Origin of the sequence: Shewanella alkalitolerans (assembly GCF_019457575.1) — a bacterium.
Taxonomy (GTDB): Bacteria; Pseudomonadota; Gammaproteobacteria; order Enterobacterales; family Shewanellaceae; genus Shewanella; species Shewanella loihica.
Window position 1 is genome coordinate 1,780,584 of record NZ_CP080422.1, and the last position, 230,686, is coordinate 2,011,269.

A 230,686-nucleotide genomic window follows, 5' to 3' on the forward strand; every position below is an offset into this window, starting at 1 on the left:
GCGCTGAACGTCGCCTTGGATGAGTGGGTGGCTCAAGGCGCCGAAGGGCTTATGCTGCATCACCAGGCTGCACACTACCTGGCCGGGCGTAACGGTGATCTGGTAAAACTCAAACGCTATCAGGATGCGGAAGCCAAGGTTATCGCTTACTTCGAGGGGAAGGGCAAGTATAGAGGAATGATGGGCGCCCTAGAGGTCGAAACAAATGAAGGCATACGTTTTAAGTTAGGCACAGGCTTTAGCGATGAGCAGCGCCAGCATCCTCCGGCCATTGGCAGCACGGTTACCTACAAGTATTATGGCCTCACCCACAATGGGGTGCCCAGGTTTGCCAGCTTTATGCGGGTACGAGAGCCCTTGTAAGAAGAATGCTAATTAAGAAAGAAAGGAAGGCTATGTCTAAGGTTAACTCTGTCCTATTTGTCTGTCTCGGGAATATCTGCCGTTCACCGACGGCCGAGGCTGTGTTTAGGGGGCTGCTCAGCGAGCGCGGCTTGTCTATCAGCTGCGATTCGGCGGGCACCTCAGCCTACCATGAGGGGGAGGGCCCTGACAGACGGGCGCGCTTGGCAGGCGAGCGCCGCGGACTCGATTTCAGCGGCATTCGCGCCAGAGGCGTGATAGATGAAGATTTTGAGCATTTCGACCTTATCCTGGCGGCCGATAAGGCAAATCTGCGCGATCTGCGTGCGCGCTGCCCGGCTCACCATCAGCATAAGTTGGCGCTGATGCTCTCTTTTCTTGGGGAGGGGGAGCGGGAGGTGCCAGATCCTTACTATGGTGGCGATGATGGCTTCGAGCAGGTGCTGGACTTACTGCAACAGAGCTGTGAAGGGCTGCTGTCACAGATTGCTAAGTAATTAAAATTAGCAGGGTTAATGAGTAGAGTTAAATTAAGCAGAGTTAGCCAAGTGGGGCCTTATAAGGTAAGGCTATAGAAGATAAAACCGCTTGCAACTGACGCCTATTGGAATAGTCCCAAGCGCATCACCTTGCAAGCGGTGTAATGTCAGTATCAGAATCGGACAGCTTAGTCGTTATGACGAACGCCGGAACGTTTCAGGCGCTCGGCCTCGATTTTGGCCTGCTTCTCTGCCTCTTTCTCGGCCAGGATGCGAGCCACTTCCGCCTTCTCTGCCTCGGCCATCTCAGGAGTCTCCAGGGACAACTGACCTATCTTACCCGAGCGGAACTCATGCAGCAGAAGCTCAGAAGCTTTGTGCAGATCGATTCTGCCACCCGGTCTCAGCGCGCCGCGCTTACGGCCGATCGCTTCGAGCAGGCCGATATCGTCATTGGGTAATTCTTTAAGCTTATAACGCTCAAGCATGGCATCGGGATAGGCCTTGAGGAAGTATTCGGCGGCGAACATGGCCACATCTTCATATTCCATAGCCGTATCTTTGATGGCGCCGGTCACCGCCAGGCGATAGCCGCTGGCCTCGTTGTCTACTTTAGGCCAGAGAATGCCCGGGGTGTCTGACAGCACGATGCCATTTTTCAGATTGATACGCTGCTGGGTCTTGGTCACCGCAGGCTCATTACCCGTTTTGGCGATGACTCTTCCTGCCAAGGTATTGATAATGGTTGATTTACCTACGTTAGGGATCCCCATGATCATGGTGCGGATATCTTTCTCTATCTTGTCGCGACTAGGCACCAGCTTACGGCAGAGTTCGGGGACCTTACGCACCTGGGCAGCCTGCAAGGTGGTGATGGCCATCGCCTTTACCCCTTGCTCTTGCTCCAGATAGTCAATCCAGCGTTGGGTGATCTCGGGATCGGCCAGATCTGACTTGTTGAGCAGTTTGATACAGGGTCTGTTACCGCGCAAACTGGTGACCATAGGGTTTTCGCTGCTGTAAGGGATACGGGCGTCGAGTACCTCGATCACTAGATCGACCTGAGGCATCACCTCTGCTATCTCTTTGCGCGCCTTGTGCATATGGCCTGGAAACCACTGAATTGCCATCTCTGTACTCTGTCTCTGTGCAAATTTGGGGAGGGATTTTACCTTGATATGGCTTAAAAATCATAAATAAAAAGCGCCCTGAGGCGCTTTTTATCTTAGTCGAGGAGGTTAGATAACGCCTAATTCTCTCAGACGCTCCATCAGATAGCTGTCGGCGGTGTAACGCTCTGACAGGACCACCTCTGGCTTAGGATGTAGGAAGAGGGGCAGGGAGATGCGCGAGCGTGTTTTGTCGGCGCCTTCTGGGTTGACCACCCTGTGGGTCGTCGATGGGAAGTAGCCGCCCGATGCTTCTTGGAGCATGTCACCTATGTTGATGATCAGGTTACCGAAATCGCTCGGTACGTCTAACCATTCGCCCGATTTGGCCTTTACCTGCAGGCCTGGCTCGTTAGCGGCCGGCAACACGGTAAGCAGGTTGATATCTTCGTGAGCCGCGGCGCGAATGGCGCCTAGCTCTTCGTCACCCGACATCGGTGGATAGTGAAGGATACGCAGCAGCGTCTTGTGGCTGTTCTCGATCATCTTAGGCAGGGCGATAGAGTAATTGACCGCCACTTCTGCCGGTGTATGAGCTTCCACCCAACCTAACAGCTCTTCTGCCAATGCATTGGCTTCCTGGTAATAGCGCAGAATGTTTTCCCTGAGGGAATCGGGGATACGGCCCCAAGGGTAAACATGGTAATACTCTTTAATGTCTTTAACCGTATGACCCTTAGCGGTTTCAGAAACATCGGCCGGGAAGAAACCGTCGTGGGTTTCTGGCTTAAATAGGTAGTCATGTTTCTCATCGCTATTGAAGAAGGCTTGCCACTCTTCATAGATGGTATCTACTAAGGCCTTGTCGATTGGGTGATTTGAGAGTACGCCAAATCCAGTTTCACGCAAGGACTCAACGAAGCGCTGGGCGCTGTCCTGAGCACGGTAATCTATTGTTTCTAATTTCATATTTTGTTTTCTTGTTATTGAACCCCGCAGGCAGTGTACCCCTGGGATCGCCTTTGGGCAATTGGGTGTGATAAAAATCACGTTTTCATTGTTTGGCCATAAGAAGAGGCTAGATCACCACTAATATTTTCATCATTAAAATCATAGGCTAGCTAATAAACAGCCGATAATTGATATAATCATGTAATAACCTACCTATTTACTAGGTCTTTTATCTGCTATTGTGAGTAGTGTGATCTTATTGACCCTAAGGGTCGTATTAGCGGTACAGGAGTGCAAGAGTCTTTAACTATGCGTGAACTAACGGAATTTGAGCGGTATGTGATTGAGAGCAAGGGGACCGAGCGCCCCTTTAGTGGCGAGTATAACCAGCATGATGCGCCTGGTGTCTATCACTGTAAGCGCTGTGATGCGCCTCTCTATCTGTCCGAGCATAAGTTTAACGCCCATTGTGGCTGGCCTGCGTTCGATGATGAGATCCCGGGGGCGGTCAAACGCTTGCCTGATGCCGATGGGCATAGGGTGGAGATAGTGTGCGCTCAGTGCGGCGCGCATTTAGGCCATGTGTTTGAGGGAGAATACCTGACAGACAAAAATTTACGCCACTGCGTAAACTCTGTCTCCATGGTATTCAAAGGTGAAGCGACGCAGCAGAGCGATGACAGTCATATTCGCTGGGCGACCATTGGCGGTGGCTGTTTCTGGTGTCTCGAGGCGGTATTTAGTCAGCTCAGAGGCGTGATAGCGGTGAAGTCTGGCTATGCGGGGGGGGATGCTTCCAGCGCTAACTACCGCGCCGTCTGCGCCGGGGATACGGGCCATGCCGAGGTGGTACAGATAGAGTTCGACAGTCATATCATCAGCTTTGAAGAGCTGCTGGAGGTCTTCTGGCAGAGCCATGATCCCACTACGCTTAATCGGCAGGGTAATGACGTGGGTACTCAGTATCGCTCGGTGATCTTTGCCCATGACGATGAGCAGATTAGGGCCGCAAGTCAGATGATATCCAGGCTGACCGAGGCGAACATCTTCGATAACCCCATAGTCACAGAGCTGGTGGCGCTGGATAACTTCTATCCCGCCGAGTCTTATCACGATGCCTACTTCGAGCAGAATGGGCAACAGCCCTACTGTCAGATGGTGGTCAAGCCCAAGGTGGATAAGATAAAAGCCCTGTTTAAGGAGCGGCTCAAGTCGGGCGGTGGATAATAAAAAAAGGCGCATGATGCGCCTTTTTTGTTGCCAAGGTTTAGCCAGCTTATTTGGAGCTGGATGCCTTAAGAATCGAGTTTGTCGTCGGCCACCTTATAGTGGGGATCTTCTATCAGGTTGACCTCTACCAAGTCGCCCGCCTTATGCAACAGCTGTTTACAGTCATGGCTGAGGTGACGTAGATGCAGTCGTTTACCCGCACTCACATAGCGCTCGGCCAGGGTGTCTATGGCTTCGAGGGCTGAGTGATCGCACACGCGAGAGTTTTGGAAATCGACAATCACATCTTGTGGATCTGTCTTGGCGTGGAACAGCTCTAAGAACTCGGCAACTGAACCGAAGAATAGCGGACCGTTTAGCTTATAGACTTTCCAGCCGTTGGCATCTTCGCTCACATCGACGTTGATGTGTTTGGCATGCTCCCAGGCAAAGACCAGCGCTGAGACGATAACGCCGACAAATACCGCAAAGGCAAGATCGGTAAACACTGTCACCACTGTCACCAGCACTATAACGAAGGCATCATGCTTAGGCACCTTACGCATCACCTTGAAGCTTGCCCACTCGAACGTGCCCAGTACCACCATAAACATCACACCAACAAGCGCGGCCAGCGGAATCATCTCGATAAGCGCCGAGCCGAACAGGATAAAGGTGAGTAGGGCAATGGCCGCCGTGATGCCCGAGAGTCTGCCGCGTCCACCCGAGTTAATGTTGATCATCGACTGACCTATCATGGCACAGCCACCCATGGCGCCGAAGAAGCCACTGGTGATGTTACCTATGCCTTGGCCGACACATTCCTTGTTGCCTTTGCCTCGGGTGCTGGTCATCTCATCGATCACCGTCAGGGTCAGCAGTGATTCGATAAGACCAACGGCCGCCAAGATAAAGGAGTAGGGCAGGATGATCGACAGCGTCTCCAGGTTAAAGGGTACAGAGGGAATGGCGAAGCTCGGCAGGTTACCGGCTATAGTCGCATGCTCGTCACCAGACATGGATTTCAAGAAATCCAGTACGTTGCGGGTATCAAGTTCGAAGTAGACCACGATGGCGGTCACCGTCAGGATCGCCGCTAATGATGACGGAAACGCCGTGGTGAGCTTAGGCAGGAAGTGGATAATCGCCATGGTGAGAGCCACTAGACCCAGCATGAGGATCAATTGATCCTGTGGCAGCCAGGTTAACACACCGTTGGCGTCGGGGACCTTAAACTGGCCAAGTTGCGCCAGAAAGATCACTATGGCCAGACCGTTCACGAAGCCTATCATTACCGGATAGGGCACGATACGGATAAATTTTCCCAGCTTAAACAGGCCACAAGTCACCTGTATCAGGCCTGCCAGCACGACCGCCGCAAAGAGGTATTGCACCCCATGTTCGCTGACCAGTGCCACCATGACAACCGCCATGGCACCCGTGGCGCCAGAGATCATGCCGGGACGACCGCCGATAAGGGCGGTGACCAGTCCCATGATGAAGGCGGCGTATAGGCCGACCATAGGCTCGACACCGGCGACGAAAGCAAAAGCAACGGCTTCGGGGACCAATGCCAAGGCAACCGTGAGTCCCGACAACAGGTCGGCTCTGTGGCTGCTGGTTTTGTGACGAATAAGATCGAACATTTAGCCTCTGTTATTAATATGTTAGTTGAGTGATTTTCGGTCGCGCATACTAGCAAAATAGTGGCGCCAATAAAATAAAAAGCCATGCATTATTGCATGGCTTTTTTGACTTAAGGCTTAGTATACCTTAGGGACGTGCCATTTCCGAGTTTGCGCTGTTACCGCGTTTCGCTGGCTCGGCCGACGCTTCTTTTGCCGTGGCTTCATATTGACGTCCCGATGGGGTGTCGACGAGCGCCCTGGCTTCTACCTCAGGTTTGGTCATGGTAGAACTCACCATGGAACCAAAGCGGCTGGTGGCCTTAGGCGCAGGCTTCTCAGCCTCGTCGCTAGCCTTCTCTTCTGGCTTTTCCTCTGCTGGCGTTGCCTCAACTTTAGCCGCAGGTTTTACCTTAGCGGTTGGGGCTTGCACGGCTGCAGGCTTTGCCATAGGGGCAGAGGCGGCGCTGCTCTCTTTGGCTGCAGGCGCTTCAGTAACTGGCGCTTCAGTTTCAGCCTTAGCTTCAGCTTCGACTTCAGGCGTCTCGACTGGTGCAGTTTCTACTGCCACTGCCTCTTCGGCCTGCGCTGCGACGTCTTCCACTTGAGGAGCCGCTTCCTGGCTGGCCTTAACCTCTTCAGGTGTGCTGGTGAGATCCAGCTCCGCCTGAACTTCCTCTTTCAGACTGGCTTTCGCCTCGCCTGCCAGTGGTAGGCTCTGCTGAGTTTCTTCTACAGAGGTTTCCTCTTCAGAAGCGACTTTGGCCTTAGGTGCACGACGTCTTGACTTAGGCTTGCTCTCTTCTTGAGTAGCTTCTTCAGCGGGTGCTTCCTCGGTGACTGTGGTTTCGGTGACAGTCGTTTCGGCGACTGTAGCTGCTTCGTCAGCCTCTTGCTTAACCGCTTCTTGCTCAGTCGCAGGCGCCTGTACTTCGCTAACGGCTTCAACAACGCTGCCTTCTTGTTCTAGCTGCTCACCCAGCAGAGGCGCAGTTTCCACCTCGTTTGGAATGAAGGCGGGCTCGCCATTGTTAACTTCACCATTGCCTTCTTCATCGCGGCGACGACGTTGACCGGCGGCGCGCAGATGACGTGGGCTACGACGACTACGACGTTGGCCTTCTCTTGGCTCGCGTTTGCCTTCCGACTCACCCTCTTGCTGTTGAGCACTAGCCTCTTCAGCTTGAGCTTCGTCTGCATGCGCTTCGACTTGTGCTGTCACTTCGGTATCGACTGCTGCTTGAGGCTCGTTTGCGGCTTGAGTCTCGACAGCTGGCTGCTCGCTGGCTGTGTCTTCAGCGGCGACTTGCTCGGCTTGAGTCTCTTCCTCTAGCTTGTCGGCTTTATCCTGCTTAGGCTTACTCTTACGTGGCTGACGCTTCTGACGCTGCGGCTTATCGTCTGCAGTGGCTTCTGCGGCTGGCACTTGTACCTGCTCGTCGTTTGCCTTCTCGGCAACCTCGACGGCGAGTGCGGCCTCATCGGCGAGCTGCTGCTCAGACTGCACACGTACCTTGCGGCGCATGTTGCGGCGTTGACGACGCTCGCGAGCGGCTTCTTGCTTTGGCTGTTGCGCTTGGCTTTCTGTGTCTTTGCTCTGACTCTGCGGCTTGTCATCACGGTCACGCTTTTGGCGTTTCTCGTTACGGCTCTTCGCACTGCGGCTATCCGCGTCATCAGGCTTGGCACTACGGCTGCGCTTGTTGTCGGTCTCTTTGCCTTCGTCGCGGCTCTTACGTGTATCGTTGCGACGGTTGTTGCGACGAGTGTTACGGTTTTGCGCGTTGCGACGAGGCTGCTCTTTCTTGACCTCTTCCTTTGGCTGCTCTGGCTCACCACCAAACAGCTTGCCGATGGCGGCAAATAGCTTGGCGATCAAACCTGGCTCTTGAGCCTTTTCAGCTGGCTTGGCTGGTGCGGGAGCCGCCTGGGTTGGCGCATCCTTAACCGGCGTCGAGAAGCCTTTCAGTGCTGGCTCAGGTGATGCGGCGCGCTCTAGTTTGCGCGGCTCGTAGAGCTTAGACTCAGGCTGCTCGAGCAGCTTGTAGCTTGACTCGCTGATCTGATCGTCTTTGCGGTGACGGGTCACACGGTAGTCAGGTGTCGTCATGTTTGGATCAGGGATCACGTAGACTTCAACATCATGACGCTGCTCAGTGATACGAATGGCTTTACGCTTCTCGTTGAGCAGGAAGGCGGCAACATCGACAGGGACGATCGCTTCAATCTGAGAGGTGTTCTCTTTGATCGCTTCCTCTTCCATCAGACGCAGGATAGAGAGCGCCAGTGACTCGGTACCACGGATGGTGCCCTGACCATGACAGCGTGGACACAGGTGCGCTGCAGACTCTTCCAGTGACGGACGCAGACGCTGACGCGACATCTCCATCAGACCGAAGCGAGAGATGCGTCCTAGTTGCACACGGGCTCTGTCGTGATGCACGGCGTCGCGCATTCTGTTTTCGACTTCGCGTTGGTGTCTGACCGGTGTCATGTCGATGAAGTCGATAACGACCAGGCCGCCCAAGTCACGCAGACGCAGCTGACGGGCAATCTCGTCGGCCGCTTCAAGGTTGGTATTGAGCGCAGTTTCTTCGATATCGCCGCCCTTAGTGGCGCGGGCCGAGTTGATATCGATTGAGGTCAGTGCTTCGGTTGGATCGATAACGATAGAACCGCCAGAAGGAAGACGCACTTCACGCTGGAAGGCCGATTCGATCTGAGTTTCAATCTGGAAATGGGTAAACAGCGGTACTTCCGCCTCGTAGCGCTTGATACGATCGACAAAGTCTGGACGTACCAAAGCCACGTGTTGTTTGGCCTGTTCGTAGATACGCTGATGGTCGATCAGGACTTCGCCTACGTCGCGGCGCAGGTAGTCACGGATGGCGCGTACGATAACGTTACTTTCCTGATGGATCAGGAAAGGTGCAGGGCGGTTTTGCGCCGCTTCTTCGATGGCAGCCCAGTGGTGCTGAAGAACCTTAAGGTCCCATTTCAGCTCGGCTGCGTCTTTACCTACACCGGCGGTGCGCACGATAAGCCCCATGCCTTGTGGCACTTCTAGCTCTGACATGGCCGCTTTTAGCTCGGTACGCTCATCACCTTCGATTCGGCGAGAGATACCGCCGGCGCGAGGGTTGTTTGGCATAAGCACCAGGTAAGAGCCTGCTAGACTGATGAAGGTGGTCAGGGCCGCGCCCTTGTTGCCACGCTCTTCTTTGTCAATCTGTACTATGACTTCCTGACCTTCTTTAACCACCTCTTTGATGTTAGGACGGCCTTGGAAAGAGTAACCTTTAGGGAAGTATTCGCGTGCAATTTCTTTGAGGGGAAGGAAACCATGACGCTCGGCGCCATAGTCGACGAAAGCCGCTTCGAGAGAGGGTTCTACGCGGGTGATTTTACCCTTGTAGATGTTGGCTTTCTTCTGCTCGTGACCAGGACTCTCAATGTCGAGATCGTACAGTTGTTGCCCATCAACGAGGGCAACGCGCAACTCTTCAGATTGAGTCGCATTAATTAACATCCGTTTCATGATGACGTATTTCTTCTTAAAATAAGGTCATCAAACGTAGCTGTTGTCGATGCATTACGGGCCCAGAATGGTAAGTGGAGCCTCACGGCTTGGGTCTGGGCTAGGGTGCGCAATCTCTGTAAGACGCAATCGCTGCGTGTCGCACCCTATTTATGGCTTATTTTTTAAAATCGCTAAAAACAAGGAATTCGTTGTTAAACGTCAACCAACCCCATAAATTCTAATGTACTTTCCGGTAATGCCAAAATCGATAAGTGCTCGTCTGACGACAAGTTAATAGTAAACTTCGAAATTTGGGGGCGCTATTCTTAGAGAAACCACGTTGAAATGTGGCATTGATACTGTGTTTAGTCGTTTAAACTCGTTTTCTCGGTTTATTTTTATCCAACGACTTGTAAGTCAATCACTTACTACTCAGTAAAAATGGCTTTTAGTCTCCGCTCTTCGCGCCTGCATTGGGGGATTTGTGAACACTTTATTCACTATTTATCCCCATTGGCGTGGCAAATATAGCAACAATCCTGAAAATCAGCAAATGGAAAGGCACAAAACTTGTTATCTGATGTACAATGTGCAGCTTGAAAGAGACAAGGCGTAGCATGAACAATCAACAAGCGTTAAATAAAGTCGAACTGGTAACGATCGACGAGGATAACCTTGGCCAGCGAATCGATAATTTTCTGGTCACTAAACTGAAAGGCGTCCCCAAGAGCATGATCTACCGTATCGTGCGTAAGGGCGAGGTGCGCGTTAACAAGAAGCGGATCAAGCCCGAATATAAGCTGCAAGACGGTGATGTAGTGCGAATCCCGCCTGTTCGCGTCTCCGCCAGCGAGGACAAGCCAGGCCCAAGTGCCAAGTTGACTAAGGTGTCGCAGCTTGAGGGGCGCATCCTGTTTGAAGACAAGGCCATCATAGTGCTTAACAAGCCCGCAGGCATTGCTGTGCATGGTGGCAGTGGCGTGGATTTCGGTGTGATTGAGGCGATGCGCTCGCTTAGACCGCAGCAGAAGTTTCTTGAATTAGTCCACCGCTTAGATAAGGAAACTTCGGGCGTCTTGTTGATCGCCAAGAAGCGCAGCGCGCTTAAACACCTGCATGATCAGCTGCGTTACAAGAAGATGCAGAAGGACTACATGGCCTTGGTTCGTGGAGAGTGGCAAAATCATGACAAGGTGATCAATGCGCCGCTGTTGAAACTCACCCTTAAATCGGGCGAGCGTATCGTGCGGGTCAACCAGGAGGGTAAACCCTCGGAAACCCGTTTTAAGATAATGCAGCGTTATCAAGGTGCCACCCTGGTGCAGGCCAGTCCGGTTACCGGACGTACTCATCAGATCCGTGTGCATTGCCAGTATGCCGGACACCCCATCGCCTGTGACGAGAAATACAGCGAGCAGAAGTTCGATGATGCCATGCGCGAGTTGGGCCTTAATCGTCTCTTTCTCCATGCCGCCCAGCTTAAATTTACCCATCCAGTGACCGAAGAGGTGATGCAGGTGAAGGCGCCACTGGATAAGGCACTACAAGACTTGTTGAATAAATTGGATAAGGCATGAAACGTTACGATTTAGTGATATTCGACTGGGATGGCACTCTGATGGACTCGGTCAGCAAGATAGTGGCCTGCATGCAGCAGACCGCCAGGGAGCTGAGCATGATGGTGCCGAGCGAGCAAGCAATTCGCGACATTATAGGTCTGTCGATGAATGAAGCGCTAAATGTGCTGCATCCGAGCGCCTGCGAGCAGACCCGTCAGAATATGGTTAGCGTGTATCGCCAGCAGTATCTGCAGCTTAATCAAACCCCGAGCCCAGTGTTTGACGGCGCCGAGCAGCTACTCCTGTCCCTCAAGGCGTCCGGGCATCAACTGGCAGTGGCCACCGGCAAGGCCCGCGCCGGGTTAGACAGGGTGCTCAATGAGACAGGTTTTCATCAGCACTTTGTGGCCAGTCGCTGCGCCGATGAAGCAAAGAGTAAGCCTCACCCGCAGATGTTGCACGAGCTGCTCTCACTGCTCGATGTTGCTCCCGAGAAGGCGGTGATGATTGGCGATTCGGTGCACGATCTCAACATGGCCAGCAATGCGGGAATCGATGGCATAGGAGTGAGTTATGGCGCCCATTCGGCGTTGAAGCTGCAAGAAGCCAACCCTGTCGCCATCGCCGAGCATCCGCTGGCGCTGCTACCACTCATCACTGGCGAGCCTCATTAAGCCGCTTACGGCGCTTGTTGCGGTACATTGATTTGTCCGCCAGACAGATAAGCGCCGAGACATCTCTCTGATCCGGCTCGACCCAGTGACAGCCGATACTTGCAGCAAGCCTAAGATGATCTCCCTCATGCTTAATGCCTTCGTCAAGCATCTGATTAAGGCTTAGGCAGAGACCGGAGAGGGCGCGGCTTTTGTCGCTCTCATCCTGAGCATCGAAGCTATGTAAAATGATAAACTCGTCGCCGCCAATCCGCGCCACCATCTCAGCCTCGGGGCATACCTTTCTTAAGATCTCGGCAACCTTCTGCAGTACCTTGTCGCCAACCAGGTGGTTGTAGTTGTCGTTGATCAGCTTGAAATCATCCAGATCCAGATAGAGCACGGCCAAATCTGCTTGGCTTTGGGGCTGACTAGAGAGCAGCTCGGCGAAGTGATTAAACAACGCCAGACGATTAGGCAGCTGGGTCAGCGAGTCATGAAAGGCCAGATATTCACTTTGCTCTTTTGCCTTATGCAGCTCGGTAATGTTATGAGCCGAGACTATGACCCCGCTTATCTGGCCATTTTCATCCTGGTGCGGGTTGTGATGGACGTTGAGGTATTGCGGCTCGGACACTGAAGGGGGATGGATGCGGGTCTGGGTGTTGATCGATTCCCCGGCGAAGGATCTGTCTAGCAGTGGCTTGAGGTGAGTCTCGAATATCGCCTTGCCGTGGATCTCGCTGGCATGTTTACCGATGATCTCACTTGCATCACAGTTCAGCAGGTGCTCATAGCCTTTAGACACCACATGATAGCGATAGTCGAGGCCGACGAAGGACATCATGTGGTGGGTCGATGCGATCATCTCCTTGTGCATTGACAATTCCCTCGACATCAGCAGGCGCTTGTACTCGATACCGATTCGCTGGGCGAGTAGCCGGAAAAACTCCCGTGACTTAGTGTTTTCCCGCTGGGGGAGGGTATCCATGACTAAGATATGCCCAATCGGGCCGCCTTCGTCGTCCAGGATCAACTCGGCCTGGTAGCTGACTGCGCCGAGATCTTTGATGAGCTGAAAGTCGGGAAAGCGCTGCTGCAGATCATTTGCATACAAGAGATGGGTATTGGGATAGCGCATCTGATAGATGGCTTCACAGGGGGAACCCATAAGATCGAATTCAAATCCGGGAATGGTTTGTTTCACGTCGCAAAAAGCGACCACCTCTATTTTCCCGCGATGAATCGAGGGGCGGGCGAAGGCCGCCCAGCGACACTGAGTCACCAGCGCGAGTGCTTTTAGGGCTCGCTGAAAAAATCGCTCGTCGATACAGGGGGCGGCGAGCAAGGCAAGCGCTTCTTCGAGATCGGTCATAATAACTAACCACCCAAATGCAATTGACTTCCTTGTCGCTAAGTTATTGGCGTATGAAAATCTTAAACTTCAAAGTAGCTAGTTTTTATCCGTTTGTGAAGCCTGGATTTAGTGAATAAAACTAAACATGCTTGATTGTGTGGAGCGAATGCCTAACGGTGGGCTGCGGTAAGGCGTTGCGAAGGCCTTTGTCCTGGATTTGAATCTGCCAACCGTGGTGAAACCGGTTGGCACATACGTTCTGGTGAATACCTACTTGTGAACAAGTGCTGGTGAATAGTGCTAGTGATTAAGGTCTGACGATTCACTATCAGCTATTAGCGGACGAGCTTTATTTCGTCGCCGGCGCCAAGATGTCCACCCCTTGCTTAAGCAACATCTGGGTGAGGGCGATCAGAGGCAAGCCAACCAGAGTATTGGGGTCCCGTCCCTCGAGTCGCTCAAACAGGGCGATGCCCAGGCCTTCAGATTTGAAGCTGCCCGCGCAGTAGAGCGGCTGCTCGGTGTCGACATAGTATTTGATCTGTTCAGTCGTTAGCGCCCTGAAGTGTACGATGAAGGTTTCGCAGATCACCTCGCTCGTCTCATCGGCCACGTTAAACAGCGCAAGGCCGGTATAGAAGGTGATGGATTTACCTGAGACGCGCTCGAGCTGTGCAATGGCGTTGGCACGAGTCAGCGGCTTACCTATGATGTCGCCATCGACCACGGCGACTTGATCTGAGCCTATGATGAGCCCGCTCTGACGGCCCACTGCTCCCGCCTTGGCCTTGGCTAATGCCAGGCGTGTTACCAGTTGCTGAGCCGATTCGCCTGCAATCGGGGTCTCGTCGACCTCTGGGGCGCAGGTATCAAACTCGATAGCGAGTTTTTGAAGCAGAGACTGACGAAATACCGAGGTGGAGGCGAGTATGATAGGTGGGGTCATGGTTTAACCTTTTTATCTGTTATCTGTTATCTGCTATCTGTTATCTATTGCGGAGCAAAGCTTTATGTAAGTGGCGGCTATAATAAGCCATCTTGGGTAAAAATGCAGAATAGAGTCGTGTAGAAGACGAAATGGGCGAGTAAAGTTTTCACCAATAGGCACAAAAATGAATGCATGCTTAGACCGACAAGCAAGGTGCGGACTATATTTAGGCAAGGGTAATAAAAAGAGGCGACTAAGGCCGCGCGAATGCTTCTATTTTAAGCGTGCGGGGCTTGAGTATCCATTGGCCCTTGGGTAAAATTTTCACTCCAACAATTTTTGAATTATTGATGGGTTTTATCGCTTTCGTTAACGGGATCGATAAAGGAGATAAATTTTCCTTTGACTCAAGGTAATTCAAACTATAATATGCGCGCCTTATGCAAACAGTAAAGATACCGGTTTCAATTGATCCTATACGCGCAGCGGCCAGCAAGCTTTCTTATGAAGGCATTGTACCCGGTGTGCAGCTAAAGCGATTAAATGAGTTATGTGCCGGCGACTGTTCCGATGTGGCAGTGTCGCTTGAATGTGGTGTAGATATACAGGGGATAGTCTACCTGAAAGGGAAGGCTGTGACGGAGCTCACTCTGATATGTCAACGTTGCATGACGCTTTTTACCACTGAGGTTACGGTCGACTTTTGTTTTAGCCCTTGCGGGTCTGAGGCAGAAATCGATGAGCTCCCGGATGCGTATGACCCTATTGAGTGCAATGAGATAGGTGAGATTCGTCTGCATCAATTGATTGAAGATGAATTGATAGTAGCTATGCCTTTGATTCCGATGCATGCAGAAGAAAGCTGCAGCAAAGGCGATCAGGATGTAGTAGTAGGCGAGATTGAACCCGCTCAAGAGGAGCGTCCAAATCCGTTTGCAGTGTTAGAAAAACTGAAGAGCAAGTAATCTAGGAGACAGGTCAAATGGCTGTACAACAGAATAAAAAATCTCGTTCAAAGCGCGGTATGCGCCGTTCACACGACGCGTTGAGCACTGCTCAACTGTCAGTTGATGCAACGAGTGGTGAACTACACCGTCGTCACAACGTGACTGCAGACGGTTACTACCGTGGTCAAAAGGTTATCAACAAGTAATCTGTTGATTGCCGATGACTAATCTGACGCTTGCGTTAGATGCGATGGGGGGCGACTTTGGCCCCCGCATCACAGTGCCTGCAACCCTGCAGGCACTTCGCTTATACCCCTTCTTACACGTCATCATGGTGGGTGACAGGTCGCAAATCGAACCTCTACTAAGCCACCTTGAATCTGATTTACTCTCGCGTATTGAACTCGTGCACACCACAGAAGTGGTGAAGATGTGCGATAGACCCGTGCATGCGCTGCGCAACTGCAAGCAAAGTTCTATGCGTCTGGCGATCGAGCTGGTACGAGACAAGAAGGCGCAGGCCTGTTTAAGCGCGGGTAATACCGGGGCCCTGATGGCCATCTCCAAGGTGTTACTCAAGACGCTTCCCGGCATAGATAGACCCGCCCTAGTTAGCTGCTTACCGGCAGTCAATCATAAACCCGTGTATCTGCTCGATCTCGGTGCCAACGTATCCTGCTGCTCGGAAACCCTGTTTCAGTTTGCGGTGATGGGCTCTGTTCTGTGTGAGGCGGTGGATAAGAATCCAGCCCCAAAGGTGGCCCTGCTCAACGTGGGCATCGAAGAGATCAAGGGTAACGATCAGGTACAGCAGGCGGGGCAACTACTGCAACAGAGTCCGCAGCTCAATTACGCCGGATTTATTGAAGGCGATGACATCTATTCGGGTAATGTCGACGTCATCGTCTGTGACGGTTTCGTTGGCAACATTACCCTGAAAACCTCAGAGGGGATCGCAAGGCTCCTCGTCCATCAGTTGAAGAAAGGCTTAACTCAAGGCTTTTTTGTACGATTACTGGCCAAGTTAATCGCCCCGCGCATTAATAGTGTTTTAAATCAGATGAACCCCGACCACTATAACGGAGCAAGTCTGATAGGATTGCGCGGAATTGTAGTAAAAAGTCATGGAAGTGCGGATGAATCTGCCTATTTACAAGCAATTAGTTTGGCAGTGACCGAAGCACAACGTCGACTCCCCAAGATGATCGAAGAGCGTCTTGAGTCGATCCTTTTAGACATAAATAACTGATATCTCCTTATGCATACAAAAATTCTCGGAACTGGTAGTTATTTGCCAGCGCAAGTCCGTAGCAATCAAGATCTGGAAAAGATGGTGGATACCAGTGACCAGTGGATTGTTGAACGTACCGGTATTTCAGAGCGCAGAATAGCCGCCGAAGACGAATCAGTATCAACCATGGGCTACGCCGCTGCCGTGCGCGCCCTGGAAATGGCTGGGGTAGACCCTAGCGAGCTGGATATGATCGTATGTGGCACCACGAGCGCCAATAACGCCTTTCCTGCCGCGGCCTGTGAAATTCAGGCGATGCTGGGCGTGCATACCATTCCGGCCTTCGATGTCGCCGCCGCCTGCTCTGGCTTTGTCTACGCGTTATCGGTTGCCGATCAGTTTGTGAAGACGGGCGCCGCCAAGAAAGTCTTGGTGATTGGCGCCGATGTCCTGTCACGTCTGTGTGAGCCTGAAGATCGCACCACCATCATTTTGTTCGGTGATGGCGCCGGGGCCGCCGTTGTGGGCGCGTCAGAAGAGCCGGGTATCATCTCAACCCATATCTACGCCGATGGCCGTCAAGGCGATCTGCTCAAATGTTCCTTCCCGCCAAGAGCCAGTGAGTCTTCAGAGGCCGTCGGCTATATGACGATGAAGGGCAACGATGTCTTCAAGGTCGCCGTGACTCAGCTTTCCCATGTGGTCACAGAGACGCTACGCATCAACCAGATTGATAAATCTGAGATCGACTGGTTGGTGCCTCATCAGGCGAATTTCCGCATCATCAAGGCGACCGCCAAGAAGCTCGACATGAGCCTGGACAAGGTGGTATTGACCCTGGCCAAACATGGTAATACTTCGGCCGCCTCTGTGCCTATCGCCCTGGATGAGGCGGTGCGCGACGGACGTATTCAACGTGGTCAGCTTCTGCTTCTCGAAGCCTTCGGTGCCGGATTTGCCTGGGGCAGCGCGCTCGTTCGTTTTTAGTCGATTTTAGTACTAGAATACATTGATTTAGTAAAGGTATATAAAAATGGAAAAGATTGCTTATGTCTTCCCTGGGCAAGGTTCTCAGGCCGTAGGCATGTTGGCCGACCTGGCGGCGGAACATGAAGTCGTCGGTCAAACCTTCGCCGAAGCGAGCGAAGTGTTAGGCTATGATCTGTGGCAACTGGTACAAGAGGGACCTGCCGAGTCTCTGAATCAGACCGATAAGACCCAGCCTGCATTGCTTACCGCAAGCGTCGCCATCTGGCGAGCGATCCAAGCCACTTCTGCGTCTAAGCCAGCCCTGCTTGCCGGCCACAGCCTAGGTGAGTACTCGGCGCTGGTGTGCGCCGGTGTTATCGATTTTAAAGACGCTGTTAAATTGGTTGAGCTACGTGGTCAGCTGATGCAACAGGCTGTGCCTGCTGGCACTGGCGCCATGTTTGCGATTATCGGTCTGGATAACGACGGCATCGCTAAGGCCTGTGAAGAGGCGGCCCAGGGTGAGGTGGTTGCACCGGTTAACTTTAACAGCCCTGGTCAAGTGGTCATCGCTGGTGAGAAAGCGGCGGTTGAGCGTGCGGCAGATGCCTGTAAAGCGGTCGGTGCCAAGATGGCCGTTGCCTTGCCTGTGAGCGTGCCGTCTCACTGTCAATTGATGAAGCCTGCGGCGGATGAACTAGCCAAGGCCCTGGACGCGCTAAGCTTCAGTGCGCCTAGCATTCCTGTTGTCAACAACGTCGATGTCGCCACGCCTGAGTCAGTTGAAGCCATTAAAGATGCCCTAGTGCGTCAGCTTTACTGCCCGGTCAGATGGTCTGAGACCGTTGAGAAGATGGCCGCTGAGGGCGTCAGCCAGCTGGTTGAAGTGGGCCCTGGTAAGGTACTTACCGGGTTAGCGAAAAGAATTAATAAATCGCTGAGCGCGAAAGTGGCGAACGATCCCGCCTCTGTTGCCGCGCTGAGTGAATAAGGAGCAATAGATGAGTTTCAATCTAGATTTAACCGGCAAGGTTGCCTTGGTAACTGGTGCTAGCCGCGGTATTGGCCGTGCGGTTGCAGAAACATTGGTTGAGGCCGGTGCGCTGGTTATCGGCACTGCGACCAGCGAGCGCGGCGCAGCCGCTATCCAGGAATATCTGGGTGATAAAGGTCATGGATTAGTATTAAATGTCACCGACGGTGAGTCAATTGACCATTTATTTGCCTCGATCAAAGAAAAAGTCGGTGAAGTTGATATTCTGGTAAACAATGCGGGTATCACGCGCGACAATCTCTTGATGCGTATGAAGGAAGATGAGTGGACGGATATCATAGATACCAACCTGACCTCTCTCTATCGCACCTCTAAGCAGGTGTTACGTGCAATGATGAAGAAGCGCAGTGGCCGTATTATTAACATTGGCTCTGTTGTAGGCACAATGGGCAATGCAGGTCAGACAAACTATTGCGCAGCTAAGGCTGGTTTGATTGGATTTACAAAATCTCTTGCAAGAGAGGTTGCATCTCGTCAAATAACAGTGAATGCTATTGCTCCTGGGTTTATCCAGACCGATATGACGGATGAGCTGACGGAAGAGCAGCAAAAAGGTATTATGTCACAAGTTCCTATGGAAAGACTGGGACAGCCGCAAGAGATTGCAAATGCTGTACTGTTTTTAGCATCGGATTCAGCGGCTTACATTACAGGGGAAACTCTGCATGTAAACGGCGGCATGTACATGGTTTAAACGTCGGTTATAACAACTGACTGATTTTGATTGATTTTTGGCGTAGACTTACGTAGGTTTTGTGGTTAGACCACAAAAGTTAAGCTTGCATTGTGTGCCAAATTGAATAAACTACTCGCAATCTTACGCAAGTGCGTAATTTGAATAGGAAAGAAAACTAATGAGCAACATCGAAGAACGTGTAAAGAAAATCATTATCGAGCAACTGGGCGTTAAAGAAGAAGACGTAAAACCAGCAGCATCTTTCGTTGACGACCTAGGTGCAGATTCTCTGGACACCGTTGAGTTGGTAATGGCTCTAGAAGAAGAGTTTGACACTGAGATCCCTGATGAAGAAGCTGAAAAGATCACTACTGTTCAAGCAGCGATCGATTACGTTTCTAAGAATCAGTAATACTGAATTCTCTAAAACAGGCGGCAATTATGCCGCCTGTTTTTGTTTGAGGGCTAGCAGCAGGAGAGGGCAGATGCCCGCCTGAGTTTCCTGTGCTATAACCTAATAAGCCTTGTTTTTCCGGTCTCCTTTGAGGCCTCCCATCTCATTCTAGTGAAAGGTGAAAACGTGTCTAAACGTCGTGTAGTCGTCACAGGTATTGGTCTTGTTACCCCTGTGGGCAATACCGTAGAGGCGTCCTGGAAAGCCCTGCTTGCAGGACAGAGCGGTATCGCACCAATAACCAAATTTGATGCCAGCGAGTTCTCTACTCGTTTCAGCGGCTCGGTCAAAGATTTTGACGTAGAGCAGTACCTGCCGAAGAAAGAAGCCCGCAAGATGGATCTCTTCATCCAATACGGCATGGCCGCAGGTATTCAGGCGATCGAAGATGCCGGTTTGAATATGGAAGTGGAAGATCCCACCCGTGTCGGTACAGCTATCGGCGCCGGTATGGGCGGTATGCCGCTGATCGAGGCGGCTCACTCAGCCTTGTTGAAGGGCGGTCCTCGCAAGATCTCGCCATTTTTCGTGCCAAGCACCATCATCAACATGATTGCGGGTCACCTGTCGATCAAGTACGGCATGACAGGCCCTAACTTTGCGGTCACAACCGCCTGTACTACCGGCGTACATAACATCGGCTTTGCCGCACGCACCATAGCTTACGGCGATGCCGATGTGATGATTGCCGGTGGCGCAGAAGATGTGACCTGTCCGCTGGCCGTCGGCGGCTTCGGTTCGGCCAAGGCGCTGTCGACCCGTAACGAAGATCCTGTCGCCGCAAGTCGCCCTTGGGACAAAGACAGAGATGGTTTTGTCATCGGTGATGGCGCCGGCATCATGGTGATGGAAGAGTATGAGCACGCTAAGGCGCGCGGTGCGACCATCTATGGTGAGCTAGTTGGCTTTGGTATGAGCGGCGACGCCTTCCATATGACCTCGCCACCGGCCGATGGAGCTGGCGCTGCCCTGGCGATGGAAAACGCCATCAAAGATGCAGCTATCGACAAGCAGCTCGTGGGTTACATTAATGCCCACGGTACCTCAACACCTGCAGGCGACAAGGCCGAGGCCTCTGCGGTGAAGAGTGTGTTTGGCGACCATGCCTACAACCTGCTGGTCAGCTCGACCAAGTCGATGACAGGCCACCTGCTCGGCGCGGCCGGTGCAGTTGAGGCGATCATCACCTTGCTTGCTCTGCGCGATCAGATGATCCCGCCGACCATCAACCTGGATAACCCAGACGAAGGTTGCGATCTCGATTTCGTGCCCCACACGGCACGTAGTCACGCGTTCGATTACGCCCTGTGCAATTCGTTCGGCTTTGGCGGCACTAATGGCTCACTGCTGTTTAAACGTGGCGAGTAAGCCTCCGTTTTTAAGTAAAAAAGCACCTTAATGGTGCTTTTTTTATGTTTGAATTAAGGCGAAATGGCGCCGGGATGAAGCTTAATTCATCTCTCTTGGCAGCGACTATATCTGGGCGGATAATCTGGCTCTGTTAACTTCACTCTGATGGTGTCAAAGTGTTAAATCCTGTCGTTGTTCCGTTAATGCCCTTGGTTGGTCTACTCACCGCTAACCTCAATGAACTCATTCGTGGTGAGCATTCCTTTAGTCTGCCTGTAGGCCTCAAGACTTTCATCCTTGCCTCTGCGGCCTTTGCTACTGTGTGGTTTGCGCTGCTGGTCACCGCCATCTATAGCGGCGGAGAGACCAACCTAGCCGCCGGCGTCGAGGTACTTGTGCTGTTCCTGCTGGGGATCGGCCTGTATCGTTTCGTCAAGGTTTCAAGCATTTTTGGCGAGCAAGCCCTGCTTTGGCTGTTTCGCCTGAGCCTACCGCTGATCCTTGCGGCCTGTCTTGCGGTGATCAATTGGGGATAATTGCGCTAATCGCATGATTCTTAGTTACTATCGCCAAGGTATTTGCAGTACACTTTAGTTTTAATCAATGAGATAAGGTGGCTGTGATGGCGGGACAAGATAGAGAGATCACCCTGCGATTTTTGGCCGAGCCGGCCGATGTAAACTTCGGTGGCAAGGTCCACGGTGGCGCGGTCATGAAATGGATCGATTTAGCCGCCTATGCCTGCGCGGCGGGGTGGAGCGGTAAGTACTGCATCACCGCCTACGCCGGGGGGATACGTTTCGTCAAACCCATTCATGTGGGCAATATCGTCGAGGTGGGAGCCAAGGTGATCTATACAGGTCGCACCTCGATGCACCTGGGGATAGACGTGAAGGCGGGCGACCCCAAACATCCAGAGCGACATCTTACCACCCATTGTATCGTGATCATGGTGGCGGTGGACGATTCTGGTCAACCCTCTCCAGTACCCGAGTGGGTTCCGGTCACCGAGTCGGATAAGGTGATGCGCGACTCTGCCATCCGCCTGATGGAGATGCGTAAGAAGATCGGCGCCGAGATGGAGGCCCACCTCAAGCCTTAGGCTTTGGTCTTTTATTATTGTCTATGACCTTAACTTCAACTCCCGCTTCTTCTGCTAGCACGGGCGAGAATCCCTATTTTCTCGCCCTGGACTATGGCACCCAGAGCGTTAGGGCCTTAGTGTTCGACCGCCAGGGGCAGCTAGTGGCTAAACGGCAGCATGCCGTGCAGCCTTATCGTGACGGCGCACCTGGTGAGAGTGAGCAATCGGCCGACTATTGTTATCGCCAACTGGTGGATGTGATCCGCGGCCTGTTTGAGCACACTCAGGTGTTGCCAAGTCAGATCAAGGGGATGGCGCTGACCACCCAAAGGGCCTGCACTGTGCTGCTCGATGACGCGGGGCAGGCGATATCGCCTGTCTACATGTGGTCCGACAGACGCCTGGCGAGCGATAATCTGCCGCCCATGGCCTGGTACTATCGTCTGGGGTTTTTCTGTATCGGTCTCAGTCGGCGTATCGCCTATCTGCGGCGCGCGGCGAAGGTGAACTATCTTCTAGAGCATCAAAAAGACAGGCTAGCTGCTGCCGATAAGGTGGGGCTGCTTAGCGGCTACCTCATCGGACAGATCACCGGCAGGCTAGTTGATAGTCAGGCCTCACAGGTCGCCTATCTGCCCTTCGATTATCGCCGCAAAGCCTGGGCGCATCCGCGCAGCTGGCGTTGGCAGGCGCTTGCTTGCCGTCCATTGCAGATGGTGCCCTTGACCGCCCCGACAAAGAGCATGGGGCTGGTGAGTGAGCATTTCGCCAAGGATTCTGGTTTAACGCCGGGCCTTGCCGTCTATGGCGCCGGTGCCGACAAGGCCTGCGAAGTCTACGCCGCAGGCTGTGGTGAAGAGGAGATTGCCTGTATCAGCCTTGGCAGCGCGGCCATACTCGCCTGGGGCGGTGAGCGCTACCGCGAGGCCTATCGTTATCTTCCTGCTTTTCCCTCGATCGAAGCAAATGACTATATTACCGAGATCCAGCTAGAGAGAGGTTTCTGGCTGCTGAGCTGGCTCATCGAGCAGTTTGGCGCCCAGGATGTGGCCGAGGCCAGCAGGCTTGGCATCAGTCCTGAGCAGTATATCACCCAGGCTATTGCCAAGGTGCCTGTGGGCGCAGATGGTCTTTTGCTGAGCCCGCTTTGGGCCCAGGGTGTTATCTATCCAGGCCCTGAGGCGAGAGGCAGCATTGTCGGCTTTACCCCAGAGCATGGCAGGCTGCATCTTTACCGCGCCGCCATCGAAGGGATCCTGATGACCCTCAAACAGGGGCTGCTTCGCCTGGAAAGACTCAAGGGCTCGCCCTTCAAGGTGGTTCGCATCACGGGCGGCGGCGCCCAGAGCGACCTGGTGATGCAGATGTGCGCCGATATTTTTAATCGTCCCGTGGAGCGTTTATCGTTGCATGAAGCCTCAGGCCTTGGCGCCGCCATGTGCTGCGCCGTGGGCGCGGGGATCTATCCAGATCTCGCCAGTGCCAGAGGTCAGATGTGCCGCCTTGGCGAAAAATTCGAACCCGAGGCCGCGCATGTGGCACAATATGTCCGCGTATTTACAGCCTTCGAGGCCTTGTACCCCCAAATAAAACCTTTCTTCAAGAAGGTGAACAGGCAGTATTAAACAACAAAGAGATAGGACAGAAGATGGCAAAGGTAGCATTTTTAGGATTAGGCGTGATGGGATACCCTATGGCGGGGCATCTGGTGAAGCATGGTCATGAGGTAACTGTCTACAATCGTACTCAAGCCAAGGCGCAGGCCTGGTGTGATACCTATGGCGGTAACTGGTGTGCCACCCCAAATGAGGCCGCCAAGGGACAAGATTTTGTGTTTGTCTGTGTCGGTAACGATGACGATCTGCGCTCTGTGGTGCTGGGTGATACCGGCGCGCTGGCGGCCATGGCGCCGGGTAGCATACTGGTGGATCATACTACGGCATCGGCAGATGTGGCGCGCGAACTTGGCGCCGCGGCTAAGGCCAAAGGGGTTGGCTTTATCGATGCGCCAGTTTCTGGCGGACAGGCCGGCGCCGAGAACGGCGTGCTGACCGTCATGGTGGGCGGCGAAGCGGCCAACTTCGAGGCTGCCAAGCCGGTGATGCAGGCCTACGCTCGCTGCGCCGAGCTACTGGGTGAAGTGGGTAGCGGTCAGCTGACTAAGATGGTGAACCAGATCTGTATCGCCGGTGTGGTACAGGGGCTGGCCGAAGGCTTGCATTTTGCTCGCAGCGCCGGCCTAGATGGCGAGAAGGTGGTTGAGGTGATCAGCAAAGGCGCCGCACAATCTTGGCAGATGGAGAATCGCTATCAAACCATGTGGCAGGGTCAATATGACTTTGGTTTCGCCGTCGACTGGATGCGCAAAGACTTAGGCATCGCCCTGGGTGAGGCGCGCCGTAACGGCTCACACCTGCCGTTAACCGCACTGGTGGACCAATTCTACAGTGAGGTTCAGGCTCAGGGCGGACAGCGCTGGGATACCTCAAGCCTGTTAGCGCGCCTGGAGAAGAGCCGCGGCTAATGCCAGCATCCAGGTATCTATAACCTGCTTGTTAGATAATAAAAAGGACTGCCAAGCAGTCCTTTTTTGATCCTTAAGGTGTGGAATCAGACCTTAAACCGGATCGACCATGATGTGTTCAAGTTCTACGGCGGCAACCGCGTGCAGGGCATCCATGGTGGCGCCTACCAGGGAGATCTTGCCCTGGCTGGATTCGATCAACACGGCGCGATTGATCTCGCTGAAATCACGGTTATGTCTGGCCATGGCCGACAATGCCATCTGCATCGGCAGCATGGAAGGGTTGAAGGCGGCGTTTTCCGCATAGCGGCCGCAGAAGGTCGCGCCATCTCGGGTCTCTAACACCACGGCGGCATAGCTTTCACTATAGGGCGCGTAGCTCAGGCTCAGATGATCCAGCGCCTCGATGATCATGGGATCGGCGCTTTCCAGGGCAAACTCGTGTTGCTGTTTGGAGAGCAGTGGTGTCTTGATATTCAGATCGGCCGGACCGAAGGCATAGGGCAGATAGTGAGACAAGGGCTGAGTCGCCTGCTCCGGCAGGTGGATGCGGATGGCTTGGCCCTCGACCAACTCGTTCATAAATTGGCGACAGTGACCACAGGGAGAGGCGTTGACTATGATATCTTCGATGCCAGTCTCACCGCTTAACCAGGCGTGGCTGATGGCGCTCTGCTCGGCATGGACGCTATGGAACAGGGCTTCGCCGTCCAGTTCCAGGTTGGCCCCCATGTAGATGTCGCCGCTGGCACCCTTGGCGATGGCGCCCACATAAAACTCGCTAATGGGCGGCTTGGCAAGTGCGGCGGCGATGGGCAGCAGGGCTAACAGCAACTCATCCTGGCTCATCTGAGTGGCCGCGGCTAAGTCAGCTACCTGCTGGGCGTCCATATGCCCCACAAAGTCCTGGTTCAATAAAGGGACTAATTGATCTGCCAAAGGTTGAGGCAGTTGAGCTATGCAGTGAACAAATCTATCTTGCATGAGCTTGATCCTTAATTGTTAAGCTATTGGAAAATCATTTTAGTAACTAAGTTACCATGAAAACGGGATCTGACGCCCATTTTGATCGCCATTTCCCCAAATCACCGCAATTTCGGCTACAGGTTGCTAAGATAATGACACAAAGCCGTCAATAACTTCTGTTTTTCTTCGTCAGCCTCTGTGTCGTTGACCAAGGTTTCCAGCTTGATCATATAGTCAGGATCATTCAGGCGTGACTGACAGAAGCTGCGCCAACGTTGCTGCTCGGTATCATCCAGGGTTTCCGGATAGTTACGGGCGCGGTAGCGAAACAGCATCTCCGGCAGACGCTCGTCGTCAAAGTCGAGCTCCAGCGCGGCTAAGTGTTGCGGCGCCGTATGACGTATGATCTCCATCTTGCTCTTGTCGGCGTGACTGAAGAAGCCACCGCTGTAGAGCTGCAGATCCGGATCGCTTATCTCATTGCCATGCTCGGTATCGAAGACGGCCACCAGTTTCTCTCTGATCTCAGGATGTTGACGCAGGCGCTTGTATTGGGCGCGGGCAAATTCCTTGTCTATCTCTAAACGCTGGGCGTTGCCGTCTGTGAGTGTCTTGGCGGTTGCGATAAAGGGACACTTGTTGATGTGTAGCTGCTTCAGACCGATTGGCAGCTCGTCGCTGGCGAGATCGGCCCTTGGTGTATACATGCGCTCACGGATCTCATCGGCGCTCAGTTCAATCAGCGGCGTGACATCCATGGCCAGATTGACGCAGATGATCGCATTCTTATTGGTGCTATGGTGAGCCACGGGTGCAATCAGCGTGGTACAGCCGTGAAGGGCGCTGATTTTGGAGCTGACATGTACCAGAGGCTGCATGTTCAGCACGTCTATCTGCTTGCTCACTTCATTCTTCTTACGCAGATTGAAGTAGTAGTCGAATAGCTTAGGTTGACGCTCTTTGATCAACTTGGCCATGGCGATGGTAGCGTACACATCTGACATGGCGTCGTGAGCCTTGTCATGGCTTAAGTTGTTGGCTTGAGTGAGGTGCTCAAGCTTAAAACTCGGGCTGCCATCCTCTTTCTCGGGCCAGTTGATGCCTTCGGGCCTTAGCGCATAACAGGCGCGCACCAGATCTATGATGTCCCAGCGGCTGTTGCCGTTCTGCCACTCCCGCGCATAGGGATCAAAAAAGTTACGGTAGAAACCGTAGCGGGTCACCTCATCGTCGAATCGCAGCGAGTTATAGCCGGCCACACAGGTGTTGGGCTGGGAAAACTCGCTATTGATCCTGGCCATAAACTCCGCTTCCGGCATCCCCTTGAGATTGGCGAGCTGGGGCGTGATCCCGGTGATAAGGATCGCCTCAGGCGAGGGCAGGTAGTCGCTGGCCAGCTTACAGTAGAAGGTTATCGGCTCAGAGATGATGTTGAGATCCATATCGGTTCGAATACCGGCAAACTGAGACGGCCTGTCTTTGGCCGGGTTTGCGCCGAAGGTCTCGTAGTCGTGCCAGAAGATGCTGGGATGGTTATTTGCAGGCATAGCGTAAGGTAGCGTGTGAATAGTGGCACTTATCATAGCACCCTAGTTTGCGCCTGCACTAATTTAACGGTTTATTTTCCCTATTTGATTGAAATCGCGTCATTTTGAAGTTGGCAGCGGCTCAGTTGGCCAGTTACAATGGTCGGCTAACGAGGAATAACCCGATGTTTGAACCCTTACTGACTCAGCCACAATTTATCGAACTGACCCAGAGGCGTCAGTTGCATCTGCGTTTGCGTGAGTCGGTGAGCGATTTTAGCCTGCTGCAGACCATGGGGGGACACCTGCTCGAATGTGTGGTGACTCAGGCGTGTAGCGACAAGGGCTTGATCTTAAGATCCCATCCTTACCTCATCTGCGAGCTAGTGTCCGGGGAGGCGCCTGCGCTTGATGCAGCAATGCCTCAAGAGGAGAGCTTACACCGCTCCCACGGCCAGGGCTGGCGCCTGTTTAGTGCACTTGGGATCTCGCCCGTGATGTGCGCCGAAAGGCTACGTAAAGGTCTGGTGATAGCGGTTGAGACCCAGGGCGATAGCGTGTGCTTTAGGCCGCAGTTTGATCAGAAATGGTTGCTGGTGACCCTGGAGCGCGACCTGAGACTCTTCGGCGGTCCCCTGGAGCTGCGAAGAGCCAAGGCGGTACTTGCCCGGGCGGAAGATCTCAGCCAGAACGCCGAGGCGCTGCTGCTGGAGATAGGTGAGATAGAGCTGGTTCGTCAGGAACTGGCCCATTTTGCCAACCACGGCGATGTGAAGCAGCACGGGGTGATCTTAAGCGAGGTGACCAAGGTGGATGAACAGTTGCTACGCAAGAAGCAGTTGTTGTCCCATCATTATTACCAGAAGGTGCAGCGTCCTAACTGGCAACATGCCGCCAATCAGCATGAGGATCTCGAGGCGCTGCAGCGCAAGCTGGAGTCCTATCAGCTGCTGGCACCACCCGAACTTAACCTCATGGTTGAGCAGATGTTTTTAGACGACTAGTCGGTTTATGACCCGACTAGTCTTGGAATATTATAATGAATTACCTTTGTCCTATCTGTCAGCGCACGCTGTCACTCATAGATCGCACCTGGTGCTGTGAGGCAAATCATAGGTTCGACTGTGCCAAAGAGGGTTACGTCAACCTGCTGCCGGTGCAGAAGAAGCGCTCTAAAGATCCCGGCGACAACAAAGAGATGATGTTCGCCCGCCGGGAATTTCTCAACAAGGGCTACTATGAGGCGATGAGCGATAGGGTAAATGCCCTAGCGCAGGAATATGCCGGTGAGGCTCGTCATGGGCTGGACATAGGTTGCGGCGAGGGTTACTACAGCAACAGACTGCTGCTGGCTATGGGCAGCGCCGAGGCGTTTAGTCTCAGTGGCTTGGATATCTCTAAGTCGGCCCTTAAATATGCGGCCAAGCGTTATCCGGATATTCAGTTTTGTGTGGCCAGCAGTTTCGAGATGCCCTTTGCCGATCAGAGTTTTGACTTCATGTTGCGCATCTACGCGCCGTCACAAGATGACGAGCTTAGACGCGTCGCTAAGCCGGGCGCCATACTGATCACAGTCTCGGCGGCCCCGCAGCATCACTTTGCCCTTAAGCAGGTGATCTATGATCAGCCAAGGCCAAATCCCGAGGTGGACAGCCAAATAGCGGGGTTCGAGCGTCTGCATAGTGAGCGACTGACGCAATCTATGACCATCAGCGACAGTGCGGATATCGGCCATTTTCTAGCGATGACCCCATACAATTGGAAATTTACCGATGCGCAGCGCGCCTTGCTGACATCCAAGCCTTTGACCTGTGAGCTGGATTTTAAGCTTGAGGTCTTTCGGGCCTGCTAGCTGGTTAATCCTTGTTTAATTTGTGTTTTTTATCCGCTTAAAAAAACTTAGTGTTTTTACACGAAGTTTTAGAAGGTTTTTTTGTAACAACTGACAGATATGTAAGTAAAAAATAGGATTTGCGCCTTTTAATGTTTGTTGACATACGGTCAGAATGATTTATAGTGAACTCAGCTTGAAGGTTGGGCTTAACTTTATGTGTTCAATACGACCAGTTCGTCCTGTTAACATAAGTAATACCGGCATTTTCCAGCTCTACTGCCGTTTAAGGCTTTATTTTATTTAGTTACAGGATTTATATCATGTCTCAAGTTACTGGCGTTGTTAAGTGGTTCAACTCTGACAAAGGTTTTGGTTTTATCGAGCAAGAGTCTGGCCCAGACGTTTTCGTACACTTCCGTGCGATCAACTCTGACGGTTTCAAAACTCTAGACGAAGGTCAGAAAGTGCAGTTCACTGTGACTCAAGGTCAAAAAGGTCCACAAGCTGAGAACGTAACTGTTATCTAAGCTGACCTTTGGGTAACCCAAGGTTACCTAAAAACAGAATTCCAAGAGCTGTGATGAGTATCACAGCTCTTTTTTTGTCTGCAATTTCCTGCAAAGCCCATTCTTGAAGCCTAATCCACGGCTTATCTTTCATGCTTGATTTTCGCTTCCGCGAATTTACGATGCGAGTCGAGATTCGTTGCCAGTTTTCGTTGCCAGCCTCAAGTTTCAGTCTCAGGTTTCAGCCTCTGGTGCCAGCTTCCAGTTTCGGCCCCCGGCTCCAGCATTGGGAGGCTAGGGTAAAAGAGTGAGTGAGAGATGAAGAGAATAAAGAGTTAGAGAGTTTAGAGTTAGAGAGTTAAAGAGTTGAGGCGGTCACTCTATGCGCAGTAGTTAGTTGTGAGAGGGCACGGCATAGGCGCCGTGCCCTAAGTATTACGTAATTAAGTCTGTGAGAACAGCTTGTCTTCCAGGGTGCGGCCTCGTTGAATGGCCCGGTAGCGCCAGTCTTGGCGATTGAAGAGGGCGAACAGCTCGGTTTCCAACGCGAAGCCTGCCGTGACCTGGTAGTGGATCACAAACTCCTTGCTCTGACTGGATTTCACCGATATGACCTGAGGCAGCGACTCTAGCGCCGCCATCAGCGCCTCGTCATCACAGCTCTGCATAGTCAGGGTCAGATATTCGTCGGCCAGCTCGTCCTGAATCGAGATAGATTGATTCAGCACGCCTTTATCCAGATAGAGCACCTTGTCACACAGCTTCTCCAGCTCCGCCAGGTTGTGTGAACTGATGACGAAGGTGGTCTTGCCTACTTGAGCGCGTACCAACTCTCGTATCGCCTTGGCGTTGGCGGGATCTAGCCCAGCGGTCGGCTCATCGAGCAGTACCAACTCGGGAGAGCCTATGAGTGCCTGGGCAATCGATACCCGTTTGCTCATGCCATGGCTAAGAGAGGAGGGCTTTTGCGGAGCAACCTCTGCCAGATCAACCAAGGCCAACACTCGCTGGCACTCCTGGCGCGCCGATGCGGCGTCAAAGCCTTGTAACTGGGCAAACAGCTCCAGCTGCGCCGCTATGGTGAGGTTAGGGTCGAGCCTCGCATCCTGGGGCAGGGCGGCAACCTTACCCAGGAGCGCCGTGCTCCCGGGGGCGTGACCTAAGATTTCGACTGCCCCTTCTGTTGGGCGAATATAGCCACACAGCAACGAAAACAGGGTGGTTTTGCCCGCACCGTTGGGGCCGACCAGGGCGATTGGCTGGCCAGCGCTGAGTTCCAGATTGATGTCGTTGAGTGCGCGTTTACTGCCGAACTGCTTGCTCAGCGCGTTACAGGTGATTAGCTTCATAGTGCGATCCTCGCCATATAACTTCTTCCTAATAGCAGGAGTACACCGGCCTGAAGCAGGGGAATGGCTGCTATGGCAAGGCTGCTCAGGCCCTTGGTATTGATCATCATATCGAGCTGGGCACCGGGCACCAGCCATTGCAGTATGTTACTGAGTCCAGGCAGATAATAGGAGATGATGCCGTTGGCTATGGTGCTACCCGCCAAGAACAGCACTGCATATATGCTCGCCTGTCTCGCCGAGTTGGCGTGCAGTGACAAGATTGCCATCATGGCGGTAAAGGGGGCTAGGACGATCATGATATTGATAAACACCAATACCCCCGATCCCATGGCGGCCCATACCAAAGCCGTGTCGCGATAGGCCACCAGTAATAGTGTCGCCACCAGAGTGAGTATCAGCAGTATCGCCTGGATCAGCAGATAGCCAGTGACCCGACCGAAGAACAGGGTGTCGCGGCTGACTCTCAGGGTGAGGAAGCGAAAGCTGCCTCTGGCCTTGTCAGAGGCAAACTGATCGGCGCCCACAAACAGGCTGAAGATGGGGAAGAGGTAGAGCGCGGCGACCCATAAAATGGCCATCTCGGCCACGTCCCACGAGAGTAGTTCTCCCACATTGGCGGCGCCAAATACGCCCTCGAGTAGTTTCTTAAAGTCAGGCGAAAACAAGTAGATAGAAGCCTGTCTTATGGGGTACCAGAGGATGAGGCACCAGGTTAGCGCAAAGGTGGCCAGGCCTATCATGCCTCTTGTGCTAAAGAGGATTTTTTTCAGTTCGAACCTGGCCAACACCAAGGCTGCGTTCCATGAACTGCGCGGAGTAAGATTATCCAAAGATGATTCCTTTATCATGTTAATGAAGGCTCAGCCTAACATTCATCTGTTTGTCTAAATGTTTCAGATTGTTGTTAAATTTTGCCTAAGAGCTCGGCAACTTGCTGTTTCAGTTCGGCCACTTGCTGCTCGAGCAGCGCGACGCGCTCCACAAGCTCATCATTTGCCTGGTTACTCGCTTGTGCTGGCTGCGTTGCCAGTTGAGTATCGAGCTGCGCCTCAGCTTCGCTGATGAGTTCGACAAAACGCGATTCGCGCTTACCCGGCTCTCGAGGCTGCTGACGAACCAACGCCGGCTCCATTTGCGCTAGGCTGTTGAGGGCTTGCTCGACCTGGGCGACATCGTTAAAGCCATATAGGCGATTACTGCGGGTTCTTAGCTCTCCAGCGGTCTGTGGTCCTCTCAACAGCAAGAGACAGATGATGGCGACTTTGTCTTCGCTCAGCTGGAGATCGCTAAATTCTGTGTTGCAGAATCTGTGCTTGTACTTGACGACGCGCGAGCCGAAACCACTCTGTTCGGCCACCAGGCGTTTCTTCGCCAGAGAGTCCAGCGCGGCCTGGGTGTCAGCTTCCGACAGGTTCATCACAGGTTCACGGCTCGATTTCTGATTGCAGGCCAAAGTGAGGCCGTTGAGGGAGAGGGGATATTGCTCTGGCGTTGTCTTCTCTTTTTCCAGTAGACAACCTATCACACGCGCTTCATGGGAGGTGAGTTTCATGATTTTGGTACCCAGATAAAAAAAGCATAGCCCTGTTATAACAGAGCCATGCTTTTATGCAAAGACAATCAGAGGCTTGGCGCTTTCGCTGCCTAACTTCTATTCAGTCAGACGGATACCGTCAGCCTCGATGGCGATCTTCTGCTGCTTGTAGAGGCCGCCGATGCTTTTTTTGAAGGCCTTCTTACTCATGGCAAGCTCGGCGTAGATCACCTCGGCATCTGTCTTGTCGGTGAGGGGCAGGAAGCCGCCAGCCTGGTTGAGTTTCATCAGGATGGCGGTGGCGTGCTTGTCCAGCTCCTCTTTGGCGCCGCGCTGCAAGATCAGGTCTATCTTGTCATCACTCCTGACGCGCTTGATGAAGCCTTTGATGCGCTGGCCAAACTTGAGGGGCTGATACACCTCATTCTTATACAGTACACCCCAGTGGCCATTGTCGACGATGGCCTTGTAGCCAAGGTCTGTGGTGCCGGCGATGATCAGGCTCACCTCTTGGCCGTTGCGATAGGGTGGTGGCGTGCGGTCGAGGAACTTGTCTATCTTCGATGAGGCCACGATACGATCGTCGGCGCTGTTAACATAGACATAGACCAGATAGGAGCGTCCCACCTCGATCTCCCTGTGCTGCTCACCGAAGGGCAACATGAGATCTTTATCCAGGCCCCAATCCAAGAAGGCGCCGTAAGGACCGGTCGCGACTGCCTTAAGGTAGGCAAATTGGCCCACCTGCGCCTTGGGACGCTTGGTGGTGGCGATCACCATATCTTCTGAGTCCAGATAGAGGAAAACCTCGACGCTATCGCCTACTTCGCAGCCTTGAGGGGCAACTTTATTTGGCAGTAATACCTGGCCGAATTCATGGGCATTTAAGTACACCCCAAAATCGACGCGTTTGACGATCTCTAAGGTGCAGCGCTTTCCTATCTCTATCATGTGGTTCTCTATGGATTATGGCTTAGATGTTAAATGTGGCGATTATAGTGGAAATCTTGCCAAGATGCTTTAGCCTAAGCAGTTTATTCTGAAGTGAATGACATTAATTTCGGCTCAGGGGCGAGTGAGTCAGATAGACTCCAACGGCTGGCAACGTGGGAACCCGGTAAACGATAGGGCCGACTGTCTGCTTAATGCCTGGCTGTTGAGCGAATTTACTGTAAAAAACGCTGAACACCCGTAAGGGATAAAAGGCAGTCTGGGCGCGTGCTTGAGTGCAAAAAACCTTGTAATAAATTAATGTGATAATGATACTTGCATTTAGTTAAATTCAGGGGTTTAATTGCGCGCCTTTTTTTACTTTAGACAAGTATAAATTGAGTTAACTAATATGGCGGGGACTCGAAGGATAACTTCGATATCTGACACCCAAAAACGGTGTTGATGTTGCGGCTTATTTACCTGATAGGTGCGATAGTAAGTAACATTAATGTGTTGGCAGACAAAGCAGCTGCCGAATATGAATGTAAATAGACAGGTTGAGAGAATATGAGTAATTGGTCTATTAAAGATGCTTATGTTGGTTATAACGTTAATTACTGGAGCTCTGGGCTCTACGGCATAAGCGAGGCCGGTGAGGTGACGGTGTCCCCCGATCCTAATCATCCTGAGCACACTATAGGGTTAAATGAACTCGCTAAGGATATGGTGAAATCCGGCGTGGCCTTGCCTGTGTTGGTGCGCTTCCCGCAGATCTTGCATCACAGAGTCAACAGCCTGTGTAATGCCTTCAATCAGGCGATCACCCGTTATGACTATCAGTCAGACTATCTGCTTGTCTACCCTATCAAGGTGAATCAACAGCAAACTGTGGTCGAAGAGATCTTGGCGAGTCAGGTGTCTAAAGAGGTGCCACAGCTGGGTCTTGAGGCCGGCAGTAAGCCTGAGCTGATGGCGGTACTCGCCATGGCGCAGAAGGCCAGCTCGGTGATCATCTGTAACGGCTACAAAGATGTGGAATATATCCGCCTGGCGCTGATCGGCGAGAAGCTCGGCCATCAGGTCTATATCGTGCTCGAGAAGCTGTCTGAGCTGAAAGTCGTCCTCGAAGAAGCCAAGAAACTGGGCGTGACTCCACGCTTGGGTCTGCGCGTGCGTCTAGCCTTCCAGGGTAAGGGCAAGTGGCAAGCCAGCGGCGGCGAGAAGTCTAAGTTTGGTCTGTCTGCGGCGCAGGTGCTGAACGTGATCAATTCACTGAAAGACGAAGACATGCTCGACAGCCTGCAGCTGCTGCACTTCCACCTGGGATCGCAAATCGCCAACATCCGCGATATCCGTAGCGGCGTGAGCGAGGCGGGCCGTTTCTACTGTGAACTGCAGAAGATGGGCGCCAACGTTAAATGTTTCGACGTGGGTGGTGGCCTGGCAGTGGACTATGACGGTACCCGTAGCCAGAGCAGCAACTCAATGAACTATGGCCTGACCGAATACGCCAACAACATCGTCAGCGTGCTGAACGACATGTGCCGCGAGCACGATCAGCCTATGCCGCGTTTGATCTCTGAGTCTGGTCGTTACCTAACGGCTCACCACGCAGTGTTGATCACCGACGTGATTGGCACTGAGGCCTATAAGCCTGAAGATCTGCAAGCGCCGGATGAAGAAGCTCCTCAGCAGCTCAAAAACATGTGGGATTCATGGGGTGAGGTGAGTGGCCGCGCCGATCAACGCGCCCTTATCGAGATCTACCATGATGTGCAGAGCGATCTGGCCGAGGTGCACTCGCTGTTTGCCCTGGGACAGATGAGCCTGTCTGACAGAGCCTGGGCAGAGCAGATGAACCTGCGTGTCTGTTACGAGCTGAAGGGTGTGATGAGCGGTAAGTATCGTTTCCACCGCCCGGTGATCGATGAGCTTAACGAGAAGCTGGCGGACAAGTTCTTCGTGAACTTCTCGCTGTTCCAATCGCTGCCAGATGCCTGGGGTATCGATCAGGTGTTCCCTGTGATGCCGCTAAGTGGTCTGGATAAGAAACCTGAGCGCCGCGCCGTGATGCTGGACATTACCTGTGACTCTGACGGCACTGTGGATCAGTACGTAGATGGTCAGGGTATCGAAACCACACTGCCGGTACCTGCGTGGAGCGCTGAGAGCCCATATCTTATCGGTTTCTTCCTGGTGGGTGCCTACCAGGAGATCCTTGGGGATATGCATAACCTGTTCGGCGACACTAACTCTGCCGTGGTGCGTCTGGACGACGATGGCCTGGTGAATATCGAGTCGGTTCTGGCTGGTGATACGGTAGCGGACGTGCTGCGTTACGTTAACCTGGACGCCGTCTCTTTCATGCGTACCTATGAGGAGCTGGTGAACCTGCACATTCAGGAAGATGAGCGCGCCAATATTCTCGAAGAGTTGCAGATTGGACTGAAGGGCTACACCTATCTGGAAGATTTCTCCTGATTGGCAGGCTAGCCTGTTTCGCCTGGGATCTCGGCTAAGGCTGCCGGGATCCTGTTCTACCAATCACGGCAAGTAAGTGATCAGAAATAGCACAGGAAAAACGGCCGAGAATAAGGCGGAATTTTTCGATAAGTAGTTATTCTACAATCAAAAATAGTAACGCCGTTATCGGCGGTTTTAACAAGCTAGCATGACCAGTTATTTACTATGACCAGTTATTTACTAGGATTGGTATTAGACGATGAGGAGCGGGTCGATGTATTTTGAAGGGGCGGAGAAGCGCTTATCGCTGACGCTGGCGGCGGATTGTCCGTCGCTAAGGGCGTTGGGCGATGAGTACTGGCGCCGCGCCCTGGCCAAGAGCGATACAGAGATCCTTTCTAAGCTGAGCAGTGAGCAGTGCGATGCTTATCTGCTCAGCGAATCCAGCCTATTTGTCTGGCACGATAGCCTGGTGCTGATCACCTGTGGCAACACTCGGCTTATCGAGACCGTACTTTCCTTGGTGGAATCACTGGGTCGCGATCAGATTGACAGCCTGAGCTATCAGCGTAAGAGCGAGATCTTACCCGCCTTACAGACCAGTCGCTTCGAAGAAGATATCGCCCGGCTTGGCGCCACGCTAAGCGGCGCCGCCTACCGCATAGGCCATTTAGATGGTCATCACCATCACATTTTCTTCTCTGGCAGTAAGGTAGGGCTTAAACCCGCCCAGACGGTGCAGATGTACCATATTCGCGGTGAGCTGGCCGATTATCTGCTCAGCGATGGGCAAACGATAGCGGGGATAGCCAGCCGGCTTAATCTATCTCAGCTACTGAGCGGTTTTGATATCGATGCGCACCTGTTCTCGCCACTGGGTTATTCCCTCAATGCCCTTCGGGGAGAAGATTATTTTACCTTGCACATCACCCCGCAAGAGACGAGCTCCTATGTGAGTCTGGAAACTAATTTGTCGCTCGGCGCAGGGCTTAACGGTATAGTAGGTAAGTTGTTAAACCGCTTAAATCCGGTAAGCTGGGACCTGGCAGGATATGAAGCCGAGGCGCCAGCATACTGCGCCGAGCAGTATAGCCTAGAGGCCCGGGGCGAACTTGCCTTGGCAGAAGGCCAAGGCCTGTATATAAAACACTATAAACAGCGCGATTGTGAGCAATTGCTGCCCGTTGCGTTGTGATCTTTACTTCTATGATTTGGAGCAAATATGACCACTATTGCAGATAAGCCTGATTACTCGCTTTACTCAAATGCATTTGGTTATTTAAGACAGCCACTGGATTTTAAACCGCTCGAGAGCGATGCCGATGTGGTGGTAATTGGTTTGCCGTTTGATATGGCCACTACGGGCCGTTCTGGCGGCCGTATGGGCCCTGGCGCTATCCGTCAGGCGTCGGTCAATCTGGCCTGGGAAGAGTGCCGCTGGCCATGGGATTTTAAGTTGTCCGATCACCTAAAAATGGTCGATGCGGGCGATCTGGTGTTCGATTGCGGCGATGCAGCCGATTTCACCCAGCGTGTCGAAGACTTCGCGACGGCCGTGCTCGACTCTGGCAAGGCGCTAATGAGCTTTGGCGGCGACCACTTCGTGACCCTGCCGCTGCTACGTGCTCACTACAAGAAGCATGGCAAGATGGCGCTGCTGCATTTCGATGCGCACACAGACACCTATAGCCAGGGCAGCAAGTATGACCACGGCACTATGTTCTTCCACGCGCCAAATGAGGGGATCATCGATGCTTCTCACTCAGTGCAGGTGGGGATCCGTACCGAATATGACAAGCCAAGCCATCTGTTCAAGGTGATCGATGCGGCCGCCGCTAACGAGATGACTGCCGATGAGATCGTGGCTCAGATTAAAGATCGTGTCGGTGATATGCCATTGTATGTCACCTTCGACATCGACTGTCTGGACCCAGCCTTCGCACCTGGCACGGGCACACCTGTATGTGGCGGCCTGACTAGCGACAAGGCGATGAAGATCATTCGCGGCCTGCGTGGCATGAATGTTGTCGGTATGGATGTGGTCGAAGTGGCGCCAGCCTACGACAGCGCCGAGATCACCGCACTGGCCGGGGCTACCTTAGGCCTTGAGATGCTACACGTTTGGGCCTGCGCCCATAAGAAGTAAGCAATACGGGACAGGGTAAGGAAGCAGATGTCGAACTTAAGTGATATTAGACGAGAATACACCCTGGGCGGGCTGCACCGAGAGGAGCTGCCCGACAACCCCATGGTGCTGTTTGAGAAGTGGATAGAGCAGATTAGGGATTCGGAGATCCTGCCAGATCCCACGGCCATGTCGGTGGCAACCGTCGATGCCGAGGGGCAGCCGTTTCAGCGTATCGTGCTCTTAAAACGTTTCGATGACGACGGCTTTGTGTTTTTCACTAACTTGGCTAGTCGCAAGGCGGAGCAGATAGCCCACAACCACAAGGTAAGTCTGCTGTTTCCCTGGCACGCCCTGGAGCGTCAGGTGGCGGTGACGGGTGTGGCGGAGCAGCTTTCGACCACTGAGGTGCTTAAGTACTTCGTGACGCGGCCCAAAGAGAGTCAGATCGCCGCCTGGGTGTCGAAGCAATCGAGCAAGATCTCCGCGCGTCAGGCGCTGGAGAGCAAGTTTGCCGAGATGAAGGCCAAGTTCAGCCAGGGTGAGGTGCCGCTGCCTAAGTTTTGGGGTGGTTACCGGGTGCGTCCTAGTAGCATAGAGTTCTGGCAGGGCGGTGAATATCGCCTGCACGACCGCTTCCTCTACAGCCGTAAAGATTCAAGTCTTAAAGAAGGCGGCTGGGATATCGACCGTCTGGCACCTTAAGCGTTCCGATAATAGCGATAAAAAAACCACCGCAATGCGGTGGTTTTTTTGTCTTCGGCGGCCGTTACCATTTCTTCTTTGGCTGGAACAACACGTCGATATCATCCTCGTCGCTCTTCTGCTGCGGCGCGTTAGGCTGCGCCATCTTTTGGGCGCCCATAATCTCATCGAGTAGCAACTTGGCTTCATCTACCTTCTTGGCGATAAAGGGATCGTTAGGGGTTAGACCCTTGATAGTGTGCAGGGTTGCCAATGCCTTAGTGACCATCTGTTTGGCGGAGCCGTATTGCTTCATGAAGCAGGCACTGCGAGCGCGCGACAGCATAGAGTCCACATTGATTCTGAGTTGTAGGCTGTCCACGCGAGCCTCTTCTTGAGCAAAGATATTGGGGTCGACCTTGCCTTTGTTGTGCTCGGCGCGCAGGATAGCCTTGAGTTTTTTCAGTACCTTTACCAGATCCAGGATCTGCTTGTCGGTATCGGGCAGGCGAAAGCTTTCGATGGCGGGTGTCTGTTTCTGAGCGTTTTGTAGGTTTTCAACCTGGCCGGTCAGGTCGGTGAGACGACGCTGATAATCCGCCGTCTGTGGTCCACCAAGGCTGACAGATTGGCTTAAGGCTTCTTGCACTCTTCTGTAGAGGATCAATACCAGATTGGTCGAGCAGGGAAACATTCCGGTGCAGGAGAGCACGTTCTCGGTTTCGTCGATGATGGCTCTTTGTCTGGCTAATTCTGTTCTTCGCTCGGCCTCGGCACGTTCTTTTTGTTGTTGGATGACATTGATGCCAATAACCAATAGCAGCAATGCACCGATGAGGATCAGAACCAAAGTAAATATCATAGATCTACCAATTTTTATGCAATTCCATTAATGCTACTATAAATCAACACGCTAGCATAGTTATCTTAGACTAGCTTTCTCTTTATGTCGTGTGATTCATCTCACCTCTATGCTATATTCCCCTTTGATTTAATTTTCCGCCTGTACTATAACTAATTCTTATACTAACTCTTATGTTAGGGTACCGATTTCAGGCCGTGGCTCCCTTTGAGACACTGACCTTTGCAAAGGAAAGACGATGAAGCTGCAACAACTCAGATACATTGCCGAAGTGGTGAATCACAACCTTAATGTGTCGGCGACCGCTGAGAACCTTTACACCTCTCAGCCTGGGATCAGTAAACAGGTGCGTATGCTCGAAGATGAGCTGGGCATTCAGATCTTTGGCCGTAGCGGTAAGCATCTGACTCATGTGACGCCAGCCGGTCAGCAGGTGATCAATATCGCCAACGACATTTTGGGCAAGGTCGAGAGCATCAAGAAGGTTGCCGAGGAGTATACCAAGCCGGATCAGGGTGAGCTGAATATTGCCACCACAGATACCCAGGCGCGATATGCCTTGCCGGGGATCATCCGTGCCTTTATCGACCGCTACCCTAAGGTGAATCTACACATGCACCAGGGCACGCCTTCGCAGATCAGCGAGTTGGCGGCGAGGGGCGATGCGGACTTTGCCATCGCCACCGAGGGGATGCACCTCTATACGGACCTCATCATGCTGCCTTGTTACCACTGGAATCGCTCCATAGTGGTGACAAAAGATCATCCGTTGGCTTCGCGCACTCAGATCAGTATCGAAGACTTAGGCCGCTTCCCGCTGGTGACCTATGTGTTTGGTTTCGATAGGGAGTCAGAAATTGAGAAGGCCTTTAACCGCGCCGGTATCGACCCGAGAGTGGTGTTTACCGCGACTAGTGCCGATGTGCTCAAGACTTATGTCAGATTGGGTCTCGGGGTTGGGGTGATCGCCTCCATGGCGGTGGACCCTGTGATAGATAAAGACTTAGTGGCCATAGATGCCAGCCATCTGTTTGCCCACAGCACCACTAAGATAGGTTTTAGAAAAGGCAATTTTCTGCGCAATTATATGTATGAGTTTATTGAGCATTTTGCGCCGCACCTGACCAAAGATATCGTAGAGAAGGCGGTAGCACTGAGGGATCCTCAGCTGATTGAAAACCTGTTTGCGGATGTGGAGTTGCCGATCCGTTAAGGCGAGCGTTTGAGCTTAGCTAAGATAAGCTGATGTGTAGCCATAAAAAACTCGCCCTGGGGCGAGTTTTTTATGCTTTATTCATAGCCGATTAACATTCGACTATGTTAACCGCCAGGCCGCCCTTGGCGGTTTCCTTGTACTTGCTGCGCATATCCTTGCCGGTATCCATCATGGTCTTGATCACCTTATCCAGAGAGACCTTATGGTTACCGTCGCCGCGCATCGCCAGACGTGAGGCGTTGATCGCCTTGACCGCGCCCATGGCGTTACGCTCGATGCAAGGCACCTGCACCAGGCCACCGACTGGGTCGCAGGTCAGTCCCAGGTTGTGCTCCATGCCGATCTCGGCGGCGTTCTCCACATGTTCAACCGTGCCGCCCATGATCTCGGTGAGCGCGGCGGCAGCCATAGAGCAGGCCACGCCGACTTCACCCTGACAGCCCACCTCGGCGCCTGAGATTGAGGCATTCTTCTTGTAGAGAATGCCGATGGCAGCTGCGGTCAGCAGGTACTGACAGCAGATATCCAGATCCACCTCTTGAACGAAGGTGTCGTAGTAGCAGAGTACGGCAGGAATGATGCCGGCGGCGCCGTTAGTCGGCGCTGTCACCACGCGATCGCCCGCGGCATTTTGCTCGTTCACGGCGAGGGCAAACAGATCGACCCAGTCCATGGCGGTGAGTGGATCGACCACTGTCTTGCTCTCAGCCTTGAGGCGACGATAAAGCGCCGGGGCGCGGCGTCTGAGCTTCAGGCCGCCTGGGAGTATGCCTTCCTTCTGATAGCCACGCTCGACGCAGCTCTTCATGGTCTGCCATATGGTCCACAGACGCTCCTTTACCTCTTTCTCGCTGGCGATAGAGAGTTCGTTCTCCATCATTAGCGCAGAGATGCTCAGGCCGTTCTCGACACACATATCCAGCAGTTCGGCGGCGCTGTTAAAGTCATAGGGCGCGGCTTCGATAGGGGAGGCTGGCGAGGCATCCTGGGCCAGGATCTCATCTTCATCTAAGATGAAGCCGCCACCGACAGAGTAATAGGTACGCTGATAGATGCAGTTACCCTTGGCATAGGCGTAGAGGGTCATGGCATTGGCGTGGGCCGGCAGACTCTTGCGCCTGTGGTAGGTGATGCCATCTTCACGGCTGAAGCGAACCACCTTGTTATTTGGCATGGTTAAGCTTTGTGTGTCATGAACCTGTGCCAGGGTGGCATCGATCTTGTCGGTATCAACGGTTTCAGGGGCTTCGCCCATCAGGCCTAAGATCACTGCCTTACCCGTGCCGTGGCCCTTACCGGTTTGGCCGAGTGAGCCAAACAGCTCAGATCTCAGCTCATCTGTTTCTGCTAGATGACCATGTTTTTCTAAATCTTGAATGAAGATATTACCCGCTTTCATCGGGCCGACGGTATGGGAGCTTGAGGGCCCGATACCAATTTTAAACATGTCAAAAACGCTAATCATTATAAAACCCTGTTGTAATCATTATTTTCGTTATTCAATCTCAGTGATTTTAGGCCAATTTAATTATTCATGCCTGAAGGGGCGTTAATGTCGCCCCGTTGTGCTAACCTTGCGAGCACATTAAGATTGTCAATTATTAAGTATCCCATACTTTAGTCGCAGCTTTCGCATTAGTTTTTTTCAAGAGTGAGTTTCGCATTAGGCATACTATTGCTAATCGCAGAGGGCTGAGGAAAGCTGCCCAAAGGTTTGTGGTTTTATCAATTGTATACAAAAGCTTAGACAACATTGCCTTGCTAAGTATTTGTTAATTATCGGCGTCGATAAAACTGATTTAACAGTTTTTCTAGGGGGAGTTGTGAGTTATTTAATGATGGATTTGTTATCCACCGAGATGAATGCGCAGGAGCAAGCGCAGTTGATGCATCCCATGGTCGGCGGGCTGATATTGTTTTCCCGCAACTATCAAGATCGCGATCAGCTCTGCGCCTTGGTGGCCTCGGTGCGTGCCCTTAGACACGATCTGCTTATCGCCGTGGATCATGAAGGCGGGCGGGTACAAAGATTTATTGACGGTTTTAGTAAGATCCCCGCCATGGGCGACATATTGCCAGCGGCAAAGCAAGACCTTCAATTAGCCAAGGGCTGGGCGAGGGAGCTTGGTTTTCTGATGGCCGTTGAATTGCTGGCCTGTGATATCGACTTAAGTTTTGCCCCTGTGCTGGATCTGAACGGCATCAGTCAGGTGATTGGCTCCCGCGCCTTTAGCGATAAGCCCGATGAGGTGATAGCCCTGGCCGAAGCCTTTATTCAAGGGATGCAGGATGCGGGCATGGCCGCCGTGGGTAAGCATTTCCCAGGTCATGGCAGCGTGGCGGCGGACTCCCATATTGCCAAGCCGGTGGATGAGCGTAGCGAAGCCGAGATCCGCGCCCTAGACATGGTGCCCTTTGCGCATCTCATGGGGGCGAAGCGATTACAGGGGGTGATGCCGGCCCACGTTATCTATCCTAAGGTCGACCCCAATCCCGCGGGTTTCTCCCCCTATTGGCTTAAGCAGGTGCTGCGTGAAGAGCTTAAGTTCGATGGGGTTATCTTCTCCGACGATCTCGGCATGAAGGGGGCTGGCGTGGTAGGTGGCTACCCAGAGCGGGCCAGCGCCGCTATTAAGGCGGGCTGTGACATGATCTTGCTGTGTAATGACAGTCAGGGCGTCAGCGAGCTGTTAACCTCGTTTGAGTGGCCAGAGCAAGGTCCACAGGTGCCGGCGCGTAAACTGCTGGCCAACAGACCTCAGGTTGCCAAGGCGCTGGAGGATGAGTCTCGTTATCTGGCGGCAAGAAGGATAGCAGAGCAGATCTGTATGGGCTAAATTTGATGTAGCGCAACAACAGCCTATGATGAGTTAGCTAAAGTTAATATTCACATACAGTTAGCAGGTAACAGGATGATCCTCTATTTCCACGGTTTTGACGCCACCAGTCCAGGTAATCATGAAAAAATGCGCCAGCTGCAGTTTGTCGACCCCGACGTACGGCTGATCAGCTACAGCACGCTTCACCCCAAGTACGATATGCAGTATCTGCTTAACGAGGTGAGTCGTCAGTTAACCCAGAGTGACGATCCCGCGCCTCTGGCAATAGGTGTCGGTCTCGGCGGCTATTGGGCCGAGCGGATAGGTTTTCTCAATGGCCTTAAGACAGTGATGATCAATCCTAATCTGCATCCGGAAGACAATATGCTCGGCAAGATAGACAGACCGGAAGAGTATGCCGACATCGCCAGCAAGTGTGTCAGTCAGTTTAGGGAGAAACATAAGGGCCGGGGCATGTGTATCCTGTCTCGCCAGGACGAGGTGCATGACAACCAGGCGGTGGCCAGCACCTTAGCGCCTTTCTATCCCATCGTCTGGGACGAGGAGCAGCGCCATAAGTTTCCCTCGCTGGCCGCACATCTCGCCGAGATAAAGGCCTTTAAAGAGCAGCAGTAAGGTGATTCGAACCTAACAAGGAGCCAACTGGCTCCTTTTTTTATGTGCAGATGCTAGTGACGGCAGAGCGGTCTGATTTGGATTTCTGCACCAAAAAGATTGGCTGTGCGAGCGGCTTCGACTCGGGAATGACGTTAACGAAAAGCCTTGCAGCTTTGGATTGAAGCCTTGCTGGCCGAGAGGAGGCGATTAGGGCGTTTTTCTGCAGTGTATTGATCGCCATTTTTCAGGGGCTTATGGTGACTAAGCGATAAAAAGTGGTCGAATATCCTGAATTTAGCTCGAAGCTGAGCGTAAGTGGTTAACAATTTTTGTTATTCAAATCTAGCATAGCTTATCCCTTTTATGATACAAAGTGATACATATTGCTACATGATGGTCTTACAGACCTTTTCCCAGTTTGCGTATGTCGCCCGATGCAGCTAACCACTTTATTAGTTAGCTGTTTTTTTTGTCTGTTTTTTGCCCATCCCCCAAGTTTAGGTTATCTTCAAAGGGTTAGATCGATAAGAAGAACGAGGCGCAGATGAAGCGGGTATTATTGACAATATCGGGAAAGGTTCAGGGCGTGTGTTTCAGGCGATACAGTCAGCTGAAAGCCAATGAATTGGGGCTGACGGGGTATGCCAAAAACCTGGAAGACGGCAGGGTGCTGATTTTATTGCAGGGAGGCGGCTTAGCTGTCGATCGTTTCATCGCCTGGAGTGAGCAGGGTTCGCCTCAGGCTGTAGTGGATAATGTGCTGGTGGAGGAAGACGAGGCAGATGAGATCTACCTCGATTTTTCTGTCTATTAGCTATCTGTTTTCTAAATAGCTATTTAGCTTAGTTCTGCGGGACCACGTTTGGCTGGCTCACCTCGAGGGTGCGCTCGCCGGGTTGTTCCATCTTTCTGATCTGTAGGATCATCCCCATGTTAGGGTGATCGAAATAATGGATTTCGTCACTCTTCACTCGCTTATTCTGCGTCATATAGATGTTGTACAGATAAGGCATCTGGCTCAATACCGTCTCATCCTCAAGCTGTGGCTGCGCTTTACTGCCAGCCCTGTGCAGGGTTAACGCCGTTTCCACATAGAGGTAATGGTTCAGATAGATGTTGAGCGTACCATCAAGTGCCCAGATAGGGGCCGCCTGCTTTTCCTCGAAATTCAGATCGAAGTTAAACTGCGGAATGCCGCTGGTATCACTTTGCGGCGCCGCGTTCACCGCGTAGCCATCCTCATTGAAGCGATCTGAGAAATCTTCACCGCCGTAGAGACGCACGGGTTTCGCCTGATGACGGGGCAGCATAGATTGTTGCCAGGTCATATGCAGCAGGCTCTTGTGTCCGGCTTCGCGCTTTAAGGTGGTAATCATGTCGCCAAACTGCGACTGGGAGTCGGCCAATAAGACAGTGCCGGCCCCTAAGGTGGCATATTGGGGGGTTGGCGCGCCTATGGTGCTTGGGATCTGGCTAGGGTGAGTCACCTGCGCCTGTTGCAACTGCCTGTCGCAATCTTCTGGCATTTCCAGCCACTGCTGGGCGCTGCAGCCCTCGAGGCCAAGGCTGGCACCGGTAATATCCGTGGCAAACAGCGGCGAGATCATGTCTATCGGTTGACGCGTGTGACGATTGCCTGGGCTTGCCAAGGTTTCTTCCAATTGACTTCCCTGACGCTCAAACAGGTAAACTTCCACCTCAAACCAACGCTCGTTATCTGCCCAGACGGCGCCGGATAGTGAGGCAAGGGTGGTCACCAATAAAAGACTCTTTTTAAACACGCGGTTCTCCAAGGCGATGTTGCATGAGTTGAGAGATGATCAGGGATAACAGGGCTAACCTATCCTTGTCTGTCTCTGTCGGCATCAAGAATTTTAACTTACTTGGGCCGTCCATACGATAATTTTGTGGCTGACTCTGTAATAGTCCGATGATAAAGCCAGGATCTACACAGTGATCGTTATTAAATTCCAGACTGCCGCCCTTGGCGTGCATCTCTATCTTGGCGATGCCGAGCGCCGTTGCCTGATGTTTGAACAGCGAGACTTCCATCAGGTTCTTGGTGGCCTGAGGCAGGAGGCCGAAGCGGTCGATCAGCTCGACCTTTAATTCGTCCAGTGCCTGGGCGGTGGCGCAGTTGGCGATACGCTTATAGAGCGACAGGCGGATGTTGACATCGCCCACATAATCTTCCGGCAGTAGCGCTGGGATCCGCAGGTCAATCTCACACTGTCCCCTGAGCATCTGATCCAGCGAAGGTTCCTTGCCCTCCTTGAGGGACTTCACCGCATCTTCCAGCATCTCCATGTAGAGGGTAAAGCCTATTTTGGAGATATGACCGCTCTGCTCATCGCCCAGGAGTTCACCCGCGCCGCGGATCTCGAGATCTTGAGTCGCCAGCATGAAGCCTGCGCCGAGATCTTCCAGCGCGCCAATGGCCTCCAGACGCTTGATGGCATCCTTGGTCATGCGTTTAGGATGGGGCGTCATCAGATAGGCGTAGGCCTGATGATGTGAGCGCCCCACACGACCCCTGAGCTGATGCAGCTGCGCCAGGCCGAAGTTATCGGCTCTCTCTATGATGATGGTGTTGGCGCTGGGCACGTCGATGCCCGTCTCTATGATGGTGGTACACACCAGCACATTGTATTTCTGGTGATAGAAGTCAGACATCACCTTTTCAAGGTCACGCTCGCGCATCTGACCATGGGCGGTGACAACTCGCGCCTCGGGCAGTAGCGCCTCAATCTCCCGGGCGCGCTTCTCTATGGTCTCGACACTGTTGTGGAGAAAATAGACCTGGCCGCCCCTTAAGATCTCACGCAGCAGTGCCTCGCGCACCGTGGCATCATCATATTCGCGCACGAAGGTTTTAACCGCCAGGCGCTTGGCTGGCGGCGTAGCTATGATGGAGAGGTCGCGCATGCCTGACATCGCCATGTTGAGCGTACGCGGGATAGGGGTCGCCGTCAGGGTCAAAATATCGATGTTGGTGCGAAGCGCCTTGATCTTCTCCTTCTGACGCACGCCGAACCTGTGCTCCTCGTCGATGATAAGCAGGCCTAAGTTTTCAAACTTGGCCTCAGACTGGAGTAGCTTATGGGTACCGATAACGATATCCACCTGGCCAAGCTCCAGCTGCTTGAGCACCGCCTGTTGCTCTTTGGCGGTCTTAAAGCGTGACATCACCTCTATCTTGATGGGCCAGTCGGCAAACCTGTCTTTGAAGTTTTCATAGTGCTGCTGAGCCAGTAGCGTCGTGGGCACCAAGATAGCCACCTGCTTGCCGTCGTTGACCGCCACGAAGGCGGCGCGCATCGCCACCTCAGTCTTACCGAAGCCGACGTCGCCACACACCAGACGATCCATCGAGATGGGGCTACACATGTCGGTGAGCACGGCGTCGATGGCGGTTTCCTGATCCACCGTCTCTTCGAAGGGGAAGCTGCCGGCAAACTGAGCGTACTCTTCGCGATCTAATCGGCAGGCCTCGCCGGGGCGGGCCTGACGGCGGGCGTAGACATCTAACAGTTCGGCGGCCACGTCGCGGATCTTCTCGATCGCCTTGCGTTTGGCCTTGGTCCAACTCTCGTTGCCCAGCTTGTTGAGCTGCGGTGCATCATCGGCCCCGACACTGTACTGGCTGATGAGGTTGAGAGAGGCGACAGGCACATAGAGCTTGTCGCCACCGGCGTATTCCAGTTTCAGGTACTCGGCGACCAGGCCGCCCGTGTCCAGGGTTTCCAGTCCCTGGTAGAGGGCGACGCCGTGATCCAGATGCACTATGGGTTGACCGACTTTGAGTTCGGCCAGATCCTTGATGAGCGCATCCTGGCTTACCTGACGCTGTTTATCGCGCCTGCGTTGCTGGGCGATGCGCTGGCCAAACAGCTCGGTTTCACACACCAGTGCCCAGCTTGGGCCCTTTTTAGGGTGATAGATGGCGCCTTGAGACAGCGGCGCGACGATCAAGCCAAAGGGCTGAGGCTTATGGCTGAAGCTCTCCAGATGATCCAGCAGCGCAGGTTTAATCTCTATCTTGGCCAGCAGTTCCAGCAGCGCCTCGCGGCGGCCTTCCGATTCGACGCAGAATAAAATTGGCGTGCCGCCATCGGCAAATTCTTTAAGGCTGATAAGTGGCTGTTTCAGCTTATGGTTGGCGGCGATGTTAGGCAGTGCCTCGAGCTGCGCCGTAACACAGGTGCCTGTGGCATCATCGCCCTTGACCAGGAAGCGCGGCAGATGCTTAAAGGCCTCGAAGACCTGTTCGGTCAGCAGGTAGAGATCCTTTGGCGGCAGCAGTGGCCTCAGGGGATCGACCCGGCGGTTTTCATAGCGCTGGTTGATCTCCTGCAGGTGGTGTTTGGCAGCATTCTCTAGATCGCCCACCTGCACCAATTGGCACTCGCCGGGCAGATAGTCAAACAGGCTCGCCGTCTCGTCGAAGAAGAGGGGCAGGTAACTCTCGATCCCGGCGGGCATCACCTTGCGGCTCACCATCTGATAGATGGACTCCGGCTCCTTGACCACTACCTCAAACTGGCGGCGATAACGTTGGCGAAACCCTTCGATGGCGGCGTCATTGGTCGGGAACTCCTTGGCCGGCAGTAGGCGAATCGATTCGATCTCGCCGCTGGAGCGTTGGGTTTCCGGGTCAAATTCGCGGATCGATTCGACCTCATCATCGAACAGCTCGATGCGATAGGGGCTCTGGGCGCCCATGGGGAAGAGATCTATGATAGAGCCGCGCACGGCAAACTCGCCATGCTCATACACCTGCTCTACGTGATGATAGCCGGTATTGACCAGCTGGCTGCGCACTGCTTCCAGGGGATAGTGGTCGCCCTTGCTGAGCAGCAAGACGTTGCCGGTTAAGAATGATTGCGGCGGCAACTTCACCATCAGGGTGCTCATGGGCACGATCACCAGGCTATGGCCGGCGCTTGGGATCCGCGATAGGGTCTCAAGCCGTTGAGATACCAGATCCTGATGGGGCGAGAAGCTGTCGTAAGGCAAGGTCTCCCGGTCGGGGAACAGCATCACGGGGATCGATTTTGGCGCTAACAGGTAGCCTAGCTCTGCCTCTAGCCTGAGCGCGCTTGGCGTGTCTGGCGTCACCACTAAGGTCATGCCGCTATACTGCTCGGACAGCTTAGCCAGGCTTATCGCCTGGGCGGCACCGGTTAACTGGCTCAGGGTTTGGGGCGACTTAACCCCTTTGACTTTAGGTGGTGTGAGGATGGAAAAAGCATTCATGAAAACAGACTAAGGCCAACAATCAACAATGATGCGGCCATTGTAGAGACTTAGCCCCGTCAGTGCCAGTGAAAACTAACTCGGGTCTTGTTGCTGTTTTTTGCGTTGTTGTAATTGTTTTTGTTGAATATTCAGGCTGGCTTTGACCAGTTGCTCGACATCCTCATCGAGAATTTGAATAAAGCTGAGTTCGCAGTCGAAACCACCTTCAGAGGCTTCATCGTCACAGCGGGTGCACTCCCCTATGCAAAGGATGGCGATAAGCGCCTCCCTGATATGCAGTGTGATGCGGTAGCGCTCGCCGGGCACCAATTTTGTGGGGCTTAGGAGATGTATGCCGCTACCGCCAAAATGCAGGCCGCTGCAGCGCTCGCCCTCGTGGGGCTGCTGCTCGAGCACATGCTGCAGCACCAGGTCTATCTTGCGAGACTGTAGCTTAAGGTAATCGACTACGGTGCGGGCTTCATCATCAAGGTGCCTGAGCTGGAGTAGACAGTCGGCTTCCATCGCCTTGACTTGGCTGATAAGCTGAATGCCGAGCGGTAGCATACCTCTTAGCTCATAGTCGTTGGGCAGCGGCTGCTCCTTAGGCCAGGGCGATAGGTAAGCGGCGAACCCATGCGCGACGCTAAAATAGGAGTTTGATTGGCTGTTCAACGGATTGCCTCTTGTTTTTAAGGTGCTATTCCCCCTATTATCGTGCCCATCTTAATGATTTATCAAGGCTCTGACGCAAAGAGACCCTGCCAAACATGAATTTAGCGTTATCTTGGACCATAGGTTATCGGTATTGGCGAGCACGTAAGGCCAATCCATTTGCCTCATTTATTACCCTGTTTGCCGTGTCGGGGATCTTGCTCGGGGTGGCGGCCCTGATCATCGTCAGTTCTGTGATGAATGGTCTCGAGGGGCAGCTCAAGCAGCGCATTCTTGGCGCTGTGCCACAGCTGACGGTGCACAGCGAGCAACACCTTGGCAACTGGCAAGATGTCGCCAATACCTTAATCGATGGTAAGCAGATCCTGGCGATGAGCCCGAGCGTGGCCACCCAGGCCATGTTACAGGCGCCGAGCAACATCAGCGCAGTGCAGGTTTATGGCATCTATCCCGAGCTTGAAAAAGACAATCTGGCGCGTCTGAACCGACACTTCAACGGCTCCCTCGACAGCCTAGAGGCGGGCAAATACCGCATCATCATTGGCGCCGAGCTGGCGCGTCGTCTGGATGTTAAGCCCGGCGATAAGATACGTGTACTCAGTGGCGATGGGGTGGTTTATTCGCCGCTGGGGCCTGTGCCGAGTCAGCGTAAGTTTATCGTAGCAGGCGTGTTTGAGATGGGATCTCAGGTGGATGCGAGCCTGGCTTACGTGCATCACGAGGATGCACTGCGTCTGATGCGCAAGTTCCCCAATGAGATCAAGTCGCTGCGTCTCTATCTGGCCGATCCCTTCAAGGCGAGCAAGCTTGCACCTAAGGTAAAGGCGGCGTTTGAGGCGGCGGGCGACAGTGTGACCACCAGTGATTGGCGCGAAAACTATGGTCATCTTTTCTCTGCGGTGAAGATGGAGAAGAACATGATGTCGTTGATGCTCAGCCTTATCATCGCCGTGGCGGCCTTTAACATAGTATCAGCGCTGGTGATGATGGTGGTGGATAAGACCACAGACGTTGCCGTGCTCAAGACCCAAGGCTTGACCACGGGGAGCATCATGGGGATCTTCATGATCCAGGGATCGCTTAACGCCGTTTTAGGCTTGGTGGGCGGCCTGGCTATCGGCGTGCTGGCCACATTAAACATCAATACACTCTTCTCGGTTCTTGGCGTTCATGTGCTCGGCGCGGGTCAACGCCTGCCGGTGCAGCTTGAGTGGGGCCAGTTGTCCCTCATCGTCGTTGGCACCCTGACCATCACATTTTTAGCGACCGTTTATCCCGCACTACGGGCGGCTAGCGTGCAACCTGCCACAGCTTTAAGGTATGAATAATCTATGACCCAACAGGATAACTCTTTGTTACTTCAAGTCAGTGACGTCAGCAAACGCTACCACGAGGGGAGCATAGATACTCAGGTGCTGAGCGGCGTTAATCTCAGTATCGCCAAGGGCGAGCAGGTGGCTATCATCGGCAGTTCAGGTTCGGGTAAGAGTACCTTGTTGCACATCATGGGCACGCTGGACAAACCCAGCAGCGGTCAGGTGATGTTCGACGGAGAAGATCTCTACCAGCTTTCCTCCTCGCGTCAGGCGGCGATCCGCAACCAGGAGCTGGGATTTATCTATCAGTTCCATCATCTGTTGCCCGAGTTTACCGCCCTTGAAAATGTGGCCATGCCAGGACTCATTCAAAAGCGCCCGCGTCAGGAAGTCGAGCAGGAGGCCAAAGAGCTACTTAGTCGTGTGGGTCTTGGGCACAGGCTGCATCATACCCCGGCGGAGATGTCTGGCGGTGAGCGCCAGCGCACAGCGATAGCCAGGGCGCTGATCAATCGTCCTAAGTTGGTGTTGGCCGATGAGCCAACGGGCAACCTGGACGCCGCCAGCGGCGATACCGTTTATGAGCTTATCCGAGAGCTGGGTAGCCAGCTGGGTACGGCCTTTGTGGTGGTCACCCATGATCCTAAGCTTGCGGCGCGCATGGACAGACAGCTGAAGATGCAAGATGGTCAGTTAAGCGCCTGGGAGATGGCATGAGAGAGAGACTCGCCTTCTGGGTAGGCTGGCGCTTCTACATGGCGCGTCAGTCCAATCGTTTCATCAGCTTCATCTCCTTTGCCTCTACCGCAGGCATCGCCTTGGGGGTCGCCGTGTTGATCACTGTGCTGTCGGCCATGAACGGCTTCGAGAAGGAGCTTGAGCAGCGCCTGCTGGGCGTAGTGCCCCATGGTGAGCTGACCGGAGTGAATGAGCCGCTGCATGACTGGCCGAAAATTGCCGAGGATGCCAAGAAGATCCCCGGTATTATCGCCAGCGCGCCATTTGTGCGTATACAAGGTCTGATCCAGAAACCCGGTGGTTTTCAGGGGCTAACGGTTATCGGTATCACGCCGGAATTAGAAGCAAAAGTTTCCAACATCCGTGATTTCATGCCGGATACGGCCTGGCAGGCACTGGCCAGCAAAGAAAACAATATTGTCCTGGGTAAGGGACTGGCCGATGCGCTGGGGCTGTCGCTGGGTAACACCCTGAGCCTCTACACGCCAAACCTTGCCAGTCAGTCAACGGGACGTGGCCTTGGTTCGGCCAAGAGTCATCAGTTTAAGGTGGCGGGAATTTTTGCGCTCGGCGGCGAGCTGGATCTGACCACTGCCTACATCTCGCTGGATTATGGCGCCGAACTGTTGGGGCTGGGGGATGGCGTGAGTGGGATCCGCATCAAGGTAGATGATGTCTTTGCCGCGCCGCAGCTGATCCGCACCTTGGGCTATAGCCAGTCGCAATATATGTACCTTTCCGATTGGACCCGCACCCAAGGCCATCTTTATCAGGACATTCAGCTGGTACGCGCCGTGATGTATCTGGTGCTGGCGCTGGTGATCGCCGTGGCTTGTTTCAATATCGTCTCGACATTAGTGATGGCGGTACGTGACAAGCAGTCGGAGATCGCCATCTTGCTGACCATGGGGATGGCCAAGGCCACCATCATGGGGATCTTCGTGGTGCAGGGCGCGCTAAATGGTCTGTTGGGTTGCTTGATTGGTGCGGGACTGGGGATCACCCTTGCGCTGAATCTCAGTGCTATCGCCAGCGGGATTGAGCAGCTGTTTGGCGTGCAGCTCTTATCGGCCGATGTTTATTTTATCGACTTCTTACCCTCACAGCTAAATCTTCTGGATGTGGCGCTGGTGGTGTCTCTGGCCTTGGTCATGAGCCTATTGGCCACCCTCTATCCCGCCTGGAAGGCGAGTCGTATTCATCCCGCCGAGGCGTTGGCCGGGCGCTAAGACTTGGTCGTAAATTAGGAATAGTCTTTAGCGACTTTCCCGGTAGGCGCGTTTTTGTTGATACATCCGCTTGTCGGCATCTGAGAGTAACTCTTTGATGTCGGCATTCTGACCCTCATAGGTCGCATAGCCTATGCTGAGTGAGGGCGTCAGTTGTTGTGACTGCCAGCTAAAGGGCTGGGATTCTATCGCCTGGGTGATATGCGCCATGATCTCCTCGATTTCCTGCATGTTGGTGAGCTCATAGAGCAAGATCAGAAACTCATCGCCGCCAAATCGGGCGACCGATCCCTTAATACCAACCTCTGTCACAAGACGATTGGCGATATATTTTAGCAACTCATCGCCCGCCTCATGCCCCAGCTCGTCGTTAACCCCTTTAAAGTCGTTGAGATCTATGTTGAGCAGGGTAAAAGGGGGCTGATTTGGTTTGTTCATCAGGCGATCGAGTTCGTTGATGATGAAGCGCCGATTAGGTAGGTGGGTCAATTCATCGTGGAGCGCCGCCCTGTGGGTGTGCTGATAGTTGCGAAACAGCAGTAGCATCAGCATGTATAAGGTAAAGGCCGCAATCGTACCTATACCGCCTATGCCCAGACGCAGCTGGCCGATGCGTTCGAGATTCTCGATATGAAACCTAGCTGCCATATTCCAGGTGGCGCTGGGTAACTTGATGGGGTAGATCACATCGGCATTGTCGAAGATGCTGGCATCACCGTAGAAAACCTGTTCGGGTTCGTTGGCGGTGATCTGTTTCTTGATGGCGATATCGCCGCCCTGAAACTGGGTGATCCCTGTGTCATGGAGTAACTGGTTATAGTTCATCACCACGCTCACCCCGCCCCAGTATTGGGTGTTTTTGGGGTAGTCGGCGAAAATAGGGTAGCGTGCGATGAGGCCCAAACCACCCTGGACCAGATTTACCGGGCCGGCGATATACACCGACTGCTGCTCCTTGGCCAGAAGCACTGTCTTTAGCTGGTTTGGCTGGGTGCTAAAATCAAATCCAACAGCCGCTTCGTTGCCTTCTAGGGGATAGACTAGCGAGATAACATTGTTCGGCGCGATGGCGACATTGCGCACGTATTGCGCCTTGTCGAGTAACTTAGCGGCGATCACATGCCAGTTTTTCATGGCAAATTCGGGATCTATAGTCACCACAGTGGCCAGGCTATCGGCCAGATAGGTGTCTTTGTATATGGTGGCCTCGAAGTTAAAGCGGATCAGCGCCAAGTTCTTGCGCAGATTTTCCTCTTCTTGCTGGATCTCATTGTCGACAAAGTATTTTGTTAGCGCACTGATGGTGATCACTGAGGCGAGCAGAAACAAGCAGGAGAGCAGTGCGAAGATCGCAACATGTTTTCTATTTGAATTTAAGTGCATGGCCTTCCTGCATTTTTTTTGATTATTCTAACGAGCGACTTCATCCAAGGCATGTCATTCAGATAGATACAAAGCATCAACTTTGTGATCAATTTGTTTATTCTATCTTAAGTTTCTCTTAGATGCGAAGTGGCAATTGCAGCAGCTCATGCTGCAGCTAGGCTAATGTGCAGTGTTATCGGCGAAAATAGCGCGATGATTTGGTTAACAAAAGCTTATTGGTATCACAGCCCGGTGAAGTTTCATTGCCAGGATTAGCTCAATATTCGATAGCAAGATCCATTGGGGCTTGTGATCAGATCAAAGGCGGCATGCTGCAGGCGATGGGCAGAGTAGTTCGCTACTTGGTGCGATTCTTCCACTTGAACAGGATAGAGTACTTCCACAGGTTGTGGACGACAAAGTAACCCACGGCGGAAAAGATGATCCCAAACACCAGACAGCCGAGCAAGAAAGGCGGGCCTATGGTGAAGAGTGAGGCCTCGATCCATTGCCAGCTGGCTTCGAAGGCAAATTCTTGGGGAGGGTGATTGAGCAGTTTGGCGCCAAAGAGGTAGGCAGCATAGAACATAAAGGGCATGGTGACTGGATTGGTGACCCATACCAAGGCGACGGCGACAGGTAAGTTACAGTTGAACAGGATCGCCAGCGCCGCGGCTAACACCATCTGAAATGGCATGGGGATCCAGGCGACAAACAGGCCGACCGCAAAGGCGAGGGGAGCGGAGCGTCGATTCAGGGCCCAGAGGTTAGGCTTGTGAAGCAGCTTACCGAACATCTGCAGGTGCTTATGATTCTGCAGTGTTTCAGGCTTGGGCATATATCGTTGAATGAATTTTTTTGGCATAGCTTAGTGTTGCAGTCTTAAATTATTCATTATGAATCGATTCATGTTTGGCTATTGTGCCACGCTCATTTCCGCGTTGCTCTGGCCTGCCTTGCCAACCTTTTCCCTTGCATGTGCCGTCTTGGTAATTGCCGTCATCATGCTGAAATGGTCGAAATTATTGGCCGGTAGCCTTCTGGCTATAGCTTGGATGAGTCTATTTTGCCACCAACTTTTGGTTTTTACGTCCGATAAATCGAGCGAGCTGCCATCAGTAAGGGGCGAAATCATATCACTAGTTTATCGAAACGGCGACTGGATAAATGCCGATATTCGTATTTTAACGGACCATCCCTTTCATTTTCCTGACAAATATTTACGCTTACGTTGGCAAAGCGAACAAAAAGTCGCCATAGGTGAGGTGTGGCAATTCACCCTTGCCCCAAAGCCCATCACCAGTGTGCTTAACCAAGGGGGATTTAATCAGCAGGCCTATCTGCTCTCGAAGCACATCATAGGCAAGGGCAGAGTCATTGCGGCCAAACGCCTTTTACCACCACAGGGCATGCGGGCCAAGCTACTGACAAAGTTGCGCCAGGATCTGGCCTCACTGGCCAATGGCGATTTGATGCTGGCGCTCATGCTGGGCGATAAACAGCAGATAAGCGATGCGCATTGGCAGGGCCTGAGGCAAAGCGGAACAGGGCATCTGGTGACCATCTCTGGGCTGCATCTGTCTGTGCTGGCGCTCTGGGTGATGGGGCTGGGGGGCTATCTGTTAGGGCGGCTCACTCCTCGTCTGGGACTCGGTAATCGTCAGACCATCGCCCTGGTGGCGCTGATTTGCTGTGGTCTCTATGCCTTTCTCGCCGGACTAGGGCTGCCGACCCAGCGGGCGCTTATCATGTTGGTGATGGTGATCTTGCTTGGTCTAATCCGCCGTTACGCATCGCCCTTCGAGCGGCTGTTATGGGCACTTTTCATCGTACTGCTGCTGGACCCTTTAAGTATCCTCGGCGCCGGGCTTTGGCTCTCTTTTGGTGCGCTCGCCATCATTCTCTGGTTTACGCAATCATGGCCTGCGCCTGATGAGCGTCTATCAAGCTGGCAACGGCTGAAATGGCGTCTTAAGCAGATGTGGCAGATCCAGTGGCGCCTGAGTCTATCGCTTGGCTTGCTGCAGGGGCTCTTGTTCGGCGGCTTTGCGCCCTACGCTTTGATATTTAACCTTATCTTTGTGCCTTGGTTTAGTCTGGTGGTGATCCCCCTAAGTTTCATGGCGCTGATAAGCTGGATAATCGACACTTATCTCGGCGTATCCGTTAGCCTGCCGCTTTATCTGTTGGATCTTGCCATTTCACCCATGACTCTTGCGTTCGATTGGCTAGGGGAGCTACCGCTTCACTGGCTGCCAGCCTCGATGCAGCTGGTCTCAGCCCTAGTGTTTGGCCTGCTTGGGCTTATCCTTTGGCGACTCGCCTCAGGCAACTGGCGCTGGATGATCCCTGTGTTGTTCATGCCCCTGTGTCTCTGGTTTTTACCACAGAGATTGACGGACCCTAAAAGCTGGCAGGTGCACCTGCTTGATGTCGGGCAGGGGCTCAGCCTGGTGGTTGAGAAACAGGGGCGGGCATTGATCTATGACACAGGCGCGGCGTTTGGTGAGCATTTTAGTTATGCAGATAGGGTCATAGTGCCCTTCTTGCACTACCGTGGCATAGGTGAGCTGGATTATCTGGTGCTCAGCCATGGGGACAACGATCATGCCGGCGGCGCCGATTATCTGTTAGGTCGCTACCCTAAAGTGAAGCTGGTGACAGATCTCAGCTATCCCGGCGCTATCGACTGTCGTCCTAAAAGCCTGTACTGGCAGGGGTTAAGCCTTGAGCTTTTGGGGCCGCGCGAGCCGCAGCCCGGCAATAATGGCTCCTGTGTCATGCGGATAAGCGACGGCAGGCGAAGTGTACTCATCCCTGGGGATATCGAGACTGAGGGTGAGCAGTCACTCCTGACCCAGAGCGCCGAGGTTGGCAGCACTGTCTTAATCGCGGCCCATCATGGAAGTAACACCTCATCGAGCGAGGCCTTTATTCGGGCAAGCGCGCCCGGTATCGTGCTCTACGCCGCCGGTTTCAACAATCGCTACGGCTTTCCCAAGGCTGAGGTGGTGAGACGTTTTCGCGACCAAAAGGCGCTTCAGTACAGCACGGGGGATAACGGTCAGCTGAGTTTAAAACTGGACGAGCAGGGCATTACCGTACTGGGTTATCGCCGGGATCTGGCGCCATTTTGGTACAATCAACGCTTTGAATTTGGTGAGTTTGGCAATCCAGAGTAGAATACGCTTTTTTGCACCTACGATAGAATCCTGAATGACAAATTCTTCGAAAAGTGAAGTTGGCAGCGTTTTTCTCAGACTGCTCACTTATCTTGTCCCGCTCAAAGGGGTGTTATTTTTGTCTGTGTTTGGCCTAGTGCTTTACGGCTTGGTGGACGCAACCTTTATTTATTCAATTAAACCTTTTATTGATCAAGGTTTTGCCAGTAATGTGCCGACCACGCCAGGCTTGGTTGAAGGAGTCGACCTTGGCATGGGAGGCGGCTTTAACTCCGACAGCGACGTGCTCAAAACCGCGCCTTTCGTGGTGATTGGCCTGTTTACCCTGAGGGGCCTGGCTAACTTTCTCTCCACCTATGGCATCTCTTACATCAGTGCGCGCATGATCATGGATATGCGTCAGCAGGTGTTTGAGCATTACCTGAGACTGCCAGTGAGCTATATCGACGCCGAAAGCAGCGGTAACTTGATCTCCCGGGTGACCTTCGATACCGAGCAGATCGCCAGGGCATCGGGCAGTGCGCTGATCACCATAGTGCGTGACGGTATCACAGTGATCGGCATGCTGGGGGTGATGTTCTACAACTCCTGGAAACTCTCGCTCTGTATTTTGATTGTCGGGCCTCTTATCGGCGTGGTGATTGCCGTGGTCAGCCGTAAGTTCCGCAAAGTCTCTAAACAGATCCAGACCGCCATGGGCGGTGTGACCTCAGTTACCGAGCAGATGATCAAGGGTCACAAGAATGTGTTGGTCTTCGGTGGTCAGCAGGCCGAATCGCAACGTTTTGCCAAGGTGAATGACGATAACCGCTCGCGCACCATGAAACTGGCCCTGGCTCAGGCGATCAGTCAGCCCTTGGTAATGGTCATCGGCTCACTGGCGCTGGCCTTCGTGCTTTATGCATCGAGCCTTGAGAGCATGCGCGCCGACCTTACCGCGGGTACCTTCGCCACTATCTTGGCGGCCATGCTCGCCATGTTGCAGCCAATCAAGAGCCTGACCCGCGTTAACGCCGAGTTTCAGCGTGGTATCGCCGCCTGTAGCACCATCTTTGCCGTGTTAGATACCCCGGCCGAGGTGGATAACGGCACCTTTGAGACCAAAAGAGTCGAGGGCCGCCTGAGCTTCGATAAGGTCAACTTCCGCTACAACAATCAGGAAGGCTTGGCATTAAAAGAGGTGGATTTCCAGGTCAATCCGGGTGAAACCCTGGCCCTGGTGGGACGCAGTGGCTCGGGTAAGTCGACCATTGCCAGCCTGATCACCCGCTTCTATTCGGATCTCGACAGCGGTGATATTCGCTTGGATGATGTGAGCCTGAGAGATTACAAGTTGGCGGCGCTGCGCCGTCAGGTGGCATTGGTGTCACAGCAGGTGACGCTGATCAACGATACCATAGCGGCGAACATCGCCTATGCCTATCCGGGCGAGGTCACCGAGGAGCAAATCATCGATGCGGCTAAGCTCGCCAATGCCTGGGAGTTTATCTGCAACATGCCTGAGGGGATCTATACCCAGGTCGGTGAAAACGGTGTCATGCTCTCGGGTGGTCAGCGCCAGCGTATCGCCATTGCCAGGGCGATACTGCGCGATGCGCCGATCTTGATCCTCGACGAGGCGACCTCGGCGCTGGATACCGAATCGGAGAAGGCTATTCAGACGGGTCTGGATAACCTCAGACAGAACCGCACCTCTATCGTGATCGCTCACCGTCTGTCGACCGTTGAAAATGCCAATCAGATCTTGGTGGTGGATCAGGGCAAGGTGGTCGAGCGCGGCACCCATAGCGAGCTACTGGCCAAGCAGGGGATCTATTACAACCTGTACCAGATGCAGTTTGGTAGTTAAGCAGTATGCAGGCGTTGGTTAATCGTCTCTGGTATGACAGGCAGGCCGGTGTTCACTGGCTGCTTGTACTGCTGCTTCTGCCTCTAAGTGGCTTGTTTTATCTGCTGACGAGCCTCAGGCGACAGCTGTTTCGTTTGGGACTTAAGTCAAGCGCGCGGCTCGATGTGCCTGTGATTGTGGTGGGCAACATCACGGTCGGTGGCAGCGGCAAGACCCCCACGGTTATCTATCTCATCGAACTGCTTCGCCGTAATGGCTATCGCCCAGGGGTGATCAGCCGCGGCTACGGCGTCGAGTTTTCCGGCTGTAAGCGGGTTATCGCTGACATGCCAGCCAATGAAGTAGGTGATGAACCGGCCATGATAGTGGCGCGCACCCAGGTGCCTATGGTGATAGGTAGCGATCGCGTGGCGGCGGGTAAGGCCCTGATGGATTGGCAGGCGGTGGATGTGATCATCAGCGACGATGGTTTGCAGCACTATCGACTCGAACGGGATATTGAGATCTTAGTGCTCGATGGCAAACGCCGCTTCGGCAATGGTCTGCTGTTGCCTGCCGGACCATTGAGAGAAGGGCGCTGGCGTCAAGGCCGCGTCGACTTTACCTTAGTCAACGGCGAGCGTGGTGGGCCTGATGAGTTTGAGATGGCGCTGGCGCCCGGCAATTGGCGCAGCGTGGCTAATGGCGAGGTCGTTACAGCTAATGTGGACAAGAGTCATGAAAGTGTGGCTATCGCTGGAATAGGCAATCCGCAGCGATTCTTCGATACCCTTAGCGAGATTGGGGTTCATCCAATTGGTCAACATGCCTTTGACGATCATCAGGCCTATAGCCTTGAGGCTATCGAGACGGTTGCGGCGGGTCGGAGCGTGCTAATGACTGAGAAAGATGCGGTTAAATGTCGCGAATTTGCAAAGTCTAACTGGTGGTATTTGCCGGTAGATGCCAAGATAGCCCCAGAATTTGAACAGCAATTGTTAACGCTGCTAAAGTGGCGCGAAAACGTACAACAAGGAAATTAACATGGCGTTTGATAAGAAACTTTTAGAGATAGTTGCCTGCCCTGTGTGTAAGGGTAAGCTTGAATATGACAAAGCTAATCAGCAGCTTATCTGTAAGGCCGATCGTTTGGCCTATGCCATTAACGAAGGGATCCCTGTACTGCTTGAAAACAAGGCGACCCCTTGGAACGAAGAAGCGTAATTCGTTTTTCTATTACTTTTCGTATTAAATGTCGCGCTTTGCTTCAGTAGTAGCTTATCGCGCGACAAGCTAGAGACGTGCCAATCGGCACGTCTTCTGGTTTATCTTCACTTTTTAATCTTCATTTTTTTATCTTCAAGCCAAGTTGCTGTCGCTCATAGTTTCCCCGCTCAGGTCCTCGAAGATTGCATTTGTCTTAGCTTGCACACATAATCCCTTTTCACTTTTACCGGAGTACCTTGTGTGACTGTTTCTAGCCTTCAACATGTGATTGATAAACTACTTGTCGAAAATCAGGGCGAACGAATAGTCAGTTTCGAGCATCAAGGCCGCAAGTATTGGCTTAAACAGTCAGAACGCCTTACCGGCGCCATGCGTTGGCTAAAGTCGCAGCCCCAAGCGGCGTTGCAGCTCGAGATCTCAACCCTCACTCAACTCGCCAAGCGAGGTGCCCCTGTGCCCGAACTGGTTGCTAGTGGCGAAGGTTTTCTGGTGGTTGCCGATGTGGGCATGCCCGTCAATGGTTGGTTAAATGCCGACATCTCAGAGGCCGAGAAGCTTAAGATATTGCAAGATAGTGCGACTGGGTTAGCGCATCTGCATCTTAAAGGCTTGGCTCATGGCAGACCAGCGCTTAGGGATATCTGCTGGGAAGAGGGAGATGTTGCCTTTATCGATTTTGAGGCGAATCAGCAAGACAGTGACATGCATAGGCAACAGATCAGGGATCTCCTCGTCTATATCCACAGCCTGTACCGTTACATAGGGCCCCATCCTGAGATCGCCGAGCCTGTCATTGCAGCCTATCGCGCCGCGGGCGGGGAATCTCTCTGGCAGGCGTCCAAGCAAGAGATGGCTAAATGGCAATGGCTAAACTATCTAATCGCACCACTTAGATCTATCGGCGGTAAAGATCTGCGCCCCGTCTATTGGCTACTGCGCCACTTTAAACAAACCCTCTAATCTTCCATTTATCTCCTATTTGCCATATCTCATACAGTCATTTATGTGCCATTTCGACGCTATCGTTTGTACCTGATGGATAGAATTATATCTTTTTGGCGTTTTCATCTATTGAGTAATTAAATGGTAGTCAATTTGACTATTTGAGTGATCTCGCGTCGAGTTTTGCGCCAATAACAGCTGTTTTGGTAAATTTTATCCACTCATTGTGTATTGATTTCCATAGGGTTTTAAAAATTGGTTAAAAAATGATCAAACTTTCGGTTGAGCTTCGGTAAAAATAATTGCTAGAATGCCCGAATTCTCTGGGCTGAAGCCGCCTGGAGGTTAAGTTCGAAAGCACTCTCGAAACGGCAAGCATTAAGTAATTAATGTACGCAAAGCCACAGGCCCTAATTGCATAGCAAAAGGGTGGCTGGACTACCGAATGAGCGTTGATAGAGCCTAGTACTTGTACTTGGAGCTTTCGAAGTGATGTTGACTTTGAGAGGTCCAAGCTATGAGTTCAGTTCATTGCGCAGCTGCGCGTACAGATTCTACATTCCTAAAAACCTTTGGTTTGGGCCTATTGGGCGCAGGCCTGTTGTCGGCGTCGGCTATCATGCCAGTGCATGCAGGCACTCATGGTGAGCAAACCTCTGCGGCGGCTCAGGCTAAACGTGAAGCCAAGCAACAGGCACGTCTGACTCATAAGGCGGAACTTGAAACTCAGACGCTACAACTATCAGCAGTTGCGGCACAATTCCTGAACGCCACTAAGTCAAATAAAGGTGCATCTCATGCTTCTGACGCGGCGCTTTACCAGCAACTTGAAGCGCTGGTGGCGGCTAGACAAGTAGAACAGCAATCACTCATCGCACTCGATCCTTTCAGTGTCGTTTCTTCTGTATTGCCAATGGCGAAGCGTCGTGGCATACCCGCTGAGATCCAAGCCAAACTAGCTCAAAAAGCCGAATTAGTGGGTGAGGTGGAAGCAGTGTATGAAGATTTTGCGGATCCAAGCGAGAATCGCTTGCGTCATTTCATGGTGACTGACCAAGGCCGAGTTGAAATGCATCTACCTGCCGATACTCGGTCACAAAAGTTGCAAAGTGGTATGCAGGTCAAAGCTAAAGGTTGGCTATTTAATACAGAGAACACTGATAATAGCAGTTTAGCTATCGAGCAAGGTGAGGAAAACCTATTAATACTCGCGGCCGGCGGTGAGACAAGCTCAACGTCAACATCATATTATGAGGCTCCAACCAAATCGACCGGGGAACAAAAAGTATTGGTACTAATGCTTAATTTTCAGGACAATCCAGTTGAGCCTTGGACAACGGGAGAAGCCGAACAATTGATATTCGGTACTGTCAATGACTATTACCAAGAGGCATCCAATGGTAAGACCTGGCTTACTGGAAATGTCGAAGGCTACCTTACTCTGCCAATAGAAACGACTTGTTCTTCTACTGATATAGATCTGGCTGCGCGAGAAGTAGCGATAAACCAAGGGATCGATATTAGTCAATATCCGCGTTTTGTGTATATTATGCCAAAAAACGAAATATGCCCTAATTTACTTGGTCGAGGTACCATAGGCTTGGGAGTAAATCTTTCTACACCATCCAAGGCGTGGATTTTTGGTGAGTTTGACCTAAACACCATTGGGCATGAGCTGGGGCATAACCTAGGATTACAGCATGCTAAATACCTAGGTTGCTCAAGCGAACAAATTGACTCAAGCTGCATGTCATTGGAATACGGTGACAACCTGGATATGATGGGTAAATCAGAGGGGCATTTTAATGCTTTTAATAAAGAGCGCCTTGGCTGGATAACTGCTGATAAAGGTGAGGTCGTTACTGCTGACAGAGACGGTAGTTACCTGTTGGAGCCCTATGAGACGGGGTCGAATGGCAACGCCAAGAGCCTTAAGGTTCGTCGCGGTACGGACTCAGTGACCGGCGAGCCACTTTACTACTACCTCGAATACCGACAGCCTATTGGTTTCGATAGTTTTTTAAGCGGTAAAGCCGTTACGCAAGGGGTACTGGTTCACTTAAATCGAAATGAAGACAATATCGACAGTAGCCTGCTGCTGGATATGACGCCTGGCAGTTCAATTTATGATTTGGATGATGCAGCTCTACTACCGGGCAAAAGCTACACAGATAATCTTGCCGGTGTCACCATCACCACAGAGTGGTCAGATAGCTCGGGTGTGGGTGTGAATGTCAGCTACTCAGAACAGCAAATCTGTACTGCTGCGCAGCCAAGCATTGCGCTAGCGTCAAGCAGCAGCGTATGGGGCGAGGCTGGTGAAACCGTTTCTTATCGCGCCACGTTAACAAACAATGACAGTGCCGAGTGTGGCAGCAGCAACTATATTGTGTCAGCCCAAGTAGCATCGGGTTGGAATGCAACGCAGCAATCTGTGAGCCTAACGCCGGGTCAAAGTACGACGGTAAGCGTAAACGTTACCTCAAGCACGACCGCCACAGATGGTTTCTATGACGTGACCATCGAAGGTGTGAATGCGAGTGATAGTCGCTATCAGGCCAGCACTACTGCTACTTATGTGGTTGAAACGCCTGTGGCTGTCTGTGTATTGGCAAACCCGCAATGGACCTTGTTAAGCAATAGTTCAACCGAGGTAGCAGCAGGCACAGCGGTTACTTATCAAGGCACGCTAACTAATAAAGACTCCGATAGCTGCGCCGCTTCGACCTTTGATGTAAAGACAAGCCTGCCATCGGGTTGGCAAGCAACTAGCGCAAGTGCGAGTTTGTCGCCGGGTCAATCACAACCCCTGAGCATCACTGTTACCTCGGCAACTGATGCCAATGCCGGTGTGTATGACTTTAGCATGGTTGCACTAAACCGCAATAATGTCGGCTATCAGAGCTCTGCCAGCGCCACATATCAGGTGGCAGCACCGATCGCCAGTTGTCAATTAGCGGCACCAAAACTGAATGTAGTTGATGTATTAGGGGCCGATGTTGAAGCGGGCACAGTGCAATACTATGGCGTAGAAATCACCAACCAGAATCAGGATTGTGACGATGCCACCTATCACTTGAGCATTGCTACGCCAAGCGGTTGGAGTGCCAGCAATAATACAGTTACCTTGGCAAGCGGCGCTACGACTAGGGTAAGTGTGAGTGTAACCTCATCGACCAGCGCCAATGCCGGCAGCTATAACTTGACGTTAACAGTTAAGGATGTCGCCAATACCGCCTATAGCAGCACTAGTACCTTGGTCTATCGCGTAGCGGAGCAACAAAACAATGCCCCAGTTGCCTATAGTGACAGTGTGAGCATGACGTCTAAAGCGGCCATTTACATCAATGTGCTTGGTAACGACAAGGATATTGACGGAGATACGTTAGCGGTTACGAGCGCAACTCAAGGTGCCAAGGGCAGTGTGCAAGTACTTAGCGATGGCCGTATTAAGTATACGCCAGCAAAGAGCTTTAAAAATGGTGACAGCTTTAGCTATACCATCAGTGATGGGGAGTTACAGTCTACGGCAACGGTGAGTGTTACTTTGGCTAGCGATAGCGGCAACACTGGCGGAGGCAACAAAGGCAAAGGGAAGAATTAATGTCTTTGTGATTACTTTAACTATCAAAAAAAGAGCGATGTATTACATCGCTCTTTTTGCATGGAGTCCAACGAAAGGACTAACTGCCTATCAGTTAACCGTAACTGCTATTTTAGGGGTTCGGTTCATCAGTAATAACTTGGATAGCTACGGCGTTAGAGAGTGGCTCTCCTGGAACGTCTGGATCTGTAAATGTCGCTACAATGCCATTAACCAGTGCGGCTGCAAAGTTGATGTCATCATTATTTTCCAGCCCAGGCTTCAGTTCTATGGTAAAGGCACAGCTATATGTATGTGTACCCGAACCTAAATAACCTAGTACATGATTTGGTTCGCAGTATCCATAGGTAGCCTCGTTGTATACGCCTCCACTATTAAGTAGTTTAAACTCAGTGGTTTCGGCTTCGGCAAAGACGCTTTGTAACTTCACAGTCAGGCCTGTGAAATTGACATTATTGGCTTCGCTGCCATTTTCCATTTGCAATACAACCAGCATGCTGGTAGCAAAGTCCATGTCGACCTCAGTTCCATCGGGAGTAAACCCGACCTGAGCTACGGCCATAGCGGCAAGATCATCTGCTCCTTGTTCGTGATCGTCATCAAAACCATAGATAACGGCTTCATTGCGGTATACCTCACCGGTGTTACCCTGTATGTCTGTGATTGCCACAACACAGGACGCGGATGCCCCGGGAGCAAGTTCAATACCGGCGCTTAATGGAGTTCCATCGACAATACAATCAGCGGTAATATCTGCTAGGCTGCCGATATACACTTTTGTTCCTCCATCCATTTCATACTCTTGGTCTGTGAGTTTGAAGAAGGTCACATAGTCCGCAAGTGAAGTATTAGTAAATTCGAATGTATAGTTCACGGTGCGATATAGAGTAGGGTTATCACCCGTTTCTAGTACGCTATCTACATCAGGCGTTTTTGTCAGCTCAATCATGGCATCAACATCACTAAATAGTAGTGTTGCATCGCCTGGATCTGTGGCTGTTTGATTCTCCGTAGCATCTCTCGCAACGCCTGTCACCTTGTTGTAATGCTGATCGCCAAAGTTACCTGTTAACGTTTCTGTAAAGCTACAAGTGAAACTGCCGTTGAAGGCAATGCTTGTGGACATGGTGTCACAGTTACCTTCGGTTCGAGTTAAAAGGTCACCGAATACAGAATCGTTTAATATCTCCAGTGTCAGAGGTGAATCATGGGCACCGGATGTATTCTTGACTTCGATTCTGAATTCGACTGTACCGCCTGGTTCAGGTATTGAGGTCAACTCTTCGGGATCCGCACCAGTACTCCAGATAGATTTACTGACATCTATGCTTGGTAGGTCATTTGTGATCTTAACACCGACCACGGCAGAGCAGTTATCACCAGCTACAGGGTCGCTAGCAAATGAATCACATGCATCATTACCTACGTCTATGCCTCGATTTTCAGTGTCGGTGGCACTAAAGCTAACAAAATCATAGTAATCCTCATCCCAGGGATCAACATCCCGCAGGTTGACATCGTCGATTCTCACCCTAAAGGTACAAACCAGTGTCGGGCTTGAATTCGTCAGTGTTATTGGAGTGTTACTCAGGTCTAATCTCCAGCAGGCATTAGCTGCTGTGTAGCTACTCGAACCAAGTAAAGTCACATTACCCTGTTGATAATCGGATTCCGTATCATCTAGGTCAAAGTAATAAGGCCCTGGGTAGGCTGTGTCGGAAGATTTATAGGTGTCTTGAATATCTGTGATATTAATATCAGCACCGGTTGGGTTACCGTTCTCGTCCTTCGCTTTTTCGATTGTTACTGTGTAAGTAAAGAGGCCAAAAGGTTCTTCCGCTGACATTTTATCAACTGTTTTGGTCACAGTTGCGGGCTTGGGCTCAACGAATACGTCAATTGGGAAGTTGTCGCATTTACACTTGGATTTGTTGTTAGGCACCTGACCATCTGCAGCACTACAGTTGTCACGTTCAATATTGTCCCAGGCGGCACAATAATTGAAGTCAGCCATACCATCCGGTGTTAGGGGCCCATCACCATCAGGATCTTCATCCTCACAGATCATGGTAAACCTTGCACCTACCAAGGTGTACTCATCATTAGTGAGATCGGCTTTAGCAATATCACCGCAGGCGTCACCATCGAGCTGCTGCGCCACATATGAGTTGCCGTCTGTGCCATCTGGAATAGGTATCAATCTTGAACAGGCATCATCAACCTGTGATATTACGTCAGGATCCTGGTCTTCTTTCTGGGGAATATAAAAGGTCGTATCCCAGCGTTCGGCAGCATTGGCTCGGACATCTATATCAGCAATTAAGATAAAGGGGTCGCCGAGCGTACAGGTCAACTCGCTTGATAATACCTCATTGCCTTGATCGTCGTGTAATACAATGAACTTTGGATCGACTTTGGTGATTTCGACATCATTGGCGGTACAATTTAGTGCCTCGCCAATAACATCTTTCATTCCCGATCCACCTCTTTGAACATACTCATCCGCCATACAGAAGTCTGCCGTGTTGGCAGGAACGGGCCAAATTGGTGAGTCGGCTAGTGCCGGTGTCGTGCCAATGCCATATAGGCTGGCGCTGCTTATGAGGGCGATACCCAATGCCCTGACAAGCCGATTAGATTTAAATCGTTTCATAATATTGACCTTTATTAACAAGTTAATATGGATAAAACGTCTTGTTAGTTCATCACTTTACGTCGTTGAAATTGGGATCAATTTCGACTAAGTGCCTATTCGTTGTTGCTAGGTTATTACTACTATTTCGGCGTATGCCGCTTTTAGTGGCTGCATTGATGGCGAATAAAACTGTGCCTCATGGTGCAGCGTCCAAATAGATGGCCTAATAAGAGCAAGCATTGGGCCAGAAAGATAAGTTTTTGATAAATAGCGGATTACTTTGCTTTTGGGGCGATTGGATTAGGTGGGGTGTTACATATGTGTAACACTGTGCGTTGTCCAAATGAAACCTGGACATGACGCTTGCTAAAGATGAGATTTTAATGATTGGCCAAGCTTATGGTGTTTTTGAAAAAATGGTACTGGGTGAGGAAGGTAAAGCGCCGCCAAGTGATACTAGATAAGTGTCTTTATAAAGGGCGTTGCGGCGCCAGATTTGAGTTAGTTAAGTTAATTAAGGGTTAAGTTAGTTGAGTTAGTCGAGTAAGTTCCGTTAATTGGTCCGGGTCGGTTTTTCTAAGGCGTCGATCACCGCTTTAAAAGCATCATAGCTTTGTGCACCAACCACTAACTTGGGCTCTATGAGTCGATTGTTTTCCAGTTTACCTATGAGGAAGCTTGGCGTACCACGAACGCCTATCGATGAGCCATAGCCAATATCCTGCTCTATCTTACTCATGATGGTTTGATCTTCCAGGCAGGCGGTGAATTTTGTCATGTCTAGCGAGAGTTGGGTGGCGGTATCTTGGTAGAGCTTGTCCCCTAGTTGCTTCATATTTTTAAACAAAGCGTCACGCATGGGCCAATAAGCGTCCTGTTGCAGGCTACAGTTGGCGGCTATGGCAGCGCCTTTAGCCTTAGGATGAAAACCTAAGGGGAAGTCTCTGGCGATATACTTCACCTTACCGGTGTCTATGTAGTTGCTCTTGATCTTGGTGAAGGTGTTGTCCATGTATCGTTTGCAGTAGGGACATTGATAATCGGAAAACTCTATGATGGCGACCTGCGCCGTCGCCTCGCCTAAGGCTGGGAGCTTACCATCTTCGCCAGGGTTAATCTGGGTCGGCAGGCTTCTATGCTGCGGCTCCTGACTCTTCATGGCAATGGTGTGTATCTCTTTCACCTGGCTGCCCATGATGGCCACTTGCTGTTTTAATTGGCCCATCTCCTGTTTCAGATAGGCGAGCTCCTTCTCTAACTTGTCGTCATTTTTTTGCTGACAGGCAGCAGTAAAAAACAGCAAAGATAGGCAGACTATCACTGTCGAATGAGTAGATGGCATAAGTCGATCCTCGTTTGGTGCCACTGACCTTGTCTATAGCGTTATCTTGCACTTCTTGATGAGGCGATAGAAAGTCGTTCGTGAGATGTTGAGTTCACGGGCCGCCGCCGAGATATTGTGGTTATTGCGCTTAATGGCGGCCAATAGAAGTTCGGTATCAATTTCGGTTCTGTGCTGCGCCAGATCGACCACATCGGGATCATCATTTGCCGAACAAGCGAATTTAATGCCGAGGTCGGCTTCGGTGATGATGTCGCTTTCGGTCATGATGATGGCGCGTTGAATGCGGTTTTTAAGTTCGCGCACATTACCTGGCCACTGATAGTTGGTCATGGCATATAACGCGTCCTGGTGAAACTGAAATTGACGATTGGGTGGAGCGAGTTTGGTTAAGTAATCTTGAGCCAAGAGAGGGATATCTTGCTTATGTTCTCTTAAGCTGGGTAGCTCTATTTGTATGATATTGATTCGATAGAATAGATCTTCCCTGAATTTGCCCTCTTCGACGGCGTTTTCTAAATTGACATGGGTGGCGAAGATGATGCGACAATCCACCTCAGTGGACTTCTGGCCACCGATACGTTCGATATAATGCTCTTCAAGAAACTGCAGCAGATTGATCTGTAACTCGAGTGACAGATCGCCTATTTCATCTAAAAATAGGGTGCCCTTGTTAGCTCGCTCTATTCGACCTATGTATTGCCTGTCTGCGCCGGTGAAGGCGCCTTTCTCATGGCCGAACAACTCTGAATGAATGAGGGTTGGGGGCAGGGCGCCGCAATTCACCGTGATAAAGGGGCCATTTTTACGAGACGAGAGTGAGTGGATCAAGTTGGCGCACAGACCCTTACCCGTGCCGGTTTCGCCGCCTATCAGTACGGTTTCATCTGACTTGGCGATCTTATAGAGATTATCGCGCAGGGTCTGCATCACCTTCGATTCACCAAAGAAGAAGGATCTTGGTTGATGCGTGGTTTTCTCCTTACTCCATTGCTCATTTAATTGGGCCATGCCACAGAGGTGCCCCAAGGTGTGATCGAGGCGCTGCCAATCAATGGGAAGGTGATGAAAATCCAAGAAATAGTCTGTAAAGCAGAAGCAAAGGTTACCCAGGTTTTTAGGGCTGTCTAAGGAGATAGCCAGCCAGAGTAAACCGGGTTGACGCGCGGACAGTAGTTCGATGGCGCGTAGTACTACCTGCTGGTGGGGGAGATCTATAATGGCGATAGCGATCTGGCAGGGAGCGCTCTCTAAAACTTTGTAGGCCGCACTAAGGGTGCCTGCATGATTGAAATGCCATTGACATGAGTCGGTCTGTTTATCGGTAAGACACGCTTCATCCGTGAGGTTTAATACCAATATGTTACGTTCCTTGTGAGTTAAGTTCCTCTTACGGTTACTCACACTTGATCCTTAGCCGGGGCCCCAAGACAGCCAATGCATTTGCTAGACAGGATGCTTAAATTTTAGGAAAGCTTGCTATTAACGCAAGTTGATAGTGTATCTAATTGTGATTCTTTTTATGTGTGGTCATTATCACTGCAATTGCCCTTTGTGTGTGGGTTTTACCTATGTTGTTAAGTTGTGTTTTGGCCTGTTTGGTTATAGATCTTCTGTGTGCCTGTTTTAAGGTGCTTTTTTGGCAAAACTAGGGTCAGCTTGTCTTGGCTTATTGCCGTTTTGTCGAAGGATTATGCTGGGCACTCGCCTTAGCGATAAGTGAAATTAAGATTGAAAATGGTCAGTAGGTGAAGACGGCTTAGGAAGGAATAGGCGCAGTCCTTAAACCGCGCCTTATTCATCTATAGGTCAATATATTTTTAGATAGCCTTATCGCTGCTACTCGCTCTCTGTTAGCCGCATTGATATTTGGGATGATTATTGACTCTTAAGACCGTTATAGAGGGTTTCTATCCAGGTTTCCTGAGAGATAAATTTCCATCCCCAACCCTGCAAGTCGTCCGGTAAGCCTTGCTGCTTGATAGCCTCGAGCGACTTGCCCGATTTGAGCTGGGTGTTCATCCAGTCGATAGAGGTGTCTAACATCTGCTTGAACTTGATCAGATCTTGCTTGTTGGCCAGTTCGCCGTGTCCCGGAATGATTTTGGTGTTGTCATCGACCTTGGCCAAGATGGTGGCGACGCTGTCGCGATAGCCAAGCACCGAGCCACCTCCTTTAAGATCGATATAGGGAAATCTATCTTTAAAGAAGAGATCGCCCATATGTACCACAGGCGCATCACGCCAGAAGATCACACTATCACCATCTGTATGACCAGCGCCCAGGTGCACGAGTGAGAGCGTGTCGCCATTGAAGTGGATATTGATCCCCTGATCATAGGTGATGCTGGGCAAGGCCTGTTTAGTGAAGTCTTGATTACTGGCCAAGCGTTTGAGTACATTGTCGTGGGCGAAGATGGTGCCGGTTTGGCCAAAGATGCCGTTACCGCCGGTATGATCGCCATGGTAGTGGGTGTTGACGATATATTTAGGCTTGCCCGCCTGGATGTCGGCCAGCGCCGCGCTAATCTTGTCCGCCAGTGGGGCAAACTGATCGTCGATGATCAGCAGGCCATCTTCTCCCGCAGATACGCCTATGTTGCCGCCGGCGCCGGTCAGCATATAGACATGTTCTGAAAGTTTGGTGGCCGCTATTTCGACCTTGGCAAACTTATCTTCGTCGGCCAAGCTATTGATGCTGATGCCATAACTGCCGATGAGCAGGCTTGTCAGCGCAAAGCGTAAGATGTTGTTCATTGGAAGACCTTTTTCTCTCTTATCGAATCAATTTATATAGTTGCATAATAAAAAGGCTGCAAGAAGCAGCCTTTTTTAGTTTGTCTGATTTGTGCGCCTTTCCTATCGGCCTTAGTGAGCCCAGGGCATGATGCGGCGGGTGAACCTGTCGGCGTTACCCAGCTTGATGGCGGCCTGATGGCGCATGCGATACAGGGCTTGATAGCAGAGCGGTACCAGATAGAGGCTGGTCAGCGTCGAGAAGCTCAAGCCGCCGATGATGGCGATCGCCATGGGTGAATAGGGCGGTCCGCCGCCACCAATCTGGGTGTCGCCCATGGCCAGTGGTATCAGGCCTAGTACCGTTGTGCCTACTGTCATGAGTACCGGGCGCAGACGGGTGATGCACACTTCCTTGATGGTGGCAGAGAGACGGTCGAGCTCCGGCGTCTTCTGGTTAATCTGATCCACCAGTACTATGCCGTTATTCACCACAATACCCATCAAGATCAATATCCCAATCATGGCCATGATAGACATGCTGGTGCCGGTCAGTAGCAGCGCCCAGAACACCCCTGTGATGGAGAAGAGGATCGAGGTGATGATAGCCGTCGGCAGCAGTAGCGATTCGAACAGGGCGGCCATGACGATATAGATCATGGCGATGGCCAAGATCATATTGGTCGCCATGATGGCCTGATCTTCATCCTGACGCTGGAAACCACCTCGCAGCGAATAGCCGTAGCCCGCAGGAAATTGCACCGCATCCATCACCTGTTTGATGGCCTTTTGGGCCTCTTCCGTGGTCATTTCATCCAGGTTGGCACCGATTGAGAGCGCGGTTTGACGATCATAGTGGCGGATTGTATCGAATCGTGGACGAATCGAGATCTCGGCCAGGCTCTGCAAGGTGTAGACCCGATTACCCTGACGCACGATAGGCAGCTCTTTTAGCCTTTCGAGCGACTCGCGCCACTGTTTGTCGTAAGCCAGCTCGATGCGCAGCTCACCGCTTGGGTCGTGCCTGAAAGAGCGCAGCGGCGAACCCCTAAGAGCCATGGACACGCTGCGGGCAAGTTCGCTCAGGCTCAAGTCCAGTCTCGCGGCCATGGTGCGGTCGAGCTCGATGATCACCTCTTGCTGCGTGCTGTTAAGCTCCGAGCGCACATCGATGAGCCCGTCTATCTTGGCCAGCATAGGCACCACCTGTTCACTGATGGTGATCAGTTCGCTGGTGGAACGTCCGGTGAGGGTGACGCGAATGCCGTTGTTGTCGTTCCCCCAGCCAAATTGCGGCTTGGCGATGGAGAACTTCGGGAAGCCTTCACGTATCTTGCGCTTTAGTGCCTTGATATCTATGTCGGCATCTTCCTGTAGCAGCAGGGTCGACTGGCCTCTGTCGGCCGAGAAGTAGCTGTAGACAGAGTCGATATAGAAAGCCTCTTTGTTGGCGTAGAGGTAATCTTCCATGCGGTTGATCATCGCCTCGGTGACATCCAGGCTGTGGCGCCCCTCTACCTGGTAGTTGATGTAGAGGCGATTGTTGCCTTCTCCGTCGTTTTGATCCTGCTGCACCATGCTCAGCGGTAGTGCTGTCGAAGCAAGGATCACCACGGCAATCAGCCCTGAACGCTTGGGTCTGTGTAAGATCCACGCCAGGCTACGCTCGTAGAAAGACTCGAGCTTGCTCTGCTTAGGATTCGTCTCAATCTCGAAATGCAGCTTAGTTAACATCAATGGGATCAAAGTTTTAGCTACCAAGAGTGAGGCCGCAAGCGAGATACAGATGGCGATGGCCACATGCTCCAAGAAGATGGTCAGCTCTACCTTGACGCCGAAGATATTTGGCAAGAACACAATGGCTGTGGTCAGGGTGCCGGCCAGCACCGCCAGGGCAACCTTGTTGACCCCAGTGAGTACCGCCTGGGAGGTGGTTGCTGTGCCTTGATGCTGCTTCTCTTGCAGCACGCTCTCACTGACCACCACGGCGTTGTCGATCAGCATGCCGACCGCCAGTAATAGTCCCATCATTGAGAGGATATTCAGGCTATAGCCCAAGAAATACATGCCTGCCAGCGTCATACACAGAGAGATGGGCACAGAGGAGACCACCACCAGTGTCATCTTCAGGTTGCGCAGGAAGAGATAGAGCACGGCGAACGAGAGCAGGGCGCCTATCAGGCCGGCGGCAAGTAGATCAGACAGGGAGGATTTCACCCCGTAGGCCTGATCTTCCATGATAAACAGCTTGATACCGTTGAACTGCTGGTCCTGTTTAGCCGCCTCAATCACCTTGAGTACACGCTCAGACACGTCCACCAGGTTAGCGCCGGATTCTTTGAACACATCCAGACCGACCGCATATTTCTGATCCAGATGACGACCATCGAGGCGTTCGGGTAGGGCGTAGCGAATGCTGGCCACATCGCCCAAGGTGACGCCTGGGATCAATACCAGGGCGGCGATATCGTCGAGATCGCGAAACTCACCCTTTGGCGACACCTGATACACACGGGTGTTCGCCCTGAGAGTCCCAGCGCTGACGATAAAGTTCTCTTGCCCCAGTCGTTGTTGCAACATGGTGCTGTTGATGCCGGTGGCGCTGAGCTTGTCAGCATCGATTCGGATCTCGATCTGCTTCTGCTCGACACCATAGAGGCTCACCTGAGACACCCCTTCGACACGCTCCAGCGGCTTCTTCAGCTGCTTGTCCAGCAGATCGAAAGCGCCTGACAGCTCACGCTCGCTCGAGATACGTATGGTCAGCACAGGCATGTCGGCGGTGGAGAACTGGCGGATGAAGACCCGCTCCACATCTTTAGGTAGGAGGTGGCGCACCGCATCCACTTTTTCCCTGGCTTCCAGGCTCTTGGTGGAGACGTTTTCGCCCCACTTCATCCTGAGTTCAATTTCGGCGCCATTTTGCGATGAGCGCGATCTCAGCTCCTCAATCCCACCCATGGTGGCGAGAGACTCTTCCAATACATTGGTGATCTCACGCTCCACCTCGGCAGGGGTTGAACCCTTGTAGGGGACTTCAATCATTACCTGGGGCATCTCTATGCCAGGAAACATCTCCAGCGGCAGCAGGCGACTCGAGGCCAGACCAAAGAGGAGTATGGCCACGAAGAACATGCTGGTGGTAACGGGTCTCGTTAGGGCTAATCGAGTGATATTCATACTGATTCTCCCTCTTGGACAACTTCGGCTGGTGCGTCAAACGCCTTGCGATCGAACAGGGCGTAGAGCGCTGGGATCACCACAAGCGTCAGCAGAGTGGCTAGCGAAAGGCCGAATATAACAGTGATCGCCATGGGCGCACGTACCTCGCTGCCATCGCCTAAACCCAGTGCCATAGGCGCCAGACCCAGTGCTGTGGTCATTGTGGTCATGACGATGGGGCGCAGACGAGACTTGGCGGCTTCTTCGATGGCCGTCAGTTTAGCCATACCCTGCTCACGCAACTGGTTGATACGATCCACCAGGACGATGGCGTTGTTCACTACGATACCTGCCAGCATGATGAGGCCGATGAACACCACCACGCTCAGGTGAGTCTGGGTGATGAACAGACCGAAGATGCTACCACCCACTGCCATGGGCACGGCGATCAGAATAAGCAGTGGGTGTACCAGCGACTCGAACTGGCTGGCCATCACCAGATATACCAGGAAGACGGCCAATACCAGGGCGATCTGAAGCGACTGGAAGGAGTGTTCCATCTCTTCGTTCTGGCCGCCGAAGCGCACCTGAATCGAGCTAGGCAGATTTTGCTGATCTATGATGCTTCTCGCCTCGATCACGGCATCGTTGAGATCACCATAGGCGAGGTTTGCCGAGACGATGGCAACGCGCTGCTGGCTGATACGGTTGATGGCAGAAGGGCCCAGATTCAAGGAGACATCGGCAACGGCGCTCAGTGGAATAGGCTGATTGCTGTTGGGGTTGATGATCATCGAATCGATGTCGCTTATCTGATCGCGTTCCTCGAGTTCGCTGCGCACCAAGATGTCGATCTTTCTGTCACGCACTGTATATTGGCTGGCGACTGTGCCGCCGATGCGCTGGGCGATACGATTCGCCACGGTTGGCGCATCCATGCCAAGGGCGGCAAGGCGGGCGTGATCGAAACGGATGCTCAGCTCTGGCTGACCGTCACGTAGGCTGGTGTTGAGGTCTGCAAAGCGATTTGAATCAGACAGCGCGCTGATGAGGTTATCGGCGGTCTGCTTGAGCTGAGTTAAGTCATAGCCTATCACTTCTATCTCAAGCGGGGTCTTGAAGCTAAACAGCTCTGGGTGTTGGATCTTCGCCTCTAGTTCAGGGATACGCATGGCTGTGGTGCGCAGCACATGGGTGACTGCGTTAAAGGCCTGATGATCGGCCAGCACCACCTGCAGACGGCCCCAGTTTTCGCCGCCGCGCGAGGTATCTGAGGTCATCAGACCGCCGCTACCGGCTTGGCTGTAGGCATGTTTTACATCTTCCCTGTCTTTGATAGACAAGGCCAGCTTTTGTAACACTCTGTCTGTCTCACTGACTTCTGTGCCCGGCGGCAGCAGGACTTCTACATAGAACTCGCCCTGATTCATCGGCGGGATCAGCTCCATGCCGAGTCTTGGTATAAGGCTCATGGTGCCTAAGGTGAGGGTAAGGGAGATAGCCAGTGTCACCCAGGTAAACTTAAGCGCCTGACGCAGCAGCTTGTGATAGACACCTTCGAGCAGGTGATAGAACCAGTTAAATGCCAGGCTGATGGGGCGCATGATAAGGCCCGCAAGCCATGAAAACGCACGGCTCAGCATCAAGGCCAGGGTCAGTAGCAGTGACGGCAGATAGCTAAACAGTAGGACGAAGGGGAAGGAGCAGACGGTGGCACCGTAATGCTTCACCTTGGCCAGTTTAGTGTCGAGCACAGGCTTCTCACGTTTCTGCACCAGGTGCGGCAGGGCCTTGAAACCTTCGCGCGAGGCCAGCATAGGGATGGTGGTCAGCGCGACCAGCAGTGAGGCCAACAGGGCGAAGGTGACGGTCAGCGCCTGATCCGAAAACAGGGCACCGGCGACGCCATCGACAAACACCAGCGGCACGAATACCGCCAGGGTGGTCATGGTAGAGGCGAAGATAGCGCCGGCCACCTCTTTGGTGCCCGTCACGGCGGCGTCGAGTTTATTCATTCCCAGCTTGCGACAGCGGTCGATGTTTTCTAGCACCACGATGGCGTTATCCACCAGGAGGCCCACCGCCAGGGCGATACCGCCCAGTGACATGATGTTGAGGCTGATGTCGGCAAAATACATCATGTTGAAGGTGGCAATCACCGAAAACGGAATCGAGATGGAGATGATCAGGGTAGGCACTATGTCCCTGAGGAACAGGTAGATCACCAGCATGGAGAGCAAGCTACCAATAAGCGCTGCCGAGGTGACCTCGCTGACTGCGCTCTCGATAAACTCTGATTGATCGTAGATAACCTTAAGCTCTGCCTTCTCGTTCAGCTTCTTGAGATCGTTAAGTTTAGCGGTGACTTTACGGGCCACGGCAACAGTGTTGGCATCGCCTTCCTTGTAGATGGCCAGCTCGATAGACTCGGCAGAGCCGATGCGGGTGATGTCGTTACGTTCCTTATGGCTGTCGATGATGTCGGCCACCTCGAACAGACGCACCAGCGTCTGGTTGTCGCGATAAACGATGATCTGACCCAGCTCATCCAGGGAGTTGAACTGATTGAGGGTACGCACTAGATACTCTTTCTCGCCCTGTACCACCTTACCGGCAGAGAGGTTGATATTTTCGGCGGCGATACGCTCGCGGATCTTGTCGGCGTTCAGGTTAAGCTGAGTCAGCTTCTCCTGGTTCAGCTGAATATGCACCTCTTGCTCAAGACCACCGGAGAGCCTGACGGCCGCGACACCACTGAGGGATTCCAGCTGACGCTTAAGCTCCTCCTCGGCAAAGGTGCGCATCTGCTTAAGCGACTGAGCATCGGCGTCGGGCAGGGAAAGAGCGAGACGCACGATAGGATCTAAGTTAGGGTTAAAGCGCAGCAACAGCGGCTTCTTCACATCCAGGGGCAGCTCTATGGTGTCTAGCTTTTCTCTCACCTCCAGGCTTGCCATGTCCATGTCTGTGCCCCATTCAAATTCGAGCACTACATCTGACATGCCAGAGCGGGAGATGGAGCTTATCTTACGCAGCCCCTTAACGATACCGGCGGCTTCTTCGATGGGCTTAGAGACAAGCTGCTCCACCTCAACCGGCGCGGCGCCTTCATATTGGGTACGTATGGTGATGGTAGGGTAGCTGAGATCCGGCAGGAGTTTCACCGCCAGGCGAGAGAAACCCACCATGCCAAAGAGGATCACCGCCAGCATAAACATCCACACGGATACCGGCCGTTTAACGGAAGTATTAATTATCGACATAAGCTAAGTTCCCGTTATTGTTGTGCGCGAGCAACGTCTAGTTGGCTGATCACTTCAACTAAGGATTGATCTTTCAGGTTTTGTTGTCCGCGGATCACTATTTGTTCGCCGGGTTCTAGGCCTGAGACCACCTCTACGGTATCGGCCTCGCGATAGCCTAGCGCAACTTCGCGGCGCAGGGCATTATCTCCTTGGACGACATACAGGGCGTATTGATTGTCCTGATTGACCACGGCGTTATAGGGAACGGTTATCACATTGCTGTGGGTGTCGTATCTCAGCTCAACTCGGGTAAACATCCCCGCCTTTAGCTGGGCATTCTGGTTAGGCACCGAAAGTGTGACCTTAAAGGTACCACTTTGGGGATCGACGATGGGGCTGATACGCAGCACCTTGGCGTGAATAGTTTCTTTGGTGTGCTTGTTGGCGTAAAGCTCAGCCTCCTGACCTAGACGCAGGCTCTGTAGCTGAGCCTCGGGCAGATGGACTATGCCGTACAGTTCATCTTGATTAACCACATAGAAAAGCTGTTCAAACTCTTTGGCCATGTTACCGGCCTTCACATAACGCTTGGCAACTACGCCATCGATAGGGGAGCGAACCATGCTTTCTTGTACCTGCAGGGCGGCTAAGTCTCGCTTGGCGATGGCGGCCTGTAGGTTGTATTCGAGTTTGGCCATGGAATCGGCGCTGATGAACTCTTTATTGCTCATCTTCTTCAAACGGTTGAGCTCTTGCTCGATGATCTCCACTTCGGCCTGTGAGCGGGCCAGATCGTAGCGCTGGCGCTTAGCATCGATTACTGCCAGCAGCTGTCCCTTGGAGACGCGATCCCCTTCTTCAACCTTTATGGATTCGATAAGACCGGCGATGCGGCTAACAACGTCAGCTTCCTGAGGAGCTTCCAGGGTTGCGGTAGTGCTATAAAAAGAGGAGACATCACCTTGTATGACTGTCGTGGTTTCAACGGGAACGGCGTACTTTTCTTCTTCTTTCTTTGTTTCCTCATTACCACATGCACTGAGTACGGCAACAAATAGTAGGGGAAGTGCCAACTTAAACTTTGAAAAAGATTCCATGTGAAGATACCTATGTTATTTATCCAATTAGCCTTAGTAAGCACAAGGTGTGCCAAAATGTTAAACGACTATTTATCAGTTGCTTACGCTAAAATCAGTTAGTGCGTGGTGAGTTTGTTAACTGGTTTGTAGCGAAAATGTTTAACATGTGATGCTTTTGACTAATTAACAGTTAAGACCCATTGCCAAGGTCAGTGCAAATTGGATTTGATACAAAATGTATCTCTACTGCATGTGGGAGCTTAAGCTGGCTAGATGCCAGGTTGATTACTTAATGGGAAAGGGTTCAGATGTGAAGGGCTAAGAGAAAAAGGACTGAGAGAGCAGGACTGAGCGGGATGGGCAGAAAGGGAAGGGCTAAATAGAGGAGCGAAGTGGCAGGTAAAGGGAGTCAATTGTTTTAAAGTGTTTACCCATTGCGGTGAAGGCTCAGATACCAACATCCAGATATAAAAGCTCGTTTATAGCTACTCATGTAAAAGGTGCATGTAAAAGACGCATGTAAAAGGCTCATATAAAAGCTCAGGCATAACGCCTTGCCTAAAACTGAGGCATTAAAAGATAGCGACCAAAAGAGAGCTATTAATGAAAGAGCGATTAAAATTAGAGCTATTAAAGAAGAGCGATTAAAGCAAAGCTATTAGAAGATAGGCATAAAAAAGCACCCCATGGGGTGCTTTTTAAGATCAGGCTGCGATTAACGCTTGTCCAGTTTGACGAAGTCGCGTTCTGGTGAGCCTGTGTAGAGCTGGCGTGGACGGCTGATCTTGTGACCAGGCTGATCCAACATCTCTTTCCAGTGTGCAATCCAACCCACGGTACGCGCCAGGGCGAACAGTACGGTGAACATGCTTGTTGGAATGCCGATAGCCTTCATGATGATGCCTGAGTAGAAATCGACGTTTGGATAGAGTTTCTTCGATACGAAGTACTCATCTTCCAACGCGATACGCTCAAGTTCCATCGCCACGTCGAGCAGCGGGTCATTGACCTTAAGCTCGGCAAGGACTTCGTGACAGGTTTCGCGCATAACCTTGGCGCGAGGGTCGAAGTTCTTGTAAACACGGTGACCGAAGCCCATCAGACGGAATGGATCTTCTTTGTCTTTCGCACGAGCGATGAACTCAGGAATGCGATCGACAGTGCCAATCTCTTCTAGCATGTTCAGACAGGCTTCGTTTGCGCCGCCGTGTGCAGGACCCCAAAGTGAGGCGATACCCGCCGCGATACACGCAAATGGGTTAGCCCCCGATGAACCGGCTAGACGCACGGTAGAGGTAGAGGCGTTTTGCTCATGGTCTGCGTGCAGGATAAAGATACGGTCCATAGCGCGTTCGATGATTGGGTTAACCTTGTACTCTTCACAAGGAACGGCAAACATCATGCTTAGGAAGTTGCCCGCATAGCTGAGGTCGTTACGTGGGTAAACAAATGGTTGACCAATTGAATACTTGTAACACATAGCGGCGATAGTCGGCATCTTAGAGACTAAACGGAACGCCGCGATTTCGCGGTGGTGTTCGTCGTTGACATCGAGAGAGTCTTGGTAGAATGCAGACAGTGCACCAGTTACGCCACATAGCATGGCCATCGGGTGTGCGTCACGGCGGAAACCACGGAAGAACGAAGCCAGTTGCTCGTTAACCATAGTGTGGGTCTTAACCGTGTAAACGAATTTGTCGTATTGAGCCTTGTTAGGTAACTCACCGTAAAGCAGTAGATAACAAAGATCTAAATAGTCTGAGTCGACGGCAAGTTCGTCGATCGCGTAACCACGGTGTAAAAGTATACCTTGGGCGCCATCAATGTATGTGATAGCTGATTCGCAGGATGCTGTCGCTAGGAATCCTGGGTCAAATGTAAAATGACCTTTGCTACCGAGTTTGCTGATGTCGATAACATCAAATCCCGCCGTTCCTTTCTTAATAGGCAGGTCAATCGAATCGTTCCCTGGTAGTTCCAATTTGGCTATATTATCAGCCATACCCCGTTCTCCTTACTTCATTCTTATGTGAGTGCGGCTTTGTCAAACGCCAATACTTTACAGTGAATCTAGATCACATTTCAATTTAAATAAGTGTTTAAATTCGTTAGACCATGGTCTTAATTTGACGTAAGTGCCCGTCAATACAGCAACTTGGCAGATTTTTTTACCAAAAAAACAAAATTTGCATAATGTGATGTTTGTATTTGACATTTGTGGGGCGTATACTTGCTTCGGCTCGAAAGAGCTACAAACAAACCAATTCGTAGACCATTATTTACATACTTATTTAGTGATTTTTGAATTAGTTAACTGTTTGTTTCAACTTTCCTTTTGAGGCGAGAGGAGGTGGTAAGTTTGCTTGCTGGTCAAATTTCGTTCGAAAGAGGTTCAATAACAAAAATAATGCTCAATGGAGCAGAGTGAGCAGAACGTGAAAAAGCAAAGACCTGTCCATCTAGATCTGCAGACCATTCGCTTTCCTGCAACAGCGATTGCGTCAATCCTACACCGTGTCTCCGGTGTCATCATGCTGTTTGCCGTCGGCATTCTTATCTGGTTGTTGAGTGAGTCACTCGCATCTGCTGAGAGTTTCGCAGGCATTCAATCTCTATTTGATACCTTTATCGTTAAGTTTGTTGTCTGGGGAATTCTGACCGCGCTTGGTTATCACCTGATTGTTGGCGTACGCCACCTGATCATGGATACCGGTCGTTGGGAAGAGTTGGAATCGGGTAACGCTTCAGCGAAAGCCGCCTTCGTTATTGCAGCGGCATGGTCAATCATTGCGGGGATTTGGGTATGGTAACAAATGCAGCGAGTCTTGGACGCAGTGGCGTTCATGATTTTATTCTTCTTCGTGCTAGTGCCGTGATCCTTACTTGTTACACCATTTTTTTAGTAGGATTCATCGCCGCTAGTGCGCCTCTCACTTATGACGTATGGCACGGTTTGTTCAGTGCTTTGCCGATGAAAGTGTTTACGCTTCTTGCCCTGGTCGCCATCCTGGTTCACGCCTGGATCGGTATCTGGCAGGTGCTCACCGACTATGTTAAGCCGGTAGCCGTCCGTGGCGTACTCCAATTCGTCTTCGTCGTAGCAGCGCTTTCTTACCTGGCTGCTGGCATTGTTATTGTGTGGGGTGTTTAAGTGAGTATTCCAGTACGTGAGTTTGATGCAGTCGTAATTGGCGCCGGTGGCGCGGGTATGCGAGCTGCACTACAGATTTCTAAAGAAGGTAAGAGCTGCGCGCTGTTATCTAAAGTATTCCCAACGCGTTCTCATACCGTTTCTGCCCAGGGTGGTATTACCGTTGCCCTAGGTAATGCTCATGAAGACCATTGGGAACAGCACATGTACGATACCGTTAAGGGTTCCGATTTTATCGGTGACCAAGACGCTATCGAATTTATGTGTCAAACCGGTCCAGAAGCCATTATCGAACTCGAGCACATGGGTCTGCCATTCTCTCGTTTCGATAACGGTAAGATCTATCAGCGTCCTTTCGGCGGCCAATCGAAGAACTTCGGTGGTGAGCAGGCGGCACGTACCGCTGCGGCGGCCGACCGTACCGGTCACGCCCTGCTGCACTGTTTATACCAGCAGAACGTTAAGCATAAGACTGAAGTCTTCTCTGAGTGGTATGCACTTGACCTGGTTAAGAACGAAGACGGTGCCATCGTAGGTTGTACTGCAATCGAAATCGAAACCGGCGAGATCGTGTACTTCAAGTCTAAGGCCACCATTCTAGCTACCGGTGGTGCGGGTCGTATCTACGCCTCTACTACTAACGCTCACATCAACACCGGTGACGGTGTCGGCATGGCAATGCGCGCTGGCGTGCAGATGCAAGACATGGAGATGTGGCAGTTCCACCCAACCGGTATCGCCGGCGCGGGTGTACTGGTCACCGAAGGTTGTCGTGGTGAAGGCGGATACCTGCTGAACAAAGACGGCGAGCGCTTCATGGAGCGTTACGCACCAAACGCGAAAGACCTGGCATCTCGTGACGTGGTAGCACGTTCTATGATGACTGAGATCCGTGAAGGCCGTGGCCTTGATGGTCCACTAGGTCCTCACTGCCTACTGAAACTCGATCACTTAGGTAAAGAGACGCTTGAAGCACGCCTACCAGGCGTATGTGAACTGTCTCGTACCTTCGCGCATATCGATCCGGCCGATGGCCCAATCCCTGTACTGCCAACCTGTCACTACATGATGGGTGGTCTGCCTGCTAAGGTGAGCGGTCAGGTGATCCGTAAGAATGAAGATGGTAGCGAAAGCGATGTCGTTGGTCTGTTTGCCGTGGGTGAGATTGCCTGTGTATCGGTACACGGTGCGAACCGCCTGGGCGGTAACTCACTACTCGACCTCGTGGTCTTTGGACGCGCAGCGGGTCAGCACCTGGGTAAGGCGCTGGATGAGACTGCCGATCCTAAAGAAGCGAGCGCCGATGAGATTGCTAAGTCTCTTGAGCGTCTAAATCGTTGGGAAAGCAACAAAGACGGTGAAGATCCTGCGCAGATCCGTAAAGATCTTCAGCTTTGTATGCAGCTTAACTTCTCGGTATTCCGTACCGGTGAGGCGATGGCAGAAGGTCTTGAAGAGCTTAAGGCGATTCGTGAGCGTCTGGCTAATGCTAAGCTGTCTGACAATTCAAGAGAGTTCAACACTCAGCGTATCGAGTGTCTAGAGCTTGATAACCTGATGGCGACAGCGATTGCGACTGCTTATGCGGCGAACTTCCGTCAAGAGAGTCGTGGTGCGCATTCACGTGAAGACTTCCTCGAGCGTGATGATGAGAACTGGTTGTGTCATAGCTTGTTCGATCCTCAGACCGAACAGATGACCAAGCGTGCGGTAAACATGGAGCCTAAGCTTCGTGAAGCCTTCCCGCCGATCAAGCGTACCTACTAAGGAAGATAAGATGAATTTGAAGATTGGTATTTATCGCTATAATCCTGAAGTAGACACTAAGCCTTACATGAAGGATTACACGCTAGAAGTGGCTGACGGTACCGATATGATGGTGCTGGATGTCCTGATGCAGCTGAAGGTACAAGACCCAACGCTGGCGTTCCGTCGCTCATGCCGTGAAGGTGTTTGTGGTAGTGATGGCGTAAACATGAACGGCAAGAACGGTCTGGCCTGTATCACACCAATTTCTACCTTCAAGGGTAAGAAGTTGGAGATACGTCCACTGCCGGGTATGCCTGTGGTTCGTGACCTGATTGTTGACCTGACTCAGTTCTACAAGCAGTACGAGAAGATCAAGCCTTACCTGATCAACGACGACAAGACACCGGCCCGTGAACATCTGCAATCGCCAGAAGAGCGTGCGCACCTGGACGGTCTGTATGAGTGTATCATGTGTGCGTGTTGTTCAACGGCTTGTCCATCATTCTGGTGGAACCCAGACAAGTTCATCGGTCCAAGCGGCCTGTTGCACGCCTATCGTTTCCTTATCGATAGCCGCGACACTGCCACCGAAGAGCGTCTGTCTGAGCTCGACGATGCTTACAGCGTATTCCGTTGCCATGGCATCATGAACTGTGTTGACGTTTGTCCTAAAGGACTCAACCCGACTAAAGCAATTGGACACATCAAGTCTATGCTGCTTAAGCGAGCTGTCTAAATGCAACACACTGAGCTGATTTTAATAATTATATAGCTCTTTTGAGAGTCACTTCTTCTATGTGAGAAGTGGCTCTTTTATGTAATGGAACTACACATGCCGTGAAATCTGGACTCTAGGGGCGGCAGATATTTTGCAATTGCAGTACATTTGACTGGATTGCATTTTCAATACTTTGGCTAAAAACACGTGTATAAAGTTTGAAAGGAATAGAAATGCACCAAGGCATCATGAAAGCCTGGCTCGAATCGTCTCATTTAAACGGGGCTAATTCGACCTATGTAGAAGAGATGTATGAAGCCTATCAAGAGGACCCTCAGTCAGTATCAGACGACTGGCGAGCGGTGTTTGATAACCTCCCATATGCCAACGGTGCAACAGCAGATGTGCCCGAAGCTGCCCACTCTAAAGTACGTGAATATTTCCGTAGTTTGGCGCTAGACGGTCGTCACAAGAGCGCTGCTCGTGTGACAGATCCCGAAGTCGATGCCAAACAGGTTAAAGTTCTTCAGTTGATCAACGCCTACCGTTTCCGCGGCCACCAGAATGCGAATCTGGATCCCCTCGGGCTATGGAAGCGCGATACCGTCTCTGAATTGGACCCGGCCTTCCACGGCTTAACCGGCGAAGATATGGAGCGTGAATTCAACACTGGTTCATTTGCTCACGGTGGCGACACCATGAAGCTGGGTGATCTGGTTAAAGCACTGAAAGCAACCTATTGTGCTGCTATCGGCGCGGAATACATGCACATCACAGATACCGATGAGAAGCGTTGGATCCAACAACGCTTGGAGCCGTCATTAGGTAGAGCGAATTACGATAAAAACACCAAGACACGTATCCTCGAGGGCCTGAACGCCGCCGAAGGTATGGAGAAGTATCTCGGCGCCAAGTTCCCCGGCGCAAAACGTTTCTCACTGGAAGGTGGTGACGCGCTCGTCCCTATGATGCGTGAAATCATCTACCGTGGCGGTGAAGCGGGTACTAAAGAGATCGTCGTGGGCATGGCTCACCGTGGTCGTCTAAACCTGCTGGTTAACATCTTAGGTAAGAAGCCATCTGAGCTATTCGATGAGTTCGCCGGTAAGCACAGCGATGAGCTCAATGGCTCGGGTGACGTTAAGTATCACCAAGGTTTCTCATCAGATTTCGAAACACCGGGCGGCAACGTTCACCTGGCACTGGCGTTTAACCCATCACACCTTGAGATCGTTAACCCTGTGGTCATGGGCTCGGTAAGAGCACGTCTGGACCGCCGCGGTTGTAAGACGGGTCTTCAGGTAATGCCTATCACTATTCACGGCGACAGCGCGATTGCCGGTCAAGGTATTGTCCAAGAGACCTTTAACATGTCTCAGACCCGTGCCTTCAAGGTGGGCGGCAGTATCCGTATCGTGGTCAATAACCAGGTAGGTTTTACTACCAACCTGACTGAAGACACCCGTTCGACCGAGTACTGTACCGACATCGCCAAGATGGTACAGGCGCCTATCTTCCACGTGAACGCAGACGACCCAGAATCGGTCGCCTTCGTTGCTCAGCTAGCGGTTGATTATCGTAACGAGTTTAAGCGTGACGTAGTGATCGATCTGGTCTGTTACCGTCGTCACGGCCACAACGAGGCCGACGAGCCGAGTGCAACTCAGCCGTTGATGTATGCCAAGATCAAGAAACATCCAACGCCACGTAAGATCTATGCCGACCGTCTGATCGAAGAGCAGACCTTAGGCGCGGATGATGTGACCGCGATGATCAACGACTACCGCGACGCGCTGGATAAAGGCGATTGCGTAGTTAAAGAGTGGCGTCCAATGACGCTGCATACGGTTGACTGGACACCTTATCTTAACCGCGAGTGGGACGAGGCTTATCCTGCCGAGTTGCCGCTAGCCCGGGTTAAGGCGTTGGCTGATAAGATCAGCTACGTGCCAGAGAGCCACAAGCTACAGTCGCGTGTTGCTAAGATCTACAAAGACCGTGTGGCCATGGCCGCCGGTGACAAGCTGCTGGACTGGGGCTTTGCCGAAACACTCGCTTACGCCTCGATTTTGGATGACAACAAGCGCGTACGTATCACAGGTCAAGATTCTGGCCGTGGTACCTTCTTCCACCGTCACGCCGTGTTGCACAACCAAAATGATGCGACAGCTTATCTGCCACTGCGTCACCTGTCTGACATGCAAGGCCCTATCGATATCTCTGACTCGGTATTGTCTGAAGCCTCAGTACTGGCGTTCGAATATGGTTATGCTACGGCTGAGCCGGGCGGTCTGACGATTTGGGAAGCTCAGTTCGGTGACTTCGCTAACTGTGCCCAGGTGGTGATCGATCAGTTCCTCTCTTCTGGCGAGCAGAAGTGGGGCCGTCTGTGTGGTTTGACCATGCTGTTGCCACATGGCTACGAAGGTCAGGGTCCAGAGCACTCGAGTGCACGTCTGGAGCGTTTCCTGCAGCTGTGTGCTAACCACAATATGCAGGTGTGTGTCCCATCGACACCGGCACAGGTTTACCACATGCTACGCCGTCAGGTTGTGCGTCCTATGCGTCGTCCTCTGGTGGTGATGTCACCTAAGTCACTGCTGCGTCATCCGCTGGCGGTGTCTAGCCTGGAAGAGTTGGCCGAAGGCACCTTCCAGAATGTGATAGCCGAGATTGACGAGCTCGATAGCAGCAAGGTCGATCGCGTGGTCTTCTGTAGCGGTAAGGTTTACTTCGAACTGCTCGAGAAGCGTCGTAAAGAGAACCTGGACAACGTTGCTCTGATCCGTGTAGAACAACTGTACCCGTTCCCACACGAAGATATGGCACAGATCCTCGCCCAGTATCAGCACGTTAAAGATTTCGTTTGGTGTCAGGAAGAACCTCAGAACCAGGGCGCTTGGTATTGCAGCCAGCACCACTTCTGGGCAGCCATTCCTGCCGGTGCTCAATTAACCTATGCGGGTCGTGAAGCCTCGGCCGCGCCAGCATGTGGTTATCCGGCCCTGCACACCCAGCAGCAAGAATCTTTAATCAATAGCGCATTAAAACTGTAGTAATAGACAATTTATAAAAAGGATAGCTTTCCATGAGTATCGAAATTAAGGTACCCGTACTGCCAGAATCAGTTGCTGATGCAACCATCGCCACATGGCATGTTAAAGCTGGCGAGCAAGTGTCTCGTGATCAAAACCTGGTCGATATCGAAACCGACAAGGTGGTTCTAGAAGTGGTTGCGCCAGAAGATGGTTCAATCGTTGAGTTCCTGGCGGAAGAGGGCGACACAGTGTTGGCCGAAGCCGTCATCGCTAAGTTTGTTGCTGGTGCGGTTGCCGGTCAGGAAGTCTCTAAAGAGCAAGCCGAAGCGGCAGCACCGCAAGCGGAAGCGGCTAGCGAAGAGTCTAACGATGCCCTGAGCCCATCTGTACGTCGTCTGATTGCCGAGCACAACTTAGATGCCGCTAAGATCAAGGGCACTGGCGTTGGCGGTCGTATCACTAAAGAAGATGTGGAAGCCTTCATCAAGTCAGCACCTGCTGCTAAAGCAGCGGCGCCAGCCGTTGTTGCGCCGCTAGGTGAGCGTAGCCAGAAACGCGTACCTATGACGCGTCTACGTAAGACTATCGCTAACCGTCTGCTGGAAGCGAAGAACTCAACCGCTATGCTGACGACTTTCAACGAAGTGAACATGAAACCTATCATGGACATTCGTAAGCAGTATCAAGAGCTGTTCGAGAAGAAGCACGGCATCCGTCTTGGTTTCATGTCTTTCTACGTGAAAGCCGTGACCGAAGCACTGAAGCGTTTCCCAGAAGTGAACGCCTCTATCGACGGTGATGATATCGTTTACCACAACTACTTCGATGTGAGCATCGCGGTTTCTACGCCACGTGGCCTGGTAACACCAGTACTGCGCGACACAGACACCATGAGCCTGGCCGACATCGAGCGTAACGTGCGTGACCTGGCTATCAAGGGCCGCGACGGTAAGCTGACAGTTGACGACATGACTGGTGGTAACTTCACCGTGACTAACGGCGGTGTATTTGGCTCGCTAATGTCTACCCCAATCCTTAACCTGCCACAAAGCGCTATCTTGGGCATGCATGCCATCAAAGATCGCCCAATGGCGGTTAATGGTCAGGTAGAAATTCTACCTATGATGTACCTAGCACTCTCTTATGACCACCGTATCATCGATGGTCGTGAGTCTGTTGGCTTCCTGGTTGCCATTAAGGACTTCCTGGAAGACCCAACTCGTCTACTATTAGACCTGTAAGACGATGTTGTTTCGATGCCTGTCGGCAACGGTAGGCATCACCCCTCGCTACCGGCTCTATTGAGCCGGTTGGATTAGATTAGAAGTATACGGATAGATCATCATGAATTTGCATGAGTATCAGGCAAAAGCCCTATTTGCCGAATATGGTTTACCAGTGTCAGAAGGTTATGCTTGTGATACCCCTCAAGAGGCGGTAGAAGCGGCTGGCCATATTGGCGGAGATATGTGGGTTGTTAAGTGTCAAGTACACGCAGGCGGCCGTGGTAAAGCAGGTGGCGTTAAAGTTACCGGCGATAAAGAAGAGATCAGAGCATTTGCTGAGCATTGGTTAGGTAAGAACCTAGTAACTTATCAGACTGACGAAAAAGGTCAGCCAGTTGCTAAGATCCTAGTCGAAAGCTGCACTGATATCGCAAACGAGCTGTACCTAGGTGCCGTTGTTGACCGTGCGACCCGTCGCGTTGTCTTCATGGCGTCTACCGAAGGTGGCGTTGAGATTGAAACAGTTGCCGAAGAGACACCTGAGCTGATCCATAAGGCGATTATCGATCCTTTGACAGGTCCTCAGCCATACCAGGCACGCGATCTTGGCTTCAAGTTGGGTCTGAACCCAACTCAGATGAAGCAGTTCACTAAAGTCTTCATGGGTCTGGCGACTATGTTCACCGACCACGACTTCGCACTGCTTGAGATCAACCCTCTGGTTATCACTACCGAAGGTAACATCCACTGTCTAGACGGTAAGATTGGTATCGATGGCAACGCACTGTTCCGTCAACCAAAGATCCGTGACATGCACGATCCTTCACAGGATGACGCTCGTGAAGCACACGCGGCGAAATTCGAGCTGAACTATGTTGCCCTAGACGGTAATGTAGGTTGCATGGTAAACGGTGCCGGCCTAGCAATGGGTACTATGGACATCGTTAACCTGCACGGCGGCAAGCCAGCTAACTTCCTGGATGTTGGTGGCGGCGCGACTAAAGAGCGTGTTGCTGAAGCATTCAAGATCATCTTGTCTGACGCTAACGTGAAAGCGGTTCTGGTAAACATCTTCGGTGGTATCGTACGTTGTGACATGATCGCTGAAGGTATCATTGGTGCCGTTAAAGAAGTGGGTGTTGAAGTGCCAGTGGTTGTTCGTCTAGAAGGTACTAACGCAGATCTAGGTCGCGAAGTATTGGCTAACTCTGGTCTTGACATTATTGCAGCCGAGTCGCTAACCGACGCTGCTGTTAAAGTTGTTGCTGCTGCGGAGGGCAAATAATGTCCGTATTAATTAACAAAGATACCAAGGTTATCTGTCAGGGTTTCACTGGCGGTCAAGGTACTTTCCACTCTGAGCAAGCGATCGCTTACGGTACGCAAATGGTTGGCGGTGTTTCGCCAGGCAAGGGCGGTCAGGTTCACTTGGGTCTGCCAGTATTCAACACAGTAAAAGACGCTGTGGCTGAAACCGGTGCGACTGCTACCGTTATCTATGTACCTGCGCCTTTCTGTAAAGACGCTATCCTAGAAGCTATCGACGGCGGCATCGAGCTAATCGTTTGTATTACTGAAGGTATTCCTACTCTGGATATGCTGGAAGTTAAGGTTAAGCTGGAAGAGACTGGCGTTCGCATGATCGGTCCAAACTGCCCTGGTGTTATCACTCCAGGCGAATGTAAGATCGGTATCATGCCAGGTCACATCCACAAGCCAGGTAAAGTGGGCATCGTGTCTCGCTCTGGTACACTGACCTATGAAGCGGTTAAGCAAACGACTGACGAAGGTTTCGGCCAATCAACTTGTGTTGGTATCGGTGGTGACCCAATCCCAGGTACTAACTTCATCGACGTATTGGAAATGTTCCAAAACGATCCACAGACCGAAGCTATCGTTATGATCGGCGAGATCGGTGGTACTGCTGAAGAAGAAGCTGCTGCTTACATCAAGGCTAACGTGACTAAGCCTGTTGTTTCTTACATTGCCGGTGTTACTGCACCTGCTGGTAAGCGTATGGGCCACGCTGGCGCGATTATCGCTGGCGGTAAAGGTACGGCTGAAGACAAGTTTGCTGCACTAGAAGCGGCAGGCGTGACTACCGTACGTTCACTTGCCGACATCGGCAGTGCACTGCGTGCTAAGACTGGCTGGTAATATCCACCCAAGTCTGTAGCATGAAATAAAAAGGCGCCTTAGGGCGCCTTTTTTGTTACCTATCAACTCAGTTACCTTTTAAAGCTTAAGCATTTTTCCTGTGGCCGTTTTCCCTATGACGGGAGAGGCCAAATTCGGCCGGTGTCAGGATATAGGTATCCTCGCAGTAGAAGTCTTCGGCGGTGCATTGCTGCCACCAGGATGCCCAGGCGGTGCCTTGCAGCTTCTCTTCAATGATGGCGTTATGGGTGAGGGGGGCCACCAGGCTGCCGGTGGAGATCAGCAGGCCATAGGGAGAGCGGCGCTTGATCATTCGCGGCTTTAACTTGTTGGGGTTATCCAGTCCCATGCTGCCCACCAGTTCATAGAAGGCCTTTAGGGTGTTGTGATGGAAGTTCTTCACCCGCTCGCTCTTCACCTGTACATCCAGTGCCTTGGAGCGGGCGGGATCTTGAGTCGCGATACCCGTGGGACACATGTTGGTGTTACAGCTTCTCGACTGAATGCAGCCTAGCGACAGCATCATGGTGCGGGCGGCGTTGACTAAGTCGGCGCCCATGGCGATCTTGGTCAGTAGATCGAAGCTGGAGGCTGTCTTACCCGAGGCGATCAGGGTGATCTTGTGCCTCAGACCCACGCCCACCAGGGCGTTGTTGGCAAAGTAGACTCCTTCGAGACACATCATCCCCAGGCGGTTACTGAACTCGACCGGCGCCGCCCCCGTGCCGCCTTCGGCGCCATCTATGGTGATAAAATCGGGTGTGATGCCTGTCTTGAGCATTGCCTTACAGATGGCGAGAAACTCGGCCGGATTACCTATGCAGAGCTTAAAGCCCACCGGCTTGCCACCACTCAACTCCCGCAGGCGTTTGACGAAGTTGAGCAGGGCGATAGGCGTGGTACATTCAGGGTTGACCGCAGGGGAGACACAGTCTTTATCCATGGGAATATGGCGAATGAGGGCGATCTCCGGGGTGATCTTGGCCTTTGGCAGCACACCGCCGTGCCCCGGCTTGGCCCCTTGGCTGAGCTTTATCTCTATCATCTTGATCTGCGGGCGTTTGGCCATCTTCTCGAAGCTGTCGGGGTTAAAGTTGCCCTCATCGTCGCGGCAGCCAAACAGGCCGGAGCCTATCTGCCACACCAGATCGCCGCCATGCTTGAGGTGATAGGGACTGGCGCCGCCTTCCCCCGTGTTGTGATAGCAGCCCGCCTTCTTGGCGCCCAGGTTGAGTGCCTCGATGGCATTGGCGCTGAGGGAGCCGAAACTCATGGCCGAGATATTAAAGTAGGAGGCATCATAGGGCTGAGTGCAGTCTGGGCCGCCGATGCGCACTCGCTTGGCCTGCTCGTCGATATGTTTCGGCGACAGCGAGTGCCACAGGCTCAGATAGTTCTCCTCCAACAGATCGCGCTGGGTGCCGAAGGCTATGGTATCGCGCACATTCTTGGCCCTTTGGTAGACCAAGGAGCGCTGCTCGCGGTTAAAGGGGGCTTCCTCTGTGTCGCTGGCGATAAAGTACTGCTGTATCTCTACCCGGTAAGACTCGAGGAAGTAGCGTAGGTAGGCGACCACAGGGTAGAGGCGGTTAAGGGTGTGGGAGCTAAAGAGCAGATCGTAGGCGCCGACCAAGGTGTAGAGCAGGGTAAAGCCGAGAACGAAGGCGGCGCCGGTGCCGCCATAGGTGAGATATAAATAGAGTCCGGCCCCGTTACCTAGGGTGGCGATAAGCCAAAAGACCTTTTGCATGATTGTCATAACGCATTCCTGTATTGCAGACACTTATCATTATTTGTCTATTGAACGTCATTGCGGCGGCTTTGGCAATCGGCCATCTCTGTGGCGAGCGATGAATTTTGCTTATTTTAAGCGGGGTTAGTGTAAAGCTGAGTCGACAAATGCCTAGATTAATACTTTCTAATCTACTCTGTAGTGGGTATATTGATGGGCTGGATGGGGGAAAAGAAAGGAGTGACAGATGTTCATCGCAGAAACAGAGAGGCTGATTTTACGTCGATTCGAGGCCAAGGATGTGGAGAGTCTATTTCTGCTCAATAGCATTCCCGAGGTGCTGACCTATATTCCCGGCGCGCCCATGACCTGTCGCTCGCAGGCAGAGGATATTTTGGAAAATGTGCTGCTGAAAAACTATCGCGAGCGTGGCTTTGGCCGCTGGGCGGTAGAGCATAAGGCTGACAACAAGGTGATAGGCTTCTGCGGTCCCACTTACATCAAGGAGTTTGATGAGGTGGAGCTGGGCTATCGTTATCTGCCCGAGTATTGGGGCAAGGGGATTGGCAGCGAGGCAGGTCATGCGGCGCTGTCACGCTTTAAAGATCACGGCATAGATGAGGCGATAGCGCTCATACTGCTGGGCAACAAGGGCTCCGAAGGGGTGGCGCGTAAGCTGGGCATGGCTGAGCGTGAACGCAGTAAGTTCATGGGCCACAAGGTGAACGTATTTCACAAGGTGTTGTGATACGGTTTGGCTAAGGTGTTGTGATGAAGGCGTTAGTCCTCGCCAGAGATAAACCTTAGACACAAAAAAAAGATACAAAAAAACCAGCGTTATGCTGGTTTTTCTTTATCGGCTGTTTGCCTGCGAATTATTCGTCGCCGTGGTCGCACTCGTCGTTGGTGCAGACACCGTATAGATATAGGCTGTGGTTGGTCAGCTTGATGTTGTGCTTCATGGCGATCTCGTCCTGGCGTCTCTCGATCACTTCATCAGAGAACTCGATCACCTTGCCGCAAGAGAGACACACCAGATGATCATGATGGTGGGTCGAGGCCAGCTCAAATACAGCCTTGCCGCTTTCGAAATGGTGACGGGTGACGATACCCGCGTCATCGAACTGGTTCAGTACACGGTAAACCGTGGCCAGTCCAATCTCTTCGCCAATATCGAGCAATTTCTTATATAGTTCTTCTGCACTGATATGCTGGTTGTCGGGCTCCTGCATCAGCTCGAGGATCTTGACTCGTGGTAAGGTGACCTTTAATCCCGCTTTCTTTAGCGCTTGATTTCCATCTGTCATTATTAATCTCTGGATTGAAGAACCATTAGCAATGCCAATAGTGGTTCAGTAGTTGATGTTGAGAACCATTATAGGGGTTGAATTTGAAAACTTAAACCTTTGATCTTGCATATTGTTCGCATCGGCAGAAATTTGTTCTAAATTGGCCCTACCTGTGTGATTTAGGCTGAATTTAACGCGTACTTTTTGTAATGTTATTGAGACTAATGCCTAATAGCCTAACGGCGATAACTCTGGCAGGATGAAATCTGGTCAACCTGTATCCTGTGGGCGATAGCGACCCACATAAGCATAAAAATAAGGAAGAGGGATGTATCGGCAGATCGTAGTGTTAACTGGGGCGGGGATCTCAGCGGAATCTGGCTTGAGAACCTTTAGGGATCAAGATGGGCTTTGGGAAGAGCATAAAATCGAGGACGTGGCGACGCCCGAGGGTTATGCCCGCGACCCGGAAATGGTGGAGCGCTTCTATAACGAGCGTTGGCAACAGCTTCACAATGGCAAGATAGAACCCAATGCCGCCCACAAGGCGCTAGCGAGGCTCGAGCAGGAGTTCGATGGCCAGCTGTTGGTGGTAACGCAAAACATTGACGACCTGCATGAACGTGCTGGTTCCCGTCGCCTGCTGCATATGCATGGTGAGCTAACCAAGGGACGCTGTCCGCGCTCCCATCAGACCTTTCTGCTGACCGATCACTTTGGGGTCAATCATACCTGTACCTGCTGTATTCCCGCCCAGCGCCTGCGCCCCCACGTAGTCTGGTTCGGCGAGATGCCCATAGGCTTAGATCGCATACAGCATGCGCTGGATACCTGCGATCTCTTTATCGCCATCGGCACCTCGGGCACCGTCTATCCGGCGGCGGGCTTCGTCGACACCGCCAATCATCATGGTGCGCAGACGGTAGAGGTCAACCTGGTGCCAGCGGATCGCCACAGCCAGTTCCAGTATCACCTGCAAGGCAAGGCCAGCGAGATAGTGCCGCAACTGGTGGAGCAGATCCTCGCAGGCGAGGTGATTGGCGAGAAGCCTTTATCTGGCGCCGCTAATGTGTGAGTTAAGGCATGATTCAAGGCGTGAGTTTAAGGTTTGAGGTCAATGCGTGAGCCAATTTGAGTGTGACCTCGGTGACCTCGGTGACCTCGGTGACCTCGGGGAAGAAGCGTTGACACAAGACGCTGCAACTGCTGCGGACAGCCTCAACAGCCGACTGGCGATCATCATGCGCGGCCTGCCGGGGAGTGGTAAGAGTCACTGGGTCGATGGCTTCATTGCCGCTCGCCCCGACGGTGACGCGATTCGCCGCCGCGGCTACTTCTCCACCGACGATCGTTTCATCATCGCGGGCGAGTACCGCTTCGATGCCAGTAAGCTGTCTGAATATCATCAGTTTAACCTTACCGGTTTCATTCAGGCCTTGTCGCGCCAGGAGCCCGTGGTGATCTGCGATAACACCAACATGGCCCACTGGGAGTTTATGGCCTATGAGGCCGCTGCCAAGGCGATGGGCTATCAGGTGCGTATTATGCTGATTGGTGACCCGCAGGATGCGGCGCATCAGGCGCTGTGCGCCGAGCGTAACCAGCATGGCCTGGAGCTCAAGCAGATCCAGGCGATGGCGCGTCAATTCCAGCAGCTGTAAAGACCACAATCTTTCCGATTTATTCTCTTGAGGAAGCAAGATGTTTGCCGTGATTTTTCGGGCCAAGGTGGCCACTTTAGATGCCAGATATGCCGAGATGGCCGCCAAGATGCGGCAGTTGGCGATGGATAAGTATCACTGCCAGGACTTCGTTGCCGTCACCGAAGGCGATCAGGAGATCGCCATCTCCTATTGGCGCAGCGAGGCCGATATTCTGGCCTGGAAACAAGACAGCGAACATAGAATCGCCCAGCAACTCGGCCGCGAGGCCTGGTATGAGAGTTATAAGGTCGAGGTGGTGGAGATCAAGCGTCAGTATCAAGGCTAAGACAAATACTTAACTAGGCCTTTATTGAGAATTAAGCAGAACATTTGCCTCGGAAGGAAAGCCTCAGAAGGAGACGAAACAGTGACTATGGTGCTGATCAGCGATCTTAACAGCGCGGCAAGCCAGACGGCGATAACTTCTGTGCTTAGTCCCTCTGTTCTCAACCAAGGTGCTAATAAGAGCACTAGCCTGGGTTATCTGGCCTCGGGCCATGAGCCGGAGCAAAGCTACTACCTAGGGACTCAGCAGCAGTATGCCCGCTTAGGCATGGCGCTTAGCCATTATCTGGATCTCGAGCAGGGCTATACCCAGGCAGGGTTGGATAGATTACTCAATTGTCAGGCGATTCACCTTGCCGGCGGCGATACCTTTCAATTTCTGGCTCAGGTGCAGAGACGTGGCCTGATGGCGGAGTTTGACGAATATCTCAATCGCGGCGGGATCTTAATCGGGCTCAGCGCCGGCGCCATGCTGATGACGCCAAGCATCGCCTGTGCGCCCCTGTGCGGCGATGAGAATCATCTGGGGCTGAGCGATTTGAATGGTATGGGGCTGCTGCCCTATCAATTTCTGCCCCATAGCGATCTGAGCGATGGCGGAGTTTCGCTCAGTGTCAGGGCCGCTTGCCTGCTTGAGGCCGCTTCTCTGGCCGAGTATCCGCTGATCCTCTGTGGTGAAGAGGATGCCGTTATCGCCACCAAGGCAGGGCTGCGCGGTTTCGGTCAGCCACTTCTGTTCGATGGTGTAAGCCTAATGTCATTAGTTTAAAGGCAACGCCACTATTGCAGCTCCCATAACTCCCAGGTGTTGAGGCGATACTGCTCAGCCAGCGCCAGGGCTTTTTGTTGGTGCCGCAGTGCGTTTGCCTCATCGCCTTGAGATTGATAGTAGAGACTCATCTCCCTGTGCCAGTAGGGGGAGGTTTCGCCCTCTTTAGCAACGCTGTCCAGCAGGGCCTTGGCCCGCGCACCGTCGCCCTTAACGTTAAATCCCTTGGCCACCTGCACTGTCACTATGGTGAGCGAGTCGGGAAATTCCTGCTTTACCGCCGCTAAGATCGCATCGAGTTTATCGAGTTGATTTGACCAGAACAGATACTTGCCAAACTGATAGGCCTGCAGCCACTCGATGTGAAAGCCGGCCCAGTTTGCCTTGCGCTTGGCAAAATAATCCAGCACGGCGCGGTAGTCGCCAAGGGCCAGCATATCGCTGCCATCCAGGCCGTAATCGGGTGATAAAAACAGCAGGCCGTCATTGAGTGCGGGTAGGGCGGTGGTGAAGTGATTTTCGCTCGGGTACTGCTTAAACTGCCAGTGGATCTTTTGCTCGTCATAGTCTTTGAGTGCAGTTACCAGTTCATCGACTCCCATCTCCTGCTCATTAGCCAGGGTCAAGAACAGCGGCGCCTCGATGGGCGCCTTCTGCAAGCGCTGCTTGAGTAATTCGATATAGTGCATCTTGTCATACCAAACGCTCGGGCTCATGGCCAGATAGGCATCGAAGGGGCTGTTTACTTGTGTCATGGCATAGAGGGTAAAGAGGCCGCCCAGCGAGTAGCCGGCCAGCGCCTTGTGGGGATTGGTGCGAAACTGCTGGTCTATGGCGGGTATTAGCTCCCTGGTCAGATAGCGATAGAAGGTGTCTGCGCCGCCAAAGGCCTCGCCCTCGTCGCTCTTCCAGGTGGTGGTGTAGAGATAATCGCTCTGGCCTTGATTGGCGATGCCCACCACTATCATAGGCGCTATCTTGCCCATGCGCGCCAGATGCAGTGCCAAAGCCGATACATGTTGAAATTGAAAGTCGGCGTCCACCACATAGAGCACGGGGTAGTGCCGCGTGTTGCCATGGTAGCCTTCGGGCAGGGAGACCATGTAGCGCCTTGGCGCCTTAAACTCGCTCGAGTCATGGCTATATTCGTATCCCGCGATAATGGCATTGCCACTTGCTGTGACGTCTGCGTTAGCTGGCGTCTTGGCCCATGCCTGAGTGAGGGTCAATAGTAGGCAGACGCAGAGGGATAGGCATTTTCCCAGGGCTGTAGGGGGATTTGTTCTTATTGGTTCTGGTACTGATGTCTTAGGTATTGGAGTCATAAGTCGTCCTGTCCATGTGAAACGAGTAGGCCGATAGCCTTATATTTTTAACCTTATTTTTACCAGTAAATAGTCACTTATGTCTTGCTAAAAAGTGCTTCATCTTGCCTTTTCTATCCATTAACTATTGTTTTTAATCGCTTTACTCATGTTTTGCAGCAGCAGGCTAGCCTATTCCCCTTGTTGCGCACACCACCAAAAACAGCATCTTGTCGCCAAGCTGTAAATTCAGCCTGACAAGACATTAGACTAAAGTTAGTGAAATTCGACCAGTTAATGCTTGCTTTACGTTCGCGTAAACGTCACAGTGATATTATTTGAACATGATCACACTCCCCAAGGGGAGTCGTGTGATGTGAGCGCATAAGTACCTTGAATGGAGCGGAAGATGAGTACAGAGCAAACTAACCAAGAAATCGTGATTGTCGCGGCTAAACGCACCCCAATGGGCGGATTCCAGGGATCCCTTTCCAGCGTGCCGTCACCGACACTCGCCGCCACGGCGATCAAGGGACTCATGGACGCTGCCGGCGTTCAGGGTGGCGATGTCAACGAAGTCTTGATGGGCTGCGTATTACCGGCAGGCCTGGGTCAGGCGCCGGCGCGTCAGGCAACCTTAGGTGCGGATCTTCCCCTATCTGTGGGCGCGACCACAGTCAACAAGGTGTGTGGTTCAGGCATGAAGACAGTCATGCTGGCTCACGACCTGATCAAGGCCGGTAGCGCCGATGTCGTGATCGCCGGTGGCATGGAGAGCATGAGCCAGGCGCCTTACCTGTTAGATAAGGCGCGCGGCGGCATGCGCATGGGTCATGGCAAGGTGCTGGATCACATGTTCCTCGATGGTCTGGAAGATGCTTACACAGGCGGCGCCATGGGCACCTTTGCCCAGAAGACAGCCGATGATTTTGGTATTACCCGTGAGGCGATGGATAACTTCGCCCTGAGCTCGCTACAAAAAGCTAACGCAGCGATCGAATCTGGCGCATTCAAGGACGAGATAGTGCCGGTTACCGTGGCAAGCCGCAAAGGCGATCTTGTTGTCGATACCGACGAGCAGCCAGGTAACGCCAGACCCGAGAAGATCCCAACTCTGCGTCCCGCTTTTGCTAAAGAGGGGACTATCACAGCCGCTAACTCAAGCTCTATCTCAGATGGCGCTGCCGTGTTGATGCTGATGAGTGCCGATGAGGCGAGCAAGCGTGGTCTAGAAGTACTGGCCACTATCAAGGGCCATACTACCCATTCACAAGAGCCTTCTATGTTCACCACGGCGCCAGTGGGTGCCATGAACAAGCTGCTGGATAAGGTGAACTGGTCGAAAGATGAGGTGGATCTGTTTGAGATCAACGAAGCCTTCGCCATGGTCACCATGCTTGCCATCTCTGAACTTGGCCTGGATGAGGCTAAGGTCAACGTCAATGGCGGCGCCTGCGCCCTGGGCCATCCTATCGGCTGCTCGGGTGCCCGCGTGCTGGTGACGCTTATTCACGCCCTGAAGGCCAGAGGTCTTAAGCGTGGCGTGGCATCACTGTGTATCGGCGGTGGTGAAGCCACGGCCATGGCTATCGAAGTGTAATTCCCTTATTTAGGCTCGCCATCGCGAGCCTATGCATTCACCCATGATTATGTGAGTTTTTTGCTGTCACTTACATAGCAGATCATCAGGCAGCGGCATTCGCCCAGGCCTGTTAGACGTATTTAGGAAAGCGATATGACAACTCAAGTAAAACATTACATCGACGGTCAGTTTATTTTAGGTAGCGGCCAGCAACAGATCTCTGTCACCAATCCGGCGAACAACGAGGTGATTGCCACCATCAACGCCGCTACGGTAGAAGAAGTTGAAACCGCCATCGCCAGCGCCAAGCAAGCCTTTGCTACCTGGAAAGAGGTGCCTGTGTCTGAGCGTGCGCGCGTCATGTTCCGTTACCAGCACCTATTAAAGCTGCATCACGATGAGATCGCCACCATCCTGGCCCAGGAAACCGGTAAGACGTTCGAAGATGCCAAGGGCGATGTATGGCGCGGAATCGAGGTGGCCGAGCATGCCTGTAATATCGCCAGTCTGATCATGGGTGAAACCGTTGAAAACGTGGCCCGCAGCATTGACACCTATAGCTACACCCAGCCGCTGGGTGTGTGCGCCGGTATTACGCCGTTTAACTTCCCTGCGATGATCCCACTGTGGATGTTCCCATTGGCGATCGCCTGTGGTAACACCTTCGTGCTTAAGCCATCAGAGCAAGATCCGTTGACGCCACAGCGTCTGGTTGAGCTGTTCGAAGAAGCCGGCGCGCCTAAAGGCGTACTGCAGCTGGTACATGGCGACAAGACGGCGGTAGACGTGCTGCTTAGCCATCAGGATATCAAGGCGATCTCTTTCGTCGGCTCTGTGGGCGTGGGTCAGTACATCTATAAGACAGGTACCGACAACCTCAAGCGCGTTCAGGCCTTTGCCGGTGCCAAGAACCACTGTGTCATCATGCCAGATGCCAACAAGCAGCAGGTGATCAACAACCTGGTAGGCGCCTCTGTGGGCGCGGCCGGTCAGCGCTGTATGGCCCTGTCGGTAGCGGTATTTGTCGGCGAAGCCAAGAAGTGGATCCCTGAGTTGCGTGACGCCATCGCCAAGGTCAGACCCGGCGTATGGGACGATAAAGACGCGGCTTATGGCCCGGTTATCAGCCCTGCCGCCAAGGAGCGTGTGCTTAAGCTGATTGCTCAGGGTAAGGAAGAGGGCGCCGAGTGTCTGCTGGACGGTAGCGATTTCACTGTCGAAGGCTATGAAAATGGCAACTGGGTTGGCCCAACCATGTTTACCAATGTGACCACAGACATGAGCATCTACAAGGAAGAGATCTTCGGTCCTGTGCTCTGCTGCATGGAAGTCGAGTCGCTGGAAGAGGCGATCGAGCTGGTCAACAACAGCCCATACGGTAACGGTACCTCTATCTTTACCGCATGCGGCGCCGCGGCTCGTAAGTATCAGCACAATATCGAAGTGGGTCAGGTAGGGATCAACGTGCCTATTCCTGTGCCACTGCCATTCTTCTCGTTTACCGGTTGGAAGGGCAGCTTCTACGGCGATCAACACGCCTATGGTAAGCAGGCGGTGCGTTTCTACACAGAGACCAAGACTATTACCGCTCGTTGGTTCGAGACAGATATCGTCGAGGCGGAGCACCATGCGCCTAACATGACCATTGCCCTGAAATAAGCGGCAGTAATAGACCTTGCAAGGTAAAAGCGATAAGGCCGGGGCCGAATCGCTTTTATCATTACTAGCCTTCAACAAGTTAAGCGCCGCCATAAATAAGCCGGGTCCTGGAGCCAAATAAAAAGGGCCAAGGCAAATACAAAGGCGCGAAAGGAGAGATCAGATGGATTTTAATCTGAATGAAGACCAACGTCAGTTCGCCGAACTGGCTACCCAATTCGCCCAAGAAGAGCTGGCACCCTTTGCCGCCAAGTGGGACGAAGAACATCATTTCCCTAAAGACGTGATCCAAAAAGCCGGTGAGTTGGGCTTCTGCTCGCTTTACTCGCCCGAGTCGGAAGGCGGCATGGGCCTGTCACGTCTGGATTCATCCATTATTTTCGAGCAGCTCGCCATGGGCTGTACCGCCACCACCGCCATGCTGACCATTCACAACATGGCCACCTGGATGGTGACCAGCTTTGGTTCTCAGACCCTGCGCGACGAATGGTCTGAGGCGCTGACGACTGGCACCAAGCTGGCCTCATACTGTTTGACCGAGGCGGGTGCGGGCAGCGATGCGGCGTCACTCAAGACCAAGGCGGTACGTGAAGGCGATGAGTATGTGATCTCAGGTGCCAAGATGTTTATCTCGGGTGCAGGCTCTACCGAGCTGTTAGTGGTGATGTGCCGCACCGGCGACGCTGGTCCTAAGGGGATCTCGGCCATCGCCATCCCGGCCGATGCCGCAGGGATCACCTACGGTAAGGCGGAAGATAAGATGGGCTGGAACGCCCAGCCGACCCGCGAGATCACCTTTGACAAGGTGCGTGTGCCTGTGACCAACCTACTGGGTGAAGAGGGCCAGGGCTTTACCTTTGCCATGAAGGGCCTGGACGGCGGTCGTATCAACATCGCCACCTGCTCTGTGGGCACCGCGCAGGCGGCGCTTGAGCGCGCCCTGCAATATATGAATGAGCGTCAGCAGTTTGGTAAGCCTATTGCCGCCTTCCAGGCGCTACAATTCAAGCTGGCCGACATGGCGACAGAATTGGTCGCCGCCCGTCAGATGGTGCGTCTGGCCGCCTTTAAACTCGACTCTGGCGATCCAGAGGCGACCGCCTACTGTGCCATGGCGAAACGCTTTGCCACAGACGTGGGCTTTAACGTGTGTGACAGCGCGCTGCAGCTACACGGCGGCTATGGCTATATCCGCGAATACCCGCTGGAGCGTCATTTCCGCGACGTACGCGTGCACCAGATCCTAGAGGGCACCAACGAGATCATGCGTCTCATCATTGCCCGTCGTCTACTCGACGAAAACGCCAGCCAAATCTTATAGTCAGGGAGAAGAGAGATGACAGCGATAGTTGAACAGATCATCGGTCATACCGCCGTACTGACCATGAACAACCCACCGGCCAATACCTGGACGGCCGACAGCCTGGCACTGCTGAAGCAGAAGGTCACCGAGCTGAACGCGAATAAGGAGATCTACGCCCTGGTGCTGACCGGCGAAGGCGAGAAGTTTTTCAGCGCCGGCGCCGATCTCAAGCTATTTGCCGACGGTGATAAGGGTAATGCCGCCACCATGGCAAAACACTTTGGCGAGGCCTTCGAGGCCCTGAGCGGCTTTCGCGGCGTCTCTATCGCCGCCATCAACGGCTACGCCATGGGAGGCGGTCTAGAGGTTGCGCTGGCCTGTGATATCCGTATCGCCGAGTCTCAGGCCGTGATGGCACTGCCAGAAGCCACAGTCGGCCTGCTGCCATGTGCCGGTGGTACCCAGAACCTGACGGCCCTGGTGGGCGAAGGCTGGGCCAAGCGCATGATCCTCTGCGGTGAGCGTGTAGGCGCCGACAAGGCGCTGAGTATTGGTCTTATCGAAGAGGTGGTTGACAAGGGAGCAGCCCTTGATGCCGCCATGGCGCTGGCCGAGAAGGTGGCTAACCAGAGCCCAAGCAGCGTGACAGTATGTAAGCAGTTGATCCAATCGGGCCGCGCCATGCCGCGCACTCAGGCGCTGCCACTAGAGCGTGAGCTATTCGTTGGCCTGTTCGATACCGAAGATCAGGCCGAAGGGGTTAACGCCTTCCTGGAGAAGCGCAAAGCAAACTGGAAGAACCGCTAATGACTGAGCAGACTAATTGTGTGGTCTTTCAGACCTTAGGGACCTTATCGGGTAAGCTGGTGGGCGTGGCCACCCTCAACATGGAGAAGGCACTTAACGCCCTCAACATGGAGATGGTGCGCGCGCTGACTACTCAGTTGACCGCCTGGGCCGACGATGACGCCATCGCCATGGTGGTACTGGACGGTGCGGGCGAGAAGGCCTTCTGCGCCGGTGGCGATGTACGCGCCCTCTATCAGGCGGCCCGTGAGTTGCCGGGCGAGATCCCCGAGGTGACTCAGGACTTCTTTACCCGAGAATATTTCCTCGACCATCTGCTGCATACCTTCGACAAGCCAGTGCTTGTGTGGGGTGATGGCATCGTCATGGGCGGCGGCCTCGGCCTGATGGCCGGTGCCAGCCACCGTGTGGTGACCGAGCGTTCTCGCATCGCCATGCCAGAGGTGACTATCGGCCTCTATCCCGATGTGGGCGGCAGCTACTTCCTCAACCGCATGCCGGGCCATGTCGGCCGTTTCCTGGGGATGACCGCCTATAATATGGATGGCGCCGACGCCTTCTATGTTGGCCTGGGTAATCACTACCTGAATTCAAGTGACAAGCAGCCACTGTTCGATGCGCTTTCAAGCATCGATTGGGAAAGCGATGTCTGTGCTAACCACGGCAAGCTCAATGCGCTGCTTGAGGCGATGTCGAGCCGCTGCGCCCTGCCGATGGGCGAGAGTATCCTCGAGCAGCATCAAGGCGAGATCGATGCCCTGATGGACGGTGAACTCAATGAGATAATGACCAGAGTGAAGGCGGTTGAAGACGCCGAGCCTTGGCTTTCGCGCGCCCTCAGCACCATGCTGGCAGGCAGCCCGCTGAGTCTGCACCTGGTGTATCAGCAGTCGCTGCTAGGCACTGAGCTGAGCCTGAGTCAGGTCTTCCAGCTGGAGTTGGGACTGAGCTGTAACTGCTGCTCAATCGGTGATTTTGCCGAAGGGGTGAGGGCACTGCTTATCGATAAGGACCGTCAGCCCCAGTGGCTGTATGACACCGTCGAAGCCGTTCCACAAGAGATGGTCAAGTCACTGATGACCTCGCCATGGGATCCGCAAAACGATCCACTGCGCACCTTAGGCCAATAATTTTTCAGGCAAAGCCTGAGGAAAAGGAGCAAAACATGAATACAGTTGCATTTATCGGATTAGGTAACATGGGTGGCCCGATGGCGGTCAACCTGGTGAAGGCTGGCTACACGGTTAAGGCCTTCGATCTCTCTCAGGCGGCCCTGAGCCATGTGGTCGAGGAGGGCGCCATGCAGGCGCCGAGTGCCTGCGCGGCAGCGGCGGCGGCCGATGTGGTGATCACCATGTTGCCTGCGGGCAAGCATGTACGCAGTCTCTATCTGGGAGACGAGCAGAACAAAGGCATTATAGATGTGGTGGCCGACGGCACCCTGCTCATCGACTGTTCTACCATAGACGCCGAGAGCGCGCGCTTTGTCGCCGAACAGGCCAAGGCCAAGGGGCTCGAGTTTATCGACGCGCCAGTATCGGGCGGCACAGCCGGTGCAGCGGCTGGCACCCTGACCTTCATCTGTGGCGGCAGCGATACCGCCTTCGAGCAGGCCCAAGGCGTGCTGAATGTTATGGGCGCCAATATCTTCCACGCAGGTGGCCCTGGCGCCGGTCAGGTGGCCAAGATCTGTAATAACATGCTCTTGTCTGTTTTGATGGTCGGCACCAGCGAGTCGATTCAGATGGGGATCGACCACGGACTGGATCCTAAGGTGCTCTCAGAGATCATGAAGGTCAGTAGTGGTGGTAATTGGACGCTAGATAAATATAATCCTTGTCCAGATGTGATGGAAAACGTGCCATCATCAAATGGTTACCAGGGTGGATTCATGGTTGATCTTATGGTGAAAGACTTAGGTCTGTCCCAGGAGGCGGCCTTGCTCTCTAACTCGAGCACCCCAATGGGCGCCTTGGCCCGTAGCCTGTACGTGAATCATGCCCGCCAGGGCAATGGTAAACGTGATTTCTCCAGTATTTTTGAGCAGTTTAATAAAAAAGGGTAAGTTGATGGATTTAAAAGATAAGGTTGTTGTCATCACAGGTGGTGCCGGTGGTTTAGGTTTTGCGATGGCCCAAGAACTTGCCGCTGCGGGTGCCAAGCTGGCACTTATCGATGTGGATCAGGAGAAGCTAGAGCGCGCCTGTGCCGACATCGGCGATACCACTGAGGTGCAAGGTTACGCCTTCGACATTACCGATGAAGAAGATGTGGTGGCTGGTTTCGGTTATATCCTCGAAGATTTCGGCCAGGTCAACGTGCTGGTCAACAACGCGGGGATCCTGCTCGATGGCATGCTGGTGAAGGCCAAAGAGGGTGAGGTGACTGATCGCATGTCGCTGGCGCAGTTCCAGGCGGTGATCAATGTAAACCTGACCGGCTCATTCCTCTGCGGACGTGAAGCCGCGGCGGCCATGATCACCTCTAAGCAGCAGGGTGTTATCGTTAACATCTCTAGCCTGGCGAAGGCCGGTAACATTGGCCAGACCAACTACGCGGCCTCTAAGGCGGGCGTAGCCGCCATGTCTGTGGGCTGGGCGAAAGAGCTGGCACGCTACAATATCCGTAGCGCCGCTGTGGCGCCGGGTGTTATCGAGACTGAGATGACGGCGGCGATGAAGCCTGAGGCGCTGGAGCGTCTGGAGAAGATGGTGCCGGTTGGACGTCTGGGCCAGGCAAGCGAAATCGCCTCTACCGTTAAGTTCATCATCGAAAACGACTATGTAAACGGTCGCGTGTTCGAAATAGACGGCGGTATCCGCATCTAAGTCGTTCATTTTAGTTGTGCGAAACGGGCCCAGTGCCCGTTTTTTTATGGCGACGCCTATCCTTGGTAAAGGCGCTATGTGCTAAGGCGTGCCACTTGATGTAATCTAAGGAAGGTGCGAATAAGTCCCGTGCTTGCTCTGCGTGTGCTTAAAGTGGATAGATGCAAGGCACAGTTTGCAGCGAATGGCCCTAGTCCTTCGCAAGAACTGTAACGCAGAAAATACCGCTGTAAGCCTCGCCCTGCGGGGCTTTGATAGCAACACCATTTCGGCGTTATTCAACTTCAGCAGGCCTCGGCATGCCCTCAGTTGAATGCCTTGAACTGTCGCTGCTATCAAAGCCAGAGCTGTGCGATGACTTGTTCGCACCTTCCCTAATACCAATCACGGTAAGTAAGTGATCAGAAATAGCCCGGGAAAAACGGTCGAGAACAAGGCAGGATTTTCGATAAGTAGTTATTCTACAATCAAAAAGCGTAACGCCGTTATCGGAGGTTTTAACAAGCTAGCATGATCAGTTATTTACCACGATTGGTATAACCTTATGAGTAATAAAAGAAAGATGATATGGTTTGAACAAGCAACTAAGACACTGATGCTAATCGTGGGTGTCATTGGGGTGGTGGTGATCTATGCTGGTTTCTTCTTTCTGCTGATAACCCAGTCTACGGCCAGCTTCTTGCCCTGGTATATTCTGATCTCCCCCTGGCTCTGCATCTACTTCGGCCTCAGCGGTGAGAAGCAGAGGCTCACTCTCCTGTGGTTGCGACGTAAGTTATTCTTTTGGCGTAAATTCAAGTGAAGTAAGACTATGGCGCGACGGTTCAAAAACCTGACTCTGGTGCTGATCATGGTGGCCGTGGCCGCCGTACTCTCGATGCGCCTTTTTCAGGTCGAGCCTCCCGAGCAGCCCCGAGATAAGCGTAGCGGCCGTTTTATCGCCGACTACGGCAGCTGGCACTCGGTGCTCTCCGCCAAGCAGGTCTATGCCCCCTCGGACAGCTTCGGCGTCCTCAGGCCCATGGAGGGCGGGCTCTATTTCACCCAGGCAGACGCAGAACGCGGCGGCAAGGTGGGGGTCAATAAGCTCACGTCAAAGGGGGAGGTAGCGAGCATCATAGCTCCCGAATTCGATGTGAAGAGCCGGGTGCACGAGTATGGCGGCGCCCCCGTGCTGGCCATAGGCAACAGCCTGTTTGCGGTGAAAAGTGACGATCAGCGCCTCTACCGTATCGCCCCCAATCAGGCGCCCGTGGCCCTAACGCCAGCAGATACGCGTCACGCCGACTGTGTCTCTTACCCTAAAGGTTCGCGCATCATCTGTGTGCGCGAAGATCACCGCCTGGCAGGGGATCCCACCGCCAGTATAGTAGCGTTAAACCTCAATTTTGAAAACGAAGGTGAGACTTTGGTCAGCGGTAGTGATTTTTACGCCGCGCCCCGTGTCTCACCGGATAATCGCCAGCTGGCCTGGATAAGCTGGCAGCAACCAAATATGCCCTGGGATAACACTGAGCTCTGGGTAGCCGATCTCGACCCCAAGGGCGGCATCAAGAATCCAAGACGCCTGCTAGCCAATCTTCAAGGCGCCATCACTCAGCCGCTCTACAGCCCCGGCGGTGAGCTCTATGTGGTGGCCGATTTCAACAACTGGTGGAACCTCTATCGCATCACGCCTGAGGGCGAGGCTCAGCCTGTGCTAGAGCTGGCAGGTGAGTTTGCCCGGCCCGACTGGCTGCTGGGCAACCACAGCTATGCCTTCGAGTCTGAGGAGCAGCTGATCGCCAGCGTGCAGACAGAGGGCAGGACATACCTGCTTAGGCTGCATACCCAGCTGGGGATCAGTGAGTCGATTGCCGCCGAGTTTGCCGAGGTTAAACAGGTGGTTAAGGGGCCGGACGGCGTCTATTTCATCGGCAGTAAGATAACACCGGAGAAGGGGATCTATCGCATTCGGGGTCGGGGCGTCGAGTGGGTATATGGGCCCAGGGTGACGCCCCTCGACCCTCGCTACATCTCACGCGCCGAGTCCATACAGTTTACCTCAGACATCAGTGGGCTGCCGGTTTATGGCTACTTCTACGGCCCCATGAACCCAGATTATATCGCGCCGGACGATCAACGCCCGCCGCTGATCGTCATGTTGCATGGCGGGCCTACCTGGCGAGCCAGCCTGAGTTTTCGCCGGGATATCCAGTTCTGGACCAGTCGCGGCTTCGCGGTGCTGGATGTCAACTACCGTGGTAGCTCAGGTTTTGGCCGAGACTATCGTCAGAGTCTCTATGGCCTGTGGGGCAGGGCCGAGGTGGAAGATGCTATCGAGGCGGCCGATTATGTGATGGACAAGGGCTGGGTGGATGCCGACAAGGTAGCCATTCGCGGCATGAGCGCCGGCGGCTTTAGCGTGCTCTCGGCGATGGCGTTCTATCATACCTTCAAGGCTGGTGTGGTCTACTCGGGGATCAGCGATCTCGAGGCCCTTGATCGGGAGACCCATAAGTTTGAGCAGGGCTATCTGCATCATCTGGTGGGGGAGCTTAAACCTAACTCACCCCTCTATCGTCAGCGCTCGCCTTTATATCACTTAGACGATCTCAAGGCGCCGCTGCTGCTGGTGCAGGGGGCCAAGGATCCTATCGTGCCCGCGAGGCAGTCAGAGGCCATCTATGCCGCGCTGAAACGCCGGGGCGTACCCGTGGCCTACTTGCAATTTGACGATGAGGGCCACGGGGTGAAGAAGCCGTTGAATCGCATCGCCGCGCTCAACGCCGAATTATCCTTTTATGGTCAGGTGTTTGGCTTCACGCCAGCCGATAAGCTGAGTCCGCTGACCATAGATAACGCGCTCGCCCTAGGCCATTAAAGACGGCAGAGAAACTAAGCGGAAAAGCGGCGGAAAATCGCCCGCTTAAGTTGCTAAAATCCCCTAAAGTGGCTATAGTAGCGCGCTTTAAAATATCCCTTTAGCGCAGTTTTTCATCAGCTTGTCATCGGCAGCCGATAGGGTGTTTGTTGAGTAAGCTACTAGACTCAAACAGGCGTCACTTCGCTTAACTACTATTTTCGGAATTTCACATTGATCACGACAGCTAACATCACCATGCAGTTTGGCTCTAAGCCGCTGTTTGAAAACATCTCAGTAAAATTTGGCGGCGGTAACCGTTACGGCCTTATCGGTGCCAACGGTTGTGGTAAATCAACCTTCATGAAGATCCTCGGCGGCGAACTCGAGCCAACATCGGGCAACGTCTCTCTGGATGTGAACGAGCGTCTGGGTAAGCTGAGCCAGAACCAGTTTGGTTACGAAGAGTTTAACGTGGTCGATACCGTGATCATGGGCCACACCGAGCTGTGGAAGGTGAAACAAGAGCGTGACCGCATCTATTCGCTACCTGAGATGAGCGAAGAAGATGGCATCAAGGTGGCCGAGCTGGAGATGGAATTTGCCGAGATGGACGGTTACACCGCAGAAAGCCGCGCCGGCGAGCTGCTGCTGGGTGTGGGTATTCCACTGGAGCAACACTTCGGTCTGATGAGCGAAATCGCTCCAGGTTTCAAGCTGCGTGTGCTGCTGGCCCAGGCGCTGTTTAGCGATCCCGATGTACTGCTGCTCGACGAACCCACCAACAACCTGGATATCGACACCATCCGCTGGTTGCAAGAGATGCTTAACCAGCGTAACAGCACAATGATCATCATCTCGCACGACAGATACTTCCTCAACTCTGTCTGTACCCATATGGCGGATCTCGACTATGGTGAGCTGCGTGTTTATCCGGGTAACTATGATGAATACATGACGGCAGCGAGCCAGGCGCGTGAGCGTCTACTTTCCGATAACGCCAAGAAGAAGGCGCAGATCGCCGAGCTACAAGGCTTCGTGGCGCGTTTCTCGGCCAACGCCTCTAAGGCGAAGCAGGCGACCTCTCGTGCCAAGCAGATTGAGAAGATCAAGCTGGAAGAGGTTAAGGCCTCAAGCCGCGTCAACCCCTTCATCCGTTTCGAGCAGGAGAAGAAGCTGTTCCGTAACGCCTTGGTGGTTGAGGAGCTGTCTAAGGGTTATGACGACGGCCCACTGTTCAAAGACTTTAACCTGATCGCCGAAGTGGGCGAGCGCATCGCGGTACTGGGTGAGAACGGTGTGGGTAAGACCACCATGCTGCGTACCCTGATCCACGATATCCCGCAAGATACAGGTACCATTCAGTGGTCTGAAAACTCGGCCATCGGTTACTACGCGCAGGATCATGAATCGGATTTCGAAAACGACATGACACTGTTTGATTGGATGAGTCAGTGGCGTAAACCGGAAGATGACGATCAGAGTGTACGTGGTTACCTCGGTCGTATGCTGTTCAGCTCAGACGATATTAAGAAGTCGGTACGTGTACTCTCAGGTGGTGAGAAGGGCCGTATGCTGTTTGGTAAGCTGATCATGCAAAAGCCAAACATTTTGGTGATGGATGAGCCGACCAACCACTTGGATATGGAATCTATTGAGTCGCTCAACAACGCGCTGGAGATGTATGAAGGTACACTGATCTTCGTCAGTCACGACCGCGCCTTCGTATCGTCGCTGGCCACCCGCATCATAGAGATCACCCCACAGGGCGTGAACGACTTCAAGGGTACCTATGATGAATTCCTGCGCAGCAAAGGCGTAGAGGAATAATCGATTAGGTATCTTGCCTAATAAAAAGCCCAAGTGATTAAAGACTTGGGCTTTTTTTATCGCCTGACTTTTTTTATCGTCTAACTTTTTTTAACGTCTAACTCTCGTTTAACTAAACCGTCGTTACTTGGCGAAGCGATTTGCCAGATAGTCGAACACGGCGCGGATCCCAAATGCTTCGCCGCCGATAGGGCGACCCGGTAGCTTACGGGTATTCCAGGCCATGACGTCGAAGTGAGTCCAGCTGATCTCCTCATCGACGAAGGCTTCCAGATAGAGGGCCGCCGTGATGGCGCCGCCGAAGGGCACTTTGCCACAGTTGGCTAAGTCGGCAATATCGCTGCCGGTCAGGTCAAAGTAAGGCTTGTGCAGTGGCATGCGCCACACGGGATCTTCAACCGTCAGGCCAGAGGCCGTGATGCCAGCGGCGACTTCGTCGTCGTTGCTGAAGAAGCCAGGCAGCTCAGTGCCCAGGGCGATGCGCATGGCGCCTGTCAGGGTGGCAAAATCGATCAGCAGCTCAGGCTTGTCGCTGTTGGCTTCGGCGAGGGCATCACACAGCACCAGACGGCCTTCGGCGTCCGTGTTGTCAATCTCAACCGTGAGGCCCTTGCGGGTGGTGATCACATCACCCGGGCGGAAGGCATTGGCCGAAACGGCGTTTTCCACCGCTGGCACCAATACGCGCAGGCGTACCGGCAGCTCGGCGGCCATGATCTGATGGGCTAAGCCGATAACATGAGCGGCGCCGCCCATATCTTTCTTCATCAGGCGCATGCCGGCGCCAGGTTTAAGATCCAGTCCGCCCGAGTCGAAACAGACCCCTTTACCCACTAGGGTGACCTTAGGCGCGTCTTCATCGCCCCAGGTGAGATCGATCAGGCGCGGCGCGTTGTGGCTGGCGCGGCCAACCATGTGGATAGTAGGGTAGTTGTGGGTCAGCAGGTCGTCACCGACGATCTGAGTGACCTTGGCGCCAAACTCGCTTGCCAGTGACTCCATGGTCTCGCCCAGGTGCTGAGGCATCATGTCGGCGGCAGGGGTGTTGACCAGATCGCGCACGATAGAGACAGAGCGCGCCATCTTGAGTGTCTGCTCAACCAGCTCGGCATCGCGGAGCACCAGCTGAGGGTAGACCTTGTCATTGGCCTTATAACGGTCAAACTTGTAGGCACCTAAGGCCCAGCTAAAGGCCGCCAGCTTACAGGTCTGGGCATCGGCTTCCAGCAGGTATTGGCCGGCCGGTAGTTCGTTAACCAGATCGCCACACACCCAGTGGGAGTCTTTGTCGTCGCTCACATAGAGCACCTGGCTGAGGCTGCCGTCAGTGCCTGGAATTAGGCTGAGGCCCTTGCCCTTGTATTGGGTGCTGCCTAGCCAGTTTTGAACCGGTTTATCCTGGCCGTTTAGCCAATCGTTATAGTCATTTGCCGCGAGTAGCGTCAGTGGGATCCCTTCGGAACCAGAGAGGAGTAGTTGAGTCATTGGGCATCATCTTGTTGAGGTCAAAATTCAACTTAGATTAGCATGTCAGCCCCTCGGGGTGAAAGCGGCGCATCATTCATTGCTGGCTTTTTCGACAGCGTCCAGGGCGCGCTTATTGGCCCGGGCTTCACGGCTCAGCTGGGCCTTGCGTTCTGAGAGATTATTGAAGGAGCTGGGCAGCACCTCGACGCCGACCAACTTACCCAGTTTCACCACCACAGGAATGGTGATGGGGGCAAAGGGCAGCACGGCAAACACCCCAAGGCCCAGGCCTTTGATCAGATCCGCCAGCTGCTGGTTGGCCAGCCGTAACTCTTCCTTGCTGGCCTGCTTGCGGGTGTAACGACCATAGGCGACCAGCATATCCTTGGTCTCCTGTTTCTCCTGGGCCAGGGCATCTTTGAGCACCAACATGTCACGTTTTAAACGTAGACCGAAGCGGCGTCGACTGATGCGCAGCACCCTGAAGGGGGCCTTATGTAATTTACGATAAATTTTCATGGCGCGATTGTCTCATAAGCCCAGCGCAAGACCTATCTTTTCCTGACACTCTTTTTGCCTTAGATGAGGCTCGGTGCCAGACGTTGCAACAGGGTCTGGCTGCGAAGGGCGGCGCCTTTATCTTGGCTCACCATGGCCGAAACGATGGCGCCCTCTTTCATCAGGCAGATAAGGTCTAACAGGGCTTCGTTTGGCTGGGAAAGGCGCCTGCCAATCAATTCTCGAACCGCCTGTTTATGGAACTTGGCGAAGCGCGATACCTGACAGCGGCAGTCGCCACATTCGATGGCGGAGTTGATAAACAGGCAGCCGTGAAACTGACTCAGCTCGGGTACCCGGTCGTTAAACCAGTCATCCAACGCACTAAACAGTGCATCGATCACGCCGAGATCGTCCTGAGCTGGCGTAAGGCGCTCCTCCAGCCAGTGGATGAAGATCTGGTGACGGGTTTCGAGCACCGCCACTATCAGGGCTTCCTTGCTGCTGAAGTGATGATACAGGGTCTTCTTGGCGACCCCGGAGACCTTAAGCACCTCGTTGATCCCCACAAGATTGATGCCCCGCTCGGTAAAGAGGGAGAGGGCGGTATCGATTAGCAACTGTCTCTTATCTGTCATCTTAGCCTCGCTTTTTTTATATCTTGACATCGGTAGACCAAGTTGTCTACTCTTGCAGGTAGACAGACTTGTCTACACAAGGCTTGCCAACATCAGGCTTGTTTATATAAGGGAGTTAAGAGATCAAGATGAATAAACTGGCATTTGCGTTAATCTCTGGCCTGGGGGCCGCCTTGGCCATCGGCCTGTTATCCTTTGCAGAAACCCTGCAGTCGGACATAGTGCTGCTCATGGTGCCTTTCGGCGCTACCGCGGTATTGGTGTTTGGGGTCCCGGACAGCCCCTTGGCCCAGCCGAAGAACGTGATCTTCGGTCATCTGCTGACCTGTGCGATCGGCCTCTATTTCGTTCACTATGTCGGGGTGAGCCCCTTGACCCTGGCGATCGCGACCGGGCTCGCGGTCAGCGGCATGCTGCTCACCAAGACGACCCATCCACCGGCGGGCGCCACGCCACTGCTGGTGATGTTAACCGGGCAGGATTGGAGTTTTCTGGTTTCCCCCGTGTTGTCCGGCGCCTTGATCATAGTACTTGTGGGTAAACTGATCGCCCTGATGCACAAACGCCTGGAGCGGCAGCAGCGCGCGGCGCTGGATTAGATCATCCTTTAAAAGTCTGTACTTATGGCTAGGGCAAGATACAACTTTTGTGCGTAATTTCAGTAGGCTAGATTGGTATAGGCTATACTTTTGATTTGGTCACGGGTGAGCGATTTGGCATAGAGGTCTATAGCTGGACTTTAACTGGACTTGGTTGAAGTCGCCCCTTACCCATGGGCTCGTCAGCGCAGGCCGCTCGGCAAAAGGATGAAGAGTGAATGCACCACCCATTTAAGCCGTTCAAAATCTATAGTCTGGCCATCTTATATGTCGTCTTTCTGGTGGGGGCCTTCTCTATCCTGATGGCCAGCATAGATCAGTCTCAGCGCGACTGGAAACGCCACACCTATGAGGCGCTGGAGAAGACCGCCTATTTCAACGACGCCATGGTAGCCCTGGGTTACGGCGGCTTTATCCACGACTTTAAGAATGCGGTGATCCGCCAGGATTTGAGCTATCTCAGGCGGGCGGAAACCGAAATTGAGCTGGGGTTGGACTCGCTGCAGAAGTACCTGCAAAGGGCGCCCGAGCATACTGCCGAGGTGCGTGCGATCCAGTCTGTGGTCAGCCAATATCGCCATAACCTGCCTAAACTCAGGCAGATGCTGGAGGAGAAGCAGTCGGTGGCGGATATCGACCGGGTGGTTCGCGTCGATGATACTCCGGCTATTGAGGCGATAGAGGCCATACTCTCAAGCCACGCCCAAAGCCCTAACAGCCTGTTCGAGCAGGCTGGCAGCGCCCATCAGCGTGTGAATCATATGCTGCTGGTGATCCTCTGCGCCCTGGTGTTGGTGAGCATCTTAGTGTTTAGCTTTATCCGTTATGTGAATAGACGCCTGGCGATCAAGCTTAAGGATCTCGAGGTGATCTTCCGCTGCGCCCCCAATGCCATCTTCTCGGTGAACGAACACGGCACCATCATCTCCGCCAATCGCGAGACCATGCGCCTGTTTGGTTTTTCTGAGCGGGCGCTCAACAAGATCAATGTCGACGACCTGGTGCCCAGCGCCACCAAGGAGAAGCACAAGAAGCTGCGCCTGGAGTTTCAAAAATCCGACCGTGTGCAGCCCATGTCCCAGCGTAACACCATCTTCTATGGCAAGAAGCTTAACGGTGACGTGTTTCCCGCCAGCATCTCTATCGCTACCTATGGGGTGGGGGATGAGAAGCACAGCATCGTGGTGATCAAAGATCTCAGCGATGAGATGCAGTACAAGTCCCAGGCCAATACCGATCCCCTGACAAAGGTCGCCAACCGCCGCGCCATTAACCGCCAGCTGGCGGCGGCCATCAGCCGCAGCAATCGTCAGCAGACCCCGCTTGCGGTGTGTATCTTCGATATCGATCACTTCAAGGCGGTCAACGATAAACATGGCCATCTGGTGGGCGACGATGTGTTGCAGCGGGTGGCCAAGATCTTCAGCGACGCCATACGTAAGACTGACTTTGTCGGCCGCTGGGGGGGCGAGGAGTTTGTGATCATCCTGGAAGACACCGACAAAGAGGGCGCCAAGCATTTTGCCGACAAGCTCAGGCAAGAGGTGAAGCGCCGCAGCCAGGGGATAGATTTCCCCGTGGCCATAACCTTAAGCGCCGGTGTCTCTGTCTATTGTCAGGACGACAAGCAAGATTGCCTGTTCAACCACGCCGATCAGGCCCTCTACCGCGCCAAGGAGAGCGGCCGCGACTGCGTGGTAGTGATATAACGCAGCTAATTTAACTCTCTGTCATAAAAAATGATGTAAAAGCTTATCCCGCCCGCATCGCCAACAGGGCAGGAACATCCAACGGCTGCTGATAGCGGTTAAAGCGGGTTTCCTTGCTCTCTATGGTGTAGATAGACATTCGATCGGCCAGCTCGTTGCCCTCAATCCCTACATGCGCCGCCACATGGCTTAGCTTCAGCTTATCCTTCAGGCTATCGTACAGCTCATGAGCCTCTTGGATCACGCTTAAGTTCGCTATCTCACCCGTCTTACGGCGCCAGCCATTAGCCTTCCAGCCATAGGCCCACAGGGAGATACACTTGATGGCATATTGGGAGTCGCTGTGAATATGCACGCTAAGCCCCTGCTCAAGGTATTGCCTGGCCATCAAGAGCGCCTGATGCAGGGCGTTTAACTCGGCGGTGTTGTTGGTGCCATTGGGGTTGTAGAGTCCATACCAGAGCTCGGCTAACTCGCCTTTTTTATAGAGCGCCAGGCCAGAACCCGCCTCACCTGGATTGGGCTCGCAGCCGCCATCGGTATAGATATCGATATCGCTGTCTGGCTGCTCGCTAACGGCGGACTTGCTTGGTTTGGATGACGCTGGTTTAGCCTTGCTGCTAGTCCCCTTGCTGCCTGCGGCGGATTGGCCTTTACCAGCGCCAAAGGCGGCCTCGGCTTCTGTCTGGGTCTTAAACGACTTATAACGCGCGCCGGCAAAGCCATCGACCAGTGCCTTGGTCTGGGGCCAACTGGTAAAGATGCCGGTCTCGCGTCCTGCCCACACAACATAATATTTGCTTGCCATCTGTCTCTCCCTCTTGTTTTTTGCGCTTGGGTCAGTCGTCTTGCTTGCAGCTTTGCAGCAGCTTGACGAAGAAGGCCTCGCCCTTACGCTCGGCAAAGGCGATGTTGCGCTCGGGGATCGACTCGGGATCCTCATAGTCGGCTAGGGCGCGCTCCATGCTTGCCTCACGAATGATGTGCAAGGTGGGATAAGGGGCGCGGTTGGTGTAGTTGGCGGCGCTGTCTTGTGGCTCGCCATCGAAGCAGTAGTCGGGGTGGAAACTGGCCAGTTGAAACACCCCCTCGAAGCCCTGATCGATCAGCAATGCGTTGGCGATATCCACCAGATCCAGATAGTGATAAAAGCCTTCGAAGCCTCGCGGCAGGATAAACAGGGTTGTCTCGGTTTGCGGATGCTCCTCGAGGTAGTGGCACTCGTCGATCAGCGCGTTTAGTACGGCTTCTAGCTGATGTTGTTCCACCACCTTGTAGCGTATGCTGTTGCGCTCCACTTCCCGGCGGGCGAAGGGGCAGATGTTGTACTTCATGATCACCTTCTCGACCCAATTCTGGGTGGCTAAGGCGACGCCTTTTTCTTCGGCGTTGTGATTGCGCTCAGTCGCTGCCACGGCTGCTCCCTATGATGCGGTTTTGTGTGGGTTATTGAGGAGAGATCATAGGGATGATAGAGGCCACAAGCAAGAGCGCCATGGCGATGTTAAAGGCTTTTTGCTGACCCTGATGCTTAAGTAGCCGCTTGAGCGCCACGCCGAAGCCGAGCCACACCAGGGCGCAGGGCAGGGCGACGCTGAAGAAGACGCTGGCGATGGTGAGCACCTGAGGCGTCAGCGGCTTGTCCATCACGGTAAAGGTGGCGATGGCACCGACGGCCATGATCCAGCCCTTAGGGTTGACCCACTGAAAGGCCGCGGCTTGCAGGAAGGAGAGGGGCTTTGCCGTCTGTTTGCCCTCCATGCGGCTGCTGCTGTTGGCAATCAACCAGGCCAGGTAGAGCAGGTAAGCGATGCCGACATACTTGATGATAAGGTGCAGCAAAGGATAGGCCTGAAACACGGCGCTCAGCCCAAGTCCAATCGCCAGTACCATGCAGGGAAAGCCGATGCAGATCCCCGCCAGATGGGGCAGGCTCAGGCGGATGCCAAAGTTTACCCCAGAGGTCATCAACATGATGTTGTTGGGCCCGGGGGTGATCCCCGAGGAAAAGGCAAATAGGGCGATGGCGAAAACCAGTTCCATGAACGGCGTGTCTCTAAGGTGTTTAGTCGAAGCGCTATGATCTCAAGGCTTGTCTCTGCTGACCAGCAAATTTTTTCATTTCCGAAATTTCGCTATAACTTACTGTAAAAATTAATTTTGTCAGATTATCTCTGTGGTAATTTGCATATTCCTAATGTAAATCTCCTACCGAGCACTTGCAATAATATATTGTATAAAATATAACAGAGTTGCCATAAATTGTTAACTCTGGGTTAACAAGGATGTGCTAATCGCTCGATATAACGCCTCAGAGAAGGCGAACCGGGCTAATTCAACCTGAGTAATGAGCGGCCTTTAATGGTCGTTCGGTCTGGAGACCAATATGACAAATAAAACACTAGGCGGCGCTCGCCGCTTCACCCCAACCGCGCTGGCCCTGGCCTGCTCGCTACTGGCCACTCCGCTGGTGCTGCACGCTCAAGATGTTCAGGCACAAGGCATGCCGGCAAAGGATGTAAAGGGCCCGCTTTCAACAAAAGCCGCGCCGTCGACAAAAGCCGCGCCGCCAACCCAGCTGGCACCTGCCCAGAAGATGAAGCAGTCTGCCGACAAGGCCGCTGCGAGTTCTCGATTCGACAATTCTGCGCGCAAGCCCATAGGGGCACGTGATGCGGAGCAGGGCGAAGGTGTGAGGCCTGAGAAGCGTGATAGCAAATTGGAGAAGGGGAGCAAGGGGCAATCGGCGCTGCCGGGCATGAAGGGCAATCAAGGCGCGACCGGGCCAGCGGCCGAGGCGGATGCCTGTAACGGTTACAGCCAGTTCGATAGCCTGAGTGGCCAGGCGCTGTACGATTTTGTTCGCCAGGCGGAGTTTTCCTGTATCTCCGAGCTCTATTCTCGCAACGATGCCACCGCGGTCAAGGTGTATCAGGCAGACAACGTGGTGGCCGTGGCGAATCTGGCCAAGGCAACTGCCGCAAGTTACGACAGCAGTACCGGCGGCGAGCTGTTTAACCTGTTCTACTTCCTGCGCGGCGCCTTCTACATAGAGTATTACAACGATGATCTCAGCTATGGTGACAGCCGCGCTAGCGATGCCATGCGTGAGCTGCTGCTGGAATATGCCAAGAACCCGGCCTTTAACAGCCTGAGCGACATGCAGGGCAACACCCTGCAGGAGTATTTCATCGCCTGGGACAGCTCCTACAACTACTATGATTCGGTGGCCGTGATCACCGATTATCTGAATCAGTTTAGCGAGCAGCATCTGGCGTCCTGGTACCACAGAAGCGCGCTGACCAAGGCGCTCACCACCCTGTATCGCGGCAACTGGGATGAAACATATACCAAGGCGTCGATGGAGTATGATGCCCTGCGCGCCGCCTTGCTTAAGGTGGCGACCTCGGACTACATCATCAACTCAGAGTATGCCTTCGAGTCCTCGGATGCCTTTCACGAGTTTGGCCGTTTCTACGAGTATCAGGCCTACTGGAAACTGCCAGATAGCCTGAAAACGGCCCTCAACAGCGGCGTGCAGCAATATATGGCCAAGTTTAACCGTCTGTCTAAGCAGTGGGTGGATGCGGCCGGTTATCTGGATTACTACAACCCTGGCCAGTGCGACAGCTTTGGCATCTGCGGCTGGGAGGATGAAGTGGAAGCCAGCGTGCTTGCTATCCACTACAGCTGCTCGGACACCATCAAGATCCGCGCTCAGCAGCTGACGGATCAGGAGCTGCAGGCCTCTTGCGATCTCATGGGTGAGGAAGAGGGGATGTTCCATCAGATCCTGGCAACCGGTGGCGAGCCCGTGGCGGACGACTACAACGAAGATCTGCAGGTCAATATCTTCGACAGCTATGACGACTATGATGTCTACGCGGGTATCATCTTCGGCATCAACACAGATAACGGCGGCATGTACCTGGAAGGCACGCCGTCGGATCCCGACAATCAGGCACGTTTTATCGCCCACGAGGCCACTTGGACCGATGACATCCTGGTGTGGAACCTGAGACACGAATATGTGCACTACTTAGATGGTCGCTTCAATCTTTACGGCGCCTTTAACTACTTCGATGTCGACACGGGTAAGTCAGTGTGGTGGGCCGAGGGCCTCGCCGAATATATCTCCCATCAGAATCGCTACGATGAGGCGATCGATATCGGCCGCAGCCAGGAATTTAGCCTGAGCGAGATCTTGTCCAACACCTATGACAGCGGTACCGACAGGGTCTATCGTTGGGGCTATCTGGCGGTGCGCTTCCTGTTCGAGCAGCACAGAAGCGATGTGGACGCTTTGTTAGTTCACGCCCGCGCCGGAGATACCTCGGCCTGGCTCAGCTATATCGACAACACTATCGGCACGAACTATGACGCAGAGTGGAACAGCTGGCTGCTGACGGTGAGTAGTAACGATACGCCGCTCGATGGTGGCATAGTCACTCCGGTCGACAGCGATGGCGACGGGGTGATCGACAGCGAAGATGCCTTCCCCAACGATCCGACCGAGTGGGCGGACGAGAATGGTAACGGTATCGGCGATAACGCCGATGCGGCCAATGGTGGTGGGCAGACGGGGAACTGCGGCGCCGCAACCATCAGCGACGGCAATATTACCCAGGAGCAGGCCGAGTGTGTGGCAGGCACAGGGGTGAACTACTACTACACCTATGTCGAGCAGGATAATACTCAGCTCTATATCACCACCACGGGCGGTGAGGGCGATCTGGATATCTACTTTAACCAGCAGACTTGGGCGAGCGCGAGCGACTATGAGGTGAAGTCACAAAACAGCGGTAACGAGGAGCTGATCAGCGTGGTCGCCAACCGCGGTTGGGTCTATCTCTCGACGGTAGCCGTGACGCCTTTTGAGGGCGTCAGCCTCAAGATCAGCCAGAGTGCCGGCACCACGCCGGATAACGGTTCGCCTCAGGTGGCGGATGCCTGCCTGAGCGAAAGCCCTTACAGTTATGGCGGGGTGGAGTTTGGTCAGGCTGTGTGTGTGGCCGACGGCCATTCCAGCTACTACTTCTATGTGCCGGCCAATACGGCGACTATCGAGATCAACACCGCCCATGGTAGTGGCGATCTGAATCTCTACGCCAACGCAGCAACCTGGGCGAGCCCGACGGCTTATCAGTTCAAGTCGGAAAACGTCGGTAATGGTGAGCAGATCCGCGTCGTTTCACCCGCCGAAGGCTGGTTCTATGTCAGCGCCGATGGTGCGCCCTCAAGCAGTGGCGCCAGTTTAGTGGTTACCCTGGAGAGCAACTAGGCACTGAGTTTTTAACTAAGTTGCACTAAGTTGTTCTCAGTTTCTCTAAGCTAAAAACGTCGGCATATTGCCGGCGTTTTTTTATCTGCCTCGCTCAGGCTCTTATTCGCTCATCTTCTTTTATCTTCTTTCATCTTCTCTTATGGCTGCTGGCTTTGGCCATTGGTTTTGGCCATTGGTTTTGGCTGTTGTGGTATCACTTAGCAAGATGATTGTTAACGTTTTGTCAGCCTAGGTTCATGATCTTTCGCTTATACTTGGTCCAATCCGACTATCTCTGTGAAGGATGATTCCTATTAAGGACGAGGAGCCGAAATGAAATCTAGCTTGTTAAAACTGAGCCTGAACTTGGGCCTGGGTCTGTTGCTGATAACCGGCGTGACCGCCTGTAGCGTGACTCAGGAGGAGCCTCTACAACTGTCGATGGCGCCCGAGGATCGTCTGACCCTGGTGGCCAGCGGGGATTTGAGCTTCATCCAGGGGCAAGCTAGCCAAGATGCACAGGCATTTGCCCTGCACCCAGATTTCGAGCTACTCAATGTGGGGGAAGAGGTAAAGCCGGAACAGCTAAAATCCCGCATGCGTGGCGCCATCACAGGCGTGATGCAGGCCAAGGGCTATCGACAGGTGCTGGCATCGGATTCGCCAGATCTCTTGATCGGCTATGGCGTGGCCCTCGGCGATACCATGAGCGATGGTGAGATCCTGCAGAAAGTCGGACTAGTGCCGGGCGTATCGGCCCAAGGGGTGGATATGCGCCGCTTCGAGAAAGGCTCAGTGCTACTTTTGGTGTTCGACCCTAGATTGATGGAGCCTAGCTGGCGGGTGTTAGCCCAGGGATTTACCCCGTTAAATCAAGACAGCACCCTGGCGGCGCAGCAGGCCGACGAGAGGCTTACTCGGGTGATCAATAAGATGCTCAGCGAGGTGCCGCAGACCCCTTAATCAGTCTTAGCCAGAAGCTTGTTAGCCAGAAGCTCGTAAGGCTGTGTTCGCGCACCCTTAAAGTCATCTGATTGGCCGAAGCCGATAGGATTTACTAGGGTTTGCTAGGGTTAATGGGGCTTAGTAGGAAGGATTAAGCTTTACTAGAAGTAAGTTGAATTATTACCGGCCTGCGTGTTCACTAAATTGAGTGCAGTCAATGTGAACACACAAAGTAGCGGTGAAGTTGGTCCCAGGCCTATAGCAAGTCATTTATCAGATAAGGAGTATCGCCATGTCGTCATCTTTTAAACATCATCTCTCACGGGTTTTCGGCAGTAAGTCTTTGCCCCTGGTTGGCTCGTTCTTGATGGGCCTAGTGCTGCTAACGCCGCTGACGGCCAACCGGGCGCTGGCGTCCGAGTGGCGTGAGCTAGCCCAGAAGACGGTCGACTATAAGGCCGAGGTGGATAAGGTTAAGCTGGGGCGCAAGGAGCAGAATCTTACCAGCATCAAACTCAGGTGCGATCAGGGCACAGTTAACCTAAAACAGATCGAGCTCTTTATGAGCGATGGCGAGTCGAAGAAGGTGGACAATCTCGGTGTCTTGACCAATGGGCTGTCGAGCCGCGCCATCACAGTGCCTAAGAGCGAGGGGCATCTCGAGCGTATCGAGCTGGCTTATGACAGTGTTGGCAGTCAGGCGCTGGGGTTAGCCGGGGTTGCCAAGAAGGGCAAGATCACTGTGCTAGGCAAGGAAAAAGCGAGCGATAAAGAGCAGGCAAGCGACAAAGACTAGTGTTGTGAGAAGGCTAAGCTACTAACACGTAAGAAAATACAGGCATTAGCGTACGCTCTCATATGTTCACTAACGCATTCTTGCTAACACTCGCTTGCTAACACACTCTTGCTAACACATTCTTACTAACTCTCTACCGCAGGAGTCGGAAAAAGCGCCGCCGGGTAACTGGGCGGCGCTCTTGTATCGGTTAGAAACGTGTCTTCACGCCAAGGTTGATGGTGGTGCCAAGGCCCTTGGTGTTGTAGCCCGCATAGGTAAAGGCCTGTGAACGCGCCGAGTAGTAATCTTCATTTAACAGGTTCTCGACCCCTAGGCTAAACTGCCAGTTATCCAGCTGATAGCTGCTGCTGAGATTCACCAGGTTGTAGTGACTCACCGGCCCCTGGGCGCCTACATACTGGCCGTCGACCGTCTCGAAGCGCTTGCGATCGCCCACATACAAGTAGTTGATGGCGATGTTAGCATCGTCGATCGGCTGCCAATTGATAGAGGCGGTAAACTTAGGCGCCGAGATCACCTGGCCATCTAAATAGATATCCTTCTCAGTGTCTTTACCCTCGACCCAGCTGTAGCTCATGTCTGTGGCTAGATTGTCCAGCCATTGGTAGGCCAGCTGCGCCTCATAGCCCCAGATCTTCTGCGGTGCGCGCACCGGCATGTAGACCCCGGTTGCGGCGTCATAGGCGTTGCTGGTGCCCAGCTCTGAGGTGCTGCGATACGCCGCCAGCTCATAGCTTAGCTTGTCGTAATGGCCCGAGAAACCCACCTCATAGTTGTCGACGATCGACGCCTCTGTCTGGATCAGCGAGATATCATTCACCGTGGCGGTACGCAGCAGGCGGCCAAGATCTGAGATGTCTGCCCCCTGTGAGAAGCTGGCAAACGGGCTGAAGGCGTCGTCTAGCTGATAGCGCAGGCCCAGGTTATAGGTGGTGGAGGTGAAGTTAAGCTCGCCGCCCTTAACGTCGAATGGCACTGAGCAGGTGTCGGCGCTGCGGCACACCTTGAGGGTCTTGTAATCGTCTATGGCGATATCGACTCTGTCGTGGCGCACGCCAGCTTTGACAATCCAGTCATCATGAATGGTCAACTTGGTTTGTAGATAACCCGCCAGGTTGCTCATGTCCATCTCGGGTACCCAGATGCGGCCATCGTTTAGCGGCTGTGAGCTGACATCGTTCAGGGCATCGATTCCATAGATGAAGCTGGCCGACACATTATCCCAGTCGGCGTAGCTGTTGAGGTTGACTCGCAGGCCACGCTTCTCTGAGCGAATTAGCGATTGCCCGCCATCATAGCCTTCGCTGGGGTTGGCCAGCGCGGCTGAGTAGAAGAACATGTTTTCGATCTTCTGGTAGTAGGCGTCCAAGGTGAGCTGGGTCTGGTTGAAGATCTCCTGATCTGTGTATTTCAGCATCAGGTTGTGGTTGCCTCGCGGCCCCTGAGGTACGCCCGGCTTAGGTTCACTGCTCTTGATGGCGTAGGTTTTCTCGCCGCTGTTGACGCTGCCGGTAACATCCATGAGATCGGCGTTTTGCTGCGCCTCATAGTAGTTGTAGGTCAGCTGCACCTGCTTCTCGCTGTCAAACTCATAGGCCAGCTTAGTGAACAGGTTTTGCGACTTGGTTTCCGACAGGCCGTAGATCAAGCCTATGATATCGCCCTCGGCGTCATATTCGAGCCCTGTCTCCTCCTCGGCGGCGCTGACCACATAGCTGAACTTATCCAGGGTGCCATCCACGCTAGCGTGATAGCGGTAACCTGCGCTGTCTTCAAACTTGACCGCACTGAATTTACTGGAGGCGCCCAGCTCAATGCTGGCCTTGGCATCGCTGCTTGGGGTCTTGGTGATGTAGTTGATGATCCCGCCCGAGGCGCCGTTGCCATAGATGGAGGTTGCACCCTTGATCACCTCGATGCGCTCAATTGCGCTGGGATCGATAGAGCGAATGCCCAGGCTGCCGTTTCTCAGCGGGGTAGACTGAGGTACGCCGTCGATCATCACCAGTGCCTTACGGCCACGCAGTGTCTGACCGGCATTACTCGAGGTGCCTGTGCTGGGGGCCATGCCCGGCACGCGAAACGCCAGCATGTTCTGCAATTCAGAGGTGATCAACATATCTTGCGCCAGGGTCTTGTTGTCGATCAGGGTCACCGAAGAGGGCACCTCCTCTATGCTCTCGGCGCTGCGGCTACCCGTGACAATAATGCGTTCTATGCTGGCATCGGCGGCAACGGCCGTTTGACTCATCAGCCCAAGGCAGAAGAGGCTGGTGTAGAGGGCCAAAGGTGATCTCTTTAAAGGAAGGTGAGCGGGCATCAAATTATCCTAAGGTTAAGTACGAAAAAAGGTTGAACATTAATTTGATGCGAATGATATAGATTATCATTTAAGTTTGCTCGGGATTTACATATGTTACATTTTTGTGTCGGCTAGCTTCGCGTTTGGAATCGCGTTTGGAATCGCGTTTGGAATCGCGTTTGGCGTCGCGATTTGATTTGGTGGAAGTGTTCGCTGTGGGAAGGGGGACGGCAGTGCTGTAAGTGACATTTCTTCAAGCGGCGTAGCGGCGCTTTAACACCCTGAACTTGGATAAAGAACTGCACCAGAGCTTATCGAAAAATTTACATTAGATTGGCGATGAAAATGCCTGCATAACTTAGATATGCAGGCACGGGTATGTAGGCGCGGGCATCTTAGTCACGAAATCTCAGGTCACTCGGCCTCGAAGCTGACCTCGTAGGCGGTAAATTTACGCAGGTTGATCACTCCGGTGTCGAAGATCAGGTATTGCCCCTTGATCCCCAATAGGGTGCCGCTAACTACCGGATCCTTGTCGAAGTTGTGAGAGGCTATCTTGGTGGGGAACTCGCTCACCGGATAGTCGATGGCCACTATCTCTTCATTCAACCGCTCGATGGCGTATTCACCATGGGCCATCGCCAGGCTGTGAATGTGCTGCTCAATCTGTGGCAGCAGCTCTTCGGCGTGTTGTTTGAGCGGTAAAGGCTCGGCATTGCCTTTTAGCATGGCGCGCCAGTTGGTCTTATCGGCGATCATCTTGGCCAGCTCCACCTCGATAAGGCCAGACAGCTGACGGCTGGAGACCTTAAGGATTGGCAGGCCTTGGGTCGCTCCCTGATCTATCCAGCGGGTCGGCAGTTGTGTATGGCGGGTGATGCCCACCTTGAGCCCCGAGGTGTTGGAGAGGTAGACATAGTGGGGTACGAAACAGTTGGCCTCGCCCCACTCGGGCTCGCGGCAGGTGCCCTCGGCAAAATGGCAGGTCTCGGGTTTCATGATGCACATATCGCAGCTCGCCAACTTCTTCATGCAGACGAAGCAGTGGCCCTGGGAGTAGCTCTTCTTGGTCTTCTTGCCGCAATTACAGCAGAAAATATTACCGGTATGGACCAGTTTGATACTGCTACCGATAAAGGGGTTCAGTTCGACTTCATTGTCGCCCACAAGCAGCTGATAACTGGCCAGGCCCTGCTCATCGAGCCTGGTGCGCATTTTCTTCAAAGTTCCTTGCATGACACTCTCAATTGCGTTGGAGTCATACGCAGCTGCGCTGACTCTTCGTGAATTTGTGACGAGTGTATCAGTTAACGGGGGGAAGGTGAAAATGGTAGACGCAGCATCTAGGTGCTGCCATGGGGATGAGAGGGGTATTTTTTTTGCTTGATTAGCATTTGGCGACGTGGTCATTTATTAAATGAGTTGAAGGTCGTACCGTCATGGCAACCTATCACCTGCGGTGGGCTTATGTGCAGATACGCCTGTGACACGCTGTGCGCCATCTGACCTCCAAGGATGGAGGGAATGCCAAAATATGCAGGGAACATATTTGGCCCTGGCCGCTCTACGACAGCATCTGACGTGAATGGACTCACAAATGCCGCGATGACATGGATGTCAAAGAGCGGCCCTGCTACCGAAGGTCACCGGCGTATCTACACTCGGTATCCAACGTCTCTTCGATTTGGCGGTATTGGTGCATTTAAGACGTGAAAGCTAACTGATTTTTGCCCCATTTCGAGTTACGTGTTCGATCTGCTAATGGTTCTGTATGTTCAGAGTTGACCTAATTTTTGTAATGCTAGAAAGTGACGACTGAAACGGTGGCGATTCATTTAAGTATTTTTCTCTGTTTGCTTGGCGCAATGCCAGTCCAACGTTTATATGCTTGAGAAAACGTCGATAGATCTGAAAAACCTAATTCCTCAGCTATTTGAGTAAGACTGCGATCACTGGTCAATAGCCGTTCGGCTGTTTCCAATTTGACTTTACCCAGAATTTTATTAAAGGAAGTCCCCTCGGCTTGCAACTTGCGTTTTAGTGTCCGTTCACTGATATGCAGTATGTCGGCTAACTCAGCCAACATGGGTAGGTTATTACTGGACGCAGATTTCAATAATTCAGTAATCAGCATGCTGACGTGTAATTTAGTATGGCGTTTTTCCGATAGCTCGCGACACAGTTGTCGGCACATTGAAGCGGTTAGAGGATTAGCTTGCGGCAATGGTGCCTGCAGCCCTGCAAGGCCAAATGAAATATAGTTAGAGTGTGCATTAAAGGTTATCTGGGCTCGTAAAATGTTGTCAGGGACGGATAAGTGCTGATTATCGTGTGCGGGATATGTCATATGAAACTCATTTAAGTGGAAATTTACTCCTAACACATCACCAATTACACGACTACTTGCGCACATAGCTCTTTCCAGCACAAATCGTTGCAGTTCCGGGGAAAATCGCTTCTGATTATCAAATATAATTTTAACGCAGTCTGATTCTATGACTGCTTGCATACTGACAAAGGTAAACGTAAGCGGCAGAAACTCTTTGGCAAACTTCAAAGCTTCAGCGCCATTCGCACAGGACATCATGCCGTAACCGAATATGCCGTATGTCGTGAGTTGGTGCTTTAGACCAACGACTAAACCGAGTCCAGTAGGGTCTGGTGCCTGTTGCAGCAAATTCTCAATCAATTGTTGTTCTTGCTGGGGAGATATGACACTGCTGGCATCATCGACCTGCTCTAGTCTAAGACCCGTACCACGCATTAGCTGTGCAGGGTGTATACCAAGCTCAATGCCAGTATCTAACAAAATTTTGATACTAAAAGGGCTACGCAAATATTCCCACACATTCTCCATGTTAATTTGGCCTAAAAACTAAAATAGTTGTCCTAAATTAGCATGGAGAAACTACTGGTACAAGATAGATAATACAACCATCCCATGCTAGAGAGGTCTATACCATGAATATGCCAACGTACGAAAATCAGGCTGCTTGGAAAACAATACAACATTTTCTGCCGACAGAACTGCATTTAACCGGTGCCACGACACCTAAAGAAGAATGGTGGGCCTGGCAAGGCAACAACATCCACCTGGATACTTACCGTAATCCACAGGCGAAAATTAAGGTGATTCTATTCCATGGTGTAGGAACCAACGGCCGACAAATGTCATTGATTTTAGGAAAGCCGCTAGCAGAGCGAGGCTATGAAACTATTGCCGTGGATATGCCCAGCTATGGTTTGACACAAGTCGGGAAAAGTAACGTCATTCGTTATGACGATTGGGTACAGGCGGGCAGCGATCTGATTGATGCCGAACTGGTAAAAGATGATCGCCCAATTGTGCTGTACGGTTTAAGTGCTGGTGGGATGCTAACTTATCATGTCGCGGCGAAGAATAAAAAAGTGAATGCCATCGTTGGTATGACGTTTCTTGATACCAGTAATCAAACTGTGAAAGATACTGTTGCAAGTAATCTGTTTATGAGCCGTATAGGAACACCGATTACACATTTGGCGGCGAAAACACCGTTGGCGGCTATCCGTGTGCCAATGAGCTGGGCAAGTAAAATGAGTACCCTAGTCAATGACAAAGAAGCATTGCGTGTTTTTATGAAAGATAAAACCTCAGCAGGTAATTCAGTTTCACTGACTTTTTTAGATTCATATATACATTATCAACCTGAAATTGCCGCGGAAGACTTTGATATTTGCCCAATCCTGTTAACGCAGCCCGCCAATGATCGTTGGACTCCGCTTGAGTTAAGTAAACTATTTTTAAGCCGCATCCATAAAGTACCTGTAAAAACAGTCCTGCTTGAAAATGCGGGGCATTATCCACTGGAACAACCAGGTCTTTCACAAATGGTAGATGCGATTGACAGTTTCTATCAAATACCCAGCATAACTGGTAGAAAAGAACAGCAGGAGTAACGAAATGGCCAGCACACTCATGATCTACGGTGCATATGGCTACACTGGTGAGATGATGGTACATGAGGCAGTCAGCCGTGGACTCCAACCGATTATTGCAGGGCGCAGTAAGGCAAAACTCGCCCCCTTAGCCAAACAATATTGCCTCGAATCACGCGTATTTGATACTGTCGATATAGGTGAAAACCTCAAGGATGTTGACGTGTTATTAAATTGCGCGGGGCCTTTTATGGCAACCGCGCCAAGTATGGTCGAGGCATGCCTGCAACATCAGATCCATTATATTGACATTACGGGTGAAATTCCTGTTTTTCAATACTGCCATACACAGGATCAACGCGCTAAAGCCGCCGGGGTACTAATGTGTCCGGGTGCTGGTTTCGACATTGTACCGACAGATTGTTTGGCTGCCAGCCTAAAAGAGCGATTGCCCGACGCGAACCGTATTGATTTAGGCTTTAATTTTGGCACCCGCCCGAGCATTGGTACCATCAAGACGGCGATTGAGGGCGCGGCAACTGGCGGGCTGATTAGAAAAGACTATCAACTAGTGCCAGTGCCACAAGGTTATCGTCTACGCAAAATGCCGTTCCCGAGCGGCAACCGTTGGGGTGTATCATTTCCCTGGGGTGATGTATTCACATCAGGCGTTTCCACCAATACACCGAATGGCATAGTGTATGCCACAATGCCGTTATTCTTTGGGGTGTTCTTACGTTTAACCAGCTTCCTAAAACCTCTGTTTGCTAATGAACGGTTCGCCAAAGCATTGCAACGACAAGCTGAGCGTTTCTTATCCGGTGGTCCGCACGAAGATGCCCTGAATAATGAACGTACCGAGTTCTGGGCGGAAGCGAGCAACGCGCAGGGGCAACATATTGCTGGTCATATGTCTGGTCCAAATGTATATCGTCTTACAGTTGATACCGCATTGACCATTGCCCAACACTGCCTAGAAAATACTATCAAGACAGGTTATCAGACACCATCCATGCTGATGGGTAGTGACTTTTTTGCTAAGCGTACTGATGTTAAAACGGCTTATTTCTGACTTTTATCCATACGAGGGTAATAATTCGCGGGTTTGCTCAAATTCTCGTTTGTAGTGGCCAATAAAAATTGGTCACAGGTTTAGAGCTTTCCATAATTTTAGTAATCTGAAATGCTTTATTTAGAGCGTAAGCTCTAATATGGGAATGTCCAAAAACGAGTTAGGTTGAGGGGGGGTCTTTACCACTAGGTTGTTATTCGACTCGGGTAAGCTGACGAGGTATTTAGCGCTGAACTATCTGATGTAATGTCGATTTTGATACGTTACTGCCAGTCATCTGCCTAGTTTGGTTGCGAGACTTGATTGTTGTCGATGCAGATAAAAAAAGCCGCGGCGGGCGCCACGGCAATGACCTCATCCAGGGGCGTTTGCCCGGGACTTTCCTCCTTACCTCAATCGATATCTTAGAAGCTGTAATGTGCGCCAATGGCGTAACGGGCAGCGTTTTGCTGAGCCAGCAGCATCTGCTCCTCGTGATAGTTTGCAGACCTAGGCACTTATTAATCGTGTTCTTTTGGTGAGTGTCTCTTTTGGCCCGCTTTCCTTTTTAGCGTCTTGACTGTTCTGTTTTTTATGTTGAACGAAGCGTTGTAAATGTTTAGGCCGCTCGGCAGAATAACGGATTGCCTTTGGCGTAATGAAATGGGGGATGTGTGGCAAATTTGATGTTATTGGTGGCGGCAGCCATTTGGGGGCTGGGCTTTGTGGCTCAGCGCCTGGGGATGGATCATCTCGAGCCATTTGCCTTCAATGGCCTGCGCTTCGTGATAGGCGCGCTGAGTCTGCTGCCACTCATCTGGGTGATGCAACGTAAGGGCAGGTTAAAAGGCGTCTCCGATAAAGATTTTTTACGCCGGGTCCTGATAGGCTCTCTCGCTTGTGGTGGCATCTTGTTTATCGCCGCTTCCTTTCAGCAGGTGGGCTTGCTGCACACCACGGCAGCTAACGCGGGTTTTATTACCGGGCTCTATATCGTGCTGGTGCCCGTGCTCGGTCTGGTGCTGAAACACAGCACGGGCACCAATACCTGGGTTGGCTGCGCCGTGGCGGCGGTAGGACTCTATTTCCTGAGTGTGGGCGATGATTTCAGCATCTCTTATGGCGATGGTTTACAGCTGATTGGCGCCATCTTTTGGGCCATGCACATTCTGGCGGTGGATCATTTTACCAATAGAGTGGCCCCAGTAGTGCTGGCTTGTGGTCAGTTTTTGGTGTGCGCTCTGGCAAGCTTTGGGGTGTCGCTGGCGCTGGAAACCACCACAGTGGCGGGCATTCAGGCGGCCTGGGCGGCGCTGGCCTACTCTGGGCTGGTCTCGGTTGGGGTGGCCTATACCCTGCAGGTGCTGGCGCAAAAGCACGCCCATCCGGCCCATGCGGCCATCATCTTGAGTCTGGAAACGGTATTTGCCGCCATAGGTGGCATGATGTTTCTGGGGGAGAGCCTATCCGGCCGGGCGCTGTTTGGCTGTGGCCTGATGCTGCTGGGCATGCTAATCAGCCAGTTGCCGCTGCGCTATCTGGTGAAATCCAGGCACGAAAAAGCGGCATGACTGCCGCTTTTTTCTTGAACTATTCTTACACTAATAACAATTACACTCTGACTAATCGACGATATCCAATACCACGTCGTCACCTATAGTGTAGAGGGCCTGGGTGAGGCGCTGCTCGGCGGCCTCATCTTTCACGCTCAGACTAAAGTTGGCGCGAAACAGGGCAACGCCCGTGTGGCTGGCGGTCTCGTAATGGGTGGACAGACGCTCGATGTTGGCGCCCAGTTCATTGATCTTGTTAGAGATATCATGTACCAGACCGGGTCTGTCGTAGGCCACCAGAGAGTAGCGACGTATGGTCTGCGGCGCCTGAGTCTTACGGGTCTTGGCGTAGGTGAGAGTGAGGCCTTCGATGCATTCCAGATTTTCCAGCAGAGTGTCCCAGTTGGCGGCGGGGACTTCCAGCAGCAAGATGGCGGCGAAGATGCCGTCGATGTGGCGCAGCTCAGAGTCGAGCCAGTTACCGCCGTGGCGGCTGACGCTGTGGGCTATCTGTTCGACCAATCCTGGTTTATCGGCGACTTGCAGGGTGACTAAATATCGTAACATTTCGCATAGGCTCCATCAGTTGGTTGAGTGCGGTATCGCCACGCACCCCGGACAGGGCGCGGTTGAATCAATTTCCGGCATTAACAATATGAAAAGCGGCTGAAAAAGTTTAACAAGCTCCTATAATGATGACATTTTCTGGCTGTAACATTAGTGTCATCTTTGCGTCATATAATCCCGACTGTCAGAAAAGGGCTTGCCTCGATTCACTATAGTTAACATAGCAGAAACGACAATCCCAGCGAAAACTCTACTGAACAAAAATTAACGAGGTTCTTAATGGAAACTCAGGTCATTCAACCTGGTTCTACTGCAACAGATTTGTTGATGGGCAAGGGCTCCAGCAAGCGAGCATTTAAGGATAAGCTCACCCAGATAGGGGTGACGATGGGCGGCACCATGGTCTTCGTGGCGCTCTTGCTGATCTTTTTCTACCTACTCTATGTTGTAAAGCCGATTTTCGATGGGGCAGATGTCACGCCAGTGATAAATGTCGAACTGCAAGATGCCAAATCGCCAGCACTTATGGTGGGCAGCGACGAGCAAAACGAGATCCTCTACCGCGTGTCGCAGGATGGCGGGGTCAGCTTCTATAGCGCCCTGAGTGCCAGCCTGGTCAAGCAGGAGCAGATAAATGTGCCTCAGGATGCCGAGATCGTCAGCAGCGTCGCCGGTGTACCAAGCGAGCAGCGCTTTGCCTTCGGCCTCTCTAACGGTCAGGTGATCATAGGCGGTGTTAACTTCGCCGTGACCTATCCAGGCAACAAGCGTCTGATCACCCCAAGCCTGCGTTATCCGCTGGGCGCATCGCCGCTACAGGTATCTGAGTCGGGCACGCCACTTTATCAGCTGGCCTTCGCTTCGGCTTCTGACAAACTCAGCTTCGCCTACCATGATGCCAATGGTCGCTGGTTCCTGACCCGCCACAACGGTGAAGAGAACATGATGACCGAAGAGGTGGAGTGGGAAGCCACTACCAGTCAGATCCAGGAGGCGCCTGCTCAGGTTGACCAACAGTTGATGACGCCAGATCAGCGCCAGCTGCTGCTGCGCTCTGGCAATCGCCTGTACGTTTACGATATCCGCTATGTGGATGAGATAGCCCTGAGTCAGGTGATCGAGCTTGAACGTGCCAAGACCAAGGTGACAGACGTTGCCCTGCTGGCCGGCGCCAGTTCGCTGCTGGTGAGCTATGACAATGGCCAAATCTTCCAATATTTCCAGGTGAATGGCGACAAGGGTCGTCAGTATCAGGAGATCCGCGACTTCAAGAACAAGGCGGGCGTGAAGCGCATCGCCGGTGAGTTCTACCGTAAGAGCTTCGCCACCGTGAGCGAGTCTGGCGAGCTGGACCTGCTTTATACCACGAGTCAGCGCAAACTCTTCACCGAGACTTTCGATCTGGCCCATGCCACCCAGATGGGCTTTAGCCCACGCGCCAACGCCCTGGTGGTCGAGGCAGGCAACAAGCTGCACCTGTTTGCGGTGGAAAACAGCCACCCAGAGGTGTCTTGGAGCGCCATGTGGAGCAAGGTATGGTACGAAGGTTACCCTGAGCCGCAATATGTGTGGCAGTCAACTTCAGGCTCGGATGACTTCGAAGCCAAGCTCAGCCTGATGCCGCTGGCCTTCGGCACCATGAAGGCTGCGCTGTACGCCATGCTATTTGCGACGCCTTTGGCGATTGCCGGGGCCGTCTATACCGCCTACTTCATGTCGCCAAAAGTGCGCGCCGTGGTGAAGCCGACCATCGAGATCATGGAAGCCTTGCCGACGGTTATTCTGGGCTTCCTAGCCGGTCTCTGGTTGGCACCGCTTATTGAGGATCACCTGCCTGGGATCATCATGTTGCTGGTGCTCCTGCCTATCAGTATTTTGTTGACGGCGCTGGGCTGGTACAAACTGCCGGGTCGCTGGAAGCAGCGCCTGCCTGAGACTTACCAAGAGCTGATGCTGGTACCTGTTATCTGTTTCGTGGGCTGGTTTGCCTTCTATATCAGCCCGAGTATCGAAGTGGCCTTCTTCGGCGGCGATACCCGCCTGTTTATCACCAACGAGTTGGGGATCACCTTCGACCAACGTAACGCGCTGGTAGTGGGCATCGCCATGGGCTTTGCGGTTATTCCGACCATCTTCTCTATCGCCGAAGACGCCGTGTTTTCAGTACCGCGTCACCTGTCCAACGGCAGCCTGGCGTTGGGCGCAACTAACTGGCAGACGCTAACCCGCGTGGTACTGCTTACCGCGAGCCCGGGGATCTTCTCGGCTGTTATGATGGGCCTTGGCCGCGCCGTGGGTGAGACCATGATCGTGCTTATGGCTACCGGTAACACCGCCATCATGGAGTGGAGCGTGTTCGAGGGGATGCGTACCCTGGCGGCCAACATCGCCGTGGAGATGCCTGAATCGGCTATCGGCAGCTCGCACTACCGCGTGCTGTTCTTGGCGGCCTTCGTACTGTTTATCTTCACCTTCCTGTTTAACACCATCGCCGAGGTGGTGAGACAGCGTCTGCGTGAACGCTACAGTTCACTCTAAGGGAGGCTGGCATGTTATCGATTTTTAATTTTTCGCCTGTGACGTTAAGAGGCCAATGTAATGGGTAAGTGGTTTAAGTCGGGTTCCCCCTGGATCTGGATGACAGGTGGTGCCGTGAGTATCAGTTTGATCGCCGTGTTGGGCTTGTTGCTGTTGATCGCCTGGCGAGGATTGAGCTACTTCTGGCCGGCAGATATCTACCAGTGGGAAGTGGTGGATCAGCATGGTAAGCGCTCAACCATTATTGGTGAGATCTACGATAAGGAAGAGGTGCCAACCGAGCGCCTTATCTCTGCCGGACACAAGTTTAGCGAAGACCCAGGCGAGCTGGTGACCCGTTACCTTATAAAGACGGGTAACCGTGAGTTCGTTGGCCTAGATTTTCGCTGGGTGCTGGAGACAGACATACTGTCACGCACCATGCCAACCGATCTGGCAAAGCTTGAGCGTAGCAAGAATGGTGATTTCTTCGGCTATCCTATCGCCATCATAGAAGATGGTAAGCGCCTGGCGCTGGATGATGTGGAAGCCTCGTTTGAAGAGCATATCGAGCGCGCGGTCGCCCTGAGCGACAAGGCCACCACGCTGCAAAAGCGTGAGATTGGCGCGGTGAACTATGCGCTGGAAAACCTGCGTCTGAAAGAGCGTCGCTATGAGCTGGACAACGCCCTGACCGACAGCCGCAAGGCAGAGCTGGCGGCGGAGCGTGACAAGCTGCAAGCCGAGTACAAGGTACTCGAAAAATCCTTCTTCGATCTACGTGAAGAGGCGGGCCGCGATGCGGTGATCGTCCGTGACATGCGCGGTGAAGAGGTGACCCTTAAACTCGATAGCATCTTAGGTGTTACTTACTCTAATCGCCTTGGCATCATGGGTAAGATTGGCCACTGGTTTAGCGGCGTGGGTAACTTCGTCAGCGCCGATCCCCGTGAAGCCAACACAGAGGGTGGTGTGTTCCCGGCAATCTTCGGTACCGTCTTCATGGTGCTGCTGATGGCGGTGATTGTGACCCCATTTGGCGTGGTTGCGGCTATCTATCTGCATGAATATGCGAAGAAAGGCCCAATTACTAAGATGATCCGCATCGCGGTGATCAACCTGGCGGGTGTACCATCGATCGTGTACGGCGTATTTGGTCTTGGCTTCTTCGTCTACATGCTGGGTGGCTCAATCGACCAACTCTTCTTTCCAGAAGCATTGCCGGCACCGACCTTTGGTTCGCCCGGGGTGATCTGGTCGGCGCTGACCCTGGCAATTCTGACCCTGCCTGTGGTGATCGTTTCGACCGAAGAGGGCCTGAGCCGAATCCCTAGCTCTGTTCGTCAAGGCAGCCTGGCACTGGGCGCGACTAAGGCAGAGACCCTGTGGCGCATCATCATCCCTATGGCGAGCCCGGCGATCATGACAGGTCTTATCCTGGCGGTTGCCCGCGCGGCCGGTGAGGTAGCGCCGCTGATGCTGGTGGGTGTGGTGAAGCTGGCACCGACCCTGCCGATCGATATGAACTTCCCCTTCGTGCATCTGGAACGCAAGTTCATGCACCTAGGTTTCCATATTTATGATGTGGGCTTCCAGAGCCCCAACGTTGAGGCGGCGCGTCCCTTGGTTTACGCGACCTCCTTCCTGTTAGTGTCTGTGATCGTGAGTCTTAACCTGACCGCCATCGCCGTGCGTAACCACCTGCGTGAGAAGTATCGCTCGCTGGAACACTAACCTAAAACCCGAATTAATCGCGCCTGGGCTAGGCTAGGGCGCGAATAACCTTTATCCTGAAGTGATTAGGAACAGATATGATTTCGATAGATCAGTCGGTAATGAAAACAGAGACTTTAGACTTAAATAATTTAAGCAGCGAGCAGACCGCACTTGAGATCCGTAACTTAGATCTAAAATATGGCGACAAGCAGGCCCTGTTTGACGTGTCGATGAAGATCCCTAAGAAGAAGGTGACTGCCTTCATCGGCCCCAGTGGTTGTGGTAAGTCAACCTTGCTGCGCTGCATCAACCGCATGAACGACCTGGTCGATAACTGTAATATCGACGGTGAGATCTTGCTGCACGGCCAAAACATCTACGACAAGAAGGTAGATGTGGCATCCTTGCGCCGCAACGTCGGCATGGTGTTCCAGCGTCCAAACCCTTTCCCTAAGTCTATCTATGAGAACGTGGTTTACGGCCTGCGCCTGCAGGGCATCAACAACCGTCGTCAACTGGATGAAGCCGCCGAGCGCTCGCTACGCGGCGCCGCGATTTGGGATGAAGTGAAAGATCGTCTGCATGACAATGCCTTCGGCCTGTCTGGTGGTCAGCAGCAGCGTCTGGTGATTGCCCGCGCCATCGCCATCGAACCCGAAGTCTTGCTGCTCGATGAGCCGACCTCGGCACTGGATCCTATCTCGACCCTGACCATCGAAGAGCTGATCACTGAGCTGAAGGCTAAATATACCGTGGTGATCGTGACCCACAACATGCAACAGGCGGCGCGTGTGTCGGATCAGACCGCCTTCATGTACATGGGCGAGCTGGTGGAATATGCCGACACTAATACCATCTTCACCACGCCGAAGAAGAAAAAGACCGAAGATTACATCACGGGTCGTTACGGTTAATTGGGCCGCTGCCAACTGAATTGCAAGAATTGATAAGGTTGAATGTCAATGGAAAACATGAACTTAAATAAACATATCTCGGGTCAGTTTAATGCCGAGCTCGACGATATTCGTAACCGCGTATTGGCGATGGGTGGCCTGGTTGAGCGTCAACTGGAGCAGGCCCTGGACGCCTTAGGTAACCTGGATGCCGATCTGGCGCAGAAGGTGATTGACGGTGACCACAGCGTCAATGGTATGGAGGTCTCTATCGATGAGGAGTGTACCCGTATCATCGCCAAGCGTCAGCCTGCCGCCAGCGACTTGCGTCTGATCATCGCCATCTCTAAGACGATTGCCGACCTTGAACGTATCGGCGATGCCTGTGTGAAGATCGCCGCCGCGGCGCTGGATAAGCGTCTCAAGAACCAGCAGCCTCTGTTGGTGAGCATAGAGCATATGGGCCGTCACGCGACTCGCACTCTGCATTCGACCCTGGACGCGCTGGCGCGTATGGACGCCGACGTGGCCATCGAGCTGCATAAGGAAGATAGCAAGCTAGATAGCGAATACGAGGGTATTATCCGTCAGCTGATGACCTATATGATGGAAGATCCTCGCTCTATCCCAGAAGTGCTCGACGTGCTCTGGGCGGCGCGCGCCGTAGAGCGTGTGGGCGACAGATGCCAGAACATCTGCGAATACATCATCTACTATGTTAAGGGTAAGGACGTACGTCATACCTCTTATGAAGAGATGAAGCAGATCTAAGCCCTGCACTGAGTCTTAATTAAAGAAAAGCAGCCTAAGGGCTGCTTTTTTGTGTCCGTTATAGTCTCAGAAATGTTCTCCATTGCCTGCTTAAGAAAAGCAAGTTGGACAAATTTGTGCTTTCAGAATGGGAAAGTTCTCTTAGATGATAATGGTGAATTTGGAATATTTATTACTGATATCGTGATGTAGATGGTGAATCGGTTGGCGAATATTCTGTATTCCTCATTTTTGTCAGAGTGCTGTTTTAGAAATTGCTATTAAAGTTTGATGATTTATTACAAAATCTAGAATAATGAATTTAGATAACGTTTTATCTAACCAAATTTTTATATAGCTAAGCTAGCTATACGTTAGGGAAGTTGTGAGAGTCATGGAAGTTTCTGAGTTATCCCCATTGATAGAATCTATAAGCAGTTTGTCATATCGTTTTACCTTCATAGCCGGATTATTAACGGTTTTCTATCTAACATGGTGTGTTCGCCTTTTTATGAGTTGGTTTAGAGACGATGCTAGTGATCGCCCTCCAGAATTAATTGGGGCTGATCTACTGATAGAGCAAGCGAGATATGAACAGCTTTTTAAGAAGTGCCATCGATTGTTAAAGCGCCGCCCAAACAATGTTGAGGCTCACTGGTATATCGCTTTGTGCTATTACCACAAGTCTCGTTACGATAAGGCAAGGGAATATTTCCTTAAAACTAAAAAGGCAAATCCTCATTGGGCCGAAGGGGTAGATGTTTATTTGGGTTACATGGATAAGCTTGAAGAGGCCGATGTCGCTGTACAGCATTGATGCTTCCAGATTTGATTTTTTTAAAAATTATGAGTCTTGATTATGATTGCTAAATCACTTTTGATCGGTTTAATGTCTTTGGTACTCGCTTCATGTGGCGCAACTCCTAAACAGGAGAGTGCACCAGTTCAGGTAAATGGTTCCTCAAATATCAACAGGCCAACCTTATTCTTAGCAACACCTGAATTTGCCGGAAACCTGGACGTCGACAAGGTGGCAAGCGAATTTTTTATGCTTCAGACATTATCTGATTCAATACGGGCATCGGCAGAAACCTACCAGGCTAATATCCTTGTAGATAAATCGAGAAATAGTGAAATGCCCGATGAGTACATGCTCCGTGTTACCTATATCGATGTGACGCCACATCGCTGGGTATTATTTTCCCTGAGGCCAAGTTCTACCGCGACGCTAAAAGTCGACATTGTCAGGAATGGCGAGGTGGTCAGGTCTACTCAAAAGGCGATTGGCTCAGGGGTCGCATTAGGTGCATGTGATCGGCTAGAGAAAATAGCGGAAGCAGGTGGTCGATTTGTCGCTAAGTGGTCGACGCAACAAGACTACAATTAACGGTAATTGTCATTATTCAGCTTAAAGGATAGCAATGTCATTTCTGCTTTATCAGACGCGGTGAAGCAGATTTAAGCTAAGCTCTGAGTCTTAAATCCTCGATTAAGAAAAGCAGTCTAAGGGCTGCTTTTTTTGTGTCCGTTTTTGGAGCAATTGTCAGGCATCTAACCTACTTGGTCGCTAACTGCTTGATGCGCTTTCTTATTTGGGTTAGTGTCCTTAGCCAGAACGGATATCGAACGAGAGAATGGCGCCGATGAATAGAGCGAAAGGCGTTTAGGCGGTTATGGCATGGACCTGTCCTCACTGCGGCTGGAAAGATAAACCCAGTCAGCACAAATATTATGCGTCGAAAGGCTTGGCTCGGCCCTGCTGTGAAGTGTGTAATCCCTCATTTAAGCAGAGACTTCCGGGCCTAAGGCGAGACCTTATTATCGGCTCATTTTCAAATACTTATATGGGCTATGGCCCCTTGGCCTCCTTACCCTATATTCCCCTAGTGATGCTGTTGCCGGTCACCGTTCTCTTTTGGGTTCACGGGACTGCGGCCATAGTGTTAAGCCTGCTGCTATTTATCACAGGATGGCTTAGCAATACTTATATCGCCACTAAGGTTGGGGAACTGATTCGCCATCGCCTGCAGCGAGGTAGGTCGATTTATGGCCTTGTGCTTGGCTATTACGCGCCTTTGTTGCTGGTGCTGGTAGCGGCGCTGATATTGGCACCATTTTTATTTAACAGGGAGATGTTATGGATATATACGATATTTTTCAAAACTTCAGAATCAACGATTTAGCAAGGGAAGCGGGGCAGGCGAAGTCTCACGCCAGAGCCAATGAGGTAAGCTTGCAGGGCCTTCAAGATCAGATCGATCACCTCTCCATGGTGTGTCTTGCCATGTCTGAGTTACTGGAGGAGATAGGCTTTAACAAGGAGATGCTGGTCGCCAAGATCCAGGAGATCGATCTGCGCGATGGTAAGCTCGATGGAAAATTTGCCCCGGCCATTCATTGCTCAGGTTGTGGTAGAAAACTGGCGCCGCGCCATGTCACCTGTCTCTATTGCGGCGCCAAGGTGAAGAGTGACTCAGTGGTGCAATCACAACATGGTCGTTAATTTTTTATTGAGAACAAACGTCTTGGAAGCTTAGACAAGGCGCTAGCAACTTAAGCGCTAGCGAGGAGAGAACACGATGAAACGAGTCGGTAATACTGAGATTTTGCCTGTGCACAAGGCGAGCTGTCATTGCGGCGCGGTGGAGTTGGCCTTGAGTCTACCCAATGGCATACAGAAACCCAGGCGCTGTGATTGCTCTATCTGTCGCCGCAAGGGGGCTATCGTAGTCTCGGTGACGCTAGACGGATTAAGCGTCGTTAAGGGGCAAGAGCAGCTTAAGCTGTACCAGTTTAATACCCATACCGCGAAGCATTATTTCTGCGGGATTTGCGGCATCTATACCCATCATCAGCGCCGTTCTAACCCGAATGAGTATGGTGTTAATTTGGGATGTCTCGAAGGCGTGAATCCTTATGATATCGGCGAGGTGGTTACTAGTGACGGGGTGAACCATCCTGCCGATAACTAGCCGAGTCTGGAAGCTAGCCGGCGCTGTCAAGGTCTCCTTATCCTGCAGTGGCCTTGCCTCGATTATCTAGGCTGTTCCCAGAGCAGGTATCTCATTGGGGCCTAGTTTGTTGAACAGTCCCATTATTTTTCAGTTAGTTAGATTTCAATCCCTCTAGGGGAGATCTACACTAGGGCGTCTTTAATTTGGCAGGCAATGTCTGGCAGGCTCAGTTCTGACTGTGGATACTTTGCGCCTGCGACCGAATATCGATTTATGAGAGGGATTTTGAGTGCTTGGGATATTAAAAAAGGGCGAAGGCAATAAGATGAGGGCGGGCCTTGGCCTATTGATTTTGTTGCTCTTGGGGTTAACCCTTGCCAAGGGGGGTTATCTGTATCTCAAGGATATTGCCCTGACCAAACCGTTTTTTACTTTTACCAACCCCGCGTGGGGGCTCTGGCTGATCCTGGTATTGGGTGTCCGCCCCAGTGTGAATCTGCTGGTGAGTGTGATAATGCTCTTTTCCCTGCCACTCTATGCGGCATGTTTGCTCTTTGTTGGTTATTGGCCTGTTGTCACCTATCTCATAGGTGGTCAGGTGCCCAGCCTGTTAGAGCTGAGTAATTGGTTGTTAAGCATAGCTTATGGCCCATTCGCGGCGCAGATGGACTTTTTTACCATTGCCAATCGCTTGGCTCAGTTTTCCGATCTGCGTTATTTCATCATGCTGGTTACTCTCTCTGGTGGTCTGGCGATGGCGGTTATCTTACCTATGGCGCATCAACCTATTGCCGGGGGACTCGCTAATCGGCGGGGGCTAGATCTCGATGCTGGAGCTGAAACACCCATTTGGCTTAGCCTACTCGGGCGACTTCTATTGGGGATTCTTTTTTACAATGTCGCCTATCCCTTGTTGGCCTTTGCCAGCATCTTGCCCCTTGGGCTTAACTATCTTGCGGTATGGACGGTGCTGTTGACGCCTATCTTAGGTTTTGGGCTGGCGTTGATTAATTGGCATCGGCCACATGATGAGAAGTTGGGCGCCGGGTTAATTCGTTACTTTTCCCTCGCGCTGTTGGCGTTGCTGGCAGGTTATATCTGGCATAATTTCGACGATCTATTTGGGGCGCTTCTTAAGGTTACACAAGGTGATCTGACCCAGGCGCTGGTATTTCTCTTTCTGTTATCTGGCTTATTTGTTCTATTTATGCTGGCGAACCTGGTAAGAGCAGGCGAGGGTAGCAAGCGTTAGTGGAGGGCTAACCTTGCAAGGTTAGCGCGAGACTATCTTGTGACGCGTTAGTTGATTTGTCTCTCTTGCATTTGTTTATTAGCCCATCAGCCCAATTAAAGAGGAGAGAAGAGATGGCGCGCAGCATAGTGGTGATCGACCATCAGATGAGTTGGCACCAGGCGTTTAAGGTTGAGAAGGCGCAGCTGCTAACGGCGCTGGGGAAGTGTGTCGTCAGCCTAGAGCATATCGGTAGTACCTCTGTGCCTGGGCTGGCGGCCAAGCCGATAATTGATATGTTGCTAGAGGTCGACAGCTTGGCGGCGCTGGATGCACAGGGCGAGCATCTAAGGGCCTTAAGCTATATCGCCCGTGGTGAAAATGGCATTATCGGGCGGGGCTACTTTTGCAAAAGCGAAGAAAGTAAAAGCGAAGAAGATAAGAGTGATGAAGGTAAGAGTGAAGAAGGGAAAAGGGATGAATACAAAGTTGGCCCGCAACGCACCCATCATCTGCATGCTTTTCAAAGCGGCAGCCAGCAACTGATCGCCCACCGTGCCTTTCGTGACTATTTGATAGCGCATCCAGATAAGGCGCGTGAATATGCCGAGTTAAAGCGTATTGCGGCGAAAGCCTGCCACCATGACAGCGAGGCTTATATGGCGGCAAAGGAGGGGTTTATACAAGAGACGCTGGCCTTGGCACTTTGCTGGTATGAGAAGGTCTAATCTTTATTCAAACTATCGAAATGCAACACATCTTAGTATGATTTGCGCCTTAGATTCCCTTTTGCGGCGACTATGGGTATATTGCCAGTAAATCGAGTCGCCCCATGGGGGCAAGAACAGAGACGAGCTTATGTCTACCCATCAAGGTCAAAGTAAATTAGATAAAGTATTGGCAGAGGCCCGCGAATATAAGGCCAAGCGTGAGTCTGGCTATCGCGAAAAGGCGCTTAAACTTTATCCCTGGATCTGCGGACGTTGTACCCGCGAATTTACCCACTCCAATCTCAGGGAACTGACGGTCCATCACAGGGATCATAATCATGACAATAACCCCAGCGACGGTTCCAACTGGGAGCTACTCTGCCTCTATTGCCATGACAACGAACATGCCAAGTATGAAGAGTTGATCCAGTACGGACCGACGAGTGAGACTCAGGTAGAAGCGGCGACCTACAATCCCTTCGCCGATCTTAAGAATATGATGAATAAGAAGTAAGTCTTAGGATCTACTCATTATCGGCGTCTTGCGCTGCGAGACGCTGCTCCGCCTCTAGCCACTTCTGACGGCTGATGATTTGCTGGTTTTCCCCGTTTCTTCCTTGCTGTTTACGCCTGTTCACATTGTCCCAAATCTCTGCCTGACGAGCCTCGTCTGCCTGGCCCCAACCGACAATCTCGTCAATGTGGCGAAAACAACCCATACAGATATCTTCTTCGTTTAAGCCGCAGCGGGCTACGCAGGGTGATTGCATCTTAACTGTTTATACTCAAGTTGTGATCTTGGCGGCATTCTAAAGTAGCTAAGGTGAGGGTTCAACCCGGGGCTGTGCTGGTGCGCCTTGGCTAATGGTGCTAGCATCTGGTTATTAGTCATTTAAATTCAAATGGTTGTGAATTTTAACGGGGTATTGTTATGGGGCTGAAATACAGATCTGTCCTCTTGGTGATCGGCATGTTGAGTTTGTCTGCCTGTTCGTTACTGGAAATTAAACTCGAGAGCGGCATAGAGCCGCTGCCGCAGGCACAGCTTAACATGCGTGTCTTTAGCCGCGACTTTAGCCACACCTTCTATGCCAAGGTGGAGCAGGGGGCGGATCAGATTGCACTAAACCAAGGCGATGATCTGGCGATCAAATCCAACGTCTTAATGTGGAAGATTAACAGCGAACAGGCGCTGCAGCGGGCGATTTTTCAGGCATCACCCGTCGCGGCCATGGTGGATACCTGGACGCTGACGGCGCAGATGAGCGCGTTTTTCGAGAGCGGCGCCGGTCAGACATTGTTTGGTGAGCAGCAAAGAATCGCCATCGAGGTCAGCAAGGTGTTGCAGGCAGATTTTGAGCGCTCCATAAAAGGCTTCGTAAAGCCAAACGAGTTCGAGCAATATCAGGCCTTTATCTTAGATTATGTGGCGAAGAACCCTATTACCGATCTCAGTTTCGCCCGTCACTCGGCCTTTAACGACTGGCTGGCCTATCGCAATATCAGCGAGTTTGAGGCGGTTACTACCTTTGGCACTGTCCCCGAGGTGATGAGTGACGTGTCAGACCGCATGGCGATGATCGCCGAGCAGACGCCTAAGATCCTGGGTTGGAAGGCGGAGCTGTATGCCCTGCATGCCAACATCAATCCTGAGACTGTGCAGCAGACACTGCAGAGCATCAGCGATACCTCGACCAAGTTTCAGCAGTTGATGGCCCAGAGCCCAGAGATGATGCAGACCCTGGCGGTGGATCTACGCCGTGAACTGACGCCGCTGCTGGCACAGCTGAGCGAGTCCACCGACGACAAGCTGGCTAAACTCTCCGTCGAGCGTGAGGCGCTGGAGCAGATGGTGAAGCAGGAGCGTCTCGCCCTGGAAGAGATGGTGAACCGGCAGCGCGTAGCGGCCGCGGCAGAACTCGATACCATTAGCCAGCATGCGGTCGAGCGCGCCTTTAGCGAGTTGACCAAGACCCTAAAGAGCCTGATCCTCTATTTGGTGCTCTTCTTCGTAGTCTGCTTCTTCGCCCCCCTGGGGCTAGGGGTCTGGCTGGGTAAACGCATGGCGCTTAAAAAGTTGCAGGCTTAAGATGCATGTCGCTATCGCTGTAGCCTAAGTCACAACCTAAGTCGCAGCCTAAGTTGGTTGACAATTAACGCCCGGCGGTCGATCATCGCCGGCGTTTGTTTTTAGCCTTATATTTTGTTGAAGAGTGCCGCAGAAAGTGTCGAGGAGCCAGATGTCCTATGCCAAGCAGTTTACTGCCCTAGATGACCTGCTAAGTAGCAGCCGCGCACTGTGGCAGGTTAAGGCCTTCGAGGCGGCTGCCTTGCCCTGGCAGGATGAGTTTCCAAGACTCGTCGAGCTGCTCTGGCAGCTTGATGACGAAGAACTCGATAGTCTGGATAGTGACAGCATAGCGCTGCACGCGCGTCTCGCGCCCGCACTCGAGGCGGATCTCGCCGCTAGGGGCATAATCTGGCCCTTGTCTTTACTTAAAACCCTCGCCGCAGGGCTCGCGCCTTCTGATCTAGCACATGCAGACTTCGCAGAGCAGAGTGTCGATGAGGCCCGTGCGGGGCTGTCCGAGAGTGAACTTGGGCATTTCAGCGCCCACATCAAGGGGCGTAAGTGGCAACAGATCCTCGCCTTTGCCGCGAGAGTTACCCCTGGTGATGATGAGATCTTAGAGTGGTGCGCCGGTAAGGGGCACCTGGGGCGTTTGCTCGCCAAGGGACAGTCACGCACCGTTGTGAGTCTCGAGTGGCAGCAGGGGTTGTGTGAGGCTGGTTCGCAGTTTGCCCACCAGTGGCAATTGCCCCAGCGTTTTGTCTGCGGCGATGCCCTGTCAGAATCTGCTCAACAGCTGCTTAAACGCGAGCAGCAGGCGGTCGCCCTGCATGCCTGCGGCGAGTTGCATCTCAGTTTGCTGCGCGGCGCGGCCAAGGCGAGAACCCGCGCCTTAGCGGTGGCGCCCTGTTGTTATCACCTGATAAGTGACAGTCACTACCAGCCGCTGTCGACTCTTGCTCAGAAGAGCCAGCTGTTGCTCAGTAGACACGATCTGCAGCTGCCGCTGCAACGCTCGGTTATCGCCAATGCTAAGGCGCGGGCGCTGCGTCTTAAAGAGGTGGCCTGGCGCCTTGGGTTCGATAGCCTGCAACGGGATGTGACCGGCAGCTCACACTACCTGCCGATACCGGCGGTGAAGCAGAGCCAACTGAGCGGTAGCTTCAGGGAATTTTGTGCCTGGGCAGCAGAGCAGAAACAGGTCAAACTGCCCGAGCAGTGGGACGAGGAGCATTATTTAGATAAAGGGTTCGAGCGCCAGTGCCTGACCCGGCGCATCGATCTGGCTGCGCACCTGTTTCGTGAGGCCTTAGAGCTCTGGCTGCTGCTCGACAGAGTCTGTTTCCTGCAGGAGCAGGGCTATGAGGTGAGTCTCGGCGCCTTTTGCGATCTTGAGGTGACGCCGAGAAACGGATTGATCTTGGCTCGCCTGTCAAGCTGTTCATTGCCAGAATAGAGTTTGCCAGATTAGCGACTGTCAGACTCACACCCGCAAGATTGGTGCTTGTCTAATTAGTACTGCCAGAGTCGCTTTTTTAGCCACTTAACGGGCCTAATATCGGCAGATAAGCTTTTCAGGCAATTAGCTCTGAGTTATGAAACCAGCGGACGCTGTCATAAATTTGCCGATTGATGTCGAAAAAAGCCGCCCTATGGCGGTTTTTTATTGAATCATTCGCCGTTTCTTGCTCAAATGGCGGGTTAACACTGAAAGATAAAAATTGGCCGAATAAGTGCCGATATAATGAGCGAAACAGAACGGTTTCATGAAATATTCTCGCGTTTTTATAAATAGTCTGGCCTATGAGCTGGCACCTGAAGTGGTTTCGACTTCAGAGTTAGAGTCTCGATTAGCTCCCTTGTATCAAAAATTCAGGATCCCTATGGGGCAGCTCGCCGCATTGACAGGGATCCACGAGCGTCGCTGGTGGCCGAAAGGGCATAGATTGTCCGATGGCGCCCTGGCGGCGGCCCACAAGTCTATCGAGGAGACCGGGATAGATGTGGCCGATCTCGGCGCCGTGATCTATACCGGCGTCTGCCGCGATCAGCACGAGCCGGCGACCGCCTGTCGTATCGCCGCCGAGCTTGGGGTGTCTAAGGATACTGCCATCTATGACATCAGCAACGCCTGTTTGGGTGTGTTGTCCGGCATTCTGGATATCGCTAACCGCATCGAGCTGGGTCAGATCAAGGCCGGCCTGGTGGTTTCCTGCGAGTCGGCGCGTCATATCGTGGATATCACCATAGATAACATGCTGGCCGAGCCCACGATGCAGAATTATGCCCAGTCGCTGGCGACCCTGACCGGTGGCTCTGGAGCCGTGGCTGTGCTGCTTACCGATGGTAGCCTGCCGCTTAAGAGTGAGCGTCAGCATCAGCTGCTTGGGGCGAGTCACCTTTCGGCGCCCGAACATCATAATCTCTGTCAATGGGGATTACAGGAAGCGGGCACCCAGCTATACCGCGAGTTTATGCGCACCGACGGTGTGGCCCTGCTGAAAGAAGGGGTCGAGCTGGCTCGCCATACCTGGGCGCATTTTCTCGAGCAGCGTAACTGGCTGGTGGAGCAGGTCGATAAGGTGATCTGTCATCAGGTGGGGGCATCAAACCGTAAGCAGGTGCTGAGCGCGCTCAATATCCCTCAGGAGAAAGAGTTCCCTACCTATCAGCTACTTGGCAACATGGGCACAGTCTCGCTGCCTGTGACGGCAGCTATGGCTCACGATCAAGGTTTCCTGCGCAAGGGCGATCAGGTCAGTTTCCTCGGCATAGGCAGTGGCCTCAACTGCATGATGCTCGGACTCAAGTGGTAGAGCGCCCTTCATCTTCTTACTGAAAGCACTGCATAGGGGCGACGCCGAGGGGCGGCGCCCACTTAACGCATAATCATAACAGGTACCCCCATGCTCGATTCGTTATTTCCTTTTAAACGCAATTACTTAGATCGTAATGGTCACAAGTTGCAATATGTGAATGAAGGCCAGGGTGAGCCCGTGGTCATGGTGCATGGCAACCCGAGCTGGTCTTTCTATTATCGCAATCTGGTGACGGCGTTGAGCCCTAATCATCAGTGCATAGTGCCGGATCATATCGGCTGCGGTCTGTCGGATAAACCAGACGATGCCGGTTACGACTATACCCTGAAGAATCGTATCGACGATCTGGAAGCCTTGCTGGATCACCTTGAGGTGAAAGAGAAGATCACCCTGATCGTTCACGACTGGGGCGGCATGATAGGCATGGGCTATGCGGCCCGTCATCCCGATCGGATCAAGAAAATCGTGGTGCTCAACACTGGCGCCTTTCATCTGCCAGAAGCTAAGCCGTTTCCTTGGGCGCTGTGGATCTGTCGTAACACCCTACTGGGCACAGTATTAGTGCGCGGTTTTAACGCTTTCTCCTCTATCGCCTCCTATGTAGGGGTGAAGCGCGCGCCTATGCCAAAGGCGATACGCGAGGCCTATGTGGCGCCCTTTAACTCTTGGGCGAATCGTATCTCGACCCTGCGCTTCGTACAGGATATTCCGCTCAAGCCCGGCGATCGCAACTATGAACTGGTGAGTGAGATCAGTGAAAAGCTGAGCCAGTTTAACCAACTGCCTATGATGATCTGCTGGGGACTCAAAGACTTTGTATTCGACAAACACTTCCTCGATGAGTGGAAGCGTCGATTCCCCGAGGCGGAGGTGCATGAGTTTGCCGACTGTGGTCACTATATCCTGGAAGATGCCAGCGATGAGGTGGTCGCCCAGGTGCAGCAATTTATGGCACGTTAACTCACGCATTAACGTAAAAACGGTCACGCATTAACGTAAAAAAAGGGTAAGGCGGATGTCAGAGACGATTCAAGTCGGCGCCAATTTGTGTCGTCATCTCAACCGGGCGGCCAAAGAGGCCCCTAATGAGCTGGCGGTGGCGGTACAAAAGGCCAGTGGCGTCTTTAGTAAACAGCTTGAGTACCAAGAGCTGAATTTTGCAAAGCTCGATGCCATGAGCGACATCCTAGCCCACGGCCTGTATGCCTATGGCATCAAACGCGGCGCCAAGGCGGTGTTGATGGTGACGCCGAGCCTGGAGTTTTTTGCCTTAACCTTCGCCCTGTTTAAGGCTGGGATAGTCCCTATCTTGGTGGATCCAGGCATGGGGGTGAAAAACCTCAAGCAGTGTTTTCAAGAGGCCGAGCCCGATGCCTTTATCGGGATCCCCAAGGCCCACCTGGCCAGACGCCTGTTCGGTTGGGGCAAGTCAAGCCTGACTCACCTGGTGACCGTCGGCGGCAGCAAGCTGTGGGGCGGTGCGAGCCTGGAGCAGCTTAAGCAACTGGGGCAAGGCAAGGGGCCTTTCTCTATGGCTCAGCTCGATTGTGACGAGATGTGCGCCATCTTGTTTACCAGTGGCAGCACAGGAACCCCTAAGGGCGTGGTCTATTCCCATCGCATGTTCGAGGCGCAGATCAGCGCACTCAAGCACGATTATCAGATAGCGCCCGGCGAGCGGGATCTCGCCACCTTCCCGCTGTTTTCCCTGTTTGGCCCGGCGCTGGGCATGGCCTCGATCGTGCCTGATATGGACGCCAGCAAGCCGATCACCGCCAATCCAGATTACATCTTTGCGGCCATCGAGCGTTATGCCTGCACTAACATGTTTGTCAATCCGGCGCTTATCGAGCGTTTGGGGCAGGCGGGCACTTCACGGGAGCAAAAGGTAAAACTTGGCAGCCTGAAACGGGTGATCTCGGCGGGCGCCCCGGCGACCATAGCGTCTATTAAGCGTTTCAGTGAGATGCTAACGAGTGATGCACCGGTGCTTAACTCCTACGGGGCCACCGAGTCGCTGCCGCTCAGCATGATAACCAGTCACGAGCTGTTTGATACTACCGAAGTTACAGACAATGGCGGCGGCATCTGTGTCGGCAAGCCGATAGACGGCGTCAGCATGCATATCATAGAGATAGATGAGGCCGAGATCCCAACTTGGTCGGCGGATCTCTGCCTGCCGAGAGAGCAGATAGGCGAGATAGTGGTACAGGGCCCCATGGTGAGTGCCAGCTATTATCGGCGCGATAAGGCCACGGCCCAGGCGAAGATCTTCGATGGCGAGGGTCAGCATTATCACCGCATGGGGGATCTGGGTTATCTCGATAATCAGGGACGCCTGTGGATGTGCGGTCGTAAAGCCCACAGGGTGGATTGCATGCTTGATGATCAGCCGCGGCGTTATTTCTCTATCCCCTGCGAGCGTATCTACAACACCCACAGCGACATCAAGCGTTCCGCCTTGGTGGGCATAGAGGTGAAAGGGGAGATGCAGCCCTTAATTTGTCTCGAGTTGGAGCAGGGGCTGAGCTGTAGCAACGCCGCCGCGCTTTATACCGAGCTTAGGCTGCTGGGCGAGGCCCATAGCCAGACGCAGGGGATCACCCGCTTTCTGATCCATCCGGGCTTTCCCGTCGATATTCGCCATAACGCTAAGATCTTCAGAGAGAAGCTGGCGGTGTGGGCGCAGTCCACCTACAAGGAGTGATCGTCCGTGAGCATCACCAAGCATTCCAATCACACAGACAACGTAAATCTGCTTCCTGAAGAGCTTGAGGCGTTAACTCAGCTGGCGGGTCTTAGCCGCCATGCCTTGGTAACCGGCGCCGGCGGCTTTCTGGGTAAGGCGATTTGTCAGCGACTCATAGCGGCGGGCATCGCCGTGACAGGCTTTGCCAGGGGGCATTATCCCGAGCTCGAGGCCATGGGCGTTAACATGGTGAGCGGCGATATCTGCGATCTTGAGGCTGTGACAGACGCCATGGCGGGCTGCGACCTGGTGTTTCATGTGGCCTCTAAGGCCGGGGTGTGGGGCAGCAAGGAGAGCTATTTTGCCCCTAACGTGCTGGGCTGTGACAACCTGCTTAAGGCCGCTGTCGCCCACGGTATCGACAGTTTCGTCTATACCAGTACCCCAAGCGTGACCTTTGCCGGTGAGGATGAATCTGGCATAGATGAAAGTGCCCCCTATGCCAGTCGTTTCCTTAACTATTATGGTGAGTCCAAGGCGATCGCCGAGCAGAGAGTGACGGCCGCAAACGGCACATCTCTACCTGGGTCTTCTACGGAAAACAGGCTAAATACAGTATCCTTGAGGCCCCATCTCATCTGGGGGCCGGAAGATCCTCACCTGGTGCCCAGGGTCATCGCCCGCGCCCGAGCCGGTAAGCTCAAGTTGGTGGGTAAGGCCGATAAGCTGGTGGATACCATCTATGTCGGCAACGCGGCCTACGCCCATATTTTGGCGGCGTTGACCCTCAAGCAAAACCCGCAGCGGTGCGCCGGAAAGTGTTACTTTTTGAGTAACGATGAGCCGATCACCATGGCGGCCATGCTCAACAAGATCTTGGCCTGTGCCGAGCTGCCCAAGGTCGAGCAGCGGGTACCCGCCAGCGTCGCCTATCTGGCCGGGGCCCTGTTAGAAGGGGTCTACGGCCTGCTGGGCAAACGTGAGGAGCCCATCATGACACGCTTCGTGGCCAGACAGCTCTCTACCAGTCACTATTTCGACATCTCTGCGGCCAAGTGCGACCTTAACTATCGCCCCTTGGTATCGATCGATGAGGGGATGGTGCAGTTAAGCGACTGGCTGAAGCGGGAAAAAGTATAAGATTAAGATAGGCGAGATACGGCAGCCTGATCAGGATGCTGCCTCCTGCATGGCGGCAATCATCACCTTGGCAATCTCATCGTAATAGCATGACCAGGCCTGCTCGATAGCCGGGCTGGATGCGTCTCGCAGGCAATCCTGAATCGACAGCAACAAGGCGGCGCGCACCACCTCAAATTGGCTAATATTGACGCCATAATCCAGATGCTTTCGTCCCAGCTCCTCTAGCTTAGGCTTGACCTCATTAAACTGATGCACCTTGGCGACGGCCGTGGTGATGAGCTCGTTGAAATGATACTCGAATACCGGCCGCTCGCTCTGGAACATGGGACGGATCAAGGGCGCCATGGCGAACAGGCAATCGTAGAAGTGCGAAGCGAAGTTACTGTTTTGCCGATTGATCTCGGCAAAGGATTTTTGAATAAGCTGTTTTTGCTCGTCGGTGAGAGGCATAGCTTTCCCGGTTTTCTGAGTTGAGCCTGTCGAGTGCGATTCGCTGGAGCGCCAATCAGCGCGCTGAGACTTAAGCGAATCAGTGCGCCTTGGCTAACTATAGCTCAGCGGGAGTTCAAGGGCGCAATCTTGCGCCCGCAATAAAGAATAGGAGCTGGATTATCCGTGGCTGATAAAGCCCGCCTCATCGCCGCTCGATGCTTTCGCCTCCGCCCCCGCGATGGCGGCGACCTCGAGCATCGCCTGGGTTAGGCGGCTAAGCTGCGGCGCGCTAATGGTGTAAGGTGGCATGATATAGATATAGCTCGAGAAGGGGCGCACCCAGACGCCGCGATCCACAAAGGCCTGTTGCAATGCTGCGGTATTTACGCTGCGGGTCATCTCAATCACGCCAACGGCGCCCAAACAGCGCACCGCTTTTACTCCCTCGATTGAACTGGCCGGCGCTAACTCCTGTTTCATCTGCTGCTCGATGGCGGCTACCTGCTCGGGCCACTGGTGTTGATTGATCAGATCCAGACTGGCGCTGGCGGCGGCGCAGGCCAGCGGGTTACCCATGAAGGTGGGGCCATGCATGAATACGCCGGAGGGGGAGTCGCTGATCCCTAAGGCCACCTCGTCGCTGCACAGGGTGGCAGCCAGCGAGATATAACCGCCGGTGAGAGCCTTACCCAGGCATAGAATATCCGCCTCAATACCTGCATGCTGGTAGGCAAACAGCTTGCCGGTGCGGCCAAAGCCTGTGGCTATCTCATCTAAGATCAACAACACCTCGTAGCGATCGCACAGCGCACGCAGCCCTTTCAGATAGTCGGCGCTGTAGAAATGCATGGCGCCGGCGCCCTGCATGATAGGCTCTATGATAACCGCCGCTATCGATTGGTGATGGGCTTCAAGCAGCGACGCCATCGCCTCGAGATCGTCTGCGATCAGGGTTTCGCCGAAGGGGGTCTTGGGGGCGGGGGCAAACAGCTGCTGAGTCACCGCCTCGCCAAACATGGTGTGCATGCCGCCTTCTGGGTCACACACACTCATCGCCGCAAAAGTATCGCCATGGTAGCCATGCTTTACCGTGAGTATCCGCTGCTTGCTTGGCGCGCCGCGTCCCTGCCAATATTGCAGCGCCATCTTCATCGCCACCTCGACGGCAATCGAGCCCGAATCGGCCAGAAACACCTTGGTAAGATTCTCGCTGGTCATGGCAAGCAGCTTCTTGCTCACCGCGATGGCGCTGGGATGGGTGATGCCGCCAAACATCACATGGCTGAGGGTCGATAACTGTTTCTGCATCGCCTCCAGAATATAGGGGTGGCCGTAACCGTGTACACAGGCCCACCAGGAACTGGTGCCATCGATTAGGCGTCTGCCATCTTCCAAGATCAACTCGCACCCCTCGGCCGACACCACTCCATAGGCAGGAAGGGCCTGGGTCATGGAGGTGTAGGGGTGCCAGATGTGTTGTTGGTCGAATTGGTGGTCGATCTGGGTCGTCGCAGACATAAAAAATCCTGATTATTTTTTAACCGCTAGTAAACCGGTTTAACTGGTTGGCGTTGACAGATTAAGGCCTAAGGGTATGCTAAGCAAGATAAATGTCGCCGGAAATCAAGCATTCCGGCTCAAAATAGCAACTTGAAGGTTGGTAATCAATGTCCGAATTAGCCTTACGTCACGATTGGCAACGTGATGAAATTGAAGCACTTTTTGCGCTACCTATGAATGACCTACTGTTTAAGGCCCATAGCATTCATCGCCAGCATTTCGACCCTAACGAGGTGCAGATCTCACGCCTTCTGTCGATCAAGACTGGCGCCTGCCCAGAGGATTGCAAGTACTGTCCTCAGAGTGCCCGCTACGATACCGGCCTTGAGAAAGAGCGACTGATCGAGATTGAGAAGGTGCTGACCGAGGCCCGCGCCGCCAAGGCCGCCGGGGCGTCACGCTTCTGCATGGGCGCCGCCTGGCGTAATCCCCATGAGCGCGATATGCCCTATCTGAAGGATATGGTCAGCGAAGTGAAAGCCATGGGCATGGAGACCTGCATGACCCTGGGAATGCTCAGCGAATCCCAGGCAAAAGATCTGGCTGACGCAGGACTGGATTACTACAACCACAACCTGGATACCTCGCCAGAATACTATGGCGATATCATCACCACACGTACCTATCAGGACAGGCTCAACACTCTGGATAACGTGCGCGCCGCCGGCATGAAGGTGTGCTCGGGCGGTATCGTCGGCATGGGTGAGCAGGCGAGCGATCGTGCCGGGCTGCTGCAGCAGCTGGCCAACATGGCCAAGCATCCCGAGTCTGTGCCCATCAATATGTTGGTGAAGGTTGCCGGTACCCCATTTGAAAACTTAGACGATCTGGATCCGCTAGAATTTGTGCGTACCATAGCCGTGGCGCGTATCGTGATGCCATTGTCACGGGTCCGCCTGTCGGCAGGGCGCGAGAAGATGACGGATGAGCTACAGGCCATGTGTTTCTTTGCCGGCGCCAACTCTATCTTTTACGGCTGTAAATTGTTGACCACGAGTAATCCGGAAGAGAATGAAGATATGACGCTGTTTAAGCGCCTTGGGCTTCATCCCGAGCAGGGCAAGGCGGGCACGGTCGAAGAGGACAAAGCGGTATTTGCCAAGGCGCAGGCCGTTAAAGATAAGGCCTCTCAGCCTTTCTACGATGCGGCGGCGCTCTAAGTTGCTCAGTAATTAAATCCATATGACTCGGCTCCAGCAGAAAATCGATGACCAGATGCAGCGCGCGGAACAAAGCGGGCTGCTCAGGCATCGTCAGCAACTGACTCAGTCGGTTGGCGGTGCTAACCGTTTAGTGCATCAGGGAAGCATTAAGCATAACTTTGCCAGCAATGATTATCTGGGCCTGAGTCAATCGCCTGAGCTTATCGAGGCGTTAGGTGAGGGGGCGAGATTATACGGCGTCGGCAGCGGCGCCTCGCCCCTGGTCACAGGTTATAGCGATGCCCATGCGGCGCTCGAGCAGGCACTGTGCGAGGCTACCGGCCATGAGGCGGCCTTGCTCTTTAGCAGCGGCTTTAGCGCCAATTCAGCCTTGATGAAAACGCTGCTGGACAAGGAGAGTGTGGTGGTGGCCGATAAGCTGATCCACGCCTCCCTGATCGACGGCCTGCTGGAAAGCGGCGCCCAGTTAAAACGCTTTGCCCATAACGATTTTGGTGCGGCCAAGCGACTGGTGGAAAAGCATCAGCCGCTAGCGGTGGTGACAGAGAGCGTCTTCAGCATGGATGGCGATCTGGCGCCCATAGATGAGCTCTACGAGCTTGCACAGGCAAATGATGCCTGGTTGATCGTCGATGATGCCCATGGCTTCGGCGTCCTGCCAATGGGCGGGCACAACAAGGTCGATGCCAGCTGCTGTGATATTCAAATCGTTACCTTCGGTAAGGCCCTTGGCTGTCAAGGCGCGGCGATTTTAGGCTCAAATACTTGTATCGATTTTCTGGTGGCCCATGCCAGGGACTATATCTATTCCACCGCCCTGTCGCCAGCCAGTGCCCATGTGGCTCTCAAGGCGGTGAAGTTGATTAAAAGCGGTGAGCGCAGAGACAAGCTGGCACAGGTGATCCTGGCATTTCAACAGGCTGCCAAGGCGAGGGGGCTTACGCTGCTTGGCAGTCAGACCCCGATACAGCCGCTGGTGGTGGGGGATATCGATAAGCTTGCCAAGGTCGATCGTGAACTAAAGGCCAAGGGTTTCTGGGTGGGAGCGATTCGGCCACCGACCGTGCCTCAGGGCAGCGCCAGGCTCAGGATCACCTTAAATGTGAATCATACCCAGGCAGAGCTCGAAGCCCTGGCCGATCAGTTGCAGCAAGCCTTGCAAGATTAAGTGGTACAGGCTTAGAAAGTGATTTATTTTTCCAGAGGAAGTCTGATTCTGTGTGTAGTGAATTAGCCAAAGATGTGCCCACTGATATGTCGAGCAAGATGCCAAGCCTAATACCCAGTTCATTGCCAAGCCTAATTCCCAGTTCAGTGTCAAGCGAAGTGCAGAGTGGGCAGGGTAAAGACTGTATGAAAGAGGCGATTGGTGCAGACAAAATAGCGCGCCAGTTCTCCCAGGCGGCTAAGCACTATCAGGAGCATGACAAGGTGCAGCGTCTCAGCGCGCAGAGGCTGAGGGCCAAAGTGGCGCCCGTCGGACACCTGTTAGATATCGGTTGTGGTCCAGGTACAGATTTTTCTGCGGCGCCAGGTCTTAATGAGGTGCTGGGGCTGGATATTGCCCCCGGCATGCTATCGCAAATGCGCGCAAGTTTTCCTAGCTACAAGGCGCTGTGCGGCGATGCCCAGGCGTTGCCCCTTGTCGATGCCAGCATAGACACCCTCTACTCAAACCTAGCGCTACAGTGGTGCAGCGATATCAAGACGGCCATAGGTGAGCTTGCCAGGGTGCTTAAGCCCGGCGGTCAATGCCACCTCGCCATCGTCGTCGATGGCAGTCTTTCTGAACTCGACGCGCTCGGGCTAAGGGTTAATGCCTTCGAGCAAGCCCAGACGCTGCTTGATGGCTTTAGTGATTCCCATTGGCAAATTGAGCACCAATCGGTAGAACCGCTGCGGGTGCATTTCGACGATCTTAAGACGCTGCTCTATTCCATCAAGGGGGTTGGCGCCTCTGCCGCCATGGGCAGCGATGTCTCTCAAGGCTCAGATGGCAATCAAGACTCAGATGAAACTCTGGGCTCAAATGGAACAGAGGGCTCAGTGAGTAAGCCGCTACCTAGGCTTCGTGGGCGTCAGGATTGGTTGGCCCTCTGTGAGCGCGCCGAGGCTCAGCGGCAGCCAGAGGGACTTCCTTTGACCTATCAAATCTTATTTATTCATGCGAGCCGCAGAGGCTAGTTAAGGAAAGGGTTCATGCGTTATTTCATCGCCGGCACAGATACCGACAGCGGTAAGACCCTGGTGGCTTCCTCTCTTCTGTATCTGGCGAGCAAGCAGGGTAGCACCTTAGGGGTAAAACCCATCGCCTCGGGTTGCGAGCCGACCTCAGAGGGGCTGAGAAACAGCGACGCCCTCGCATTGATGGCTCAGTCCAATGTGAAGCTTGCCTATGAAAGAGTGAACCCCTTTGCTTTTAAGCCTGCCATCGCGCCGCATATCGCCGCCAAGCAGGTAGGCGTGATTCTTAATGCCGATCTGGTCACGGCTCAACTTGAGACATTGCCATTCGATGAGGTGGATTTTGCCTTGGTAGAGGGGGCGGGAGGCTGGCGTCTGCCGCTTAACCATGCGCTTCGCGTTCAGGGTAAGCTCAATCCACAGGCCTTTCTGTCCACCGTGGCAATCGATCTGCAGCTGCCGGTGATCTTGGTGGTCGGGGTTAAGCTGGGTTGCCTCAACCACGCGCTGCTGACTCAAGAGGCGATTCAGGCCGATGGGGTAAAGATAGCTGGCTGGGTGGCAAACTGCGTCGATCCAGAGATGCAGGTGACAGACGAAAACCTCTCGGCGCTTACTGCCTTGATGGACGCCCCATGTCTCGGGGTCATCCCACATCTTACTGAATGTTCTAGCCAAAACGCGGCGCAATACTTAGATCTTACCAAGCTGGTACCAGCTCAAGGTTAGCCAACTCTCGCATCAATAGCGCCTGTTGAATGAGAGCCTTTGATTAACAAAACGCCACTCTCTGATTGCTGGAGTAATTATTAATAAAGATTAACGGCTTATCCCGCCAAAGCCGATAAATTTAAGATTGGCTTAATATAGGGCTTCTAGACTCCACGCCAAGGTCTACACTTTTTGGCGTGGCTGCGCACTCAATCGTACCCACCAAAAATATTTTTACGTTCAACCCTTGAACTCTGACTTATCGGACATATTATGTCGTTAAGAGAGGCTGATGACACATAGGGTGTCTCATACAGGGCTTATAGGAGCTTACATGAAGCGTATTTTCTTATTGATCGCGACAAACATGGCAATCTTGCTAGTCGCTTCAATTGTGATGTCTATTTTAGGGGTTAACACCTCGACCATGGGCGGACTATTGGTCTTTGCTGCCATTTTCGGTTTCGGCGGCGCCTTTATCAGCTTAGCGATCTCTAAGTGGATGGCGAAGAAGACCATGGGCTGTGAAGTGATCACCACACCGCGCGACAACATGGAGCGTTGGTTGGTCGATACCGTTGCGCGTCAGGCTGAGCAGGCGGGCATCAAGATGCCTGAGGTGGCCATTTACCAGTCACCCGAGCTGAACGCCTTTGCCACAGGCCCCAGCAAGGACAACTCGCTGGTCGCCGTCAGTAGCGGACTGCTTTACGGCATGACGCAAGATGAGATCGAAGGCGTATTGGCCCACGAGGTGAGCCATGTGGCCAACGGTGACATGGTGACTCTGACCCTTATTCAAGGCGTGGTTAACACCTTCGTGATCTTTGCGGCCCGCGTGGTGGCTAGCATAATCAATAACTTCGTTGCCAGCAACGACGAAGAGGGCGAAGGCCTGGGCATGTTTGCCTACATGGCAGTGGTCTTCGTGTTGGATATGCTGTTTGGTATCCTGGCGTCTATGATAGTGGCTTACTTCTCACGTGTTCGTGAGTTCAAGGCTGATGCCGGCGGTGCTCAGTTGGCAGGCAAGCATAAGATGATTGCGGCGCTCGACAGATTGCGTCAAGGCCCAGAAACCGGTGCCATGCCGGCACAGATGGCTGCCTTCGGTATCAATGGTAAGAAGTCGATGGCCGAACTGATGATGAGCCATCCACCACTTGAAAAGCGTATCGAAGCACTGCGCGCACAATAATCGATAGTCGATTGATAAAACGGGAGCCTAGGCTCCCGTTTTTTGTATCTTTTCTTTGCAAATACGATTTTTGTTTTTCTGGGTGGCAATGATAAATGCTCATTTGCATAGCAGTAGTGTGATGCAGATCATGTTTATCTGTGAGTATGAGGCTTGCGGCATAGATATTTGATTAAGTGCACATTTTTAAGCAGTTGCTATTGTTAGTATGCCCGCAAGAGAAATTTGCCTATTTGCAAAACCTTAGCTATTTTAAGCTAAGTTGTGCAATTAGGAATAAGGCACGATGGGATATAACAACTACACCCACATCGCCAAACATAAGAGAGGAAATTATCGTGAGCAATAAAATTCTAAGTGCGTTATTTGGTGCTGGTTTGGCGGCGCTAGCCTTGTCTCCAGCGGCAATGGCTGAGCCTCAAGAACTTGCAGAGATGCATGCTGAGATGGAAGGCTGTGAAGCGTGTCACGCCAATGGTGAACCATCTGCCGATGGTGCTCACGAATTTGAGCAGTGCCAAAGCTGTCACGGTACGCTAGCCGAGATGGACGCAGTGCATAAGCCACACGACGGTAATCTGATGTGCGCCGACTGTCACGCGCCACACGATTCAAACGTGGGCGATCGCCCAGCCTGTGATAGCTGCCACGACGATGGCCGTACCGCAGACTCTGTATTGAAGAAATAAGATTTTCATTACAGGATAATCGACAAACACCGGCAGCTTGCCGGTGTTTTTGTATCTGCCATCGGCAACTTTATCTCTGTTCTATTACTCGTGACTGGAATATTAGCCAGATCTGCGAGTTCAACTCTCCATTTATCATTAATCGATTCCATTAGCCCATGCCAACGGTGCACAGTTTCTGCCAAAAGGCGGGTGGCTGATAAGCCTTCACTAGCCTGCGGGCTTTATCACCGCCCTCATCTCTAGATCCAATTTTGTTCGATTTTCCATTAGTAGAAAAGTATTAGTCTTGTGTCCTGAATAGATACTTTGTCTAGCGGGACTTCATACTCTTTGTGGACGTAAGTCCTTCGTCTTAGATAGATAATCTTGGCCATAAAAACAGATAGGTGCGCCATGGATGGAAACAAAATTGATGCAAGCAGTCTTTAAGGCCGGGCATTTTGCCTGGCGCCGGGCAATCAGCCGATTGTTCTTGTTAGCGATGCTTTTTGCTGGCTTGCCTGTGTGGGCAGATGATCTCAGTAGTCTTGATGAGTTGGCTCAGGGGGATAATGCTAGCATCATGCAGCTTGGGGATGCGCTGCAGGCCGACATCACCCAAAGTGGCGAGGCGAACCGCGCCTTGTTTACCCAATCTGGGGTGGCCAACAGCGCCGAGCTGCTGCAACAAGGGATCGGCAATCAGGCGTATCTGCTGCAGCAAGGGGAGGCGATAGAGGCCAGCCTGTTGCAGGTGGGGGTCAACAACAGCCTGATCGCCAGTCAACTTGGGACAAACCTGTCTCTGGTAGCTGAGCAGCGGGGCAGCGATAACCAGGCCTATGTGCAACAGAGCGGTTATGACAATGAGGTCAGCATCTATCAAAATGGTTCGGGTCATGGGGTGATTGTGACCCAGTGGGGGAATGCACAGCGGGCAAGTGTGACTCAGGGGTATCGTTAGGGAAGGTGCCAACAAGTCGTCACAAAGCCCCGCAGGACGAGGCTTACAGCGGTATTTGCTGCGTTACAGTTCTTGCGAAAGACTAGGGCCACTCGCTGCAAACTGTGCCTTGCATCTATCCACTTTAAGCACACGCAGAGCAAGCACGGGACTTATTCGCACCTTCCTTAGCAGTAAGACGGTGAAAGATAAGGTGAAGGGATCTCACCTCAAACAGATATTCTGGTAGGGCTTGATAAAATTGGCGCAATTAAGATGTTATTTTTAATTCTATAGTTGTTATTATATGTGTCGGTTTAATGGAATACGCTTATAACTAGCGACATGGAGTGAGCAGGATGTTCAAAGTGATAAATTGGGTAGTGGTATCGCGATCGCAACTGTTGATTGATCTGTTGGAGACGCGTTGGCCCCAGGAGTTTCTGGTTAAACTGGCTAAGGTCACCCCCGAGAGTGTTGAAGTGACTATGAGTGAAGGGAATTACTCTTTGGTCGTTATCGATCTCGCCACCATAGATGTGCAGCGTGCCTACCAGGTACAAAAGCAGATCGAGAAGCGCCACAGCGCCCGCGTGGTATTCTTGCACTACCCGAAACAGATAGATGCAAGATTCTTAATTTCCCCCATTACCGCCGCCGTCTTTTATGGCGATGCTTCCCTTGAGCAAATAGGCAAGGCCTTAGCCAATGTGCTACGCGGCCAGACGGTGATCCCCCATGCTTTGCTGTCGGCTTCTGCGGATCAGGAGCAGCTTGACGGCGCCGATAACCTGACGATTCGCGAGCGAGAGGTGCTGCAGGCATTACTCTCGGGTAGCACCAACGTGGATATCGCCAATCAGTTGTTTGTCAGCGAGAGCACCATCAAGACGCATCTCTATCGTGTGTTTAGAAAGATTGGTGTCTCAAGTCGTGGACAGGCGATTGCCTGGGCACAGACTCATCTGCATGAGGTTCAGCAGTGAAATACCTGGGCCGCTTGCTCCTGTTAGCGGCCTTTTCGGCTCCTGTTTATTGTCAGGGGGCCGATGTCGACGAGGGCAGTAAATTGGCAGCGCAGAGCACGAGTGACGCGCCGCCCAGGTTGGAGTCTGATCTCATCGATGGACTGATCCTCAACCGCGCGATGACTCGCGTCGGACACAGGTTTTACCGTGAATTTGTCGCCGCCTATCGAGATATAGGTGGCATGACGGAGCACGGTGGATTCCCATTCATATCTTATGTCGGATAGCTATCCTGTTTAGCTTACATGCCAGTAAAGCGTAGTTTCGGGGTGTTAAAGTTAATCAATGCCAGAGCTGCTTGAGTCGAAACTGAGTTATACCTCGAAATTGGCTGTGAGTCGCTATGGCATCGGCCATCAAAAGTGTCATGTATATTGATTGGCTATGGTAGTAAGGATGGTGCGTATAATTTAGCCGTTCAGTCCAGTGCTACATAAATAGTGGATAGAAGTGCATCTTGATGCAATGGGGTGAGCAAAAGTTAATCAGAGTTTAATTGGCTTCGCATTTAAGACTTATTTCTGAAATGTTGTGCGTACGACATTTTGACTGTGCTCTCCCCTTGTTGTTAAAAACTTATCATTTCATGGTTATTTTGACTAATCATATATATTTTAATCAAATATGGGATATTTTTGCCTCTGGCTATTTAGAGGAAGCACATTTTTGTGTAGAATTCGTCAAGTTTTTGACTTGCTGAATAGGTACGATGAAGAAGTTAGCATTGTTAGTAGTGTTAGCGCCGCTTTATGCACATGGAATGGCGCCTTTTGGGCTTGATTGGGGGGAGGATGTCAGCCAGTATGGCGAGGTCAAACGCCAGGGAGATGAACTCAGGGTGGAAACCCATGTATTACCTAAGTCTTTGTCTCTAGCCAAGGATTATGTGCTCTATGCCGACAAGCAACATGGGCTGTTAAAAGTCATCATGACAAGCAGAAATTATGGCTTGTATGATGATGACTATAAAGAAGATTTTAATTTTATTAAGCAATCGCTAGTCGATACCGGCTATCAAACAACAGAGTTCATTGGCAGTGAGATGAGCTCCTATAAATGTGTGTTGCAGGGGAGCTGCTTCGGCAAGCGCTGGTATGGCTTTACCGACGATGGCACCAATGTGGCGCTAGAGCAGGTGGCCAAGACCCGCCACGATGCCTATCTAAAGCTGACTTTCAAGGCGCCCAAATTACTGCAGATCGAAGCGGAGCGCGAGGATCTCAAGCAGCTCAAGCAGCAAGATCAATTGAACAGCGATAGATTAGCATTCGATTAAATAGTCGCTAACATCGATGGGGTGAGCGCCCGTGTTCAGCGCAGTGCTGCCAATCACGCTTCCTACTTTCATTGCGCCCACTTTTCATAGTGCCCACTAGTCATAGGGCCCACTTGGTTATTCAGGTGGGCTCTTTCATTCTCTAAGCTAAAAAATCATCACTCGCTGATTGAGTTAACTCCTTTATTTATATGATGGATCACAAACAGCTTATTTGTGAGTATACTGACAGGATTAACGACATATCGAGGATAGTGCAATGGCCGAAGAGACCATTTTCAGTAGAATAATTAGACGCGAAATTCCCGCCGACATCCTGTACCAAGATGAACTGGTCACCGCCTTTCGTGACATTCAGCCCAAGGCGCCAACTCATATTCTGATCATCCCCAATCACCTGATCCCGACTGTTAACGATGTCAAGGCATCGGATGAGAAGGCCCTGGGTCGTATGATGACGGTAGCGGCCAAGCTGGCCGATGAAGCCGGCATCGCAGAGGATGGGTATCGTCTCATCATGAACTGCAACAAGCATGGCGGTCAGGAAGTCTTCCATATCCATATGCACCTGTTAGGCGGTGATTTCCTGGGGCCGCTAGTGTCGCGTTAATCCCAGACTATTCTTGGACTGTGTAGAGTAATGAAGACAAACCCTGATTTTTTCCCGCTGACAGACTTGGCGACCCGCTTCGTCGGTCAGCTAGTGCAGTGTCGCCGACTTGGGCTCAGTGTGCTCGAAGCCAGCGAGCAGCATGTGCTGATCGAGCTGCCCTATAGCAGTGAGCTTATCGGTTATCCAGACACAGGCGTGATACATGGCGGGGTGATCACCACCCTGATGGACACCGCCTGCGGCACAGCCGTGGTCTGCAACATCTTCGATAAGTACAAGTCGCTGGAGTTGTCGCCGACGCTGGATCTGCGGGTCGACTACATGAAACCCGCCGAGCCCAACAAGAGCGTCTATGGGTTCGCCGAGTGTTACAAGCTCTCCTCGAGCGTGGCCTTTACCCGCGCCATCGCCTATCAGGATTCTATCGACGATCCTATCGCCCATGCGGTGGGTTCTTTCATGCGTATCAGCCCTGAGATGGTGGGCGACGCCTTCAGACAGGCTCTGATGGGAGAGGGAAAATGACCATGGTCACACCAGAAGCCAATCAGGCATTAAACGTTAAAGATATCGTTAAGAAGGCGACAGAACTCAACGATTTCGGTCACCTGTTGGCGCATGTTCCTTATGCTAAGTTTATTGGCATGCAGGTGGCGCGCTTCGGCGACGAGCTGGTGTTTCAGCTACCGAAGAAAGATGAAAATATCGGTAACCCAACCCTGCCGGCCATTCATGGCGGGGTGATAGCGGGATTTATGGAGATGTCGGCGATCGTGCAGCTGATGGTGTTTATGCAGACCACCAAGGTGCCAAAAATCGTCGATTTCTCTATCGATTACTTAAGGGCGGGCCATCACAGAGATAGCTTCGCCGAGTGTAAGATCACCCGTCAGGGGCGCCGCGTGGCGAACGTAAACATCAACTGTTGGCAAACCAACCGAAAGGCCTTGATTGCTACCGCCCGCGCCCATTTTCTGATTGAATAGATGTTAAGGTGTCGCATAAGGAGAATAGTGATGAACAAAGGATTAGTGTTAGGCTGCTTGTTGCTGGGACTGAGCGCCTGTGCGCCCCATACCGGCGGCATCATGACCAGCTCCACCGGTGAGGTGCGGGTAGATAATGGCTCCTTCCACTCAGACGTGGATGTCAGCGCGGTGACCACCCAAGCCGAGGCGGGTTTCCTGCGGGCGCGCGGCACTATCATCAGTAAGTCACCAAAGGATCAGCGCCTGCAATATAAGTTCACCTGGTATGATGTCAATGGCGCGACGGTAGAGGATGAGGGGGTGAGTTGGAAGTCCCTTAAGCTGCACGGCAAGCAGCAGATGCAGGTGACGGCGCTGTCCCCAAATGCCACCGCGGTGCGTTGTGAACTCTATGTGCGCGAGGCCATTTCCAATTAAAAATTGCTTTCAGGAATGAGTCGAGCGAATGATTTGATGAAAACGTCAGCAATGCTGGCGTTTTTTTATGGATCACGCGCAAATATTGCGTTAAATATGTCAACTCTTTGTATGAGTCATGTATAATCGGCCTCGCCAAGGGGTGTTAACGCCAAGCCATAGCTTAGCGATTGACTGAGATGTCCGCAGGACGAACCCTTAGAACCTGATCCGGCTAATACCGGCGTAGGAATGGGCCACATCACTAGATTTTACACAATCTGTCTGTGCATTCTTTCTCGCTTTCTTAAGTGCCGGATCTCAATATTGATTTGAGGTCCTATGTTTACATTAAAATCTTATTCACCCATCGCCCTTGCCGTTGCGGCGGCGTTAACTCATACCAGCCTGATGGCGAGCGATACGCCGCCAGCCAACGACGAGATGGAAGTGATAGTCGTCACCTCCGATTTTCGCCAGTCTAGCCTAGACAAGATGCCCTCTAGCATCAGCGTCATAGATCAACAGCAGATCGAGGACGAGGGCGCCCAGCACTTTGAAGACGTACTCAACGGCATTGCCAATTTCAACTGGTCTGGCGGCAGCTCGCGGGCGAAATATTTCCAGATCCGCGGTGTGGGCGAGCAGGAGGAGTATCAGGGTGCACCTAACTCTTCGGTTGGCTACATCATAGACGACATCGACATGTCGGGCCTTGGGATGATCTCCAGCATGTATGACCTGCAGCAGGTCGAGGTGCTTCGCGGGCCACAGGGCACGCGCTATGGTGCCAATGCCTTAGCCGGTCTCATCTACCTTAAGAGTAACGATCCTACCTCGGTATTCGAGCATGGCGCCGAGCTGCAACTGGGTGACGATAACCTGCGCACCTATAGCGGCTTCAGCTCTGGCCCATTGAGTGATTCGGGCAAGCTCTTGTACCGCGTATCGCTGCAGCAACATGAACAGAACGGCTATCGCGACAACCTTTACCTGGGCCGAGATGATACCAACGGCAGAGATGAATTTACCGGCCGCATCAAGCTGCGTTGGTATGCCACAGACGATCTGGTGGCCGATCTCAGCCTGATGCACGCCGACTTTAACAACGGCTACGATGCCTGGACATTGGACAACAATGGTTTCGATACCCTCACAGATGAGCCGGGTGTCGACAAGCAGCGCACCACGGGTGGCTCGCTTAAGTTGACTTACTCAGGCGCCGACAGCTTCGAGCTGGTCTCACTAAGCTCAGTGGCCCAGAGTGATACTCATCACGGCTACGACGGTGACTGGGCGAACCCAGAGTTTTGGGCGGCCCGCAGCTGCGAGGGTGAGCCTTGTCAATACGACTACACCTGGAACAAGCTGGGTGACAGAACCACGCTGTCTCAGGAGTTTCGTCTGAGCTCCACCGAGGCGGGGCGTATCTTCGATGGCAGCACCGATTGGTTGGTGGGTGTCTATGGTCTGAGACTCACAGAAGACAACGACACACTCGAAGTCTATAACGGCTGGGAAGACAGACTGCTGGCCGAATATGAAGCGACTAACTTGGCAGTTTTCGCGCAGTTAGACAGCGACTTAGGCAATGGCTACGCGTTGTCAGTGGGTGCCCGTCTGGAGCGCCGCGAGAGCGATTACAGCGACTCGGACAAGGATGCCTTCGATCCCTCTGAGAACATGTGGGGCGGTCATATTGCCCTGAGCAAGACCCTGAGTCCAGGCCAACAGGCCTATGCCCGTATCGCCCGTGGCTATAAGGCGGGTGGCTTTAACATGTCACTGCCAGTTTCCCTTAGCGATAAGAAGGAGTTCCAGGCCGAGACTCTGTACAACTATGAGCTGGGCCTCAAGTCAGAGTGGCTAGATGGCGACGCGACCACACACTTCTCGCTGTTTTACATGGACAGACGCGATCAACAGGTCTCAGCCTCACAGCAAAACCCTGACGAGCCACAGAAGTTCATCCTCTACGTCGAAAATGCCGGTAGCTCACACAACTATGGCGCCGAGCTGGAAGCCAACTGGTATGCCACTGATAACCTTAAGTTATACGGCACGCTAGGCTGGCTAGAGACCGCCTACGGCGATTACGCCTACCAGGATAAATACGGTGGGTTGGTGGATCTCACTGGCCGCGAGCTGGCTCACTCACCTAATCTTACCTATAGCGCGGGCGCGACCTATCGTAGCGATCTGGGCTGGTTTGCCAATCTGACTACCAGTGGTAAGAGCGAGTTCTACTACTCAGACAGCAACGACTCTAAGTCAGAGCCCTATACTATCTTCAATGCCCGTGTCGGCTACGAGACAGAGACCTGGTCGGCTTACCTTTGGGGACGCAACCTGTTTGATGAGAAGTATGGCGTGCGCGGCTTCTATTTCGGTAACGAGCCGGATAACGGCTGGGCCGATAAGCAATATATCCGTTATGGCGACCCTCGCCAGCTGGGGGTCACTGTCAACGTCAAGTTCATGTAATTGGCACTTTGCCATTGCTAATCTTTGTAGGGGCGGGCAGGGCTCGCCCTCTTTAAGGAGTTAAGATGAAATTAACCGCTGAAATCAGCATGTATCCCCTCAAGGATAACTATATCGATCCCATCAAATGGTTTATCGGACGGGTTGACACTTACCCCAACATAGAGCGCCGTACCAATGCCATGGCCACTCAGGTGTGTGGTGAGTATGGCGAGGTAATGCAGATGTTGGCCACCGAGATGGAGGCCGCCCACGAGAAGTGGGGCAAGGCGGTGTTCGTGGTCAAGTTTATCGGCGGTGAGCTGGACCTGTCCCATCAGGAATAAGGCCAAAAGGCGAATAAGTTAACGGGAGCGACACTCATCCTATGATAGATTTCTGGTCCGCTTTGGTCAGCACCCTGACCCAGGCTTTCGAGCAGGCCAACGCCATGACGGCTTGGGAGGCCGTTGCCGTGGTCTTGGCATTGGCCTACCTGGCGCTGGCGATGCGCGGCAACATCTGGTGCTGGGCGGCGGCGTTTGTCAGTACCGCCATCTATACCTTGCTGTTTTGGGAGGTCTCCCTGCTGATGGAGTCGCTGCTCAACGTCTACTACATGGCGATGGCTGGCTACGGCTTCTGGCTGTGGCGCTATGGCGGCGGTGAAGACCATGGTGTCGAGGTGGTCAGCTGGTCGCTTGGACGGCATCTCTATCTGATTGTCGCGACCAGTGTGGTTTCCCTGGTGGTCGGCCATTTGATGGCAACCCACACTCAGGCATCCTACCCCTATCTCGATGCGGCAACCAGCTGCTTTGCGGTGATGACCACCTATCTGGTGGCGCGCAAGGTACTGGAGAACTGGCTCTACTGGGTGGTTATCGATTTTGTCTCCATCTACCTCTATCTTAACAAGGGACTGATGCTCACCTCTATGCTGTTCATCTTGTATGTGGGCATGGCGATAGGGGGTTATTTCCTATGGCGTACCAGCATGCAGCAGCCAAGTCAGGGTGACTACTCCTATGACTAAGGCGAGTCTTGCCGTACTGTTCGTCGAGGCTGTGATCTGATGTCGGCTGACGGTAGTGCTGGCGCGAATAGCACCTTGCTAGCGCGCCTGATAGGCAGCCTTCCCGAGGCGGTTAAGGTGCAGCTCTCTGAGCTTGGCTGTCCACTGGATGAGAGCACACAGATACAGGTGCTCTCGCGGGGACTGAGCAACCAAAACTATCATCTAAGCCGCGATAACCAGCAGCTGGTGCTGCGGGTCAACAGTCAGGCCAGCAGCCAGATCAGCGCCCGCGACCATGAGGTGGCCAACTGGCGCCTGGCAGAAGAGCAAGGCCTCGCGCCAGCGCTCTTGTATGTGGCGCCGGGTAATAGCGTCTATCTCAGCCGTTTCATCGACACAGGCGAAGATTGGAGCCGTTTGATGACGGCCAACCCCGCCCATCCGCTGCAGGATGAGTGCGTCACCCGGCCGGATGCCGAGGTGTTGCTGCTCGATCTGCTCAAGGGGCTAGCTCAATTGCCGTTGCCGGTGAATCCTATCTCGGTGACAGAGCAGTGGCAGCGCTACTTTGGCCAGCTAGAGATGATTGCCGAAAGCCTAGATGCGGCGAGCACAGATAAAGCCAGTCTTGATGCGGTAGGGAGCACGGATCTGCCCATATCCTATCTCGAGCCTTGGAAGACGCGATGGCAAGCGCTTAAGGCGCACCAGAGGCGGGTCGATGCCGTGCTAGCGCAGCTTAATGCCTGTGAGTTAGCGCCACAGTATAGCCATAGGGATCTTAACCCCCACAATCTCTTGATAAGCCAGGGGAAGCTCTGGTGTATCGATTATGAATACGCCTGTAGCTCCCACCCCTTGGTGGATCTTGCCAGCATGCTGGCAACCCACAGACTCTCTAGTGAGCAGCGCCATCGGTTGATCCTCGGCTATCTGAATGATCATCCCAAGCTCAACGATAAGGCGCTCGCGGCCATTCCCAGTGCCTTGGCGCTTTACTGGTATTTCGCTGCCTGCTGGGCACTGCTGATGGCAAGTCAAGGCGAAGGCCTATTGAAGCAGACTGTGCAGCAGTCGGTGGAGAATGCAGTGCGGCAGACGCAGGGCGAGTCAGATGTCAGCCTGCCACACAGCGTGAGCGACTACCTGCAATGTTTCGATGACTTCATGGTGCTGGTGGGTTAACGAGCCGTTTTTCGTCCGATTCTGTTTCCGAGTCTGTTAATCCGTCAGGGCTAACGCATTTCAACAATTTTATCTCGCTTCTCTCCTCGTTTATTTCAAGTCGCCTGTTTCGTTTCGCTTGTCTCAACTCGCCTGTTTCACTTCATCGAGATCATAGTTTTTTTACCTGTGTTCATCTTTGCTGAAATTTAAATGATTAGCTAAGGGTCTATTAGGTAATGACAAAATAATGAGAGAGTGAGGTTATGCAGAAACTGTACGCTAAATTTACCCAGGGGATCGCCCAGCTCGACGGCGTTGCCGCCTTGGCACTTAGGCTCTATCTGGCGCCCGTGCTGATGCAGGCAGGATACAACAAGCTGTCGCACTTTAGCGACACGGCGGCCTGGTTTGGTAATGCCGAGTGGGGCTTGGGTCTGCCCATGCCTGAGGTGATGGTGGCCCTGGCGGCCGGCAGCGAGTTTGTCGGTGGCTTCTTGCTGATCTTGGGCTTGGCGACCCGGTTGATCTCTATTCCCTTGATGGTCACCATGGCGGTGGCGGCCTTTAGCGTGCATTGGAAAAACGGCTGGTTGGCCATCGCCGATCCTAGCTCCTGGCTGGCCAACGAGCAGGTGATGGCCTCGGCGGAGAAGCTCGCGGCGGCTAAATCTTTGCTACAAGAACATGGTCATTATGAGTGGCTGACCTCCTCGGGTAACTTTGTGATCCTCAACAACGGCATCGAGTTTGCCGTTACCTATCTGTTTATGCTGTTTGCCTTGTTGATCATCGGTGGCGGACGTTACACCAGTCTGGATTATTGGATCGCCCGCAAGTATCAGCCCAAGGCTTAACCCGGCGTCATCAAGTGTAAATCCCACTGTTTCAGTGGGATTTTTTTTGCCAATTTGCTACCCTCGAGGTCGGTATTAATGACAGGATAATCTTTGTGGATGCGATCGAACTTCTGTTGACTCGGCAGTCTTGCCCCCGACTAGTCGCCCCTGCGCCCGATGCGGCGCAGCTTACACAGATCTTAAACGCCGCGGTGCGAGTGCCGGACCATGCAGGCCTCACCCCGTGGGAATTTATTGTCGCCGAGGGCGATGGCCTAACGCGCCTGGCTGACCATTTTGTCGAGGCGATGGAAAAAGAGGGTGGCGATGAGGCAGCGGTCGCTAAGGCCGCCAACATGCCGATGCGCGCCCCCATGGTGGTCACTGTAGTGGCCAAGGTAACCGAGCACCCTAAGGTGCCGGTACTAGAGCAACATATCGCCGCGGGCTGCGCCTGTATGGCGATGCAGCAGGCCGCCTTTGCTCTTGGACTGGGCGGCATCTGGCGTACCGGCCCCTTGGCCTTTAATCGTCATCTGCATCGGGCCTTAGGTCTGGGCGAGCAAGATCAGATAGTGGGCTTCCTCTACCTGGGCACGCCCGCGGTGAAGGCGCCGTTAAAGCCGCAGAAATCGGCCGACTCGGCGGTGCGTTACCTCTGATAAGGGTGATAGCAAACGAAATTGTGAAGCCAGGTACTTTAGCTTCGACTTTGGTCGGGTTTACAGGGCAGTAAAAACTGGCAAAGTGAAGGGGAGCCTGCATCCTACCTATGCAAGGTTTTCACCCTAAGTGATTGTGTTGCCCGCTTGCTGCGGGCATTTTTTTGTCTGTCAAAAGAGGGGAGCCAGATGTTGCCGCTAGCCCCCATCCTGAACGCCTTTTCTATACTCTTATCTTACTCTTACCTCTATTCCTATCTATACCCCAACACCCACATTCAGATTCTCGAACCAGTCGAGGAACTGCTTTACCTGGGGACCGCGGAAGATCCGACCGTGCTGAGGGCAGAGGTATTGAATATCCAGTTTGCGTACCCGCTTTATCCAATCATTCTTGGCACGGTTTGATGGCATCCACCTCTGATGAAAGTAGGCCATCTTGGCGCAGTGTTGCTCGAAATCATCGACATAGATATCGGCCTGAGGATCTTCCAGCGCCGCGCCGATATCGCCGCTCATTAAGACCTTAGTCACAGGATCATACACATGAAAATTACCCGAGGCATGCAGGTAGTGAGCGGGAATAAACTGCAGCTCAACTTGATCTAGGCTCACGCTACCGCCGTTGTCGGCGATGGGCTCGTAGCTGATGTTATTCATGCCGAAATGGCGGATGAACCCCTCCCATAGCCAGGGAGAGTAGAGTTTAGCTTTGGGCAGGGTCTGATCCCACAGGCCGAGTGATGAGATGATGTCCGGGTCCTGGTGGGAGGCAAACAGATGGGTCAGCTGGCTCAGGGGGATATGCTTGACGATATTGGCCAGCATGGCCGCAAACAGCTCTATGCCACCGGGATCCATCAACAGGGCATGATGGCTGCTCACCACCATGTATTGGTTGGTGTCGATGATCTTATCGGGTTTTTCGGGGTCGCGACCGAAGTAGAGCCATTTGTGGGTAGGGGTTTCGATGATCAGCTCACTCTTCATGGTGCGACTCCTTGTCGTTAGCTTTTCGGTAAAAAGGGGGATCAGGGGGCTGTGTTGCCAAAAAGGGTAATGGCATGGTCGACCCGGCGGCGGATCAACTGGGCCACATCATCCACCCGGTTGGCCACGTCGTTGAATATGGTCTGGTTGGCGGTGTCGACCCGGCAGGCCTCGATGCGGCAGATGGAGGCCAGTATATTGGCGGTGCGCAGGTTACGTTTCAGCTCAAACAGCTGGTTTTCCATCTTGTCGATGAGACGATCAAACTCCTGCTGTAACTTGCTGTGATGGGCCTGGGTGGCGGCGACAGCCGGGTTGATGGTGTCGCCATAGGGCGCGCCATTGGCCTTGAGTTTCGCCTGCTGAAAATGATTGAGTGCGACTGCCGCCCTGGCGGTCTCTGTGGCGAGACGACTGGCCTGGTGGGCCAGTTGATTGATGTCGGTGGCCGCCTTCATGGTGTAGGAGGCCAGATCGTCGATGAAGCCAGTTAACGCCTTGAAACCGAGCGCCGCATTGCCCACCCGCGCCGAGGCTGCCTGGGCATTGCTGGCGGTAAGATTTATCTGTTTGCAGTAGCTAAGTGTCTGATTGAGCTCGGCGGCGACCACTGCCGCAATGACATGATATTGACTGATTTTCGGCGCGTGTTGTGTCATTAGAACCACTTCCTATGTAGAACCAATCACAGTATAGTCGAGATCACCCAATGCGAAAGTAACCTAGGAGAATGAATTGCTTACCCTAGAAACAGAGCGTCTCGTCTTACGTGAAATGACAGTAAAAGACGCCCCCTTTATGCTGACCCTGCTCAACAGTCAGGGCTTTGTCGATAACATAGGCGATCGCGGCGTGCGCACCCTGGCGCAGGCGGAAAACCACCTCATCGAGGGGCCGATCAACAGCTATCAGGAACATGGCTATGGCATGTACTGCATCGAACTCAGGCAAAGTGGCGAGCCAGTGGGCGTTGCTGGCCTGGTGAACCGCGAGCAGCTGCCCGGTATCGACCTTGGTTATGCCCTGTTGCCGGAATTTTTGGGCAAGGGTTATGCGGTCGAGGCCAGCCGCGCCGTGCTTGCCCATGCTAAGGCGCTCAGACTCAGCAGCCTGCTGGCGATAGTGAAAGAACGCAATGGTCCCTCGCGGGCGCTGCTTGAGAAGCTCGGCTTCGAGTGTCAGGAGCTAATCGCCTGGGGCGAGGGCGACGAAGTATTACTTTACAAGATAACACTTTAATTAAATTGGCTATTTTGATAGCGTGTGTATTAGCAATCTCGTGATCTAGCTTGTAAACAAACTCGGAAACTATCTGGTCACCGTCTTGAAAAAAGCGGTCTTGTAAAAGCAGTCTTGTAAAAAGGTCATCGCGAGTAAACAAGGCCACAGGCTAAACAGGCAATTTCATCTATCGGTCATATGGCTTTGTTATAACAAACCCATTGGAGCATCAACATGAGTCAGGACGCATTGAGAGGCTGTTTAAGTGGTGAGCGAGTGGTGTTAGAGCCGCTGCAGGAGGAGCATATTCCTGCCTTGTCCATCGCGGTCAGCGACGGCGAGCTGTGGAACCTCTGGTACACCTCGGCGCCCCATCCCGATGAGATGAAGACCTATGTCGAGCAGGCGCTGGCCAGCGAACAACGCGGCGAGGCCTTGGCCTTTGCCGTCAGAGACAGGCACTCGGGGCAGATTGTAGGCTGTACCCGCCTGATGTCATGGGATCAGACCCACAGACGCATAGAGATAGGCCATACCTGGTATGCCAAGAGCGCCCAACGTACCGGGGTCAACAGCGAGTGTAAACTCCTGCTGCTCACCTACGCCTTCGAGACCTTAGATGTGATTGCGGTGGAATTTCGCACCCACTGGCACAATCAGCGCTCCCGTGAAGCGATCACCCGTCTGGGAGCCAAGCAAGATGGCGTGCTGCGCAACCATCGCATTTTGAAAGACGGCACCATAAGAGACACTGTGGTCTACTCCATCATCGCCTCAGAGTGGCCAAGCGTGAAGCAAAACCTTAAGTTTCGAATGCGTCAGTATCTAGAAAACCAATAAGTTAACCAAAATGTCAGGGAGGATAAATGTCGGGAGAATTACGCAGGGCAAGCTTGGAAGATGCGGCCGTTGTCGCGGGTCTGTTTAACGAATATCGTCAGTTCTATGGTCAGGCAAGCGATATCGACCTGGCCAACAAGTTTATCAATGCCCGACTGGCACGCAAGGATGCGGTGATCTTCTTGATGTTAGATGCCCAGGGCAATGGCCTGGGCTTTTGTCAGCTCTATCCCAGTTTCAGCTCTATCCATGCCCGCGCCAACCTTATCCTGAGTGACCTCTATGTCACCCAGCATGCCCGCTGTGTCGGGGTAGGGCGGCGATTGATGACGACCGCCATCGATTATGCCAAGGCCAAGGGGATCGCCTCGATCTTCCTCGAAACCCATAAAGATAACCATCAGGCCCAGGCCCTGTATGAGTCACTCGGCTTCCAGCTGGAGCAAGAATTTTTAGGCTATAACCTTGATATTCAGTGACATCTAAAGTAGAAATGGTTCAAACTCATTGCTCAAGGACAGTATTGATGCGCAAGACTCTTACACTTTCGCTATTCGCCCTCATGGCCAATAGCGCCGTTGCCGCCCCCTCAGAAGCCGAATTGGCATTTAACAAAGAGGTGCTGGAGTGCGCCGCCTATTACCAAATCGCCTCAGAGACCATTTCAGGCATGAATGCGCCGCAGATGAAGCCCGTGGGCGAAAGGCTTAAGCAGTCTGGCGAAGATGCCGTGACGCTGGCGAAGAAGTATCAGGACGCCAATAAGGTAGAGCAGCAGCTAGCGGCAACCGTTGCCGAGCAGAAGGCCAGCCTGCCGAGCAACCACAACCTGGGTAGCCTGATGAACCGTTACAAGGGCCCTTGTCAGAAATTGATGGCTAACCCGCAGGAGCGCCTGGATTACTGGATCATGGCGACCATGTAAGCGACTCTGTCACAGACAAAATTTCAACAAAAGAGTGCGCTGGCGCACTCTTTTTCGATCATGCATGAAACAGGGAATCGACTAGACTGGTCTAGGTAGGAGTGATCTTTACTCGCCCGTTTTCATGGAGACTCGATGAACATCTATTTTCTCATCGCCGGCATCATCGCCATCTTGACCTGCATCGGCCATTTTACCCTGGGGAAAAAACGTTTCTTAACCCCTATGCTTGAGGCGGATTTCGACCCTATCGCCAAATCTGTTATGCACTGCGTGTTTCACTATATCTCGGTGTTTCTGGTGCTCTCGGCGCTGGTGCTGTTGGCCTGTTCCTTCTCCATGGTCTCAAACATGCAAAGCTATGGCCTGCTGCTGTTTATCGCGCTGAACTTCGTGCTGTTCGCGGTCTGGCAGATCTACATAGGATATTTTGCGGAGATGAAGGGCGCATTTCGCTCCCTGTTTCAGTGGGTCTTCTTCGCCCTGGTAAGCGCCTTTACCCTGGCGGGGATTTTTCTGGGTTGATCCTGAGACTACATCTGGGAGAGAGCTAAGATTCAAAACTATAGTTTAGAGCTAAGGTTTAAAACTTAGATTTAGAACTAAAGTTTAGAACTAGGGTTTAGAACTGTGCGTGGCTGAAGTTATGAACTGGGCTTTAAATCTGGCTATGAATCTGGGAATCTGGCTTTTAATCCAAAAGCAGACATCTTGGGGTGACTCTGGCATGCGCCGCGGGGTGAAAGTGTCGTCCCAAGATGTAATGGCAAGGTGCAAACTTAGCGCGTGTTAGGCTGAGGTTGTTCACCTTAGGTTTGTCGCTTTAAATTCTTAACTTGAGTTTATTCGCCCAGAGGCTCACTCGGCTCATAACAAGAGTTGCTCGCCTGACAATCAGAAGCCTGGCTGCTGAGATAGTTAGCGTTCAGTGGCGGCTCATCATTTTTAAAGCTGGCCCACTCGCTCTTGATGGTCGACAGCCAGCCATCTTCTTCCTCCGCACCCAAATAGTTGGATACGTCGACAAAGGTCAGCCAGAAAGCATAGGCCACGATGGAATAAATTGTAAAGCGGAACATGATTTTCACCCTAGTGTCACTAAATTAGAAACGCACTATACGCCGCTTTTTTTAGGAAATAAACTGTCAATGTTTTGCCGCTTTTCAGTGTATCACTCTGTGGTGTAACTGATTGTATTAAATCGTTTAAAATTTATTAAGCGCTTCCTTATATATGTAAAAATGACGCTGTCATTTTATTAGCAAAGGATCTATTTTTTGACTCTGTTTGAATGGGAAGCGGGGGAGTTGGCATTGTTTTTGACTAGCGGTTTGGGGGTTGAGGTGGGGCTTGAGTTGGGGTTTGTTGGTGATTGATTAGTGAGCGATTTCGGCGCTCATTTTGTTAATTGTCAGTCCAGCGTATGCCTGCATTCGTGTCTACATGGTGGAGTTGAAGGCCGTATCTTCATGGTAATCAATCGCCTGGCCGTCTGTTGCAGTACATGGAAGCACTAATGTCCTGAACAGAGGGATGTGAACATAGGAATGCGAAAGAGCAGAAGTGTACATATGTTGCAATTTTGTTTTCATTGGCGGTGAATTCGTGGTATTCAGTTTGCCTGTGCACCAAGGTTACGCGGTCATCCTTGATGAAATCCAAGGAAAACTCTGTATTTCGCACATTTATTTTCAATCAAATTATTGACTTACACTGGGGCTTTTTAGTTAGTCGCACAAAAGGAACTTGGATTGACTCATTTTTTGGCAAAAAAAGGCCATTTGTGGAAATGGTCAAATCAATCCTTCCTTGCCGATGCTGAATCGTTACAACGCCCAGGAAAAGGAAGATCAAGGGGAAACCGAATGTCTTTATCACCAGCTTTTTTAAGCCGGATCCATCGTCTGTACACAGGGTTGACGAATTTCGCCCATTCATCGAAACCGGCGTTCATAGTGCTGGCCTGCTCAATGGGCGCACTGCAGGGCTGTGACGGTAGTGAAAACGGTCCGACTGCGCGACTGACGGCAATGGAATCGTCTAACGTGCCCGGGCGAATGGAACTCGATGGTAGTTTTTCTGTTGCAGGCGGTGAGAGAAAGCTGGTTGCTCATACTTACACGGTAAAAAACCTGGATACGGGCGAAACCGTCTATGGGCCGGTTACCATTGAGGGTGGGCCTAACCGGGGGCCGCTGAAAGTCCACCCCTACGCCGATACCGCCTCAACCAATGGTGTCAAAGACGTTTCGGGGAACTACCAGGCGACGCTCACCGTCATGGACGATGTGGGCCAGATGCACACCGCAGTGACAAATTTCGAACTGGGTGGAGCGGTTTCGTACGCTATCGAGGACTGCGATGCAACCTGTTCTCTTGCCCCCGGCAATTCAGACCAGGTGGTTTGCAGCCTAAATACCAGCTGTAATCAAGCGGTTTTCTGGACCAACATTGCAACCCAGGCAAGTCCCCTCAACAGCGCCATAGACGAGAATACAACCTTATGGATACAGGCAATCGGCGCCGGAGGAGGTAACGGCACTAACAATTCCGTAGGCGGTGGGTCGGGAGAAGGCGGCAAAGGAGGCTTTGCCCAGATGGTAACCACAGGCACCGAGTATGGAAATATTTTCGGCAACGCGATTTTCTACTACTACTTGGGGCAAGCGGGAAGTCATGATAGCAGCGGAGGGGCCGGAGGCGCTGCCACGATCGTGGCGAGCTTTGAGCCGGACGGCTCCCTGCCGCACAACGAGATAGTTCTGATCGCCGGCGGCGGTGGTGGTGGTGGCGAGGGCAGCGCCTTCTACAGCGGTTCTATGCAAGGTGGCGGCGGTGGCAACGGCGGCTTCGCTTATTCAAGCCAGGTTGGCAAATCGGCAACCGGCGTAGGCGCAAACGCGTTTTACGATGGCCTGCCTTCTTTAGATGGGTCTTGGTTCACCAATACCAACGGCATGGGCGGGGGCGGAACCGATTGCACGGAAGGCGTGGCCTGCGGGGGCGATGGCCATAATGGTGGGTATCAGGGGTTCGGCGGAGCGTCGGGAGGTTCGGGTTCCGAAGGATCAAAGGGCTGGATAAACGGTGGTCCCAATCTGGCGGTTAATGCCGGCAAAGGTGGCGAGGGCGGTAACCCGGCCACCTGCGGCGGTGGCGGCGGTGGCGGCGGCTATGGTGGCGGTGGCAGTGGTACCGTATATGGCACGGACGCTTCTGGTGGGGACGATTACCGATGCTATGGCGGGGGCGGTGGCGGTAGTTACGCGATGCCTTCAACTAGGACGGACAGCAAGGCCCCGACTTCCTATGCAGGAAACGCCGGAAACGGTGAAGTGCTTTTCATCTTCAACACCGATCCCTCATAGAAGGTGCCTGATACGTACTTGGCTTGAAAAGACATCAAGACTAGCAAGTCGACTAAAGTCATTTGCGTCTTTTGTTGAAGAGCAACTAACAAATAAAGTGTCGCTTAGCCGACACTTTATTTGGCTGCTGAACAAGCCCGTCGCTTTAATAGGTAAATTGCTCGGATGCGCACTATAGGAGATTTGAAGGTCGCACCTTCATTGCAATCTATCACCTGCGGTGGGCTTATGTGCAGATACATCTGCTACACGCCGTGAATACTTCCTTGTAGGCTCGACGATGGCATCTGACCTACATGGATGTAGGAAATGCCAATAAATGTAGGGAACACTTTTGGCCCAGCCATCGACGTCCGCAGATGCATCTACACTCGGTATTTAACGTCTCTTCGATTTGGCATCATTGGGTGCCCATTGGGAAGGAACATATGGCCACATTTGTATTTATAGGAGATTTGAAGGTCGCACCTCCATTGCAGTCTATCACCTGCGGTGGGCTTATGTGCAGATACATCTGCTACACGCCGTAAATCCATCCTTGGAGGCTCGACGATGGCATCCCTGCCATCGACGTCCGCAGATGCATCTACACTCGGTATCTAACGTCTCTTCGATTTAGCTTTATCTGTTACTCGCTGATACAAGCCATTATTTTTAAGGAGGAAACGCATTAAAATGTGACTATACGTGTTGAATGCCAACTATAAAATAGATTAAAGTATCACCAATTAAGGACAGAGCTAGGCCAACTCGAATCAAAGATCGACTACGCCATTCAGGGAATGAAAAAGGCAATCAACATGCTTCAATCGAATCCCCCAAAAAAAGTTAACTCTGACCCCATTTATTTCAATGCGCTATAACCAGCTGCTCATGTTTAGTCCGCCAGCTAAGGCCAGCTCCTTAGCAAAGCGTTACATTATAAGAGGTGATATGAAAGGTCAGTGGATAGGGCGTTTTCAAGGTACAAATACAGGATCAGTAACAATTAATATTGATGAATTAAAAGATGAATATTCAGGAGTTGCCTACTTTATCGATGCTGACAAACAAAAGCCATCTCTAGCTGCTCACTTTAGATTTTGTAAAAGCGGTAAGAATTCATTCGATTTTAAAACACTTCTTATTAATCCATTGAACCCTTTTTCTTTTATTGAAACCAATTGGGAGTCATTAGTTAACGTATATCAAGGTGTTGAGTTTCCTAACAGTGCAGATGTCTCATTTACACTGGTAAAAGATCGATTAGAAATTAAAGCCAAAACTAATGTGGCTACAGAAATAACAGGTCAACTGCAAGTATCAAAATGTAGCACCCCTTCATCTTTAGATGCAACTACAATGACCTGGCAAAAATATAAAAATCATGTTCTCGAAATTGATGATGATTTTTTATATCGTGGTCAGAATCAACCTTGGAAGCTACAAACAGGATTTCATAGACGAGAAAGGTACGATATTACCAAATATCAGCGAGATGATATTCCACAATTGCACAGAGCTTTGAGTTCTAAAACAAAACATGTTTTCAATTTAAATGATTCTCAAGAGAATGGAGCTTTTCTGAATTTAGCACAGCACCATGGTTATCCGACTCCTTTGCTTGATTGGACTTATTCTCCATATGTTGCCGCTTTTTTTGCTTTTAGAAGCATTTCAAAACAGCAAGCTAGTGAGACTAATAAGTTTGTACGAATTTTCATCTTTGACCATGTTGAGTGGAAAAGAACATTAATACAAAATAATAACATGTTATCTGGGCAGAACCACCTATCTGTCATTGACTTGCTTGCTATTGAAAATAGTAGGATGGTTCCACAACAAGCTTCAACAACAATTACTAATGTTGCAGACATTGAGTCTTATATAAAACTGCAGGAAGGAGTGACGGGGAAAAAGTTTCTTAAAGCAATAGATATTCCATGGTCTGAACGAAACTTAGTCGTAAAGGAATTAACATTAATGGGATTAACAGCCGGCTCTCTATTTCCAGGATTGGATGGAACGTGTGAAGAGTTAAAAGAAAAAATGTTTGAGTAATCAGAAAGCAAAATGTAAAAAGACCATCAAGGTAATGCCTTACATTCGGCGTTTTTGTTATGAAGTTAGGTACGTTTTTTTAGTTCGAAGGGGCACTCCTTATGGTAGGTGTTAACCCATAGAAATTTTTAACCGAAACTGACAGGTTAGAGTTAAGTCTTTAACTCTAACCTGTCCAAGATTGTTTTAAAGCTACGCTGTCCAATGATGTCAAATCGAAGAGACGATAGATACTGGTGTAAACACAGTTGTGACCTTCCGAGGCAAGGCCAAAAATGTTCCCGGCATTTCTTGGCATTTCCTCCTTCCCTAGAAGTCAGATGTCGAGGTAGAGCTCACATGGAAGTGCTCGTACAACATCCTTGTCTAACGGCCAGTTCGGCATCCATGCCTCTCGTTCGTATGCACGAAGCTAGGCTTCACTCACCGTGTCACAAATGTGTTTGTACATAAGCCTGCCGCAGGCAATTCAAAACCATGGAGGCCAACGCTGCCATCAGCGAAGGAAAAACCTACGCAGGCAAATGATACAAGCCAAAAAGCCAATACCTTTATTCGACGGTTTACATATTCTTGTTAAAAATGACTTTAACTATGGTTGAGTTTTATTGTTCACAATAGCGGAGGCTGGCGGTTTACTGAGGGCACTTAGTTACGGCGAAGCGAACTTATCTAAAGCAGCTAATTAATCATTGAGATTAGTTCGGGCGGCGCAAGATAGCGCTAGACTCTGGTGAGTCTAACGCTGTCTGTACGCTTAGGGTAACGCTTGGTTTAAGAGCGTTTCTTCCACAGCATCACGCCGGCGACGATGATCACCAGGGCGATGATGGGGAGTAGGTCGTTGAGGTGGTGGAACAGACCTATGCCGTTGTGCCCTGGGTGTGCCCAAGCCGCCGCAGGAAGAAGGCTAGCGAGTAGTAGTGAGGCTTTTTTCATTGTAATACTCCATATATGTTTGGTTTTATTCATCGGTTTCTAGCTCTAGTTGCATCAGCAGCAATTCTTCCCCTTCGATGATGCGGGTCTCATAGCTGTGACAACTAGGACAAATGACACTTCGTTCTTTAATGGTATGAGTGCTTTGGCAAGCCTGGCACTCGAGCACCAATTCCTGATGTAGAATTTCCAGTTCCGCCTCTCTGGCGCGCCCCTCCAGCTTGAAGGTTTCAAACGCGGTCGCCAGTAGGGCGGGTTCGACGCCGCTGAGGACGCCGATCTTTATCACCACCTTAGTGATCCTGCTCGCCTGATTGGCGATGGCGTGCTGTTCACACTGTTCCAGCAGGGCGGTGACAATCGAATACTCGTGCATTAACAGATCCTTGGCAGCAGTTCACCCTGGGGCAGATCGAGGTAGCGGCTGCTGCCCCATGGGGTCTTGAGCACCACTTTACCCGGATGAGTCTCTTCCACATGGCCTATGATGGCCGCCTGCTGGCAGTGGCCGTAGCGCTGGATGATCTCCAGTGCGCCTTCGGCGATCTCACCCGGTACCGCCAGGATAAAGGTGCCTTCGTTGGCAAGATCATGGGGCTCGAAGCCATAGAGCTCACACAGGCCTTTAACCTCGTCACACACGGGGATCTTGCTCTCCTCGACATTGATGCCGACATCGGAGGCGCCCGCCCATTCGTTGAGTACCGCCGCCAGGCCGCCACGGGTGGCGTCGCGCATGGCGTGCACTTCGATGTTGCAGGCGATCAACTGTTCGACCACGGGCCAGAGGTTGGCGCAGTCGCTGACCAGCTCAGATTCCAGGGTGAGTCCCTCGCGGGCCATCAAGATGGCGGCGCCGTGACGGCCGATATCGCCAGAGACGATAATGGCATCGCCGGGACGCAGATTTTTCACCGAGATCTGTGGCTTCAACACGCGGCCGACCCCGGAGGTGTTGATAAACAGGCCATCGGCGCAGCCTTTAGGCACGACTTTGGTATCACCGCAGACGATGCGGGTGCCGCTCTTGTGTAGCTCCTCGGCCATGCTATCGACGATGGTTTTCAGATCCTTGATGGCAAAGCCTTCTTCTATGATGAAGCTGCAGCTCAGGTATTGGGGCTCGGCGCCCATCATGGCCAGATCGTTGACCGTGCCCGCGATGGCAAGTTTGCCTATGTTGCCACCGGCAAAAAACAGCGGCGACACGGTGAAGGAGTCTGTGGTGAAGGCGGCCTGCCCCTCGAAGTGGAGCAGGGCGGCGTCTTCTTCACTCGCCAAAATCGGGTTGTTGAAGGCCTTGAAGAAGATAGACTTGATCAGTCGGTTCATCTCCTTGCCGCCACCGCCGTGACTGAGTTGTACGGTTTTTTCGTTGTCGGCCATGATTAGACTCCGTTATAGCGGTAATAGGCGTTGCAGGCGCCTTCCGAGCTGACCATGCAGCTGCCGAGGGGCGTCTCTGGGGTGCAGCCGCGACCGAAGACCTTACAGTCTTTCGGCTTGGCGATGCCTCTTAGGATGTCGCCGCACTGGCAGGCCTTGTGATCGTCGATATCGGCCACATCCAGCTTGTCGCGATAGATCACCTCGGCGTCGCGGTGGGCAAATTCGGGCCTTAGCATCAGCGCCGACTCATTCAGCGGTCCCAGACCGCGCCAGCGAAAATGCGGCCTGACGGTGAGGTACTGATTGACCTTTTGCTGGGCGTGGACGTTGCCTTCCTCGCTCACGGCGCGGCTGTACTGTACGTCCAGCTCGGCGACCCCTTCGACCTTCTGCTTGACGATGCGCAGGATAGATTCCATCACATCTACAGGCTCGAAGCCGGAGACCACTACGGGCGTGCCGTATTGGGTCACGGCGGGGCGGTAGAGCTTGGCGCCGGCGATCACGCTCACGTGAGCCGGGCCGATAAAGGCATTCACCTTGGCCTGGGGATCGGCCATCACGGCGTCTATGGCAGGTGGCACCAGCACATGGTTGATATGAAACAGTAGGTTATCAATTCCTTGTTTCTCGGCCTGCTCGATAAGCACTGCGGTCATGGGGGTCGAGGTCTCGAAACCTATGGCGAAGAAGATCACCTGTTTGTCCGGGTTCTCCTTGGCGATGGTCAGGGCATCCATGGGATCGTAGAGCGGGCGGATATCGCAGCCCTTGGCCCTGAATTCGGCCAGACTGCCTTTGGAGCCGGGCACGCGGATCATATCCCCCAGGGTCACCAGGATCACATCGGGCTGAGAGGCCAAGATGGCGGCGTGATCGATGCGCTCTTTCGGCATGACACACACGGGGCAGCCGGGACCGTGGACAAATTCAATGTTGTCAGGCAGCAACTGGTTGAGGCCATATTTCATGATGGTGTGGGTATGACCGCCGCACACCTCCATGATGTAGATGTTGCCCTCATGCTTGGCGGCGTGCAGGGCGATCTCCTTAGCCAGGTTGTGTATGGTTTCAGGATCTCTAAAGCCCTGATACAGCTGTTTTAGCTCTATCATGCCTGGGCCTCCTGCTCATTCATCTTGGCGACGATCTCCTGATACAGGGCCAGGCTCTGCTCGGCGTCGGCCTTGTCTATCTTGTTCATCACGAAGCCGATATGGATCAGCACATAGTCGTCGAGGGCCAGTGGCTCCTCCATCAGATGGCTGCTGACCTTGCGCTTCACCCCTAGGGTCTCGACCGTTACGGCCTGCTCCTCGGGGTGGAGTTCTACAATTCTTGAGGGGATGGATAGGCACATGGTTACTGGCTCCTGTGGGCGTTTAGCCAGTCGACCACGGCGCGCATGCTGTTGCCATCCTTGATGGAGGTGGTGATCACTTCGGCATCCGGGTTGAGGCGTTTCACCTGGGCCTTGGCTTCCTCGACGCTGAAATCGAAGTGGGGCAGCAGGTCGGCCTTGGTGATCAACACCAGATCTGCCTTGCGGAACATCACAGGGTATTTCTCTATCTTGTCATCGCCTTCGGGTACAGACACCAGCACTATGTTGAAGTGGGTGCCCACATCGTAGGAGGCGGGGCAGACCAGGTTACCGACGTTCTCTACGAAGCAGATATCCAGGGCCGCCAGATCCACATGATGCAGGGCATCGTGCACCATGAAAGCGTCAAGGTGACAGGCGGAGCCGGTCTGGATCTGGAAGGCGGGAATGCCCTTGGCGGTAAGGCGGTCGGCGTCGCGGGAGGTCTCAAGATCGCCTTCGACCACGCCATAGTTAAGATCTGTGTACTCCTTGAGGTGCTCGAGCAGTGTGGTCTTGCCGCTGCCAGGGCTACTCATCAGGTTAAAGGCGGTGATATTGTGGGCCTCGAAGTGGGCACGGTTGTGGGCCGCTTCGTGATCGTTCTTGTCGAGGATCTTATGGATGACAGACAGTGTCTTCTTGTCGTTGAGCTGGGGATTGCTACGCAGGGTGCCGTGGTCGTGATGATGCCCGTGGCTGTGCTCATGATGATGATCATGCTCATGGCTGTGGTGATGGTCGTGATCATGGCTATGGTGGTGATCCCGAGTGATAGAGCAGCCGCAGTCTTTACACATAATGAACTCCAAAAAATCTAAGGCGTTAATGCCATTTTGCACTAGGGGCCCGGTGACTTCATTGACCCGGGTCAGTTTTAGGCAAAATCCTGTTAATCAAATTGGCTCAAGCGCTTATCGCAGGGCGATTTAGGGCGCGGCTTAAGCCGAGTTAATGCTTGTGTATGGCGTACCAGAGTTGCCCCAGGGCAATGCCGCCATCGTTAACCGGTACCTGGTGCGAATCGAGCACCTTAATCTTAGCCATGGTTAAGCGCTTACGTGTCTCACTGAGCAGATAGCGGTTTTGAAACACACCGCCGCAAAGTGCCACGTCAAAGCCTTTGTGCTTTATGGCACAATCTGTGACTGCCTGGGCGAGGGCGTTCATGAAGGCCCTCGCGATCAGGCTGGTGGCATTAGGCTTATGTTGCCACTTGAGCAAGGCATCGACCATTTGTGCCCATAGAGAACCCAACTGCCATACGCCGTCTATCTCGCTTAGGCTGAAGGCCAGGTCGGTCGCCGCGAGCTCGCTTTCTAACTGCGTCTCGCTGACCTCATTGGCCTTAGCCTCGATTAACATGCCGGCCTGTCCCTCAAATTGGGTGGTCTGCATCAGGCCGAGCAGGCAGGCGGTGGCGTCAAACAGACGGCCGATGGAGCTTGTCATCTGGGTCGCGACGCCTTTCTGCCAAAGGGTATGCAGGTTGCCGATGAGGCTGGCTGGCAGTCCCTCAAGCGATGCCAGTGGCAGCGCCTTAATCTCTTCAGGCGAGTAACGCGCGAACAGCAGTGCCAGCATGATGCGGCGGGGATCCTTAATTGCCTGCTCGCCGCCGATCAGCGCCATAGGACTCAGGTGGGCGACGCGCTGGAAACCTGAGATATCGGCTAGCATGGCTTCGCCGCCCCAGAGCTGGCGCTCATCCCCGAGGCCCGTGCCATCGAAGCTGAAGCCCAATACTTTATCGACTCTCTGATTGACGGCCATGACGCTGAGGATATGGGCGTAGTGGTGCTGCACCTGAGTGTAGGCGATGGCCCGCGCATCCTTTTGCTGCTGGGCCCAGATGGTCGAGGCGTAGTCGGGATGCTTGTCGCACACCAGGTGTTTGGGACTGAACTGATACAGGCGCTTAAAAGTCGCCAGGGTGTCGATAAAATATTGCTCTGCCTCCAGGCTGAAGAGATCGCCTATGTGCGGGCTGAGCACCAGGTTGTGGTCAAACCCAAAGGCGATACTATTTTTTTGCTGGGCGCCAACGGCCAAGGTTTCTTGGGGGACTTCCTCTGGTAACGCCAGGGTCAGCGGCGCATAGCCCCGCGCCAGACGGATCACCTGCAGCTTGTCATCCACCATCTGCACCACGCTGTCGTCACAGCCGTTAAGGATCTCGCGGTTATGATCCAGCACGGCATCGACCACCTCACCGAGGCGCTCGAAGATCTGCTCGGCATGTGTGATGATGGGCTCGCCGCTACGGTTGGCACTGGTGGCCACCAAGGGACGGTTTAGCCTAGTGAGTAGCAGCTGGTGTAGGGGCGTATAAGGCAGAAACAGCCCTAGTTTGTCGATACCGGGGGCCACGGCGGGGCTTAGCACGCAACTGCTCAGCGCATCGCCACTGGATTCATCTTTGTTGTGCGCCTTTTGCAGCAGGGTGATGGGCCGCTCGGCGCTTTGCATCAATTGCCATTCGGCGTCGCTGCCGTTGGCCAGTGCCTTGGCCATGTTGAGCGAGGCGCACATCACGGCGAAGGGCTTGGCCGGGCGCTGCTTACGGGATCTCAGCTGCATTACCGCCTTATCATTGGTGGCATCGCACACCAGATGAAATCCGCCGAGCCCCTTGATGGCCAAGGTCTTGCCCTTTGCTAGCAGCTCGACGGCCAGGTCCAGTGCGGCGTTCTTCTCTGCCAGTTGTATTTGCTGCGCGTCTAATAGGCTGAGCTGTGGACCACAATCCGGGCAGCTCACCGGCTGGGCGTGGTAGCGCCTGTCCAGCGGATTCTGATAGGCCGCCGCGCAGGCATCACACATGGCAAATTCGGCCATGGCGGTGTTGGGCCTGTCATAGGGCAGGGCGCGGATCAGGGTATATCTGGGGCCGCAGTTAGTGCAGTTGGTAAAGGGATATTGGTAGTGACGGTTGCCGGGATCCATGATCTCATCGAGACACTCCTGGCAACTGCTCTTGTCGCTCGATACCGCCACCACAGCCTTGGCGTCGGCCTGGCTGTGCACTATCTCGAAGCTGTCGCACGCTTCAAGCGGCAGTTCTGTCTGGCTCAGGCTGTCGATGCGGGCAAGTGGCGGCGGTGTCTGGGTCAGGGCCTCGACAAAGGCGTTAATCGCCGCATCACTGCCCTGCAGCTCCACCGTCACACCTTTACTGTGGTTGAAGGTCAGGCCCAGCAGACCAAGCTCTGTGGCCCAGCGGTAGACGAAGGGGCGAAAACCGACCCCCTGGACGATACCCGTTACCGCTAGTCGTACGCGCTTGGTCGATGCCATGGACCTTTGTAACCCGCTCGACATGCTACAGCCTGCGTTTTTTGAGCAGCAGGGCGCCGATAGCATGGTTGTTGCCATCGATCTCCAGCAGCTGGTTGTGCTTGAGGGGGAAGTTTTTGCCGACCCTAAGGGCGACCCGCTGACACAGTAGGGGGTTAACCCACTCGCTACCGGCCAGGGCTACCGATTTGACTCCAAGGTTGAGATCAAGATGCTCAATCCAGTTCGCCAGGTAGTCGGCGAAGGAGTCGTGCATGCCAAAGGCCAGTTTCTGGCTGTCTCTGTCGTCGGCCAGACGGAAGCTGATCAGGCTGCCCAGTGTCTTACACCAGTTGAGGCTGCGATAGGCTTCGCCGCGGGTGAGCGGGTAGTCGATGCGCGGCGAGTTGCTGCCGCGATGGGCCATGGCAGCGGCCATCAGGGCGTCGTTGAGATCGCCAACGCTCAAGGAGCGGCTCTCGAGACCCAGGATCACCGCGCCTACCGCCCACAGGGCGCTTAAACTATGGCGCTCATTGGGGAGCTTAAGGTCCAGCAGCCTGAGATAATCTTCGGGGTAGCGCTGCTTGAACTTCTCCAGCACCTTGCGCTGGGGACTCTGCTCCAGCTGATGGTAGATCTCATAGCCGTTTTCCGGCAGCTCAGGCAGGGCGAAGAAACGCTCGGCCTCGCACTTGCCATCTAAGGTGTAGATCTGTCCGCCATGGTCACGGCTCAGGTAGATGATGGCGCTGTTCTTATCAAGGCCATGCTCGAGATTCACGCTGTGCAGGGCGCAAAGGGCCAGGTCATCATCGCCCAAGATAGCAGGCGTCATGGCGCCGTGGCGGCTCTTGACGTCACAGCCTTGTTCCAGCAGATAGTGGCCGCCTTGTTTATCGCTGTGACTGGCGTAGTAATAGGTGTCCTTGCCCGCCAGCAGCACAGTGTCATGTAGTGGCTGCTTGGGCGAGTCGATGCGCAGGCAGCTTGGCGCATTCGTGTGGATCTCGGCCCATTGGCCATCGATATAGGCAAGCGCCTCGCCTTGGGCAGGATCGATGAGATAGACCCAATCTGTGCCGTGCTGGCGCAGATGCTCGGTCAGGATCACCAAGAGACGATTGTAGGCGAAGCAGAGATCGTAAAGCGGCTGTGCGAGCTTTGGATGATCTTTGATGGGCCGTACGCAGATGAGTGGCTTCTCTATGCTCGACAGCGCCAACACCTGAGGATCGCTGAGGTGGAACTGGGCATTTAAGGTGTTGGGATTACAGATAAGCAGGCGAGGGCGCTGACTGTATTTATTGGAACTGTTTTCATCGGGACTGTTGTCAACCGGGCTCAGGCTTAGCCGAATGCCGCCCGCCAGCTCTAGTTCGCCCTGAGTCATCAGGCGCTGATACATGGCCTGAATGTCGCCTGCGGTCAAGCCGCGATAATCCTGATGGATGCGGCGCTCGCCGTGGCAGCAGTCGCAGGCAAGATCCAGCTGGCCAAACTCTGGCGCCTGATTATCACCAAAGTGGGGCGCGCACTGCTGACAGAACTCCTGCACCAGTGGCTGGGTTGCCAAGGGGGCTTTGCTGCCGGTCGGCGCGTCGATCAGGGCGATGCGGGAATCGGTGAGCCATACGGAGATCAGAAAATCCTGGGCGATATCATCGGCCAGGCCTTCCAGCTCGCTCTGTTTGCCCTCGGCCTCGATAAAATAGGCGCCGCCCTGGTAACCGACATGGATATTTAGTTCACCATAATTTAGGTATCGGTTACATAAATGCGCGTAAAGCGGCACCTGCCGTGAGCAGGTAAATTCAAATTTGATTGTCTTCATCTAGGGTTACACCGCGCTTATAAGAATCTGGAATGAGCGTTTCAATAGCCAAGTCGTTGATCCGTTCGATCTCGAATCCGAGGGACTTGAAATGGGTGAGTATTGTCGTTTCCATCAGGGGAACGGCGGCGGCGACACGCGGGGTGAGCCCCAGTGTCATAGGTTCGAGTACGGTTGGCGTGCAGCCAAGTACGAAAGTTTTTGGTCTGTCTCCGACCATCTCCATCATGGTCAATGTTTGTAACATCTCCACCTCGTGTGCGCTTCCTTGCCAATCGATCTCGCTGGGAGCCTTGTCGAAATCGAAAAAATAGACCTCTCCTGGTCCGACGCCGTGGGCGTTGACCGTATCTACCACCACAAGATAGTCGTATTTACAGATAATGGGAATTAGCCCTTGGGCTAAGGTGCCACCATCCATCACATCGAGTTGATGCGACGGATGGCTAAAGCGATAGTTTTCTTGCAGGTAATTGACAAAATGTACGCCGATCCCTTCATCGGCGTACAGCACATTACCAATACCGAGTAACAGTATTTTCATGGCGCCCTTATTTAGTGCTTCTTAGGATGGTAGTCATAGCCAGAGACGATGGAATCTACCGAATTATGTTTAAATCTGATGCCGGTCCAAACCGCCATATAGACGTGGATCACCACAAAGATAATAAACACCCAAGTAAAGTAATGGTGCCAGATCCTCAGCTGGGCCAAGCCACCCATTGCGCCGGTCAACCAGGCCGCAAAGTCGCCTAACATGCCGCCAAGGCCGAGATGATAGACGTTGGCGTACAGTGCCAGGCCTGTGATGCAGATAAGCGCTGCGATCACTGACACGGCAAAGTAGGTGACAAACTGCAAGGGACCATACACACCTTTCTTGTCCAGGTGTCCCATCCAGAGATAGGACTTAAGCTGCACTATCCAGCTGTTGACGCTGGCGACATCCTTAAAGGAGCGCCGCTCAATGTCGCTCTTGCTGAAGAAGAACAGGTAGGCCCTGGCAAGCGTGATGGCACACAGCACGAAGCCGAAGATCAGGTGGGCAAATCGTATCCACCCTTGTACCAACACATCCGTGCTGCTCGGCGCCACCAAAAACGGCCAGGCAATATAGAAGCCTGTTATGACAAGAACCAGTATGGAGAGCGCTCGCAACCAGTGGAAAATCCTGATCGCGGCGCTGAATATAAAGGCTCTCTCATAGGGTACATTGGTTGTAGCCATGAGTTGCTCCTTAGTTATTGCCGTTTGGGTCGATACGGAACTCACCCAGATCTTGGCCCTTATAGTCCATCACGTGTACCGAACAGGCCATACATGGGTCGAACGAGTGAATGATACGTATCACTTCCAGTGGTTTGGTTGGGTCTTCCAGCTTGAGGCCCAATAGGGATGCCTCATAGGGACCTACCTTACCGGCGGCGTCCACAGGGCCTGCGTTCCAGGTGGTAGGTACCACAGCCTGATAGTTCTCCACCAGACCGTTTTTGATGCGGATCCAGTGGCTGAGCATGCCGCGCGGCGCCTCGATCATGGCGTGACCCACATACTCTTTGCTTGGGTCGATCTCAGGCTTCACATAGGTCGCCTCATCCACAAGCAGGTTGTTGATCAGAGCATCGAAGGTCTTAAGACCCTGCTCGGCCACGATAACGGTTTGCAGCATGCGCGCCGCGGTGCGGCCAAGTGTAGTAAACAGGGCTTCAACCGGCAGGCCAGTGGCCTCCAGTAGACCGTTCACAGCATCGACCACCACCTTGTTGCCGCGGGCATAGCTGACCAGCAGGCTAGAGAGTGGCCCCACCTCGACTGGCTCACCTTGATAGCGAGGTGATTTCACCCAGCTGTACTTGCCGTCGCCATCCAGTGTCGGCAGCTTGCCGTAGACTGTGTCGCGCTCCACGAAGCCTGTGTAGTTAGGGATTGTGGTGCCGTCATATGGATGCTGTGGTTCGCTTGCGTCATACCAGGCGTGGCTCACATCTTCCTTGATCAGATCTGGGTTGATGTCGGTGACATTGGCCAGATCGCCATTCATGATCACACCCTGGTCGAACATGTACTGACCGTCGGCGAGGACAAAGTCGTTGGTTGCCAGGAAGTTCTTCACGTTGACGCCGCCGAGCACGCTAGGCTCGCCGCCGAAGGCTTCGGCCGCCATGACGATATCCGCCTTATAGGCGCGGTTGATAAAGTCGGCCACGATGGCGTGTTTCTGTTTCCACTCCTGCAGACGGGCAGGGCTTAACATGTCACGCACCGAGGTAACGCCACCAACTACCAGTGACTGAGGATGCGGCTGCTTACCGCCGAAGATGGCCAGCATCTCGGCCGCAACGCGCTGTACTTCCAGTGCCTTGAGGTAGTGAGACAGGGCGATTAGGTTCTGCTCAGGGGTAAACTTATAGGTGCCGTTGCCCCAGTAAGCGTTGGCGAAGGGGCCAAGTTTACCGGTTTCGACGAAGCCCTTGACGCGCTCTTGTACCGCGCGCAGCTCACCCTCGCCGGCAGCGATTGGGTTGTGGGTATATTTCAGCGCCACCTGTGCGGCGGCAGCCGGATCGGCACTCAGCGCAGAGACCACATCCACCCAGTCCAGGCCGTGGAGGTGATAGAAGTGCACTATGTGGTCATGCATATAGAGCGAGGTCTGCATGAGCGAGCGCAGATACTTGGCGTTCAGTGGGATCTTCACCCCTAAGGCGTTTTCCACTGCCTCGGTACCACAGCGATAGTGCGAATAGGTACAGACACCACAGATACGTTGAACGATAAGGCCCACATCCATCGGAGTGCGTCCCTTGAGGATCACCTCGATGCCACGCCAAAGGGTGGAGGAGGACCAGGCTTTTTGAACAACATTATTTTCGTCGACTTCGACCTCGATGCGCAGATGGCCTTCGATTCGAGTGATAGGGTCGATAACTACACGTTTGCTCATTGAATTAGTCCTCCTTCGAATTGGCAAATACGCTGGCAACAGCATGAGCGCCGATACCTACAGCTGTGGCACCCAAGATCACTGCGCCGACGGTATCGGCCGTTGCGTCCAGCCCATGAAGGAGCTGTCTGCCAAGGGGTTTTTCAAAGTCGGCCATGTCGTCCCAGAAGTTAGGCTCGGAGCAGCCCATACATCCGTGACCCGCAAGTACCGGCCAACTGGTGTGGTGATTGAATCTTTCTGTGGGGCAGTTGTTATAGGTATAAGGCCCTTTACATCCCACTTTATAGAGGCAGTAGCCCTCTTTGGCGCCTTCATCGCCAAACTGCTCGACAAATTCGCCGGCATCGAAGCGGCCGCGACGTTCACAGTTGTCGTGTACCCGTGCGCCGTAGGCCCACTTAGGACGGTTGAACATATCCAGCGCAGGCAGTTTGCCGAACATGATGAAATACATCAGGGTGCCAACAATGTTCTTCTCACTCGGTGGGCAGCCACCTAAGTTAACCACTGTCTTGTTCACTACCTTATCGACGCCCTTGGCACCGGTTGGATTAGGGGCGGCGGCCTGTACACCACCGAAGGAGGCGCAGGTACCGACTGAGATGATGGCGGCAGCGCCTTCGGCCGCATGCTTGATGATCTCAAGGCCGGTGTGACCCTTACAGCCAACGGTCAGGAAGGCACCATTGTTGGCGGTAGGGATAGCACCCTCTACGGCCAGCAGGTAGTTACCCTTGTAGGTTTCCAGTGCGTGTTCCAGGTTCTCTTCGGCTTGCCAACCGGCGGCGGCCATCAGAGTTTCATGGTATTCCAATGAAACATGGTCGAAGATCAGCGAGTCGAGGTTAGGGGTGTCTGCACGTACCAGAGATTCGGAGCAGCCGGTACATTCGGCCATGTGCAACCAGATCAGTGGTACGCGGTCCGCCAATTCGGCGGCTTCAGCAACCAGTGTGCTAAAGGGAAGCGGCAACGCCAGCATAGCGGTGACGGCGGCGCTCCATTTCATAAAGTCTCGGCGGGTGATTCCATGCTCTTCCATCTTGTCTTGCAATGTCTGAGCATGACGAGGCGCCAAGCGACGTAACTCTTCGAGGCGTGCTTGGCCTTGTTGATATAAGGCGGCATGTGTGTCCATGGTTAACCCTTTGTTTTCATTTTGATGCGAAAATGTAGTGGCACGATTCAGTAACTTAGTTTAGGCCTCAAATTCCGTGCGAATGTTGATGTATGTCAACATTTATAAACCTTGTGATCCGCAAGGGCATTCCACCTTCTATAGCTATGAGCTGGATCAAGTTTATTTAAAAACATGGGTCAAAATGTCCCACTTTTTGGCGGCATTTGATCCGCTTCAAACTTTATGCCTGTTGCATAAATGTTTGTTTTGTATGCTTATAAATAAAGTTGGTTAAAACTTCGGCTTTTTAGACCAACCTTAATTACACTTAAGGTGCGGACACGATTAAGGAGTCAGAATATGGAATCGATGAAAGTCGTTGATTATATGGATCGCCAGCCGGTGTTATTACAGGCAGACATGACACTGGCGGCCGCGGTCGAGAAGCTGCTCTCACAAAAAAAACTAGGCGCAGCCGTGGTCGATGCACAGGGTCATTTGGTGGGGTTTTTGTCGCAACAAGATTGTTTAGCCGTGATGCTTAAGAGTACCTATCACTGCGATCTCACCGCCAACGTGAGTGACTGCATGCGCACCGATGTGCTTACCGTCAGCAAGGATGAGCCCATCATCAGTTTGGCCGAGCAGATGCTGCTGCCCAAGCCTAAGATCTATCCTGTGATCGACCAGGGCAGGGTGGTCGGCATCATAGACAGAAATGCCGTATTGAGGGCGATCAACACCTCCATGCAGGAGTGTTATCTTAAACCTGCCTAAGTCAATGCTTATGTTCACCTTTTTATCGGCAAGCACCACACGGCACAACCGATAATCAGGTGAACAAATTCGCCGGTTTGAGGCGATTTTCCATATCAAAATGGCGCGTTCCTTGGTAGGATCCCTGCTTTGTGTTTTGTTATATGGGTTTTTCCTTTGAATTCGCCACGTCACCCCCTGTCTCATGCCTTTCTCAACCAGTGTTTTCAGGCCGATGCCTCTCGCATCAAGCGCCGCCTCCATCGACTGAAAAAACAAGCCAACGGCGAGCAGAAAGATGAGGCGCTGGCCCAGTTAGAAGAGCAGGCAATTGCCGCTGCAGCTAAGGTGGAGAGCCGCAGGCAGAATCGCCCCGAGATCAACTATCCCGACGCCTTGCCAGTATCGCAAAAGCGCGGCGAGATAGCCGAGGCGATCGCCAATAACCAGGTGGTAATTGTGGCCGGTGAGACAGGTTCGGGTAAGACGACCCAGCTGCCGAAGATCTGTCTCGAACTGGGCCTGGGCACCCGCGGGCTTATCGGTCATACCCAGCCAAGACGACTGGCCGCCCGCAGCGTGGCGACTCGTGTGGCCGAAGAGTTAAACAGCCCACTGGGCGAGGTGGTGGGCTTTAAGGTGCGTTTCGCCGATGCCATCAAACCGACCTCCTACATCAAGCTGATGACAGACGGTATCTTGCTGGCGGAACTGAGTTCAGACAAATACCTGGATCAGTACGACACCATCATTATCGATGAGGCCCACGAGCGAAGCCTGAATATCGACTTTATCCTGGGTTACCTCAAGAGCGTGCTCAAGCGCCGCCCAGATCTCAAGGTGATCATCACCTCGGCCACCATAGACGTGGAGCGTTTCTCCAAGCATTTCAATAACGCGCCTGTGATCGAGGTTTCGGGCCGTACCTATCCGGTTGAGACCCGCTATCGCCCTCTGGTTCGCGAGCAGGATGAAGACTTAGATCTCACCGATGGCATCTTCGCCGCGGTAGAGGAGCTGATGGCCGAAGGGCCGGGGGATATTCTCATCTTCCTCAATGGTGAGCGAGAGATCCGCGACCTAGCGGACCAGCTCAACAGGCAGCAGTACCGTGATACCGAGGTGTTACCTCTGTATGCTCGCCTCTCCTATGGTGAGCAGTCAAAGGTATTCAAGAGCCACCGTGGCCGCCGTATCGTGCTAGCCACCAACGTGGCGGAAACCTCCTTGACGGTTCCCGGCATCAAGTATGTGATCGACCCAGGCACGGCGCGCATCAGCCGTTACAGCTATCGCACTAAGGTGCAGCGCCTGCCGATCGAGCCTATCTCTCAGGCGAGCGCCAACCAGCGTCAGGGCCGTTGTGGCCGTGTGGCGCCGGGGATCTGTATTCGTCTCTACGATGAGGCGGACTTTAACAACCGCCCCGAGTTTACCGACCCCGAGATCCTAAGGACCAACCTGGCCTCTGTCATTTTACAGATGCTCTCCATCGGCCTTGGCGACATCGAAGGCTTCCCCTTCATTCAGCCACCCGATGCCCGATATATCCGTGATGGTTTCCTGCTGCTGGAAGAGCTACAGTCGGTGCGCAAACACAAGGGGCAGTTGCAACTTACGCCCCTTGGACGTCAGTTGGCGAGTATCCCTGTGGATCCGCGCTTGGCGCGCATGGTGGTACAGGCCAAAGAATATGGCTGCCTACATGAGACATTGGTTATCACCGCAGGCTTGTCGATCCAAGATCCCCGCGAGCGCCCAATGGATAAGAAGCAGGCCGCCGATGAGGCACACAGACGCTTCAACGATAAGGACTCTGATTTCATCGCCTGGGTCAAGCTGTGGGATCACATCAAGGAGCAGCAGAAAGCTCTGTCCGCCAGTCAGTTCCGCAAGCTGTGTAAGCAGGAGTTTCTGGCGTACCTACGGGTGCGAGAATGGCAGGATCTCTATACTCAGCTTCGACAAGCGGTGCACGACCTTAAGTGGAAGCTCAACAGCGAGCCCGCCGACTATGAGCTGCTGCATAAATCTTTGCTGACCGGTCTGCTGAGTCATATCGGCTTCAAGGATAAGGACAACGAGTATCTGGGGGCGCGCAACCGCAAGTTCTTCGTCTTCCCCGGCTCGCCGCTGGCCAAGAAGGGGCCTAAGTGGATCATGGCCGCCGAGATGACAGAGACCTCACGGTTGTTTGCCCGCTGCTGCGCCAAGATACAGCCGGAATGGGTCGAGCCTCTGGCCGGCCATCTGGTGAAGAAAAGCTATGTAGAGCCCCATTTCGAGGCCAAGCAGGGCAGTGTGGTGGCGCTGGAAAACCAACAGCTCTACGGCCTGAGCATAGTCAATCGCCGCCGGGTGCAGTATGGCCCGGTGGAGCCGGTGGAGGCCCGCGAGATCTTCATTCGCAGCGCCCTGGCCGAAGGTGAGCTGCGCACCAAGGAGGCGTTTTTCGTCAAGAACCGCGCCCTGATCGACGATATCGAGGCGCTGGAGCATAAGTCCCGTCGCCGCGACATCTTGGTGGACGAGCAAGCGCTGGTGGATTTCTATGAGACGCGCATCCCCGAGGGGATCTACAACGCCCCTAAGCTGCTGACCTGGTGGAAGCAGGAGAAGAAGCGTCAGCCCCATCTGCTGGACTTTGAACGTGAGCAGCTGATGAAGCGCAGCGACGAGCATGTCTCGGCGCTGGACTTCCCCGATAACTGGCATCAGGGCAACTTTAACTTGCCGCTGAGTTATCACTTCGAGCCGGCGGATCTTGATGACGGCGTCTCGGTGCATCTCCCCGTCGCGCTGCTTAACCAGATAGAGGCCCAGGGCTTCGACTGGTTGGTGCCGGGGCTTAGGGAAGAGAAGATCACCGCGCTGATCAAGTCCTTGCCTAAGACACTGAGACGTAACTTCGTGCCGGCGCCTGATTATGCCAGGGCCTGCTTGCAGGCGATGGCTAATACTAACAGCAGTAGTGAGATGAGCCTGCTGGAGGCCATGTGTAAGCAGCTGCTGCGCATGAGCGGCGTGCGTATCTCGGTTGATGATTTCGACCTCTCGCAGCTCGCGCCCCATCTGCTGATCAACTTCAAGGTGGAAGATGACAAGGGCAAGTTAATTGCACAGGGCAGGGAGCTTGAGCAGCTAAAAGATAAGCTTCAGGGCAGGGTAACCCAGGCGATTCGCAACGTCGCCGAGAGCGGCATAGAGCAGAGTGAGCTGACCCAGTGGAGCTTTGGCGACCTGCCCAAACAGTATGAGAAGAAGCGGGGGAACTTCCAGGTGAAGGCTTTCCCTGCGCTGGTGGACAACAAGGATAGCGTGGCCATCAAGCTGTTTGATGATGAGCATGAGGCCGGCCGCTGCCACAAGGCGGGTTTGCAGCGTCTCTTGCTGCTCAACATGCCATCGCCGGTGAAGCACCTGCAGAACACCCTGCCCAACAAGGCCAAGTTGGCCATGTACTTCAACCCCTTTGGCCAGGTGCAGTATCTGATCGACGATATCCTGTCGGCGGCGGTGCAGCAGTTGCTGGATGAGAAGGGCTTAGATGTGCGCAGCGCCGAGCAGTTCGACCAGGCTAAAGATGTGGTGCGTCAGGATCTCAACCCCACGGCGGCCAAGATCGCCCTGCAGGTGGAGGAGATCTTGACCCTTTATCAGAAGGTGAAGAAGCGCCTCAAGGGCAAGATCAGCCTGGATATCGCCTTCGCCATGAGTGACATTCAGACCCAGTTGGATAACCTGGTGTTTAAAGGCTTTGTCGAGCAGAGTGGTTGGCAGCGACTTTCTGATTTAATCCGTTATATCAAGGCGATAGATAATCGTTTAGATAAGCTTCCCGTGGATCCTAACCGTGACCGCCTACACCTGCATAGCATCAACAATGTGCAACAGACCCTGGCTGCCCAGCTGGCCAAAGTGCCCCGCAGCGCGGCGGTGCCCGAGGCGCTGCAAGAGGCTCGCTGGATGATAGAGGAGTATCGCGTCTCCTGTTTCGCCCAGGTGTTAGGTACCGCCTATCCCATCTCGGAGAAGCGCATCCTCAACCGCATCGCCGAAGCCTGATTATTGTCATAAAGACTAAAGAAGCACCCGCAACGGGTGCTTTTTTTTACCCCACTAAATCCCCCTCTACCCCCATCGATATATTTTTACGATTTAGATCACATTTTGACTTACGAAATCGCCATTTTGTGACTATGTTTTAGTTGTTTATGAATAGCTAATTTATTCATTTTGTTGCTTTCTCAATCGAAATACGTGTCTAGGAGAGGTGATCTGGGTTTTATCTGCGACAAAAGGATGATCCAGATCAAACCTGCATAGAATTTACCGATTTAGGGGTATACAGAATGTTAAGAAATTATTGATACCATAAATAACAGGAAGAAAAGTATGGTTTTATCGTTTGATTGGTCCACACCAACCACTGGCTAGCCTGCTTTATCTGCTATGAAAACCGGCATGACCCGTTGGAGGATGCATGAGTTCCACACCTAATGAAGAGAAAAGTTTAGAGCTAAAAATATTTGTGTTTCTAACCGTTTTTCTTGCTCCCCTGCTGTCAGTGTTACTCGTTTCTGGTTTGGGCTTCGCTATCTGGTTTAGCCAGATATTTACCGGCCCGCCAGGTGCAGGTTAACCCACTGTATTCGAACAATTATTAAGAGTGTAAATGTCAATGAGCAATGAACTTCACGTCACCAGTTTAGTGGTTCAGGTTAAGCCTGAATTTATGTCGAGTGTCAGACAGACAATCATGAAGATGGAAAATGCTGAGTTGTCTGTAAACGATGAGGTCAAGCTGGTTGTTGTGCTGGAAGGCATGACCCAGAAGGGCCTGATGGCTGACATAGAGGCGATCAACAAGATTGAGGGCGTGCTGTCCGCAGCCATGGTGTATCACCAGAGTGAAGTGCTTGAAGAGGTTGAAAAATGAAGATGAATCGACGCGAATTTATGAAGGCAAATGCGGCCATGGCCGCTGCCTCAGTGGCTGGTTTGGCCTTGCCTGCAACGGCAAGCAACCTAATTACCAGTTCAGAGCAGACTAAACTTGAGTGGAACAAGGCGCCATGTCGTTTCTGCGGTACAGGTTGTTCGGTCATTGTCGCGACACGCGACGGCAAGGTGGTTGCGACTCACGGCGACGCCGAGAGCGAGGTAAACCGTGGCCTGAACTGTATCAAGGGTTACTTCCTGTCTAAGATCATGTACGGCAAGGACAGACTCCAGAGCCCTATGCTGCGTATGACCAACGGAAAATACGACAAGCATGGCGAGTTCACCCCTGTGAGCTGGGACACTGCCTTCGATACCATGGCAGAGAAGTGGAAAGACACCATCAAGAAGAAGGGCCCAACCGCCATCGGTATGTTTGGCTCAGGCCAGTGGACAGTATGGGAAGGCTACGCCGCCTCTAAACTGATGAAGGCCGGTTTTGGCTCTAACAACATCGACCCTAACGCCCGTCACTGTATGGCCTCTGCGGTAGGTGGCTTCATGCGTACCTTCGGTATCGATGAGCCTATGGGTTGTTACGATGACATGGAAAACGCCGATGCCTTCGTGCTCTGGGGTTCTAACATGGCCGAGATGCACCCTATCCTCTGGAGCCGTGTCACCGACCGTCGTCTTAGCGCGCCACACGTTAAGGTGTCTGTGCTATCGACCTTTACCCACAGATCTTTCGACCTGGCCGACCTTGGCATCGTCTTCACGCCGCAGACCGACCTGGCTATTCTGAACTTTATTGCCAACTACATCATTCAAAACGATGCGGTAAACTGGGATTTCGTCAACAAGCACGTTAACTTCCGCAAGGGTGAAACCGACATCGGCTACGGCCTGCGTCCAACCCATCCGCTGCAGCAGAAAGCCAAGAACGTTAAGACGGCAGGCAAGTCTACGCCAATCGAATTTGACGCCTTTAAGGCCTTCGTTGCCGACTATGACGTGGCCTCTGTCAGCAAGCTTTCTGGCGTGCCGGAAGATAAGCTGATTGAACTGGCGAAACTCTACGCCGATCCAAATACCAAGGTGACCTCATTCTGGACCATGGGCTTCAACCAACATACCCGTGGTGTGTGGTGTAACAACCTGATTTATAACATTCACCTGCTAACAGGTAAGATCTCAACGCCGGGTAACAGCCCATTCTCGCTGACCGGTCAACCCTCTGCCTGTGGTACCGCCCGTGAAGTGGGTACCTTCTCACATCGTCTGCCTGCAGACCTTGTGGTGAATAATCCAGAACACAGAAAGATTGCCGAGAAGATCTGGAAGATCCCAGATGGCATCATTCCGCCTAAGCCTGGCTACCACGCGGTAGAGCAGAACCGTCGCCTCAAAGATGGTGACATGAACTGCTACTGGGTGCAGGTAAACAACAACATGCAGGCCGGTCCTAACATGAACGAAGAGGGCTTACCTGGCTATCGTAACCCTGAAAACTTCATCGTAGTGTCTGACGCCTACCCAACGGTGACCACACAGGCCGCCGACCTGATTCTGCCAACCGCCATGTGGGTGGAGAAAGAGGGCGCCTATGGTAACGCCGAGCGTCGTACTCAGTTCTGGCATCAGATGGTGAAGGCGCCGGGCGAATCTCGCTCAGATCTCTGGCAGTTGATGGAGTTCGCTAAGCGCTTCACTACAGACGAAGTCTGGCCAAAAGAGGTACTTGAGGCGAACCCTCAGTACAAGGGCAAGACGCTGTTCCAGGTACTCTACCAGAACGGTAACGTAGATAAGTTCCCACTGGAGCAGGCCGATCCTAAGTACATGAACGATGAAGCCAAGCACTTTGGTTACTATGTTCAGAAGGGTCTGTTTGAAGAGTACGCCACCTTCGGTCGCGGCCATGGCCATGACTTGGCTGACTTCGATACCTACCATGAGGTGCACGGTCTGCGCTGGCCTGTGGTTAACGGTAAAGAGACCAAGTGGCGCTTCCGCGAAGGCAGCGATCCTTATGTGAAACCAGGTACAGGCTTCCAGTTCTACGGTAAGCCAGATGGTAAGGCGGTTATCTACGCACTGCCATACGAGCCTGCCGCCGAGTCGCCAGATGAAGAGTTTAACCTCTGGTTATCGACCGGTCGTGTGCTGGAGCACTGGCACTCAGGTTCTATGACCCAGCGTGTGCCCGAGCTGTACCGCGCCTTCCCGGATGCCGTGTGCTTCATGCATCCAGAAGACGCTAAGAAACGCGGCCTGCGTCGCGGTGATGAGGTGAAGGTGGTTTCTCGCCGTGGTGAGATCAAGACACGTGTCGAGACCCGTGGCCGTAACAAGCCGCCTGTCGGTCTGGTCTTTGTGCCTTGGTTCGACGCCAGCCAGCTGATTAACAAGGTGACGCTAGATGCGACGGATCCTTTGTCTAAACAGACTGACTTTAAGAAGTGCGCAGTTAAAGTAGTTAAGGCATAAGGAGAATCACCATGAAATCATTGAAACTTGTAACCTTGGCGACTCTGGTGACTCTCTCTGTCGGCGCGACCTTTAGCAGCGTGGCTGCCAGCGTGCCCGATGAGAAGGTTGCCACCCTCAGGCAGGCGCCGCTCGACACTAACCCGACGCCGCCTGTGATGCAGAAGGTGCGTAACACAGACGTTAAGCAGGTGCGTAACTATCCGATGCAGCCGCCGGTGATCCCCCATAAGATCGACGGCTATCAGATAGATCTGAAGGTGAATAAGTGTATGTCGTGCCACGCCCGTAAGCGTGTTGGCGACTCACAGGCACCTATGGTGAGTGTGACCCACTACATGGACAGGGAAAACAACTTCTTAGCTGATCTTTCTCCACGTCGCTATTTCTGTACTCAGTGCCATGTGCCCCAGCTGGATGCAAAAACCTTGGTAGGTAATGACTTTATTGATATCGACCACTTGATTAAAGCTGAAGCAGCTAAGCACTAGGAGCGGCCGTATGTTAGATAAGTTGAAAAAAATCTGGCAGGTGTTAAGAAAACCCAGCGTGCATTTTAGCTTAGGTTTCCTTACCTTAGGCGGCTTCGTCGCGGGGGTGATCTTCTGGGGGGGATTCAACACCGCCCTGGAAGCCACCAACCAGGAAGCCTTCTGTATCGGCTGTCACGAGATGGAAAATAACGTGTATCAGGAGCTGAAGTCGACGATACACTTTACCAACCGCAGTGGTGTGCGTGCGACCTGTCCGGATTGTCACGTGCCTCACAACTGGACAGATAAGATAGCCCGTAAGATGCAGGCCTCGAAAGAGGTGTGGGGCAAGGTATTCGGCACCATCAACACGCGTGACAAGTTTGAGGCCAAGCGCCGCGAACTGGCTGAGCATGAATGGGCACGACTCAAGGCCAACGATTCGCTTGAATGTCGTAACTGCCACAATTTCGACTACATGGACTTTACTCGTCAATCGACACGTGCGGCCAATATGCACTCCACATCATTGGCCAGCGGAGAGAAGACCTGTATCGATTGTCATAAGGGTATTGCTCACCACTTACCTGATATGAAAGGAGTCGAAGGCTTCTAGTTAAGCCTGCTCGTTGGGCATTAGCGCTTAAGACACCATCTCCAAGTAAAAACGCCAGCATTCATCTCGCTGGCGTTTTTTTTTATTTTTTCTCGAAGCTTAGGATTGCACCGAGTCGATGATCAGCTCCCTGAGCCAGCGATGGCTGGGGTCGAGATCGAAATGTTTATGCCAAAGCAGCACATAGGTGCCGGGCACCATCTGTGTGGGGATTGGCAGTGATACCAGCTTAAACTGCCCCATCATCACCTTGGCGTATTTGGCGGGCGAGCAGAGGATGAGGTCGCTCTGCTCGCATAGCTGCATGGCGCTGTTAAAGTCGGTGAGGTTGACCGCGATGTCCCGCTTGAGGTGCTTCATCTGCAACACATCATCCAGCAGCCAGTGGGAGATACCGCCGAAGGTGACCTGCAGATGGCGATACTTCAAAAAGGTACTCAGGTTCCACTCCTCTTGTAGAAGTGGATGACCCTCGCGCACCAGACAGAGGGAGTGATCCCGGGTCAGCTCGACGAAGCGCAGGGCGCTGGGCAGGTTGTTGATATGCTGCAGCGAGCGCTCGTCCCATTCCCGGCAGGCGATCCCCAGATCGGTATCGCAGCGTAGCAGCCGCTCCATGCTCTCGCTATGCCAGGTGTGGCTGTCTAAGGTGATCTTAGGTGCCTGCTTGAGCAGCTTGGGCATGAAGCGTGGATAGGTTAGTGAGTAGGCGGTCTCCACTAACTCGAGCCGAAAGCGTCTGTGGCTCTTGGAGGGATCGAAGTCGCTGGGTCGGGTGAGGGAGGAGACCTGACTCAATATTTGACGGATCTCCGGCCCCAGCTGTTTAGCCTTGGGGGTTGGACGCAGGCCATGGGCGGTGCGCTCGAACAGCTGGTCGTCGAAGGAGTCTCTGAGCTTATTGAGCTGTTTGCTCACCGCAGATTGGCTCAGATGCAGGCGCTCGGCGGCGGCCGTGACGCTCTGCTCCTCCAGCAACACCTCCAGCAGGGGAAGCAGGTTAAAGTCGAATGCTTTCAATGGGAATTCCGTTAGTGGATGGTGTTAACTGCTGCCATGATAGCCAGCTGGCAGGTTTTTAGGTAGCCCTATCTCAAAGTTTGCCTTTGGCTATTTACCTTTAGCCATGGAGTTGGTTATGCTCGGCGATTCCCACGGCGTTTGCCTTTGGCTCTTTATGCCAAGACTGGCAATAATCTAGCGCGCCGGGAAATAAGTTGGACACTGACAGGACTGTCGGTCTGGTAATGTTAATGGAAGTGCTAGTGTGAACTAGTGCGCGGCGTGAGGGGTAACTCATGCCAAATCAACGGAATTTGTAATGATGAAAAAGATACTGCTTGTAGGTTTGACCTCTCTGACCCTATGTTCTCCACTGGCCTTTGCCAGAGATGATGTCGGCAATTATAACATCGCCTCAGTGCTTTATTCAGATGCGGCCAAGGCCAAGCTGGGCAGTGATGTCAGCTTCTACTTTGGCGAGCAGGCCTATGGTGAGCCACTACAGAAACTGGGTGAGCTGAAGACCAACAAGAAGACCAATGCGTTTAATAAGTCAGATCAGGAAGCCTGCGAATGGGTCTTCCTATCGGCGATGATCGCCCTTAAAAATAGCGCATTGAAACAGGGCGGTAACGCCATTGTGAATATCAAGTCTAACTATAAGAACAACCTGACCTCGAGCGAAGAGACCTTCCAGTGCGGCGCCGGCGCCCTGATGGCGGGCGTGGCGCTGACCGGTGAGGTGGTTAAGCTGGCCGAGGGTGCTAATTCTGAAACGGCTAATCCTGAGAATGTTAGTCCCGAAAGCGTTAAATAACTAGGTTGATAGCCAAGGCCCGTCTTGAGTTATGATTCTTGGTTTAGGGCTATTGGGTTGAGTCTTTTCCTTCAAAATAATAAAAACGCCAGCAGTTGCTGGCGTTTTTTGTGCTTATTGATTAGTCGCTAACGATTGGGTATGCGCTAGGCGCGCATCGCCTTTTCGCCGCGGCACAGACCGACCACACCTGAGCGGGAGACCTCAATCACCTTAGTCACCTCGCCGATGGCGGCGATGAAGGCGTCGAGTTTATCCGAGGTGCCGGCCATCTGAATGGTGTAGAGCTCAGAGGTGACATCCACTATCTGACCGCGGAAGATATCGGCGGTGCGCTTCACCTCCTCACGACCCGCGCCCTTGGCTTTCACCTTGATCAGTGCCAGCTCACGCTCAATATGGCTGGACTCGGTAATGTTGGACACCTTGAGAATGTCGATCAGCTTATGCAGCTGCTTCTCAATCTGTTCCAGCACCGCCTCGTCGGCCACCAGGGTAATGTTGAGCCTGGAGAGGGTGACATCATCCGTCGGCGCCACCGTTAGGCTTTCGATGTTGTAGCCTCGCTGGGAGAAAAGGCCTACCACGCGGGATAGGGCGCCGGGTTGGTTTTCGAGTAATACAGAAATAATTCGACGCATTAGCTTTTCTCCGTCTTGCTTAGCCACATTTCATTCATCCCGCCACCGCGGATCTGCATTGGGTAGACGTGCTCCGTCTCATCGACGCTGATGTCGACGAAGACCAGCTTGTCCTTCATGGCAAGGGCCTTCTCGAGCCCGGCTTCCAGCTCGGCCGGGTCGCTGATGGTCATGCCCACGTGGCCGTAGGCCTCGGCGATTTTGGCAAAGTTAGGCACTGAGTCCATGTAGGAGTGGGAGTGACGACCCGAGTAGATCATATCCTGCCACTGCTTCACCATACCGAGGAAACGGTTGTTCAAGTTGATAATTTTGACCGGCGTATCGTATTGCAGCGCGGTAGACAGCTCCTGGATATTCATCTGGATCGAGCCATCGCCGGTGACGCAGATAACCGTCTCGTCCGGCTTGGCCATCTTCACCCCCATGGCGGCTGGCAAGCCAAAGCCCATGGTGCCCAGGCCGCCCGAGTTGATCCAGCGTCTTGGCTTGTTGAAGGGGTAGTAGAGGGCAGCGAACATCTGATGCTGACCCACGTCCGAGGCCACGTAGGCATCGCCATTGGTCAGCTTGTGCAGTGTCTCGATCACCTGCTGGGGCTTGATGCGCTCGCTGCTCTTGTCATAGGCCAGGCTGTTGCGGCTGCGCCACTGATTGATCTCGCTCCACCAGTAGTCGATGGCGCCTTCATCGTTTTTCATCGACGGCTCATCGTCAAGTAGGGCCAGCATGTCATCGAGCACGCTATCGGCCGAGCCCACGATGGGGATATCCACCCTGACCGTCTTGGAGATGGATGACGGGTCGATATCGATATGCAATATGGTGGCGTTGGGGCAATATTTTTCCACGTTGTTGGTGGTGCGATCGTCGAACCTCACCCCGATGCCGAAGATAAGGTCGGCGTTGTGCATCGCCATGTTGGCCTCATAGCAGCCATGCATGCCGAGCATACCGACGCTGTTGGCGTGAGTGCCGGGAAAGGCGCCCAGCCCCATTAGGGTGCTGACCACCGGCAGGCCGAGTCTGTCAGACAGTTTAAGGATCTGCTGGTCTGCGCCCGAGATCACTGCGCCGCCGCCCACATAGAGTACCGGTTTCTTGGCCTTTAACAGGGCCTGTAGGCCGCGGCGGATCTGTCCCTTATGGCCCGTCGTCGTCGGGTTATAGGAACGCATGTTTATCTCATCCGGATATTGGTATTCGTGCAATATCTGTGGGTTGAGACAATCCTTGGGAATGTCTACCACCACAGGGCCGGGACGACCGGTAGAGGCGATGTAGAAGGCCTTCTTGATGATGGCAGGAATATCCTTGGCGTCTGTCACCAGGAAGCTGTGTTTCACCACGGGTCGGGAGATGCCTATCATGTCACATTCCTGGAAGGCATCATTACCAATTAAGTTGCTGGGAACCTGTCCCGAGAGCACGACCAGCGGAATAGAGTCCATGTAGGCGGTGGCGATCCCGGTGATGGCATTGGTGGCACCTGGGCCCGAGGTGACCAGTACCACACCCACCTTGCCGGTGGCGCGGGCATAGCCGTCGGCCATGTGCACGGCCGCCTGCTCGTGGCGTACGAGAATATGTTCTATACCGGATTTTTGGTGCAGGGCATCGTAAATATCGAGTACCGAGCCACCTGGATAGCCGAAAATGTGTTTAACGCCTTCATCGATTAATGATCGGACGATCATGCTGGCGCCGGAAAGTTTTTCCATTGGTGATCCCTCTTAAGTTACCGCGACGGTATGCAGTATCTTGATACAGCGACGGTAATCGCTCTAAACATAGAGTCTGGAGGGTAATCCAGACTCGCGCTTCACCCGAAAGCGGTCGGCTTGGGGTGACTGTTGCCAATGAACAGAATTTCATCATATTCAATAGATGAATGAATTCAAGCCTTTTATCAGCAAAGTTTGCCAAGTTGAGCAAAACTCACGTTCGAGGTGAGATAGCCGTTGGCCTAAGTGGCGGTTTGATGGGATTTGAGCGCCGTCATTAATCTTTAATCGGGCGATGTAGACTTTAGTCTCAGAAGGTTATTTTATGGCATCGCCGCCCAATTGAGTCACCGGGCGGCGGTTATCTTAGAGTTCAAGCTAATGGCGAGCTTGACGGTGAATCTAACGTAAGTGTGGCAAGTTAATGCGGTAATTGACGTATCAGCACCGTTAGCCCTGTCTTTGCTGTGAATGCGCCAGGAACTGGCATAGGCCGACCAGCAGCACGGCGCCAAGCATGAGCGCCGAGAAGGGCACAGCTGTCCCTGTGTAGAAGAGCGCCAACAGAGGGCCCGCCAGGGCGCCAAAGCCAAATCTTAGCGTGCCTATCACCGCCGTCGCCGTGCCAGTCTCCTGCTGAAACTTCATCAAGACTATGGCGTCGGCATTGACCGACATTACGCCCAGGAACCCCATGAAGGGGATGAGCGCCGCCACGGTAAAGTGATAGCTAAGTCCCAGCAGGTTAACGCTTAATAAGCCGATGCCGGCGACGGCCGCCAGTAGGGTGGCCACCTTGAGCATGCGGCGTGAGCCATACTTGACCACGATGCGGCTGTTGATCACGTTGGCCAGCATCAGGGCGCCGACATTGGTGCTAAAGAGGATGGCAAACAGGCTCTTATCCAGACCAAACACCTCCATGTAGACGAACGGTGAGGCGGTGAGGTAGCAGAAAAAGGCAAACGAGGTCATCACGCCGCTGGCGATATGCAGCTTAACGCCGGGTTTGGTAAACACCACGGCATAGGCGCCGAAGAATGACCGCTGACTGCGAGCCTCGGTTTGCGAATCGCTGGGCATTCTTAGCTTGGTCAGTACCAGGATGAGCAGCAAGCTGGCGTAACAGGCTAAGATGAAGAAGATCAGGTGCCACTCGCCCAGCTCGAGGATCAGGCTGCCCATGGTGGGGGCGATGAGCGGCGCCAGCATCATGATCAGGCTGACATAGGACATCCCCTTGGCGGTGTTCTTGCCATAGACCTCCTTGATGTAGCCGGGCACCACCACTGTGGCGGCTGCGCCGATGAATGCCTGCAGAAATCTCAGCCCCAGAAACACCTCCACGCTAGTGACGAAGGCCAGTGCCAGGCTGATCAAACCAAAGCCGGTTAAGCCAAGCAGCACCAAGGGGCGGCGGCCGATGCGGTCGGCGATGGGGCCGAAGGTGAGCATGCCAAGGGCATAGCCCGCCAGATAGAGACTCAGCGACTGCTGCACAGTGGTGACGCTGGAGTTGAAGCTGCTGGCCAGGGTCGACATGGCCGGCAGGTACATGTCGATCGCCAGCGGCGTGATGGCGACTATGGCCGATAACATGGGGATCAACAGGGCCAGATTGGGGATGCCCTGGGGTTGGCTAAGCTCAGATGACGGGATCGACGCTTTGTTCACTCATACCTCTTGTGACCGAATTTAAGACAATTTGTGGGGGTGATAACAGGTGATGGGGATGTTATCTGGGAGAAGAACGATTGTACGGGATCTCGCCTCGCCTTGGCCAATGCTTTATTGCGCTTAGGCTAATGCAAGGCGAGCCGATTTGTAACAAAACCTTGCTAGGCGGACTAGGCCCGCTAGCGAGTCATCTAAACTGGGTTAAAGCTCGGACTGAAATGGCAGGTCCAGCTTGCGCTGACTCACCCGCTCGTTGCCTATGGCGCTCACTATGTGGTTGCGCTCCACCTTGGTCCAGTGCTCACTCTGATCCGTTGGCGGCTCCGAGCAGATGATGATGCAGGCCTGATCACCGCCCTGAACTGCTTCCGTGTGGGGGATAAATTCGATCCCCTCCTGGCATTCGTTAACCTTGCCGCGACCGAAGAAGAGTGAGGCGGGTTTAACTCCCTCAAGCGTGGCGAAACGGGTGACGACTGTGTGTTTACCATCTGTCACCGCAAAGTTGATGAAGGCGTTGGTGTCGGCGCCCGCGGCCTTGCGTAGGCGCATGATGCAGGTGATGGTCGCCTCCATCGCGTTTTCCAGCTGACTTAGACTGGCCTGCTCGGCAAATTCCAGCTTGTCCATGAAGAGGGCGAAGGCATATTCAGAGTCCGTGTTGCCCTTGATCAAGGCAAAGGCGCGATCTGAGAGCTGATTGAGCAGCTGACGACGAAACTTATCGAACTGATCCAGGCGGCCGTTGTGCATCCAGAGGTAGTGCATGCATGAGAAAGGGTGGCAGTTGGCCTGACTGACCGGCATCCCCTTGGAGGCATCGCGCACGTGGGCAAAATAATGCTGGGTCTCTACCTTCTCGGCGATCATCTTGAGATTACGGTTACTCCATGCGGGATCCACGTTAACGAAGGTGGCCGGGATAGGATCATCCTGGGTAGGATACCAGCCCAGGCCAAAGCCGTCGGCGTTGGTGGGCACCTTACGTTTCTGGGCGTATTTGCTCTGCATCACCAGCGAGTTGGAGGCCTTAAAGATCAGGGGGGACATCAGCGCCTTGGGGCCGCTATAGGTTAAAAATCTGCACATGGACTCATCTATCCGAAATCATACCGACTCAAAATTTAGCGCGAATCGCGTGGGCGACAAAGGGAAATTTACGTCCCAAGCTAATTTTCCCCTTGCCTGTCGTTAAACTGTCACCTTCACGTCATGAATTCGTCTTATCTCCGCCTTAGCTTAGCGCAATTTATAGCCTATTTATCCGCCTCTTGGCGGTTCTTACTTAGGCGTACTCAGGGCAAGCAAAAGGATTAGGCAATGAACAACAAGATGAAAAAAACGGCGATAGCTGTGGTCGTGGCAACTTTGGGTCTGACGGCCTGCAGCGGCGATGACGGCAAAGATGGTGCAAATGGCAGCAATGGCGCAAACGGCGCGAGTAGCCTGGTTGCATTTACCCAGCTGCCTGCGGGCGACCTTGAGTGTCCACTCGGTGGACAGATGATACAGACAGGCCTGGATCTCAATGGCAACGGCGTGCTGGACAGCGAGGAAGTTAACGCCGAGCAGACTCAATACCTTTGCCGTGAGACGGTATCTGGGCTAAGCGCCGAGCTGGTGGGCCGTTATGAGTCCGGCGTTTATGGTCAGAGCGCTGCCGAGATCGTCGGTTTTCATGTGGCGAGCAAACGTATCTTCGTGGTAAACGCCCAGAGCGGCAAGGTAGATATCATCGATGCGGCCAACTTAACCGCCAGCCCGGTAGCAGGCAGCGATGCCCTGGTGCTCAATAACCTGCCTAAGCTGGCAGTGCTGGATGTGGCGCAAGATCTTGGCCTGGCTCGTCTTGGCGGCGTCAATAGCCTAGCTATTCATGGCGATTTGCTGGCGGTGGCCATAGAGCGCGGCGATGAGGCGGGTAACAGCAAGCAGGGAATGGGTTATGTTGCCTTCTATCGCATCGATAGCGCCGGTGAAGCCAGCCTTATTCATGGTGTTGAGGTCGGTGCGCTGCCAGACAATGTCGTATTTAGCCATGATGGCAAGCAAGTATTGGCGGCCGGCGAAGGTGAACCCAGCGATGACTACAGCGTCGATCCGCTAGGCACGGTGGCCATCATAGCCGTGACCGATGGCATGCCGGCGACCAGCGCGACCTTACTGGATTTTAGCGACTTTAATCTGGGCGGCGCGCGCGAATCCGAGCTGTCGAGCGACATCAAGATTAACGGCCCTGGTACCAGCCGCGCGCAAGACTTAGAGCCTGAATATATCAGCGTATCGCCAGACGATAAGCTCGCCTATGTCAGCCTGCAGGAAAACAACGCCATCGCGGTGATCGACATTCCAAGCAAAGCGGTCAAGGCCATCTGGCCCCTTGGCTTTAAGGATTTTGGTTTAGCGAAGAATGCGATCGATGCCAGCGACAAGGATGACAGGGTCAATATTCAGGCCTATCCGAGCGTGGTTGGCTTGTATCAGCCCGATACGATTGCCAGCTACCAGTGGCATGGCAGCGACTTTGTGGTGACGGCCAACGAGGGGGACTCTCGCGACTATGGCGGCTTCTCCGAAGAGGCCCGCGCCGGCGACCTCATGCTCGATGCTAACCATCCGCAGTTTGCCGCGGCCCAGGACAAGACGCAACTGGCGCGCCTCAAGGTAACTACCTCAATGGGGGATGAAGATGGTGATGGTGACTTCGACAAGATAGTGGCCTACGGCGGTCGCTCATTCTCTATCTGGGATCAAAACGGTCAGCAGGTGTTTGACAGTGGCAGCGATTTCTCCCGCATCACGGCAGCGCTGCTGGGGATGAACTTCAACAACAATAACGAAGAGAACAAGGGCGACAGCCGCAGCGACGATAAGGGCGCCGAGCCCGAGGCGCTGGCGATTGGTGAGATTGAGGGTAAGCGCTACGCCTTCATCGGCCTGGAGCGCACCTCAGGTTTCATGATCTATGAGATCACTAATCCGTTTGCGGTGAAGTTTGTAGACTATGTGGTCAATCGTGATTTCGAGGTCGGCTTCGAGATTGATGGCAGCGACATCACAGGTTCGCCTGAGGCGGCGGGGGATCTCGGCCCTGAAGGGATGAGCTTTGTGGCCGCGGCCGACAGCCCGAACGGTAAGCCGCTGCTGATCATAGGCAATGAGGTGAGCGGCAGCACCAGCGTGTATCAGCTGTCGCTGCAGTGAAATTCGGCATAGCACGATAAGGAAGGAAAAAGGCGCCCTGAGGGCGCCTTTTTCACATCAGACTAACTCGCTTGCAGTTAGTTCTCTAGCAGGGAAAAGCTCTCACCGCTGTCAAGCCAGGTGGGGTATTTCTTCATGATGGCGGTAAAGGCTGGGCTATCGATATGATTGGCGAGCCATGCGCGCACCTTAGGGTAGGGGGCGTGTTGCCACCAGGTATTATCCACGTGGGCAAACTGGCGCACGAAGGGGAAGATGGCATAGTCGGCGACGGTTGTAACGTCTGCCATCAGCTGGGCGTGTTCGTTCAGCCTGGCTTCCAGCCTGGCGATAAAGCGCTCGCCCTGGGCACGATAGTCTTCTTGCGTCTGCTCTGGATGGCGATCGGCGTACTTATACTTATCCAGCCAGGGCTTAAATTCATTGTCGTTTTCAGTGATCAGCGCCATGGCGGCTTGTTGCAGGTCAGGCTCAAGGCTGAGAAGCAGCGCCGCTGTTTTATCATCTCCCTTCTGATCTCCCTCTTTGGCCTTCTTACCGAGCGCCCATAGCATTATCGACAGGCTCTCGTCGATCACGCTACCATCTTCTAGGATAAGCACAGGTACAGTGCCCTTGGGGCTGGCCGCTAACATGGGCTCGGGCTTATGTTTGAGCACTATCTCTCTGAGCTCCACCTCCTGGCCAGCGAGAAAGAGGCCCAGACGGGCGCGCATGGCATAGGGGCAGCGACGAAACGAATATAATATGGGGTAGGCCATGGGGTCTCCTTGATTGCTGGCGCTATTCTTCATGGCTTTGCGCGAAATCGCAACCCCGAATGGCTTTTCGTCTTATTGAGCAGGCGACCGCGCAAGGGGTAATAAAATACCCTTACTTTTTCTGCCTGTTTGTTTAACTGTGATTTAGGTAGAATTCGCCTCCATTTTGCGCGCTAAGTCACTTATGGTCATGCTTAGGTTGATACTTAGGTTTATTCTCAGCTTCATGCTTGGGTTTATTCTGAGGTTCATACTTAGGTTGTGAGCGCGCCTATCCATGCACTGGGGATTAAGCCTCAGCGAGCAGTTTAAGAGGTTGATATGTCTCAGTTTGTTGTTTGTGCGTTATATAAATTTGTCTCCCTGCCGGCCTTCGAAGCCCTGCAGCAGCCGTTGCTGAAGGAGATGGAATCTTTAGAGATCAAAGGAACTTTGCTGCTGGCCAGCGAAGGGATTAACGGTACGGTCGCCGGTAGTCAGGCGGGGATCGATAGTCTACTGGCCTGGTTAGACGCCCAGCCAGGGCTGGATAATATCGTCTACAAGCTGTCATTCGACGATGAGATGCCTTTCTATCGCACTAAGGTCAAACTGAAGAAAGAGATAGTCACCATGGGGGTCGAAGGCATAGATCCCCGCAAGGTGGTGGGCACTTATGTGAAGCCTAAGGACTGGAACAAGCTGATCTCAGATCCCGAGGTGCTGCTGATTGACACCCGTAACGACTATGAGGTCAACATAGGCACCTTCAAGAATGCGGTTGACCCTAAGACCCAGACCTTCAGAGAGTTTCCCGATTATGTGAAGCAGAATCTGGATCCTAAACAACACAAGAAGGTTGCCATGTTCTGCACCGGTGGCATTCGCTGCGAGAAATCCACCGCCTACCTCAAAGAGCAGGGGTTCGATGAGGTGTATCACTTAGAAGGCGGCGTGCTTAAGTATCTGGAAGAGGTTAAGTCCGAGGAGAGTCTCTGGGAAGGCGAGTGTTTCGTGTTCGACAATCGCGTGTCGGTCAACCATCAGCTGGAAAAGGGACAGTACGACCAGTGTAATGCCTGTCGTCTGCCTATTACCGAAGAAGACAAACAAAGCGAGCATTATGTGCAGGGCGTAAGCTGCCCACACTGCATAGACAAGTTGTCTGACAAGCAGCGCAAGCGTTTCGTCGAGCGTGAGCGTCAGGTGCAACTGGCTAAGTCACGCGGCGAGAGCCATATCGGCAGCGATGTGAAGCAGGTGATCGAGGCGCGCCGTCAGGACAAGGTCGAGCGCAAACAGCGCCAGCACCAGGAAGGCTAACTGGTCGGCGCTGATATCTGCACGATTGTTTGGGCGAAAAGCCAGAACAGCTTCTATACTTAAAGGGCTGCTAGAGATGAGTTGCATCGGGCGACCTGTCTGCTTGATGAGCAGTATTGGCGAGGATGTAGATAGCCTTTCAGTTTTTAGAGTCTGAGCCAATGTATTCAGAGTAAGAAGCAAAGGCGAGTGTTGTGTTATGCAATGCTCGCTTTTTTATTGGCCGCGTTTTGTCTAATGATTCCTGGTGAGTAGAAGAGAAGTCAGTAGCTGCGTTTGAGCTAGTTGCCCTGAACCTCCTACTTATAGGGGGCATATCGTGCGGGGTAAAGTGTGTAGACGTGTTAGGTGCAGACGGCTAACAGCGAACTGGTCCTTTTCCGTTAACCCTGTGTCGGTATTTTCTTCTAAAAAACATCCCATAAAATCCGCTATAATTAATAAATTTCAATTATTTATATTAAGTTCCTACCCTTTCTCCTCGTTTCTCTACCTCTCATATTCTGTTTGTACGCATTTCCCCAAAACTCACCTAATTCATTATTTTTAGGCTTCTAAGTGGGTGAGGGCGCCAGGCGATGCAGACCCTGGATGTAATTTATTTTCATTTCGCCATTTACTTAGCCTGCTAAATAAATATAATACTTAGCATGCTAAGTAATTTGTCGGGTGTCGCTACCTAGCAATGAGGATCAAGATGACTGCAGAAAATCGAGATTGGGCCGAATCGTCCAATGCTGAGCGAGTCGCCAGGCTCGCAAGACTATGGCGCATGGTCGCCGATGCCGAGCTTGCCCCATTGGGCTTGACCCACAGCCGCTGGAGTGTGCTTTGGAAGCTCTATCGCATGGGCCAGCAGACCAGTCAGAAGGATCTTGCAGACGCCCTCGAGATAGAGTTGGCGTCCCTGATGCGCACCCTGAGTCAGCTGGAGCAGCAGGCCCTTATCGAGCGTCACTGCTGCGAGCATGACAAGCGGGTGCGGCGCGTCTCCCTGGCCCAGGCCGGCCTGGATCTGCTGGCCTTCATCCGTCAGCGCATTATCGATCTGCGCGCCGAGCTTTATGAGGGCGTTAGCCCAGAGCAGCTGGAGGCGTTCGAATTTGTGCTCAACCGCATCAGCGAAAACGCCGTAAAGAAATTACACCCCACCGCCACAGATAAAGAGGAAAAGTAGAAAGCATGACACCGGATCAGCAATTTGCCCGTTTAGTTAAGTTTGCCAGCATCGGCTTCATCCTGCTGTTTGGTTATTTCCTGGTGGCCGACCTTAAGATGCCGCTGACCACCCAGGCGATGGCGACGCGCACCATTACCCAGGTTGCGCCTCAGGTGAGTGGCCGAGTAATCTCGGTACAGGTCGCGAATAACCAGAAGGTGCAGCAGGGCGATCTGCTGTTTAGCCTAGATGCCACCCCTTTCTTGCTGGCCCAGGAGCAGGCCGAGTTGGCCCTGGAGCAGGCGAGACAAGATAACGCCGAGTTGGATGCGGCGATTGCCGCCGCGACTGCCGAGGTGAACGCCAAGGAGATCGCCTACGCACTCAAGCAGCGTGAGGCCAAACGTATTCAATCACTCTATGCCAATCAGAGCGTGTCGCAGCAGATGATCGATCAGGCCCAAACTGAGGTGAAAGCCAGTCGCTCACAGTTGCTGGCCGCCAAGGCGCAGCTGGCTAAGGTACAGACCCTGAGGGGCTTACCGGGCGAGGATAACCTCAAGCTGCGTCAGGCCAAGAATCGTCTGTCTCAGGCAACATTGGCCCTGAGTTATACCCAGATCCGCGCCGAACACGATGGTGTGGTCACCAACGTGCAGCTAGCCTCGGGCAACATGGTGAATCAGTCGACGCCCGTCATGGCGCTGCTGCTGGATAATGTGGATGTGATCGCCGATTTTCGTGAGAAGAACCTGCGCCACATCGCCCCAGGCGCGACCGCGCTGGTGGCCTTCGACGGTCGCCCAGGTGAGCTGTTTCAGGCGAGCGTCAGCAGTGTCGATGCCGGTGTGAGTCAGGCCCAGTTCGATGCCAATGGACGTCTTGCGACTCCAACCGAGTCAAATCGTTGGGTGCGAGATGCCCAGCGTTTCCGTCTTCACCTGGAGCTGGCCCCCGATGTGGCCATAACCCTGCCGGCCGGCGCCAAGGCAACCGTGCAGCTTCAGCCAAGCAATGTTGTCTATGAGCTGTTTGCCAAGGTGCAGATCAAGTTCATCAGCCTGCTGCATTACATCTACTAGGGGCGAAGCGTGTTAATTCGTCATCATCCCTTAAGTGCCAACGATCTGCGCCAGTGTCTGCGTATTGCGACTGGCGCCACCTTGGGCTTTCTCAGCTGCAAGGTGCTGGAATTTAACTACGGGGTCTTCTTTACCGTTCTGCCCATGTTGATGCTGGGGATCTTGCCTAAGATGTCGCTGCATGTGGTGCGGCAGGTGATGGCCTCGTCCGCCATCGCCATCATAGAGGTGGCGCTGCTGGCCGAGTATTTGGGCTCGCACCCGATAGTGATGTCTATCGTCGCCTTCATGCTGTTTCTCTACCGCTTTGCCTGCATGTCCCGCGGCAGCCTGTTTCTGTTTGGCGCCACAGGGGTGATTAGCCTGAGCATCATGCTGCACTTTGCCAGCTACCCGGATACAGATGTGACTGAGCTGGCGATCAATAACTTTATGGGTTGTGGCTTTTCCGTGCTTATTGCCTATCTGATGATGTACCTGTTTCCCGACGTCGATGCACGGGCGCCTATGGCAGCTATGCCTAAGGCGCCCCATCGCATGCGTCACGAGGCGCTGATGGGGGCGACTATCGCCACCATCTCCTTCGCCGTGTTTCAGGTGTTTGATCTGCGTGATTCCTTGGCGGCCCAGGCGACGACATTGTTGTTACTCTTTCCCATGCACTGGAACGGCGCCCTGGGTTATGCCAGACGCCGCGCCGTAGGTACCATACTCGGGGTGACCTGTGGCCTCTTGATGCAACTGCTGCTCTATACCTGGGCCCATGAGCTGGTGCTCCTGCTGCCGCTTTTCTGGTTGGTGACCCTGCTGTTCAGTCAGGCTCATGTGACCGAGGCGATGGGCTCTGGGGTGGGATTCGGCGCCATGACCACCATGGGTGCCCTCTATGGTCAAAACCTGACGCCCGCTAACGATCTCATCTACAGCAGCCTCTATCGCGGCGCGAGTATCTTAGGCGCCATAGTGCTTACTCTGATGGCCTGTTACCTGGTGCATCTGCTGCTTAACCGCTTCGAGGCCACCCGTTTCGGCCATTAGTCCTCGGTTTTCTTTGCCGGGGTCTCCTCCTGGTCGCTAACCCGATTTAGCACCCCCTTGAGGAGGTCCATCGGCAGAGGGAAGAGGATGGTCGAATTCTTCTCGCCGGCGATCTCTGTCAGGGTCTGCAGGTAACGCAGCAAGATGGCGTTGGGCGACTTTTTAAGGTTCTGCGCCGCTTCTACCAGCTTGGCCGAGGCCTCCATCTCGCCAGAGGCGTGGATCACCTTAGCGCGACGGATCCGCTCCGCCTCCGCCTGTCTGGCGATGGCGCGCACCATGGTTTCGTTGAGATCCACATGCTTTATTTCCACGTTAGAGACCTTGATCCCCCAGCCGTCGGTGCGGCTGTCGAGGATCGACTGAATGTCGGTGTTGAGCATGTCGCGATTGGCCAGCATCTCATCCAGCTCATGTTGCCCGAGTACAGATCGTAGCGTGGTCTGCGCCAGCTGCGAGGTGGCTTGCAGAAAATCCTCCACATTGATGATCGCCTTCTGGGCATCTATGACCCGAAAGTAGATCACCGCATTGACCTGCACCGAGACGTTGTCGCGGCTGATCACATCCTGAGTCGGCACATCCATCACCACGGTGCGCAGATCCACCCGCACCATCTGTTGCACCAAGGGGATCACTATGATGAGGCCAGGGCCCTTGACCCGGTAGAAGCGCCCCAGCATGAAGATCACCCCGCGTTCATATTCCCGCAGGATCTTGAAGGTGCTGATAAGCAGTGACACCAGCAGGAAGGTGAGGGCGACGAAGAAGAGCTGGGTATTGTAGGCTAAGGCTTGCATATCAACCTCCTAAGGATTGTCTGAATCGGGCAGCGTCGCCGCTGGGGTGACGATAAGGGTAAGTTTGTCGCGCCCGAGTACGACAACCGTCTCGCCCGTCTGGGTCTGGGTATCTGATCTGGCCTGCCAACACTCGCCACCCAGGGTGACCAGGCCGTACTTCTCGAAGCCTTTTACCACCTTAGCACTGGCGCCGATGAGCAGATCGTCGCCGCTGACGTTGGCGGCCTTGCGCGCCTTCCACAGGCTGGAGAGTACCCAGAGAGAGAAGCCCGACGCGGTAACCGTCACGGCGGCGATAAGCGGCAGTGAGATGGAGAGATCGCCGCCCTCGGCATCGATAAGAAACAGCGAGCCCAGGGCGAAAGCCACGATACCACCCAGGCCCAGAATACCGAAGCTGGGCACCATGGACTCGGCGACGATAAGGGCTATGCCCAGCAGGATAAGTCCAAGCCCGGCGTAGTTGACCGGCAGCAGCTGAAAGGCGTAGAGGGCGACCAGGAGGGCGATACCGCCGGTGACACCGGCAATGCCTATGCCAGGGCTGTAAAACTCCAGCAGCAGACCATAGATACCGATCAACATCAGGATATAGGCGATGTTGGGATCGGTTATGGTGGCGATGACGCGATTGCGCCAGCTTTGTTGACGCGGCGTTAGATTGGCACCGGCCAGGGACAGGCGCTTAGCCTTGCCATCCACCACCACGCTAAAGCCTTCGAGCTTGGCCACCAACTCTTGTGGATCGGCCGCCATCAGGTTGATCACATTCTGGGCCAGCGCCTCATCTGAGGTGAGGGTGGCGGCATCGATAACCGCGCGCTCGGCAAACTCGACGTTACGCCCCCTCAGGTTAGCCAGGGAGCGAATATAGGCCACCGCATCGTTGAGCACCTTGTGGGCCATGGCATCCTTGTTGTCCTTTGGCGTTGACTCGGGACTAGACTGACCCATGCCATCCTTTTGTGCTGCCTTATCTTGTGAGCCAGATTCTTTGGGATCAGAGCCAGAACCGGAACCGGAACCAGAGTCTTGGGGGGAGGAGGGCATGCCCAGCTGCACAGGTGTGGCCGCACCTAGCGTGGTGGCGGGTGCCATGGCGGCGATATGGCAGGCATAGAGCATATAGGTGCCGGCGCTCATGGCTCTTGCGCCCGGCGGGGCTACCAGGCAGGCGATGGGGATCTTGGATGCAAGGATCGCCTGATTGATGCTTCTGAGACTGGTGACCAGCCCCCCGGGGGTATCTAGCACTATCATGATAAGCTCGGGTCGCTGCTCAACCGGCAGGCGATTGGCGTGGTCTATCTGTTCGCTTAGGTATTCGCCTATGGCTGGGCCTATGGCGCCGCTAAACTGCAGCAGGGGAATGGGTTGGGGCGTGGTTTGCGCGGACTCACTGTTTTCCTCCGTCGCCGACACGCTCTTGCCCAGGCTCAGCGCTATTAGCAAGAGCAACGGGATAACACTCAGTGAACGTCGGTTTAAGCTGTGCATAACGACTCCCAATGTCCCTTTAAGTTTAGTCGATTTCCCATGGGCGATATTTGTGTGAGCATTTGTAAGAGCTTTTGTAGGCGCTTGGGTGGTGGGTATTTGAGTCGGCCGCTTGTCTTTTATGGTGAGTGTGTTATTTTGCTCGGCTTTTTCATGGGCGGGAGCGCTTTGCATGTTTGTTGGATTCGATTATGGCAGCGCCAACTGCGCCGTCGGTATTATGGATGGGGAAAGGGTGCAGCTGTTGCCCCTGGCGGGGGACTCTCACTACCTGGTATCGACCCTGTATGCCTTCGACCGTGAGCTGATTGCCGAGGCCGTCTATCAGCAGCTAGCTGGTGAATTGAAGGCCGATTATGCCAAGCTACGCTCGGCGCAGCTGAGCCGCGCCCGTCATGCCCGTCAGGCGCTGGATCTCGACAGTGATGAGCAGGCGGTGTTTGTCGGTGAGCAGGCGGTGGCCCATTATCTTGAGATGCCCGAAGAGGGCTTCTATGTGCGCTCGCCCAAGTCTTTCCTGGGGGCAACCGGTCTGCGAGCGGATCAGATCGCCCTGTTTGAAGATATCGTCACCCTGATGATGATGCATATCAAGAGCTTGGCGGATAAGCAGTTGGGCGCTAAGGGAAGCGCCACCCATGCGGTGATCGGTCGCCCAGTCAACTTTCAGGGCATAGGCGGCGAGGAGAGCAACCGTCAGGCCGAAGCCATCCTAGCGCTGGCGGCTAAACGGGCCGGTTTCATCGAGGTGAGTTTCCTGTTCGAGCCCCTGGCGGCGGGGATGGATTTCGAGGCCAGCCTGACCCAGGACAAGACAGTGCTGGTGGTGGATGTGGGCGGCGGCACCACAGACTGCTCTGTGGTGAAGATGGGGCCGTCTCATATCGCTAAGGCGGATCGTAGCGAGGATTTTCTGGGTCACAGCGGTCAGCGCATCGGCGGTAACGATCTGGATATCGCCCTGGCGATGAAGGCCTTCATGCCCCACCTTGGGCTGGGGTCTCAGATGGTCAATGGCCTGCCTGTGCCCAGCCAACCCTTCTGGAGTGCGGTGGCGGTTAACGACATCAGCGCCCAACGTGACTTTGCCAGCCTGACCAGCCGCAAGATGATAGAGGAACTGATTAAGGATGCCGAGCGGGCAGATCTGTTGTCGCGCCTGCTCAAGGTGCAACGGGATCAGCTCGGCTATCGACTGGTTCGCAGCGCCGAGGGGGCTAAAATTGCCCTGTCAGATGATGCGTTCACCCAGGCGAATCTAGATTATGTCGATGCTGCGCTGGCTGCCGAAGTCGATCAGCAAGGCTTCGTCGATGCGATCGCTCAGCCTGTGGGCTTGATCCAGTCCTTAATGGCTGAGGCAATGGCCAAAGCAACAGATAAGGCGACGGACAAGGCGCAGGCCGATATTATCTATGTCACCGGCGGTACGGCCAAGAGCCCGGCGATTTACCAGAAGATTGCCCAGATGTATCCTGAGACAGAGATAGTGGTCGGTGACCACTTTGGTAGTGTGACGGCCGGACTAACCCGCTGGGCGCAGAAGGTATTTGGCTAACGCAATAAGGTGTTAGGCCGTCAAGGCAATAAGACCACAAAACAACGAGACAACAAGGCAAAAAGGAATGAAGATGAAAGCTTGGATTGGAATCATGTTTGCCACAGCAACAAGTCTGCTGACCGGCTGCGGCGATGATGTGGGCAAGGTGAGCCTGGGGGTCTTTACCACCAAGGATGTGATCATCGAGGCCAGACAAGATCCTAAGATCCCCGGGGTGACCTGTCATATCAGTCGCATCGAGGCAAATCTGGACTTTGCCGATCCGTCGGATATGGGGATCGCCTGTCGTCAGACCGGACCGATTTTGCCTGCGGATCTCGCCAACATCGACAAGAGCCACGGCGGCGAGGTGGTGTTTAAGGCCTCACTGAGTATCTTGTTCAAATCCCTCAAGGTGAGACGCATCTATGACGCCGACAGCCAGACGTTGATCTATCTCTCATACTCCACCAAGGAGACTGATGGCAGCCATAAGCACAGCCTGTCGACCGTGCCCCTGTACGGCACCCAGGCCTGGCAAGCGCCTGCGGCGCAAAACGAAGCGCCAGCGGCTAAGAACTGAGCGCCAGCGGCTAAGAGCTGAGAGCCAGTGGCTAAAAACTGATCGCAAGCAGCGCAAAACGAAGCGCCAGCGACTCACTAGCGTGAATCGGAAAAACCTGCAGGTAATCAAAAAAGGAAAACGCCGTCATCTGACGGCGTTTTTTATGGGTGATCCCCACGCTTATTTAGGCGAGGCGCTAGTCGCTCTGGCCATCCAATACCGCGTTGTAGCGGGCAAAGCCGGCCTCAAGATCTTTGATGAGATCCTCAGGATTTTCCAGGCCTACATGCAGGCGGATTAGCGGCTTGCTGCTGTCCCACTGGGTGGCGGTGCGCAGTTTGTCGATACCGAAGACCCCCAGGATCAGGCTCTCGTATCCGCCCCAGGAGAAGCCCATCTTGAAGTGGTCCATACCTTCGACAAAAGCAGTGATCGCCTTGATATTGCCGCGCTTGAGCACAAACGAGAAGAGGCCGTTTGAGGCGCTGAAATCCCGCTTAAAAAATTCATGCCCAGGGCAGGTGTCGAAGGCGGGGTGGCGCAGATGATCCACCTCGGGGCGTGTGGCCAGCCAGTTGGCGATCGCTAGGCCATTCTTCTCATGCTGGGCCATGCGTACTCCCAGGGTGCGTAGGCCGCGACTGGCGAGATAGATATCGTCCGCCGAGGTGCATTGGCCCATGAGGTAGCTGTTTTCCCTGAGCTGGTCCCAATGAGCCTGGTTGGCGGTGGCGGTTCCCAGCATCACATCCGAGTGACCGACGATATATTTGGTCGCCGCCTGGATCGAGATATCCACCCCAAGCTCGAAGGGGCGGCAGTTGATGGGTGATGCCCAGGTGTTATCTAGCATGACCACCAGATTGTGGCGATGGGCGATGGCGCTCAGGGTCGGCACATCCTGCACCTCCAGGGTGATGGAACCCGGGGATTCGAGAAACAGCACCTTGGTATTGGGACGGATAAGCGCCTCTATGCCATCACCTATGAGGGGATCATAGTAAGTGGTCTCTATGCCGAAGCCCTTGAGCAGCTTGTCGCACAGATCCCGAGTGGGTTCATAGGCGGTGTCGACCATCAGCAGATGATCGCCAGCCTTGAGAAAGGAGAGCAGGGCGCCTGAGATGGCCGCCGAACCTGAAGGGTAGAGGGCGGTGCCTACGCCGCCTTCGAGTTCGGCGATGGCCGCCTGGAAGGCAAAGTGGGTTGGGGTGCCGCGACGACCATAAAACATCTCGCCGTTGGCGCGGTTCTTGGTGGCATGACGCATATCCTCTATGGTGTCGAAAACCACGGTGGAGGCGCGAAACACCGGCGGGTTGATCACCCCCTTGCTCCATTTCTTGTCGCGGCCGACGCTGACTATCTTGGTCTCTCTTTTCATCCCATACTCTCGTGTTGGCAACTCAATGCAGCCATCTTAACATCTATACGGCTAAATGAAAGTGAGATTTATTGGAGTGGTTTTCCTTTTAGCGTGTAGGCTATTGCGCCTCCAGCGGCAGACGGATATGGATAACCACGCCGGTGGCCTGACCATCCTGCATCTGGTTCTCTGCGCGTATGCTGCCCTTGTGAAAGTCGGTGATCAAGCGGGCGATATAGAGGCCGAGACCCAGGTGAGGCTTGTCCTGCGCCTTCTGGGCGCGCACAGACACCATGGACTCGAAGATCTGCTCGCCCATGTTGGCGGGTAGCGAAGGCCCCAGGTTACTCACGCTCAGCAGCGCCTGACGGCCCTTTGCCTTGAGTGACACCTTAATCGGCGTATCGCTCTGGCTGAACTCGATGGCGTTGGCGATCAGCTTGTCCATCAGCTGGGCGATATACTCGGGCACCCCTCGCATGGTCATGGGCTCCTTGTCTATCTCTAGCTCAAATACCTGATTGGCATAGGTCATCTGATAGCCCTGCATACAACCTGAGATCACCTTGGAGAGGGGGAAGTTGTCCACCTCGGCGTCGGTCAGTGCCTCTTCGAGACGGGTCGCCTCGCTCATGTTGTTGAGGATCATGTTGAGGCGGCTCACCCCTTCGTGGGCGCGATCGACATACTTTTGATGTTGCGGCGGCAGATCCTGGCTGTTGAGGTGCTCGAGTGACGAGCGTACCACGGCGACCGGCGTGCGCAGCTCATGACCGAGGCGCGACGACATGTTCTCCAGATAGTGAGTATATTGGCTCAGTCGGCCGACTATGCTGGAAAAACTACGGCTGAGATCGCCTATCTCGTCGCGCACCTTAGAGCCGACAATCGCCTTTCTGATCCGCCCCTGGCTGTCGATCGCTTGCTCGGCATCGTCCCTCAGCTTACGGATGCGGCTGGAGATGCTGGAGGCGAAGAAGAAGAGCGCTAGTGTGCCCATGCTCATCACGGTCAGGATCACGTTAAACAGCTTCTCCAGCGCCTTGTTGCGCAGGGTGCGGATGCCGTGGGTGGTCTCCTCGGCGATCACCACGCCCATCACGGTTTCGTCGATCCAGATAGGGCTGGCGGCAGCCAGGATCACCGCCTTGCCATCTGGGCTGAGGCGCCAGGTGGAGCCAAATTGACCCGCCAGGGCCTTACGGATATGGCTGCCCTCGAGCACAGTAGAGTCTTTGAGCGAGTCGACGAAATGCTTAGGCGGCGTGGTCAGGATGCGATAGTAGATCGGGTGCAGGAACTGCTGCTTGAAGCGGCCCCAGAAGGTGTCTGGTGTCTGCTCGGTCGCGGTCTGCGCCCACACATTGGTGCTGCTGTAGATGTCGCCGGATTTCGCCAGTACCCGGCCGTGGCGATCCACCACCCAGATCCGCGAGCTGTTGTGGCTCATCCCCTTGATGATGCTCTCGATCTCAGGCGAAGGCACCAGTACCGTCCCCAGCTTGGTGACATCATCCGTGGCCGAGGTGCCGACGATCGCCTCGACGTTACGCGTCTTTCTGTCGTTAACATCGACGATGGCGAAACCCAGCTTACTGCCCACCATCTCCAGCGGCATCCTCAGCTCGATGTTGTAGCCTTTATCTGTCTTCAGCCACTTGCCCTGAATGCGTACCTCTGGAGTAACGGGCTGGGACTTGCGGGGATCGGCGGGCAGCTCGAAGGCGCTGATCCAGCCGTCACGTATGGTGGCGACGATGTAACGGCGAAACTGGCCGTCGGGCGCTAGGGTGGCGATGGCCAGATGATCGTTGTTGTCGATGCGCAGGCTGTTGGTGCCGCGGTAGATCACCTTAGGATCTGTCACCTCGAAATAGCCATAGAGGTAGCCGGCATACTTGCCCACCATATGGGTGAAACTGACGTTGAGAGGTTTGCCATCATCGGCCTTAAACAGCTGGTGATCGGCGCCGTAGGTCACCGCGCGGTGGCGGTTAGAGGCCCATTCGCCCAGCTTGCCATCCAGATGGATAGGGCCGGTTAAGGGGTAGGCGTAGAGATCCCGCCCCTTTTTTACCTGTGACAAGAAGCTTGCCTGCTTGTCGAACAGCTTGGGACGTTCATGCAGGGCGGTGGCTAAGGCTTGAGTGGTGCCTTCAAGAGTCTTTTCCTGGCCGTGGCGCAGGTATTTTTCCATCTCCCACACATATTGATAGCCCAGCCAAGGCAGGCAGAGCAGGAACAGGGAGAGTACGGCGACCTTAGTGCGCAGGCCGATGGGCAGATTAAACATGCTTAGTCTTGGGTATCCCAGCGGTAGCCCATGCCGTAAACGGTATCGATGCAATCGAATTCTGGGTCCTGGCTGATAAATTTCTTACGGATCCGCTTCACGTGGGAGGTGATGGTGCTGTCATCCACATAGATCTTGGCGTCCTGCATCAGCGCCTGACGGCTACGTACATGGCCTGGGCGCTTGGCCAGGGCGTGCACCATCCAAAATTCGGTCACCGTCAGCTCGATAGGCTGCTGCTTCCAGTAGACCTGGATACGGTTGACATCTATGGTCAGGTTGCCGTGCTCTATCATGCCATCTTGCGGATTGGCACCATTTTGGATGTCCGAGCGCCTAAATAGCGCGGCTAGGCGAGCGATCAGATGGGGGAAGCTGACATCCTTGCTCAAATAGTCGTCGGCGCCCAGTCTCAGGCCGCAGACGGTGTCGAAGTCACTGTCTCTGGCGGTCAGAAAGATGATAGGCAGGGTGTTCGACATGGCCCTGAGTGACTGGCACAGGGTAAAGCCGCCATCTATCTCATCTTCCAGGCCGATGTCGATGATTGCTAAGTCAGGCAGACGCGTGTTGAAGGCCTCCATGGCGCTGGGGCGGTTGGCGTACGCCTGCACAAAGTAGCCTTGCTGCTGCAGCACCTCTTTGTAGTTTTCGCGGATAGCCGCCTCATCTTCCACTATTGCAATACGCTTCATGATCCATCCATTACAGCTTAGGGTTTCTGGAGTGTGACTATACAGCAAAATATCTGGGAGAAAAGTGGCTCGGGGTAAAAGCCATTTTCTTGCCACATTTGGTCTGCGCATCGTCATTTTTGCACCCCGGACTTGCCATTTCACTCAGGTTTAATGACCTCATCGACAGGAACCACAGGGTTCTTATTTACCAATCCATGTCAACTTGAGGATTTTCCCATGAAGAAGCAGATCATTGCCGCATTAATCAGTGTTTCGTTATTTGGCAGCTCAATGGCTTTCGCTGCCCCCGCAACTCAAGCGACTCAAAGTACAAACAACAGCTCGGCCGATGAAGAGGCGCTTATCGGTGTGGGCTCAGGCATAGTGCTGGGCGCTGTGGTTGCCGGCCCTGTGGGGGCGATTATAGGCGCCTTCACCGGCGGCATGATAGGTCAGACGGTAGCCAACGACAGCGAGATCAAACAGCAGCAGGCCACGTTAGCCGAACAGGAGAGCCGCATGATGGCGCTCAAGCAGCAAAATGAGGCGCTGCTGACGGTGCAGCAGGAGTATCAAGAGGCCAAGGTGGAACTGGCACAGCTTAGACAGCATCAGGGCACCCGTTTGGAAGAGCTGGCCCTGGGGCTCAACGTCCAGTTTAAGACGGGCTCATCTACCGTCGAGCCGCACTTTCAGAGCCAGCTCAACGAGGTGGCCGATGCCATGGCGATCTCCCCGCAGCTTAAGTTAGATCTCACCGGCTACGCCGATCGCCGCGGCGACAGTAGCTACAACCAGGCGCTGTCTGAGCAGCGTGTGGCCGAGGTGAGAAGCTACCTAGTCTCCAGAGGTGTGGATGAAGCCCGCTTAGATGCCAAGGCCTATGGTGCCAGCGCGCCGGTGAAGGATGAACAGAGCTTCGAAAATGACTTCTTCGATCGCCGCGTCACCATCAAGTTACTGCCTGGCGATACCGCCCTGGCATCTAACTAGATCTCGCACCATGAAGCAACGCGTAAAAGGAGAAGTAAGATGTTGCCACGCCCGCGTCTCAGGATGAACCAGACCGACCTTTGCCCCCCGAGGGGGGCGCTTTTTTCTCGCCAGCGGCTGGTGATCGCCGCCTTGGTGTTCAGCGTCAGCGCGATTGGCTCGACGACGCCAGCCTTTGGGCGCATGGGTCAGCAAGCTGGTGTTAATGTGACGGCAGCCAAATATGGTGAGCAGCTGCACCATTTCGATCTGCCCGCCGCCGATGAGCCCACCTTAGGACAGGGCGTGCTCGAGTATCGCTTAGATGGCGTTCAGCTAACGAGCGAGGTGCCCGCTACGGCGCTTGCCGTGGATACCCAGGTGCAGATGAACATCTCTGGTTGGATCAACCGGGTGTCGGTAAAGCAGGTGTTTGTGAACGACAGCGAGCATTGGCTCAATGGCCGCTATCAATTTCCGCTGCCTCACGATGCGGCGGTCGACAGCCTCAAGCTGCATATCGGTCAGCGGGTGATAGTCGGTGAGATCCAGCCCAAGGCAGTGGCGAGGCAAACCTTTGAACAGGCCAAGGCCAGCGGCAAGAAGGCCAGCCTGGTGAGCCAGCAAAGACCCAACATCTTCACCTCTGAGGTGGCGAACCTGGGGCCCGGCGAGGCACTGGTGGTGGAGATCGCCTATCAACAGCAGGTGCGTTATCAAGATGGCGAGTTTAGTCTGCGATTTCCTACGGCAATCACCCCGAGATACTTTCCTAAGGGGCAGGCTCCAGACTTAGAACAAGCATCAGTTAACGATGCAAAAAGACTTAACGCCCTGAATGAGGGCACGCAGAGCGATGAGCAGAAGCTCTATCTGGATGTGATACTGGATGCTGGCATGGCCATCAGCCGACTGGAGACCCCCTATCATCAGATGCGCCAGACCCAGCTTGGCGGCACTAAGATAGGGCTCAATCTCACTGCCAACCTGAGACCCGATCGCGACTTTCTGCTTAAGTGGCGGCCGCTGCTTGCCGAGCAGCCGAGCGCCGTGATGTTTGCGCAATTAGGCAAGACACATGAGTTCAAGACTCATGAATTCAAGAATGAAGAATCTCTTGCATCTTCACAGGCTCACAATGATCAGGTGGTGAGCGAAGCGAATCACGCAGCCGAGGTGCAAGCGAGTGATAAAGAGGCGAAAGACAGTTATGCCCTAGTGATGCTGATACCGCCCCAGGATAAGGCGAGGGTGCGCCTGCCAAGAGAGCTGACCCTGGTGATCGACACCTCTGGCTCAATGACGGGGGACTCTATCGCCCAGGCCAAGTCGGCCATCTTAAACGCCTTAGCCGGCCTTGGCAGCCAAGATACCTTCAATGTGATCGCCTTTGACAGCAGCGTGCGCAGCCTGTCGCCGGTGGCCTTGTCAGCCACTGCGGCCAATTTGGGCAAGGCCAATCTGTTCGTGCAGAGCCTGGAGGCCGATGGCGGCACAGAGATGGCCCCGGCGCTGCTGCGGGCCTTGAGTCAGCCAGAATCTGGCGTGTCGCCCATCTCTTCGGCCGTAAAACCCGAGCGTTTGAAACAGGTGGTGTTTATCACAGACGGCGCCGTGGGCAACGAGGCCTCGCTGTTTGCGCTGATCGCCGCCAATATCGGCCGACAGCGGCTGTTTACCGTGGGCATAGGCGCGGCGCCTAACGGCTACTTTATGGAGCGCGCGGCCAGGGCGGGACGGGGCACTTACACCTATGTGGGCAAGATAAGCGAGGTGGATGCCAAGATAGGTGAGCTACTTGAGAAGATTGAATCGCCGCAGATCAGCGATGTGACTCTGACCTTGGACGATGGCTCGATTCCCGATTACTGGCCGGTGCAGATAGGCGATCTTTATGCCCATGAGCCGATCATGGTGGCACTGCGACTCACGCCCGCCCAGAGATCGCGCAGCGATGCCCTGATCATCTCGGGCGATCTCGATGGCAAGAACTGGCAGCGCCGCCTGGCCTTGACGGGGGGCGATAAGCCCAGGGGGATAGATCTTATCTGGGCGCGCAATCAGATAGCCAGCCTGCAGCTGAGTAAAAACGCTAAGAATCAGGCGGCGATAAAAGAGAGCGTGACCCGATTAGCGATGGATTACCACTTGGTCAGCCCATACACCAGCCTGGTGGCGGTGGATAGGACGCCATCACGCCCCGAGGCTATGGATGCCATGGAACTGTTTAAACCGGCTCCTATGCCGATGCAAAATCAGTGGCCGCAGACCGCCACCGAGAGTCGTCTCTACTTGGCACTGGGCGCCATGATGCTGCTCCTGATCGGCGCCTATTGGGTGAGTTATCTGCCTTGTCTGCGCGGGCTTTGGCGCAGACGCTTGGAGGCCTGATGATGAATCGTCGCAGACGCCTGGGACTCAGGCATGTTTTGCTTCTGACCGCCTTGATGGCGGCAATGACACTGATCTTTAAAGGAGGCTATATGCAAGCCAAGGCACATTTTGCCCAGTTTCTGATCGAGCGGGCATGGGACAGAACCTTAGCGGATCGCCAGCAACATAAGCCCTGGAGCTGGGCCGATACCTATCCGATCGCCAAGCTGCACTTTGAGGACGAAAAGGGGAGGCGCCGCGGCGCGCCGCTGTATGTGCTGGCAGGCGCCTCCGGGCGCAATCTGGCTTTCGGACCCGCCGCCATCCTGGCGGATAATCAGATCAATCATTGGGGTAACACGGTTATCGCCGGTCACAGGGATACCCATTTCGCCAGGCTCGAGGGGATCTATCCGGGTCAGGTGATCACCCTGCAGGATGCCTCGGCCGAGACGATGAGTTATCGGGTGCTGGGCACTAAGGTGGTGGATGAGCAAGATACGGCGCTGCTGGCTCAGGAAGATGCACTGCGTCTGACCTTAGTCACCTGTTATCCCTTCGACAGCCTGGGCGGCCAGAGTCGTCAGCGTTTCGTGGTGATCGCCGAGCCCATGCTTAGTGAGGGGGCAGGAGCGAATGGGGGGGAGAAGGCTGTAGCGACGCGTCTGCCCGCATCGCCGGATACGCCGACTATCTCTGAGGAAACTGAGCTATCTAATGTACCTCAGTCGCCTCAGGGATATCAGTCACCTCAGTTACGTCAGCAATTGGGGCGACTTCAATCTTAGCGTCTAGCGTTCACAGGTTGGCCTTTAGCGCTCACAGATTAGCGATTAGCGCTCAAAGATTAGGGATCAGTGCTCATCGAATAGGGATCAGAGCGGCATCACCCGATTTCGGCCCAGGCGTTTGGCGTCGTAGAGAAAGCCATCTGTGCGCTCGATGAGTGACTCGAAGGTGTCTTTTGCCTGCCATTCGCTCACCCCAAACGAGGCGCTGATCTTATCGATCGTCTGATTCTTGCGTCTGTCCTTGAGGGAGATCTTCTCAAGTGTGCGGCGCATGGCGTCGGCCAGATGGCGCGCCTTGCGCTGATGGCTGTTTGTCACGATTAAGGCGAACTCTTCGCCGCCATAGCGGTAGAGCTTGACTCCGTCGCGGCAAGATTCGTTGAGGCGCTTAGCCACCGCCTTTAACACATTGTCGCCGAGATGGTGGCCATAGGTGTCGTTAAAACTCTTGAAATGATCCACATCGGCCAAGATGAGGCAGGTACCTTCTGGAGATTGAGCCAGCAGGCCCTTGAGATCTTGGTCGAAGGCGCGGCGGTTGAGGGCACCTGTGAGGGCGTCATGGTAGACGTCCTGTTCTGAGCGTTTCAGCGCCTCTCTCAGCGCGGCTATCTCTTCCTGGGCCTTGTCGAGTCGGCCGGTAAAATATTCGGTACTTTGGCGAATATCGTCTGACTCCTTCACCAGATCCCGCACCAGTCCCAACACCTTCTCCAGGCTCAGGCCCTCCTCCTCGATGCGATTGAGGCGATTGAAGTTGCTGTCCACCC

At 53.3% G+C, this 230,686-nt stretch carries 201 protein-coding genes and 2 riboswitches (2 of these 203 only partly in view); of the genes, 130 read left to right on the forward strand and 71 right to left on the reverse strand.

Features of this window, described 5'->3' with window-relative positions:
• A protein-coding gene (locus tag K0J45_RS08060; protein ID WP_220045255.1) for a DNA ligase crosses the window boundary here: on the forward strand, nt 1–363 show its end. It extends 453 nt beyond the left edge of the window; 363 of the gene's 816 nt are visible here — the last part of the coding sequence; the start codon falls outside the window, past its left edge; its stop codon occupies nt 361–363.
• A 32-nt stretch (nt 364–395) separates the two neighbouring features.
• Entirely contained in the window at nt 396–860 is a 465-nt protein-coding gene (locus K0J45_RS08065) for a low molecular weight protein-tyrosine-phosphatase (protein ID WP_220044908.1), read from the forward strand.
• 170 nt (nt 861–1,030) lie between these two features.
• Here K0J45_RS08065 and ylqF read toward each other — a convergent pair whose 3' ends face one another.
• A complete protein-coding gene (ylqF, locus tag K0J45_RS08070; protein WP_011865388.1) occupies nt 1,031–1,972 on the reverse strand; it encodes a ribosome biogenesis GTPase YlqF in 942 nt (313 codons plus the stop codon).
• A gap of 108 nt (nt 1,973–2,080) precedes the next feature.
• Nucleotides 2,081–2,920 carry an isopenicillin N synthase family dioxygenase gene (locus tag K0J45_RS08075; protein WP_011865389.1) on the reverse strand — a complete coding sequence of 280 codons (840 nt, stop codon included), beginning with the start codon at nt 2,918–2,920 and terminating at the stop codon, nt 2,081–2,083.
• A 291-nt stretch (nt 2,921–3,211) separates the two neighbouring features.
• Between K0J45_RS08075 and K0J45_RS08080 the strand changes: the two genes are divergently transcribed.
• On the forward strand, nt 3,212–4,129 hold the full coding sequence (locus tag K0J45_RS08080; protein ID WP_220044909.1) for a bifunctional methionine sulfoxide reductase B/A protein: 918 nt from the start codon (nt 3,212–3,214) through the stop codon (nt 4,127–4,129).
• 68 nt (nt 4,130–4,197) lie between these two features.
• Here K0J45_RS08080 and K0J45_RS08085 read toward each other — a convergent pair whose 3' ends face one another.
• Together K0J45_RS08085 and rne are read right to left on the reverse strand one after the other, a co-directional pair.
• Nucleotides 4,198–5,757 (reverse strand): SulP family inorganic anion transporter, encoded by a 1,560-nt coding sequence (locus K0J45_RS08085; RefSeq protein ID WP_220044910.1) that lies wholly within the window; start codon nt 5,755–5,757, stop codon nt 4,198–4,200.
• A gap of 127 nt (nt 5,758–5,884) precedes the next feature.
• Complete coding sequence (gene rne / locus K0J45_RS08090) at nt 5,885–9,274, reverse strand: ribonuclease E (RefSeq protein ID WP_220044911.1); 3,390 nt, start codon at nt 9,272–9,274, stop codon at nt 5,885–5,887.
• A gap of 599 nt (nt 9,275–9,873) precedes the next feature.
• On the opposite strand from rne, the gene rluC reads away from it, so the two are divergent.
• Together rluC and K0J45_RS08100 are read left to right on the forward strand one after the other, a co-directional pair.
• Nucleotides 9,874–10,833 (forward strand): 23S rRNA pseudouridine(955/2504/2580) synthase RluC, encoded by a 960-nt coding sequence (rluC, locus tag K0J45_RS08095; protein ID WP_220044912.1) that lies wholly within the window; start codon nt 9,874–9,876, stop codon nt 10,831–10,833.
• Entirely contained in the window at nt 10,830–11,489 is a 660-nt protein-coding gene (locus K0J45_RS08100) for an HAD-IA family hydrolase (protein ID WP_220044913.1), read from the forward strand. Before rluC ends, K0J45_RS08100 begins: the two co-directional genes overlap by 4 nt.
• Here K0J45_RS08100 and K0J45_RS08105 read toward each other — a convergent pair.
• Together K0J45_RS08105 and K0J45_RS08110 are read right to left on the reverse strand one after the other, a co-directional pair.
• Entirely contained in the window at nt 11,470–12,843 is a 1,374-nt protein-coding gene (locus tag K0J45_RS08105) for a sensor domain-containing diguanylate cyclase (protein WP_220044914.1), read from the reverse strand. The genes K0J45_RS08100 and K0J45_RS08105 overlap by 20 nt on opposite strands.
• Nucleotides 12,844–13,174: 331 nt before the next feature.
• On the reverse strand, nt 13,175–13,771 hold the full coding sequence (locus tag K0J45_RS08110; protein WP_220044915.1) for a Maf family protein: 597 nt from the start codon (nt 13,769–13,771) through the stop codon (nt 13,175–13,177).
• A 422-nt stretch (nt 13,772–14,193) separates the two neighbouring features.
• Between K0J45_RS08110 and yceD the strand changes: the two genes are divergently transcribed.
• From yceD to K0J45_RS08170, 12 genes are all read left to right on the forward strand, one after another.
• Nucleotides 14,194–14,718, forward strand: a complete 525-nt coding sequence (yceD, locus tag K0J45_RS08115; RefSeq protein ID WP_011865397.1) for a 23S rRNA accumulation protein YceD — start codon at nt 14,194–14,196, stop codon at nt 14,716–14,718.
• Nucleotides 14,719–14,735: 17 nt separating this feature from the next.
• Nucleotides 14,736–14,906 (forward strand): 50S ribosomal protein L32, encoded by a 171-nt coding sequence (gene rpmF, locus K0J45_RS08120; RefSeq protein WP_011865398.1) that lies wholly within the window; start codon nt 14,736–14,738, stop codon nt 14,904–14,906.
• Between the two features lie 14 nt (nt 14,907–14,920).
• Complete coding sequence (gene plsX, locus K0J45_RS08125; protein ID WP_011865399.1) at nt 14,921–15,949, forward strand: phosphate acyltransferase PlsX; 1,029 nt, start codon at nt 14,921–14,923, stop codon at nt 15,947–15,949.
• A 9-nt stretch (nt 15,950–15,958) separates the two neighbouring features.
• Nucleotides 15,959–16,918 (forward strand): beta-ketoacyl-ACP synthase III, encoded by a 960-nt coding sequence (locus K0J45_RS08130; protein WP_011865400.1) that lies wholly within the window; start codon nt 15,959–15,961, stop codon nt 16,916–16,918.
• Between the two features lie 46 nt (nt 16,919–16,964).
• Nucleotides 16,965–17,891 (forward strand): ACP S-malonyltransferase, encoded by a 927-nt coding sequence (gene fabD / locus K0J45_RS08135; protein ID WP_220044916.1) that lies wholly within the window; start codon nt 16,965–16,967, stop codon nt 17,889–17,891.
• Nucleotides 17,892–17,901: 10 nt separating this feature from the next.
• Nucleotides 17,902–18,648 carry a 3-oxoacyl-ACP reductase FabG gene (fabG, locus tag K0J45_RS08140; RefSeq protein WP_144198741.1) on the forward strand — a complete coding sequence of 249 codons (747 nt, stop codon included), beginning with the start codon at nt 17,902–17,904 and terminating at the stop codon, nt 18,646–18,648.
• A gap of 160 nt (nt 18,649–18,808) precedes the next feature.
• On the forward strand, nt 18,809–19,042 hold the full coding sequence (gene acpP, locus K0J45_RS08145) for an acyl carrier protein (RefSeq protein ID WP_011865403.1): 234 nt from the start codon (nt 18,809–18,811) through the stop codon (nt 19,040–19,042).
• Between the two features lie 168 nt (nt 19,043–19,210).
• Nucleotides 19,211–20,452 (forward strand): beta-ketoacyl-ACP synthase II, encoded by a 1,242-nt coding sequence (gene fabF, locus K0J45_RS08150; protein ID WP_220044917.1) that lies wholly within the window; start codon nt 19,211–19,213, stop codon nt 20,450–20,452.
• A gap of 158 nt (nt 20,453–20,610) precedes the next feature.
• A complete protein-coding gene (locus K0J45_RS08155; protein WP_220044918.1) occupies nt 20,611–20,970 on the forward strand; it encodes a hypothetical protein in 360 nt (119 codons plus the stop codon).
• A gap of 86 nt (nt 20,971–21,056) precedes the next feature.
• The gene (locus K0J45_RS08160) at nt 21,057–21,536 is read left to right on the forward strand and encodes an acyl-CoA thioesterase (RefSeq protein WP_144198743.1); all 480 of its coding nucleotides are present in this window, start codon (nt 21,057–21,059) and stop codon (nt 21,534–21,536) included.
• 23 nt (nt 21,537–21,559) lie between these two features.
• Nucleotides 21,560–23,143, forward strand: a complete 1,584-nt coding sequence (locus tag K0J45_RS08165) for an FGGY-family carbohydrate kinase (protein WP_220044919.1) — start codon at nt 21,560–21,562, stop codon at nt 23,141–23,143.
• A 23-nt stretch (nt 23,144–23,166) separates the two neighbouring features.
• Nucleotides 23,167–24,042 carry an NAD(P)-dependent oxidoreductase gene (locus tag K0J45_RS08170; protein ID WP_220044920.1) on the forward strand — a complete coding sequence of 292 codons (876 nt, stop codon included), beginning with the start codon at nt 23,167–23,169 and terminating at the stop codon, nt 24,040–24,042.
• 93 nt (nt 24,043–24,135) lie between these two features.
• Here K0J45_RS08170 and cdd read toward each other — a convergent pair whose 3' ends face one another.
• Together cdd and sbcB are read right to left on the reverse strand one after the other, a co-directional pair.
• Nucleotides 24,136–25,026: a cytidine deaminase gene (gene cdd, locus K0J45_RS08175; RefSeq protein WP_220044921.1), complete on the reverse strand. Its 891-nt coding sequence runs from the start codon at nt 25,024–25,026 to the stop codon at nt 24,136–24,138.
• Between the two features lie 116 nt (nt 25,027–25,142).
• Complete coding sequence (gene sbcB, locus K0J45_RS08180) at nt 25,143–26,555, reverse strand: exodeoxyribonuclease I (RefSeq protein ID WP_220044922.1); 1,413 nt, start codon at nt 26,553–26,555, stop codon at nt 25,143–25,145.
• A 164-nt stretch (nt 26,556–26,719) separates the two neighbouring features.
• On the opposite strand from sbcB, the gene K0J45_RS08185 reads away from it, so the two are divergent.
• From K0J45_RS08185 to K0J45_RS08195, 3 genes are all read left to right on the forward strand, one after another.
• Nucleotides 26,720–27,538, forward strand: coding sequence for a hypothetical protein (locus tag K0J45_RS08185; RefSeq protein ID WP_220044923.1), 819 nt, complete (start codon nt 26,720–26,722; stop codon nt 27,536–27,538).
• A 35-nt stretch (nt 27,539–27,573) separates the two neighbouring features.
• Complete coding sequence (gene rlmA / locus K0J45_RS08190) at nt 27,574–28,386, forward strand: 23S rRNA (guanine(745)-N(1))-methyltransferase (RefSeq protein ID WP_220044924.1); 813 nt, start codon at nt 27,574–27,576, stop codon at nt 28,384–28,386.
• 302 nt (nt 28,387–28,688) lie between these two features.
• Nucleotides 28,689–28,895 (forward strand): cold-shock protein, encoded by a 207-nt coding sequence (locus K0J45_RS08195; protein ID WP_011865413.1) that lies wholly within the window; start codon nt 28,689–28,691, stop codon nt 28,893–28,895.
• Here K0J45_RS08195 and K0J45_RS08200 read toward each other — a convergent pair.
• From K0J45_RS08200 to K0J45_RS08220, 5 genes are all read right to left on the reverse strand, one after another.
• Nucleotides 28,888–29,028 (reverse strand): hypothetical protein, encoded by a 141-nt coding sequence (locus K0J45_RS08200; RefSeq protein ID WP_220044925.1) that lies wholly within the window; start codon nt 29,026–29,028, stop codon nt 28,888–28,890. The genes K0J45_RS08195 and K0J45_RS08200 overlap by 8 nt on opposite strands.
• A gap of 289 nt (nt 29,029–29,317) precedes the next feature.
• Nucleotides 29,318–30,223: an ABC transporter ATP-binding protein gene (locus K0J45_RS08205; RefSeq protein ID WP_220044926.1), complete on the reverse strand. Its 906-nt coding sequence runs from the start codon at nt 30,221–30,223 to the stop codon at nt 29,318–29,320.
• Entirely contained in the window at nt 30,220–31,056 is an 837-nt protein-coding gene (locus K0J45_RS08210; RefSeq protein WP_434086957.1) for an ABC transporter permease subunit, read from the reverse strand. The genes K0J45_RS08205 and K0J45_RS08210 overlap by 4 nt, the downstream gene beginning before the upstream one ends.
• A 74-nt stretch (nt 31,057–31,130) precedes the next feature.
• Nucleotides 31,131–31,778 (reverse strand): YceH family protein, encoded by a 648-nt coding sequence (locus K0J45_RS08215; RefSeq protein WP_220044928.1) that lies wholly within the window; start codon nt 31,776–31,778, stop codon nt 31,131–31,133.
• A 99-nt stretch (nt 31,779–31,877) separates the two neighbouring features.
• A complete protein-coding gene (locus K0J45_RS08220; protein WP_220044929.1) occupies nt 31,878–32,711 on the reverse strand; it encodes a CvfB family protein in 834 nt (277 codons plus the stop codon).
• A 549-nt stretch (nt 32,712–33,260) separates the two neighbouring features.
• On the opposite strand from K0J45_RS08220, the gene speA reads away from it, so the two are divergent.
• From speA to pdxH, 4 genes are all read left to right on the forward strand, one after another.
• Complete coding sequence (gene speA, locus K0J45_RS08225; protein WP_011865418.1) at nt 33,261–35,174, forward strand: biosynthetic arginine decarboxylase; 1,914 nt, start codon at nt 33,261–33,263, stop codon at nt 35,172–35,174.
• Between the two features lie 256 nt (nt 35,175–35,430).
• Entirely contained in the window at nt 35,431–36,351 is a 921-nt protein-coding gene (locus tag K0J45_RS08230; protein WP_220044930.1) for an adenosylmethionine decarboxylase, read from the forward strand.
• A 27-nt stretch (nt 36,352–36,378) separates the two neighbouring features.
• Nucleotides 36,379–37,302: an agmatinase gene (speB, locus tag K0J45_RS08235; RefSeq protein ID WP_011865420.1), complete on the forward strand. Its 924-nt coding sequence runs from the start codon at nt 36,379–36,381 to the stop codon at nt 37,300–37,302.
• A gap of 27 nt (nt 37,303–37,329) precedes the next feature.
• The gene (pdxH, locus tag K0J45_RS08240; protein ID WP_220044931.1) at nt 37,330–37,986 is read left to right on the forward strand and encodes a pyridoxamine 5'-phosphate oxidase; all 657 of its coding nucleotides are present in this window, start codon (nt 37,330–37,332) and stop codon (nt 37,984–37,986) included.
• 64 nt (nt 37,987–38,050) lie between these two features.
• Here the strand turns inward: pdxH and K0J45_RS08245 are convergent, their stop codons facing one another.
• A complete protein-coding gene (locus tag K0J45_RS08245) occupies nt 38,051–38,827 on the reverse strand; it encodes a hypothetical protein (RefSeq protein WP_011865422.1) in 777 nt (258 codons plus the stop codon).
• A gap of 238 nt (nt 38,828–39,065) precedes the next feature.
• On the opposite strand from K0J45_RS08245, the gene cysB reads away from it, so the two are divergent.
• Nucleotides 39,066–40,040 carry an HTH-type transcriptional regulator CysB gene (gene cysB / locus K0J45_RS08250; protein ID WP_011865423.1) on the forward strand — a complete coding sequence of 325 codons (975 nt, stop codon included), beginning with the start codon at nt 39,066–39,068 and terminating at the stop codon, nt 40,038–40,040.
• A gap of 91 nt (nt 40,041–40,131) precedes the next feature.
• Here cysB and K0J45_RS08255 read toward each other — a convergent pair whose 3' ends face one another.
• Entirely contained in the window at nt 40,132–41,508 is a 1,377-nt protein-coding gene (locus tag K0J45_RS08255; RefSeq protein WP_011865424.1) for an L-serine ammonia-lyase, read from the reverse strand.
• Nucleotides 41,509–41,866: 358 nt separating this feature from the next.
• On the opposite strand from K0J45_RS08255, the gene nagZ reads away from it, so the two are divergent.
• The 3 genes from nagZ to K0J45_RS08270 all read left to right on the forward strand — a co-directional run bounded on the left by nagZ (nt 41,867) and on the right by K0J45_RS08270 (nt 44,294).
• The gene (gene nagZ / locus K0J45_RS08260; protein WP_220044932.1) at nt 41,867–42,880 is read left to right on the forward strand and encodes a beta-N-acetylhexosaminidase; all 1,014 of its coding nucleotides are present in this window, start codon (nt 41,867–41,869) and stop codon (nt 42,878–42,880) included.
• Between the two features lie 75 nt (nt 42,881–42,955).
• Nucleotides 42,956–43,498 carry an alpha/beta hydrolase YcfP gene (gene ycfP, locus K0J45_RS08265; RefSeq protein WP_220044933.1) on the forward strand — a complete coding sequence of 181 codons (543 nt, stop codon included), beginning with the start codon at nt 42,956–42,958 and terminating at the stop codon, nt 43,496–43,498.
• A 526-nt stretch (nt 43,499–44,024) separates the two neighbouring features.
• Entirely contained in the window at nt 44,025–44,294 is a 270-nt protein-coding gene (locus K0J45_RS08270) for an acylphosphatase (RefSeq protein ID WP_220044934.1), read from the forward strand.
• 28 nt (nt 44,295–44,322) lie between these two features.
• Here K0J45_RS08270 and K0J45_RS08275 read toward each other — a convergent pair whose 3' ends face one another.
• The 3 genes from K0J45_RS08275 to K0J45_RS08285 all read right to left on the reverse strand — a co-directional run bounded on the left by K0J45_RS08275 (nt 44,323) and on the right by K0J45_RS08285 (nt 49,393).
• Complete coding sequence (locus K0J45_RS08275; RefSeq protein ID WP_220044935.1) at nt 44,323–45,261, reverse strand: peptidoglycan binding protein CsiV; 939 nt, start codon at nt 45,259–45,261, stop codon at nt 44,323–44,325.
• A complete protein-coding gene (gene mfd, locus K0J45_RS08280; RefSeq protein WP_220044936.1) occupies nt 45,254–48,736 on the reverse strand; it encodes a transcription-repair coupling factor in 3,483 nt (1,160 codons plus the stop codon). Before mfd ends, K0J45_RS08275 begins: the two co-directional genes overlap by 8 nt.
• Before the next feature lie 75 nt (nt 48,737–48,811).
• Complete coding sequence (locus tag K0J45_RS08285) at nt 48,812–49,393, reverse strand: hypothetical protein (protein ID WP_220044937.1); 582 nt, start codon at nt 49,391–49,393, stop codon at nt 48,812–48,814.
• A 95-nt stretch (nt 49,394–49,488) separates the two neighbouring features.
• Here K0J45_RS08285 and K0J45_RS08290 point away from each other — a divergent pair, with 95 nt between their 5' ends.
• Genes K0J45_RS08290 through lolE form a run of 3 tightly spaced genes read left to right on the forward strand, consistent with a single transcriptional unit; the run spans nt 49,489 to nt 52,676 of the window.
• Nucleotides 49,489–50,721 (forward strand): lipoprotein-releasing ABC transporter permease subunit, encoded by a 1,233-nt coding sequence (locus K0J45_RS08290; protein WP_220044938.1) that lies wholly within the window; start codon nt 49,489–49,491, stop codon nt 50,719–50,721.
• Between the two features lie 3 nt (nt 50,722–50,724).
• Nucleotides 50,725–51,426 (forward strand): lipoprotein-releasing ABC transporter ATP-binding protein LolD, encoded by a 702-nt coding sequence (lolD, locus tag K0J45_RS08295; protein WP_220044939.1) that lies wholly within the window; start codon nt 50,725–50,727, stop codon nt 51,424–51,426.
• Nucleotides 51,423–52,676 carry a lipoprotein-releasing ABC transporter permease subunit LolE gene (lolE, locus tag K0J45_RS08300; RefSeq protein WP_220044940.1) on the forward strand — a complete coding sequence of 418 codons (1,254 nt, stop codon included), beginning with the start codon at nt 51,423–51,425 and terminating at the stop codon, nt 52,674–52,676. The genes lolD and lolE overlap by 4 nt, the downstream gene beginning before the upstream one ends.
• A 27-nt stretch (nt 52,677–52,703) precedes the next feature.
• On the opposite strand, the gene K0J45_RS08305 is transcribed toward lolE, so the two are convergent.
• A complete protein-coding gene (locus K0J45_RS08305) occupies nt 52,704–54,059 on the reverse strand; it encodes a diguanylate cyclase domain-containing protein (RefSeq protein WP_220044941.1) in 1,356 nt (451 codons plus the stop codon).
• Nucleotides 54,060–54,399: 340 nt separating this feature from the next.
• Nucleotides 54,400–54,906, reverse strand: coding sequence for a DUF2062 domain-containing protein (locus K0J45_RS08310; RefSeq protein ID WP_011865435.1), 507 nt, complete (start codon nt 54,904–54,906; stop codon nt 54,400–54,402).
• A gap of 43 nt (nt 54,907–54,949) precedes the next feature.
• Between K0J45_RS08310 and K0J45_RS08315 the strand changes: the two genes are divergently transcribed.
• The 6 genes from K0J45_RS08315 (at nt 54,950) to K0J45_RS08340 (ending at nt 64,824) form a co-directional block, all read left to right on the forward strand.
• Complete coding sequence (locus K0J45_RS08315) at nt 54,950–57,223, forward strand: DNA internalization-related competence protein ComEC/Rec2 (RefSeq protein WP_258406796.1); 2,274 nt, start codon at nt 54,950–54,952, stop codon at nt 57,221–57,223.
• Between the two features lie 34 nt (nt 57,224–57,257).
• Entirely contained in the window at nt 57,258–59,072 is a 1,815-nt protein-coding gene (msbA, locus tag K0J45_RS08320; protein ID WP_220044943.1) for a lipid A export permease/ATP-binding protein MsbA, read from the forward strand.
• Nucleotides 59,073–59,077: 5 nt separating this feature from the next.
• Nucleotides 59,078–60,094, forward strand: a complete 1,017-nt coding sequence (gene lpxK, locus K0J45_RS08325) for a tetraacyldisaccharide 4'-kinase (RefSeq protein ID WP_220044944.1) — start codon at nt 59,078–59,080, stop codon at nt 60,092–60,094.
• Nucleotide 60,095: 1 nt separating this feature from the next.
• Complete coding sequence (locus tag K0J45_RS08330; protein ID WP_011865439.1) at nt 60,096–60,275, forward strand: Trm112 family protein; 180 nt, start codon at nt 60,096–60,098, stop codon at nt 60,273–60,275.
• Between the two features lie 243 nt (nt 60,276–60,518).
• Entirely contained in the window at nt 60,519–61,238 is a 720-nt protein-coding gene (locus tag K0J45_RS08335; RefSeq protein ID WP_220044945.1) for a BUD32 family EKC/KEOPS complex subunit, read from the forward strand.
• 342 nt (nt 61,239–61,580) lie between these two features.
• Nucleotides 61,581–61,666: riboswitch (cyclic di-GMP riboswitch) on the forward strand.
• 71 nt (nt 61,667–61,737) lie between these two features.
• Nucleotides 61,738–64,824 (forward strand): Ig-like domain-containing protein, encoded by a 3,087-nt coding sequence (locus K0J45_RS08340; RefSeq protein WP_220044946.1) that lies wholly within the window; start codon nt 61,738–61,740, stop codon nt 64,822–64,824.
• A 112-nt stretch (nt 64,825–64,936) separates the two neighbouring features.
• Here the strand turns inward: K0J45_RS08340 and K0J45_RS08345 are convergent, their stop codons facing one another.
• The 8 genes from K0J45_RS08345 to K0J45_RS08380 form a co-directional block, all read right to left on the reverse strand.
• On the reverse strand, nt 64,937–67,477 hold the full coding sequence (locus K0J45_RS08345; RefSeq protein ID WP_220044947.1) for a hypothetical protein: 2,541 nt from the start codon (nt 67,475–67,477) through the stop codon (nt 64,937–64,939).
• Nucleotides 67,478–68,012: 535 nt separating this feature from the next.
• The gene (locus K0J45_RS08350) at nt 68,013–68,801 is read right to left on the reverse strand and encodes a DsbA family protein (RefSeq protein WP_220044948.1); all 789 of its coding nucleotides are present in this window, start codon (nt 68,799–68,801) and stop codon (nt 68,013–68,015) included.
• Between the two features lie 33 nt (nt 68,802–68,834).
• Complete coding sequence (locus tag K0J45_RS08355) at nt 68,835–70,205, reverse strand: sigma-54 dependent transcriptional regulator (RefSeq protein WP_220044949.1); 1,371 nt, start codon at nt 70,203–70,205, stop codon at nt 68,835–68,837.
• 474 nt (nt 70,206–70,679) lie between these two features.
• Entirely contained in the window at nt 70,680–71,558 is an 879-nt protein-coding gene (locus K0J45_RS08360; protein ID WP_220044950.1) for an MBL fold metallo-hydrolase, read from the reverse strand.
• Nucleotides 71,559–71,669: 111 nt separating this feature from the next.
• The gene (locus tag K0J45_RS08365; protein ID WP_220044951.1) at nt 71,670–74,717 is read right to left on the reverse strand and encodes an efflux RND transporter permease subunit; all 3,048 of its coding nucleotides are present in this window, start codon (nt 74,715–74,717) and stop codon (nt 71,670–71,672) included.
• Nucleotides 74,714–77,962: an efflux RND transporter permease subunit gene (locus K0J45_RS08370; RefSeq protein WP_220044952.1), complete on the reverse strand. Its 3,249-nt coding sequence runs from the start codon at nt 77,960–77,962 to the stop codon at nt 74,714–74,716. Before K0J45_RS08370 ends, K0J45_RS08365 begins: the two co-directional genes overlap by 4 nt.
• 14 nt (nt 77,963–77,976) lie before the next feature.
• Entirely contained in the window at nt 77,977–79,041 is a 1,065-nt protein-coding gene (locus K0J45_RS08375) for an efflux RND transporter periplasmic adaptor subunit (RefSeq protein WP_220044953.1), read from the reverse strand.
• Between the two features lie 697 nt (nt 79,042–79,738).
• On the reverse strand, nt 79,739–81,025 hold the full coding sequence (locus K0J45_RS08380; RefSeq protein ID WP_144198816.1) for a citrate synthase: 1,287 nt from the start codon (nt 81,023–81,025) through the stop codon (nt 79,739–79,741).
• A 412-nt stretch (nt 81,026–81,437) separates the two neighbouring features.
• Between K0J45_RS08380 and sdhC the strand changes: the two genes are divergently transcribed.
• The 8 genes from sdhC to sucD all read left to right on the forward strand — a co-directional run bounded on the left by sdhC (nt 81,438) and on the right by sucD (nt 91,062).
• On the forward strand, nt 81,438–81,833 hold the full coding sequence (sdhC, locus tag K0J45_RS08385) for a succinate dehydrogenase cytochrome b556 subunit (RefSeq protein WP_220044954.1): 396 nt from the start codon (nt 81,438–81,440) through the stop codon (nt 81,831–81,833).
• On the forward strand, nt 81,827–82,174 hold the full coding sequence (gene sdhD, locus K0J45_RS08390) for a succinate dehydrogenase, hydrophobic membrane anchor protein (RefSeq protein ID WP_011865451.1): 348 nt from the start codon (nt 81,827–81,829) through the stop codon (nt 82,172–82,174). Before sdhC ends, sdhD begins: the two co-directional genes overlap by 7 nt.
• A complete protein-coding gene (sdhA, locus tag K0J45_RS08395) occupies nt 82,175–83,941 on the forward strand; it encodes a succinate dehydrogenase flavoprotein subunit (RefSeq protein WP_011865452.1) in 1,767 nt (588 codons plus the stop codon). It begins immediately after the preceding gene.
• 10 nt (nt 83,942–83,951) lie between these two features.
• Nucleotides 83,952–84,659, forward strand: coding sequence for a succinate dehydrogenase iron-sulfur subunit (locus K0J45_RS08400; RefSeq protein WP_220044955.1), 708 nt, complete (start codon nt 83,952–83,954; stop codon nt 84,657–84,659).
• A gap of 215 nt (nt 84,660–84,874) precedes the next feature.
• Nucleotides 84,875–87,697, forward strand: a complete 2,823-nt coding sequence (gene sucA / locus K0J45_RS08405; protein ID WP_220044956.1) for a 2-oxoglutarate dehydrogenase E1 component — start codon at nt 84,875–84,877, stop codon at nt 87,695–87,697.
• A 32-nt stretch (nt 87,698–87,729) separates the two neighbouring features.
• Nucleotides 87,730–88,920, forward strand: coding sequence for a 2-oxoglutarate dehydrogenase complex dihydrolipoyllysine-residue succinyltransferase (odhB, locus tag K0J45_RS08410; protein ID WP_220044957.1), 1,191 nt, complete (start codon nt 87,730–87,732; stop codon nt 88,918–88,920).
• A 103-nt stretch (nt 88,921–89,023) separates the two neighbouring features.
• A complete protein-coding gene (gene sucC / locus K0J45_RS08415) occupies nt 89,024–90,190 on the forward strand; it encodes an ADP-forming succinate--CoA ligase subunit beta (protein WP_011865456.1) in 1,167 nt (388 codons plus the stop codon).
• Nucleotides 90,190–91,062: a succinate--CoA ligase subunit alpha gene (gene sucD / locus K0J45_RS08420; protein WP_011865457.1), complete on the forward strand. Its 873-nt coding sequence runs from the start codon at nt 90,190–90,192 to the stop codon at nt 91,060–91,062. Before sucC ends, sucD begins: the two co-directional genes overlap by 1 nt.
• An 85-nt stretch (nt 91,063–91,147) precedes the next feature.
• On the opposite strand, the gene K0J45_RS08425 is transcribed toward sucD, so the two are convergent.
• Nucleotides 91,148–92,821, reverse strand: a complete 1,674-nt coding sequence (locus K0J45_RS08425) for an FMN-binding glutamate synthase family protein (RefSeq protein ID WP_220044958.1) — start codon at nt 92,819–92,821, stop codon at nt 91,148–91,150.
• Nucleotides 92,822–93,041: 220 nt separating this feature from the next.
• Here K0J45_RS08425 and K0J45_RS08430 point away from each other — a divergent pair, with 220 nt between their 5' ends.
• Nucleotides 93,042–93,542: a GNAT family N-acetyltransferase gene (locus K0J45_RS08430; RefSeq protein WP_011865459.1), complete on the forward strand. Its 501-nt coding sequence runs from the start codon at nt 93,042–93,044 to the stop codon at nt 93,540–93,542.
• 127 nt (nt 93,543–93,669) lie between these two features.
• Here the strand turns inward: K0J45_RS08430 and fur are convergent, their stop codons facing one another.
• Entirely contained in the window at nt 93,670–94,101 is a 432-nt protein-coding gene (fur, locus tag K0J45_RS08435) for a ferric iron uptake transcriptional regulator (protein ID WP_011865460.1), read from the reverse strand.
• 310 nt (nt 94,102–94,411) lie between these two features.
• Here fur and cobB point away from each other — a divergent pair, with 310 nt between their 5' ends.
• From cobB to K0J45_RS08455, 4 genes are all read left to right on the forward strand, one after another.
• Nucleotides 94,412–95,158, forward strand: a complete 747-nt coding sequence (gene cobB / locus K0J45_RS08440) for a Sir2 family NAD+-dependent deacetylase (RefSeq protein WP_011865461.1) — start codon at nt 94,412–94,414, stop codon at nt 95,156–95,158.
• Between the two features lie 166 nt (nt 95,159–95,324).
• Nucleotides 95,325–95,744: an AAA family ATPase gene (locus K0J45_RS08445; protein WP_220045256.1), complete on the forward strand. Its 420-nt coding sequence runs from the start codon at nt 95,325–95,327 to the stop codon at nt 95,742–95,744.
• 40 nt (nt 95,745–95,784) lie between these two features.
• The gene (locus tag K0J45_RS08450; protein ID WP_220044959.1) at nt 95,785–96,072 is read left to right on the forward strand and encodes an antibiotic biosynthesis monooxygenase family protein; all 288 of its coding nucleotides are present in this window, start codon (nt 95,785–95,787) and stop codon (nt 96,070–96,072) included.
• Nucleotides 96,073–96,159: 87 nt separating this feature from the next.
• A complete protein-coding gene (locus K0J45_RS08455; RefSeq protein WP_258406828.1) occupies nt 96,160–96,840 on the forward strand; it encodes a peptidase E in 681 nt (226 codons plus the stop codon).
• Nucleotides 96,841–96,851: 11 nt separating this feature from the next.
• On the opposite strand, the gene K0J45_RS08460 is transcribed toward K0J45_RS08455, so the two are convergent.
• Nucleotides 96,852–98,165: an alpha/beta hydrolase-fold protein gene (locus tag K0J45_RS08460; protein ID WP_220044961.1), complete on the reverse strand. Its 1,314-nt coding sequence runs from the start codon at nt 98,163–98,165 to the stop codon at nt 96,852–96,854.
• A gap of 388 nt (nt 98,166–98,553) precedes the next feature.
• Between K0J45_RS08460 and K0J45_RS08465 the strand changes: the two genes are divergently transcribed.
• The 10 genes from K0J45_RS08465 (at nt 98,554) to K0J45_RS08510 (ending at nt 110,995) form a co-directional block, all read left to right on the forward strand.
• Nucleotides 98,554–99,744, forward strand: a complete 1,191-nt coding sequence (locus K0J45_RS08465; RefSeq protein ID WP_220044962.1) for a thiolase family protein — start codon at nt 98,554–98,556, stop codon at nt 99,742–99,744.
• Nucleotides 99,745–99,879: 135 nt separating this feature from the next.
• Nucleotides 99,880–101,385, forward strand: a complete 1,506-nt coding sequence (locus tag K0J45_RS08470) for a CoA-acylating methylmalonate-semialdehyde dehydrogenase (protein ID WP_144198845.1) — start codon at nt 99,880–99,882, stop codon at nt 101,383–101,385.
• Between the two features lie 163 nt (nt 101,386–101,548).
• Nucleotides 101,549–102,706 (forward strand): acyl-CoA dehydrogenase family protein, encoded by a 1,158-nt coding sequence (locus tag K0J45_RS08475; RefSeq protein ID WP_220044963.1) that lies wholly within the window; start codon nt 101,549–101,551, stop codon nt 102,704–102,706.
• 15 nt (nt 102,707–102,721) lie between these two features.
• Entirely contained in the window at nt 102,722–103,495 is a 774-nt protein-coding gene (locus K0J45_RS08480; RefSeq protein WP_220044964.1) for an enoyl-CoA hydratase, read from the forward strand.
• Nucleotides 103,495–104,625, forward strand: a complete 1,131-nt coding sequence (locus K0J45_RS08485; protein WP_220044965.1) for an enoyl-CoA hydratase/isomerase family protein — start codon at nt 103,495–103,497, stop codon at nt 104,623–104,625. Before K0J45_RS08480 ends, K0J45_RS08485 begins: the two co-directional genes overlap by 1 nt.
• Nucleotides 104,626–104,660: 35 nt before the next feature.
• Nucleotides 104,661–105,560, forward strand: a complete 900-nt coding sequence (mmsB, locus tag K0J45_RS08490; RefSeq protein WP_144198853.1) for a 3-hydroxyisobutyrate dehydrogenase — start codon at nt 104,661–104,663, stop codon at nt 105,558–105,560.
• A 4-nt stretch (nt 105,561–105,564) separates the two neighbouring features.
• Nucleotides 105,565–106,323, forward strand: coding sequence for an SDR family oxidoreductase (locus K0J45_RS08495; RefSeq protein ID WP_011865472.1), 759 nt, complete (start codon nt 105,565–105,567; stop codon nt 106,321–106,323).
• Between the two features lie 544 nt (nt 106,324–106,867).
• Complete coding sequence (locus K0J45_RS08500; RefSeq protein ID WP_220044966.1) at nt 106,868–107,125, forward strand: hypothetical protein; 258 nt, start codon at nt 106,868–106,870, stop codon at nt 107,123–107,125.
• Between the two features lie 9 nt (nt 107,126–107,134).
• Nucleotides 107,135–109,186, forward strand: coding sequence for a S9 family peptidase (locus K0J45_RS08505; protein ID WP_220044967.1), 2,052 nt, complete (start codon nt 107,135–107,137; stop codon nt 109,184–109,186).
• A gap of 213 nt (nt 109,187–109,399) precedes the next feature.
• Nucleotides 109,400–110,995, forward strand: a complete 1,596-nt coding sequence (locus K0J45_RS08510; RefSeq protein ID WP_011865475.1) for an ABC-F family ATPase — start codon at nt 109,400–109,402, stop codon at nt 110,993–110,995.
• Between the two features lie 123 nt (nt 110,996–111,118).
• Here K0J45_RS08510 and K0J45_RS08515 read toward each other — a convergent pair whose 3' ends face one another.
• From K0J45_RS08515 to K0J45_RS08525, 3 genes are all read right to left on the reverse strand, one after another.
• On the reverse strand, nt 111,119–112,480 hold the full coding sequence (locus K0J45_RS08515; RefSeq protein ID WP_220044968.1) for a leucyl aminopeptidase family protein: 1,362 nt from the start codon (nt 112,478–112,480) through the stop codon (nt 111,119–111,121).
• A gap of 72 nt (nt 112,481–112,552) precedes the next feature.
• A complete protein-coding gene (locus K0J45_RS08520; RefSeq protein ID WP_011865477.1) occupies nt 112,553–112,981 on the reverse strand; it encodes an LETM1 domain-containing protein in 429 nt (142 codons plus the stop codon).
• A 59-nt stretch (nt 112,982–113,040) separates the two neighbouring features.
• Nucleotides 113,041–113,598 (reverse strand): TetR/AcrR family transcriptional regulator, encoded by a 558-nt coding sequence (locus K0J45_RS08525; protein ID WP_220044969.1) that lies wholly within the window; start codon nt 113,596–113,598, stop codon nt 113,041–113,043.
• Between the two features lie 128 nt (nt 113,599–113,726).
• Between K0J45_RS08525 and K0J45_RS08530 the strand changes: the two genes are divergently transcribed.
• A complete protein-coding gene (locus tag K0J45_RS08530) occupies nt 113,727–114,197 on the forward strand; it encodes an HPP family protein (protein WP_011865479.1) in 471 nt (156 codons plus the stop codon).
• 218 nt (nt 114,198–114,415) lie between these two features.
• Nucleotides 114,416–115,906 (forward strand): sensor domain-containing diguanylate cyclase, encoded by a 1,491-nt coding sequence (locus tag K0J45_RS08535; RefSeq protein ID WP_220044970.1) that lies wholly within the window; start codon nt 114,416–114,418, stop codon nt 115,904–115,906.
• 43 nt (nt 115,907–115,949) lie between these two features.
• On the opposite strand, the gene K0J45_RS08540 is transcribed toward K0J45_RS08535, so the two are convergent.
• The 3 genes from K0J45_RS08540 to K0J45_RS08550 are packed head-to-tail and all read right to left on the reverse strand — an operon-like array spanning nt 115,950 to nt 117,949.
• Nucleotides 115,950–116,714 (reverse strand): ribonuclease H1 domain-containing protein, encoded by a 765-nt coding sequence (locus K0J45_RS08540; protein WP_220044971.1) that lies wholly within the window; start codon nt 116,712–116,714, stop codon nt 115,950–115,952.
• Between the two features lie 31 nt (nt 116,715–116,745).
• Nucleotides 116,746–117,321, reverse strand: a complete 576-nt coding sequence (locus tag K0J45_RS08545) for a DUF1415 domain-containing protein (protein WP_220044972.1) — start codon at nt 117,319–117,321, stop codon at nt 116,746–116,748.
• 31 nt (nt 117,322–117,352) lie between these two features.
• The gene (locus K0J45_RS08550; protein WP_220044973.1) at nt 117,353–117,949 is read right to left on the reverse strand and encodes a LysE family translocator; all 597 of its coding nucleotides are present in this window, start codon (nt 117,947–117,949) and stop codon (nt 117,353–117,355) included.
• Between the two features lie 343 nt (nt 117,950–118,292).
• On the opposite strand from K0J45_RS08550, the gene K0J45_RS08555 reads away from it, so the two are divergent.
• The 3 genes from K0J45_RS08555 to K0J45_RS08565 all read left to right on the forward strand — a co-directional run bounded on the left by K0J45_RS08555 (nt 118,293) and on the right by K0J45_RS08565 (nt 122,910).
• The gene (locus K0J45_RS08555) at nt 118,293–121,187 is read left to right on the forward strand and encodes a M9 family metallopeptidase (protein WP_258406797.1); all 2,895 of its coding nucleotides are present in this window, start codon (nt 118,293–118,295) and stop codon (nt 121,185–121,187) included.
• Nucleotides 121,188–121,502: 315 nt separating this feature from the next.
• Entirely contained in the window at nt 121,503–122,132 is a 630-nt protein-coding gene (locus K0J45_RS08560; protein ID WP_220044974.1) for a DUF4136 domain-containing protein, read from the forward strand.
• Nucleotides 122,133–122,406: 274 nt separating this feature from the next.
• Complete coding sequence (locus K0J45_RS08565) at nt 122,407–122,910, forward strand: DUF2541 family protein (RefSeq protein WP_220044975.1); 504 nt, start codon at nt 122,407–122,409, stop codon at nt 122,908–122,910.
• A gap of 190 nt (nt 122,911–123,100) precedes the next feature.
• Here K0J45_RS08565 and K0J45_RS08570 read toward each other — a convergent pair whose 3' ends face one another.
• The 3 genes from K0J45_RS08570 to K0J45_RS08580 form a co-directional block, all read right to left on the reverse strand.
• Nucleotides 123,101–125,233, reverse strand: a complete 2,133-nt coding sequence (locus K0J45_RS08570; RefSeq protein ID WP_220044976.1) for a TonB-dependent receptor — start codon at nt 125,231–125,233, stop codon at nt 123,101–123,103.
• Between the two features lie 396 nt (nt 125,234–125,629).
• Nucleotides 125,630–126,451, reverse strand: a complete 822-nt coding sequence (locus K0J45_RS08575) for a DUF2797 domain-containing protein (RefSeq protein ID WP_220044977.1) — start codon at nt 126,449–126,451, stop codon at nt 125,630–125,632.
• Nucleotides 126,452–127,046: 595 nt separating this feature from the next.
• A complete protein-coding gene (locus K0J45_RS08580) occupies nt 127,047–128,072 on the reverse strand; it encodes an AraC family transcriptional regulator (RefSeq protein ID WP_220044978.1) in 1,026 nt (341 codons plus the stop codon).
• A gap of 104 nt (nt 128,073–128,176) precedes the next feature.
• On the opposite strand from K0J45_RS08580, the gene K0J45_RS08585 reads away from it, so the two are divergent.
• The 3 genes from K0J45_RS08585 (at nt 128,177) to K0J45_RS08595 (ending at nt 131,752) form a co-directional block, all read left to right on the forward strand.
• A complete protein-coding gene (locus K0J45_RS08585) occupies nt 128,177–129,151 on the forward strand; it encodes an alpha/beta hydrolase (RefSeq protein ID WP_220044979.1) in 975 nt (324 codons plus the stop codon).
• 4 nt (nt 129,152–129,155) lie between these two features.
• Entirely contained in the window at nt 129,156–130,202 is a 1,047-nt protein-coding gene (locus K0J45_RS08590; RefSeq protein ID WP_220044980.1) for a saccharopine dehydrogenase family protein, read from the forward strand.
• Nucleotides 130,203–130,867: 665 nt separating this feature from the next.
• Nucleotides 130,868–131,752 (forward strand): DMT family transporter, encoded by an 885-nt coding sequence (locus K0J45_RS08595; protein ID WP_220045258.1) that lies wholly within the window; start codon nt 130,868–130,870, stop codon nt 131,750–131,752.
• A gap of 51 nt (nt 131,753–131,803) precedes the next feature.
• Here K0J45_RS08595 and K0J45_RS08600 read toward each other — a convergent pair whose 3' ends face one another.
• Nucleotides 131,804–132,301 carry a glycine cleavage system transcriptional repressor gene (locus K0J45_RS08600; RefSeq protein ID WP_011865496.1) on the reverse strand — a complete coding sequence of 166 codons (498 nt, stop codon included), beginning with the start codon at nt 132,299–132,301 and terminating at the stop codon, nt 131,804–131,806.
• A 279-nt stretch (nt 132,302–132,580) separates the two neighbouring features.
• Between K0J45_RS08600 and K0J45_RS08605 the strand changes: the two genes are divergently transcribed.
• From K0J45_RS08605 to K0J45_RS08655, 11 genes are all read left to right on the forward strand, one after another.
• Nucleotides 132,581–134,839 (forward strand): ABC transporter permease subunit, encoded by a 2,259-nt coding sequence (locus K0J45_RS08605; RefSeq protein ID WP_220044981.1) that lies wholly within the window; start codon nt 132,581–132,583, stop codon nt 134,837–134,839.
• Between the two features lie 60 nt (nt 134,840–134,899).
• Nucleotides 134,900–136,552, forward strand: a complete 1,653-nt coding sequence (gene pstA, locus K0J45_RS08610; protein WP_220044982.1) for a phosphate ABC transporter permease PstA — start codon at nt 134,900–134,902, stop codon at nt 136,550–136,552.
• Nucleotides 136,553–136,629: 77 nt separating this feature from the next.
• Nucleotides 136,630–137,448, forward strand: a complete 819-nt coding sequence (gene pstB / locus K0J45_RS08615; RefSeq protein WP_011865499.1) for a phosphate ABC transporter ATP-binding protein PstB — start codon at nt 136,630–136,632, stop codon at nt 137,446–137,448.
• Nucleotides 137,449–137,496: 48 nt separating this feature from the next.
• The gene (phoU, locus tag K0J45_RS08620; protein ID WP_011865500.1) at nt 137,497–138,198 is read left to right on the forward strand and encodes a phosphate signaling complex protein PhoU; all 702 of its coding nucleotides are present in this window, start codon (nt 137,497–137,499) and stop codon (nt 138,196–138,198) included.
• Between the two features lie 373 nt (nt 138,199–138,571).
• Nucleotides 138,572–138,994 carry a tetratricopeptide repeat protein gene (locus tag K0J45_RS08625; protein ID WP_220044983.1) on the forward strand — a complete coding sequence of 141 codons (423 nt, stop codon included), beginning with the start codon at nt 138,572–138,574 and terminating at the stop codon, nt 138,992–138,994.
• A 42-nt stretch (nt 138,995–139,036) separates the two neighbouring features.
• On the forward strand, nt 139,037–139,564 hold the full coding sequence (locus K0J45_RS08630; protein WP_220044984.1) for a hypothetical protein: 528 nt from the start codon (nt 139,037–139,039) through the stop codon (nt 139,562–139,564).
• A 750-nt stretch (nt 139,565–140,314) separates the two neighbouring features.
• A complete protein-coding gene (locus K0J45_RS08635) occupies nt 140,315–140,680 on the forward strand; it encodes a hypothetical protein (protein ID WP_220044985.1) in 366 nt (121 codons plus the stop codon).
• A 76-nt stretch (nt 140,681–140,756) separates the two neighbouring features.
• Nucleotides 140,757–141,149 (forward strand): GFA family protein, encoded by a 393-nt coding sequence (locus tag K0J45_RS08640; protein ID WP_011865505.1) that lies wholly within the window; start codon nt 140,757–140,759, stop codon nt 141,147–141,149.
• Nucleotides 141,150–141,420: 271 nt separating this feature from the next.
• On the forward strand, nt 141,421–142,383 hold the full coding sequence (locus K0J45_RS08645; RefSeq protein ID WP_220044986.1) for a hypothetical protein: 963 nt from the start codon (nt 141,421–141,423) through the stop codon (nt 142,381–142,383).
• 113 nt (nt 142,384–142,496) lie between these two features.
• A complete protein-coding gene (locus K0J45_RS08650; RefSeq protein WP_220044987.1) occupies nt 142,497–143,090 on the forward strand; it encodes a GrpB family protein in 594 nt (197 codons plus the stop codon).
• Between the two features lie 130 nt (nt 143,091–143,220).
• Nucleotides 143,221–143,586 (forward strand): YajD family HNH nuclease, encoded by a 366-nt coding sequence (locus K0J45_RS08655; RefSeq protein ID WP_011865508.1) that lies wholly within the window; start codon nt 143,221–143,223, stop codon nt 143,584–143,586.
• A 10-nt stretch (nt 143,587–143,596) separates the two neighbouring features.
• Here the strand turns inward: K0J45_RS08655 and K0J45_RS08660 are convergent, their stop codons facing one another.
• A complete protein-coding gene (locus K0J45_RS08660; protein ID WP_220044988.1) occupies nt 143,597–143,842 on the reverse strand; it encodes a DUF1289 domain-containing protein in 246 nt (81 codons plus the stop codon).
• A 161-nt stretch (nt 143,843–144,003) separates the two neighbouring features.
• On the opposite strand from K0J45_RS08660, the gene K0J45_RS08665 reads away from it, so the two are divergent.
• The 6 genes from K0J45_RS08665 to oleD all read left to right on the forward strand — a co-directional run bounded on the left by K0J45_RS08665 (nt 144,004) and on the right by oleD (nt 151,791).
• The gene (locus K0J45_RS08665; RefSeq protein WP_220044989.1) at nt 144,004–145,161 is read left to right on the forward strand and encodes a chemotaxis protein; all 1,158 of its coding nucleotides are present in this window, start codon (nt 144,004–144,006) and stop codon (nt 145,159–145,161) included.
• Between the two features lie 151 nt (nt 145,162–145,312).
• On the forward strand, nt 145,313–146,599 hold the full coding sequence (locus tag K0J45_RS08670; RefSeq protein ID WP_220044990.1) for a methyltransferase: 1,287 nt from the start codon (nt 145,313–145,315) through the stop codon (nt 146,597–146,599).
• A gap of 310 nt (nt 146,600–146,909) precedes the next feature.
• Nucleotides 146,910–147,959, forward strand: a complete 1,050-nt coding sequence (locus tag K0J45_RS08675; RefSeq protein WP_011865512.1) for a 3-oxoacyl-ACP synthase III — start codon at nt 146,910–146,912, stop codon at nt 147,957–147,959.
• Between the two features lie 90 nt (nt 147,960–148,049).
• The gene (locus tag K0J45_RS08680) at nt 148,050–148,922 is read left to right on the forward strand and encodes an alpha/beta fold hydrolase (RefSeq protein ID WP_220044991.1); all 873 of its coding nucleotides are present in this window, start codon (nt 148,050–148,052) and stop codon (nt 148,920–148,922) included.
• A 55-nt stretch (nt 148,923–148,977) separates the two neighbouring features.
• Entirely contained in the window at nt 148,978–150,669 is a 1,692-nt protein-coding gene (oleC, locus tag K0J45_RS08685; protein ID WP_220044992.1) for an olefin beta-lactone synthetase, read from the forward strand.
• A gap of 6 nt (nt 150,670–150,675) precedes the next feature.
• Nucleotides 150,676–151,791, forward strand: coding sequence for a 2-alkyl-3-oxoalkanoate reductase (oleD, locus tag K0J45_RS08690; RefSeq protein ID WP_220044993.1), 1,116 nt, complete (start codon nt 150,676–150,678; stop codon nt 151,789–151,791).
• Nucleotides 151,792–151,821: 30 nt separating this feature from the next.
• Here the strand turns inward: oleD and K0J45_RS08695 are convergent, their stop codons facing one another.
• Both K0J45_RS08695 and bioA read right to left on the reverse strand, forming a co-directional pair.
• The gene (locus tag K0J45_RS08695) at nt 151,822–152,244 is read right to left on the reverse strand and encodes a globin domain-containing protein (protein ID WP_011865516.1); all 423 of its coding nucleotides are present in this window, start codon (nt 152,242–152,244) and stop codon (nt 151,822–151,824) included.
• A gap of 159 nt (nt 152,245–152,403) precedes the next feature.
• Nucleotides 152,404–153,744, reverse strand: coding sequence for an adenosylmethionine--8-amino-7-oxononanoate transaminase (gene bioA / locus K0J45_RS08700; protein WP_220044994.1), 1,341 nt, complete (start codon nt 153,742–153,744; stop codon nt 152,404–152,406).
• Between the two features lie 149 nt (nt 153,745–153,893).
• Between bioA and bioB the strand changes: the two genes are divergently transcribed.
• The 20 genes from bioB (at nt 153,894) to K0J45_RS08800 (ending at nt 171,104) form a co-directional block, all read left to right on the forward strand.
• Nucleotides 153,894–154,946 (forward strand): biotin synthase BioB, encoded by a 1,053-nt coding sequence (gene bioB, locus K0J45_RS08705; RefSeq protein WP_011865518.1) that lies wholly within the window; start codon nt 153,894–153,896, stop codon nt 154,944–154,946.
• A gap of 22 nt (nt 154,947–154,968) precedes the next feature.
• Complete coding sequence (locus K0J45_RS08710; RefSeq protein WP_220044995.1) at nt 154,969–156,117, forward strand: 8-amino-7-oxononanoate synthase; 1,149 nt, start codon at nt 154,969–154,971, stop codon at nt 156,115–156,117.
• A gap of 185 nt (nt 156,118–156,302) precedes the next feature.
• Nucleotides 156,303–157,133: a methyltransferase domain-containing protein gene (locus K0J45_RS08715; RefSeq protein WP_220044996.1), complete on the forward strand. Its 831-nt coding sequence runs from the start codon at nt 156,303–156,305 to the stop codon at nt 157,131–157,133.
• 15 nt (nt 157,134–157,148) lie between these two features.
• Nucleotides 157,149–157,862: a dethiobiotin synthase gene (gene bioD / locus K0J45_RS08720; protein WP_220044997.1), complete on the forward strand. Its 714-nt coding sequence runs from the start codon at nt 157,149–157,151 to the stop codon at nt 157,860–157,862.
• A 316-nt stretch (nt 157,863–158,178) separates the two neighbouring features.
• On the forward strand, nt 158,179–159,042 hold the full coding sequence (gene htpX / locus K0J45_RS08725) for a protease HtpX (protein ID WP_220044998.1): 864 nt from the start codon (nt 158,179–158,181) through the stop codon (nt 159,040–159,042).
• A gap of 338 nt (nt 159,043–159,380) precedes the next feature.
• Nucleotides 159,381–159,731, forward strand: a complete 351-nt coding sequence (cctA, locus tag K0J45_RS08730; RefSeq protein WP_011865523.1) for a tetraheme c-type cytochrome CctA — start codon at nt 159,381–159,383, stop codon at nt 159,729–159,731.
• Nucleotides 159,732–160,146: 415 nt separating this feature from the next.
• On the forward strand, nt 160,147–160,677 hold the full coding sequence (locus K0J45_RS08735; protein ID WP_258406799.1) for a curlin: 531 nt from the start codon (nt 160,147–160,149) through the stop codon (nt 160,675–160,677).
• 338 nt (nt 160,678–161,015) lie between these two features.
• A complete protein-coding gene (locus K0J45_RS08740; RefSeq protein ID WP_220044999.1) occupies nt 161,016–161,642 on the forward strand; it encodes a LuxR C-terminal-related transcriptional regulator in 627 nt (208 codons plus the stop codon).
• Nucleotides 161,639–161,911, forward strand: a complete 273-nt coding sequence (locus tag K0J45_RS08745; protein WP_258406800.1) for a curli production assembly/transport protein CsgE — start codon at nt 161,639–161,641, stop codon at nt 161,909–161,911. The genes K0J45_RS08740 and K0J45_RS08745 overlap by 4 nt, the downstream gene beginning before the upstream one ends.
• A 497-nt stretch (nt 161,912–162,408) precedes the next feature.
• Entirely contained in the window at nt 162,409–162,960 is a 552-nt protein-coding gene (locus tag K0J45_RS08750) for a hypothetical protein (RefSeq protein ID WP_220045000.1), read from the forward strand.
• A 259-nt stretch (nt 162,961–163,219) separates the two neighbouring features.
• Nucleotides 163,220–163,570: a purine nucleoside phosphoramidase gene (gene hinT, locus K0J45_RS08755; protein ID WP_220045001.1), complete on the forward strand. Its 351-nt coding sequence runs from the start codon at nt 163,220–163,222 to the stop codon at nt 163,568–163,570.
• 30 nt (nt 163,571–163,600) lie between these two features.
• Entirely contained in the window at nt 163,601–164,098 is a 498-nt protein-coding gene (locus tag K0J45_RS08760; RefSeq protein WP_011865531.1) for a PaaI family thioesterase, read from the forward strand.
• The gene (locus K0J45_RS08765) at nt 164,095–164,559 is read left to right on the forward strand and encodes a PaaI family thioesterase (protein WP_011865532.1); all 465 of its coding nucleotides are present in this window, start codon (nt 164,095–164,097) and stop codon (nt 164,557–164,559) included. Before K0J45_RS08760 ends, K0J45_RS08765 begins: the two co-directional genes overlap by 4 nt.
• Nucleotides 164,560–164,589: 30 nt before the next feature.
• Complete coding sequence (locus K0J45_RS08770) at nt 164,590–164,979, forward strand: YcfL family putative periplasmic lipoprotein (protein ID WP_220045002.1); 390 nt, start codon at nt 164,590–164,592, stop codon at nt 164,977–164,979.
• 128 nt (nt 164,980–165,107) lie between these two features.
• Nucleotides 165,108–165,228, forward strand: a riboswitch (TPP riboswitch).
• Between the two features lie 72 nt (nt 165,229–165,300).
• Nucleotides 165,301–167,442 (forward strand): TonB-dependent receptor, encoded by a 2,142-nt coding sequence (locus K0J45_RS08775; protein ID WP_220045003.1) that lies wholly within the window; start codon nt 165,301–165,303, stop codon nt 167,440–167,442.
• 65 nt (nt 167,443–167,507) lie between these two features.
• Nucleotides 167,508–167,768, forward strand: a complete 261-nt coding sequence (locus tag K0J45_RS08780) for a hypothetical protein (RefSeq protein WP_220045004.1) — start codon at nt 167,508–167,510, stop codon at nt 167,766–167,768.
• 41 nt (nt 167,769–167,809) lie between these two features.
• Nucleotides 167,810–168,457 (forward strand): nicotinamide riboside transporter PnuC, encoded by a 648-nt coding sequence (gene pnuC / locus K0J45_RS08785; RefSeq protein WP_220045005.1) that lies wholly within the window; start codon nt 167,810–167,812, stop codon nt 168,455–168,457.
• A 39-nt stretch (nt 168,458–168,496) separates the two neighbouring features.
• Nucleotides 168,497–169,624 (forward strand): phosphotransferase, encoded by a 1,128-nt coding sequence (locus K0J45_RS08790; RefSeq protein WP_220045006.1) that lies wholly within the window; start codon nt 168,497–168,499, stop codon nt 169,622–169,624.
• Between the two features lie 245 nt (nt 169,625–169,869).
• Nucleotides 169,870–170,460, forward strand: a complete 591-nt coding sequence (locus K0J45_RS08795; protein WP_011865538.1) for an HvfX family Cu-binding RiPP maturation protein — start codon at nt 169,870–169,872, stop codon at nt 170,458–170,460.
• 95 nt (nt 170,461–170,555) lie between these two features.
• Nucleotides 170,556–171,104 carry an NAD(P)H nitroreductase gene (locus tag K0J45_RS08800; protein ID WP_011865539.1) on the forward strand — a complete coding sequence of 183 codons (549 nt, stop codon included), beginning with the start codon at nt 170,556–170,558 and terminating at the stop codon, nt 171,102–171,104.
• 258 nt (nt 171,105–171,362) lie between these two features.
• On the opposite strand, the gene K0J45_RS08805 is transcribed toward K0J45_RS08800, so the two are convergent.
• Both K0J45_RS08805 and K0J45_RS08810 read right to left on the reverse strand, forming a co-directional pair.
• Nucleotides 171,363–172,094 carry an oxygen-binding di-iron domain-containing protein gene (locus tag K0J45_RS08805; protein WP_011865540.1) on the reverse strand — a complete coding sequence of 244 codons (732 nt, stop codon included), beginning with the start codon at nt 172,092–172,094 and terminating at the stop codon, nt 171,363–171,365.
• A 41-nt stretch (nt 172,095–172,135) separates the two neighbouring features.
• Complete coding sequence (locus K0J45_RS08810; RefSeq protein ID WP_011865541.1) at nt 172,136–172,753, reverse strand: hypothetical protein; 618 nt, start codon at nt 172,751–172,753, stop codon at nt 172,136–172,138.
• A gap of 76 nt (nt 172,754–172,829) precedes the next feature.
• Between K0J45_RS08810 and K0J45_RS08815 the strand changes: the two genes are divergently transcribed.
• The 5 genes from K0J45_RS08815 to K0J45_RS08835 all read left to right on the forward strand — a co-directional run bounded on the left by K0J45_RS08815 (nt 172,830) and on the right by K0J45_RS08835 (nt 175,605).
• The gene (locus K0J45_RS08815; protein WP_011865542.1) at nt 172,830–173,333 is read left to right on the forward strand and encodes a GNAT family N-acetyltransferase; all 504 of its coding nucleotides are present in this window, start codon (nt 172,830–172,832) and stop codon (nt 173,331–173,333) included.
• A 216-nt stretch (nt 173,334–173,549) separates the two neighbouring features.
• Nucleotides 173,550–174,155: a GNAT family N-acetyltransferase gene (locus tag K0J45_RS08820; RefSeq protein WP_144198964.1), complete on the forward strand. Its 606-nt coding sequence runs from the start codon at nt 173,550–173,552 to the stop codon at nt 174,153–174,155.
• Between the two features lie 26 nt (nt 174,156–174,181).
• Nucleotides 174,182–174,634 (forward strand): GNAT family N-acetyltransferase, encoded by a 453-nt coding sequence (locus tag K0J45_RS08825; protein ID WP_011865544.1) that lies wholly within the window; start codon nt 174,182–174,184, stop codon nt 174,632–174,634.
• A 47-nt stretch (nt 174,635–174,681) separates the two neighbouring features.
• Nucleotides 174,682–175,080 (forward strand): hypothetical protein, encoded by a 399-nt coding sequence (locus K0J45_RS08830; RefSeq protein ID WP_220045007.1) that lies wholly within the window; start codon nt 174,682–174,684, stop codon nt 175,078–175,080.
• A gap of 135 nt (nt 175,081–175,215) precedes the next feature.
• Complete coding sequence (locus K0J45_RS08835; protein WP_220045008.1) at nt 175,216–175,605, forward strand: hypothetical protein; 390 nt, start codon at nt 175,216–175,218, stop codon at nt 175,603–175,605.
• Between the two features lie 317 nt (nt 175,606–175,922).
• Here K0J45_RS08835 and K0J45_RS08840 read toward each other — a convergent pair whose 3' ends face one another.
• Nucleotides 175,923–176,159 (reverse strand): hypothetical protein, encoded by a 237-nt coding sequence (locus K0J45_RS08840; protein ID WP_220045009.1) that lies wholly within the window; start codon nt 176,157–176,159, stop codon nt 175,923–175,925.
• Between the two features lie 672 nt (nt 176,160–176,831).
• Between K0J45_RS08840 and K0J45_RS08845 the strand changes: the two genes are divergently transcribed.
• Together K0J45_RS08845 and K0J45_RS08850 are read left to right on the forward strand one after the other, a co-directional pair.
• The gene (locus K0J45_RS08845; RefSeq protein WP_220045010.1) at nt 176,832–178,448 is read left to right on the forward strand and encodes a hypothetical protein; all 1,617 of its coding nucleotides are present in this window, start codon (nt 176,832–176,834) and stop codon (nt 178,446–178,448) included.
• A gap of 933 nt (nt 178,449–179,381) precedes the next feature.
• A complete protein-coding gene (locus K0J45_RS08850; protein WP_220045011.1) occupies nt 179,382–180,488 on the forward strand; it encodes an FRG domain-containing protein in 1,107 nt (368 codons plus the stop codon).
• Between the two features lie 774 nt (nt 180,489–181,262).
• Here the strand turns inward: K0J45_RS08850 and K0J45_RS08855 are convergent.
• From K0J45_RS08855 to hyaA, 12 genes are all read right to left on the reverse strand, one after another.
• A complete protein-coding gene (locus tag K0J45_RS08855; RefSeq protein WP_181006099.1) occupies nt 181,263–181,427 on the reverse strand; it encodes a hypothetical protein in 165 nt (54 codons plus the stop codon).
• Nucleotides 181,428–181,452: 25 nt separating this feature from the next.
• Nucleotides 181,453–181,803, reverse strand: a complete 351-nt coding sequence (gene hypA, locus K0J45_RS08860; RefSeq protein ID WP_160793163.1) for a hydrogenase/urease nickel incorporation protein HypA — start codon at nt 181,801–181,803, stop codon at nt 181,453–181,455.
• Complete coding sequence (hypE, locus tag K0J45_RS08865; RefSeq protein ID WP_220045012.1) at nt 181,803–182,813, reverse strand: hydrogenase expression/formation protein HypE; 1,011 nt, start codon at nt 182,811–182,813, stop codon at nt 181,803–181,805. The genes hypA and hypE overlap by 1 nt, the downstream gene beginning before the upstream one ends.
• A 2-nt stretch (nt 182,814–182,815) precedes the next feature.
• Nucleotides 182,816–183,931 (reverse strand): hydrogenase formation protein HypD, encoded by a 1,116-nt coding sequence (gene hypD, locus K0J45_RS08870; protein ID WP_011865555.1) that lies wholly within the window; start codon nt 183,929–183,931, stop codon nt 182,816–182,818.
• On the reverse strand, nt 183,928–184,176 hold the full coding sequence (locus K0J45_RS08875; protein WP_220045013.1) for a HypC/HybG/HupF family hydrogenase formation chaperone: 249 nt from the start codon (nt 184,174–184,176) through the stop codon (nt 183,928–183,930). The genes hypD and K0J45_RS08875 overlap by 4 nt, the downstream gene beginning before the upstream one ends.
• Nucleotides 184,177–184,178: 2 nt before the next feature.
• Complete coding sequence (gene hypB / locus K0J45_RS08880) at nt 184,179–184,979, reverse strand: hydrogenase nickel incorporation protein HypB (RefSeq protein WP_220045014.1); 801 nt, start codon at nt 184,977–184,979, stop codon at nt 184,179–184,181.
• Between the two features lie 151 nt (nt 184,980–185,130).
• Nucleotides 185,131–187,500, reverse strand: coding sequence for a carbamoyltransferase HypF (gene hypF, locus K0J45_RS08885; RefSeq protein ID WP_258406801.1), 2,370 nt, complete (start codon nt 187,498–187,500; stop codon nt 185,131–185,133).
• Nucleotide 187,501: 1 nt separating this feature from the next.
• Entirely contained in the window at nt 187,502–189,289 is a 1,788-nt protein-coding gene (locus tag K0J45_RS08890) for a NiFe hydrogenase (protein WP_220045015.1), read from the reverse strand.
• Nucleotides 189,270–189,833: a HyaD/HybD family hydrogenase maturation endopeptidase gene (locus K0J45_RS08895; protein ID WP_144198992.1), complete on the reverse strand. Its 564-nt coding sequence runs from the start codon at nt 189,831–189,833 to the stop codon at nt 189,270–189,272. The genes K0J45_RS08890 and K0J45_RS08895 overlap by 20 nt, the downstream gene beginning before the upstream one ends.
• A gap of 11 nt (nt 189,834–189,844) precedes the next feature.
• Nucleotides 189,845–190,516: a Ni/Fe-hydrogenase, b-type cytochrome subunit gene (cybH, locus tag K0J45_RS08900; protein ID WP_011865561.1), complete on the reverse strand. Its 672-nt coding sequence runs from the start codon at nt 190,514–190,516 to the stop codon at nt 189,845–189,847.
• A gap of 10 nt (nt 190,517–190,526) precedes the next feature.
• Nucleotides 190,527–192,233 carry a nickel-dependent hydrogenase large subunit gene (gene hyaB, locus K0J45_RS08905; protein ID WP_220045016.1) on the reverse strand — a complete coding sequence of 569 codons (1,707 nt, stop codon included), beginning with the start codon at nt 192,231–192,233 and terminating at the stop codon, nt 190,527–190,529.
• 4 nt (nt 192,234–192,237) lie between these two features.
• Nucleotides 192,238–193,374: a nickel-dependent hydrogenase small subunit gene (gene hyaA / locus K0J45_RS08910; RefSeq protein ID WP_011865563.1), complete on the reverse strand. Its 1,137-nt coding sequence runs from the start codon at nt 193,372–193,374 to the stop codon at nt 192,238–192,240.
• A 342-nt stretch (nt 193,375–193,716) separates the two neighbouring features.
• Between hyaA and K0J45_RS08915 the strand changes: the two genes are divergently transcribed.
• The 7 genes from K0J45_RS08915 to K0J45_RS08945 all read left to right on the forward strand — a co-directional run bounded on the left by K0J45_RS08915 (nt 193,717) and on the right by K0J45_RS08945 (nt 202,632).
• Nucleotides 193,717–194,133 carry a CBS domain-containing protein gene (locus K0J45_RS08915; RefSeq protein ID WP_011865564.1) on the forward strand — a complete coding sequence of 139 codons (417 nt, stop codon included), beginning with the start codon at nt 193,717–193,719 and terminating at the stop codon, nt 194,131–194,133.
• Nucleotides 194,134–194,289: 156 nt separating this feature from the next.
• On the forward strand, nt 194,290–198,177 hold the full coding sequence (gene hrpA, locus K0J45_RS08920; protein WP_220045017.1) for an ATP-dependent RNA helicase HrpA: 3,888 nt from the start codon (nt 194,290–194,292) through the stop codon (nt 198,175–198,177).
• A 418-nt stretch (nt 198,178–198,595) separates the two neighbouring features.
• Entirely contained in the window at nt 198,596–198,754 is a 159-nt protein-coding gene (locus K0J45_RS08925) for a nitrate reductase (protein WP_011865566.1), read from the forward strand.
• A 39-nt stretch (nt 198,755–198,793) separates the two neighbouring features.
• Nucleotides 198,794–199,051, forward strand: coding sequence for a chaperone NapD (locus K0J45_RS08930; RefSeq protein WP_041406610.1), 258 nt, complete (start codon nt 198,794–198,796; stop codon nt 199,049–199,051).
• A 2-nt stretch (nt 199,052–199,053) separates the two neighbouring features.
• Nucleotides 199,054–201,543 (forward strand): nitrate reductase catalytic subunit NapA, encoded by a 2,490-nt coding sequence (gene napA / locus K0J45_RS08935; RefSeq protein WP_220045261.1) that lies wholly within the window; start codon nt 199,054–199,056, stop codon nt 201,541–201,543.
• A gap of 11 nt (nt 201,544–201,554) precedes the next feature.
• A complete protein-coding gene (locus K0J45_RS08940) occupies nt 201,555–202,034 on the forward strand; it encodes a nitrate reductase cytochrome c-type subunit (protein ID WP_011865569.1) in 480 nt (159 codons plus the stop codon).
• Nucleotides 202,035–202,044: 10 nt separating this feature from the next.
• A complete protein-coding gene (locus K0J45_RS08945) occupies nt 202,045–202,632 on the forward strand; it encodes a cytochrome c3 family protein (protein WP_011865570.1) in 588 nt (195 codons plus the stop codon).
• Between the two features lie 99 nt (nt 202,633–202,731).
• Here the strand turns inward: K0J45_RS08945 and K0J45_RS08950 are convergent, their stop codons facing one another.
• Complete coding sequence (locus K0J45_RS08950; protein WP_220045018.1) at nt 202,732–203,652, reverse strand: LysR family transcriptional regulator; 921 nt, start codon at nt 203,650–203,652, stop codon at nt 202,732–202,734.
• A gap of 301 nt (nt 203,653–203,953) precedes the next feature.
• On the opposite strand from K0J45_RS08950, the gene K0J45_RS08955 reads away from it, so the two are divergent.
• Nucleotides 203,954–204,451 (forward strand): excinuclease, encoded by a 498-nt coding sequence (locus tag K0J45_RS08955; RefSeq protein WP_220045019.1) that lies wholly within the window; start codon nt 203,954–203,956, stop codon nt 204,449–204,451.
• 146 nt (nt 204,452–204,597) lie between these two features.
• On the opposite strand, the gene ilvN is transcribed toward K0J45_RS08955, so the two are convergent.
• From ilvN to K0J45_RS08975, 4 genes are all read right to left on the reverse strand, one after another.
• Complete coding sequence (ilvN, locus tag K0J45_RS08960; protein WP_011865573.1) at nt 204,598–205,092, reverse strand: acetolactate synthase small subunit; 495 nt, start codon at nt 205,090–205,092, stop codon at nt 204,598–204,600.
• On the reverse strand, nt 205,092–206,813 hold the full coding sequence (locus tag K0J45_RS08965) for an acetolactate synthase 3 large subunit (RefSeq protein WP_011865574.1): 1,722 nt from the start codon (nt 206,811–206,813) through the stop codon (nt 205,092–205,094). The genes ilvN and K0J45_RS08965 overlap by 1 nt, the downstream gene beginning before the upstream one ends.
• A 453-nt stretch (nt 206,814–207,266) precedes the next feature.
• Nucleotides 207,267–208,490, reverse strand: a complete 1,224-nt coding sequence (locus K0J45_RS08970) for a multidrug effflux MFS transporter (protein ID WP_220045020.1) — start codon at nt 208,488–208,490, stop codon at nt 207,267–207,269.
• Nucleotides 208,491–208,694: 204 nt separating this feature from the next.
• Nucleotides 208,695–209,582 carry a class II glutamine amidotransferase gene (locus K0J45_RS08975; protein WP_220045021.1) on the reverse strand — a complete coding sequence of 296 codons (888 nt, stop codon included), beginning with the start codon at nt 209,580–209,582 and terminating at the stop codon, nt 208,695–208,697.
• A 231-nt stretch (nt 209,583–209,813) separates the two neighbouring features.
• On the opposite strand from K0J45_RS08975, the gene K0J45_RS08980 reads away from it, so the two are divergent.
• The gene (locus tag K0J45_RS08980; protein WP_220045022.1) at nt 209,814–211,697 is read left to right on the forward strand and encodes a choice-of-anchor I family protein; all 1,884 of its coding nucleotides are present in this window, start codon (nt 209,814–209,816) and stop codon (nt 211,695–211,697) included.
• A gap of 77 nt (nt 211,698–211,774) precedes the next feature.
• Here K0J45_RS08980 and K0J45_RS08985 read toward each other — a convergent pair whose 3' ends face one another.
• Nucleotides 211,775–212,458, reverse strand: coding sequence for a glutathione S-transferase (locus tag K0J45_RS08985; protein ID WP_220045023.1), 684 nt, complete (start codon nt 212,456–212,458; stop codon nt 211,775–211,777).
• Nucleotides 212,459–212,779: 321 nt separating this feature from the next.
• Between K0J45_RS08985 and trhO the strand changes: the two genes are divergently transcribed.
• The 4 genes from trhO (at nt 212,780) to K0J45_RS09005 (ending at nt 217,039) form a co-directional block, all read left to right on the forward strand.
• Nucleotides 212,780–213,760 carry an oxygen-dependent tRNA uridine(34) hydroxylase TrhO gene (trhO, locus tag K0J45_RS08990; RefSeq protein WP_220045024.1) on the forward strand — a complete coding sequence of 327 codons (981 nt, stop codon included), beginning with the start codon at nt 212,780–212,782 and terminating at the stop codon, nt 213,758–213,760.
• A 697-nt stretch (nt 213,761–214,457) separates the two neighbouring features.
• Complete coding sequence (locus K0J45_RS08995; RefSeq protein WP_220045025.1) at nt 214,458–214,937, forward strand: MarR family transcriptional regulator; 480 nt, start codon at nt 214,458–214,460, stop codon at nt 214,935–214,937.
• 5 nt (nt 214,938–214,942) lie between these two features.
• Complete coding sequence (locus K0J45_RS09000) at nt 214,943–216,001, forward strand: HlyD family secretion protein (RefSeq protein ID WP_220045026.1); 1,059 nt, start codon at nt 214,943–214,945, stop codon at nt 215,999–216,001.
• Nucleotides 216,002–216,010: 9 nt separating this feature from the next.
• The gene (locus K0J45_RS09005) at nt 216,011–217,039 is read left to right on the forward strand and encodes a DUF2955 domain-containing protein (protein WP_220045027.1); all 1,029 of its coding nucleotides are present in this window, start codon (nt 216,011–216,013) and stop codon (nt 217,037–217,039) included.
• On the opposite strand, the gene K0J45_RS09010 is transcribed toward K0J45_RS09005, so the two are convergent.
• Nucleotides 217,036–217,839, reverse strand: coding sequence for a slipin family protein (locus K0J45_RS09010; RefSeq protein WP_220045028.1), 804 nt, complete (start codon nt 217,837–217,839; stop codon nt 217,036–217,038). The genes K0J45_RS09005 and K0J45_RS09010 overlap by 4 nt on opposite strands.
• A gap of 9 nt (nt 217,840–217,848) precedes the next feature.
• A complete protein-coding gene (locus tag K0J45_RS09015) occupies nt 217,849–219,339 on the reverse strand; it encodes an NfeD family protein (RefSeq protein WP_220045029.1) in 1,491 nt (496 codons plus the stop codon).
• A gap of 172 nt (nt 219,340–219,511) precedes the next feature.
• Here K0J45_RS09015 and yegD point away from each other — a divergent pair, with 172 nt between their 5' ends.
• Both yegD and K0J45_RS09025 read left to right on the forward strand, forming a co-directional pair.
• Nucleotides 219,512–220,897 carry a molecular chaperone gene (yegD, locus tag K0J45_RS09020; RefSeq protein ID WP_220045030.1) on the forward strand — a complete coding sequence of 462 codons (1,386 nt, stop codon included), beginning with the start codon at nt 219,512–219,514 and terminating at the stop codon, nt 220,895–220,897.
• 67 nt (nt 220,898–220,964) lie between these two features.
• Nucleotides 220,965–221,462, forward strand: coding sequence for a CreA family protein (locus tag K0J45_RS09025; RefSeq protein WP_220045031.1), 498 nt, complete (start codon nt 220,965–220,967; stop codon nt 221,460–221,462).
• 178 nt (nt 221,463–221,640) lie between these two features.
• On the opposite strand, the gene K0J45_RS09030 is transcribed toward K0J45_RS09025, so the two are convergent.
• The 3 genes from K0J45_RS09030 to pdsR all read right to left on the reverse strand — a co-directional run bounded on the left by K0J45_RS09030 (nt 221,641) and on the right by pdsR (nt 225,798).
• Nucleotides 221,641–222,828: a cystathionine beta-lyase gene (locus K0J45_RS09030; RefSeq protein WP_220045032.1), complete on the reverse strand. Its 1,188-nt coding sequence runs from the start codon at nt 222,826–222,828 to the stop codon at nt 221,641–221,643.
• A gap of 100 nt (nt 222,829–222,928) precedes the next feature.
• On the reverse strand, nt 222,929–225,103 hold the full coding sequence (gene pdsS, locus K0J45_RS09035; protein ID WP_220045033.1) for a proteobacterial dedicated sortase system histidine kinase: 2,175 nt from the start codon (nt 225,101–225,103) through the stop codon (nt 222,929–222,931).
• Nucleotides 225,104–225,105: 2 nt separating this feature from the next.
• Complete coding sequence (gene pdsR, locus K0J45_RS09040) at nt 225,106–225,798, reverse strand: proteobacterial dedicated sortase system response regulator (protein WP_011865589.1); 693 nt, start codon at nt 225,796–225,798, stop codon at nt 225,106–225,108.
• A gap of 219 nt (nt 225,799–226,017) precedes the next feature.
• Between pdsR and pdsO the strand changes: the two genes are divergently transcribed.
• Genes pdsO through K0J45_RS09055 form a run of 3 tightly spaced genes read left to right on the forward strand, consistent with a single transcriptional unit; the run spans nt 226,018 to nt 229,913 of the window.
• Entirely contained in the window at nt 226,018–226,773 is a 756-nt protein-coding gene (gene pdsO, locus K0J45_RS09045) for a sortase-associated OmpA-like protein PdsO (protein WP_220045034.1), read from the forward strand.
• 39 nt (nt 226,774–226,812) lie between these two features.
• Nucleotides 226,813–229,143 (forward strand): marine proteobacterial sortase target protein, encoded by a 2,331-nt coding sequence (locus K0J45_RS09050; RefSeq protein WP_220045035.1) that lies wholly within the window; start codon nt 226,813–226,815, stop codon nt 229,141–229,143.
• Entirely contained in the window at nt 229,143–229,913 is a 771-nt protein-coding gene (locus K0J45_RS09055) for a class GN sortase (RefSeq protein ID WP_258406802.1), read from the forward strand. The genes K0J45_RS09050 and K0J45_RS09055 overlap by 1 nt, the downstream gene beginning before the upstream one ends.
• An 87-nt stretch (nt 229,914–230,000) precedes the next feature.
• On the opposite strand, the gene K0J45_RS09060 is transcribed toward K0J45_RS09055, so the two are convergent.
• Nucleotides 230,001–230,686, reverse strand: the 3' portion of a protein-coding gene (locus K0J45_RS09060; RefSeq protein ID WP_220045036.1) for a GGDEF domain-containing protein. Its footprint extends 334 nt past the window's final position; the window shows 686 of its 1,020 coding nt (coding positions 335–1,020); its start codon lies off the right edge, out of view — the gene reads right to left on this strand; its stop codon occupies nt 230,001–230,003.

Excerpts from the sequence above, each read along its gene's own strand:
- K0J45_RS08200 (WP_220044925.1), bottom strand. The coding sequence starts at position 29,028 with ATGAAAGATAAGCCGTGGATTAGGCTTCAAGAATGGGCTTTGCAGGAA.
- hyaB (WP_220045016.1), bottom strand. The coding sequence starts at position 192,233 with ATGAGCAAACGTGTAGTTATCGACCCTATCACTCGAATCGAAGGCCAT.
- rluC (WP_220044912.1), top strand. The coding sequence starts at position 9,874 with ATGAACAATCAACAAGCGTTAAATAAAGTCGAACTGGTAACGATCGAC.
- cobB (WP_011865461.1), top strand. The coding sequence starts at position 94,412 with ATGTATCGGCAGATCGTAGTGTTAACTGGGGCGGGGATCTCAGCGGAA.
- K0J45_RS08485 (WP_220044965.1), top strand. The coding sequence starts at position 103,495 with ATGACTGAGCAGACTAATTGTGTGGTCTTTCAGACCTTAGGGACCTTA.
- K0J45_RS08470 (WP_144198845.1), top strand. The coding sequence starts at position 99,880 with ATGACAACTCAAGTAAAACATTACATCGACGGTCAGTTTATTTTAGGT.
- K0J45_RS09015 (WP_220045029.1), bottom strand. The coding sequence starts at position 219,339 with ATGCACAGCTTAAACCGACGTTCACTGAGTGTTATCCCGTTGCTCTTG.
- K0J45_RS08465 (WP_220044962.1), top strand. The coding sequence starts at position 98,554 with ATGAGTACAGAGCAAACTAACCAAGAAATCGTGATTGTCGCGGCTAAA.
- K0J45_RS08770 (WP_220045002.1), top strand. The coding sequence starts at position 164,590 with ATGAACAAAGGATTAGTGTTAGGCTGCTTGTTGCTGGGACTGAGCGCC.
- K0J45_RS08425 (WP_220044958.1), bottom strand. The coding sequence starts at position 92,821 with ATGACAATCATGCAAAAGGTCTTTTGGCTTATCGCCACCCTAGGTAAC.
- K0J45_RS08625 (WP_220044983.1), top strand. The coding sequence starts at position 138,572 with ATGGAAGTTTCTGAGTTATCCCCATTGATAGAATCTATAAGCAGTTTG.
- K0J45_RS08840 (WP_220045009.1), bottom strand. The coding sequence starts at position 176,159 with ATGTTCCGCTTTACAATTTATTCCATCGTGGCCTATGCTTTCTGGCTG.
- hypB (WP_220045014.1), bottom strand. The coding sequence starts at position 184,979 with ATGTGTAAAGACTGCGGCTGCTCTATCACTCGGGATCACCACCATAGC.
- K0J45_RS08640 (WP_011865505.1), top strand. The coding sequence starts at position 140,757 with ATGAAACGAGTCGGTAATACTGAGATTTTGCCTGTGCACAAGGCGAGC.
- fabG (WP_144198741.1), top strand. The coding sequence starts at position 17,902 with ATGAGTTTCAATCTAGATTTAACCGGCAAGGTTGCCTTGGTAACTGGT.
- mfd (WP_220044936.1), bottom strand. The coding sequence starts at position 48,736 with ATGAATGCTTTTTCCATCCTCACACCACCTAAAGTCAAAGGGGTTAAG.
- K0J45_RS09050 (WP_220045035.1), top strand. The coding sequence starts at position 226,813 with ATGTTGCCACGCCCGCGTCTCAGGATGAACCAGACCGACCTTTGCCCC.
- fabD (WP_220044916.1), top strand. The coding sequence starts at position 16,965 with ATGGAAAAGATTGCTTATGTCTTCCCTGGGCAAGGTTCTCAGGCCGTA.
- K0J45_RS08715 (WP_220044996.1), top strand. The coding sequence starts at position 156,303 with ATGAAAGAGGCGATTGGTGCAGACAAAATAGCGCGCCAGTTCTCCCAG.
- K0J45_RS08160 (WP_144198743.1), top strand. The coding sequence starts at position 21,057 with ATGGCGGGACAAGATAGAGAGATCACCCTGCGATTTTTGGCCGAGCCG.
- pstA (WP_220044982.1), top strand. The coding sequence starts at position 134,900 with ATGGGTAAGTGGTTTAAGTCGGGTTCCCCCTGGATCTGGATGACAGGT.
- K0J45_RS08445 (WP_220045256.1), top strand. The coding sequence starts at position 95,325 with ATGCGCGGCCTGCCGGGGAGTGGTAAGAGTCACTGGGTCGATGGCTTC.
- K0J45_RS08945 (WP_011865570.1), top strand. The coding sequence starts at position 202,045 with ATGTTAGATAAGTTGAAAAAAATCTGGCAGGTGTTAAGAAAACCCAGC.
- K0J45_RS08430 (WP_011865459.1), top strand. The coding sequence starts at position 93,042 with ATGTTCATCGCAGAAACAGAGAGGCTGATTTTACGTCGATTCGAGGCC.
- sucA (WP_220044956.1), top strand. The coding sequence starts at position 84,875 with ATGCACCAAGGCATCATGAAAGCCTGGCTCGAATCGTCTCATTTAAAC.
- K0J45_RS08665 (WP_220044989.1), top strand. The coding sequence starts at position 144,004 with ATGGGGCTGAAATACAGATCTGTCCTCTTGGTGATCGGCATGTTGAGT.
- K0J45_RS08820 (WP_144198964.1), top strand. The coding sequence starts at position 173,550 with ATGAGTCAGGACGCATTGAGAGGCTGTTTAAGTGGTGAGCGAGTGGTG.
- hypE (WP_220045012.1), bottom strand. The coding sequence starts at position 182,813 with ATGGCCGACAACGAAAAAACCGTACAACTCAGTCACGGCGGTGGCGGC.
- K0J45_RS08670 (WP_220044990.1), top strand. The coding sequence starts at position 145,313 with ATGTCCTATGCCAAGCAGTTTACTGCCCTAGATGACCTGCTAAGTAGC.
- fur (WP_011865460.1), bottom strand. The coding sequence starts at position 94,101 with ATGACAGATGGAAATCAAGCGCTAAAGAAAGCGGGATTAAAGGTCACC.
- pdsO (WP_220045034.1), top strand. The coding sequence starts at position 226,018 with ATGAAGAAGCAGATCATTGCCGCATTAATCAGTGTTTCGTTATTTGGC.
- yceD (WP_011865397.1), top strand. The coding sequence starts at position 14,194 with ATGCAAACAGTAAAGATACCGGTTTCAATTGATCCTATACGCGCAGCG.
- K0J45_RS08255 (WP_011865424.1), bottom strand. The coding sequence starts at position 41,508 with ATGATTAGCGTTTTTGACATGTTTAAAATTGGTATCGGGCCCTCAAGC.
- K0J45_RS08370 (WP_220044952.1), bottom strand. The coding sequence starts at position 77,962 with ATGTCGATAATTAATACTTCCGTTAAACGGCCGGTATCCGTGTGGATG.
- bioD (WP_220044997.1), top strand. The coding sequence starts at position 157,149 with ATGCGTTATTTCATCGCCGGCACAGATACCGACAGCGGTAAGACCCTG.
- trhO (WP_220045024.1), top strand. The coding sequence starts at position 212,780 with ATGTCTCAGTTTGTTGTTTGTGCGTTATATAAATTTGTCTCCCTGCCG.
- K0J45_RS08505 (WP_220044967.1), top strand. The coding sequence starts at position 107,135 with ATGGCGCGACGGTTCAAAAACCTGACTCTGGTGCTGATCATGGTGGCC.
- K0J45_RS08760 (WP_011865531.1), top strand. The coding sequence starts at position 163,601 with ATGAAGACAAACCCTGATTTTTTCCCGCTGACAGACTTGGCGACCCGC.
- K0J45_RS08270 (WP_220044934.1), top strand. The coding sequence starts at position 44,025 with ATGAAGCGGGTATTATTGACAATATCGGGAAAGGTTCAGGGCGTGTGT.
- cdd (WP_220044921.1), bottom strand. The coding sequence starts at position 25,026 with ATGCAAGATAGATTTGTTCACTGCATAGCTCAACTGCCTCAACCTTTG.
- mmsB (WP_144198853.1), top strand. The coding sequence starts at position 104,661 with ATGAATACAGTTGCATTTATCGGATTAGGTAACATGGGTGGCCCGATG.
- phoU (WP_011865500.1), top strand. The coding sequence starts at position 137,497 with ATGGAAAACATGAACTTAAATAAACATATCTCGGGTCAGTTTAATGCC.
- K0J45_RS08230 (WP_220044930.1), top strand. The coding sequence starts at position 35,431 with ATGTATTTTGAAGGGGCGGAGAAGCGCTTATCGCTGACGCTGGCGGCG.
- K0J45_RS08830 (WP_220045007.1), top strand. The coding sequence starts at position 174,682 with ATGCGCAAGACTCTTACACTTTCGCTATTCGCCCTCATGGCCAATAGC.
- K0J45_RS08595 (WP_220045258.1), top strand. The coding sequence starts at position 130,868 with ATGTTATTGGTGGCGGCAGCCATTTGGGGGCTGGGCTTTGTGGCTCAG.
- K0J45_RS08515 (WP_220044968.1), bottom strand. The coding sequence starts at position 112,480 with ATGACTCAACTACTCCTCTCTGGTTCCGAAGGGATCCCACTGACGCTA.
- K0J45_RS08995 (WP_220045025.1), top strand. The coding sequence starts at position 214,458 with ATGACTGCAGAAAATCGAGATTGGGCCGAATCGTCCAATGCTGAGCGA.
- K0J45_RS08130 (WP_011865400.1), top strand. The coding sequence starts at position 15,959 with ATGCATACAAAAATTCTCGGAACTGGTAGTTATTTGCCAGCGCAAGTC.
- K0J45_RS08740 (WP_220044999.1), top strand. The coding sequence starts at position 161,016 with ATGTTCAAAGTGATAAATTGGGTAGTGGTATCGCGATCGCAACTGTTG.
- K0J45_RS08655 (WP_011865508.1), top strand. The coding sequence starts at position 143,221 with ATGTCTACCCATCAAGGTCAAAGTAAATTAGATAAAGTATTGGCAGAG.
- K0J45_RS08775 (WP_220045003.1), top strand. The coding sequence starts at position 165,301 with ATGTTTACATTAAAATCTTATTCACCCATCGCCCTTGCCGTTGCGGCG.
- K0J45_RS08940 (WP_011865569.1), top strand. The coding sequence starts at position 201,555 with ATGAAATCATTGAAACTTGTAACCTTGGCGACTCTGGTGACTCTCTCT.
- lpxK (WP_220044944.1), top strand. The coding sequence starts at position 59,078 with ATGCAGGCGTTGGTTAATCGTCTCTGGTATGACAGGCAGGCCGGTGTT.
- hyaA (WP_011865563.1), bottom strand. The coding sequence starts at position 193,374 with ATGGACACACATGCCGCCTTATATCAACAAGGCCAAGCACGCCTCGAA.
- K0J45_RS08215 (WP_220044928.1), bottom strand. The coding sequence starts at position 31,778 with ATGAAACTCACCTCCCATGAAGCGCGTGTGATAGGTTGTCTACTGGAA.
- K0J45_RS08875 (WP_220045013.1), bottom strand. The coding sequence starts at position 184,176 with ATGTGCCTATCCATCCCCTCAAGAATTGTAGAACTCCACCCCGAGGAG.
- K0J45_RS08085 (WP_220044910.1), bottom strand. The coding sequence starts at position 5,757 with ATGTTCGATCTTATTCGTCACAAAACCAGCAGCCACAGAGCCGACCTG.
- K0J45_RS08930 (WP_041406610.1), top strand. The coding sequence starts at position 198,794 with ATGAGCAATGAACTTCACGTCACCAGTTTAGTGGTTCAGGTTAAGCCT.
- K0J45_RS08550 (WP_220044973.1), bottom strand. The coding sequence starts at position 117,949 with ATGGAACTGGTTTTCGCCATCGCCCTATTTGCCTTTTCCTCGGGGATC.
- speB (WP_011865420.1), top strand. The coding sequence starts at position 36,379 with ATGACCACTATTGCAGATAAGCCTGATTACTCGCTTTACTCAAATGCA.
- cysB (WP_011865423.1), top strand. The coding sequence starts at position 39,066 with ATGAAGCTGCAACAACTCAGATACATTGCCGAAGTGGTGAATCACAAC.
- ylqF (WP_011865388.1), bottom strand. The coding sequence starts at position 1,972 with ATGGCAATTCAGTGGTTTCCAGGCCATATGCACAAGGCGCGCAAAGAG.
- K0J45_RS08380 (WP_144198816.1), bottom strand. The coding sequence starts at position 81,025 with ATGGCTGATAATATAGCCAAATTGGAACTACCAGGGAACGATTCGATT.
- sdhD (WP_011865451.1), top strand. The coding sequence starts at position 81,827 with ATGGTAACAAATGCAGCGAGTCTTGGACGCAGTGGCGTTCATGATTTT.
- K0J45_RS09010 (WP_220045028.1), bottom strand. The coding sequence starts at position 217,839 with ATGCAAGCCTTAGCCTACAATACCCAGCTCTTCTTCGTCGCCCTCACC.
- K0J45_RS08540 (WP_220044971.1), bottom strand. The coding sequence starts at position 116,714 with ATGGCAAGCAAATATTATGTTGTGTGGGCAGGACGCGAGACCGGCATC.
- msbA (WP_220044943.1), top strand. The coding sequence starts at position 57,258 with ATGACAAATTCTTCGAAAAGTGAAGTTGGCAGCGTTTTTCTCAGACTG.
- K0J45_RS08185 (WP_220044923.1), top strand. The coding sequence starts at position 26,720 with ATGTTTGAACCCTTACTGACTCAGCCACAATTTATCGAACTGACCCAG.
- K0J45_RS08810 (WP_011865541.1), bottom strand. The coding sequence starts at position 172,753 with ATGACACAACACGCGCCGAAAATCAGTCAATATCATGTCATTGCGGCA.
- bioB (WP_011865518.1), top strand. The coding sequence starts at position 153,894 with ATGTCCGAATTAGCCTTACGTCACGATTGGCAACGTGATGAAATTGAA.
- K0J45_RS09000 (WP_220045026.1), top strand. The coding sequence starts at position 214,943 with ATGACACCGGATCAGCAATTTGCCCGTTTAGTTAAGTTTGCCAGCATC.
- rlmA (WP_220044924.1), top strand. The coding sequence starts at position 27,574 with ATGAATTACCTTTGTCCTATCTGTCAGCGCACGCTGTCACTCATAGAT.
- speA (WP_011865418.1), top strand. The coding sequence starts at position 33,261 with ATGAGTAATTGGTCTATTAAAGATGCTTATGTTGGTTATAACGTTAAT.
- pdsS (WP_220045033.1), bottom strand. The coding sequence starts at position 225,103 with ATGTTTAATCTGCCCATCGGCCTGCGCACTAAGGTCGCCGTACTCTCC.
- hypA (WP_160793163.1), bottom strand. The coding sequence starts at position 181,803 with ATGCACGAGTATTCGATTGTCACCGCCCTGCTGGAACAGTGTGAACAG.
- K0J45_RS08480 (WP_220044964.1), top strand. The coding sequence starts at position 102,722 with ATGACAGCGATAGTTGAACAGATCATCGGTCATACCGCCGTACTGACC.
- K0J45_RS08475 (WP_220044963.1), top strand. The coding sequence starts at position 101,549 with ATGGATTTTAATCTGAATGAAGACCAACGTCAGTTCGCCGAACTGGCT.
- K0J45_RS08310 (WP_011865435.1), bottom strand. The coding sequence starts at position 54,906 with ATGCCAAAAAAATTCATTCAACGATATATGCCCAAGCCTGAAACACTG.
- pdsR (WP_011865589.1), bottom strand. The coding sequence starts at position 225,798 with ATGAAGCGTATTGCAATAGTGGAAGATGAGGCGGCTATCCGCGAAAAC.
- K0J45_RS08375 (WP_220044953.1), bottom strand. The coding sequence starts at position 79,041 with ATGGAATCTTTTTCAAAGTTTAAGTTGGCACTTCCCCTACTATTTGTT.
- ilvN (WP_011865573.1), bottom strand. The coding sequence starts at position 205,092 with ATGCGTCGAATTATTTCTGTATTACTCGAAAACCAACCCGGCGCCCTA.
- K0J45_RS08075 (WP_011865389.1), bottom strand. The coding sequence starts at position 2,920 with ATGAAATTAGAAACAATAGATTACCGTGCTCAGGACAGCGCCCAGCGC.
- cybH (WP_011865561.1), bottom strand. The coding sequence starts at position 190,516 with ATGGCTACAACCAATGTACCCTATGAGAGAGCCTTTATATTCAGCGCC.
- K0J45_RS08315 (WP_258406796.1), top strand. The coding sequence starts at position 54,950 with ATGTTTGGCTATTGTGCCACGCTCATTTCCGCGTTGCTCTGGCCTGCC.
- K0J45_RS08890 (WP_220045015.1), bottom strand. The coding sequence starts at position 189,289 with ATGAAGACAATCAAATTTGAATTTACCTGCTCACGGCAGGTGCCGCTT.
- K0J45_RS09030 (WP_220045032.1), bottom strand. The coding sequence starts at position 222,828 with ATGAAAAGAGAGACCAAGATAGTCAGCGTCGGCCGCGACAAGAAATGG.
- K0J45_RS08975 (WP_220045021.1), bottom strand. The coding sequence starts at position 209,582 with ATGTGCAGATTTTTAACCTATAGCGGCCCCAAGGCGCTGATGTCCCCC.
- rpmF (WP_011865398.1), top strand. The coding sequence starts at position 14,736 with ATGGCTGTACAACAGAATAAAAAATCTCGTTCAAAGCGCGGTATGCGC.
- rne (WP_220044911.1), bottom strand. The coding sequence starts at position 9,274 with ATGAAACGGATGTTAATTAATGCGACTCAATCTGAAGAGTTGCGCGTT.
- K0J45_RS08400 (WP_220044955.1), top strand. The coding sequence starts at position 83,952 with ATGAATTTGAAGATTGGTATTTATCGCTATAATCCTGAAGTAGACACT.
- K0J45_RS08105 (WP_220044914.1), bottom strand. The coding sequence starts at position 12,843 with ATGACCGATCTCGAAGAAGCGCTTGCCTTGCTCGCCGCCCCCTGTATC.
- K0J45_RS08605 (WP_220044981.1), top strand. The coding sequence starts at position 132,581 with ATGGAAACTCAGGTCATTCAACCTGGTTCTACTGCAACAGATTTGTTG.
- yegD (WP_220045030.1), top strand. The coding sequence starts at position 219,512 with ATGTTTGTTGGATTCGATTATGGCAGCGCCAACTGCGCCGTCGGTATT.
- K0J45_RS08955 (WP_220045019.1), top strand. The coding sequence starts at position 203,954 with ATGATGAAAAAGATACTGCTTGTAGGTTTGACCTCTCTGACCCTATGT.
- oleC (WP_220044992.1), top strand. The coding sequence starts at position 148,978 with ATGTCAGAGACGATTCAAGTCGGCGCCAATTTGTGTCGTCATCTCAAC.
- K0J45_RS08795 (WP_011865538.1), top strand. The coding sequence starts at position 169,870 with ATGCAGAAACTGTACGCTAAATTTACCCAGGGGATCGCCCAGCTCGAC.
- lolE (WP_220044940.1), top strand. The coding sequence starts at position 51,423 with ATGAGAGAGAGACTCGCCTTCTGGGTAGGCTGGCGCTTCTACATGGCG.
- K0J45_RS08680 (WP_220044991.1), top strand. The coding sequence starts at position 148,050 with ATGCTCGATTCGTTATTTCCTTTTAAACGCAATTACTTAGATCGTAAT.
- K0J45_RS08170 (WP_220044920.1), top strand. The coding sequence starts at position 23,167 with ATGGCAAAGGTAGCATTTTTAGGATTAGGCGTGATGGGATACCCTATG.
- K0J45_RS08100 (WP_220044913.1), top strand. The coding sequence starts at position 10,830 with ATGAAACGTTACGATTTAGTGATATTCGACTGGGATGGCACTCTGATG.
- K0J45_RS08660 (WP_220044988.1), bottom strand. The coding sequence starts at position 143,842 with ATGCAATCACCCTGCGTAGCCCGCTGCGGCTTAAACGAAGAAGATATC.
- napA (WP_220045261.1), top strand. The coding sequence starts at position 199,054 with ATGAATCGACGCGAATTTATGAAGGCAAATGCGGCCATGGCCGCTGCC.
- pdxH (WP_220044931.1), top strand. The coding sequence starts at position 37,330 with ATGTCGAACTTAAGTGATATTAGACGAGAATACACCCTGGGCGGGCTG.
- K0J45_RS08305 (WP_220044941.1), bottom strand. The coding sequence starts at position 54,059 with ATGCACTTAAATTCAAATAGAAAACATGTTGCGATCTTCGCACTGCTC.
- K0J45_RS08345 (WP_220044947.1), bottom strand. The coding sequence starts at position 67,477 with ATGAAACGATTTAAATCTAATCGGCTTGTCAGGGCATTGGGTATCGCC.
- hypD (WP_011865555.1), bottom strand. The coding sequence starts at position 183,931 with ATGATAGAGCTAAAACAGCTGTATCAGGGCTTTAGAGATCCTGAAACC.
- K0J45_RS08965 (WP_011865574.1), bottom strand. The coding sequence starts at position 206,813 with ATGGAAAAACTTTCCGGCGCCAGCATGATCGTCCGATCATTAATCGAT.
- K0J45_RS08460 (WP_220044961.1), bottom strand. The coding sequence starts at position 98,165 with ATGACTCCAATACCTAAGACATCAGTACCAGAACCAATAAGAACAAAT.
- K0J45_RS08585 (WP_220044979.1), top strand. The coding sequence starts at position 128,177 with ATGAATATGCCAACGTACGAAAATCAGGCTGCTTGGAAAACAATACAA.
- ycfP (WP_220044933.1), top strand. The coding sequence starts at position 42,956 with ATGATCCTCTATTTCCACGGTTTTGACGCCACCAGTCCAGGTAATCAT.
- K0J45_RS08855 (WP_181006099.1), bottom strand. The coding sequence starts at position 181,427 with ATGAAAAAAGCCTCACTACTACTCGCTAGCCTTCTTCCTGCGGCGGCT.
- K0J45_RS08710 (WP_220044995.1), top strand. The coding sequence starts at position 154,969 with ATGACTCGGCTCCAGCAGAAAATCGATGACCAGATGCAGCGCGCGGAA.
- K0J45_RS08635 (WP_220044985.1), top strand. The coding sequence starts at position 140,315 with ATGGATATATACGATATTTTTCAAAACTTCAGAATCAACGATTTAGCA.
- K0J45_RS08780 (WP_220045004.1), top strand. The coding sequence starts at position 167,508 with ATGAAATTAACCGCTGAAATCAGCATGTATCCCCTCAAGGATAACTAT.
- sucD (WP_011865457.1), top strand. The coding sequence starts at position 90,190 with ATGTCCGTATTAATTAACAAAGATACCAAGGTTATCTGTCAGGGTTTC.
- K0J45_RS08555 (WP_258406797.1), top strand. The coding sequence starts at position 118,293 with ATGACAAATAAAACACTAGGCGGCGCTCGCCGCTTCACCCCAACCGCG.
- K0J45_RS08530 (WP_011865479.1), top strand. The coding sequence starts at position 113,727 with ATGAATAAACTGGCATTTGCGTTAATCTCTGGCCTGGGGGCCGCCTTG.
- odhB (WP_220044957.1), top strand. The coding sequence starts at position 87,730 with ATGAGTATCGAAATTAAGGTACCCGTACTGCCAGAATCAGTTGCTGAT.
- K0J45_RS08220 (WP_220044929.1), bottom strand. The coding sequence starts at position 32,711 with ATGATAGAGATAGGAAAGCGCTGCACCTTAGAGATCGTCAAACGCGTC.
- K0J45_RS09025 (WP_220045031.1), top strand. The coding sequence starts at position 220,965 with ATGAAGATGAAAGCTTGGATTGGAATCATGTTTGCCACAGCAACAAGT.
- K0J45_RS08805 (WP_011865540.1), bottom strand. The coding sequence starts at position 172,094 with ATGAAGAGTGAGCTGATCATCGAAACCCCTACCCACAAATGGCTCTAC.
- K0J45_RS08450 (WP_220044959.1), top strand. The coding sequence starts at position 95,785 with ATGTTTGCCGTGATTTTTCGGGCCAAGGTGGCCACTTTAGATGCCAGA.
- K0J45_RS08850 (WP_220045011.1), top strand. The coding sequence starts at position 179,382 with ATGAAAGGTCAGTGGATAGGGCGTTTTCAAGGTACAAATACAGGATCA.
- K0J45_RS08535 (WP_220044970.1), top strand. The coding sequence starts at position 114,416 with ATGCACCACCCATTTAAGCCGTTCAAAATCTATAGTCTGGCCATCTTA.
- K0J45_RS08455 (WP_258406828.1), top strand. The coding sequence starts at position 96,160 with ATGGTGCTGATCAGCGATCTTAACAGCGCGGCAAGCCAGACGGCGATA.
- K0J45_RS08290 (WP_220044938.1), top strand. The coding sequence starts at position 49,489 with ATGAATTTAGCGTTATCTTGGACCATAGGTTATCGGTATTGGCGAGCA.
- K0J45_RS08985 (WP_220045023.1), bottom strand. The coding sequence starts at position 212,458 with ATGGCCTACCCCATATTATATTCGTTTCGTCGCTGCCCCTATGCCATG.
- K0J45_RS08835 (WP_220045008.1), top strand. The coding sequence starts at position 175,216 with ATGAACATCTATTTTCTCATCGCCGGCATCATCGCCATCTTGACCTGC.
- K0J45_RS08630 (WP_220044984.1), top strand. The coding sequence starts at position 139,037 with ATGATTGCTAAATCACTTTTGATCGGTTTAATGTCTTTGGTACTCGCT.
- sbcB (WP_220044922.1), bottom strand. The coding sequence starts at position 26,555 with ATGCCTGCAAATAACCATCCCAGCATCTTCTGGCACGACTACGAGACC.
- K0J45_RS08495 (WP_011865472.1), top strand. The coding sequence starts at position 105,565 with ATGGATTTAAAAGATAAGGTTGTTGTCATCACAGGTGGTGCCGGTGGT.
- K0J45_RS08340 (WP_220044946.1), top strand. The coding sequence starts at position 61,738 with ATGAGTTCAGTTCATTGCGCAGCTGCGCGTACAGATTCTACATTCCTA.
- acpP (WP_011865403.1), top strand. The coding sequence starts at position 18,809 with ATGAGCAACATCGAAGAACGTGTAAAGAAAATCATTATCGAGCAACTG.
- K0J45_RS08525 (WP_220044969.1), bottom strand. The coding sequence starts at position 113,598 with ATGACAGATAAGAGACAGTTGCTAATCGATACCGCCCTCTCCCTCTTT.
- K0J45_RS08195 (WP_011865413.1), top strand. The coding sequence starts at position 28,689 with ATGTCTCAAGTTACTGGCGTTGTTAAGTGGTTCAACTCTGACAAAGGT.
- K0J45_RS08350 (WP_220044948.1), bottom strand. The coding sequence starts at position 68,801 with ATGCCATCTACTCATTCGACAGTGATAGTCTGCCTATCTTTGCTGTTT.
- htpX (WP_220044998.1), top strand. The coding sequence starts at position 158,179 with ATGAAGCGTATTTTCTTATTGATCGCGACAAACATGGCAATCTTGCTA.
- K0J45_RS08575 (WP_220044977.1), bottom strand. The coding sequence starts at position 126,451 with ATGCAAGGAACTTTGAAGAAAATGCGCACCAGGCTCGATGAGCAGGGC.
- pstB (WP_011865499.1), top strand. The coding sequence starts at position 136,630 with ATGATTTCGATAGATCAGTCGGTAATGAAAACAGAGACTTTAGACTTA.
- hypF (WP_258406801.1), bottom strand. The coding sequence starts at position 187,500 with ATGTCGAGCGGGTTACAAAGGTCCATGGCATCGACCAAGCGCGTACGA.
- pnuC (WP_220045005.1), top strand. The coding sequence starts at position 167,810 with ATGATAGATTTCTGGTCCGCTTTGGTCAGCACCCTGACCCAGGCTTTC.
- K0J45_RS08915 (WP_011865564.1), top strand. The coding sequence starts at position 193,717 with ATGGAATCGATGAAAGTCGTTGATTATATGGATCGCCAGCCGGTGTTA.
- K0J45_RS08580 (WP_220044978.1), bottom strand. The coding sequence starts at position 128,072 with ATGGAGAATGTGTGGGAATATTTGCGTAGCCCTTTTAGTATCAAAATT.
- K0J45_RS08980 (WP_220045022.1), top strand. The coding sequence starts at position 209,814 with ATGAACAACAAGATGAAAAAAACGGCGATAGCTGTGGTCGTGGCAACT.
- K0J45_RS08565 (WP_220044975.1), top strand. The coding sequence starts at position 122,407 with ATGTCGTCATCTTTTAAACATCATCTCTCACGGGTTTTCGGCAGTAAG.
- K0J45_RS08560 (WP_220044974.1), top strand. The coding sequence starts at position 121,503 with ATGAAATCTAGCTTGTTAAAACTGAGCCTGAACTTGGGCCTGGGTCTG.
- K0J45_RS08895 (WP_144198992.1), bottom strand. The coding sequence starts at position 189,833 with ATGAAAATACTGTTACTCGGTATTGGTAATGTGCTGTACGCCGATGAA.
- plsX (WP_011865399.1), top strand. The coding sequence starts at position 14,921 with ATGACTAATCTGACGCTTGCGTTAGATGCGATGGGGGGCGACTTTGGC.
- bioA (WP_220044994.1), bottom strand. The coding sequence starts at position 153,744 with ATGTCTGCGACGACCCAGATCGACCACCAATTCGACCAACAACACATC.
- K0J45_RS08765 (WP_011865532.1), top strand. The coding sequence starts at position 164,095 with ATGACCATGGTCACACCAGAAGCCAATCAGGCATTAAACGTTAAAGAT.
- K0J45_RS08245 (WP_011865422.1), bottom strand. The coding sequence starts at position 38,827 with ATGATATTTACTTTGGTTCTGATCCTCATCGGTGCATTGCTGCTATTG.
- K0J45_RS09055 (WP_258406802.1), top strand. The coding sequence starts at position 229,143 with ATGATGAATCGTCGCAGACGCCTGGGACTCAGGCATGTTTTGCTTCTG.
- K0J45_RS08110 (WP_220044915.1), bottom strand. The coding sequence starts at position 13,771 with ATGACCCCACCTATCATACTCGCCTCCACCTCGGTATTTCGTCAGTCT.
- K0J45_RS08360 (WP_220044950.1), bottom strand. The coding sequence starts at position 71,558 with ATGAACAACATCTTACGCTTTGCGCTGACAAGCCTGCTCATCGGCAGT.
- K0J45_RS08165 (WP_220044919.1), top strand. The coding sequence starts at position 21,560 with ATGACCTTAACTTCAACTCCCGCTTCTTCTGCTAGCACGGGCGAGAAT.
- K0J45_RS08520 (WP_011865477.1), bottom strand. The coding sequence starts at position 112,981 with ATGAAAATTTATCGTAAATTACATAAGGCCCCCTTCAGGGTGCTGCGC.
- K0J45_RS08735 (WP_258406799.1), top strand. The coding sequence starts at position 160,147 with ATGCAAGCAGTCTTTAAGGCCGGGCATTTTGCCTGGCGCCGGGCAATC.
- K0J45_RS08500 (WP_220044966.1), top strand. The coding sequence starts at position 106,868 with ATGAGTAATAAAAGAAAGATGATATGGTTTGAACAAGCAACTAAGACA.
- K0J45_RS08365 (WP_220044951.1), bottom strand. The coding sequence starts at position 74,717 with ATGAATATCACTCGATTAGCCCTAACGAGACCCGTTACCACCAGCATG.
- K0J45_RS08205 (WP_220044926.1), bottom strand. The coding sequence starts at position 30,223 with ATGAAGCTAATCACCTGTAACGCGCTGAGCAAGCAGTTCGGCAGTAAA.
- K0J45_RS08650 (WP_220044987.1), top strand. The coding sequence starts at position 142,497 with ATGGCGCGCAGCATAGTGGTGATCGACCATCAGATGAGTTGGCACCAG.
- K0J45_RS08695 (WP_011865516.1), bottom strand. The coding sequence starts at position 152,244 with ATGCCTCTCACCGACGAGCAAAAACAGCTTATTCAAAAATCCTTTGCC.
- K0J45_RS08825 (WP_011865544.1), top strand. The coding sequence starts at position 174,182 with ATGTCGGGAGAATTACGCAGGGCAAGCTTGGAAGATGCGGCCGTTGTC.
- K0J45_RS08790 (WP_220045006.1), top strand. The coding sequence starts at position 168,497 with ATGTCGGCTGACGGTAGTGCTGGCGCGAATAGCACCTTGCTAGCGCGC.
- K0J45_RS08925 (WP_011865566.1), top strand. The coding sequence starts at position 198,596 with ATGAGTTCCACACCTAATGAAGAGAAAAGTTTAGAGCTAAAAATATTT.
- sdhC (WP_220044954.1), top strand. The coding sequence starts at position 81,438 with ATGGAGCAGAGTGAGCAGAACGTGAAAAAGCAAAGACCTGTCCATCTA.
- K0J45_RS08675 (WP_011865512.1), top strand. The coding sequence starts at position 146,910 with ATGAAATATTCTCGCGTTTTTATAAATAGTCTGGCCTATGAGCTGGCA.
- K0J45_RS08080 (WP_220044909.1), top strand. The coding sequence starts at position 3,212 with ATGCGTGAACTAACGGAATTTGAGCGGTATGTGATTGAGAGCAAGGGG.
- K0J45_RS08570 (WP_220044976.1), bottom strand. The coding sequence starts at position 125,233 with ATGCCCGCTCACCTTCCTTTAAAGAGATCACCTTTGGCCCTCTACACC.
- K0J45_RS08590 (WP_220044980.1), top strand. The coding sequence starts at position 129,156 with ATGGCCAGCACACTCATGATCTACGGTGCATATGGCTACACTGGTGAG.
- K0J45_RS08330 (WP_011865439.1), top strand. The coding sequence starts at position 60,096 with ATGGCGTTTGATAAGAAACTTTTAGAGATAGTTGCCTGCCCTGTGTGT.
- K0J45_RS08065 (WP_220044908.1), top strand. The coding sequence starts at position 396 with ATGTCTAAGGTTAACTCTGTCCTATTTGTCTGTCTCGGGAATATCTGC.
- sucC (WP_011865456.1), top strand. The coding sequence starts at position 89,024 with ATGAATTTGCATGAGTATCAGGCAAAAGCCCTATTTGCCGAATATGGT.
- lolD (WP_220044939.1), top strand. The coding sequence starts at position 50,725 with ATGACCCAACAGGATAACTCTTTGTTACTTCAAGTCAGTGACGTCAGC.
- K0J45_RS08600 (WP_011865496.1), bottom strand. The coding sequence starts at position 132,301 with ATGTTACGATATTTAGTCACCCTGCAAGTCGCCGATAAACCAGGATTG.
- hinT (WP_220045001.1), top strand. The coding sequence starts at position 163,220 with ATGGCCGAAGAGACCATTTTCAGTAGAATAATTAGACGCGAAATTCCC.